Annotated in this window: 208 protein-coding genes, 7 tRNA genes, 2 pseudogenes and 1 riboswitch (2 of these 218 only partly in view); of the genes and pseudogenes, 86 read left to right on the top strand and 131 right to left on the bottom strand. The window is 68.6% G+C overall.

Annotation, left to right across the window (positions count from 1 at the left end):
- The 6 genes from tpx to ICG51_RS01815 form a co-directional block, all read right to left on the bottom strand.
- Positions 1-209: the start of a thiol peroxidase gene (gene tpx, locus ICG51_RS01790; RefSeq protein ID WP_190281289.1), read on the bottom strand. Its footprint begins 292 nt before the window's first position; the window shows 209 of its 501 coding nt (coding positions 1-209); the start codon lies at positions 207-209; the stop codon falls past the left edge of the window.
- Between the two features lie 82 nt (positions 210-291).
- Complete coding sequence (locus tag ICG51_RS01795; RefSeq protein WP_190281291.1) at positions 292-1,062, bottom strand: biotin/lipoate A/B protein ligase family protein; 771 nt, start codon at positions 1,060-1,062, stop codon at positions 292-294.
- Positions 1,059-1,391 (bottom strand): biotin--protein ligase, encoded by a 333-nt coding sequence (locus ICG51_RS01800; protein WP_223809489.1) that lies wholly within the window; start codon positions 1,389-1,391, stop codon positions 1,059-1,061. Before ICG51_RS01800 ends, ICG51_RS01795 begins: the two co-directional genes overlap by 4 nt.
- A gap of 8 nt (positions 1,392-1,399) precedes the next feature.
- The gene (locus tag ICG51_RS01805) at positions 1,400-2,218 is read right to left on the bottom strand and encodes an amidohydrolase (protein ID WP_190281292.1); all 819 of its coding nucleotides are present in this window, start codon (positions 2,216-2,218) and stop codon (positions 1,400-1,402) included.
- Between the two features lie 5 nt (positions 2,219-2,223).
- On the bottom strand, positions 2,224-3,558 hold the full coding sequence (msrA, locus tag ICG51_RS01810) for a peptide-methionine (S)-S-oxide reductase MsrA (RefSeq protein WP_223809490.1): 1,335 nt from the start codon (positions 3,556-3,558) through the stop codon (positions 2,224-2,226).
- 21 nt (positions 3,559-3,579) lie between these two features.
- Positions 3,580-4,728 carry a pyridoxal phosphate-dependent aminotransferase gene (locus tag ICG51_RS01815; protein ID WP_190281294.1) on the bottom strand — a complete coding sequence of 383 codons (1,149 nt, stop codon included), beginning with the start codon at positions 4,726-4,728 and terminating at the stop codon, positions 3,580-3,582.
- A gap of 114 nt (positions 4,729-4,842) precedes the next feature.
- Between ICG51_RS01815 and ccmA the strand changes: the two genes are divergently transcribed.
- The 13 genes from ccmA (at position 4,843) to ICG51_RS01880 (ending at position 14,427) form a co-directional block, all read left to right on the top strand.
- Positions 4,843-5,490, top strand: a complete 648-nt coding sequence (gene ccmA, locus ICG51_RS01820) for a heme ABC exporter ATP-binding protein CcmA (RefSeq protein WP_190281296.1) — start codon at positions 4,843-4,845, stop codon at positions 5,488-5,490.
- A complete protein-coding gene (ccmB, locus tag ICG51_RS01825; protein WP_190281298.1) occupies positions 5,487-6,158 on the top strand; it encodes a heme exporter protein CcmB in 672 nt (223 codons plus the stop codon). Before ccmA ends, ccmB begins: the two co-directional genes overlap by 4 nt.
- 104 nt (positions 6,159-6,262) lie before the next feature.
- Positions 6,263-6,835, top strand: a complete 573-nt coding sequence (azu, locus tag ICG51_RS01830; RefSeq protein WP_190281300.1) for an azurin — start codon at positions 6,263-6,265, stop codon at positions 6,833-6,835.
- 133 nt (positions 6,836-6,968) lie between these two features.
- Positions 6,969-7,721, top strand: coding sequence for a heme ABC transporter permease (locus ICG51_RS01835; RefSeq protein ID WP_190281302.1), 753 nt, complete (start codon positions 6,969-6,971; stop codon positions 7,719-7,721).
- Positions 7,718-7,894, top strand: a complete 177-nt coding sequence (gene ccmD, locus ICG51_RS01840; protein WP_190281304.1) for a heme exporter protein CcmD — start codon at positions 7,718-7,720, stop codon at positions 7,892-7,894. The genes ICG51_RS01835 and ccmD overlap by 4 nt, the downstream gene beginning before the upstream one ends.
- Before the next feature lie 10 nt (positions 7,895-7,904).
- On the top strand, positions 7,905-8,390 hold the full coding sequence (ccmE, locus tag ICG51_RS01845; RefSeq protein ID WP_190281306.1) for a cytochrome c maturation protein CcmE: 486 nt from the start codon (positions 7,905-7,907) through the stop codon (positions 8,388-8,390).
- The gene (locus tag ICG51_RS01850) at positions 8,390-10,315 is read left to right on the top strand and encodes a heme lyase CcmF/NrfE family subunit (RefSeq protein ID WP_190281308.1); all 1,926 of its coding nucleotides are present in this window, start codon (positions 8,390-8,392) and stop codon (positions 10,313-10,315) included. Before ccmE ends, ICG51_RS01850 begins: the two co-directional genes overlap by 1 nt.
- Complete coding sequence (locus ICG51_RS01855; RefSeq protein WP_190281310.1) at positions 10,312-10,860, top strand: DsbE family thiol:disulfide interchange protein; 549 nt, start codon at positions 10,312-10,314, stop codon at positions 10,858-10,860. Before ICG51_RS01850 ends, ICG51_RS01855 begins: the two co-directional genes overlap by 4 nt.
- The gene (locus tag ICG51_RS01860; protein ID WP_190281312.1) at positions 10,857-11,348 is read left to right on the top strand and encodes a cytochrome c-type biogenesis protein; all 492 of its coding nucleotides are present in this window, start codon (positions 10,857-10,859) and stop codon (positions 11,346-11,348) included. Before ICG51_RS01855 ends, ICG51_RS01860 begins: the two co-directional genes overlap by 4 nt.
- Positions 11,348-12,349, top strand: a complete 1,002-nt coding sequence (locus tag ICG51_RS01865; RefSeq protein ID WP_223809491.1) for a tetratricopeptide repeat protein — start codon at positions 11,348-11,350, stop codon at positions 12,347-12,349. Before ICG51_RS01860 ends, ICG51_RS01865 begins: the two co-directional genes overlap by 1 nt.
- An 89-nt stretch (positions 12,350-12,438) precedes the next feature.
- Positions 12,439-13,593, top strand: coding sequence for a homoserine O-acetyltransferase (locus tag ICG51_RS01870; protein ID WP_190281316.1), 1,155 nt, complete (start codon positions 12,439-12,441; stop codon positions 13,591-13,593).
- Between the two features lie 30 nt (positions 13,594-13,623).
- A tRNA-Leu gene (locus ICG51_RS01875) sits at positions 13,624-13,710 on the top strand.
- 180 nt (positions 13,711-13,890) lie between these two features.
- Entirely contained in the window at positions 13,891-14,427 is a 537-nt protein-coding gene (locus ICG51_RS01880; RefSeq protein WP_190281318.1) for a cysteine dioxygenase family protein, read from the top strand.
- A 27-nt stretch (positions 14,428-14,454) separates the two neighbouring features.
- Here the strand turns inward: ICG51_RS01880 and ICG51_RS01885 are convergent, their stop codons facing one another.
- Positions 14,455-15,855 carry an FAD/NAD(P)-binding protein gene (locus tag ICG51_RS01885; protein ID WP_190281319.1) on the bottom strand — a complete coding sequence of 467 codons (1,401 nt, stop codon included), beginning with the start codon at positions 15,853-15,855 and terminating at the stop codon, positions 14,455-14,457.
- Positions 15,856-16,005: 150 nt separating this feature from the next.
- Here ICG51_RS01885 and ICG51_RS01890 point away from each other — a divergent pair, with 150 nt between their 5' ends.
- From ICG51_RS01890 to ICG51_RS01925, 8 genes are all read left to right on the top strand, one after another.
- A complete protein-coding gene (locus ICG51_RS01890; RefSeq protein WP_190281321.1) occupies positions 16,006-17,154 on the top strand; it encodes a glycosyltransferase family 1 protein in 1,149 nt (382 codons plus the stop codon).
- Positions 17,132-17,686 carry a phosphatase PAP2 family protein gene (locus tag ICG51_RS01895; protein ID WP_190281323.1) on the top strand — a complete coding sequence of 185 codons (555 nt, stop codon included), beginning with the start codon at positions 17,132-17,134 and terminating at the stop codon, positions 17,684-17,686. Before ICG51_RS01890 ends, ICG51_RS01895 begins: the two co-directional genes overlap by 23 nt.
- Positions 17,687-17,757: 71 nt before the next feature.
- Complete coding sequence (locus tag ICG51_RS01900; RefSeq protein WP_190281325.1) at positions 17,758-18,543, top strand: SDR family oxidoreductase; 786 nt, start codon at positions 17,758-17,760, stop codon at positions 18,541-18,543.
- A gap of 4 nt (positions 18,544-18,547) precedes the next feature.
- A complete protein-coding gene (gene nei / locus ICG51_RS01905; protein WP_190281327.1) occupies positions 18,548-19,375 on the top strand; it encodes an endonuclease VIII in 828 nt (275 codons plus the stop codon).
- Between the two features lie 9 nt (positions 19,376-19,384).
- Positions 19,385-20,836: an aldehyde dehydrogenase gene (locus tag ICG51_RS01910; protein ID WP_190281329.1), complete on the top strand. Its 1,452-nt coding sequence runs from the start codon at positions 19,385-19,387 to the stop codon at positions 20,834-20,836.
- Positions 20,833-21,498 (top strand): carbonate dehydratase, encoded by a 666-nt coding sequence (gene can / locus ICG51_RS01915; protein WP_190281331.1) that lies wholly within the window; start codon positions 20,833-20,835, stop codon positions 21,496-21,498. Before ICG51_RS01910 ends, can begins: the two co-directional genes overlap by 4 nt.
- A complete protein-coding gene (locus ICG51_RS01920) occupies positions 21,495-21,923 on the top strand; it encodes a RidA family protein (RefSeq protein ID WP_190281333.1) in 429 nt (142 codons plus the stop codon). Before can ends, ICG51_RS01920 begins: the two co-directional genes overlap by 4 nt.
- A gap of 4 nt (positions 21,924-21,927) precedes the next feature.
- Positions 21,928-22,473 carry a 3-hydroxyanthranilate 3,4-dioxygenase gene (locus tag ICG51_RS01925; protein ID WP_190281335.1) on the top strand — a complete coding sequence of 182 codons (546 nt, stop codon included), beginning with the start codon at positions 21,928-21,930 and terminating at the stop codon, positions 22,471-22,473.
- 101 nt (positions 22,474-22,574) lie between these two features.
- On the opposite strand, the gene pnp is transcribed toward ICG51_RS01925, so the two are convergent.
- The 13 genes from pnp to ald form a co-directional block, all read right to left on the bottom strand.
- Positions 22,575-24,680 (bottom strand): polyribonucleotide nucleotidyltransferase, encoded by a 2,106-nt coding sequence (gene pnp, locus ICG51_RS01930; RefSeq protein WP_190281336.1) that lies wholly within the window; start codon positions 24,678-24,680, stop codon positions 22,575-22,577.
- 161 nt (positions 24,681-24,841) lie between these two features.
- The gene (gene rpsO / locus ICG51_RS01935) at positions 24,842-25,102 is read right to left on the bottom strand and encodes a 30S ribosomal protein S15 (RefSeq protein WP_190281338.1); all 261 of its coding nucleotides are present in this window, start codon (positions 25,100-25,102) and stop codon (positions 24,842-24,844) included.
- Positions 25,103-25,236: 134 nt separating this feature from the next.
- The gene (truB, locus tag ICG51_RS01940) at positions 25,237-26,253 is read right to left on the bottom strand and encodes a tRNA pseudouridine(55) synthase TruB (RefSeq protein WP_190281340.1); all 1,017 of its coding nucleotides are present in this window, start codon (positions 26,251-26,253) and stop codon (positions 25,237-25,239) included.
- The gene (rbfA, locus tag ICG51_RS01945; RefSeq protein WP_190281342.1) at positions 26,237-26,608 is read right to left on the bottom strand and encodes a 30S ribosome-binding factor RbfA; all 372 of its coding nucleotides are present in this window, start codon (positions 26,606-26,608) and stop codon (positions 26,237-26,239) included. Before rbfA ends, truB begins: the two co-directional genes overlap by 17 nt.
- Before the next feature lie 15 nt (positions 26,609-26,623).
- Positions 26,624-29,236, bottom strand: coding sequence for a translation initiation factor IF-2 (gene infB / locus ICG51_RS01950; protein WP_190281343.1), 2,613 nt, complete (start codon positions 29,234-29,236; stop codon positions 26,624-26,626).
- Positions 29,237-29,352: 116 nt separating this feature from the next.
- The gene (nusA, locus tag ICG51_RS01955) at positions 29,353-30,840 is read right to left on the bottom strand and encodes a transcription termination factor NusA (RefSeq protein ID WP_190281345.1); all 1,488 of its coding nucleotides are present in this window, start codon (positions 30,838-30,840) and stop codon (positions 29,353-29,355) included.
- Positions 30,841-30,846: 6 nt separating this feature from the next.
- Entirely contained in the window at positions 30,847-31,479 is a 633-nt protein-coding gene (rimP, locus tag ICG51_RS01960; RefSeq protein ID WP_190281347.1) for a ribosome maturation factor RimP, read from the bottom strand.
- 147 nt (positions 31,480-31,626) lie between these two features.
- Positions 31,627-31,703: transfer RNA gene (locus ICG51_RS01965), tRNA-Met, on the bottom strand.
- A 113-nt stretch (positions 31,704-31,816) separates the two neighbouring features.
- Positions 31,817-32,227 carry a fluoride efflux transporter CrcB gene (crcB, locus tag ICG51_RS01970; protein ID WP_190281348.1) on the bottom strand — a complete coding sequence of 137 codons (411 nt, stop codon included), beginning with the start codon at positions 32,225-32,227 and terminating at the stop codon, positions 31,817-31,819.
- Positions 32,228-32,236: 9 nt separating this feature from the next.
- The gene (locus ICG51_RS01975) at positions 32,237-33,595 is read right to left on the bottom strand and encodes a replication-associated recombination protein A (protein WP_190281350.1); all 1,359 of its coding nucleotides are present in this window, start codon (positions 33,593-33,595) and stop codon (positions 32,237-32,239) included.
- 29 nt (positions 33,596-33,624) lie between these two features.
- Positions 33,625-34,242 carry an outer membrane lipoprotein chaperone LolA gene (gene lolA, locus ICG51_RS01980; RefSeq protein WP_190281352.1) on the bottom strand — a complete coding sequence of 206 codons (618 nt, stop codon included), beginning with the start codon at positions 34,240-34,242 and terminating at the stop codon, positions 33,625-33,627.
- 109 nt (positions 34,243-34,351) lie between these two features.
- Positions 34,352-36,721, bottom strand: coding sequence for a DNA translocase FtsK (locus tag ICG51_RS01985; RefSeq protein ID WP_190281354.1), 2,370 nt, complete (start codon positions 36,719-36,721; stop codon positions 34,352-34,354).
- Positions 36,722-36,766: 45 nt separating this feature from the next.
- On the bottom strand, positions 36,767-37,837 hold the full coding sequence (gene ald / locus ICG51_RS01990) for an alanine dehydrogenase (protein ID WP_190281356.1): 1,071 nt from the start codon (positions 37,835-37,837) through the stop codon (positions 36,767-36,769).
- A gap of 143 nt (positions 37,838-37,980) precedes the next feature.
- On the opposite strand from ald, the gene trxB reads away from it, so the two are divergent.
- The 6 genes from trxB (at position 37,981) to ICG51_RS02020 (ending at position 45,477) form a co-directional block, all read left to right on the top strand.
- The gene (gene trxB / locus ICG51_RS01995; RefSeq protein ID WP_190281358.1) at positions 37,981-38,934 is read left to right on the top strand and encodes a thioredoxin-disulfide reductase; all 954 of its coding nucleotides are present in this window, start codon (positions 37,981-37,983) and stop codon (positions 38,932-38,934) included.
- Between the two features lie 45 nt (positions 38,935-38,979).
- Positions 38,980-40,128 (top strand): GNAT family N-acetyltransferase, encoded by a 1,149-nt coding sequence (locus tag ICG51_RS02000; RefSeq protein ID WP_190281360.1) that lies wholly within the window; start codon positions 38,980-38,982, stop codon positions 40,126-40,128.
- A complete protein-coding gene (gene aat, locus ICG51_RS02005) occupies positions 40,125-40,865 on the top strand; it encodes a leucyl/phenylalanyl-tRNA--protein transferase (RefSeq protein WP_190281362.1) in 741 nt (246 codons plus the stop codon). Before ICG51_RS02000 ends, aat begins: the two co-directional genes overlap by 4 nt.
- 110 nt (positions 40,866-40,975) lie before the next feature.
- Positions 40,976-41,194, top strand: coding sequence for a translation initiation factor IF-1 (gene infA, locus ICG51_RS02010; protein WP_028839405.1), 219 nt, complete (start codon positions 40,976-40,978; stop codon positions 41,192-41,194).
- A 142-nt stretch (positions 41,195-41,336) separates the two neighbouring features.
- Positions 41,337-42,269 (top strand): cysteine synthase family protein, encoded by a 933-nt coding sequence (locus ICG51_RS02015; RefSeq protein WP_190281364.1) that lies wholly within the window; start codon positions 41,337-41,339, stop codon positions 42,267-42,269.
- A 229-nt stretch (positions 42,270-42,498) separates the two neighbouring features.
- Complete coding sequence (locus ICG51_RS02020; protein WP_190281366.1) at positions 42,499-45,477, top strand: EAL domain-containing protein; 2,979 nt, start codon at positions 42,499-42,501, stop codon at positions 45,475-45,477.
- Between the two features lie 421 nt (positions 45,478-45,898).
- Here the strand turns inward: ICG51_RS02020 and ICG51_RS02025 are convergent, their stop codons facing one another.
- From ICG51_RS02025 to ICG51_RS02100, 16 genes are all read right to left on the bottom strand, one after another.
- Positions 45,899-46,222 (bottom strand): phage head closure protein, encoded by a 324-nt coding sequence (locus tag ICG51_RS02025; RefSeq protein ID WP_190281368.1) that lies wholly within the window; start codon positions 46,220-46,222, stop codon positions 45,899-45,901.
- A gap of 9 nt (positions 46,223-46,231) precedes the next feature.
- Positions 46,232-47,851 (bottom strand): terminase TerL endonuclease subunit, encoded by a 1,620-nt coding sequence (locus ICG51_RS02030; RefSeq protein ID WP_190281370.1) that lies wholly within the window; start codon positions 47,849-47,851, stop codon positions 46,232-46,234.
- On the bottom strand, positions 47,823-48,227 hold the full coding sequence (locus ICG51_RS02035) for a P27 family phage terminase small subunit (protein ID WP_190281372.1): 405 nt from the start codon (positions 48,225-48,227) through the stop codon (positions 47,823-47,825). Before ICG51_RS02035 ends, ICG51_RS02030 begins: the two co-directional genes overlap by 29 nt.
- Position 48,228: 1 nt before the next feature.
- Positions 48,229-48,675, bottom strand: a complete 447-nt coding sequence (locus ICG51_RS02040) for an HNH endonuclease (protein ID WP_190281373.1) — start codon at positions 48,673-48,675, stop codon at positions 48,229-48,231.
- Complete coding sequence (locus ICG51_RS02045; protein WP_190281375.1) at positions 48,632-49,816, bottom strand: phage portal protein; 1,185 nt, start codon at positions 49,814-49,816, stop codon at positions 48,632-48,634. The genes ICG51_RS02040 and ICG51_RS02045 overlap by 44 nt, the downstream gene beginning before the upstream one ends.
- Positions 49,813-50,343, bottom strand: coding sequence for an HK97 family phage prohead protease (locus ICG51_RS02050; RefSeq protein ID WP_190281377.1), 531 nt, complete (start codon positions 50,341-50,343; stop codon positions 49,813-49,815). The genes ICG51_RS02045 and ICG51_RS02050 overlap by 4 nt, the downstream gene beginning before the upstream one ends.
- Entirely contained in the window at positions 50,330-51,565 is a 1,236-nt protein-coding gene (locus ICG51_RS02055) for a phage major capsid protein (RefSeq protein WP_190281379.1), read from the bottom strand. Before ICG51_RS02055 ends, ICG51_RS02050 begins: the two co-directional genes overlap by 14 nt.
- Before the next feature lie 762 nt (positions 51,566-52,327).
- On the bottom strand, positions 52,328-52,831 hold the full coding sequence (locus tag ICG51_RS02060) for a hypothetical protein (protein ID WP_190281381.1): 504 nt from the start codon (positions 52,829-52,831) through the stop codon (positions 52,328-52,330).
- A 99-nt stretch (positions 52,832-52,930) separates the two neighbouring features.
- Positions 52,931-53,107: a hypothetical protein gene (locus tag ICG51_RS02065; RefSeq protein WP_190281383.1), complete on the bottom strand. Its 177-nt coding sequence runs from the start codon at positions 53,105-53,107 to the stop codon at positions 52,931-52,933.
- Positions 53,104-53,403, bottom strand: coding sequence for a head-tail connector protein (locus ICG51_RS02070; protein WP_190281385.1), 300 nt, complete (start codon positions 53,401-53,403; stop codon positions 53,104-53,106). Before ICG51_RS02070 ends, ICG51_RS02065 begins: the two co-directional genes overlap by 4 nt.
- A complete protein-coding gene (locus ICG51_RS02075) occupies positions 53,400-53,606 on the bottom strand; it encodes a helix-turn-helix domain-containing protein (protein WP_187570950.1) in 207 nt (68 codons plus the stop codon). The genes ICG51_RS02070 and ICG51_RS02075 overlap by 4 nt, the downstream gene beginning before the upstream one ends.
- A 90-nt stretch (positions 53,607-53,696) precedes the next feature.
- Positions 53,697-54,191, bottom strand: coding sequence for a hypothetical protein (locus tag ICG51_RS02080; protein WP_190281387.1), 495 nt, complete (start codon positions 54,189-54,191; stop codon positions 53,697-53,699).
- Between the two features lie 3 nt (positions 54,192-54,194).
- Positions 54,195-54,476 (bottom strand): hypothetical protein, encoded by a 282-nt coding sequence (locus ICG51_RS02085; RefSeq protein WP_190281389.1) that lies wholly within the window; start codon positions 54,474-54,476, stop codon positions 54,195-54,197.
- Positions 54,473-54,703, bottom strand: coding sequence for a hypothetical protein (locus tag ICG51_RS02090; RefSeq protein ID WP_190281390.1), 231 nt, complete (start codon positions 54,701-54,703; stop codon positions 54,473-54,475). The genes ICG51_RS02085 and ICG51_RS02090 overlap by 4 nt, the downstream gene beginning before the upstream one ends.
- Before the next feature lie 68 nt (positions 54,704-54,771).
- The gene (locus ICG51_RS02095; protein WP_190281392.1) at positions 54,772-56,001 is read right to left on the bottom strand and encodes an integrase arm-type DNA-binding domain-containing protein; all 1,230 of its coding nucleotides are present in this window, start codon (positions 55,999-56,001) and stop codon (positions 54,772-54,774) included.
- A gap of 176 nt (positions 56,002-56,177) precedes the next feature.
- Positions 56,178-56,253 (bottom strand) — tRNA-Ala (locus ICG51_RS02100).
- Between the two features lie 207 nt (positions 56,254-56,460).
- Between ICG51_RS02100 and ICG51_RS14430 the strand changes: the two genes are divergently transcribed.
- The gene (locus tag ICG51_RS14430) at positions 56,461-59,124 is read left to right on the top strand and encodes a methyl-accepting chemotaxis protein (RefSeq protein ID WP_190281394.1); all 2,664 of its coding nucleotides are present in this window, start codon (positions 56,461-56,463) and stop codon (positions 59,122-59,124) included.
- A gap of 24 nt (positions 59,125-59,148) precedes the next feature.
- Here ICG51_RS14430 and ICG51_RS14405 read toward each other — a convergent pair whose 3' ends face one another.
- From ICG51_RS14405 to ICG51_RS02125, 5 genes and pseudogenes are all read right to left on the bottom strand, one after another.
- A complete protein-coding gene (locus ICG51_RS14405) occupies positions 59,149-60,159 on the bottom strand; it encodes a serine hydrolase domain-containing protein (RefSeq protein ID WP_255428748.1) in 1,011 nt (336 codons plus the stop codon).
- Positions 60,160-60,162: 3 nt separating this feature from the next.
- Positions 60,163-60,909: pseudogene (locus ICG51_RS14410) on the bottom strand (M15 family metallopeptidase); the annotation flags it as partial.
- Positions 60,848-62,407, bottom strand: coding sequence for a serine hydrolase (locus ICG51_RS02115; protein ID WP_223809492.1), 1,560 nt, complete (start codon positions 62,405-62,407; stop codon positions 60,848-60,850). The gene ICG51_RS02115 and the pseudogene ICG51_RS14410, both read right to left, overlap by 62 nt.
- The gene (gene lysA, locus ICG51_RS02120; RefSeq protein WP_190281400.1) at positions 62,404-63,657 is read right to left on the bottom strand and encodes a diaminopimelate decarboxylase; all 1,254 of its coding nucleotides are present in this window, start codon (positions 63,655-63,657) and stop codon (positions 62,404-62,406) included. The genes ICG51_RS02115 and lysA overlap by 4 nt, the downstream gene beginning before the upstream one ends.
- A gap of 94 nt (positions 63,658-63,751) precedes the next feature.
- Positions 63,752-66,748, bottom strand: a complete 2,997-nt coding sequence (locus tag ICG51_RS02125; RefSeq protein WP_223809493.1) for a TonB-dependent receptor — start codon at positions 66,746-66,748, stop codon at positions 63,752-63,754.
- 325 nt (positions 66,749-67,073) lie between these two features.
- On the opposite strand from ICG51_RS02125, the gene ICG51_RS02130 reads away from it, so the two are divergent.
- The 14 genes from ICG51_RS02130 to ICG51_RS02195 all read left to right on the top strand — a co-directional run bounded on the left by ICG51_RS02130 (position 67,074) and on the right by ICG51_RS02195 (position 82,639).
- Positions 67,074-68,462: an SH3 domain-containing protein gene (locus tag ICG51_RS02130; protein ID WP_223809494.1), complete on the top strand. Its 1,389-nt coding sequence runs from the start codon at positions 67,074-67,076 to the stop codon at positions 68,460-68,462.
- Positions 68,459-69,565: a dipeptide epimerase gene (locus tag ICG51_RS02135; protein ID WP_190281403.1), complete on the top strand. Its 1,107-nt coding sequence runs from the start codon at positions 68,459-68,461 to the stop codon at positions 69,563-69,565. The genes ICG51_RS02130 and ICG51_RS02135 overlap by 4 nt, the downstream gene beginning before the upstream one ends.
- Positions 69,549-70,424 carry a MurR/RpiR family transcriptional regulator gene (locus ICG51_RS02140; protein ID WP_190281405.1) on the top strand — a complete coding sequence of 292 codons (876 nt, stop codon included), beginning with the start codon at positions 69,549-69,551 and terminating at the stop codon, positions 70,422-70,424. The genes ICG51_RS02135 and ICG51_RS02140 overlap by 17 nt, the downstream gene beginning before the upstream one ends.
- Positions 70,425-70,528: 104 nt before the next feature.
- On the top strand, positions 70,529-71,302 hold the full coding sequence (locus ICG51_RS02145; protein ID WP_190281407.1) for a hypothetical protein: 774 nt from the start codon (positions 70,529-70,531) through the stop codon (positions 71,300-71,302).
- On the top strand, positions 71,299-72,555 hold the full coding sequence (locus tag ICG51_RS02150) for a dicarboxylate/amino acid:cation symporter (protein ID WP_190281409.1): 1,257 nt from the start codon (positions 71,299-71,301) through the stop codon (positions 72,553-72,555). The genes ICG51_RS02145 and ICG51_RS02150 overlap by 4 nt, the downstream gene beginning before the upstream one ends.
- A gap of 195 nt (positions 72,556-72,750) precedes the next feature.
- Positions 72,751-75,237: a bifunctional aspartate kinase/homoserine dehydrogenase I gene (thrA, locus tag ICG51_RS02155; protein ID WP_190281411.1), complete on the top strand. Its 2,487-nt coding sequence runs from the start codon at positions 72,751-72,753 to the stop codon at positions 75,235-75,237.
- 5 nt (positions 75,238-75,242) lie between these two features.
- Complete coding sequence (locus tag ICG51_RS02160) at positions 75,243-76,166, top strand: homoserine kinase (protein ID WP_190282312.1); 924 nt, start codon at positions 75,243-75,245, stop codon at positions 76,164-76,166.
- Positions 76,163-77,455, top strand: a complete 1,293-nt coding sequence (gene thrC / locus ICG51_RS02165; protein ID WP_190281413.1) for a threonine synthase — start codon at positions 76,163-76,165, stop codon at positions 77,453-77,455. The genes ICG51_RS02160 and thrC overlap by 4 nt, the downstream gene beginning before the upstream one ends.
- Before the next feature lie 95 nt (positions 77,456-77,550).
- Positions 77,551-77,627, top strand: a tRNA-Arg gene (locus ICG51_RS02170).
- 114 nt (positions 77,628-77,741) lie between these two features.
- Positions 77,742-79,274, top strand: coding sequence for an aldehyde dehydrogenase family protein (locus tag ICG51_RS02175; protein ID WP_190281415.1), 1,533 nt, complete (start codon positions 77,742-77,744; stop codon positions 79,272-79,274).
- A 9-nt stretch (positions 79,275-79,283) separates the two neighbouring features.
- Complete coding sequence (locus ICG51_RS02180) at positions 79,284-79,583, top strand: DUF4190 domain-containing protein (RefSeq protein ID WP_190281417.1); 300 nt, start codon at positions 79,284-79,286, stop codon at positions 79,581-79,583.
- Between the two features lie 10 nt (positions 79,584-79,593).
- Positions 79,594-80,649, top strand: coding sequence for a quinone-dependent dihydroorotate dehydrogenase (locus tag ICG51_RS02185; RefSeq protein WP_190281419.1), 1,056 nt, complete (start codon positions 79,594-79,596; stop codon positions 80,647-80,649).
- On the top strand, positions 80,646-81,701 hold the full coding sequence (murB, locus tag ICG51_RS02190) for a UDP-N-acetylmuramate dehydrogenase (RefSeq protein ID WP_190281421.1): 1,056 nt from the start codon (positions 80,646-80,648) through the stop codon (positions 81,699-81,701). Before ICG51_RS02185 ends, murB begins: the two co-directional genes overlap by 4 nt.
- 38 nt (positions 81,702-81,739) lie before the next feature.
- Positions 81,740-82,639, top strand: a complete 900-nt coding sequence (locus ICG51_RS02195) for a DMT family transporter (RefSeq protein ID WP_190282313.1) — start codon at positions 81,740-81,742, stop codon at positions 82,637-82,639.
- Between the two features lie 156 nt (positions 82,640-82,795).
- Here the strand turns inward: ICG51_RS02195 and ICG51_RS02200 are convergent, their stop codons facing one another.
- Complete coding sequence (locus tag ICG51_RS02200; protein WP_190281423.1) at positions 82,796-85,975, bottom strand: TonB-dependent receptor; 3,180 nt, start codon at positions 85,973-85,975, stop codon at positions 82,796-82,798.
- Between the two features lie 285 nt (positions 85,976-86,260).
- Here ICG51_RS02200 and ICG51_RS02205 point away from each other — a divergent pair, with 285 nt between their 5' ends.
- Positions 86,261-86,824, top strand: coding sequence for a hypothetical protein (locus ICG51_RS02205; RefSeq protein WP_223809495.1), 564 nt, complete (start codon positions 86,261-86,263; stop codon positions 86,822-86,824).
- Between the two features lie 7 nt (positions 86,825-86,831).
- Here ICG51_RS02205 and ICG51_RS02210 read toward each other — a convergent pair whose 3' ends face one another.
- On the bottom strand, positions 86,832-89,552 hold the full coding sequence (locus ICG51_RS02210) for a serine/threonine-protein kinase (protein WP_190281425.1): 2,721 nt from the start codon (positions 89,550-89,552) through the stop codon (positions 86,832-86,834).
- Positions 89,553-89,643: 91 nt separating this feature from the next.
- Here ICG51_RS02210 and ICG51_RS02215 point away from each other — a divergent pair, with 91 nt between their 5' ends.
- Positions 89,644-90,546 carry a GGDEF domain-containing protein gene (locus tag ICG51_RS02215; RefSeq protein WP_190281427.1) on the top strand — a complete coding sequence of 301 codons (903 nt, stop codon included), beginning with the start codon at positions 89,644-89,646 and terminating at the stop codon, positions 90,544-90,546.
- A gap of 16 nt (positions 90,547-90,562) precedes the next feature.
- Here ICG51_RS02215 and ispG read toward each other — a convergent pair whose 3' ends face one another.
- Positions 90,563-91,816, bottom strand: a complete 1,254-nt coding sequence (gene ispG, locus ICG51_RS02220) for a flavodoxin-dependent (E)-4-hydroxy-3-methylbut-2-enyl-diphosphate synthase (protein ID WP_190281429.1) — start codon at positions 91,814-91,816, stop codon at positions 90,563-90,565.
- Between the two features lie 97 nt (positions 91,817-91,913).
- Between ispG and xseA the strand changes: the two genes are divergently transcribed.
- Positions 91,914-93,320, top strand: coding sequence for an exodeoxyribonuclease VII large subunit (gene xseA, locus ICG51_RS02225; protein WP_190281431.1), 1,407 nt, complete (start codon positions 91,914-91,916; stop codon positions 93,318-93,320).
- Positions 93,321-93,362: 42 nt separating this feature from the next.
- On the opposite strand, the gene ICG51_RS02230 is transcribed toward xseA, so the two are convergent.
- Positions 93,363-96,212, bottom strand: a complete 2,850-nt coding sequence (locus ICG51_RS02230; protein WP_190281433.1) for an EAL domain-containing protein — start codon at positions 96,210-96,212, stop codon at positions 93,363-93,365.
- A 148-nt stretch (positions 96,213-96,360) separates the two neighbouring features.
- Here ICG51_RS02230 and ICG51_RS02235 point away from each other — a divergent pair, with 148 nt between their 5' ends.
- The 3 genes from ICG51_RS02235 (at position 96,361) to ICG51_RS02245 (ending at position 99,709) form a co-directional block, all read left to right on the top strand.
- On the top strand, positions 96,361-96,927 hold the full coding sequence (locus ICG51_RS02235) for an RNA polymerase sigma factor (protein WP_223809496.1): 567 nt from the start codon (positions 96,361-96,363) through the stop codon (positions 96,925-96,927).
- Entirely contained in the window at positions 96,924-97,793 is an 870-nt protein-coding gene (locus ICG51_RS02240; RefSeq protein ID WP_190281437.1) for a hypothetical protein, read from the top strand. The genes ICG51_RS02235 and ICG51_RS02240 overlap by 4 nt, the downstream gene beginning before the upstream one ends.
- A gap of 155 nt (positions 97,794-97,948) precedes the next feature.
- On the top strand, positions 97,949-99,709 hold the full coding sequence (locus ICG51_RS02245; RefSeq protein ID WP_190281438.1) for an ABC transporter transmembrane domain-containing protein: 1,761 nt from the start codon (positions 97,949-97,951) through the stop codon (positions 99,707-99,709).
- 55 nt (positions 99,710-99,764) lie between these two features.
- Here ICG51_RS02245 and ICG51_RS02250 read toward each other — a convergent pair whose 3' ends face one another.
- Positions 99,765-100,385, bottom strand: a complete 621-nt coding sequence (locus tag ICG51_RS02250) for a YdbL family protein (protein ID WP_190281441.1) — start codon at positions 100,383-100,385, stop codon at positions 99,765-99,767.
- Between the two features lie 35 nt (positions 100,386-100,420).
- Entirely contained in the window at positions 100,421-102,430 is a 2,010-nt protein-coding gene (locus tag ICG51_RS02255) for a hypothetical protein (protein WP_190281443.1), read from the bottom strand.
- A 45-nt stretch (positions 102,431-102,475) separates the two neighbouring features.
- Between ICG51_RS02255 and ICG51_RS02260 the strand changes: the two genes are divergently transcribed.
- Positions 102,476-103,168 (top strand): response regulator, encoded by a 693-nt coding sequence (locus tag ICG51_RS02260; protein ID WP_190281445.1) that lies wholly within the window; start codon positions 102,476-102,478, stop codon positions 103,166-103,168.
- 48 nt (positions 103,169-103,216) lie between these two features.
- Here ICG51_RS02260 and pgi read toward each other — a convergent pair whose 3' ends face one another.
- The 6 genes and pseudogenes from pgi to pcnB form a co-directional block, all read right to left on the bottom strand.
- Positions 103,217-104,725: a glucose-6-phosphate isomerase gene (gene pgi, locus ICG51_RS02265; RefSeq protein WP_190281447.1), complete on the bottom strand. Its 1,509-nt coding sequence runs from the start codon at positions 104,723-104,725 to the stop codon at positions 103,217-103,219.
- A 5-nt stretch (positions 104,726-104,730) separates the two neighbouring features.
- Positions 104,731-105,111: an aspartate 1-decarboxylase gene (gene panD, locus ICG51_RS02270; RefSeq protein ID WP_038053446.1), complete on the bottom strand. Its 381-nt coding sequence runs from the start codon at positions 105,109-105,111 to the stop codon at positions 104,731-104,733.
- Positions 105,112-105,223: 112 nt separating this feature from the next.
- Positions 105,224-106,084 carry a pantoate--beta-alanine ligase gene (gene panC / locus ICG51_RS02275; protein WP_190281449.1) on the bottom strand — a complete coding sequence of 287 codons (861 nt, stop codon included), beginning with the start codon at positions 106,082-106,084 and terminating at the stop codon, positions 105,224-105,226.
- 57 nt (positions 106,085-106,141) lie between these two features.
- Entirely contained in the window at positions 106,142-106,957 is an 816-nt protein-coding gene (gene panB, locus ICG51_RS02280) for a 3-methyl-2-oxobutanoate hydroxymethyltransferase (protein ID WP_190281451.1), read from the bottom strand.
- Positions 106,958-107,023: 66 nt separating this feature from the next.
- On the bottom strand, positions 107,024-107,527 hold the full coding sequence (gene folK, locus ICG51_RS02285) for a 2-amino-4-hydroxy-6-hydroxymethyldihydropteridine diphosphokinase (protein ID WP_190281453.1): 504 nt from the start codon (positions 107,525-107,527) through the stop codon (positions 107,024-107,026).
- Between the two features lie 20 nt (positions 107,528-107,547).
- Positions 107,548-108,861, bottom strand: a pseudogene (pcnB, locus tag ICG51_RS02290) (polynucleotide adenylyltransferase PcnB); the annotation flags it as partial.
- Positions 108,862-109,019: 158 nt separating this feature from the next.
- Between pcnB and ICG51_RS02295 the strand changes: the two are divergent.
- Positions 109,020-109,095 (top strand) — tRNA-Glu (locus tag ICG51_RS02295).
- A 201-nt stretch (positions 109,096-109,296) separates the two neighbouring features.
- Here the strand turns inward: ICG51_RS02295 and ICG51_RS02300 are convergent.
- From ICG51_RS02300 to ICG51_RS02340, 9 genes are all read right to left on the bottom strand, one after another.
- Positions 109,297-113,763 (bottom strand): DEAD/DEAH box helicase, encoded by a 4,467-nt coding sequence (locus ICG51_RS02300; RefSeq protein WP_190281457.1) that lies wholly within the window; start codon positions 113,761-113,763, stop codon positions 109,297-109,299.
- Positions 113,764-113,877: 114 nt separating this feature from the next.
- Positions 113,878-115,014, bottom strand: a complete 1,137-nt coding sequence (gene cfa, locus ICG51_RS02305; protein ID WP_190281459.1) for a cyclopropane fatty acyl phospholipid synthase — start codon at positions 115,012-115,014, stop codon at positions 113,878-113,880.
- 39 nt (positions 115,015-115,053) lie between these two features.
- Entirely contained in the window at positions 115,054-115,890 is an 837-nt protein-coding gene (locus ICG51_RS02310; protein ID WP_190281461.1) for a DUF3298 and DUF4163 domain-containing protein, read from the bottom strand.
- Between the two features lie 169 nt (positions 115,891-116,059).
- The gene (locus ICG51_RS02315; protein ID WP_139717747.1) at positions 116,060-116,269 is read right to left on the bottom strand and encodes a cold-shock protein; all 210 of its coding nucleotides are present in this window, start codon (positions 116,267-116,269) and stop codon (positions 116,060-116,062) included.
- Between the two features lie 221 nt (positions 116,270-116,490).
- Entirely contained in the window at positions 116,491-117,207 is a 717-nt protein-coding gene (locus tag ICG51_RS02320; protein ID WP_190281463.1) for a pseudouridine synthase, read from the bottom strand.
- Between the two features lie 30 nt (positions 117,208-117,237).
- Positions 117,238-117,510 (bottom strand): GNAT family N-acetyltransferase, encoded by a 273-nt coding sequence (locus ICG51_RS02325; protein ID WP_190281465.1) that lies wholly within the window; start codon positions 117,508-117,510, stop codon positions 117,238-117,240.
- 23 nt (positions 117,511-117,533) lie between these two features.
- A complete protein-coding gene (locus tag ICG51_RS02330; RefSeq protein WP_190281467.1) occupies positions 117,534-118,133 on the bottom strand; it encodes a rhomboid family intramembrane serine protease in 600 nt (199 codons plus the stop codon).
- A 3-nt stretch (positions 118,134-118,136) separates the two neighbouring features.
- A complete protein-coding gene (locus ICG51_RS02335) occupies positions 118,137-119,765 on the bottom strand; it encodes an MFS transporter (RefSeq protein WP_190281468.1) in 1,629 nt (542 codons plus the stop codon).
- Positions 119,766-119,811: 46 nt separating this feature from the next.
- Positions 119,812-120,447 carry a glutathione S-transferase family protein gene (locus tag ICG51_RS02340; RefSeq protein ID WP_190281469.1) on the bottom strand — a complete coding sequence of 212 codons (636 nt, stop codon included), beginning with the start codon at positions 120,445-120,447 and terminating at the stop codon, positions 119,812-119,814.
- Positions 120,448-120,559: 112 nt separating this feature from the next.
- On the opposite strand from ICG51_RS02340, the gene ICG51_RS02345 reads away from it, so the two are divergent.
- A complete protein-coding gene (locus ICG51_RS02345) occupies positions 120,560-122,338 on the top strand; it encodes a M14 family metallopeptidase (protein WP_190281470.1) in 1,779 nt (592 codons plus the stop codon).
- A gap of 69 nt (positions 122,339-122,407) precedes the next feature.
- On the opposite strand, the gene ICG51_RS02350 is transcribed toward ICG51_RS02345, so the two are convergent.
- On the bottom strand, positions 122,408-123,004 hold the full coding sequence (locus tag ICG51_RS02350) for a YdeI/OmpD-associated family protein (protein WP_190281471.1): 597 nt from the start codon (positions 123,002-123,004) through the stop codon (positions 122,408-122,410).
- Between the two features lie 64 nt (positions 123,005-123,068).
- Here ICG51_RS02350 and ICG51_RS02355 point away from each other — a divergent pair, with 64 nt between their 5' ends.
- The 6 genes from ICG51_RS02355 (at position 123,069) to ICG51_RS02380 (ending at position 127,820) form a co-directional block, all read left to right on the top strand.
- Positions 123,069-123,539 (top strand): ribonuclease domain-containing protein, encoded by a 471-nt coding sequence (locus ICG51_RS02355; protein WP_190281472.1) that lies wholly within the window; start codon positions 123,069-123,071, stop codon positions 123,537-123,539.
- The gene (locus tag ICG51_RS02360) at positions 123,536-123,979 is read left to right on the top strand and encodes a barstar family protein (protein WP_190281473.1); all 444 of its coding nucleotides are present in this window, start codon (positions 123,536-123,538) and stop codon (positions 123,977-123,979) included. Before ICG51_RS02355 ends, ICG51_RS02360 begins: the two co-directional genes overlap by 4 nt.
- Positions 123,980-123,988: 9 nt before the next feature.
- Positions 123,989-124,531 carry a GNAT family N-acetyltransferase gene (locus tag ICG51_RS02365; protein ID WP_190281474.1) on the top strand — a complete coding sequence of 181 codons (543 nt, stop codon included), beginning with the start codon at positions 123,989-123,991 and terminating at the stop codon, positions 124,529-124,531.
- Positions 124,528-124,857 (top strand): non-heme iron oxygenase ferredoxin subunit, encoded by a 330-nt coding sequence (locus ICG51_RS02370; protein WP_190281475.1) that lies wholly within the window; start codon positions 124,528-124,530, stop codon positions 124,855-124,857. Before ICG51_RS02365 ends, ICG51_RS02370 begins: the two co-directional genes overlap by 4 nt.
- 327 nt (positions 124,858-125,184) lie before the next feature.
- Complete coding sequence (locus ICG51_RS02375) at positions 125,185-127,185, top strand: TonB-dependent siderophore receptor (RefSeq protein WP_223809497.1); 2,001 nt, start codon at positions 125,185-125,187, stop codon at positions 127,183-127,185.
- A gap of 8 nt (positions 127,186-127,193) precedes the next feature.
- Positions 127,194-127,820 (top strand): PepSY-associated TM helix domain-containing protein, encoded by a 627-nt coding sequence (locus tag ICG51_RS02380; RefSeq protein ID WP_190281476.1) that lies wholly within the window; start codon positions 127,194-127,196, stop codon positions 127,818-127,820.
- Between the two features lie 144 nt (positions 127,821-127,964).
- On the opposite strand, the gene ICG51_RS02385 is transcribed toward ICG51_RS02380, so the two are convergent.
- Together ICG51_RS02385 and ICG51_RS02390 are read right to left on the bottom strand one after the other, a co-directional pair.
- On the bottom strand, positions 127,965-128,573 hold the full coding sequence (locus ICG51_RS02385) for a HutD family protein (protein ID WP_223809670.1): 609 nt from the start codon (positions 128,571-128,573) through the stop codon (positions 127,965-127,967).
- 50 nt (positions 128,574-128,623) lie between these two features.
- On the bottom strand, positions 128,624-128,971 hold the full coding sequence (locus ICG51_RS02390; protein ID WP_190281478.1) for a ComEA family DNA-binding protein: 348 nt from the start codon (positions 128,969-128,971) through the stop codon (positions 128,624-128,626).
- A 241-nt stretch (positions 128,972-129,212) separates the two neighbouring features.
- On the opposite strand from ICG51_RS02390, the gene ICG51_RS02395 reads away from it, so the two are divergent.
- On the top strand, positions 129,213-130,721 hold the full coding sequence (locus ICG51_RS02395) for a M20 family metallopeptidase (RefSeq protein WP_190281479.1): 1,509 nt from the start codon (positions 129,213-129,215) through the stop codon (positions 130,719-130,721).
- 79 nt (positions 130,722-130,800) lie between these two features.
- Here the strand turns inward: ICG51_RS02395 and ICG51_RS02400 are convergent, their stop codons facing one another.
- Genes ICG51_RS02400 through ICG51_RS02425 form a run of 6 tightly spaced genes read right to left on the bottom strand, consistent with a single transcriptional unit; the run spans position 130,801 to position 137,248 of the window.
- The gene (locus ICG51_RS02400; RefSeq protein WP_304940998.1) at positions 130,801-131,232 is read right to left on the bottom strand and encodes a type IV pilin protein; all 432 of its coding nucleotides are present in this window, start codon (positions 131,230-131,232) and stop codon (positions 130,801-130,803) included.
- A gap of 5 nt (positions 131,233-131,237) precedes the next feature.
- Positions 131,238-134,900 carry a PilC/PilY family type IV pilus protein gene (locus ICG51_RS02405; protein ID WP_190281480.1) on the bottom strand — a complete coding sequence of 1,221 codons (3,663 nt, stop codon included), beginning with the start codon at positions 134,898-134,900 and terminating at the stop codon, positions 131,238-131,240.
- An 8-nt stretch (positions 134,901-134,908) separates the two neighbouring features.
- Positions 134,909-135,430, bottom strand: coding sequence for a PilX N-terminal domain-containing pilus assembly protein (locus ICG51_RS02410; RefSeq protein WP_190281481.1), 522 nt, complete (start codon positions 135,428-135,430; stop codon positions 134,909-134,911).
- A complete protein-coding gene (locus ICG51_RS02415; protein ID WP_190281482.1) occupies positions 135,427-136,284 on the bottom strand; it encodes a prepilin-type N-terminal cleavage/methylation domain-containing protein in 858 nt (285 codons plus the stop codon). The genes ICG51_RS02410 and ICG51_RS02415 overlap by 4 nt, the downstream gene beginning before the upstream one ends.
- A complete protein-coding gene (gene pilV / locus ICG51_RS02420) occupies positions 136,281-136,751 on the bottom strand; it encodes a type IV pilus modification protein PilV (RefSeq protein ID WP_223809498.1) in 471 nt (156 codons plus the stop codon). Before pilV ends, ICG51_RS02415 begins: the two co-directional genes overlap by 4 nt.
- The gene (locus ICG51_RS02425) at positions 136,748-137,248 is read right to left on the bottom strand and encodes a GspH/FimT family pseudopilin (protein WP_190281483.1); all 501 of its coding nucleotides are present in this window, start codon (positions 137,246-137,248) and stop codon (positions 136,748-136,750) included. Before ICG51_RS02425 ends, pilV begins: the two co-directional genes overlap by 4 nt.
- 175 nt (positions 137,249-137,423) lie before the next feature.
- Between ICG51_RS02425 and ICG51_RS02430 the strand changes: the two genes are divergently transcribed.
- A complete protein-coding gene (locus tag ICG51_RS02430) occupies positions 137,424-138,428 on the top strand; it encodes a histidine kinase (protein WP_223809499.1) in 1,005 nt (334 codons plus the stop codon).
- A gap of 82 nt (positions 138,429-138,510) precedes the next feature.
- On the opposite strand, the gene ppnN is transcribed toward ICG51_RS02430, so the two are convergent.
- From ppnN to grxD, 5 genes are all read right to left on the bottom strand, one after another.
- The gene (gene ppnN, locus ICG51_RS02435; RefSeq protein ID WP_190281484.1) at positions 138,511-139,920 is read right to left on the bottom strand and encodes a nucleotide 5'-monophosphate nucleosidase PpnN; all 1,410 of its coding nucleotides are present in this window, start codon (positions 139,918-139,920) and stop codon (positions 138,511-138,513) included.
- A 133-nt stretch (positions 139,921-140,053) separates the two neighbouring features.
- Positions 140,054-143,350: a TonB-dependent receptor gene (locus ICG51_RS02440; RefSeq protein WP_223809500.1), complete on the bottom strand. Its 3,297-nt coding sequence runs from the start codon at positions 143,348-143,350 to the stop codon at positions 140,054-140,056.
- A gap of 205 nt (positions 143,351-143,555) precedes the next feature.
- On the bottom strand, positions 143,556-144,149 hold the full coding sequence (locus tag ICG51_RS02445; protein WP_190281485.1) for a YhgN family NAAT transporter: 594 nt from the start codon (positions 144,147-144,149) through the stop codon (positions 143,556-143,558).
- A 123-nt stretch (positions 144,150-144,272) separates the two neighbouring features.
- On the bottom strand, positions 144,273-145,010 hold the full coding sequence (locus tag ICG51_RS02450) for an SDR family NAD(P)-dependent oxidoreductase (protein WP_190281486.1): 738 nt from the start codon (positions 145,008-145,010) through the stop codon (positions 144,273-144,275).
- Between the two features lie 2 nt (positions 145,011-145,012).
- Positions 145,013-145,336, bottom strand: a complete 324-nt coding sequence (gene grxD / locus ICG51_RS02455; RefSeq protein ID WP_038052992.1) for a Grx4 family monothiol glutaredoxin — start codon at positions 145,334-145,336, stop codon at positions 145,013-145,015.
- Positions 145,337-145,469: 133 nt separating this feature from the next.
- On the opposite strand from grxD, the gene ICG51_RS02460 reads away from it, so the two are divergent.
- Positions 145,470-146,048: a Fe-Mn family superoxide dismutase gene (locus tag ICG51_RS02460; protein ID WP_190281487.1), complete on the top strand. Its 579-nt coding sequence runs from the start codon at positions 145,470-145,472 to the stop codon at positions 146,046-146,048.
- A gap of 66 nt (positions 146,049-146,114) precedes the next feature.
- Here the strand turns inward: ICG51_RS02460 and ICG51_RS02465 are convergent, their stop codons facing one another.
- The 3 genes from ICG51_RS02465 to purE all read right to left on the bottom strand — a co-directional run bounded on the left by ICG51_RS02465 (position 146,115) and on the right by purE (position 148,352).
- Positions 146,115-146,618, bottom strand: coding sequence for a hypothetical protein (locus tag ICG51_RS02465; protein ID WP_190281488.1), 504 nt, complete (start codon positions 146,616-146,618; stop codon positions 146,115-146,117).
- A gap of 73 nt (positions 146,619-146,691) precedes the next feature.
- Positions 146,692-147,831 (bottom strand): 5-(carboxyamino)imidazole ribonucleotide synthase, encoded by a 1,140-nt coding sequence (locus ICG51_RS02470; protein ID WP_190282320.1) that lies wholly within the window; start codon positions 147,829-147,831, stop codon positions 146,692-146,694.
- A gap of 14 nt (positions 147,832-147,845) precedes the next feature.
- A complete protein-coding gene (gene purE, locus ICG51_RS02475; RefSeq protein WP_190281489.1) occupies positions 147,846-148,352 on the bottom strand; it encodes a 5-(carboxyamino)imidazole ribonucleotide mutase in 507 nt (168 codons plus the stop codon).
- A 60-nt stretch (positions 148,353-148,412) separates the two neighbouring features.
- Here purE and ICG51_RS02480 point away from each other — a divergent pair, with 60 nt between their 5' ends.
- Positions 148,413-148,682 (top strand): Trm112 family protein, encoded by a 270-nt coding sequence (locus ICG51_RS02480; RefSeq protein ID WP_190281490.1) that lies wholly within the window; start codon positions 148,413-148,415, stop codon positions 148,680-148,682.
- Positions 148,679-149,557: a carboxylating nicotinate-nucleotide diphosphorylase gene (gene nadC / locus ICG51_RS02485; protein WP_190281491.1), complete on the top strand. Its 879-nt coding sequence runs from the start codon at positions 148,679-148,681 to the stop codon at positions 149,555-149,557. The genes ICG51_RS02480 and nadC overlap by 4 nt, the downstream gene beginning before the upstream one ends.
- Position 149,558: 1 nt before the next feature.
- Here the strand turns inward: nadC and ICG51_RS02490 are convergent, their stop codons facing one another.
- Positions 149,559-150,434, bottom strand: coding sequence for an FHA domain-containing protein (locus ICG51_RS02490; protein WP_223809501.1), 876 nt, complete (start codon positions 150,432-150,434; stop codon positions 149,559-149,561).
- On the opposite strand from ICG51_RS02490, the gene ICG51_RS02495 reads away from it, so the two are divergent.
- Positions 150,385-150,720 carry a DUF3301 domain-containing protein gene (locus ICG51_RS02495; RefSeq protein WP_190281493.1) on the top strand — a complete coding sequence of 112 codons (336 nt, stop codon included), beginning with the start codon at positions 150,385-150,387 and terminating at the stop codon, positions 150,718-150,720. The genes ICG51_RS02490 and ICG51_RS02495 overlap by 50 nt on opposite strands.
- 60 nt (positions 150,721-150,780) lie before the next feature.
- On the opposite strand, the gene ICG51_RS02500 is transcribed toward ICG51_RS02495, so the two are convergent.
- From ICG51_RS02500 to ICG51_RS02525, 6 genes are all read right to left on the bottom strand, one after another.
- A complete protein-coding gene (locus ICG51_RS02500) occupies positions 150,781-151,218 on the bottom strand; it encodes a ClpXP protease specificity-enhancing factor (RefSeq protein WP_190282321.1) in 438 nt (145 codons plus the stop codon).
- A 23-nt stretch (positions 151,219-151,241) separates the two neighbouring features.
- Positions 151,242-151,877, bottom strand: coding sequence for a glutathione S-transferase N-terminal domain-containing protein (locus ICG51_RS02505; RefSeq protein WP_190282322.1), 636 nt, complete (start codon positions 151,875-151,877; stop codon positions 151,242-151,244).
- A 119-nt stretch (positions 151,878-151,996) separates the two neighbouring features.
- Positions 151,997-152,740: a cytochrome c1 gene (locus ICG51_RS02510; protein WP_190281494.1), complete on the bottom strand. Its 744-nt coding sequence runs from the start codon at positions 152,738-152,740 to the stop codon at positions 151,997-151,999.
- Positions 152,733-154,016 (bottom strand): cytochrome bc complex cytochrome b subunit, encoded by a 1,284-nt coding sequence (locus ICG51_RS02515; RefSeq protein ID WP_190281495.1) that lies wholly within the window; start codon positions 154,014-154,016, stop codon positions 152,733-152,735. The genes ICG51_RS02510 and ICG51_RS02515 overlap by 8 nt, the downstream gene beginning before the upstream one ends.
- A gap of 3 nt (positions 154,017-154,019) precedes the next feature.
- Entirely contained in the window at positions 154,020-154,619 is a 600-nt protein-coding gene (petA, locus tag ICG51_RS02520) for a ubiquinol-cytochrome c reductase iron-sulfur subunit (RefSeq protein WP_190281496.1), read from the bottom strand.
- 95 nt (positions 154,620-154,714) lie between these two features.
- A complete protein-coding gene (locus ICG51_RS02525; RefSeq protein WP_190281497.1) occupies positions 154,715-155,611 on the bottom strand; it encodes a lytic transglycosylase domain-containing protein in 897 nt (298 codons plus the stop codon).
- 139 nt (positions 155,612-155,750) lie between these two features.
- On the opposite strand from ICG51_RS02525, the gene miaB reads away from it, so the two are divergent.
- Positions 155,751-157,151 carry a tRNA (N6-isopentenyl adenosine(37)-C2)-methylthiotransferase MiaB gene (miaB, locus tag ICG51_RS02530; protein ID WP_190281498.1) on the top strand — a complete coding sequence of 467 codons (1,401 nt, stop codon included), beginning with the start codon at positions 155,751-155,753 and terminating at the stop codon, positions 157,149-157,151.
- A gap of 68 nt (positions 157,152-157,219) precedes the next feature.
- Here miaB and ICG51_RS02535 read toward each other — a convergent pair whose 3' ends face one another.
- Together ICG51_RS02535 and ICG51_RS02540 are read right to left on the bottom strand one after the other, a co-directional pair.
- Complete coding sequence (locus ICG51_RS02535; protein ID WP_190281499.1) at positions 157,220-157,546, bottom strand: hypothetical protein; 327 nt, start codon at positions 157,544-157,546, stop codon at positions 157,220-157,222.
- Positions 157,543-159,204, bottom strand: coding sequence for an amidohydrolase (locus ICG51_RS02540; RefSeq protein WP_190281500.1), 1,662 nt, complete (start codon positions 159,202-159,204; stop codon positions 157,543-157,545). The genes ICG51_RS02535 and ICG51_RS02540 overlap by 4 nt, the downstream gene beginning before the upstream one ends.
- Before the next feature lie 112 nt (positions 159,205-159,316).
- Here ICG51_RS02540 and ICG51_RS02545 point away from each other — a divergent pair, with 112 nt between their 5' ends.
- The 5 genes from ICG51_RS02545 to corA all read left to right on the top strand — a co-directional run bounded on the left by ICG51_RS02545 (position 159,317) and on the right by corA (position 164,025).
- Positions 159,317-160,306, top strand: a complete 990-nt coding sequence (locus ICG51_RS02545) for a PhoH family protein (RefSeq protein ID WP_190281501.1) — start codon at positions 159,317-159,319, stop codon at positions 160,304-160,306.
- 19 nt (positions 160,307-160,325) lie between these two features.
- Positions 160,326-160,808: an rRNA maturation RNase YbeY gene (ybeY, locus tag ICG51_RS02550; RefSeq protein WP_190281502.1), complete on the top strand. Its 483-nt coding sequence runs from the start codon at positions 160,326-160,328 to the stop codon at positions 160,806-160,808.
- Positions 160,809-160,882: 74 nt separating this feature from the next.
- Complete coding sequence (locus tag ICG51_RS02555; RefSeq protein WP_190281503.1) at positions 160,883-161,761, top strand: transporter associated domain-containing protein; 879 nt, start codon at positions 160,883-160,885, stop codon at positions 161,759-161,761.
- Positions 161,762-161,801: 40 nt separating this feature from the next.
- Positions 161,802-162,998: a DUF4105 domain-containing protein gene (locus ICG51_RS02560; protein WP_223809502.1), complete on the top strand. Its 1,197-nt coding sequence runs from the start codon at positions 161,802-161,804 to the stop codon at positions 162,996-162,998.
- Between the two features lie 31 nt (positions 162,999-163,029).
- On the top strand, positions 163,030-164,025 hold the full coding sequence (gene corA / locus ICG51_RS02565) for a magnesium/cobalt transporter CorA (protein WP_190281504.1): 996 nt from the start codon (positions 163,030-163,032) through the stop codon (positions 164,023-164,025).
- Between the two features lie 226 nt (positions 164,026-164,251).
- Here the strand turns inward: corA and ICG51_RS02570 are convergent, their stop codons facing one another.
- The 3 genes from ICG51_RS02570 to ICG51_RS02580 all read right to left on the bottom strand — a co-directional run bounded on the left by ICG51_RS02570 (position 164,252) and on the right by ICG51_RS02580 (position 169,745).
- The gene (locus tag ICG51_RS02570) at positions 164,252-165,505 is read right to left on the bottom strand and encodes a DUF819 family protein (RefSeq protein ID WP_190281505.1); all 1,254 of its coding nucleotides are present in this window, start codon (positions 165,503-165,505) and stop codon (positions 164,252-164,254) included.
- Positions 165,506-165,635: 130 nt separating this feature from the next.
- The gene (locus ICG51_RS02575; RefSeq protein ID WP_190281506.1) at positions 165,636-167,714 is read right to left on the bottom strand and encodes a S9 family peptidase; all 2,079 of its coding nucleotides are present in this window, start codon (positions 167,712-167,714) and stop codon (positions 165,636-165,638) included.
- A gap of 60 nt (positions 167,715-167,774) precedes the next feature.
- On the bottom strand, positions 167,775-169,745 hold the full coding sequence (locus tag ICG51_RS02580; RefSeq protein WP_190281507.1) for an oligopeptide transporter, OPT family: 1,971 nt from the start codon (positions 169,743-169,745) through the stop codon (positions 167,775-167,777).
- A 201-nt stretch (positions 169,746-169,946) separates the two neighbouring features.
- Between ICG51_RS02580 and ICG51_RS02585 the strand changes: the two genes are divergently transcribed.
- Positions 169,947-171,956: a M13 family metallopeptidase gene (locus ICG51_RS02585; RefSeq protein ID WP_190281508.1), complete on the top strand. Its 2,010-nt coding sequence runs from the start codon at positions 169,947-169,949 to the stop codon at positions 171,954-171,956.
- Positions 171,957-172,019: 63 nt separating this feature from the next.
- Here ICG51_RS02585 and ICG51_RS02590 read toward each other — a convergent pair whose 3' ends face one another.
- Positions 172,020-172,691, bottom strand: a complete 672-nt coding sequence (locus tag ICG51_RS02590) for a rhomboid family intramembrane serine protease (protein ID WP_190281509.1) — start codon at positions 172,689-172,691, stop codon at positions 172,020-172,022.
- A 41-nt stretch (positions 172,692-172,732) separates the two neighbouring features.
- A complete protein-coding gene (locus tag ICG51_RS02595) occupies positions 172,733-173,086 on the bottom strand; it encodes an MGMT family protein (protein WP_190281510.1) in 354 nt (117 codons plus the stop codon).
- Between the two features lie 32 nt (positions 173,087-173,118).
- Here ICG51_RS02595 and ICG51_RS02600 point away from each other — a divergent pair, with 32 nt between their 5' ends.
- Positions 173,119-173,529 carry a hypothetical protein gene (locus tag ICG51_RS02600; RefSeq protein WP_190281511.1) on the top strand — a complete coding sequence of 137 codons (411 nt, stop codon included), beginning with the start codon at positions 173,119-173,121 and terminating at the stop codon, positions 173,527-173,529.
- Between the two features lie 86 nt (positions 173,530-173,615).
- On the opposite strand, the gene ICG51_RS02605 is transcribed toward ICG51_RS02600, so the two are convergent.
- Both ICG51_RS02605 and ICG51_RS02610 read right to left on the bottom strand, forming a co-directional pair.
- Positions 173,616-174,737, bottom strand: coding sequence for an inorganic phosphate transporter (locus ICG51_RS02605; RefSeq protein WP_190281512.1), 1,122 nt, complete (start codon positions 174,735-174,737; stop codon positions 173,616-173,618).
- A gap of 13 nt (positions 174,738-174,750) precedes the next feature.
- A complete protein-coding gene (locus ICG51_RS02610) occupies positions 174,751-175,377 on the bottom strand; it encodes a DUF47 family protein (RefSeq protein ID WP_190281513.1) in 627 nt (208 codons plus the stop codon).
- A gap of 302 nt (positions 175,378-175,679) precedes the next feature.
- On the opposite strand from ICG51_RS02610, the gene ICG51_RS02615 reads away from it, so the two are divergent.
- Positions 175,680-176,996: a hemolysin family protein gene (locus tag ICG51_RS02615; RefSeq protein WP_190281514.1), complete on the top strand. Its 1,317-nt coding sequence runs from the start codon at positions 175,680-175,682 to the stop codon at positions 176,994-176,996.
- A gap of 33 nt (positions 176,997-177,029) precedes the next feature.
- On the opposite strand, the gene ICG51_RS02620 is transcribed toward ICG51_RS02615, so the two are convergent.
- The 3 genes from ICG51_RS02620 to ICG51_RS02630 form a co-directional block, all read right to left on the bottom strand.
- Positions 177,030-179,093: an EAL domain-containing protein gene (locus ICG51_RS02620; protein WP_190282324.1), complete on the bottom strand. Its 2,064-nt coding sequence runs from the start codon at positions 179,091-179,093 to the stop codon at positions 177,030-177,032.
- Positions 179,094-179,164: 71 nt separating this feature from the next.
- Positions 179,165-180,091: a phosphate/phosphite/phosphonate ABC transporter substrate-binding protein gene (locus ICG51_RS02625; protein ID WP_190281515.1), complete on the bottom strand. Its 927-nt coding sequence runs from the start codon at positions 180,089-180,091 to the stop codon at positions 179,165-179,167.
- 38 nt (positions 180,092-180,129) lie between these two features.
- Positions 180,130-180,921: an RNA methyltransferase gene (locus ICG51_RS02630; RefSeq protein WP_190281516.1), complete on the bottom strand. Its 792-nt coding sequence runs from the start codon at positions 180,919-180,921 to the stop codon at positions 180,130-180,132.
- Between the two features lie 96 nt (positions 180,922-181,017).
- On the opposite strand from ICG51_RS02630, the gene ICG51_RS02635 reads away from it, so the two are divergent.
- On the top strand, positions 181,018-181,839 hold the full coding sequence (locus ICG51_RS02635) for an inositol monophosphatase family protein (protein ID WP_190281517.1): 822 nt from the start codon (positions 181,018-181,020) through the stop codon (positions 181,837-181,839).
- A 93-nt stretch (positions 181,840-181,932) separates the two neighbouring features.
- Here ICG51_RS02635 and secF read toward each other — a convergent pair whose 3' ends face one another.
- The 6 genes from secF to ICG51_RS02665 form a co-directional block, all read right to left on the bottom strand.
- Positions 181,933-182,895, bottom strand: coding sequence for a protein translocase subunit SecF (secF, locus tag ICG51_RS02640; protein WP_190281518.1), 963 nt, complete (start codon positions 182,893-182,895; stop codon positions 181,933-181,935).
- Between the two features lie 13 nt (positions 182,896-182,908).
- Complete coding sequence (gene secD, locus ICG51_RS02645; RefSeq protein ID WP_190281519.1) at positions 182,909-184,777, bottom strand: protein translocase subunit SecD; 1,869 nt, start codon at positions 184,775-184,777, stop codon at positions 182,909-182,911.
- A 55-nt stretch (positions 184,778-184,832) separates the two neighbouring features.
- Entirely contained in the window at positions 184,833-185,174 is a 342-nt protein-coding gene (gene yajC / locus ICG51_RS02650; RefSeq protein ID WP_190281520.1) for a preprotein translocase subunit YajC, read from the bottom strand.
- A 151-nt stretch (positions 185,175-185,325) separates the two neighbouring features.
- Positions 185,326-186,453 carry a tRNA guanosine(34) transglycosylase Tgt gene (gene tgt, locus ICG51_RS02655; protein WP_190281521.1) on the bottom strand — a complete coding sequence of 376 codons (1,128 nt, stop codon included), beginning with the start codon at positions 186,451-186,453 and terminating at the stop codon, positions 185,326-185,328.
- 10 nt (positions 186,454-186,463) lie between these two features.
- Positions 186,464-187,534: a tRNA preQ1(34) S-adenosylmethionine ribosyltransferase-isomerase QueA gene (queA, locus tag ICG51_RS02660; protein ID WP_190281522.1), complete on the bottom strand. Its 1,071-nt coding sequence runs from the start codon at positions 187,532-187,534 to the stop codon at positions 186,464-186,466.
- A gap of 11 nt (positions 187,535-187,545) precedes the next feature.
- Complete coding sequence (locus ICG51_RS02665; RefSeq protein ID WP_190281523.1) at positions 187,546-187,977, bottom strand: Lrp/AsnC family transcriptional regulator; 432 nt, start codon at positions 187,975-187,977, stop codon at positions 187,546-187,548.
- A 140-nt stretch (positions 187,978-188,117) separates the two neighbouring features.
- Here ICG51_RS02665 and ICG51_RS02670 point away from each other — a divergent pair, with 140 nt between their 5' ends.
- Complete coding sequence (locus tag ICG51_RS02670) at positions 188,118-189,611, top strand: aminotransferase class III-fold pyridoxal phosphate-dependent enzyme (RefSeq protein WP_190281524.1); 1,494 nt, start codon at positions 188,118-188,120, stop codon at positions 189,609-189,611.
- A 104-nt stretch (positions 189,612-189,715) separates the two neighbouring features.
- Here ICG51_RS02670 and ICG51_RS02675 read toward each other — a convergent pair whose 3' ends face one another.
- The 3 genes from ICG51_RS02675 to ICG51_RS02685 are packed head-to-tail and all read right to left on the bottom strand — an operon-like array spanning position 189,716 to position 192,858.
- Positions 189,716-190,273 carry an inorganic diphosphatase gene (locus ICG51_RS02675; protein ID WP_223809675.1) on the bottom strand — a complete coding sequence of 186 codons (558 nt, stop codon included), beginning with the start codon at positions 190,271-190,273 and terminating at the stop codon, positions 189,716-189,718.
- Positions 190,274-190,328: 55 nt separating this feature from the next.
- Positions 190,329-191,723, bottom strand: coding sequence for a metallophosphoesterase family protein (locus ICG51_RS02680; protein WP_190281526.1), 1,395 nt, complete (start codon positions 191,721-191,723; stop codon positions 190,329-190,331).
- A 1-nt stretch (position 191,724) separates the two neighbouring features.
- Positions 191,725-192,858 (bottom strand): phytase, encoded by a 1,134-nt coding sequence (locus tag ICG51_RS02685; protein ID WP_190281527.1) that lies wholly within the window; start codon positions 192,856-192,858, stop codon positions 191,725-191,727.
- A gap of 178 nt (positions 192,859-193,036) precedes the next feature.
- Here ICG51_RS02685 and ICG51_RS02690 point away from each other — a divergent pair, with 178 nt between their 5' ends.
- Both ICG51_RS02690 and upp read left to right on the top strand, forming a co-directional pair.
- The gene (locus ICG51_RS02690; protein ID WP_190281528.1) at positions 193,037-195,400 is read left to right on the top strand and encodes a TonB-dependent receptor; all 2,364 of its coding nucleotides are present in this window, start codon (positions 193,037-193,039) and stop codon (positions 195,398-195,400) included.
- A gap of 103 nt (positions 195,401-195,503) precedes the next feature.
- Positions 195,504-196,136, top strand: a complete 633-nt coding sequence (gene upp, locus ICG51_RS02695) for a uracil phosphoribosyltransferase (RefSeq protein ID WP_190281529.1) — start codon at positions 195,504-195,506, stop codon at positions 196,134-196,136.
- 7 nt (positions 196,137-196,143) lie between these two features.
- Here the strand turns inward: upp and ICG51_RS02700 are convergent, their stop codons facing one another.
- The 7 genes from ICG51_RS02700 to rsmD form a co-directional block, all read right to left on the bottom strand.
- On the bottom strand, positions 196,144-196,530 hold the full coding sequence (locus tag ICG51_RS02700) for an MAPEG family protein (protein ID WP_190281530.1): 387 nt from the start codon (positions 196,528-196,530) through the stop codon (positions 196,144-196,146).
- 8 nt (positions 196,531-196,538) lie between these two features.
- Entirely contained in the window at positions 196,539-197,429 is an 891-nt protein-coding gene (locus tag ICG51_RS02705) for an MBL fold metallo-hydrolase (protein WP_190281531.1), read from the bottom strand.
- A gap of 24 nt (positions 197,430-197,453) precedes the next feature.
- The gene (gene ggt / locus ICG51_RS02710; RefSeq protein ID WP_223809677.1) at positions 197,454-199,157 is read right to left on the bottom strand and encodes a gamma-glutamyltransferase; all 1,704 of its coding nucleotides are present in this window, start codon (positions 199,155-199,157) and stop codon (positions 197,454-197,456) included.
- Positions 199,158-199,171: 14 nt separating this feature from the next.
- Positions 199,172-199,432, bottom strand: a complete 261-nt coding sequence (locus tag ICG51_RS02715) for a YfhL family 4Fe-4S dicluster ferredoxin (protein WP_190281533.1) — start codon at positions 199,430-199,432, stop codon at positions 199,172-199,174.
- Positions 199,433-199,522: 90 nt separating this feature from the next.
- Positions 199,523-200,011: a hypothetical protein gene (locus ICG51_RS02720; RefSeq protein WP_190281534.1), complete on the bottom strand. Its 489-nt coding sequence runs from the start codon at positions 200,009-200,011 to the stop codon at positions 199,523-199,525.
- Positions 200,012-200,070: 59 nt separating this feature from the next.
- Complete coding sequence (gene coaD, locus ICG51_RS02725; RefSeq protein ID WP_190281535.1) at positions 200,071-200,571, bottom strand: pantetheine-phosphate adenylyltransferase; 501 nt, start codon at positions 200,569-200,571, stop codon at positions 200,071-200,073.
- 4 nt (positions 200,572-200,575) lie between these two features.
- The gene (gene rsmD, locus ICG51_RS02730; protein ID WP_190281536.1) at positions 200,576-201,190 is read right to left on the bottom strand and encodes a 16S rRNA (guanine(966)-N(2))-methyltransferase RsmD; all 615 of its coding nucleotides are present in this window, start codon (positions 201,188-201,190) and stop codon (positions 200,576-200,578) included.
- A gap of 60 nt (positions 201,191-201,250) precedes the next feature.
- Between rsmD and ftsY the strand changes: the two genes are divergently transcribed.
- The 4 genes from ftsY (at position 201,251) to ICG51_RS02750 (ending at position 205,119) form a co-directional block, all read left to right on the top strand.
- A complete protein-coding gene (gene ftsY / locus ICG51_RS02735; protein ID WP_190282325.1) occupies positions 201,251-202,357 on the top strand; it encodes a signal recognition particle-docking protein FtsY in 1,107 nt (368 codons plus the stop codon).
- Between the two features lie 67 nt (positions 202,358-202,424).
- Positions 202,425-203,723 carry a hypothetical protein gene (locus tag ICG51_RS02740; protein ID WP_190281537.1) on the top strand — a complete coding sequence of 433 codons (1,299 nt, stop codon included), beginning with the start codon at positions 202,425-202,427 and terminating at the stop codon, positions 203,721-203,723.
- Entirely contained in the window at positions 203,720-204,853 is a 1,134-nt protein-coding gene (gene mutY, locus ICG51_RS02745; RefSeq protein ID WP_190281538.1) for an A/G-specific adenine glycosylase, read from the top strand. The genes ICG51_RS02740 and mutY overlap by 4 nt, the downstream gene beginning before the upstream one ends.
- Positions 204,850-205,119, top strand: a complete 270-nt coding sequence (locus ICG51_RS02750) for an oxidative damage protection protein (RefSeq protein ID WP_190281539.1) — start codon at positions 204,850-204,852, stop codon at positions 205,117-205,119. The genes mutY and ICG51_RS02750 overlap by 4 nt, the downstream gene beginning before the upstream one ends.
- Here ICG51_RS02750 and ICG51_RS02755 read toward each other — a convergent pair.
- Positions 205,101-205,529, bottom strand: coding sequence for a DUF6491 family protein (locus ICG51_RS02755; protein WP_190281540.1), 429 nt, complete (start codon positions 205,527-205,529; stop codon positions 205,101-205,103). The two genes, ICG51_RS02750 and ICG51_RS02755, sit on opposite strands and share 19 nt — an antisense overlap.
- A 142-nt stretch (positions 205,530-205,671) precedes the next feature.
- On the opposite strand from ICG51_RS02755, the gene ICG51_RS02760 reads away from it, so the two are divergent.
- The 4 genes from ICG51_RS02760 (at position 205,672) to pnuC (ending at position 209,918) form a co-directional block, all read left to right on the top strand.
- Positions 205,672-205,747: transfer RNA gene (locus tag ICG51_RS02760), tRNA-Phe, on the top strand.
- An 81-nt stretch (positions 205,748-205,828) separates the two neighbouring features.
- Entirely contained in the window at positions 205,829-206,965 is a 1,137-nt protein-coding gene (locus tag ICG51_RS02765; RefSeq protein WP_190281541.1) for a phosphotransferase, read from the top strand.
- A 40-nt stretch (positions 206,966-207,005) separates the two neighbouring features.
- Positions 207,006-207,101: riboswitch (TPP riboswitch) on the top strand.
- A 58-nt stretch (positions 207,102-207,159) separates the two neighbouring features.
- Complete coding sequence (locus ICG51_RS02770; RefSeq protein WP_190281542.1) at positions 207,160-209,325, top strand: TonB-dependent siderophore receptor; 2,166 nt, start codon at positions 207,160-207,162, stop codon at positions 209,323-209,325.
- On the top strand, positions 209,322-209,918 hold the full coding sequence (gene pnuC / locus ICG51_RS02775) for a nicotinamide riboside transporter PnuC (RefSeq protein WP_345776112.1): 597 nt from the start codon (positions 209,322-209,324) through the stop codon (positions 209,916-209,918). The genes ICG51_RS02770 and pnuC overlap by 4 nt, the downstream gene beginning before the upstream one ends.
- Positions 209,919-209,921: 3 nt before the next feature.
- Here pnuC and ICG51_RS02780 read toward each other — a convergent pair whose 3' ends face one another.
- The 16 genes from ICG51_RS02780 to prmB form a co-directional block, all read right to left on the bottom strand.
- Positions 209,922-210,158, bottom strand: coding sequence for a hypothetical protein (locus tag ICG51_RS02780; protein ID WP_190281543.1), 237 nt, complete (start codon positions 210,156-210,158; stop codon positions 209,922-209,924).
- A gap of 107 nt (positions 210,159-210,265) precedes the next feature.
- Positions 210,266-210,350: transfer RNA gene (locus ICG51_RS02785), tRNA-Leu, on the bottom strand.
- Between the two features lie 56 nt (positions 210,351-210,406).
- Entirely contained in the window at positions 210,407-210,805 is a 399-nt protein-coding gene (secG, locus tag ICG51_RS02790) for a preprotein translocase subunit SecG (RefSeq protein ID WP_190281544.1), read from the bottom strand.
- Between the two features lie 20 nt (positions 210,806-210,825).
- Positions 210,826-211,572: a triose-phosphate isomerase gene (tpiA, locus tag ICG51_RS02795; protein WP_190281545.1), complete on the bottom strand. Its 747-nt coding sequence runs from the start codon at positions 211,570-211,572 to the stop codon at positions 210,826-210,828.
- 10 nt (positions 211,573-211,582) lie between these two features.
- Positions 211,583-212,536, bottom strand: a complete 954-nt coding sequence (locus ICG51_RS02800) for a 2-oxoglutarate and iron-dependent oxygenase domain-containing protein (protein ID WP_190281546.1) — start codon at positions 212,534-212,536, stop codon at positions 211,583-211,585.
- 42 nt (positions 212,537-212,578) lie between these two features.
- The gene (glmM, locus tag ICG51_RS02805; RefSeq protein WP_190281547.1) at positions 212,579-213,937 is read right to left on the bottom strand and encodes a phosphoglucosamine mutase; all 1,359 of its coding nucleotides are present in this window, start codon (positions 213,935-213,937) and stop codon (positions 212,579-212,581) included.
- On the bottom strand, positions 213,934-214,824 hold the full coding sequence (gene accD / locus ICG51_RS02810; RefSeq protein WP_190281548.1) for an acetyl-CoA carboxylase, carboxyltransferase subunit beta: 891 nt from the start codon (positions 214,822-214,824) through the stop codon (positions 213,934-213,936). Before accD ends, glmM begins: the two co-directional genes overlap by 4 nt.
- 85 nt (positions 214,825-214,909) lie before the next feature.
- Positions 214,910-215,725, bottom strand: a complete 816-nt coding sequence (gene trpA, locus ICG51_RS02815; protein WP_190281549.1) for a tryptophan synthase subunit alpha — start codon at positions 215,723-215,725, stop codon at positions 214,910-214,912.
- The gene (locus tag ICG51_RS02820; RefSeq protein ID WP_190281550.1) at positions 215,722-216,132 is read right to left on the bottom strand and encodes a DUF3144 domain-containing protein; all 411 of its coding nucleotides are present in this window, start codon (positions 216,130-216,132) and stop codon (positions 215,722-215,724) included. Before ICG51_RS02820 ends, trpA begins: the two co-directional genes overlap by 4 nt.
- A gap of 144 nt (positions 216,133-216,276) precedes the next feature.
- The gene (gene trpB / locus ICG51_RS02825) at positions 216,277-217,515 is read right to left on the bottom strand and encodes a tryptophan synthase subunit beta (RefSeq protein ID WP_190281551.1); all 1,239 of its coding nucleotides are present in this window, start codon (positions 217,513-217,515) and stop codon (positions 216,277-216,279) included.
- Positions 217,516-217,716: 201 nt separating this feature from the next.
- Positions 217,717-218,382, bottom strand: a complete 666-nt coding sequence (locus ICG51_RS02830; RefSeq protein ID WP_190281552.1) for a phosphoribosylanthranilate isomerase — start codon at positions 218,380-218,382, stop codon at positions 217,717-217,719.
- A gap of 3 nt (positions 218,383-218,385) precedes the next feature.
- The gene (gene truA / locus ICG51_RS02835; RefSeq protein WP_190281553.1) at positions 218,386-219,180 is read right to left on the bottom strand and encodes a tRNA pseudouridine(38-40) synthase TruA; all 795 of its coding nucleotides are present in this window, start codon (positions 219,178-219,180) and stop codon (positions 218,386-218,388) included.
- A 23-nt stretch (positions 219,181-219,203) separates the two neighbouring features.
- Positions 219,204-221,303 (bottom strand): FimV/HubP family polar landmark protein, encoded by a 2,100-nt coding sequence (locus tag ICG51_RS02840; RefSeq protein ID WP_190281554.1) that lies wholly within the window; start codon positions 221,301-221,303, stop codon positions 219,204-219,206.
- 34 nt (positions 221,304-221,337) lie between these two features.
- Positions 221,338-222,378, bottom strand: a complete 1,041-nt coding sequence (locus tag ICG51_RS02845; protein ID WP_190281555.1) for an aspartate-semialdehyde dehydrogenase — start codon at positions 222,376-222,378, stop codon at positions 221,338-221,340.
- 156 nt (positions 222,379-222,534) lie between these two features.
- Positions 222,535-223,644, bottom strand: a complete 1,110-nt coding sequence (gene aroC / locus ICG51_RS02850; RefSeq protein ID WP_190281556.1) for a chorismate synthase — start codon at positions 223,642-223,644, stop codon at positions 222,535-222,537.
- 4 nt (positions 223,645-223,648) lie between these two features.
- Positions 223,649-224,593: a 50S ribosomal protein L3 N(5)-glutamine methyltransferase gene (gene prmB, locus ICG51_RS02855; RefSeq protein WP_223809503.1), complete on the bottom strand. Its 945-nt coding sequence runs from the start codon at positions 224,591-224,593 to the stop codon at positions 223,649-223,651.
- Positions 224,594-224,674: 81 nt separating this feature from the next.
- Here prmB and ICG51_RS02860 point away from each other — a divergent pair, with 81 nt between their 5' ends.
- On the top strand, positions 224,675-225,313 hold the full coding sequence (locus ICG51_RS02860; RefSeq protein WP_190281558.1) for an SCO family protein: 639 nt from the start codon (positions 224,675-224,677) through the stop codon (positions 225,311-225,313).
- On the top strand, positions 225,310-225,328 hold the beginning of the coding sequence (gene asd, locus ICG51_RS02865) for an archaetidylserine decarboxylase (protein WP_190281559.1). The gene runs 824 nt beyond the window's last position; only the first 19 of its 843 coding nucleotides appear in the window; it begins with the start codon at positions 225,310-225,312; its stop codon lies off the right edge, out of view. The genes ICG51_RS02860 and asd overlap by 4 nt, the downstream gene beginning before the upstream one ends.

Raw genomic sequence — 225,328 nt, forward strand, 5'->3', positions numbered from 1 at the left:
TCCTGGTTGAAATGCCGCACCGACGCGGCGCAGACGCCGGTATCGACACTCGGGAAGATGTTAAGGATCTTGCGCTTGCCGGCGAAATCCGCCAGCGCACGGTCGGACAGGTCGACGCCGACAAGGCGGAACGCCGGCGCCTGCTCGCCGATCTGCGGAAGCTGGCCGCCGACGCGGACCGGATTGCCTTTGAGGGTGACGCTGGACATGCGGTAACTCCTGGAGTGGAACGGAAAACGGAAAACGGAACGCCCATGCTAGGACGGCGGACGTCAGCCCGCCGTCATGGCGTCACGGCACCACGCCTGTCCATGCGGGCGTGGCGAACTTCTTCAGCGCCAGCGCTTCCGCCCGCGCCAGTTCGTCCGGGCGGATGACATCGTCGGAGAGTCCGTGCGTAGTGCGGAAAGTGTCGATCATCCGCGCGATGACCTCGGCGCGCGCCAGTCCGGTCTGGCTGCGCAACGGATCCACCCGCTTGTTGGCGCTCTGGGTGGCCTTGTCGGACAGCTTCTCGCGGCCGATCCGCAGCACCTGCAGCATCTTGTCGGCGTCGATGTCGTAGGCCATGGTCACGTGGTGCAGCACTGCCTTGCCCCGGCGCATCTGCGCGGCGCCGGCGATCTTGCCGGCCTTCGAGGCGATGTCGTTGAGCGGCTGGTACCAGGCCTCGATGCCCAGCGTGCGCAGCGCCTCCAGCACCCAAGCGTCCATGAACGCGTAGGACTGCTCGAACGACATGCCCGCCACCAGCGACTCCGGCGCCGACAGCGAATAGGTGATGGTATTGCCCGGCTCGATGAACATCGCGCCGCCGCCGGTGATCCTGCGCACCACCTCGATGCCGTGGCGCGCCGCGCCGTCGGGATCCACCTCGTTGCGCAGCGACTGGAAGCGCCCGATCACCACCGCCGGCGATGCCCATTCCCAGACCCGCAGCGTCGGCGGGCGGCGACCGGCCGCCACCTCGTCGGTCAGCACTTCGTCCAGCGCCATGTGCAGCGCCGGCGATTGCGGCTCGGCGTGGACCAGTTGCCAATCGAATGCACGCCAGGCGCTCATGCCGCCTCCGCCGCATCGATGGCGCGCCGCACCGCGACCGCGACCGCGTCGGCGCTGACCCCGTACATCCGTACCTGCGCCGGCAGCGCTGCCTGCACCACCGCGGCCAGTGCCTCCGTATCGGCGTCGACCCCATGCCCGGCAAGCGCCGCATTGATCGCGTCCAGCGCCTCGTCCGGTTCGAGGAAGAAATCCCCGCTCAGCGCCACCTGCCCCAGCCGGCCGTGGTCGATGGCCACGTCGGCTACCACCAGCTTGCCGCCCGGCATCTTGTATTCGCCATGTCCCTGCATGCCGGCATTGTCCGCCGGCGCCGCGGCCGCCGCCATGACCCCGGTCACGCCTCGAGGTTGAAGGCATCCGCATCGCGCAGCGCCGGAAAGCGCTCGCGGTGCGCCTGCAGTTCCGCGGCCTGCAGGGTGGTGGTGGCCACCACTTCCGCATCCATGCACTCGCTGACCGGCTGGCCGAGGAAATCGATCACCGCGCTGTCGCCGCTGTAGTGCAGGCCGTTGCCGTCGGTGCCGACGCGGTTGACGCCGACGACATAGCTGACGTTCTCGATCGCGCGTGCGCGCAGCAACGTCTTCCACGCATAACTGCGCACCGATGGCCAGTTGGCGACGTACAGCGCCAGGTCGTAGTCCGGCAGGCCCGGGCGCGCGGCGTTGTAGCGGTTGCGCGAGAACACCGGGAAGCGCAGGTCGTAGCAGACCTGCAGCAGGATGTGCCACCCCTTCCATTCCACGATCACCCGGCGGTCACCGGCGGCGTAGCGCTCGTGCTCGTTGGCGAACGAGAACAGGTGGCGCTTGTCGTAATGGGCCAGCCCGCCACCGGGCGCGGCGAACAGCATGCGGTTGTAGACGCCGTCGCCATCGCGCAGCTGCACGCTGCCGGTGACGGCCGCATCCAGCCGGTCGGCCTGCTCCAGCAGCCAGTCCACGGTGGCGCCCTGCATGTCCTCGGCCGCGGCCACCGCGTCGTTGGAAAACCCGCTGGTGAAGGTTTCGGGCAGCACCACCAGGTCGGTGATCCCGTGCAGCGGCGCAATCAGGCCGGCGTAGTAGTCGCGGTTCGCCGCGGGGTCGTGCCAGCGGGTCTCGCCCTGCACGATCGAGACGCGCAGGTCGGACTGGGGAACGGAATCATCCATGGAGGTCATGCCTTGGGTGGATCGGGAAGGAATTTCAGCACGTTGCCGTTGATGCAGTAGCGCTTGCCGGTCGGCGGCGGGCCGTCGTCGAACACATGACCCAGATGGATGCCGGAGCTGGTGCTGCGCACCTCGACGCGGCGCATGCCGTGGCTGTCGTCCTGCAGGAATTCCAGCGCACCGGGCATCGGCTCGAAGAAGCTGGGCCAGCCGCAGGCGCTGTCGAACTTGGCGTCGCTGCGGAACAGCGCGGCACCGCTGATGGGATCGAAGTAGGTGCCGGGGCGGGACTCGTACAGGTGCGCGCCGGTGCCCGGCAGCTCGGTGCCCGATTCGAAGGCGATACGCTGCTGTTCTGGGCTGAGCAGGTGGAAACCCAGCCACTGCCAGAACTTCCTGGCATCGCCGGCGTAGCCCGTGAAGCGCGAGACCTCCTTGCCCTGCTGGAACAGCACGATGGTCGGCGTGCCCAGCAGCGGGCCGGCCAGCGTCCAGCCGGTCGGCGCCTTCTGCGAGCGGGTTTTGGCGAACGGCACATCAGCCTTCCAGCCGGCCAGCACATCGGCCTCGAACTTCTCGCAGTACGGGCAGTCCTCGGCGTCGTACACCACCAGCTGGCGGTCGGCGCGCAGCGTGCTGCCTTCGAGCGGCGGCGTGGTGGCGACCGCGGCGTCAAGGCCGAACTTCACCCCGGTGCCGCCCAGCCCGCAGTAGCCGTCCGGGTTCTTCTCGAGGTAATCCTGATGCGACTCCTCCGCGCGATTGTAATGGCGCAGCGGGAGGATCTCGGTGGCGATCCGGCCATAGCCCGCGCTCGCGAGGTTCTTCTGGTAGATGTCGCGGCTCTGTTCGGCCAGCGTCTTCTGCACCTGAGTGGTGAAATAGATCGCGCTGCGGTAGTTGCTGCCGATGTCGTTGCCCTGGCCGTCGGCCTGGGTGGGGTCGTGGTTCTCCCAGAACGCCGCCAGCAGGGTCATCAGGTCGAGGCGCTTCGGATCGAAGCGCACCCGCACCACCTCGGCATGGTTGCGGGCCTGGCTGCGGCCGGCGCGGATCAGCCGCTCCTCGCGCAGCACGTCCTCGTAGGTCACCTTGGGCGCATCGCCACCGGCATAGCCAACCTCGACATCGGCCACGCCCGGGACCGCGCGCAGGCGTTTTTCCGCGCCCCAGAAGCAGCCCATGCCGAAATAGATGTCCTGCAGCTGTTGCGTGTCCATGGCGGCGACTCCTGTCCGTGGCATGACCGGGCGGGCCTGCAGGGCCCGCCATCCCAAGAACGCCGCTGCGCCCGTCAGCAGCAGTGCGAACAACAGGGCGATGGTCTTGTCGGCCTGCATCACGGCCTCCGGGTTGTGGCGTTACAGCTTGGACAGGCGCTCGATGGCGCGGTTCACCGTGTCCTCGTTCTTGGCGAAACACAACCGCAGCAGGCGCTGCCCGGCCGGCGCCGCCGCATAGAACGGCGACAGCGGGATGCCGGTCACGCCGTGCTCCACGGCCAGCCAGCGCGCGAACTCCAGGTCCGGCAGGTCGCTGACGGCCGAATAGTCCACCAGCTGGAAGTACCCGCCCGGCACCGGCAGCGGTTTGAACCGGGTCTGGGCCAACTGCGCGCGGAAGCGGTCGCGCTTGTCCTGGTAGAAGGCGCCGAGCTGCTCGTAGTGTTCCGGCTCCTGCATGATCATTTCGGCGAAAGCGTGTTGCGACGGCGTGAAACTGCAGAACACATTGTACTGGTGGACCTTGCGGAACTCCGCCGACAGCGCCGGCGGCGCGATCGCGTAGCCCAGCTTCCAGCCAGTGCAGTGATAGGTCTTGCCGAAGCTGGAAATGACGAAACTGCGCTCGCGCAGTTCCGGATACAGCAGCGCGGATTCGTGGCGCGCGCCGTCGAACACGATGTGCTCGTACACCTCGTCGCTGAGCAGCACGATGTCGGTGCCCTGCAGCAGCGCGATCAGCGCCTGCATGTCGGCGGCGGTGAACATCGCGCCGGACGGGTTGTGCGGGCTGTTGACCATCAGCATGCGCGTCTTCGGCGTGATCGCCGCGCGCACCGCCTCCCAGTCGGGGGCGAAGGTGGCCGGATCCAGCGGCACGTGCACCGCGGTGGCGCCGGCCAGCTCGATGGCCGGCTCGTAGCAGTCGTAGCAGGGGTCGAGGACAATGACTTCCTCGCCCGCGCGCACCACCGCGTGGATGGCATTGAAGATCGCTTCGGTGGCACCGCTGGTGACGGTGATCTCGGCATCCATGTCCGGGCGCCAGCCATAGCAGCGCTCGGTCTTGGCGGCGATGGCCTGGCGCAGCGCGGGGATGCCGGTCATCGGCGCGTACTGGTTGTGGCCGGCCTGCATCGCACGGGACAGCGCATCGACAAGTCGCGGCGGCACCGGGAAATCCGAGAACCCCTGGCCGAGGTTGACCGCGCCATGCTCGGCCGCCAGCTGCGACATCACAGTGAAGATGGTGGTGCCGACCTTCGGCAGTTTGGTGTCCAGGCGCATGTCGTTGCCGTTCGCAGCGGGCGTTCCAGTGTACGGAATCCGCGCCCGGCCGGATGCGCGTACGGGCGCAGGCCGGTGGGCGCGCGCCGGGCGGGCCGGTAGAATCGGCGGCCCATGCCAGATCCCCACACGCCTCCCCGCCCCCTGCTCGCCGCACACGGGCTGGCATTCTCGCGCGACGAGACGCCGGTATTCGGGCCACTGGATTTTTCCGTCGACGCGGGCGAGGCGCTGCTGGTGCAGGGCGGCAACGGCGCCGGCAAGACCACGCTGCTGCGCGTACTGGCGGGCCTGCTGCGCGCCGACACCGGCAGCGTGGACGTCGATGGTCAGCCCGCACGGCCCGAATCCCGCGCCCGCCACATCGCCTACCTGGGGCACCTGCCAGGCCTGAAGGCCGACCTGTCGGCGCTGCGCAACTTGGAATACCTGTGCGGGCTGCATGGCCATCGCGCCCGGCAGACGCCGGAGGCGGCGATGGCCATCGTCGGCCTGGGGGGATTCGAGGACGCGCCACTGCGCACCCTCTCCGCTGGGCAGAAGAAGCGCCTCGGGCTGGCAAGGCAGTGGCTGTCGCCGGCACCGCTGTGGCTGCTGGACGAGCCCTACGCCAACCTCGACCTGGACGGCATCCAGCTGGTCAACCGGATGGTGGAGGCGCACCTGCGCGAGGGCGGCGCCGCGCTGATCACCACCCACGGCGCCTACGCCGCGCCGCCGGTGCGCACGCGCCTGCTGGAATTGAAGAGACCGGCGCCATGATGTGGCAGGCCGCACGCGCATTGATGATCCGCGACCTGCAGCTGCTGTGGGCGCGCCGTGGCGACGCCCTGCAGCCGGCGCTGTTCGCGCTGTTGACGGTCGTGCTGTTCGCGCTGGGTCTGGGCGGCGATGCCAGATCGCTGGCGCCGGTGGCCGCGGCGGTGCTGTGGCTGGCGGCCCTGCTGGCCGGGCTGCTGGCACTCGACAACCTGTTCCGTGGCGACGCCGAAGACGGCTCGCTGGAGCAGTGGATGCTGGCGCCGGTGCCACTGTGGTGGCTGGTGCTGGTGCGCACCCTGATGCACTGGGCCACCACCGCCCTGCCGCTGATCATCGCGGTGCCGCTGCTGGGTGAACTGCTGCACCTGCCGCATGCGCAGCTGCCGGTACTGATGCTGTCGCTGCTGCTGGGCACGCCGATCCTCAGTCTGCTGGGGGCGGTGGTCGCCGCGCTGACCGTGGGCATGCGCCGCGCCGGCATCCTGGTCGCACTGCTGGCGCTGCCGCTGTACGTGCCGGTGCTGGTGTTCGGCGCAGGTTCGGTGGCGGCGCACGCGCAAGGCTTCGATGCGGTCGGCGCGCTGCTGCTGCTCGGTGCCGGGCTGGCGCTGGCGTTGGCACTGGCCCCGGTCACCGCCGCCGCCGCGCTGCGCATCGCCCATTCATGAAGCAGCGCGCGCTTGAGATGGATCAATGTTCTTTTAACGGATCAGGGATGACAATGGCGCGCCTGGCCGTTGCGGCCAGCCTCACATTCTCTGGAGCATTCGCAATGAAGTCCCGTCACATCCTGCTCGCCGGTGCGGTTGCGCTGGCCCTCTCCGCCTGCGGCAACTCGTCCGCGCCCGCCGACACCGCCGCCCCGGCCGATGCGGCGCCGGCCGCCGAAGCCCCCGCCGCGGCCCCGGTCGAGGCTGCTCCCGCCGAAGCCGCTCCGGCCGCTGCCAGCACCAAGCCGGCCGTAGTCGAAAACTGCGCCACCACCATCGAATCGAACGACGCGATGCAGTTCAACGCCGACTCGATCACCGTTCCGGCCAGCTGCGCCCAGTTCACCATCAACCTGAAGCACGTCGGCACCATGGCCGCCAACGTCATGGGCCACAACGTGGTGATCGCCAAGGAAGCCGACATGGCCGGCATCGCCGCAGACGGCGCCTCCAACGCCGCCGAGCACGTCAAGGAAGGCGACGCCCGTTCGATCGCCCACACCAAGATCATCGGCGGCGGCGAATCCGCCTCGGTGACCTTCGATGTGGCGAAGATCAAGGACGGCGGCTACAAGTTCTTCTGCAGCTTCCCGGGCCACCTGGCGCTGATGCAGGGCACCATCCAGGTCCAGTAAGCCGCGCCACCCGCGGTCGGGCGGCCCACGCCGCCCGACTGTTGCCGGAATTCCGGGTACCGGCCCGCCCGCGGGCTGGTATCCTTCGCAGGATTGCCCACGGCGCGTCCACGCCGCTCCTGCCAAGGCCAAGATGTCTCCGCTGATCCGCTGGTTCCACCAACTCGGCTCGCCCCCGTACTTCGATCGCTTTGCCGCCCGCTGGACGCCGTGGGCCTGGCTGCTGGGGCTGGTGGCGATGGCCGTGGGCCTGTACGGCGCTTTGTTCCAGGTCCCCGCCGACTACCAGCAGGGCGACAGCTTCCGCATCCTCTACATCCACGTCCCGGCGGCCTGGATGAGCATGGCCATCTTCGGCCTGATGGCGTTCTATTCGGCGATCGCGCTGATCTGGCGGATCAAGCTCTGCGAAATCCTGGCCATGGCCTGCGCGCCCACCGGCGCCGCCTTCACCTTCGTCACCCTGGCCACCGGCTCGATCTGGGGCAAGCCCATGTGGGGCACCTGGTGGGACTGGGATCCGCGCCTGACCACCGAGCTGATCCTGCTGTTCCTGTACCTGGGCGTGATGGGCCTGTACGCGGCCATCGACGACCGCCGCAATGCCGCCCGCGCAGCCGGCCTGCTGGCCATCGTCGGGGTCGCCCTGCTGCCGGTGATCCGCTGGTCCGTGGTGTGGTGGAACTCGCTGCACCAGGGCCAGACCATCCGCGTGTTCGGCGAGTCCAGCATGGACGCCAGCATGATGTGGCCGCTCGTCTGGATGATCGTCGGCACCAAGCTGTGGTTCGTCGGCTCGCTGCTGGCCCGCGCCCGCGCCGACAACCTGCGCCGCGAGGCCGCCAAGGATTGGGTCTCGAAGCTGGCCGCCGGGGAAGCGCGATGAGCTACCGCGAATACGTCATCGCCGCCTACGCGGTATTCGCCGCGATGCTGCTGTGGGACTTCCTGGTGCCGAAGCTGCAGATCCGCGCCGCGCTGCGCGCCGCCAGGCTGCGCGCAGCGCGCCGGCAGGCCGCCCCCCCTCCCGATACCGAACGCCCGCTGTCGCGGGAATGACCAGGACGCCATGCACCCCACCCGCAAACGCCGCCTGCTGTTGATCCTCGCCCTGGTCGCCGTCGCCGGCGTGGCGACCGCGCTGATCGCGATGGCACTGCAGCGCAACGTCGCCTATCTCTACACCCCCCATGAAGTGCTGGGCGGCAGCGCGGGGGACAACGTGCGTAGCGGCGAGGCCCGTTTCCGTCTGGGCGGGATGGTCGCCAAGGGTTCCTTCAAGCGTGCGCCGGGCTCGATGGAGGCGCATTTTGACGTCGACGACGGCGATGCTCGCCTGCCGGTGGTCTATACCGGCATCCTTCCGGACCTGTTCCGCGAGAACCAGTCGGTAGTGGCCACCGGGCGGATGCAGGGCGACGTGTTCGTGGCCGAGGAAGTGCTGGCCAAGCACGACGAGACCTACATGCCCAAGGAAGTGGCCGACAAGATGGGCGCCGCACACAAGAAGCACAACGTGCAGGACAAGACGGCGCTTGCGGAAGGCGCACCGTAATGCTTCCCGAACTCGGCCAGATCGCGCTGCTGCTGGCGCTGCTGGTGGCGGCGCTGCAGGCGCTGCTGCCCCTGCTGGGCGCGCAGCGCGACGTGCCGGTGCTGATGGCGGTAGCGCGGCCTGCGGCCTGGATGCAGCTGCTGCTGGTGGGCCTGGCCTTCGCCATCCTCACCTACGCCTTCGTGGTCAACGACTTCTCGGTGCAATACGTGGCCGAGAACTCCAACTCGCTGTTGCCCACGCTCTACCGCTACACCGCCGTCTGGGGCGCGCACGAGGGCTCGCTGCTGCTGTGGGCGCTGGTGCTGGCGCTGTGGACCGCGGCGGTGGCGCGGTTCTCGAAGGCCCTGCCGCTGCCGGTGGTGGCGCGGGTGCTGGGGGTGATGGGCGTGGTGTCGGTCGGTTTCCTCGCCTTCCTGGTGTTCACCAGCAATCCGTTCACCCGCATCCTGCCGGCGGCCGGCGAGGGCCGCGACCTCAATCCCCTGCTGCAGGACCCGGGGCTGATCGTGCACCCGCCGATGCTGTACGCCGGCTATGTCGGTTTCGCGGTGCCATTCGCCTTCGCCATCGCCGCCCTGCTGGAGCGCCGCATCGACGCCCAGTGGCTGCGCTGGACGCGGCCGTGGACCAACGTGGCCTGGGCCTGCCTGACCCTCGGCATCGCGCTGGGGTCGTGGTGGGCCTACTACGAGCTGGGCTGGGGCGGCTGGTGGTTCTGGGACCCGGTGGAGAACGCCAGCTTCATGCCGTGGCTGGCCGGCGCCGCGCTGCTGCATTCGCAGGCGGTCACCGAAAAGCGCGGCAGCTTCGGCGGCTGGACGCTGCTGCTGGCCATCGCCACCTTCTCGCTGTCGCTGCTGGGCACTTTCCTGGTCCGCTCCGGCGTGCTGACCAGCGTGCATGCGTTCGCCGCCGATCCGGGCCGCGGCCTGTTCGTGCTGATCTTCCTCGGCATCGTGGTCGGCGGTTCGCTGGTGCTGTACGCGCTGCGCGCCCCGGACACCGAGAGCAACGCCAAGCCCTTCGCCGCCGGCTCGCGCGAGACCCTGCTGCTGCTCAACAACCTGCTGCTGACCACCGCCTGCGCGATGGTGCTGCTGGGCACCCTGTATCCGCTGCTGGCCGATACCCTGGACCTGGGCAAGATCTCGGTGGGCCCGCCGTATTTCGCCATCATGTTCACCCTGCTGATGGCGCCGCTGGTGGCGCTGGTGCCGCTGGGCCCGCTGACCCGCTGGCAACGCGAGCAGATGTCCACGCCGCTGCGCCTGCTGCTGCCGTGGGCGGTACTGGCGCTGGTGGCCGGCGTGGTGGCGTTCTTCCTTGCCCCGCAGGGCCAGTGGAAGACCGCCGCCGGCATCCTCGGCGCGGTCTGGGTGGGCGCGGGCACGCTGCGCTTCGTCTGGACCCGCCTGCGTTCCGCCGGTGGCCGCCTGACCCGCGAGATGTGGGGCATGGTGCTGGCCCACCTGGGCATAGCGGTGTTCCTGGTCGGCGCGCTGCTGGTCGAAGGCCTGAACTTGCAGCGCGAGCTGGCGGTGAAGGCCGGCGACACGGTGACGCTGGGCGACTACGCGTTCCGCTTCGACGGCATCGTCGAGACCAATGGCCCGAACTACGTGGCCGACCGCGGCACCGTGCAGGTGCTGCGCGATGGCCATATCGAAGCTACCCTGCATCCCGAGAAGCGCCGCTATCGCGCCGGCGGCCAGGTCATGACCGAATCCGGCATCGCCCGCGGCGTGTTCGGCGATGCCTACGTGGCGATCGGCGAGTCGCTGGGCAACGGCGCGTGGGCGTTGCGCGTCCACGTCAAGCCGTTCGTGCGCTGGATCTGGGCCGGCGCGCTGCTGATGGCGCTGGGCGCGCTGGTCACCGCGTTCGACCGGCGCTTCCGCAGCGTGCGCAAGGATCTCCAATGAAGAAAACCTCCCGCTGGCTGCCGCTGGCCGCCTTCGCCCTGCTTGCCGCGCTGCTGGCGGCAGGCGTGTGGATGAGCCGCAAGCCCAACCGCGATGCCCTGCCCTCGCCGCTGATCGGCAAGCCGGCGCCCGAGTTCGCGCTGCCGGTGCTGCACGACCCCACCTACACGGTGAAGCTGTCCGACCTGCGTGGCCAGCCGTTCCTGATGAACGTCTGGGGCAGCTGGTGCGTGGAATGCCGGGTGGAACACCCGGTGCTGACCAAGTTCGCCGAAACCAAGCGCCTGCGCGTGGTCGGCTACAACTGGAAGGACGAGCCGGCCGATGCGCTGCGCTGGCTGGAGCAGTTCGGCAATCCCTACATGGTGGTGCTGTCCGACGTCGAAGGCCGCACCGCGCTCGACTGGGGCGTGTACGGCGCGCCGGAATCGTTCCTGGTCGACGGCAAGGGCATCGTGCGCTGGAAGCACGTGGGCCCGCTGACCGACGAGCTGATCGCGAAGGAACTGCTGCCGCTGGTCACCAGGATCGAGGCTGAACGATGAGCCGGATCGCGAAAATCCCTGGCCGGGGCAGGATCCGGATTGCCAGCCTGTCCCTCGGCCTCATCCTGGCCTGTGGGCTTGCGCCGCCCGCCTTCGCCCAGGCCAACCAGCAGGCCGACGCCGCCCCGCTGCAGTTCCAGGATGCCGCCGAGGAAGCCCGCTTCCACGCGCTGACCCTGCAGCTGCGCTGCGTGATGTGCCAGAACCAGTCGCTGGCCGACTCCAATGCCCTGATCGCGCTGCAGCTGCGGCGCGAGGTGCTGGAGCTGATGCGCAAGGGCATGAGCGACGCGCAGATCAAGGACTACCTGGTGCAGCGCTACGGCGAATTCGTGCTGTACAAGCCGAAGCTCGAAGGCGGCACCCTGCTGCTGTGGATCGGCCCGGCGGTGGTGCTGCTGGCCGGCGCCGGCGTGGTCGCCGCCATCGTGCGCCGGCGCAAGCCTGCGGCGAACCCGGCCGCCAGCGATGACGGGCAGGAATGGTGATGACCGCTTTCCTCGGTTTTGCCGCGCTGCTGTGCCTGATCGTGCTGGCCACGCTGCTGCGCCCGCTGTGGCGTGATGCGCGCGGCGTGGCGCTGGGCATCGGCCTGATCACCCTGCTTTCCACCGGCCTGCTGTACCGGCTGGTGGGTACCCCGCAGGCACTGGACCCCGCCGCCCGGCAGGCGCCGCGCACCCTGGAGGAAGCGGTGGTCCAGCTCAAGGCCGCGCTGGCCCGCGATCCGCAGCAGGCCGAAGGCTGGGCACTGCTCGGCCAGGCCTACCTGCGCATGGACGATGCCGCCAACGCCCGCGACGCCTTCGCCAAGGCCGTCAGGCTTGCCCCCGACAACGCCGATTTCCTCACCGAAGCCGCGCAGTCGCGCGCCATGGCCAACCCCAGCCGCACCTTCGACGCCGAAGCGCTGGCGCTGCTGGAGGCCGCACTCAAGGCGGACCCCAACCACCAGCGCGCGCGCTGGTTCCTTGGCGTGGCCCAGCGTCAGGCCGGCAAGCATGCGGAGGCCGCCGTCACGTGGGGGCCGCTGCTGACGCAGGTCAGCGCCGACACCGCCACCAGTCTGCGCAAGGAAATCAACGCCGCCCGTGCCGATGCCGGCCTGCCGCCGCTGGCCGAAGCCGCCGCGCAGCCCGCCGCGACCGCCCTGCTGGAGGTGGAAGTGGCGCTGGACAAAGCGTTGGCCGAGCGGGTACGCCTGCGGCCGGATGCCACGGTCTTCGTGATCGCCCGCCAGCCCGGTTCGCCGATGCCGGTGGCCGCGCAGAAGCAGGCGGCCTCGGAACTGCCCTTCAGCACCGCGCTCAGCGATGCCGACAGCCCCATGCCCACCCTCAAGCTGTCGCAGATGCAGGAAGTCGAGCTGGTGGCGCGGCTGTCGGCCAGCGGCGATGCCAGCCGTCAGGAAGGCGACCTGGAGTCCAGACCGGTGCGGGTGAAACTACCGGCCGACAAGCCGGTGCGGCTGGTCATCGGCGCGCAGTAACCGCCGGTTCATGCCGGCATGCCTAAAAGGCATGACCGTCCGCTTCGTCAGGGGGGATGATGGCCTACCGGTCTTCCCCCCGTACCGCCATGGCCGAATTCATCCCCCCCGGCACCCGCTGGTTCGATCTGCCCTCGCCGTTTCCGATGAAGCGCGGCGGCGCCCTGCACGGCGCGCGCCTGGCCTATGAAACCTGGGGCCGGCTGGATGCCGACGGTGGCAACGCCATCCTGGTCCTCACCGGCATGTCGCCGGACGCGCACGCCGCATCCAGCGAAGCCGACCCCGCGCCGGGCTGGTGGGAATGGATGATCGGCCCCGGCAAGCCCATCGACACCCGCCGCTGGTTCGTGGTCTGCGTCAACCCGCTGGGCAGCTGCAAGGGCAGCACCGGGCCGGCTTCGATCAATCCCGGAAGCGGCCAGCCCTATCGCCTGGACTTCCCCGAGCTGTCGATCGAGGACGGCGCCGATGCCTCCGCGGCGCTGGTGCGCGGGTTGGGCATCCAGCGGCTGGCCTGCGTGGTCGGCAATTCGATGGGCGGGATGAGCGCACTGGCGCTGCTGGCACGCCACCCGGGCATCGCCCTCAGCCATGTCAACATCTGCGGCGCGGCGCGCGCGCTGCCGTTCTCCATCGCCATCCGCTCGCTGCAGCGCGAGGCCATCCGCCTCGACCCGCAGTGGAACGACGGCGCCTACGACGATGCCGAGCACTACCCCGAAAACGGCATGCGCATGGCGCGCAAGCTCGGCGTCATCACCTACCGTTCGGCGCTGGAGTGGGACGGCCGCTTCGGCCGGGTGCGGCTGGACTCCGATCGCCGCGAGGGCGAGGACCCGTTCGGACTGGAGTTCGAGGTGGAAAGCTACCTCGAGGCCCACGCGCGCCGCTTCGTGCACAAGTACGACCCCAACTGCTACCTCTACCTCAGCCGCTCGATGGATTGGTTCGACCTCGGCGAGGCGCACGCCGGTGACACCGCGGGCGGTCTGGCCGCCATCGAGGGCGTCTGCCACGCGCTGGTGATCGGGGTCAAGACCGACATCCTGTTCCCGATCCAGCAGCAGGAAGAGATCGCCGCCGGCCTGCGCAACGCCGGCTGCGACACCCGTTTCCTGCCGATGCCGTCGCCGCAGGGCCACGACGCCTTCCTGGTCGACGAGGCGCGCTTCGGCCCCGCTATCGCCGGATTCCTGCGCGCGCTGCCGACCGCAGCCCTGCCCAGCGGCAAGGTGGCCTGAAGCCGCCGCTCGGCTATACTGCGCGCCCGCGCCGGAATGGCGGAATCGGTAGACGCAGCGGACTCAAAATCCGCCGCCCTTAAAAGCGTGTGGGTTCGAGTCCCACTTCCGGCACCAATGCAAGGGTCAGGCTGCGCAGCCTGGCCCTTTTGTTTTGCCGGCGCCCCTTCGAATGCCGCGATACGGGGCGGCGCCGGGCCTCCGGCCCCTGTGCATTAAACTCCGGGGGTGACGCTTTCCAGCCCCAACGCATCCCCCACTCAGATCGCCTTCCCCGGAAGCGCGCGCTTCCACGCCATGCTCGATGCCGCGGTTGCGCTGGGGGAGGTGCATGCCGTCACCGCAGCGCTGCGCGACGCGCTGACTGCGCTGATCGCCGATCCCGGGGTTTGCCTCCCCGACTTCGTGCACGCGCCCGTGGTCGGGCACTACGCGCGGCGCGAGCTTTACCGCAGCCCCGAACACGGCTACAGCGTGGTGGCCATGACCTGGGGCCCCGGGCAAGGCACGCCGCTGCATGACCACGACGGTCGCTGGTGTGTGGAAGGGGTCTGGCAGGGCCAGCTGGACATCGTCCAGTACGAACTGGTGGAACAGGCAGGCGAGCGGTTCCGCTTCCGCGTCGCAGGGCGCAGCAGCGCAGGCCCCGGCAGCGCCGGCAGCCTGATCCCGCCGCACGAGTACCACACCATCCACAATGCAAGCGCTGATGCCATCGCGATCTCGGTGCATGTCTACCAGGCGCCGCTGGAAAGCTGCACGAGCTTCTGCCCACGGGAAGATGGCTGGTTCGTGCGCGAATCCACGCGGCTGGCCATCGACGAAGCTACCTGAGCCGGCAGCCGAATCCACCCACCTCGCTCAGGACTTCGGCGGCACCCGCCCGTCGAGCGTCGCGCGCAGGTGATCGGCCAGCGCCTGCGCCTGTCCGCGCAGCTCCGGAATCGCCAGGCTTTCCCACAGCGTGCCTATCCGCATCGCCCCCAGCACCAGCAGCGTGGGATCGGGTTGACCGCGCGCATCGATCACGCGGCCGGGCTCCTCACTGGCGATGCCGATGCCGTACGGACCCGGCAACACGCGACCGCGCGCGCGCAGGGCGCCCAGCAACGTGTCCGGCTGCAGGTCGATATGGGTTTCGACGCCGGTGGCGTTGACCAGCCAGTCGGCGCGGATCGAACACTCGCCGTCGGCATGCCGCGGCCGGTAGCGGACATCGATGCCGCCGTCTTCCCGCGCCTCGACTGATTGCAGCCGCCCGGCCAGGACTTCCAGCCGAGCGCCCGCCCGCAGCGCCTCCAGCGTGTGCGCGACCTGTGGCGCGATGCGATGCCGATGGATGTCCCAGTAGCGCACCAGATGGCGCAGGAACCGCTCCTGCTCCACATGCGCCAGCGAGCGCCACAGCGCCTGTCCATGCGGCCGCAGGCGATCGAACACCCATTGCCAGGGTTCGCCTGCCGCGGTCGCCGCCTGCGTCCAGGCGCGGATCAGGCGCAGCCGCCCGCGCAGGCCGAGTGCGAGCAGCGCATCGATGGGGGCAGTGTCTGTCCCGCCGGACTCGGCATGCGCCAGCGGCATCAGGCCATGGCGCGACAACACCCGGATGCGGCCGCGATGTCCACCGTGGACCAGGCTGAGCACCGCGTCCACCATGCTCAATCCGGAGCCGATGATGCAGACGTCCGCCTCGGCGGGAATGGCGGCCACGCCCTCGTAATCCCAGGCATCGGCCAGGCGCACGGCGCCGTGCAGCCGCGCGGCGGGAATGCGGCGCGATGCATTGCCCACCGCCAGCACAACCGCACGGGCCGCCAGGGTCGCGCCGGACGCAAGTGTCAGCAGGTTGTCGCCATCGCGGCGTTCGATATCGGTCACCCGTTCGCGCAGCCATTGCAGCGCAGGGTGGCGCGGCTGCGCGCACAGGGTCTCGCGCAGGTAGCGGCCGTATTCGCGGCGCGGCGCAAAGCTGGTCGACAGCGCCTCGGCCGTGCCGGCATCGCCGCCGGACAGGAAGCGCACGAAATGCCCCGGGTCTTCGGCGAACGCACTCATCCGGCCGGCGGTGACGTTCAGCAGGTGCGCGGGCTGCCCGGTGGCGTAGGCGGCGCCGCGGGCCAGTTCGGCGGCGGGCTCGATGATGGCGACGCGCAAGCGGCAGGCGGGATCGGCCAGCAGGCGGGTGGCGACCAGCACGCCGGCGGCGCCGCCACCAACGATGGCGACATCGACGCCGGAAAGCCCGGCGGATTCAGGGGTCATGGGCAAGCGACAGGAGCTCCGGAACCGGCATTGTAGTTGCCGGGACCGCGGCGCCACAGGCCGTCATCCACGGGTCATCCCGGCGACACCGGCCGGTCACCGCCGTCGCCGACGCTGTGCCGCGACCAGCCCGTGCTGGCGGAGTCGCCCATGCGCTACGGCATCGTTACCGAAACCTATCCGCCCGAAGTCAACGGCGTGGCGCTGACCGTGCAGGGGCTGGAACAGGGCCTACGTCAGCGCGGCCACACAGTGGCGATGGTGCGCCCGCGACAGGATGGCGAAGCCGATCCTCCTGCCGACACGCTGCTGGTGCGCGGCGCCGCCCTGCCCCGCTACCCCGGCCTGAAGTTTGGCCTGCCGGCCACCCGCCTGCTGCATGCGCACTGGCGGCAGGCGCGTCCGGATGCGATCTACGTGGCCACCGAGGGCCCGCTGGGCTGGTCGGCGCTGCGCGCCGCGCGCAGGCTCGGCATCCCGGCCGCCACCGGCTTCCATACCCGCTTCGACGACTACGTGCGCAGCTATGGCGCCCCGTGGCTGGAAGGCACGGCGCTGCGCTGGATGCGGCATTTCCATAACGGCGCGCAGGCCACCCTGGTGCCGACGCGCGAATTGCAGCGATTCCTGCAGGCACAGCGGTTCCGCAACGTGGTCCAACTGCCGCGCGCGGTGGACACGGCGGCGTTCCATCCCGATCACCGCGATGAAACGCTGCGCCGCCCCTGGGGCCTGGATCCGCACGCGCTGGCGGTGATCCACGTCGGCCGCATCGCCCCGGAGAAGAACCTGCCGCTGGCGGTGCGCGCGTTCCGCGAACTGCAGCGGGTGCGCCCGGAAGCGCGTTTCGTCTGGGTCGGCGACGGCCCCGCGCGCGAGGCCCTGCAGCGCGAGAACCCGGACTTCATCTTCTGTGGCATCCAGCGCGGCGAAGCACTGGGGCGGCATTTCGCCAGCGGCGACCTGTTCCTGTTCCCAAGCCGCAGCGAAACCTTCGGCAACGTGACCCTGGAAGCGCTGGCCAGCGGCGTGCCGGTGGTGGCCTTCGACTATGGCGCCGCACGCGAATTCCTGCGCGACGGCGTCCACGGCGCGGCGGTGGCCCTGCACGACGATGCCGGATTCCTGGCCGCCGCCCTGCGCCTGGCCGGCGACGATGCGCTGCATGCGCGCATGCGCCCGGCCTGCCGCGACGCGGTGGCGGGGCTGCGCCCGGCGCGGGTGGCCGAGGCCTTCGACCACCTCCTGCGATCGCTGGCCATCCGGAGCACCCACCATGCCGCAACCGCCGTCTCCTGAGCGACCACTGTCGGTGGAACACGGCTGGTGCCTGCGCGCCAATGCGCTGTGCGCGCGCCGCCTGCCGTTCCGCTATTTCGCCACCGTCAGCCGGCTCGGCGATGGCGTGTTCTGGTATGCGCTGATGGGGCTGCTGGTGACGCTGGAAGGGCTGGATGGCCTGCGCGCCTCGCTGCATCTGGCCGCCACCGGCTGCGTCGCCCTGCTGCTGTACCGGCGGCTGAAGCGCTGGACCCGCCGTCCGCGTCCGTTTGCCAGTGACCTGCGCATCCGTGCCTGGGTGGCGCCGCTGGACGAGTTCAGCTTCCCGTCCGGGCATACCCTGCACGCGGTCGCCTTCAGCGTGGTGGCGGTGGCGCACTACCCGGTGCTGGCCTGGCTGCTGGTGCCGTTCACTGCCAGCGTCGCCGTCTCCCGCGTCGTGTTGGGCCTGCACTACCCCAGTGACGTACTGGCCGCCACCGGCATCGGTGGCGCGCTGGCGGCGGCATCGCTGTGGCTGGCGAGGGCGATCGAACTGGCACCGCAGTAGGCTCGCTGCAACGCCGTGCACCGGTGCCGGCGGAGCCGCCGTTACAATCGGGGCCTGCCCAGGGAGCCCGCATGAACCTCGATCTTTCCGGCAAACACGCGCTGGTCTGCGGCGCCTCCGAAGGCATCGGCCGCGCCGCCGCGACGGAACTGGCGCAACTCGGCGCCAGCGTCACCCTGCTCGCGCGCCGCGCTGACGTGCTGGGCGGGATCGCCGCGGTGCTGCCACGCACGCAGGGGCAAGCGCATGGCTGCCTCGTCGCCGATGTCGCCGACACCGATGCGCTGCGCGACGCCGTGGCCGCACTGGCGGCGCGCACGCCGGTGCACATCCTGATCAACAACACCGGTGGCCCGCCCGGCGGCCCGGCGCACAGCGCCTCCATCGATGCTTACCTCGATGCCTTCCGTAAACACCTGGTCGCCAACCAGACGCTTGTGCAGGCGCTGCTGCCGGGCATGCGCGCCGCGCGCTGGGGCCGCATCGTCAACGTGATCTCGACCTCGGTGTACGAACCGATCCCCAACCTTGGCGTCTCCAACACCATCCGCGGCGCGGTCGCCAGCTGGGCCAAGACCCTCTCGCGCGAACTCGGCGGAGATGGCATCACGGTCAACAACGTCCTGCCCGGCTACACCCGCACGCGCCGGCTGGAGCAGATCCTCGCCGACCGCAGCGCGGCGTCGGGAAAGTCCCAGGACGAGGTGGCGCAGGCGATGCTGGCCACCGTGCCCGCCGGCCGCTTTGCCGAAGCGGAGGAACCCGGCGGGGTGATCGCCTTCCTGTGCAGCCCCGCCGCGGGATACGTCAACGGCCAGTCCATCGCGGTGGACGGCGGCCGCATGCAGTCGATCTGAGCCGATGCCCGAAGGCCCGGAAATCCGCCGCGCCGCCGACCGTCTGGCCGCGGCGGTGGCCGGGCAGACCGTGCTGCGGGCGCAGTTCGCGTTCGCGCAGCTGCAGCGTTTCGAACGCGAATTGGTGGGCAGCCGCATCCTCTCCATCACCCCGCGCGGCAAGGCGCTGCTGACCGCCTTCGACAACGGCTGGACGCTGTACACCCATAACCAGCTGTACGGCGTGTGGAAGGTGGCACGGCCGGGCCAGCGCCCGGACACCACGCGCAGCCTGCGGGTGGCACTGGAAACGGCCAGTGCGGCGATCCTGCTGTATTCGGCCTCCGACATCGAACTGTGGCGCAGCGACGAGATCGAGGCGCATCCGTTCCTGCAGGGGCTGGGGCCGGACGTGCTGGATCCGGCGCTCGATGTGGAGGCCGTCGCCACGCGCCTGCAGTCGCCGGCCTTCCGCGGCCGTGCGCTCGGCTCGCTGCTGCTGGACCAGGGCTTCCTTGCCGGGATGGGCAACTACCTGCGCGCGGAGGTGCTGTTCGATGCCGGCCTGCATCCGGCCTCGCGCCCGCGCGAACTGGATGCAGCGCAGACCACCCTGTTGGCGCAGGCGCTGCTGGCGATCCCGCGCCACAGCTACGCCACCCGCGGCATCGAGCCCACGAAGGGCATGCGCGCCGACTACCTGGCGCACGAAGGCGAGCGCTTCCGCTTCCACGCATTCAAGCGCGAGGGCCAGCCCTGCGAGCGCTGCGGTACGCCGATCGTTCGCATCGCCAGCCAGTCGCGGCCGCTGTTCCTGTGTCCGCATTGCCAGCCGGGACATCCATCACAGTAAACTGGCGGGATGCGACGGTTCGGACATGTCATCGGCGCGGCGCGCGGAGAAGCGACCAGCACCCGCTGGCAACCGGTATTCGACCCCGCACATGCGCAACCGTATGCACAGGTCGCCGATGGCGATGCCGCCGATGTAGATGCGGCGGTCGCTGCCGCCGAAGCCGCAGCACCGGTCTGGGCCGCGCTGCGCCCTAGCGAGCGCGCGCGCCATCTGGAACGGTTGGCCGATGCGCTGGAAGCCCAGCTCGATGCGTTCGCCCATGCCGAAGCCATCGATGCCGGCAAGCCGCTGGCGCTGGCGCGCGACATCGAGATCCCGCGGGCGATCGCAAACCTGCGCTTCTTCGCCCACGCCGCCACCCAGTTCGCCAGCGAATCCCACCATGGCGAAGCCGGCCTGAACTACACCCTGCGCCTGCCGCTGGGCGTGGTGGGCTGCATCAGCCCGTGGAACCTGCCGCTGTACCTGTTCACCTGGAAGATCGCGCCGGCGCTGGCTGCCGGCAACGCGGTGGTGGCCAAGCCTTCGGAAATCACCCCCGCCACCGCCACCCTGCTCTGCCAGCTGGCGCTGGATGTCGGCCTGCCGCCGGGCGTGCTCAACCTCGTCCATGGCGCCGGGCCGAACGTCGGCGAGGCGCTGGTGTCGCATCCGCGGATCAAGGCGATCTCGTTCACCGGCAGCACCGCGGTGGGCCGCCGCATTGCCGGCATTGCCGGGCCGCTGTTGAAGAAGGTCTCGCTGGAACTCGGCGGCAAGAACGCCACGCTGGTGTTTGCCGACAGTGACTGGCGCGCCAACCTCGACACGCTGGTGCGAAGCGCGTTCCAGAACAGCGGACAGATCTGTCTGTGCGGTTCGCGACTGCTGGTCGAACGCGGCATCTATGACGAGTTCCGCGATGTCTTCGTCGAACGCGCCAGCGCGCTTCGGCTTGGCCCGCCGCTGGAGCCAGACACCCGGCTCGGTCCGATGGTGTCGCAGGCACATTTCGACAAGGTGCTGGGTTGCATCGAGCGCGCACGCAGCGAAGGCGGCCGGGTACTGTGCGGCGGCGAGGCGCTGGACCACCCCGGCTGGTTCATCGCCCCCACCGTGATCGAAGCCTTGGGCCCGGACTGCGCGACCAACCGCGAGGAGATCTTCGGCCCGGTGGTGACGCTGCAACCCTTCGACGACGATGCCGAGGCGCTGGCGCTGGCCAACGCCTCCGACTATGGCCTGTCCGCCAGCGTGTGGACCCGCGACCTGGTCCGTGCACACGGCATGGCCGCGCAGCTGCGCACCGGCATCGTCTGGATCAACAGTTGGTTGATGCGCGACCTGCGCACGCCGTTCGGCGGCAGCCAGGCGTCCGGCCTCGGCCGCGAAGGCGGGCTGGAAGCACTGCGCTTCTTCACTGAACCACGCAACGTCGGCATCGCCCTGCCCCCATTCCCCCCACAAGACACGCCATGAAAAAGCAACTCGACACCTTGCTGCGCAACAACCAGGAATGGGCGGATCGCGTGACCCGCGAAGACCCCACCTTCTTCGAACGCCTGTCGAAACAGCAGGCCCCGGAGTACCTGTGGATCGGCTGTTCGGATTCGCGGGTGCCAGCCAACCAGATCATGGGGCTGGCACCGGGCGAGGTGTTCGTCCACCGCAACATCGCCAACGTGATGGTCCATACAGATCTCAACTGCATGTCCACCATCCAGTTCGCGGTGGACGTGCTCAAGGTGCGCCACATCCTGGTGGTGGGGCACTACGGCTGCGGCGGCGTCGGCGCGGCCCTGCACGGCACCCGGCTCGGCCTGGCCGACAACTGGATCCGCCACGTCGGCGACATCGCCCAGAAGCATGCGGCGCTGATCGGGCAGATTCCGGACGAGCAGCGCCATGATGCGCTGTGCGAGCTCAACGCGATCGAGCAGGCCGAGAACGTCTGCCTGACCACCGTGGTGCAGGACGCCTGGACACGCGGCCAGCAGCTGGCCGTGCACGGCTGGGTCTACAGCCTCGCCGACGGCAAGGTGCGCGAACTGGGCATGGACGTGGACGCGCGTGACGCGCTGGAACCCGTGTATGCCGGGGCGATCGCCGGCGTCGGCGGGCGCCGCGGGATCGCCAGGTGACGGCCACCAGCATCCAGGCGGCCGGCGCCCCCAAGGCCGTGGGCCACTACCCGCATGCGCGCCGGGCCGGCGGCCTGCTGTTCCTGTCCGGCATCGGCCCGCGCAATCCCATCGACGACTCCATCCCAGGCAACGATTACTTCGCCGACGGGCGGGTGCGGCGCTACGACATCGATGCGCAGGTGCGCGCGGTGCTGGCCAACGTGCGCGCCGTGCTGGAAGCCAGCGGCGCGCGCTGGGAGGATCTGGTCGACGTGACCGTCTATCTCACCGACATGGCCCGGGATTTCAAGGCTTACAACGCGGTCTGGGCCGAGCACTTCCCGGATCCGGCCAGCGCGCCCTGCCGCACCACGATCGGCATCACCGCGCTGCCCACGCCGATCGCCATCGAACTCAAGTGCATCGCCCGCATCGAGGACTGACGCCATGTTGCCCGCCGCCTTCAACCTGCACGCCTGGATCGAGGAGCACCGCCACCTGCTGCAGCCGCCGGTGGGCAACAAGTGCATCGTCCAGGACGACTTCATCGTGATGGTGGTCGGCGGGCCGAACGCGCGCACCGACTACCACTACGAGGAAGGGCCCGAGTGGTTCTTCCAGCTGGAAGGCGAGATGGTGCTGCGCGTGCAGGAGGACTTCGACGGCGAGCGCGGCACCCCGCGCGACATCCCGATCCGGGCCGGCGAGATCTTCTACCTGCCGCCGCGGGTACCGCATTCGCCGCAGCGCATGGCCGACTCGGTGGGGCTGGTGATCGAACGCAAGCGCCTGCCGCACGAGGACGATGCGCTGATGTGGTTCTGCGTGGCCTGCAACCACCGGCTGTACGCGGACTTCTTCCATCTGGTCGACATCGAACAGGACTTCCTGCGGGTGTTCGAGAAGTTCTACCGCGACGACCACCTGCGCACCTGCAGGCAGTGCGGCACCCTCAACCCGCGGCCGGGACGCTACGAACAGCCGGCGGAATAGGCCCGGGAGCGCACTTCCGCGGGGCGCGCACGGGCGTCGGCGACGCAAAGAAAAAGCGGGCGCAAGGCCCGCTTTTTCATGTCCGGCATTTGCAGCGGCGATTACTCGCCGGTGCCCTCGCCTTCGGTCACGGCCTTGATCGACAGGCGGATGCGGCCCTGCTTGTCGACTTCCAGCACCTTGACCTTGACCATGTCGCCTTCCTTCAGCACGTCGGACACCTTTTCCACGCGCTCGCTGGAGATCTGCGAGACGTGGACCAGGCCGTCCTTGCCGGGGGCGATGGTCACGAATGCGCCGAAGTCCATGATCTTGGCGACCTTGCCTTCGTAGATCCGGCCCGGCTCGACGTCCGAGGTGATCTGCTCGATGCGCGACTTGGCGGCCTGGCCGGCGGCGGCGTTCACCGAGGCGATGGTGATGGTGCCGTCGTCCTGGATGTCGATCTGGGTGCCGGTTTCCTTGGTGATCGCCTGGATCACCGAGCCGCCCTTGCCGATCACTTCGCGGATCTTGTCCGGATGGATCTTGATGGTCAGCAGGCGCGGCGCGAACTCGGACAGCTCACCGCGCGGCGCGGTCAGCGCATTGGCCATTTCGCCGAGGATGTGCAGGCGGCCGGCCTTGGCCTGCGCCAGCGCCACCTTCATGATCTCCTCGGTGATGCCTTGGATCTTGATGTCCATCTGCAGGGCCGAGATGCCGTTGCTGGTGCCGGCGACCTTGAAGTCCATGTCGCCGAGGTGGTCCTCGTCGCCCAGGATGTCGGACAGGACGACGAAGTTGTCGCCTTCCTTGACCAGGCCCATGGCGATACCCGCCACCGGCGCCTTCACCGGCACGCCCGCGTCCATCAGCGCCAGCGAGGAACCGCAGACCGAGGCCATCGAGGAGGAGCCGTTCGACTCGGTGATTTCCGAGACCACGCGGATGGTGTACGGGAATGCCTCCATGGTCGGCATCACCGCCAGCACGCCGCGCTTGGCAAGGCGGCCGTGGCCGATCTCGCGGCGCTTCGGACCCATCATGCGGCCGGCTTCGCCCACCGAGTAGGGGGGGAAGTTGTAGTGGAACAGGAAGTGTTCCTTGTACTCGCCGGCGACGGCGTCGATGACCTGGCCGTCACGGGCCGTGCCGAGGGTGACAGCAACGATCGCCTGGGTTTCGCCGCGGGTGAACAGCGAGGAACCGTGGACGCGCGGCAGCACGCCGACCTTGGAAGTGATCGGGCGCACCGTGTCCAGCGCACGGCCGTCGATGCGGACCTTGGTCTCCAGCACCGAGCCACGCATGGTCTGGTATTCCAGCTCGCCGAACTCCTTCGACATCTCGCCGGCGCTCCAGCCCGCTTCCTCGGCGCGACCGGCCAGGGCCTGCATCACGTCCTTCTTGATCGCGGAGATGGCGTCGCGGCGCTGCAGCTTGTCACGCACCTGGAACGCCTCGACCAGCTGGTTGCCCACCGCTTCCTTCAGCGCGTTGACCAGCGCCTCGTTGCGGGCCGGCGCCTTCCAGTCCCACGGCTTGGTGCCGGCGGCGGTGACCAGTTCGTTGATCGTGTTGATGGCCACCTGCATGTGCTTGTGGCCGAACATCACCGCGCCCAGCATCACGTCTTCGGACAGCTCGGCGGCTTCCGACTCGACCATCAGCACGGCGTCGCTGGTGCCGGCGACCACGAGCTCAAGCTGGGATTCCTTCAGCTCGCTGACGGTCGGGTTGAGCAGGTACTGGCCACCCTTGTAGCCGACCTTGGCCGCGCCGATCGGGCCCTGGAACGGGGCGCCGGTCAGGGCCACGGCGGCGGAGCAGCCGATCAGCGCCAGAATGTCGCCGTCCACTTCCGGGTTCAGCGACATCACCGTAGCGATGACCTGCACTTCGTTCCTGAATTCTTCCGGGAACAGCGGACGGATCGGGCGATCGATCAGGCGGCTGGTCAGGGTTTCCTTCTCGGTGGCGCGACCTTCGCGCTTGAAGAAGCCACCCGGGATGCGGCCACCGGCGTAGAACTTCTCCTGGTAGTCAACGGTCAGCGGGAAGAAATCCTGCCCTTCGCGCTGGGTCTTGGCCGCCACGGCGGTGCACAGCACCACGGTGCCGTCGCACGACACCATCACCGCGCCGCCAGCCTGGCGCGCGATCTCGCCGGTTTCGAGGGTGACGGTCTGGTTGCCGTACTGGAAGGTCTTGCTGATCTTCGCCACTTGGGAATCCTTGGTTTGACTGGTTCATCGACGCAGGCAAGCCCCGCTTGCTGCGCTGCATCGCGCCATGCGATGCGGATATGCGGACTGGCCGCGACCGGGTGGAACGGGTACTGCAGAAACGAACCGCGGCGCATTCCTGCGCCGCGGTGGGGGTTCTCTTAGCGACGCAGGCCGAGCTTGCCGATCAGCGCCTTGTAGCGTTCCGCATCCTTCTGGTGCAGGTAGTCGAGCAGGCTGCGACGACGGTTGACCATCATCAGCAGGCCGCGGCGGCTGTGGTGGTCCTGCTTGTGGGCCTTGAAGTGCTCGGTGAGCTGCTCGATGCGGGCGGTCAGCAGGGCGACCTGGACTTCGGTGGAGCCGGTGTCGTTGTCGCCGCGCTTGTGTTCGTTGATGACTTTCTGGGTATCGATGGACATGGTTGCCTCGTAGTCGCGTGGCCGGCAGGAACGGGCGGAAAGAGCATCGCCCGCACCGCACGGCTCGCCGTGATGATGCGGATGGAAAGGAGATTTGCCCGGATGAGCAGCGGAAGTATAGCCCGCGCGGGCAGTCACGGGCAATGCGGCGCGTCGACCTGCCCTGCGGCCTCGGCGGCCCAGCGGAACAGCCGGGCCGGGTGGAGCCCGCCCTCGGCGTCGACGTCGCCAAGGCCCAGCCCTCGCCCCTGCTCGTCCAGGATTGCCACCTGCCGGCCGCGCGGCGGATACGGGCCGCGCAGGCCCTGCCCGCGGCCCAGCCGCTGCGCCTGTGCCGCGTTGACCCGCACTTCCGGCCACGAAGCCATGCCGGCCTCGACCGGCAGCAGGCATGCATCGAGCAGGCGCTCCCCGGCCTGCTCGCGCAGTTCCTCCAGTGCCGCCAGCGTCCACATCCGCGGCTCGCGGAACGGATCCACCCACAGCCGGCGCAGCTGCGCCACGTGGGCACCGCAGCCCAGCAGTTCGCCGAGGTCGCGCACCAGGCTGCGCACATAGGTGCCGGAACCGCATTCCACATGCAGCCGCAGGTTGGGCGAGGCGCCATTCTCCAGCTGGCCATCCAGCAGATCGGCGGCATTGAGCAGGTCAAAGGCGTGGACGTCGACCTCGCGCGGCTCCACCTCGATCACCTCGCCGCGTCTGGCCTTGGCGTAGAGCGGCTCGCCGCCGCGCTTGAGCGCCGAATAGATCGGCGGCCGCTGCTGGATGCGCCCGGTGAAGGTCCGCAGCGCCGCGTCGATGGCGTCGATGGTGAGCGGCGGCACCGGGCGCTCGCGCAGCACCTGGCCATCGGCATCGTCGGTATCGGTGACCACGCCCAGCCGGGCAATGGTTTCGTACGCCTTGCGCGCACCCAGCAATCCGCCCGCGATCTTCGTCGCCTCGCCGAAGCAGACCGGTAACAGCCCTGTGGCCAGCGGGTCCAGGCTGCCGGTGTGGCCGCCCTTCTCGGCGCGGAACAGGTGGCGCACGCGCTGCAGGGCCTGGTTGGACGACAGGCCCTGCGGCTTGTCCAGCAGCAGGATGCCGTCCAGGCGGCGGAACACGGTGCGCGGACGGCGCTCGCGCGGGTTATTCGGCGTCGCCACTGCCGTGCAGATCGGGCAGGTCGCGCAGCAGGTTGTCGATGCGTTCGCCGCGATCCACCGATTCGTCGTAGTGGAAATGCAGCTCCGGCACGTGCCGCATCTTCACCGCACGCGCCAGCTGGTAGCGGATCTCCGGGGCCAGCGCCTTCAGCGCCTTGACCGTCGCCGCCGCCCGGTCAGCCTGCAGCACCGTTACGAACACCTTGGCGTGCGCCATGTCGCGCGTCACTTCGACGTCGGACACGCTGGACGAGGCCAGACCGTGCTCGCGCACGGCGGCGTGCACCAGCGTGCCCAGCTCACGACGGAGCTGGGCTGAGACACGGTCGGTGCGATGGAAGGATTTCTGCGCCATGGGGGAAGACACGCCTTACAGCGTGCGCTGCACCTCGATGCGCTCGAAGCATTCGATCTGGTCGCCCGGCTTGACGTCGTTGTACGCCTTCACGCCGATGCCACACTCGGTGTTGACGCGGACTTCGTCCACGTTCTCCTTGAAGCGGCGCAGCGATTCCAGCTCGCCCTCGAACACCACCACGCTGTCGCGCAGCACGCGGATCGGCTTGGACTTCTTGACCACGCCCTCAACCACCATGCAGCCGGCGACCGCGCCGAACTTGGAGCTGCGGAACACGTCGCGGACCTCGGCGATGCCGATGATCTCCTCGCGGATCTCCTTGCCCAGCACGCCGGAAGCGATCTGCTTCACCTGATCGATGACGTCGTAGATGATCGAGAAGTAGCGCAGGTCGACACCATTGCCTTCGATGACCTTGCGTGCGGACGCATCGGCGCGCACGTTGAAGCCGATCACGGTGGCCTTCGAGGTCATCGCCAGCTGGGCGTCGGACTCGGTGATGCCGCCGACGCCGGAGCCGATCACGTTGATCCGGATCTGCTCGTTGGACAGGGCGGTCAGGGCCTCGCGCAGGGCCTGCATGGTGCCATGCACGTCGGCCTTGACCACCAGATTGAGGGACAGCTGCGCCGCACCCTCGCCCATCTGGGCCATGATGTCTTCCATGCGGTTGCCCGCGGAAGCCACCAGCCGCATCTCGCGACGCTTGGTGTCGCGCTGCTGCGCCACGTCCTTGGCGAGGCGCTCGTCGGCGACGACCACGAAATCATCGCCCGCCTCCGGCACGCCGGACAGGCCGAGGATCTGCACCGGGATCGACGGACCGGCGCTGGGCACCTGACTGCCGGTCTCGTCGAACAGCGCGCGCACGCGGCCGTACTGGATGCCGCAGACGAGGTAATCGCCCTTGGCCAGCTGGCCCTGCTGCACCAGCACCGTGGCGACCGGACCACGGCCCTTGTCCAGCGCGGATTCGATGACCACGCCGGTGGCGCGGCCTTCCGGCACCGCCTGCAGGTCGAGCACTTCGGCCTGCAGGCTGATCGCATCGAGCAGGTCGTCCACGCCCAGGCCGGTCTTGGCCGAGAGCTCCACCATCTGCACGTCGCCGCCAAAGTCCTCGGCCACCACATCGTGCGCCAGCAGGTCGTTCTTGACCCGCGACGGATCGGCGTCGGACTTGTCGATCTTGTTGATGGCGACGATCAGCGGCACCTTCGCCGCCTTCGCATGCTGGATCGCCTCGATGGTCTGCGGCATCACGCCGTCGTCCGCCGCGACCACCAGGATCACGATGTCGGTCAGCCTGGCGCCGCGCTGCCGCATGTGGGTGAACGCCGCATGGCCGGGGGTATCGAGGAAGCTGATCACGCCCTTCGGCGTGGTCACGTGGTAGGCGCCGATGTGCTGGGTGATGCCGCCAGCCTCGCCGGTGGCGACCTTGGTGCGGCGGATGTAGTCCAGCAGCGAGGTCTTGCCGTGGTCGACGTGGCCCATGATGGTGACCACCGGCGGACGCGGGGCCTTGTCGCCCTGCACTTCCTCCGCGTGCGCCAGCAGCTCGGACTCGGCGTCGCCTGCGTCGGCATGCACGGCCTTGTGGCCGAGTTCCTCGGTGACCAGCACCGCGGTGTCGTGGTCGATGGTCTGGGTGATGGTGGCCATCACGCCCATCTTGAACAGCGTCTTCACCACCTCGCCGCCCTTCAGGGCCAGCTTCTGGGCGAGATCGCCGACGGTGATCGCGTCGCCGATGGCGATTTCGCGCACCACCGGCGCGGTCGGCTTGTTGAAGCCGGTACCCGTGCGCGACTGGTCCAGCGAGCGCTTGGCCGGCTTGCCGCGGCCACGCGGCGCATTGCTGCGGCGCGCGCGATCGGACGGGGACAGGTGCAGCTGGCCGGCGAACCGCGCGGTGCTGTCGTCGTCCTCGACGCCGGTCTGCATGACATGCGAGCCACGATGCACGGGCTTGCCCTTGACATGGGCGGCGGCCTTGTCCGCTTCGCGCACCGGCGCGGCGGGCTTGGGTGCATGGCCGTGGCCGTGGCCATGTCCCTTGGCCTTGCCGGTTTCTTCCAGCGCGACTTCCGCCGCGGCGGTGGCTTCAGCGGCGGCGCGTTCGGCCGCCTCCTGCTCGCGGCGGCGGATCTCCGCCAGCTCCTCGGCCCGCTGGCGGTCCTTTTCGGCCAGCGCCTGCTGCTCAGCCAGGTTGCGCGCGCGGGATTCCTCCAGCTTGCGCATCGCGTCGGCGCGCTCGGCGTCCAGCTTTTCGTTCGCGCTCAGCGGCCGGCCTTCGCCCGGCTTCAGGGTGATCTTCTTGCGGGTCACCACCTCGACGGTGCTGGCACTGCGGCCGGCCTTGCCGCCGCCGCCCACGGTGATCTCCTGCTTGCGGCTGCGGCTCAGGGTGATCTTGCCCGGCGCGATGACTTCCTCGGCCGGCTTGTCAGCCTTGCCGTGCGCGCGGCGCAGGAAGCCGTGCAGCTTGAGTTTCTCGGCGCTGGTGATGACCTGGTCGGGACCACTGAACTTCATGCCGGCCTCGGCCAGCTGTTCCAGCAGTTTATCGACCGGCGTGTTCACCAGTTCGGCCAGCTTGCGGATGGTGGTTTGCTGCGACATTCGGTTTCCGGTGTCTTTGGCCGCCACGCGGGCGACCGAATCTGTGGATTGTAGGGCGGGCCCGGGCCCACCGGCCAATCAGGCAGCGCGGGCCGGGGCCAGCGCTGTGCCAGGCATCATTCGAACCAGTGCTTGCGCGCTTCCATGATCAGCACCGCGGCGCGCTCCTCGCCCATGCCTTCGATGTCGGCGATCTCGTCGGTAGCCGCCTCGGCCAGGTCCTCGCGGGTGCGCACGCCGCGCTCGGCCAGCGCGTAGGCGGTGGTTTCGTCCATTCCCTCGAGCGAAAGCAGGTCCTCGGCAGGCTGGTGCTCTTCCAGGCTCTCCTCGGCGGCCAGCGCCTCGTTGAGCAGGGCGTCGCGGGCGCGCGAACGCAGTTCCTCGACGATGTCCTCGTCGAAGCCCTCGACGGCCAGCAGTTCGGCCATCGGCACGTAGGCGACTTCCTCGACGGTGCTGAAGCCCTCGCTGACCAGGATGCCGGCGATCTCCTCGTCCACTTCCAGCTTGTCCATGAACAGCTGGCGGGCGGCCGCCTGCTCGGCCTCGGACTTGGCCTGCACCTGGTCGGCGGTCATCACGTTGAGCTGCCAGCCGGTCAGGCGGCTGGCCAGGCGCACGTTCTGGCCACCGCGGCCAATTGCTTTCGCGAGGTTTTCCTCGGCGACCGCAAGGTCCATCGAGTGCTTGTCCTCGTCGACGATGATCGACTGCACCTCGGCCGGCGCCATCGCGTTGATGACGAACTGGGCGGGGTTGTCGCTCCACAGGATGATGTCCACGCGCTCGCCGTTGAGCTCGTTGGTCACCGCCTGCACGCGCGAACCGCGCATGCCGATGCAGGCGCCGATCGGATCGGTGCGATTGTCGTGCGCGAGCACGGCGATCTTGGCGCGATCACCCGGATCGCGGGCGCAGCCCATGATCGAGACCAGGCCCTGGCCGACTTCCGGCACCTCGAGCTTGAACAGCTCGATCATGAATTCGGGCGCAGCGCGGCTGATGAACAGCTGCGGGCCGCGCGGCTCGCTGCGCACGTCGAACAGGTAACCGCGCACGCGGTCGCCGGTGCGCAGCACGTCGCGCGGGATGCCCTTGTCCTTGGAGATGATCGCCTCGGCGTTGCCGCCCAGGTCGACATAGACGTTGCCGCGCTCGACGCGCTTGACCACGCCGGTGACCAGCTCGCCCACGCGGTCCTTCCACGCATCGACTACCTGCTGGCGCTCGGCCTCGCGCACGCGCTGCACGATCACCTGCTTGGCGGCCTGCGCGGCGATGCGGCCGAATTCCGGGTTCTCGATCTGCTCCTCGATGTAGTCGCCGACTTCGACTTCGTCGCTCTCGTCCAGCGCGTCCATCAGGCGCACCTGGCGGTCCGGGGATTCCATCACCACGTCGTCGGCCACCACTTCCCAGCGGCGGAACGTCTCGTAGCTGCCGTCCTTGGGATCGATCTGCACGCGCACCAGCACGTCCTGCTCGACGTAGCGCTTCTTCGCGGCCGAGGCCAGCGCGGCTTCGATGGCCTCGAGGATCACCGATTCCGGCACGCCCTTCTCAGCCGCGACCGCATCGACGACCAGCAACAGTTCCTTGCTCATGCCCGCTTACTCCGCATCGGGCGACCCGCTGGCCGCCGGCTTGTTGGTTGGATTCTTCTTCGCCGCGGGCTTGCCCGCCGCGCCTTGTTTCTTGCCCGGCTGCTTCTGCTTGCCCGGCCGCATGTCGCGCCCGGACTTGTCCAGCGCCGGCGCCAGGCCCAGCGCGGCCCAGTCGGGGACCAGCCGCGCCTTGTCGATGTTGGCCGCGGCCACCGCGAATTCCGCGCCGTCCACGTCGAACACAACGGTATCGCCGTCCACGCGCAGGATCGCGCCCTGCAGCCGGCGGCGGCCGTCCTGCGGCAGCTTCAGGGTGACCTTGGCGCTCTCGCCGACGAAGCGGGCGAACTGCCCCGCGCCGAACAGCGGCCGGTCGATCCCCGGCGACGACACCTCGAGGGTGTAGTTGCCGCTGATCGGGTCCTCGACGTCGAGCTGCGCGGACACCTCGCGGCTGACCGCCTCGCATTCCTCGATGCCGACGCTGCGTGCCTCGGCGTCCGCCTGCGGCACGTCGATGTACAGGCGCACAGTGGCGCCGCCCGGCGCGGGCAGGTATTCGATGCCAAGCAGCTCCAGCCCCATCGATGCGACGGTGGGCGAAAGCAACGCGGCGATGTCGTCGGCCTTGTCTGTCACGTCTTCCTGCCGGAAACCTGAAATGCGGAACCAAAACCCGGAAACGAAAAAAGGGCCCTCTGGGCCCTTTTCCGATGACGCTGGATTGCGAAAGCTTGGAGAGACTTTCGCGGCCCGAGCCTAGTGTCGAAACGCAACACTGAAACTTGGTAGCGGGGGCAGGATTTGAACCTGCGACCTTCGGGTTATGAGCCCGACGAGCTGCCAGACTGCTCCACCCCGCAGCAGAGTCGCGCATTGTAGGGAAGCCATCGCGTCCGTGCAAGCACTTTCATCAAAGTGTTTGCCTGCAACCGTTCACATTGGCCCAAAGGCAGGCCGAGGGCGGGCTGCGCGGTCAGGCCAGCGGAAACGGCGGCCGGATCGTGGACGCGAGCCGCGTACCCAACCAGACCAGCAGCAGCCCGGCCACCAGCGTCGTGCCAAGGTAGGCAAGGGCCACCCCTGCACGCGGTGCGCGCGCCAGCAGCAGGCATTCCAGCATCAGCGAGGAATAGGTGGTCAGGCCGCCGAGCAGGCCGACGATGAGGAAGGCGCGCCAGTAAAGTGCCTGCGGACCGCGCCCTTCCAGCCAGACTGCCAGGAACCCAATCGCGAACGAACCGACCAGGTTCGCCGCCAACGTACCCCACGGGATGCCTTCGCCCAGCCGTCGCAGCAGCGCACCGCCGAGCCAGAACCGCGCGGCTGAGCCCAGCGCGCCACCGCACATCACCAGGACCAGCTGCTGCCACCAGATCGTCGCCATTGATCCAGTCTAGCGGTCGCGCCCGTCGCGAGCGCGAGCGCGCGCTTCGCGCAAGGCGTCGAGCTTCTCCTTGAGCCTGATTTCCAGGCCGCGCGACACCGGCTGGTAATAGACACGCTCGCCCATGGCGTCCGGGAAGGCGGTCTGGTCGAGGGCGATACCGCCTTCGACATCGTGGTCGTACTGGTAGCCCGTCCCGTGGCCGAGCGACTTCATCAGCCGGGTCGGGGCATTGCGCAGGTGCATCGGCACCGGCTGGGTGCCGAGCGCCGCGATATCCGCACGCGCACCCTTCAGCGCCATGTAGCTGGCATTGGACTTGGCGGTGCTGGCCAGGTAGATGGCGAGGTTGGACAGCGCGATGTCGCCCTCGGGCGGGCCGATGCGGTCGTAGGCATTCCAGACGTTGAGCGCCATCTCCAGCGCGCGCGGATCGGCCAGGCCGATGTCCTCCACCGCCATGATGGTCATCCGGCGCAGCAGGTAGGACGGATCGCAGCCGCCATCCAGCATGCGCGCCAGCCAGTAGATCGCGCCGTCCGGGTTGGAACTGCGTACCGACTTGTGCAGCGCGGAGATCTGGTCGTAGAACTGGTCGCCACCCTTGTCGAAGCGGCGGGTACGGTCAGCCAGCACCTGGTGCAGGGTCGCTTCCGTGATGGTGCCGCCCTCGCCTTCCGCGATATCCGCTGCAATTTCCAGCAGGGTCAGCGCCCGTCGCACGTCACCGTCGGCAGCCGCGGCGATTTCACCCAGCGCCACATCGTCGATGCACAGGCCTCGCCCGCCCAAACCGCGCTCTTCCTCATCCAGCGACTGCCGCAGCGCACGCGCGATGTCCGGCGCCGACACCGCTTCCAGTACGTGCACGCGGCAGCGCGACAACAGCGCGGAGTTCAGTTCAAACGAGGGATTCTCGGTGGTGGCGCCGACGAACAGGATAGTGCCGCGCTCGATATGCGGCAGGAACGCGTCCTGCTGCACCTTATTGAAACGATGCACCTCGTCCACGAACAGCAGGGTGCGGCGGCCGGCGTCGAAGCGCGCCTGTGCCTGCGCCAGCACCTCGCGTACCTGCGGCAGGCCCGACAGCACCGCCGAGATGGCCACGAACTCGGCGTCGGCATGCTGCGCCAGCAGCAGCGCAAGCGTGGTCTTGCCGCAGCCCGGCGGCCCCCACAGGATCATCGAATGCAGGCGCCCGGCCTGGATGGCGCGTCGCAGCGCTGAACCGGGCGCCAGCAGGCGCTGCTGGCCGACCATCTCGTCCAGCGTGCGCGGGCGCATGCGCTCGGCGAGCGGACGCAGCGCCTCGTTCTGGGCTGCCAGCAGGTCGGGGGCGGGATCGGGGGAGCGCGGGCGCGACATCCCCGGATTCTACCCGCGCCGCCGCAGGCTCAATTGCCGATCACATCCACACCCTTGCCCGGGGCATAGGCGAAAGTGCCCTTGGCGAAGGAGGGATTGCGCTTCCAGCCGGAAAACGCGATGACGGTGCGCTGGCCCAGCGCATCCACGTACTCCAGCCGAGACAGCTGGCCGCCGGCAAAACCCAAGCGGGCGGTCTTGAAGCCGGCGTCGGCCGCGCGCGGCGCCACTTCCAGCCACGCGACACCATTGCGGTTGCCGCCGTCCTTGACCGCGAAATCGCGCTCCAGGCGCGCCGGCTCCAGCAGGATCGCCAGCGGACTGTTGGCTTCCTCCGGGCCCTGCGGGCGACGGGTGGCCTGGTTCAGGTCGGGATCGACCACCCAGACGGTCTTGCCGTCGGCCACGACCAGCTGGGCATAGGGCTTGGTGTATTCCCAGCGGAACAGGCGCGGCGCGGACACTGCGACACGACCACTCGACGCTTCCTTCTGCTTGCCGCGCACGTCGAACACCTGCTGGCTGAACTGCCCATCCAGACCCTTCAGGCCCTTGGTGAAAGCGTTCAGGTCGTCGCGCGCGCCAGCGACGGCGAGATTGCTGGCCAGCAGCAGCGCGGCGGACAGCACGGTGGGGGCGATGCGCATCGGAAAGTCCTCTGACGTGGATGCGGTGCAGTGTCCCGCAGGGAAGCTGAATGCGCCGCGATGACCGGCGCCCCATTGGCCTCCCGTGCAGTTCGGGGTTGCCGCGGGTTCAGGGCCGCGGCGGCGGCGGCGCCAGCACGGTGCGATCGCCGTTGTGCTCCGGCGTGCTCACGATGCCTGCCGCCTCCATCGCCTCGATCAGGCGCGCGGCGCGGTTGTAGCCGATCTTCAGCCGGCGCTGCACGCCGGAGATCGACGCACGGCGGGTTTCGGTGACGATCTGCACCGCCTGGTCGTACAGCGGATCGGCCTCGGGGTCGTCGCTGCCGGCCGCTTCGGGCAGGCCGTTCGCGCCAACGCTGCTGCCGTCGTACAGGGTCTGCGCTTCTTCCAGCACGCCTTCGATGTAGTCCGGACCGCCGACCTGCTTCAGGTGTTCGACCACCCGGTGCACTTCCTCGTCGGACACGAACGCGCCGTGCACGCGCTCCGGCATCGCGGTGCCCGGCGGCAGGTAGAGCATGTCGCCGTGGCCCAGCAGGGTTTCCGCGCCGCTCTGGTCGAGGATGGTACGGGAGTCGATCTTGGAACTGACCTGGAACGCGATGCGGGTCGGGATGTTGGCCTTGATCAGGCCGGTGATCACGTCCACCGACGGGCGCTGGGTGGCGAGGATCAGGTGCACGCCGGCGGCGCGCGCCTTCTGCGCCAGTCGCGCGATGAGTTCCTCGACCTTCTTGCCGACGATCATCATCATGTCGGCGAATTCGTCGATGAAGACGACGATGAAGGGCAGCGGCTCCAGCGTCGGCGGGGCCTCGTCCATGCCCGGGGTGGGCTTGAACAGCGGGTCCAGCAGCGGCTGGCCGGCGTCGGCGGCGTCCTTCACCTTCTTGTTGAAGCCGGCTAGGTTGCGCACGCCTACCGCGCTCATCAGCTTGTAGCGGCGCTCCATCTCCGCCACGCACCAGCGCAGGCCATTGGCGGCCTCCTTCATGTCCGTGACCACCGGCGCCAGCAGGTGCGGGATGCCCTGGTAGACCGACAGCTCCAGCATCTTCGGGTCGATCATCAGCATCCGCACGTCCTTGGCGGAGGCCTTGTAGAGCAGCGACAGCACCATGGCGTTGACCGCCACCGACTTGCCGGAGCCCGTGGTGCCGGCCACCAGCAGGTGCGGCATGCGTGCCAGGTCGGCCACGATGGGCTTGCCGGCGATGTCCTTGCCCAGCGCCAGCGTCAGCGGGCTGCCGGCCTTGTCGTATTCCTTCGACCGCAGCAGCTCGCTGAGGTAGATCATCTCGCGGTGGGTGTTCGGCGTTTCCAGGCCGATCACCGACTTGCCCGGGATCACGTCCACCACGCGCACCGACTTCACCGACAGGCCGCGGGCGATGTCCTTGTCCAGCGAGGAAATCTGGCTGACCTTCACCCCCGGCGCCGGCTGCACCTCGAAACGGGTGATGACGGGACCCGGATAGGCGCCGACGACTTCGGCGTCGATGCGGAAGTCCTTGAGCTTGAACTCGATCTGCCGCGACAGCGTTTCCAGCGTCTGCGCGTCGTAGCCCTTGGGCTGCGGCTTGGGGTCGTCCAGCAGCGCCAGCGGCGGGATGCCGGTGCCATCATCGGCATGGAACAGCGGGATCTGCTGCTCGCGCTTGGCGCGCTCGCTCTTCTCCACCGCGGGCGCGGCCGGCGGCTCGATCTTCACCTTTTCGCGGCGCAGGCGGATCTCGCTGTCGGCCTTGCGCGCCGTTTCGCGCTCCTCGCGCAGCGCCCGCGCCTCGTTCCATTCGCTGGCCTGCTTCACGCCCTGCCGTGCGCCGCGGTCCAGCAGTCCCGGCAAAGCCAGAACCCATGCGCCGATGCGGTCCATCACCGCCAGCCACGACAGTCCGGTGGCCAGAGTCACCGAAATCAGCAACAGGCTGATCAGGAACAGGTTGGAGCCCAGCGGGCCGAAACCGCGCTGAAGCGACTTCCCGGTCAGCTCGCCAAGCACGCCGCCACTGCCGGCGGAGAAATCATTGCCACCGCCCACGCGCAGGTACAGCAGCCCGCAGACCGCGACCAGGAAACCGACGATGCCGACCAGCCGCAGCGCCGGCCCCAAGTCGGCTTCGCCATCGCCGTCCGTGTCCATGCCGAACAGCGCGATCCAGGCGATCGCACCCAGCACCAATGGCAGCAGGAAGGCAACGTAGCCACACAGGAACAGCAGAAAGCTGGCGACCCATGCGCCCGCCACACCGCCAACGTTGTGGATGGGCGCGAGCAGGCTGGAGCCCCGGTCCCAGCCGGGATCCGCCGGCGAGAAAGTGAACAGGCAGGCCAGCAGATACAGCAGCAGCGGCGCTATGACGATCAGGGCGAGGTCGCGCCACAGGCGCTGCCGGCGCGGGCTTTCCGCCGCGCGCGCGCCGCCCGTCTTCGCCGCCTTTCGGCTGCCACCGACCTCGGATACCGCTTTCGCCACCTGCGATCAGACCTCAGGAAATTCCCATAGGCCTTTGATAATACGTCAAAGGTCCATGCCACGCAGCGCCGGGTGCACGATCTTTCCGGCCTCCACGTTGATGCCCTTGGCCAGCGCCGGATCACTGCGCCATTCGGCATCGCTGGCGAGGCGGTTGACCCACGGCAGGATCGCTGCGCAGATCGCCTGCGAGGAAGTCTGCGGTACCGCCCCCGGCATGTTGGTCACGCAGAAGTGGGTCACCCCGTCCTCCACATAGGTGGGGTCCTTCCAGGTGGTCGGACGCGAGGTTTCGAAGCAGCCGCCTTGGTCGATGGCGATGTCCACCACCACGCTGCCCGCCTCCATGCCGGCCAGCATCTCCCGGGTCATCACGTGCGGCGCGCGGGCGCCGGTGACCAGCACAGCGCCAATCACCAGGTCGGCGGCGGCAACTTCCCGCGCCACCACGTCATGGTAGGGATACAGCGCGGTGACGTTATGCCCCAGCCGCATCATCTCGTCCATGCGGTCGGGGCGCATTTCGAACACGGTGACGTTGGCGCCCTCCGCTGCGGCCAGCGCCGCCGCCGCGCCTCCCGCCTTGCCGGCGCCGAACACCACCACCCGGCCGCGCTCGGTGGCCGGCAGTCCGCCCAGCAACTTGCCCTTGCCGCCCAGCGGCTGGTGCAGCAGGTGGGTGCCCACCTGCACCGCCAGCTTGCCGGCGATCACCGACATCGGCGCCAGCAGCGGCAGGTCGCCGTTGGGCAATTCCACGGTTTCGAAGGCGACGCCGGTCAGGCCGATTTCCAGCAGCCTGCCCGTCAGGGCGGGCTCGGCGGCCAGATGCAGATAGCAGAACAGCAGGTGGTCGCGGCGCAGATGGGCGAGATCGCCGGCGATCGGCTCCTTGACCTTCACGATCAGCTCGCCCCTCTCATAGAGCGCTGCGGCGTCCGGGGCGATCTTCACCCCCAGGCGGGCGTACTGCGCGTCGGCAAAGCCGCTGCTGATGCCGGCACCGGCCTCCAGCCAGACCTCGTGGCCGCGCTTGACCAGGTCGCCGCCGGCGGCGGGCACGAGCGCGACGCGCCCTTCGAGGGTCTTGGTTTCCGTGGGCACACCGATGCGCATGCTTCGCTCCTGGGCGGAATGGTCGTGGATGGACGACAGCGTTGCGGCGTTCGCGGCTTGTGTACCGGCGCTACCGCCGCCAAGCTAGTGGCGAACGACGCCCTGCGCGAATCCAGCCGATTATAGGGAAACCGCTCCAAGCCATGACCACGACCAAGCACACCCGCCTCCTGATCCTCGGTTCCGGCCCCGCCGGCTGGACCGCCGCCGTCTACGCCGCCCGCGCCAACCTCAAGCCGGTGGTCATCACCGGGCTACAGATGGGCGGCCAGCTGATGACCACCACCGAGGTGGACAACTGGCCGGGCGACGCCCACGGCCTGATGGGGCCGGACCTGATGGCGCGCCTGCAGGCGCACGCCGAACGCTTCGAAACCGAGACCGTGTTCGACCACATCCACACCGCCGACCTGTCCAAGCGGCCGTTCCGGCTGGTGGGTGATTCCGGCGAGTACACATGCGACGCCCTCATCATCGCCACCGGCGCCACCGCCAAGTACCTCGGCATCCCGTCCGAGGAGGCCTACAAGGGCCGCGGCGTGTCCGCCTGCGCCACCTGCGACGGCTTCTTCTACAAGGACCAGGACGTGGCGGTGATCGGCGGTGGCAACACCGCGGTCGAGGAAGCGCTGTACCTGTCCAACATCGCCCGCAAGGTCTACCTGGTGCACCGCCGCGATACCCTGCGTGCGGAGAAAATCATGCAGGACAAGCTGTTCGCCAAGGTCGCCGCCGGCAAGATCGAAACCGTCTGGCACCACACCGTGGACGAAGTGCTGGGCAACGACGCCGGCGTCACCGGCATGCGTCTGAAGTCGGTGCAGGACGGCAGCACCCGCGAGATCGACGTGCAAGGCTTCTTCGTCGCCATCGGCCACAGCCCCAACACCTCGCTGTTCGAGGGCCAGCTGGAGATGAAGAACGGCTACCTGAAGATCCACACTGGGCTCGACGGCAACGCCACCCAGACCAGCGTGCCCGGCGTGTTCGCCGCCGGCGACGTGGCCGACCAGGTGTACCGCCAGGCGATCACCTCAGCCGGCTTCGGCTGCATGGCAGCGCTGGACGCGGAGAAGTTCCTCGACGAAGGCCTTTGAGATCCTGCCAGTCATTCCCGCCAGCGCGGGAATGACCATGGACAGATGAACGGCTTCCGGATTCATCGCCGGCTTTCCGATCTCCCCGCAGCCGTCTGGGATGCGCTGCACGACGGCCACAATCCCTTCGTCGCGCATGGCTTCCTGTGCGGGCTGGAAGCCACGGGCTGCCTGCGCGACGACTGGGGCTGGACGCCGCTCCACCTTGGCCTGTGGGAGGGCGAAACGCTGATCGCCGCCGCGCCGGGCTATCTCAAGACCAACTCGCACGGCGAATTCGTATTCGACCAGGCTTGGGCGCAGGCGTATGCGCAGCACGGCTTGGACTACTACCCGAAATGGCTGTGCGCGGCGCCCTACTCGCCGGTGACCGGTCCCCGCCTGCTGGCGCGGGGCGAAATGGCAAAGCGACGCTTGCTCGAGGCGATCACCGGCTTTGCCGGACGGTCCGGCCTGTCCTCGGCGCACATCAACTTCCATGACGAGGCCGATGAAGCCCTGTTCGGCGATGACTCGCCGGGCGAACGCTGGCTGCTGCGCGAAGACATCCAGTACCACTGGCGCAACGAGGCCGGCTGGGCCACGTTCGAGGATTACCTCGGCGCCATGGATCGCAAGCATCGCAGGAACATCCGTCAGGAACGGCGCAGGGTCCACGAGGCCGGGATTTCCTTCCGCATCGTCCATGGCGATGATGCGTTGGAAAGCGATCTGGCGGCGATGCACCGCTTCTACCTGCAGACCTTCGCCGAGTACGGCAACTGGCCGGCGCTGACATTGGATTTCCTGCGCCACCTCGCCCGAGCGATGCCGCGCCAGCTGGTCATCGTGTTGGCCGAACGCGAGGGCGCGGCGATCGCCGCCGCACTGTGCCTGCGCGGCGGCAACACCCTGTACGGACGCTACTGGGGCGCCGCGGAACCGCACCCCGGCCTGCATTTCGAGACCTGCTACTACCAGGGCATCGACTACTGCCTGCGCGAAGGCCTGACCCGCTTCGAGCCGGGCGCGCAGGGCCGCCACAAGATCGCCCGCGGCTTCCTGCCGACGCTGGTGCGCAGCCGCCACCACGTCGTCGATCCGCGCTTCGCCCGCGCCCTGCGCGACTGGTGCGCGGAAGAACGCCGCGAGGTACGGCAGCACCTGCAGCAGTTGCGGGCACATTCTCCATTCCGCGACGATGCGCCGGCATGACCTTGCACCTCTTCGAACTGGACCCCGCCCCCGACTCGCCGTTCCCCTCGGTCGAGCTGGCGCTGGACGACCCCGACGGACTGCTCGCCTTCGGCGGCGATCTGTCACCCACGCGTTTCCTCAATGCCTACCGCAGCGGCATCTTCCCGTGGTTTTCCGAAGGCGAACCTATCCTGTGGTGGAGTCCCTCGCAGCGGGCGGTGTTCCGCAGCGACGGCGTGCACCTGCCCTCGCGCCTGCGCCGGCGGTTGCGCAACAGCGGCTGGACGGTGCGCGCCGACAGCGCCTTCGCACGGGTCGTCGCCGGCTGCGCCGCACCGCGCGAAGGACAAAGTGGCGGCACCTGGATCACCGCCGGCATGCAGGCGGCGTACCTCACCCTGCACCGACTCGGCCACGCCCACAGCATTGAAGTGTTTGATGCCGAAGACCGGCTGATTGGCGGACTGTTCGGCCTGTCGTTCGGCCACATGTTCTGTGGCGACAGCATGTATTCGACCGAATCCGGCGCGTCCTCGCTGGCGCTGGCGGCGCTGGCATCACGGTTGCACGGCTGGGGCTGGCCGCTGCTGGATGCGCAGGTGCCCAATCCGCATACCCGCCGTTTGGGGGTGGAAACCTGGCCGCGCGGCGATTATCTGGCCGCGCTTGAAAGCCTGCGCGAGCTGCCCGCCACGCCGGGAAACTGGCACGAACGATTCGGCGAATGGCCCGCTTCGGCGCTGGCCGCCACCTGAACGATTAACGGGATTTTTGCAAGACCCGGCCTGACGTGGCAGAATGTCGGACTTTCGGGCCCCATATCCATGGCGCCCTCCCCAGATACAGGACACGCTCCGGCAGACACATGGCGAAAGACGACGTCATCGAATTCGAAGGCACGATCTCCGAAACCCTCCCGAACACCATGTTCCGGGTGAAGCTGGAGAACGGCCACGAGATCATCGCCCACATCTCCGGCCGCATGCGCAAGAACTACATCCGCATTCTGACCGGCGACCGGGTCAAGGTGGAAATGACGCCTTACGACCTGACCAAGGGCCGGATCACCTACCGCCATCGCTGAACCGCACCGGTTCGCCCGACGGATTTCTTCCCGAAACGCCCCGCAAGGGGCGTTTCGCATTGGTGCCTGCCGTTGACCTGCATCAGGGGGCGGCGACGCACGCCGGCGCAGACTGCAGGCCTGTCAGCAGCGGAGCCCACCCGTGTCCACGCGCCATCCCGGCATCGCGTCCAGCATCCTCGACGCCATCGGCGAAACCCCGCTGCTGGAGATCGACGGCGTCCTCGCCAAGTGCGAGTTCCTCAATCCATCCGGCTCGATCAAGGCGCGCATTGCCCGCTACATCGTCGAACGCGCCGAACAGGAAGGGCTGCTCAAGCCCGGCGACACCATCGTCGAAGCCACCAGCGGCAACACAGGAAACGCCTTCTCGATGGTCGCCGCGGTCAAGGGCTATCGGATGCTCGTGGTGATGCCGGAAGGCCTGTCCGGCGAACGCGTGGCGATTTCCCGCGCATTCGGCGCGGAGGTGCTGTTCTGCGGCAACTTCCACGTCAACGCCGCGCTGGAACGCGCGCGCGAACTCGGCCGCCAGCCCGGCTACTTCTTCCCCGGCCAGTTCGAGAACGAATGGAACGTGGACGAGAACCGCAGCTGGCTTGGCCAGGAGCTGCTTGCCCAGCTCGGCGGGCGGGTGCCGGACGCATTCGTGCACGGGGTGGGCACCGGCGGCACACTGATCGGGGTCGGTCAGGCGTTGCGCGCCGTGAATCCTGACGTGCGCCTGTTCGCGATGGAACCTGCTGAATCGCGCACCATCCTGTGCGGCGAGGTGGCGTTGCACAAGATCGAGGGCATCTCCGACGGCTTCATCCCGGCCATCTATGCCCGCCACCGCGAACTGGTCGATGCGACCATCAGCATTTCCAGCGAGGACGCGGTGGCGCAGATGCGTGCGCTGGCACGTGAACACGGCCTGCTGTGCGGCCCCAGCTCGGGCGCCCACCTGCTGGCGGCCCGCCGCATCATGTCGCAGCACCCGGAACTGCGGACCGTACTCACCATCCTCGACGACGAAGGCGAGAAATACCTGCACGATTTCCACATGCAGCCGGTGCCCCCTCCCCGCGCGTGAACCCCGCAAGGCACGGCACAGCCCGCGCACCGGCGGCCGGGAGAGGGCCGCCGCACGCCGTCGCCACGCACGACCGGTTGCCAATCCCCGATACGTCTAGTATGAAGACCCGGCACCGTGGCCCGATCCACTCCGGCTGTCCAGCGCTTCATCCCCGACGAGACCCTACGTGCTGCACAACCGGCCGCGCATATCCCTGATCCAACGGCTGTCCCTGAGCATCTGGGGGTTGTTCCTCGCCCTTCTGCTGCTGCTGTCCGCGCTGGGGTACTTGGCCATGCGGATGGCTGTGGACAGGATCGTGCCGATGGTCGCCAGGCACGCGGTTGAACTGCGTGCAGACGCCAGCGAGGGGTTGTTCCTGCAAGCCGAGCAGAGCGTGCAGCGGCTGCAGCAGGATCTGCTGCGGCGGCTGTCCCAAGCCGACCACGACGCCACCCTGGCACGCTTTGATGCCCTGTTCGCGCGCAGCGCCGACGGCCTGTGGCGGTTGCGCCCCGAGCTGGTGGATGCGCAGCACGCGCCCACGCTGTACCTGCACCAGCCGCCCCAAGGGTTGAGCGATTCCGCTCGCCTGCGTGCCGTCGCCGCCTACGACCTGCTGCGCGAACAGGGGCCGGCGCTGGCGCCACCGTTTTTCTCGGTCTACATGGATTTCGTCGAAGACGGGCTGATGGTCTATGCCCGCGGAATCGACTGGGGCAGCAGCGCCGATGCCGCCGCCACCAACACCGGCTATCCGACCATGCAGGGCTCGGAGCCACGCCGCAATCCGCAACGCAAGGTGTTCTGGACACCGGTGTACTTCGACCGGCAGGCCGCCACCTGGATGGTGTCGGTGATCAAGCCGCTGGACTGGCATGGCCAGTGGGTCGGCACCATCGGGCACGATGTCTCGGTGCAGACGCTGATCGACCGCACTGCGGCCAGCCATGCAGACGAAGGCGTCCAACTGGTGATGAGCGCCGAAGGCGACCTGATCGCCCACCCGCAGCTCGCCCGGCGCATCGCTGCCGCCGATGGCCAGCTGAAGATCGCCACACTCCGGGACCCGATGCTGGACCAGGTGCAGCGCATGGTCGCCAGCGCGGGCACCGATACCGGCGCCGGCCGTACCGCGGACGGCAGCCAGTGGGTGGCGTGGTCGAAGATCCACGGGCCGGGCTGGTTCCAGATCTACCTGCTGCCGCAGTCGCGGATCAACCACCTGCTGATGTGGGGTCTGGGCGCCCTGTTCTGCATCGGCATCGCCGGCCTACTGCCGGCGATGTGGCTGCTGCGCCGCCGCGTGCACCGCCTGTTCGCGGTGCCGCTGAAGCGGCTGGCGGTGGCGGTCGATGAGCTCGGCCAGGGAGGTGAACCTCGCCCCATCGCCATGGGCAGTCGTGACGAACTGGGCCGGCTGGCAGATGCCTTCGACGACATGGTGGAGGAACTCGTCCAGCAGCGTGCCCTGCAGTTCGCCCATGCCCAGGCCTTGCAGACCGAGGTCGACGAGCGCCGCCAGTTCATGACCCGGCTGGAAGAGGAACGCGCCCGCCTGCTGGCGCTGCTAGGAGCAATGAACCTTGGCATCGTGTTCGTCAGCAGCGGCAACCGCGTCACCTACTGCAACGCGGCATTCCTGTCGATCTGGGAGCTGCCCGCGGGCACCACGGTGGTCGGCCGCAGCACCCGCGAAGCGCTGGAGATCGCCAGGCGCCTGATGGTGGACCCGCAGTCGGTGCTGGCCCACCTCGAGGACTCGCTGACCGACCAGCAGCGCCCGCGGCAAATGGAAATACGCCTGTTCGACGACCGCATCCTCATGCACAACTCCTATCCGGTGCATGACGGCCACGGCCATTTCATCGGCCAGCTGTGGGTGCAGGAGGACGTGACCCGCGAACGCCAGACCGAGGCCCAGCTCACCCGCCTGGCCGAGCACGATGCGCTGACGGCCCTCTACAACCGCCACCGTTTCGGCGACGAGCTGGCGCGGTTCTTCCACGACGCCGAACGCATCCCGGCGCAGGCCGCGCTGCTGTTCTTCGACCTCGACGAATTCAAGTACATCAACGACACCTTCGGCCATCGCGCCGGCGACGCGGTGCTCAACCGGGTGGCGATCGAGCTGCGCACCCTTGTCCGTGCGGGCGATATCCTGTTCCGCCTCGGTGGTGACGAGTTCGCCGTGCTGATGCCCCATGCCAGCCAGGACGATGCCGAGCACCTGGCCGAGAGGATCGTGCGACGCATCTCGCAGACGCCGATGGCGATGCAGGACCAGACCGTGCGCCTGACCGCCAGCCTCGGCATCGCGCACTACCCCACCCATGCCGGCAACGCGGAAGAACTTGTCGCCCACGCCGATACCGCGATGTACCAGGCCAAGCACACCGGCAAGAACCGGTGGAAGGTCTACCGCATCGACCGCGACACCTCGCGTGAAATGGCCGGGCGGCTGGCCTGGAACGACCGCATCGCACGGGCACTGGAGAACGGCCACCTGCAACTGCATTTCCAGGGCGTCTACCGCGCCGGCAACGGCCACCTCGCCCACCTGGAAGCGCTGCTCCGGATGAAGGACGAAGCCGCGCCGGGCCAGCTGATCATGCCTGGGCAATTCATCGACCAGGCCGAAAAGAGCGGCAAGATCCTGGAGATCGACCGCTGGGTGATCAACGAGGCCATCCGCCTGCTGGCCGCCCATCCGCACCTGCCGGCCATGGCCATCAACATCTCCGGCCGCTCGTTCGACGACCCCGACCTGCCCGCCTACATCACCGCACAGCTGCAGCGGCAGCACGTCTCACCCAAGCGGCTGCTGGTGGAGCTGACCGAAACCTCGGCGGTGTCCGACATGGGCGATGCCGCGCGCTTCATCGCCGCGCTGCGCCGCACCGGCTGCCCGATCTGCCTGGACGATTTCGGCACCGGGTTCGCATCGTTCGCCTACCTCAAGCACCTGCAGGCCGACATCCTCAAGATCGACGGCATGTTCATCCGCGACCTGCCGCTGGAGCGCGACAACCAGGTGTTTGTGCGGGCCATCATCGAGGTCGCGCACGGCATGGGCAAGCAGGCGGTCGCCGAGTTCGTGGAAGACGGCAAGACCCTGCTGATGCTCCGCGAAATGGGCGTGGACATGGTCCAGGGCTACCACCTCGACCGCCCCAAGGCGGACCATCCGGCGTTCCGCCTGCAGGCGTCAGCGCAGCGCCCCTGATCACTCCGGGCGGCTCCCGTTTTATGGCGCCCGGGGGGGCCGCCATCCGCGTCAGGCAACAAAAAACCCCAGCCGCGGACGGCTGGGGTCTGTATTTGGTGGGCCAGGGACGCCGGAACAACGACCGTAACCTGCTGTTTTGCGCGGAATTGCGGGGCTGTAGAAATGTGGATGCCCCCAAGAGTGCCCCCAGAATGCCTAGATGCTGGCGCACAGCTACGGACAGAAAGCCCCCGCCAGCGCTCGGCATGGCGGGGGCTGATACTTGGTCACGATGCCAGGATCTAGGCCAGGGCCTAGCCGCAACGCGGAACAACATCGCCCAAGCTGCTGCGGTTTTTCATGGGGCGGCACTCGCAGCCAATCCGCCACCGGTCGGGAAGAGAACCCACGCGGGCCCGAGCCGGCAACTCCCCGCGTCCTATTGCAATCGCTTGACGTACAACAGCAGCTCCCGATTCCGGGTGCGGATGTTCTGCGCGCTCACGATCTCGAACGCCTCGCCATCGACCAGCACCCGGTGGCGCGCGCTCACGCCGTCACGCCAGCGCATGGTGACCTTGGCGGCGATCTCGCTCTGCGCCTCAGCCGCGGCGATGAACTCGCGGCCCAGCAGCGGCTCGACCTTGGCGAACGCTTCGGCATAGGTGGTCCAGGCGGTCACGGTCTCGCCGTCCGGGCCCCGCGTCGTGGTCAGGCTCTGCAGCTGGATTTTCGTGTTCAGCTCTTGGGCGGTGAATGCCATGTGCGTTCCTCAGACAAAGGCCAGCCCGCGGCTGGCGTAGGGGTCAACAGGGGCGGCTTCGGCTTGCTGCCAGCGGCCGATGGCCATGCACGCGGCGACCACGCCATCGATGCGCTCGGTGCTCTTCGCCTTGCTCGGCTTGAGGTTGCCGGCGGGGTCCATCTCGACGGTCACGTTGGAGACCATCCAGCGCAGCACCGGGTTGCCGTCATGCAGCAGCTCGCGCCCGACGATGCGGCGCTCCAGCTCGCGCGAAGGCCCTGCCATCGATGCGAAGCCCTGCCCGAAGCCGACCAGGGCGAGGCCATCGCCGGCCAGCTGCGTGGTCAGCTGCGTGGCGTTCCATCGATCGAATGCCACCTCTCGCAGCTGGTAGCGCTCGGCCAGCTCGCCGATGTCGCGACGGATGTAGTCGTAGTCGGTCACCGCGCCCGGCGTGGCGGTGATCAGGCCCTGCGCGACCCATTGGTCGTAGGGCACGCGGTCGCGCCGCACGCGCTCGCGGATGGTGTCTTCGGGAATCCAGAAATGCGGCTTCAGGATGAGCTTGTCGCCGACGTGGAAAGCGAGCACGAACGCGGACAGGTCGGTCGTGCTGGCCAAGTCCAGGCCGGCCCAGCACTCGCGCCCCTGCAGCTCTGGCAGCTCGCCGCGGCAGCCGTCCCAGGCATCCATCGCCAGCCAGCGGGAATCCTGCTCAGTCCACTGATTCAGCAGCAGCCGGCGGAAGCTGTTTTCGTAGGCCGGCGTCGCCTGCGCCTTGGCGCATTCCTGCTCGAAGTAGTCGCGTTGCACGGTGATCCCGTAACCGGGATGCGCCTTCGCCCAGGTGGCCGGATCCTTCCAGTCGTCGTCATCGTCTGCAGCGAACAGCACCGGCAGGAAGCTGGGGTCATCGATGATGCCGTCGCGCACCTTACGCGCGTGCTCCCACAGCTCATAGCAGAGCGAATGCCGGTCATAGCCCGCGGTCGTGGTGACCACGGTCAGCGGTTGCCGGCGTGCGCCGGTGCTGGTGACCAGCGTGTCCCACAGCTCGCGCCCAGGCCAGCAATGCAGCTCATCCGCGCCGATGTAGTGGCAATTCAGGCCGTGCTTCGTGTAGGCGTCGGAAGACAGCACGCGGTAGCTGCTGCCCATCTCCGGCAGCGTGATCGCGTTCTTGAACACGTCGGCCCGGCTCAGCAGCTCGGGCTCGGCCTCCACCATCTGGCGGGCGATGTCGAAGCACAGCCGCGCTTGCTCCCGATCGGCCGCGGCGTTGATGACCTGCGCGCCCGGCTCGCCATCGGCGAATGCGGCATACAGCGCCAGGCCGGCGGCGAGCGTGGTCTTGCCCGCCTTCCGTGGCACCGCGATGAAGGCGGTGCGGTAGCGGCGCGTTCCGTCGGCACGCTTCCAGCCGAACAGCGGCCGGACGATCCGGTCGGCCTGCCAGTCGGCCAGGACGAAAGGCTGCCCGCGCCATTCGCCGGTGGTGTGGGTCAGGCACTCGGCGAAGAATGCGACGGCGCGCTCCGCAGCGGCCTCGTCGTACCAGTAGCCCGATGCGTTCGCATCCTTTTTCGATGCGTTCGCATTGCGACCGCATGCGCGGCGCTTACACGGCGAAGAATCGGGCTTTGCCACGCTCGACCTCCGGGGCCTTGTCGGCGGTGATCCGCGCCCGCGCGCTCGGGGTCATGCCCAGCTCGCCCATGAGCTGGCGCAGCTGCCCCACCATGCTCATCGAAGCGCCGCCGGCCTTCACCGCCTCCAGGTAGGCCGCGAACGTCTCGCAGTAGGTCGCCAGCAGGTCGCGGTCGGATTGCTTCAAGACGCCGGCCGTTGCCAGCATCGGCGCCAGGCGCGCCCAGTGAGGCGTGGCGGCTTGGCTCAGCCATTCCGGCGGTGACGTATCAGCCGGGCCCGTGTCGGGCTCCTGCGTATTTACAGGACGCTTGCCGGCGTTCCCGTTCAACAGCCGCAGCGCGGCGGGCTTGGGTCGCTGTCCACGGGTCGCCATCTCAGCGATCCCTGAGACCGGCAATGCGCGGCCGTGCGTGTGAAGGGGGGCGGGCGTGCCGTGGCGATGAACCCTCCAGCGATTTTTCCTCGCGGTTCCACGGGTGACTGGGGTCGAGCGGCATGCCGTTGGCGTCGCAGCCCTTCATGCGCCGCGCGCGCCCGCTCTGGCGCTCCCTGGTGCGCTTGGAGTGGCACGGCTTGCACAGGCTGGACAGCTCTTCGCCGATGACGTTCCGGCTGGTGTCGTCGGTGTTGTGGTCCACCTCCATCGCCGGCGCGCCGCAGTCCTCGCACAGCGGGAAGCGCTCCAGCTGTGCCTTGCGGATGGCGCGCCACTGCGCCGACCCGGTATGCAGGAACCGGCCACGCTGGCGCTGGTTCCCCTGGTCGCGGGCGGTGGCGTCAGACGGTCGCCGCGGGCGATGCGTCGGCAGCTTGGCGGGCATGGTCAATTCCCTCAACGGTGGGCAGGTTCTCCAGGCGGCGGGCCTCACTGGGCAGCAGCCACCCAGCATCGATACCGCTGGCGTAAAAGTCGGCGCGGCTCTTGGCGTCGCCACGCAACAGGCCCTCGACGCTGTGCTCGGCGAACAGTTGCTTGCGGGCCAGCGGCGGCAGCAGAGCGCGGGAAATGGCTTGCTCCCACATGACCAGCCAACGGCGCAGGGTCATGGTCACGAACACGCGCGACATCTCAACGCTGTTGCTGAAGTTGCCGTGTCGCAGGTCGCCGATCATCGTGGGCGGCACGCGGTAGATGCGGGCCACCTGCTCAACGCTGAACTGCTGGGCCGCGATCCACTGGGCATCCTCCAGGCTCATGCCTACCTGCTGGTAGGTCAGCCCGTTCTCCAGGATGGCGGTCTTGCCGGCGTTGTCGGTGCCCGTGAACTGTGAGCGCCAGGACGTGGCCAGACGCTGCAGGCTCTCCGCCGTCATCTGGTGCGGGGTCTGGAGTACGCCGGACAGGCGCGCGCCATTGGCGAACGTCTTGCCGCCATGCTGCTGCTGAGCATTGGCCAGGCCGATGGTCTCGCGTGCGATCTGGATCCGGCTGCGGCCGGTGATCCCGTTCTCGCTGCGGTCCTTGAGGTGCAGCACCTCATCCTGCAGCAACCGCCGCACGCGGCCATTGTCTTCGTCCACGTCATAGGCGATGCGACCGCTGGGCAGCTTGAGCACCGTGACGCGGCCGGGGTGGATCGGGGTCAGCGCCTCGACGTTGCCGGCGCCGTCCCAATGGATTTCCGCGTAGGCATTGCCGCGCAGCAGGACTGCGGCGGTCATCTGCTCCCGGAACTCCAGCGCAGTCTGCAGCTCGTTCGGCTGGTGGTGGAGCACGCCATACAGCGGGTGATCCGTTGCCTTTTCCCGATCCTCGCCCTTGCGGCGGTACAGGTGCAGCGGCAGCGTGCCGATGGTTTCGGCGATGGCCTGCACACTGGCGAAGCATGCCGAAATGCTCTCTGCGGTCTCCGGCGTGATCGTGTCGCCGGTGGCGGTGGTGGCGATGCCGAACAGCTGGGCGGTCGCCGGGTCGGCGATGCTGCTGCGGGTCTCGGTGCTTCGGCTCCAGGGCCATTTCATCGGACGGTCTCCAGCCAGTAGTGCAGCAGCGCCAGCTGGCTTTCAGGCTGGCGGCTGCGGACGCTCACTTCGGTTTCGCCGTAGGCCGGCCAGCTCTGCACCACGCTGATTTCCCGCAGCTCGACGTTGCGCAGCTCGCGCAGGTCGCCGTTCCAGGTGTCGCCGCCGTCGTGGACACGGAAGCCGAAGCTCATGCCGCCCAGATCGCCACGCTCGGCGAGCGCAGCCAAGTCGCGGCCCTTTTGCGTGTCCGGCAGGGTCAGTTCGAAGGCCAAGCCATCGGCATCCTCCCGCAGCGCGAGCGTGCCGGAACGGGTGCGGCCCAGGACTGCAGCGGGGTCGTGGTCGGCCAGCGCGAGAATGTCGGCCCCAGACGCAAGCGAGGCCGTGAAGGCCCCGCGTGCGATCTTTTCCCGGAAGCTGCCGATGCGGGTCTCGCTGTCGAACTTGGCGACGTACCCGACCAGCTTCCGGCCGCTGGCGCGAAGCTCAGCGGCCTGCCGGCGCTCGATGTCAGAGCGCGACATCGCTCGCCACCACGAACGCCTTGGGGTGGCGCACCGCGGTATCGACCGTGGCCATCGCCCGGACCAGCACGCCGCCGCGGGCATAGGCCACGGAGTCGAACGGGTTGACCAGGATGTCCAGCTCGCTCCAGATGCCCAGCAGCACCTGCGACCAGTCGCCCAGGATCAGCTGGCCGGTGTCCGGCGTACCGGTCACCACGGGAACCTGGTTGGTCACATGGACCGGCAGGTCGGCCATCTTGCCGGCTTCCATGAGGTAGCCCGCGATGCCGGTGGCCTTGAGCGTGCTGGCGAGCTTGGTCTTGACCTGCGGCGAGGTCAGCCAATGAGCTGCCTCCGCGTTGGCGATCTCCAGCTTTTCCAGCATCTCCAGCACGTTCGCCCAGCTCAGGGTGGCCAGGTTGGCGGTCTGGATGCCGACGGTGCTCAGCAAGCCGACCGGCTCATTGGCGCCGCCGCCGTCGATCAGCGCACCATCGATGGCCTGAGCGATCTGGAACGCCATGTCATCGCGCAGCAGCTGCTCGATGTCCGGGCTGCTCTGCTGGATGAGCTGGCGGCTCATCTCGCAGATGCCGCCGACATGCTTCGGGCTCAGGCCGACGCTGTCGAAGGTCATGTCCGAAGCGCTGAGGTTGCTGCCTTCCGCAACCCAGCCGGTGGTGGTGGAACTGCCGTGCTTCGGGATGCTCAGGTCACCGCTCAGGCCGGACAGGACGCGCACGCCCAGCTGGCGGGCCAGCAGGCGATTGCGCAGCGGCTGGATGTAGTCGGCCGGGCGATGGTCGGTCGGCACGATCTGGCCGGCGCTGGTGGTGGTGTTGACGCGGGTCTCCAGGGCGCGCATCGGCACCAGGATGCCCTGCGCCTTGCGGCCACTGCGGCGCTCGGCTTCGGCGTGGTATTCGGCTTCGGCGCCGGTCAGCTGGCGGCCTTCCATCTGCGCGCGAATCACGCTCAGGATGGAGACGCGGCTCTCCAGATCGGCCATCGAGCGCTCGCCGCCGCCGACACGCTCGCCGCCCATGCGGCGCTCGGCATCGGCCAGGAACGTGGCGCGGGCTTCGTCGGCCTCCAGCGCGGTGATCTCGCCCTTGATGGTGTCGAAGCTGGCGGACTCTTCCGCCGTGAGGGAACGCTTTTCGCCCTCGGCCTTGGCGACCAGGGCACGGGCTGCGGCGACCTTGGACGCCTTGGCCTCGCGGATTGCTTGCAGGTTCATCGATGAACTCCGGGTGTGGTGTTGGGATTCCCGGATAGACCAATTACGCGCGCGCGCAAGGGTCTGCAAACACTGGACGGCGGCGGGCTGGCACGGACACGAATCCCGGCCAGTGAGGGGCGGAAATGCGCGAAGGCGGGCACGCGTCGGGGATGGACAAGGGACGGGGACAAGACGCGGACAGGACGCGGACAGGACGCGTGACCGCACGAATCGTTCGACGTAACGTTCGACGTGACGTGCACGTGACGTTCGCGCAAGGCTTGCCGGCAAGCGTGCTACCAGCACCGGTTCCGCGTGCTAGTAGCACCGATTCCGCGTGCTACCAGCACCGGTTCCGATGCTATGAGCATCGCCGGGTGCCGCGGGGCAGATTCGCCGAGCGTTCGGCGAGCGTTCGCCGAATGCGCTCGATGCAGAGACGTGGGCATGCCTGGGCATTCGGCTACAGCGAAACCCAGCGGGTTCGAAACAGAAACCCAGCGGGAACCCAGTGGGTTTTGATGCCGCCGCACTACAGATCCGGCGCGACGATCAAGGGGCTTGCGAGGGGCTTGCGAGGGGCTTGCGTAAGGCTTGCCGGAAGCCTTGCGGGAAGGCTTACCGGAAGGCTTTCGGCAGGCCGGCGGTTCTCTGTCCGAGCATTGGGCCGCCGTGGAGCTGGAGCATGTGAAGCAAGGCAGAGCGAACAGCGAAGAGCCCCGCCTCTGGCTAGATTCTATAAGGGTGCCCGAATTTCGGACTGCAAGAGTTCCGGTCTCCCTACGCAGCCGGACGCAGGCGGACAGTCTCGCAGTCCGGATTTCGGACTTCGAGGGGTCTTGCAGTCCGATTTTCGGGCTTTCGCTGTCCGGAATCCGGGGCACCAATTGCGTTTTTCCATGCGTGCGTCGCCCTGCCTGAAACCGGGTGCTGGTGCTTCCCGTCGCAGGAGTCCACCGGCTCCCAGGTCAAGGCATACAGGTTGCAGCCGATGTGCCGGCCGCCTTGCCTGGTGCGCACGATCCACGCGCCGGCCTCCAGCTCCCTCAACGCTCGATGCAGCGTGTCTTTGCTTGCCCACCCGCGCGCCTTCATGTCGGTATAGGTCGCGCTGAGGTCGCCATTGTTGCGGCCGTTGTACTGCCCGGCCAGCTCCAGCAGCAGCTTGATTGCCGTTCCACTCAGCGCCACCCACTGGGGCGAACGCAGGACGAAATGCGGAAGTCGGACGAATGACGGGCCTTGCTGCCGCCCCTTGTTGCGCCATCGCTTATCTGTTGCCATGCCGTTTCCTTGGCGGGGCGGTGCTACACTCGCCCCGCATCCGATGCCCTCGATGCGCTCTCAGAAAGCCCAGCCGTTCGCCGCGGTTGGGCTTTCGCTTTACCGGCTGTGCAGCAGCTTCCGCAGCGTGAGCAACGCGGCTTGCGCGCTGGCGCTGATACGTTCGGCGGTTGGCGCCGGCGGAAGCGAGGCGGCTTCGCTGAGGATCGTCTCCAGCTCGCGCTCGATGTCTTCCAGCGGCCAGGCCTTGACTGTGATGTCCCGGTTCTCGCTCATGCCGCGATCCCCGTCTCGCGCCGGTACGGCCTCAGCAGCGACTCGGCGCGCGCCCGGCGGATGTTGCTTTCCTCCGGCGGCATCTGGTCGGTCATCGTCTGTGCCAGGAACATGATCGCGGCCTTGATGTCGGCCGGTACCGGGCTCGGATCGAACTCAACCTCGACGTCGAACCCGACGAACTTCGACGCCTCCAGCTCGGCGGCATCCAGATGGCTCTGGAGTACCGCATCCAGTTCGACGCTCTGGGCCTCGCGCAGCATGGCGCGGTAGTCGGCAAGCAACACGATGCTCATGCGGCTGCCTCCAGGTTCTCGCCCAGCTTGTCGGCGATGAAGCGCCGCAGATCGGCCTCGGGAACCAGCGTGCGGGTGCCGACCTTGAACGTCCGAATCTGGCCGTCGGCGATGAGCTGGTAGATGGTGGTGCGGGAAATGCCGAGCCGGCGGCAGGCATCGTTCACGGTGTGCGCCAGCGGCGCGGCGGTGCTGTTCTGCATGATCTGTCCTCTGCGGTTTGGTTGCAGGTGTCCCGGCGTATGCGTGCCGGTAAGGACAGATTCCGTCGAAGCCGCGAACCTGTAGGAGCCTCAGGTTCCGATTTCTCTAAGTACCTGCCGGACATACTTGGCAGTAGCGCCGGTGCGCTTCGCCAGCGTGGCAACGCGCGCAGCCTCTGGGCCTTCATAGTCGCGCAGCGCGACGATGATTGCGTGGCGCTTTGAGCCTTCGCCGCGGCGCGTTTCCCGGCTTGCTGCAGCGCCTTTCTCGCCGCCGCGCTTGCCCGCCAGCCCGGCCATCGCTAGCGGCTTTGCGCTCGCCATGCTCAACGTTCGGGCCATGAGCTCGAGCTTGTCGGCTATGACCTCATCCTCTCGAGCCTCCAACGCCGACAGCAGCCCATCGCGGTGCCGCTGAAGGGTGATCCTTGCCCCGATGTTGGGCGGCAGCTGCGCAACGCCAGCATCCCAGCCGATCAGATCGAATCCCCACCGCAGCGAAAGCCAAATGCCCCAGGTGTCGGCCAGCTCATCGGGTGCTGCCCCCGCCTCAGCGGGGGGCTTCGTGGGCTTCTTGCCGGTCATCTCTCAGCCTTCAATCTCTGCGGCTTCCAGCTTTTCGTGCAGCCCTTCCAGCAGATGGGCAACCATCCACATGGTGCGGCTCAGGTCGGTATTGCCGAGCGCTTCGGCGCCGGCGCGAATCGTGGGCAGCGCGGCGTCGATCTGGATAGCGGCCAGGTTCACAACCGATGCGAGCGCAGCATCCCGCCGACTCGCCGCAGGGCCCTGCCGGCTGGTGGCGGCTACCAGGTCCGATGCAACCCTGTTGACGCGGCGCAGGTATTCGTCGCGGTCGATGATGCTCATGCCGGCCTCCTCATGCTGGCGGTCAGTGCACGCAAGCCAATCAGCGCCGAATCGACGCGACGCTGCATCGCGAACAGGTAGCTCTCTTGCACCTCATCCGACAGCGCGGCGAATCCCTGCATCCCCTCACCGGTCACGCAGATCAGCATTGCGCGCAGGTCGGTCAGGTCATCGAACAGCGTATCCGCCGCGTCCAGGGTGTCGGGCTTTACAATTGCAGTTGCCATGATCGAAGTCTCCTTTCGGTTGTGGAAGGTGCGGCGGCGGTGATAGCGCACCGTCGTCGCACCGCTTGCTACCGGCGGCTGCCGGATTTCTTGAACTCCAGAATCTTGCCGGTATCGGTGCGCCGGCGATCCAGGTAGTCGGCCCATGCCTGCATCATCTTGCGACGCGCGGCGAGGTGGGCGGTTCGGTTGTAGGCGCGGCCGTTCGGATCGCGCACGGCATGCGCGAGCTGGTGCTCGATGTAGTCGGGGCGGAAGCCCAGTTCCTCATCCAGCAGCGTGCGCGCAATCGCGCGGAAGCCGTGGGCGGTCATCGTGGTCTTGTCGTAGCCCATGCGCCGCAGCGCGGCGTTGAGCGCGGCCTCGCTCATCGGCTTGCGCGGATCGTGGCCACCGGGGAAGACGTGGGCGCGGTTGCCCGTGAGCGGCTGCAGGTCGGTCAGGATCTCGATGGCCTGCCGGGACAGCGGCACCATGTGCGGCTCGCGCATCTTCATCTTGTGCGCCGGGATGTTCCACTCCGCGGCCTCCAGATCGATCTCTGCCCACTCGGCTTGCCGCAGCTCGCCGGGGCGGACGAATACCAGCGGCGCCAGGCGCAACATGGCCTTCACCACGTTGCCGCCGGTGTAGCCGTCGATCGCGCGCAGCAGCTCGCCCACGGCCTTCGGGTCGGTCGGCGCGGGATAGTGCTGCGGCTTCCACGGGGCGAGCGCGCCGCGCAGGTCAGTTGACGGGTCGCGGTCGGCCCGGCCGGTGGCGATGGCGTAGCGGAACACCTGCCCGGCGTTCTGCAGCACGCGGTGCGCGGTCTCCAGTGCGCCACGGCTTTCGATCCTGCGCAGGCAGCGCAGCAGCTCGGGCGCCTTGATCTCGGCAACGGGGCGGCTGCCGATCCACGGGAACAGGTCGTTCTCCAGCCGGCCCATGATCTTGCCGGCGTGCGATGCCGCCCAGTTGGGTGCGAACTTGCCGAACCACTCCCGCGCGACCGCCTCGAAGCTGTTGGCGGCGCGATCCTCGCCGGCCTGCTTCTCGGCCTTCCTGTGCTCGCCCGGGTCGGTGCCGGCAGCCAGCAGCTTGCGGGCGTTGTCGCGGCGGTCCCGCGCCTCGGCCAGGCTCACCTCCGGATAGGTGCCGTGCGCGAGGCGCTTCTCCTTCCCGCCGAACCGGTACTTCTGGCGCCAGAGCTTGCCGCCTGCCGGGGTGATCTCCAGGTACAGGCCGCCGCCGTCGAACAGGCGCTGCGTCTTGTCCGCCGGTTTGGCCTTGCGGATGGCGGTGTCGGATAGGGGCATCTGGGGGCATCCGGAATGGCCAGAATCGGCCGATGCCCCCAAACGTGCCCCCAAATGCCCCCGGATTGCAACGGTCAGCTGCGGACGCGGGCAAACAAAAAGGGCCTGATTCTTGGGGATTTCCCTTAAGAATCAAGCCCTTGACGTACACCAGCGAACAGTGACGGATTGTTAAATGGTGGAGCCAGGGAGGATCGAACTCCCGACCTCGTCATTGCGAACGACGCGCTCTCCCAGCTGAGCTATGGCCCCATGAGGGAGTGGCGATTATACGGGGGCGATTGCGTGCTGCCAACTCCCCGTCGGGATGCTCCCCGGCGCCGTGGCGGACGCTGGGGCTGGCCGCTCAAGATCCTGCCGGCGATGGCGATATCGTGAACGAGGCCATGCCACGTCTGGGGCGCTCTGCCCCGGCTCTTCTTCCCTGCAGGGGGCATCATCATGACGGTCGGTGCGGGAATGCGGTCGATCACGGCGCGTACGGCGCTGGTCCTGGGCGCTGTGGCGGCACTCTGCTTCGCCGGGGCGGCATGGATGATCCAGCAGAAGGCGGCGCAGGTGCAGGAAGCCACCGCCATGGACGAGCTGGAACAGCTGGCCAGGGCGGAGGCGGCGAAGGTCCGGGGCTCCACCACCGAAACCCTGTCCCGCGTCCGTGGACTGGCCGATGCCACGCTGGCGATCATGGCGCGCGGTGACGGCACCCGCGGCGAGGCCTCCGCCCTGGTACGCCGCTTCTCCGAAAACGACCCGGCGATACTGGGCTACTGGCTGGAGATAGAGCCCGACGGCTTCGACGGGCGTGATGCCGAATTCGTCCGCAGTTGGGCCGCGGGCGAACCGACCGGGGAAGCACGCGACGCCTTCGTGGCCGCGCTGGATCCCGCCCAGCAGGTCAGCACCGATGCCGGGCGGATGTCGGTGTACTGGACGCGCGAGCCCTCGGGCAAGGTTTCCCTGCAGGATGCCGTGGGCGCCGAGAACAACCTCGTGGTAACCGGCGACAAGGCCGAAAAATACTACGCAGCGGTCAGGGATCGCGGCGACGAGCTGATGTTCGAACCCTATTCCGACGAGATTTCCGGCAAGCAAGTGCTGATGACCAGCCTGATGGTGCCGCTCAAGGTCGACGGTCAGTTCCGCGGCGTGGCAGGTACCGACATCAGCCTGGATGCCATCCAGGCCAATCTCGCCAAGGTGCGGCCCTACCAGCGCGGCGTGGTGCGCCTGCTATCGCCCACCGGAATGGTGCTGGCGGCACCGGAGAAGGAGCTGCTCGGCAAACCGTGGAAGCAGGACCTGCGCGACGTGCTGGCGGCACTGGCCAGGGGCGAAACGGTCCGCCGGCGCGAGACCGGCTCGTTTGTGCAGGGCGAGGTGTTCCGCGTCTACGTCCCCGTCACCGTCGGTCGCTCGCCGGACGCCTTCGCGCTGATGGTGACCGCACCGGCCGATGCGGTGATGGCCGGCGTGGCCGAGGTCCGCAACCGGGTGATTCTGGTCGGCATCGCCAGCGTGTTGCTGCTCGTGGTGGTCGTGGTGCTGCTGCTGCGCGCACTCGTCGGCGCGCCGCTGCGCGGCATTGTTCAGGGCGTGGACGCGGTGGCTGCGGGCCAGCTGGACTATCCCATCGCAGCAGGCGGCGAGGATGAGGTGGGCCGGGTCTCACGCGCGCTGCGCAAGATGCAGGCCGATCTGAAGGCGCGCCTCGACGCCGAGCGGCAGGTCGCCGCCGAGAACCAGCGGGTGCGGATCGCACTCGACAACGCCGGAACCGCCATGCTGATCGCCGGCGCCGATGGCAGCGTGGCCTATGCCAACCCGGCGATGCGCAACCTGCTGGGGCAGTACCGCCCTACCCTTGCCCGTTACCTCCCGCGCGCCGACCTGGACCAGCTTGAAGGCCAACCGCTGGCGCAGCTGCAGCCGGAACGCAGCTTCGATCCGGCGCGGCTCGACGCGATCGACCAGCGCGAACTGGCATTCGGCAGCGCGGTGTTCGTGCAGACCGCGGCGCCGGTTGTGTCACCCGAAGGCGAGCGGCTGGGCGTGGTGGTGGAATGGCGCGACCGCAGCCAGGAAGTCGCGGTGGAGGCGGAAGTCGGCGAAGTCATCGAGGCAGCTGCCGCCGGAGATCTGTCCAAGCGCATCGAAGTCGCAGGCAAGAGCGGCTTCTTCCGCCGCCTGGCCGAGGGCGTGGACGGCATGCTGGACGCGAACGCCGGCACGATGTCCGACGTCCAGCGCGTGCTCGCGGCGCTGGCCCGCGGCGACCTGACCCAGCGCATCACCGCCGACTACCGCGGCGTGTTCGGGCGGATGCGTGACGACACCAATGCCACGGTCGAGCGCCTGACCGAAACGATGCAGCGGGTGCAGGCCGCAGTGGACGCGATCCGCACCGCCGCACGGGAGATCGCCGCCGGCAACAGCGACCTGTCCGCGCGCTCCGAACAGCAGGCAGCCAGCCTGGAGGAAACCGCGGCGTCGATGGAGGAGTTGACCTCCACGGTGAAGAACAATGCCGAATCTTCCCAACAGGCGCGCCAGCTGGCCACCGGCGCCGCCGACGTGGCTTCCCGCGGGGGCGCGGTAGTCGAACAGGTGGTGGAGCAGATGGATGGCATCACCGCGGCGTCCAGGCGGATCGAGAACATCATCGGCGTGATCGACGGCATCGCCTTCCAGACCAACATCCTGGCGCTGAATGCCGCGGTGGAAGCCGCGCGCGCCGGCGAGCAGGGCCGCGGCTTCGCGGTAGTGGCAAGCGAAGTGCGGGCGCTGGCGCAGCGCTCCGCGGAAGCCGCCAAGGAGATCAAGGGCCTGATCGGCAGTTCGGTCGAACGCGTGGACCAGGGCGCCACACTGGTGGCGCAGGCCGGCGGCACCATGCAGGAGATCGTCGAAGCGGTGCGCCGGGTCAGCGACCTGATGGCGGAGATTTCCGCCGCCTCGCAGGAACAGAGCACCGGCATCGAGCAGGTCAACCAGACCATCACCCACATGGACGGCGTGACCCAGCAGAACGCGGCAATGGTGGAACAGGCCACCGCCGCGGCGCATTCGCTGCAGGAGCAGGCCGACGACCTGGCGGAGGTGGTGGCGGTGTTCCGCCTGCGCTGAGGCGCAGGCGGACGCCACGATCGTTCAGTCGCCCAGGAACAGCGCGCCGATCTCCAGCGCAGTCCTGTACGGCTCCGGGTCGTTGCGGTTGCTGAGCAGCACCACGGTCAGCCGCTGCGCCGGCCAGCGCACGATGACGTTGCGGAAGCCGATGGTTTCACCGGAATGCCACAGGGTGTCGCCGGTGATGCGCCAGCCGAAACCGTAGTGCGCGTCGAAGCCCTCGCCCACCACCTTCACGTGCGGGGCGAACGCCAGCGCGCGCGAGGCGTCCGACAACAGGCGGTCGTCGTACAGCGCCGCGTCCCAGCGCGCCAGGTCGTCGATGCTCGAATAGATGCCGCCATCGCCCAGTACCGCGCTGGTCGAACTCTGGTCGGTGCGCTGCCAGCGGCCGTCGATCTCGCTGTGGCCGAAGGCCCGGTGCGACACCTCCGGCCCCCCGGCCACGTAGGCCAGGCTGCCGTCCATGCCCAGCGGCTGGAAGATGCGGCTGCGCAGGAAGTCCGGATAGGCCATGCCCGAGGCACGCTCCACGACCAGCGCCAGCAGCGCATAGCCGCTGTTGCTGTAGCGGTAGGCGCTGCCCGGCGCGAAGTACAGGCGGTTTTCCTTTTCCAGCAACGCCAGCACCCCGGCGTCACGGATCTGCCCGTCGTACGGCTCCTGCATCAGGTCTTCGTAGTCCACCAGCCCCGAGGTGTGGGTCAGCAGTTGGCGCAAGGTGATCGCGGCGGCGGCGTCCGGAAGCGGCGGCAACCATTTGCGCGCCCGGTCATCGATGGACAGCCTGCCGTCCTGTGCCAGCAGCAGGATCGCGGCGGCGGTGAACTGCTTGCTGACCGACGCCAGCCGGTAAGCAGTGGCCGGGCCGGCTTCGATGTCGCGCGCCAGCTCAGCGCGGCCATAACCGCGCGCCACCACCGCCGCGCCGTCCTTCAGCACCAGCAGGGAGGCGCCGGGCGCTTCGCCCTCATAGCGTTGCATCAGCGCATCGATGGCGGCGTCGCGGGTCGGGGGCGCGGTCACGGGCACGTCGTAATACCGGTCGGGGGAAGGTTCCGGATCGAGGCGGAAATGCCACCACTCCTCGGGCAGGTTGGCGAAACCCTCGGCCGCCATCGCATCGCGCAGCCGGTGGCGGTTGGCGCGCTGGACGGCGCTGACCTCGGCACTGTCGGTATTCGCGCGGGTGCCGAAGAAGTCGAAGGCGGTGCCCATGTCCAGCGGCGTACACGCGGCGCCCCGGGCGTCGCACTGCAGCAGGGTCAGGTCGACGGTGCCGCCGCGGCTGTGCCCGGAGACAGGTGCGATGTAGACGCCACGCAGCTGCGGCTTGTCGAGGTCGGGATAGAACTCGGCCTTGGTGCGGGTATCGGCCGCATCGTCCATCCAGCGCACGAACTGCGCTACCGCGCGCGCCGGGCGGTAGCAGTCGTACACGCGCAGGCGCTGGTGCTGCTTGCGCAGCGAAGCTTCCACCCGCGCCAGCGCTTGCGCGGCTTCGCGCTTGAGCCAGCAGCGGGGCGCCAGGTAGCCGTCGATGGGCACGCCGACGAAGTTGTGGCTGCCGGCGTAGCGGATCTCCTGCGACAGGTCCGGCACCAGCGTGCGGATGTCCACCAGCCCCGCCTCGTCCATGCTGCGCGCGGGCGACAGCACCGGCGGTTCGCCGGCACGCAGCGGCGCAACACAGGCCAGCAGCGCCGCCAGCAGCAATGCCCTACTCACAGCCGCGCTCCCGCACGAAGGCCAAGTCCTCGTAGTCGGAACTGAAATCACCATCGGGATTGAGCTTGGCCATGTGCAACCGGGCCTTGCCGCCCTCGCGGGAGAATGCCAGCCACGCGTTTTCGTCCACCGCCTCGTCGTCCCAGACCAGCAGGTGCCGGTCGTCGAGGCGGCTGATCCGGCCATGCATCTTCGGCGACTTGGCGGCGCGCCATTCCACCGCCTCGCCGACCGCGCAGATCCGCACCTCGCCGAACCACGGGTCGCGCCAGACGCCCAACCATTCACGCAGCTCGCTCGCGGAAACCGGCTGACGCCGGGCGATGTCAGGCAAGGCAGGCTTCGACGCCGCGGCCGGCGGCGGCGTGGCCAGCGCGTCAGCATAGCCAGCCACGCCCAGAGACTTTTCCGGGGCAGTGAACAGCTTGAGCAGCGCGGTGCCCAACACCGTGCGCGCGCTGCCGCCGTCGCCGTTGATCATGAACACGAAGCCGGACTTGCGATCCGGCAACAGCATCATCATCGAATACATGCCGCCCAGCGTCCCGGTGTGCGAGACCGTCCACTCGCCGTCCACGTCGGCCAGGCGGAAGCCATAGGCATAGGCGTAGTAATGGGTGTTATCCCACTGCCGCTTGAGCCGCGAGATCGGCATCGGCGTGCGCGCCTTCCACATCTCCGCGCGCTGCGCCTCGCCCAGCCACGCCTTCTGCGCATCGGTCGGCGCCAGCCAGCTGTTGGCCCAGACCAGCATGTCGTCCAGCGTGCAGCGGATGCCGCCGGCTGGCGCGGAAGCAATCGCGGGAATGATGTCGGCATCACCGCGGGTGCGCACGATCGCATCGCCATCGCGCCCGTGCGGCTGCGCCACGCTGCCGGCGTCCTTCAGGGCGAACTCACCCACCCGGCAGCCGGACAATCCCAGCGGGGCGAATAGCTCGTGCCGCACCAGTTCCTCGTAGGACGCGCCGCCTGCCGCGGCAGCCACCTGCCCCGCCACCACGTACAGCAGGTTGTCGTAGGCATAGCCGGCGCGGAAGCCGTAGGCCGGCTTGATGTGGCGCAGCCCGCGCACGATGTCGTCGCGGGTGAAATGATTGGGTTCCGGCCACAGCATCAGGTCGCCGCCGCCTTCGGGCAGGCCGCTGTTGTGCACCAGCAGGTCGCTGACCGTCATGTGCGCGGTGACCCACGGGTCATGCATCGCGAACGCCGTCAGGTGCTTCACCACGGGATCATCCCACTGCAACTTGCCCTGCTGCACCAGCCGCGCCAGCACCGCCGCGGTCATCGCCTTGCTGTTGGAGGCGATCTTGAACAGGGTCTTGTCCGTCACCGGATCGCCGCTGCCATGCACGGTTTCGCCGTAGCCGCGGGCGAAGACCACCTTGCCGTCTTCGATCACGCCCACCGCGATGCCCGGCAGCCTGTAGCGGGCGATGACCTGGCGCACGGTGGCGTCGATGGCCTGCGGGTCCGGCCCTGCCGGCGCTGCGGCGGATGCGGCGGCCGGCAGCAGCAGGGCCAGCAACAGGACAAGGGCGGGCTTCATGCGCTTTTCCATTCGTTCGCGGGGCGTTCGTCGGCGATCATCGCATCGAAATCCTGGCGCTTGCGGATCACCGCGTAGCGGCCATCCTCCACCAGCACTTCCGCCGCCAGCGGGCGCGAGTTGTAGGTCGATGCCATTGACGCGCCATAGGCGCCGGCGCCGAGGATGGCGACCAGGTCGCCGGCCTCGCAGCGCGGCATGTCGCGCTGCCGGGCGAAGGTGTCGCCGGTTTCGCAGACCGGCCCGACAACGTCGTAGGCCACCTGCTCGCGGCCGGCATCGCCGCCGACCCGCACGATGTCATGCCAGGCGTCGTACAGGCTGGGCCGCAGCAGGTCGTTCATGCCCGCGTCCAGCATCAGGAAGCGGCGCGCGCGGCCCTGCTTTTCCAGCACCACGCGGGTCAGCAGCAGCCCGGCTTCGGCCATCAGCCAGCGACCCGGCTCCACCAGGATGCGTCCGCCGAAACCGGCCAGCGCTTCGCGGATCGCGGCCGCGTATTCAGCCGCCTCCGGCGCCACTTCGCCATCGCGGTAGCGCACGCCAAGGCCGCCACCGACATCGATGCTGGCGATGGCATGGCCGGCGGCTTCCAGCTCCCGCCAGAACGCGGCCATCCGCTGCAGCGCCTCGCGCACCGGCTGCAGGCTCAGCAATTGCGAGCCGATGTGCATATGCAGTCCGTCCAGGCGCAGGTTCGGCCACTGCGCGGCGCCGTCGAACCACGCCCGCGCCTCCTCCGTCGGCACGCCGAACTTGTTCTCCGCCTTGCCGGTGGAGATCTTGGCGTGGGTGAGCGCGTCCACGTCGGGATTGATCCGCACCGACGCCACCGCGACGCATCCGCGGGCGGCCGCGATGCGCTGGATGGCATCAAGCTCCGCACGCGACTCCACGTTGAAACGGCCGATCCCCGCGGCCAGCGCCGCGTCGATCTCCGCGTCGGTCTTGCCGACCCCGGAAAACACGATGTCGTCCGCGGCGATGCCCGCGCGCAACGCGCGTTCCATCTCGCCACCGGAAACGATGTCCGCACCCGCGCCTTCGGCTGCCAGCAGCCGTAGGATCGCGCCGTTGCCGTTGGCCTTGACCGCGTAGCGGATGCCGGCATCCAGCCCCGCCAGCGCATCGCGCAGTGCGCGAACGCGCCCGCGGATCGCCGGCGCCGAATACACGTAAAGCGGCGTACCTTCGCGCGCCGCCAGCGTCGCCAGCGCCACGCCCTCGACCGTACCCGTTGTCGCGTCCATCCAGCGCACTTCCGTTCTGTTCAAAAAAAATGGCGGCCCGGCTAGGGCCGCCTCCAGGGGGAACCGCAAATCAAACAGGGATGCAGCGCAGGGATCAGAAGTTCCAGGTCATGACCAGCTGCGAGTAGCGCGGCGACTGCCAGCGGGTACCGGTACCGAACAGCGCGCGCTTCACGCCCGGACCCTTCTCGTAGCGGGCGCGCACGTTGATCACTTCCTGCTCGTTCAACAGGTTGAAGACCGACAGGCGCACCTTCAGGTCCACGCCGGGCACCGGCAGGGTCCAGGTCACGTTGGCGCCGAGGTTGTAGATCCACGGCATGCGGCCGAACTCGCCGCGCGGCGTCTGCCTGAACACGCGCTCGTTCCACGCCTTGTCGCAGTTCTGCACGCACAGCCAGCCGGAACCGCCACCAGACCCTTCGGTCACGAAACTGCCCGCACCAAGGCTGTCATCCGGCCAGGCCACGCCAAACGCGGTAATCGGACCGCCCGAGAGCGCCGAGAAGGTGGCACCGAACGACCACATCTCGTTGAGCTTGTAGGCGCCGCGCAGCTTGATCTGGTGGCGATGGTCGTTGAACAGGTCGCCGTAGCGCTCGTTGTTGGCCGGGTGGTCCCAGTGCTGGACCATGCCGGTGTCGCCATAGTTGGTATCGGAGTTGACCGGGCCCTCATGGTTGCCCTCCGACTTCGACCACAGGTACGAGGCATTGAACGCCCACTTGTCGTCCCAGGCGCGGTCGATCTGGAACTCCAGCGCCTTGTAGGTGCGCTTGGGCTGGGAGTAGCCGATGACCTCACCGCTGCCGCCCTTCCTGTAGCCGTCCTTGGAGGTATCGATGGTGATCCAGCCGTCGGTGGCACAGCCCATCGCCTTGGTGCCCCAGATCGTCAGCTTGTCGCCGGGGTTGCCGATCGGCCACAGGGTGCCGGTGGGACCACACGGGGTATGGTTGATGCGGATGTCATCCATCGCATTCGGCATGCGCCGATAGGTCGCATTGACGCCCCACGACCAGGCCTGGTTGATCATCTGCTGGAAGCCGAGGATCGCCTCGTCCTGGTAGACCGCCTCGAGATCGCGGTCCACGCTCTGGCGCAGGTCCGCCACCGACAGGTTGTAGGAGTCATCGACCGCACCGATCTGGTTGCCCAGAATCGGTTCCATGTAGGCCGAACCGGTCACCGGATTGGTGGCGGCACGCCAACCGCCCAACGCGTAGAACGTGCGCTCGTCGATCAGGCCACCGGCGAAGTTGTAGTTGATGATGTTGGTGACCGGCAGGTAGTAGCGACCGAGGTTGCCGAACAACTTGCTGGTGCCATCGCCCCGCATGTCCCAGGAGAAGCCGAGGCGCGGCGAAACCAGATTGTCGATCTTGATGAAGCTGGTGCCCGCCGCGGTCTTGTTGTCGAAGCTGTCCACGCGCACGCCGAGGTTCAGCACGAAGCTGGGCGTGATGTTCCAGACATCCTCGAGGTAGTAGGCGTTGGCGGTGGTCTCGAACACGCCGCCATCGACGCGACGACGGCCCATCACGATCGCATTGACGCCGGTGGGGACGGTGGAGCCGTTGTCCAGCACTGCGCCTGGGGTGGCGCCGAACACCGTGTAGCGCATCCCGGTGGTGCCGGGGTAGCGGGTGGTCCGATCGGTGACCATCTCCTCGCGGTCCATGCCGAAGCGCAGCAGGTGGTCACCCAGCGCCCATTCGAAATCCAGGCGGGCCACCTTGCGCTCGTCGAAGTGGCGGACCACGGAAGCGGAGCTGCTGGGATGGCAGCTGACCGCGGGCTTGCCCATCGCGTTGTAGGCGGTGTTGTAGCTGCTGTCGATCAACACCTGCGCGCACTGGGTGTCGGCCGGCGAATACACCAGGCTGCTGCTGCGGTTGATGCCGTACATCGCCTTGGCGGTGAAGTTCTGCCCGAAGTGCCCGGTATAGGTCATCGAGCCGTTCTTGCCGCCGCCTTCGGAGGTGGAAGTGCCGGTGAAGGCACCAACCGTGGCGGTCCCGTAGTCGTAGCCGTAGGCGTCGGTGCCGGTATCGCCCTCGTCGGAGAACGCGAGCAGTTCCAGGTGGTGGTCGTCGTTGATGTTCCAGTCCAGCTTGGTGCCCCAGAAGCCGTTGTCGGACTTGCTGTCGCTCCAAGTGGTGCCGGCCGAATTGGTGTATCGCGAGGAGTTCTGGCGCTGTTCGTACATCGCGAAGATGAACAGCTTGTCCTTGATGATCGGACCCGAAGCCCAGACGTTGGCCTTCATGAAGCTGCTGCGATCGTGGTTGGCCCGGTAGGTCGCGGAGGACGGCTTGCCGTCACCGTCGATACCGTCGAACTGGTGGTCGTCGGCTGCGGCGCGCCATGCGGAGGGCTCGAAGGTCGTCTCGATACCGGCCTTGAACTCGTTGCTGCCCGAGCGGGTGACCGCATTGATCACGCCGCCGGTGCTGCGGCCGAACTCGACCGAGTAGCCACCCGTCTTAACCTGGAATTCCTGGAAGAACGCGAACGGCGCTGCCGAGAAGCTTTGGCGACGGTAGAAGTCGGTGACGTTGAGGCCGTTGATGAAGACCGAGTTCTCGGCCACGGAGGAGCCGCCGAACGACATGCCGCCGAACGAGGAATTGCCGGTGATGACGCCGGGCGCGAGCAGCGCCACCGACGTCAGGTTCTGATCCACCGGCATGCGCGCGATTTCCTCGCGATTGACGTTGGTGGAGGTCTCGGTGGATTGAACGTCCACGCGGTTGACCACCCGCGAGCCGACAACCTGCACCGCATCGAGATTGGTCAGGTTGCCTTCGCTGCCGAGGTTGACCGTGGTGGTGCCGCCCAGCGACACGCTCACCGCCAGCGTCTGGCCCACGCCCTGCCCACCGCGCTTGACCTGCAGGCTGTAGTCGCCTACCGGCAGCTGGCTGACGCGGTAGCTGCCGTCGCTGCCGACGGTCACCGTGCGGCTGGCGCCGGTGGCGTTGTTGACCAGCACCACCTGGTCGCCGGCGCTGGCACGCCCCGCCACGGCACCGGTGGCGCTCTGCGCGAGGACCGGCGAGGCCGCCAGCGACGTGAGGCACAAGCCCATGGCGATACTGAGTACGGACTTGCGCAAATTGCGGGTGCTGCTCATAACCTCTCCCCGGTCGATGATTGGATTGTTCTGGATGCCGCGGCGTGCGGGATTCCCGCCCCTCTTCCGCCATCGGCAGCGACTGTCTTGGCTGTGTAACACGCAGCGAATGTATGGTCAATAATTTATTCTTGGCGTATAACAATCTCGAATCACATATTCCGCAGTGCACAATCCGCAGCATCGCCCGTACCGGTCATCACCCGGCGGCAGACAACCTCTTGAAGGAGTGGGAATGACATCCACGCGATCCACCCGCGCCGGAATGCCGGCCTTACGCATGCTAACCCTGGCGTTGGCGCTGGTGGCGATGCCAGGCATGGCGCGCACGCCGCAGACCACCCCGCTGCAGGTGCCTGCGCACGGCGTCATCGGCGTTGCGGACGCCCAGCTCAGCCCGGATTTCTGGATCGCCCGCAGCAAGGCGCCGGATGCACCGCTAATGACGCGCGCCGCCATCGACGCCCGCAACGCACGGCTGCTGCGCGAGGACACGTCGATGCACGACCTGACCGCGTTGCCGGCAACGCTGGCGCGCACGCAGGTGGCCGGCTGGATCACCGGACTGGCCTCGCCGCCGACGCGCGCGCTCTGGGATGAGGCCGGCAATCCAGTGGCGAGGACCGCCCTTGATGCCATCGTCGCCAACCGCGCGCTCGACGCCATCCCCGCCAGCCAGCCGACCCGCTTCGGCCTGGCCGTCCAGCGTGCCTCGCTGCGCGCCTTCCCGACGACTCTGCGCGTGTTCAACAGCAACGACGACGCCGACATCGACCGCTTCCAGGAAAGCGCGCTGTTCCCGGGCGACCCGGTGGTGATCGCGCATGCCAGCAGCGACGGCCAATGGCTGTTCGTGGTCAGCCCGCGCTACGCCGCGTGGGTGGAGGCCACGGCGATCGCCGAAGGCTCCCGCGACGCCGTGCTGGGCTACGGCCAGCGCGCGCCCTATCGGATCATCACCGGCGCCAAGCCGCGCACCGTGTTCACCCGCGAGGAGCCGCGCCTGTCGGAACTGCAGCTGGACATGGGCACGCGCGTGCCGCTGGCGCAGGCAGCGCCGGACCAGCCGGTCAACGGCCAGCACCCCTACAGCGCATGGACCCTGTCGCTGCCGGTGCGCAACGCCGACGGCCGGCTGGCGTTCGCGCCCGCACTGCTGCAGAAAATCGCCGACAGCCGCGCCGACTACCTGCCGCTGACCCGCGCCAACATCCTCCGCCAGGCCTTCAAGTTCCTCGGCGAACGCTACGGCTGGGGCCATTCGTACAACGGCCGCGACTGCAGCGGCTTCGTCTCCGACGTGTACCGCAGCATGGGCGTGCAGCTGCCGCGCAACACCGGCGACCAGGCGAAGAGCCCGGTGTTCGCGCGCACCAGCTTCGCGCCGGAGGACGGCCGGGACAAGCGCATGGCGGCGGTGAGGGCGATGCAGGTTGGCGATCTGATCTACATCCCCGGGCACGTGATGATGTACATCGGCGACATCGACGGCATGCCCTACGTGATCCACGACACCAACGGCGGCAGCTACCTCGGCGCCGACGGCAAGCCGCGTTCGCTCGGCCTCAACGGCGTTTCGGTCACCCCGCTGCTGCCGCTGCGCTTCGGCAAGGACCACGACTACGTCGACCGCATCACCAACATCGTCAAGGTGGCAGCCGCCCAATGAAGATCACTGACATCCGCTTCGGCATGCTGCGCGTGCCGCTGAAAACCCCGTTCAAGACCGCGCTGCGCACCGTCGAGCAGGTGGAGGACGTGGTGGTGATGGTGCACACCGACGATGGCCACGTGGGCTACGGCAGCGCACCCGCCACCGCGGTCATCACCGGCGACACCCACGGCTCCATCGTCGACGCCATCCGCCATTACATCGCGCCCCGCCTGATCGGCCACGAGATCGCCAACCTCAACCACCTCACCCACCTGGTGCAGGGCGCGATGGAGAAGAACACCAGCGCCAAGGCAGCGGTGGAGATCGCCCTGTACGACCTGTGGGGCCAGCTGTACCGCGCGCCGATCTACCAGCTGCTGGGCGGCGGCGACCCGGCCATCACCACCGACATCACCATCAGCGTGGACTACATCGACAAGATGGTGGCGGACTCGCTGGCGGCGGTGGAGCGCGGTTTCGAATCGCTGAAGATCAAGGTGGGCAAGGACATCGGTCTGGACATCGAGCGCACCAAGGCGATCCACGCCGCGGTGGAAGGCCGCGCCCTGCTGCGCCTCGACGCCAACCAGGGCTGGACCGCCAAGCAGGCGGTGTATGCGCTGCAGACGCTGGAGGACGCCGGGGTCAAGCTCGAGCTGGTCGAACAGCCGGTCAAGGCGCACGACCTGGCCGGCCTCCGCTACGTCACCGAGCGCGTGCACACCCCGGTGATGGCCGACGAAAGCGTGTTCGGCCCGCGCGAGGTGGTGGAGCTGATCCGCATGCGCGCCGCCGACATCGTCAACATCAAGCTGATGAAGACCGGTGGCATTTCCAACGCGGTCAAGATCGCCGATATTTGCAGCCTGTACGGGATCGACTGCATGATCGGCTGCATGCTTGAATCCAGTATCGGCGTGGCCGCAGCCGTGCACCTGGCGGTGGCGAAGTCTGACGTGATCAGCAAGGTGGACCTCGACGGGCCGTCGCTGTGCCGCTTCGACCCGGTGCAGAGCGGCGTGGTGTTCAACGAATCGGAGATCAGCGTGACCGACGCACCTGGCCTTGGCATCCGCCACATCGAAGGCCTCGCCCCCGCGCATGACCTGGCCGCCTGAGGCGATCCAGGTGGGCACGGCGCTGGTCAAGATCCGCTCCGAACGCGACCGCATGTCGGCGATCGAACGGCGCATCGCCGACTTCATCGTCGAGAACGCCCAGCTGATGCGCGATTACTCCTCGCAGCAGTTGGCCAACGCGCTGGGCATCAGCCAGTCCAGCGTGGTGAAGTTCTGCCAGAAACTGGGCTTCAAGGGCTATCCCGACCTCAAGCTGGCGATCAACGAGGCGGTGATCCGCGCCGACAGCAATGGCGGCGCGCAGCCCCTGCCGCAGGATGCCTCGCATGCGGCCGCGCAGGGCTACGGCCTGTGGCTGCGCAAGTCGGAGGCCGAGGAAGCCACCCGCCTGATCAACCCGCCCGGCACCCTGACCGCCGTCGCCGACACGATCGGACGCGCCCGCACCGTGTTCATCATCGGCCTGGGCGAAGACGACCTGCACGCGCGCACCCTGGCGCTGCGGCTGGCCCAGCTGGGCATCCTCACGGTGCACAACTTCGACGCCGCGCACATGACCGCCAGCCTGTCCGCGGCCAAGCCGGACGACGTGCTGCTGGCGTTCTCCGAGCACGGCCAGCAGCCCGCGCTGGGCCAACTGGCGCGGCATATGCGCAGCCAGCGCGGCAAGGTGGTGACCATCACCCGCCACAGCGCCAACGCCCTGCGCGCGCAGGCCGACCTGGCGATGCTGGTGTCTGCGCACGACGAACGCACGCACATCGAACCCTTGCTCTACCACTCCGCCTTGCAGCACCTGCTGGACCGGCTGTTCATCCGCCTGTACGAGGCCGACGGCGCCCGCCGCGCGCGCCTGCAGGAAACGCTGGAGCGCATCCAGCCGTTGCTGGAGCCGTGATGGCCCGGACCGGATGGCTGCGAGGCGATGGCGTCATTCCCCCGCAGCCGGAAACCACCGGCAAAAGCCCGCTACGATCCTTCAATTTCCCGGACTCCACGACGATGCCGATCCGACGCACCGCCACCGCCCTGCTTGCCCTTCTCGTTGCAGGCTGCGCCCATAACGCCCCCCTCCCCGCGGCCGACGCCAGCCACTGGGCGGACGCAGGCCAGCTGGTGCTGGTCACCTCCGCCGACTGGGATGCCACCGGCGGTGAACTGCGCCGGTTCGAGCGCGACGGCGACGGCTGGACGCAGGTCGGCGACGCGTTGCCGGTGACGCTGGGCCGCAACGGCAGCGGCTGGGGCCTCGGCCTCAACGCCGCGCGCAGCGATGGCCCGGTGAAGCGCGAGGGCGACGGCAAGGCGCCAGCCGGCGTGTTCGCCGTCGGCACCGCGTTCGGCTACGCCGACCGCGCCGACACCGGCCTGCACTACCAGGCGATGACCGCCAACGACTGGTGCATCGACGTGCCGGCCTCGAACTACTACAACCGGATCATCGACCGCAGCGTGGTCAAGGCGCCCCACCTCGACCAGTCCAGCGAGCCGATGCGCCGCGACCTCCACGCCGATGGCGACCAGCGCTACCGCGAGGGCTTCGTGATCGAGCACAACGAAGGCGGTGCGGCGCGCCAGGGCGGCAGCTGCATCTTCGCCCACCTGTGGAAGGCGCCCGGCGAGACCACCGCCGGCTGCACCGCGATGGCCCCGGCCAGCATGGACGCGCTGCTGGGGTGGCTGGACGCGCGCCGCAAGCCGGTGTTCGTGCTGCTGCCGAAAGCGCAGTACGCCGCGCTGAAACACGAGTGGAAGCTGCCGGAGGTGTCCCCGTGAGCCAGACCGCACGCGTCCTCACCGGCCTCGTCGCCGGTATCGTTTTCGGCATCCTGCTGGCATGGCTGGCCCCGGACGCCGGATTGCGGATCGCCGCCGTCGTCGAACCGTTCGGGAAGCTCTGGCTCAATGCGCTGCAGATGACCGTGGTGCCGCTGGTGTTCGCGCTGGTGGTGGTCGGCATCAACCAGGCCAGCGATGCCGCGCACTCCGGGCGGGTCGCGCGGCAGGCCATCGTGTCCTTCGTGGTCCTGCTGACCGCCGCCGCGGCGATGACCGCCGTGCTGGCGCCGCTGGCGCTGTCGATGCTGCAGCCCGACCCCGCCGTGGCCGCCGCGCTGCGCGGCCACGCGCAGGACATCGCCACGCCGTCCGGCGGCTGGGCCGATGCGCTGGTCGCCCTCGTCCCCAGCAATGCCGTGGCGGCCGCCGCGGCGTCGGCGATGCTGCCGCTGGTGACGTTCGCACTGTTCTTCGGCTTCGCCCTGACCCGCCTCGCCCCGGAGCCGCGCGCCCAGGTGGTCGGCCTGCTCAAGGCGGTCAGCGATGCCATGATCGTGATCGTGCACTGGGTGCTGTGGGCCGCGCCGGCCGGCATCTTCGCGCTGGTGCTGGCGCTGACCGCGCGCGCCGGCCTGGGCATGCTGCAGGCGCTGGGCATCTACATCCTGCTGGAATGCGCGCTGTACGTACTGGCGGTGGTGCTGCTGATCGCCGTGGCGGTGACCGTGGGCAAGCGGAGGTTCCGCCACTTCATGGGCGGCCTGGTGCCGGTGCAGGCGGTGGCGGCCAGCACCCAGTCCTCGCTGGCCACGCTGCCGGCGATGCTGGACAGCGCGCAGAACCGGCTGGGCATCCCCGCCCGCGTGTCCGGGCTGGTGCTGCCGATGGCGGTGTCGCTGTTCCGCATCACCTCGCCGATCCAGTACCTCGCCACCGCCTGCTTCATCGCCTGGGCGCTGGGCGTCACGCTCACCCCGGCCCAGCTCGCCACCGGCGTCGCGCTGTCGGTGCTGGTCAGCATGGGCTCGGTGGGCCTGCCCGGCCAGGCGATCTTCCTCGCCACCAACCTGCCGGTCACTTCCGCGATGGGCCTGCCGATCGCCCCGCTGCCGGTGCTGATGGCGGTGGATGCGATCCCCGACGTGCTGGCCACGGTCGGCAACGTCACCGGCGACATGACCGCGACGGCGGTGGTGGCGGCGCGCAGCGGAGAGCCGGAGTCGACCGTTCCATCCGCAACCACCGCTTGACAGCCCTCGCTGCAGTGCAGCAGAGTCGACCCATGTCCTTCCGCATGACCACCACCACGACCATTACCACCGGTACCACGCCGGTGCGGTCGGTCATGCCTGGATAAGACACCATCCCAGACAACGGCCCCCGCAGCGATGAGGCGGGGCGCGAATCCCGACTCGATGCGACGCGGGGCTTCCACCGGAGGCTCCATGGAATCGTCGCAGTCCGCTCCCCCCAAACCCGTCTGTCGCGCGCACAAGTTCGGCGGCAGCTCGCTGGCCGATGCCAGCCGCATCCGGCACGTCGCCGGCCTGCTGCTGGCCGACGACGCGCCGCGCCAGGTCGCGGTGTCCTCGGCCATGCACGGCACCACCAATGCACTGGTCGCGCTGGGTGCAGCGGCCACCGCCGGCGACGAATGGAAGCCTGCACTGGAAGCGCTGCGCCAGCGCCATCGCGAGGCGGCGTGCGCGCTGCTGGCGCAGCCCGACGCCCTGCTGGCCCGGATCGACGCACTGTGCGGCGAGCTGGCCGACCTCCTGCAGGCCGCCTCGCTGCTGCGCCAGCCGGGGCGCACCGCGATCGAGCGCATCCACGGCATGGGCGAACTGCTCTCGACCGCGCTGCTGCATGCGCACCTGCGCGAGCGCGGCGGCGACTACGCCCTGCTCGACGCGCGCGAGGTACTGGTGGTGCGCCATACCGACCTCGGCGCGGTGGTCGACTGGGATGCCAGCGCGGCGCTGCTGGCCGACTGGCGCGCGCGCCACCCACAGTCGCGTGTCAACGTGACCGGCTATGTCGCCCGCGACGAACACGGCCTGCCCACCACGCTGGGCCGCAACGGCAGCGACTATTCCGCGGCGATCTTCGCCAGCCTGTTCAACGCCGACGAGCTGCACATCTGGAGCGATGTCGATGGCGTGCTTTCGGCCGATCCGCGGATCGTGCCGGAAGCGGTGCCGCTGACCGCGATGAGCTATCGCGAGGCCTGCGAGCTGGCCTACTTCGGCGCCAAAGTCATCCACCCGCAGACGATGACGCCGGCCATCGCGCGCGGCCTGCCGATCCTGATGCGCAACACCTTCCGTCCCGATTTCCCCGGCACCCGCATCGACGCCGATGGCGACCGCAGCGCCGCCGGCCCGGTGAAGGGACTCACCCTGGGCGGCGACCTGGCGCTGGTGTGCCTGGAAGGCGCGGGCCTGATCGGCGTGCCCGGTACCGCCGAGCGCGTGTTCGCGGCGCTGCATGCCGCGCACATCTCGGTGGTGATGATCTCGCAGGGCAGCTCGGAGCATTCGATCTGCTGCGTCGTCCACCAGCGCGAAGCGGCGGCCGCGCGCGATGCGCTGCGCGAGGCGTTCGCCCGCGAACTGGCCGGGGCACAGGTGCAGGGCGTGACGATGCTGGCCGGTGTCAGCGTACTCGCCGCGGTGGGCGACGGCATGGCCGGCACGCCGGGCGTGGCGGCGCGCATGTTCGATGCGCTGGCACGCGCCCGGGTCAACATCCGCGCGATCGCCCAGGGCGCGTCCGAGCGTAACATCTCGGTGGCGATCGATTCCGCCGACGCCGCGCGCGCGCTGCGCGCCGTGCACGCCGCGTTCTGGCTGTCACCGCAGACCATGGCCCTGGCGGTGATCGGCCCCGGCAAGGTCGGCAGCGCCCTGCTCGACCAGCTGCAGGCGGCGCTGCCGCGGCTGCGCGAGCGGCACAACATCGACCTGCGCCTGCGCGCGCTGGCCAGCCGCAACTCGCTGTGGCTGTGCGATCACGGCGACGAAGCCGACTGGCGCGCGCGGATGCAGGCCGCGCCGTCCGCGGATGGCCTCGACCTGCTGGCCACGCAGCTGCTGGACGCGCACCTGCCCCACGCCGTGGTCATCGACTGCAGTGCCAGCGACGCCGTCGCGCAGCGCTACCCCGGCTGGCTGGCCGCCGGCATCCACGTCATCACCCCGAACAAGCAGGCCGGCGCCGGGCCGCTGGAGCGCTACGAAGCGATCCGGGAGGCACAGGCGAAAAGCGGCGCGCGCTTCCGCTACGAGGCCACTGTGGGCGCCGGGCTGCCGGTGATCTCCACCCTGCGCGACCTGCTGGACACCGGCGACGAACTCATCGCCATCGACGGCATCTTCTCCGGCACGCTGGCCTGGCTGTTCAACATGTTTGACGGCAGCAAGCCCTTCTCCACGCTGGTGCGTGAGGCGCATGCGCTGGGGTATACCGAACCAGATCCCCGCGACGACCTGTCGGGTACCGACGTGGCCCGCAAGCTGGTGATCCTGGCGCGCGAATCCGGCATGCCGCTGTCGCTGGCCGACGTGCAGGTGGAAAGCCTGGTGCCGGAAGCCCTGCGCGGCGCCGACCGCGACGCCTTCATGGCCGGGCTGGAAACGCTGGACGCGCCGATGCGGGCCCGGCTGGACGCCGCCCACGCCAAGGGCTGCGTGCTTCGATATGTCGCCCGATTGGAGCGTAATGGCCAGGCATCCGTTGCGCTGCGCGAACTTCCCGCCGACCATGCCTTCGCCCACCTGCGCCTGACGGACAACTGCGTGTCGTTCACCACCCGCCGCTACTGCGACAACCCGCTGGTCGTGCAAGGCCCCGGCGCCGGGCCGGAAGTCACCGCCGCCGGCGTGTTCTCCGACCTGCTGCGGCTGGCCGCAGCGCTGGGAGCCAGGCTGTGAGCGCCGTGCGATACGAGGCGCGGGCGTTCGCACCGGGCTCGGTCGGCAACGTCGGCGTCGGCTTCGACGTACTCGGCCACAGCATCGCCGGCATCGGCGATGTCGCCACCGTGCGCCGCATCGAGGCGCCGACGGTGCGGATCAGTGCCATCCGCGGCGCCGTCACCGACCTGCCGCTGGAGGCCGCGCGCAATACCGCCGGGATGGCGCTGATCGCCCTGCGCGAGTCGCTGGCGCTGCCGTTCGGCTTCGAGATCGAGATCGACAAGGGCATCCCGCTGGGCTCCGGGCTGGGCGGCTCGGCTGCATCCTGCGTGGCCGCGCTGGTGGCGGCGAACGCGCTGCTGGAGGCGCCGCTGTCGTCGCACGCCCTGTATCCGCATGCGCTGGCCGGCGAAGCCGTCGCCAGCGGTGGCCGGCACGGCGACAACGTCGGGCCTATGCTGCTGGGCGGGCTGGTGCTGGCCACCGCCGACCGGCTGACCAAGATCGACCTGCCCCCCCGCTGGCACGCGGCAGTGGTGCATCCGCACGCCGTGCTGGAAACCCGCCGCGCGCGCGAAGCGCTGGCCGGTGCCTATGCGCTGAAGGAATTCGTGGCGCAAAGCGCGAACCTGGCGCAGGTGCTGCTGGGCTGCGAGCGTGGCGACGCGTCGCTGGTGCGCGCGGGCCTTGCGGACGTGCTGGTGGAACCGCGCCGCGCGCCGCTGATCGCGGGTTTCGCGGCAGTGAAGCAGGCCGCACTGGATGCCGATGCCATGGGCGCCAGCATTTCCGGTGCGGGGCCCAGCGTGTTCGCCTGGTGCGAAGATGAAAACACCGCACGGCGCGCGGGCGTCGCGATGACGGCTGCATTCGCCGCTGCCGGCATCGACAGCGACCTGCACCTCACCGCCATCGCCGGACCGGCCGCACGGGTGCTGGCATGAACGCATACAGCACACGCGGCCGCGCGCCGGCGGTTTCGATCGCGGATGCCATCGCAGCCGGCCTCGCGCCGGATGGCGGCCTGTACATGCCCGCAACATGGCCGTCGTTCACTGCCGCTCAGTTCGAAGGTGCGGACACGCTGGCCGACGTCGCCACCCGATTCCTCGCCCCGTTCTTCACCGGCGGCGCGCTGGAATCCGCCCTGCCCCGCATCTGCGGCGACGCGTTCGCCATCGAGCCGCCGCTGGCGGATTTCGGCGGACCCGGCGACTTCCTGCTGGAGCTGTTCCACGGGCCCACCGCCGCGTTCAAGGACTACGGGGCGGCCTTCCTCGCCGGCTGCCTGGCGGCGCTGCCGCGCGGTAACAAGCCGCTCACCATTGTCGTGGCCACCTCCGGCGACACCGGCGCAGCGGTGGCCGCCGCCTTCGACGGTCGGCCCGGGTTCCGCGTCGCCATCCTCTATCCCGATGGCCGCGTCTCGCCTCGGCAGGCGCACCAGCTGGGCTGCTTCGGCGACAACATCCGCGCGTTCCGCGTGGACGGCAGCTTCGACGACTGCCAGCGCCTCGCCAAGACCCTGCTTGCCGATGCCGCCTACCGCGCCGAAGTGCCGCTGGGTTCGGCCAACAGCATCAGCCTCGGCCGGCTGCTGCCGCAGGCGGCCTATTACGCGCATACCGCCCTGCGGCACTGGCGCACCACCGGTCGCACGCTGAACTTCGTGGTGCCCACCGGCAACCTCGGCAATGCGCTGGCCTGCCTGCTGGCGAAGCGCATGGGCCTGCCCATCGGCGAAGTGGTACTGGCCAGCAATGCCAATACCGTGCTGCCGGACTTCTTCGCCGGCGGCGACTACGCACCACGGCCCAGCATCGCCACGCTGGCCAACGCGATGGATGTGGGTGCGCCCAGCAACTTCGAGCGCCTGCAATCCCTGTATCCCGACAACGCGGAACTGCGCGCCACCCTGCGCGCCGAAGCGGTCAGCGATGCGGAGATCCGTGCCGCTATCGTGCGCACCCGCAAAGAACGCGGCCACGTGGTCTGCCCGCACACCGCCTGCGCCGCCGACGTGCTGGACCGTCTGCGCGCAAGCGGCGTGGCCGGCGACTGGGCCGCGGTCGCCACCGCCCATCCGGCCAAATTCCCGGAAGTGGTGGAACCACTGCTGGGCGAAACCATCGCGCCGCCGCCGGCGCTGGCGGCGATGCTGGCGCGGACAAGCCACGCGCAGGCGCTGGCCAACGATGCGGACCTGCTGAAGAAACGCCTGCAAAACGCCTGAACAAAATCGGCATTTAGAACAACTCATTCGGACGAATCAACATATTTGCCGGCGGACTGGCGAATTCCGCTGTGATTGCGATAATGGCCGGTCAAGGCCCCGTAGCTCAGCTGGATAGAGCGTCCCCCTCCTAAGGGGAAGGTCGCCCGTTCGAATCGGGCCGGGGTCACCAGGGAACGGGAACATGGAGCAGCGCGGCGCGAGTGGGGATTTCCCACGGGCGTTCGTCCTCCCATGGATTCCCGAAATCCCACCCATTCGTCAAACCCGCATCCCGGAGCCTGCCATGTCCCATCCCGTCCTCACCGCGCTCGGCCTTGCCGCCGTCGAATCCGGCACCTACCTCGGCAACGGCGAATGGTCGAAGACCACCGATGCCGGCGTGATCGAACCGGTCAATCCGAGCAATGGCGAGGTGCTGGGCCGTGTCCACGCGTCCTCGCAGGCCGACTACGACCTGATCGTCGAGCGCGCGCAGGCCGCCTACAAGGTGTGGCGCACCACCCCGGCGCCGCGCCGCGGCGAAGCCATCCGCCTGTGCGCCGACGCGCTGCGCACCCACAAGGACGCGCTGGGTTCGCTGGTGGCGCTGGAAATGGGCAAGTCGAAGCCGGAAGGCGACGGCGAAGTGCAGGAAATGATCGACATCGGCGAGTTCGCCGTGGGCCTGTCGCGCCAGCTGTACGGCCTGACCATGCACAGCGAACGTCCCGGCCATCGCATGTACGAGCAGTGGCACCCGATCGGCCTGGTAGGGATCATCAGCGCGTTCAACTTCCCGGTCGCGGTGTGGGCATGGAACAGCTTCGTCGCGGCGGTGTGCGGCGATATCTGCATCTGGAAGCCCTCGCCCAAGACCCCGCTGTCGGCCATCGCCAGCATGAAGATCTGCAACGAGGCCCTCCGCAAGGGCGGCTTCCCCGACATCTTCTTCCTGTTCAACGACGCCGGCAGCGACCTGGCCCAGGGCTTCGTGGACGACAAGCGCATCCCGCTGATCAGCTTCACCGGCAGCACCAAGGTCGGCCGCATGGTCGGCGAGCGCTGCGCGCGCCGCATGGGCCGCAGCCTGCTGGAACTGGGCGGCAACAACGCGATCATCCTCGATGAAACCGCCGACCTGAAGCTGGCGATCCCCGGCATCGTGTTCGGTGCGGTCGGCACCGCCGGCCAGCGCTGCACCACCACCCGCCGCCTGATCGTCCACGAAGCCGTGTACGACGACGTGCTGGCCAAGCTGGTCACCGCCTACAAGCAGGTGGAAGGCAAGATCGGCGATCCCACCGACCCGGCCAACCTGATGGGCCCGCTCAACAGCAAGGACGCGGTGGACGCCTACCTCGACGCCATCGCCAAGGCGAAGGCCGCCGGCGGCAAGGTGGAAACAGGCGGTGCGGCGATCGACCGCCCCGGCAACTTCGTCCTGCCCACGATCATCACCGGCCTGACCAACGACGCCGAGATCGTCCAGCACGAGACCTTCGCGCCGATCCTGTACGTGATGAAGTACAAGGACCTCGACGAAGCCATCGAAATGCAGAACGCCGTGCCGCAGGGGCTGAGCTCGTCGATCTTCACCACCAACCTCAAGCGCGCCGAGGCGTTCCTGTCGGCGGCCGGCAGCGACTGCGGCATCGCCAACGTCAACATCGGCACCAGCGGCGCCGAGATCGGTGGCGCATTCGGTGGCGAGAAGGAGACCGGCGGCGGCCGCGAGTCCGGCAGCGACGCGTGGAAGGCCTACATGCGCCGGCAAACGAATACCATCAACTATTCCGACGCGCTGCCGCTGGCCCAGGGCATCAAGTTCGACCTCTGAGGAACGCCGATGAATGCACCCATGCGCCAGACCAGTACGCTCGCCGTGGTGAGCCTCGTCTTCGGCATCCTTGGCTGGACCCTGCTGCCGTTCCTCGGCAGCCTGGTTGCGGTGGTGTGCGGCCACATGGCGCGTGGAGAGATCCGCCGCGCCCAGGGCGCGCTGGAGGGTGACGGCATGGCGGTCGCCGGCCTGGTGCTCGGCTACCTGGTGATCGGGCTGAGCGTGCTGGCGGTGATGGCGGCCATCCTGTTCTTCGGCGGGCTGGCCGCGCTGATCGGCCTGGCCGGCATGAACGGATCGCTCTGACCGGCCGCGCGTGTACGGACTCGCCCGCCCGTTCCTGTTCGCCTTCGATGCCGAGCGCGCGCATGGCCTCGGGCTGGCGTCGTTGGAGGCGGCCTACCGCTGCGGCCTGTCGCCGCTGCTGGCGACGCCGCCGCGACCGCTGCCGACCAAGGCGCTGGGGTTGACCTTCCCCAACCCGGTCGGCCTTGCCGCCGGGCTGGACAAGAACGGCGCCCACGTCGACGCGCTGCTGTCGCTGGGCTTCGGTTTCGTCGAGGTCGGCACGGTCACCCCGTTGCCGCAGCCGGGCAACCCGCGTCCCCGCATGTTCCGCCTGCCCCAGCAGCAAGCGGTCATCAACCGCCTGGGCTTCAACAACCTCGGCGTGGACGTGCTGGTGCGCAACGTGGAACGCGCCAAGCGCAGGACCGGGCTGCTGGGCATCAACATCGGCAAGAACAAGGACACCCCGAACGAGGACGCGGTGGCGGACTACCTGGTCTGCCTGCGCCGGGTGTATCCGCTGGCCGACTACGTGACGGTCAACATCTCCTCGCCCAATACCGCCGGCCTGCGTGAGCTGCAGGAAGAGCAGGCCCTGCGCAAGCTGGTCGGCACCCTGCGCGACGAACAGGAAAAGCTGGCCGCGCGCCATGGCAAGCGCGTACCACTGCTGGTGAAGATCGCCCCCGACCTGTCGGAGAACGACATCGACGCCGCCGCCCGCGTGCTCGGCGACCTGGCCGTGGACGGCGTGATCGCCACCAACACCACGATCTCGCGCGAGGGGGTCGAAGGGTCGCGCCACGCGCAGCAGGCCGGTGGCCTGTCCGGCGCGCCACTGATGGGCCAGGCGACCACCGTGCTGCGCATGCTGCGCACGCGCCTGCCCGACACCATCCCACTGGTCGGCGTGGGCGGCATCCTGCACGGCGCCGACGCGGCCACCAAGCAGGCGGCCGGCGCGTTGCTGGTGCAGACCTATACCGGCCTGGTCTACCGCGGCCCGGCGCTGATCGCGGAATGCGTGGACGCGCTGCGCCGGCGCAAGGAAGCCCCCAGCCGCGGCACCCTGCCGCCAGAATGAACGTCGCCCACGGCTCCGGCTATCGCATCGCCGAAAATGCCCGGCTGGACGCGCGCAATACCTTCGGCGTGCGCGCCACCGCGCCGATGCTGGTGGAAGCCACCGAAACCGCCGCACTCCCGGAACTGTTCGGCTACGCGATGCTGCGCAACGCGGCCACGTTGGTGCTGGGCGGCGGCAGCAACCTGCTGTTCGCCGGTGATCCGCCCGGCGCGGTGCTGGCGCTGGAGACGCGCCGCATCGACCTGGTCGAGGACCACGGCGACGCCGCCATCGTCCGCGCCGAAGCCGGCGTGGGCTGGCACGACTTCGTGCTGTGGACGCTGGGCCACGGCCTGACGGGGCTGGAAAACCTGGCCCTGATTCCCGGCACCGTCGGCGCCGCGCCGATCCAGAACATCGGCGCCTACGGCGTGGAGGTGCGCGAGCACGTGCACGCGGTGGAGGCCTTCGATCGCGACAGCGGCCGCTTCGTGCGGCTGGCTGCGGTCGACTGCGCCTTCGCCTACCGTGACTCGCTGTTCAAGCACCTGCCCGACCGCTACGTGGTGAGCGCGGTGGAGTTCGCGCTGTCACGCATGTTCCAGCCACGGCTGGGCTATGCCGGGATCGAGGACGAATTGCGCGCGATGGGCATCGACGGCAGCCCGCGCGCCGCGCAGGTGGCCGAAGCGGTGATCCGCATCCGCCGCCGCAAGCTGCCCGACCCGGCCGTGGTCGGCAATGCCGGCAGCTTCTTCAAGAACCCGATCGTGCCCGCCGCGCAGGCCGAGGCGCTGCTCGCCGCAAATCCGACCATGCCGGTGTTCCGCAGTGCCGACGCGGGCTCGCGCAAGCTTTCCGCTGCCTGGCTGATCGACCAGTGCGGCTGGAAGGGCCACCGCGACGGTGACGCCGGAGTGTCCCCCGACCACGCGCTGGTGCTGGTCAACCACGGCACCGCCACCGGCCTGGAGCTGCTCGCGCTGGCGCGCAGGATCGCCGAATCCGTGCAGGCCCGCTTCGGCGTGGCGATCGAGCCCGAGCCGCGGATCGTGGGCGCGCGCTGGTGAACCCACCGCGCAACGTCCACGCGCGCGCCGCCCTGCTGATGCTGGGCAGCACGCTGGGCTTCGGCCTGATGGCGATCTTCATCCGGCTGGCCTCGAAGACCATCCCGACCTGGGAAGTGGCGTTCTTCCGCAACAGCTTCGGCTTCCTCACCCTGCTGCCGATGCTGGTGCTGCCTGCGCTGCGCCAGCCGCGGCCAGCCGCAGCGTTCGCGGCCAGCGTGCGCACCGACCAGCTGCCGCGCTATGTGGTGCGCACTGCGATCGGCATCGCCAGCATGTTCTGCGGGTTCTGGGCGATCGCCCACCTGCCGCTGGCACAGGCGGTCTCGCTGGCGTATTCCTCGCCGATCTTCGTCACCATCGCCGCCATCCTGATGCTGGGCGAGCGCGTGCGCGCGCGCCGCTGGACGGCGGTGGCGCTGGGTTTCCTCGGCGTGCTGGTGATCGTACGGCCGTGGTCGCATGCCTTCAGCCTGGGCTCGCTGGTGGCGGTGGCTGCAGCGGTGCTGAGCGCGCTGGTGGCGATCCAGATCAAGCAGCTCTCGCAGGTGGACAAGGCCGACACCATCGTGTTCTGGACCTATGCGCTGTGGGTGCCAATGTCGCTGCTGCCGGCGCTGTTCGTGTGGGTCTGGCCCAGCGGCATCACCTGGCTGTGGCTGGTTGCCACCGGGCTGATGGGCACGGTGGGCCAGCTGCTGTGGACCCGGGCGCTGAAGCTGGGCGACGTGTCCGCGCTGACCCCGATCAGCTTCATGCAGCTGCCGGTGGTCACCTTCGCCGGCTGGGTGCTGTTCGACGAATCGGTCGATGCCGCCACCCTGTTCGGCGCCGGCATCATCCTCGGCTCCACCTTCTACATCGCACACCGCGAAGCCAAGCTCGCCCGCCAGCAACGCAGCCAGGCGCCGAGCGAGGCGGTCGAGCCTGGCAACTAGCGCGGTCGACTGGCCGCCAGCTGGCCCTGCCCGGGAACCTTGTCCCGGTCCTGGTACCAGGCCGCAACCGGGGCGCAAACATCCGACGACGACGCCCCTCCAAAAAAGAACCGCCAGCTTGCGCCGGCGGTTCGAGGGCATTGCTGCGGGAATCGATCAGAAGTCGTAGCGCGCCATGAAGCGGATGTAGCGCGGTGCGGAGATCTGGATCTCCTGGTTGTAGAACTGGTTCGGCTGGTTGCGCGTCGCGGTTTCGTAGCGCGGGTTGAAGCCACCCGCCACCTGCCGGTTCAGCACGTTGATGATGTCCGCCCCCAGGGTCAGCTTGCCGTCCGCCCAATGCGGCACGTAGGCCACGTTGAGGTTGAGCTGGACGGTCCACGGCGCCGTGCCATGCGAACCGCGCGGCGAGATGCCGTAGTCCGCGGCGGCAGGCGCATAGCCGGGACGCGGACTGCCGTTGGGCAGGGTCGGCGTGGTGCCGGAACCAGCCAGCCCGCAGAACCAGTAGGCCGCACCCGAATAAAGCCCCGCATCCGCGGTCGGATAGTGGCTGGTGCAGTTGCGCGGCCGGCCGGATGCGGCGATCAGCGTCGCGCCGGTGCGCCACTCTTCCGTCCACTGGTAGTAGCCGAATGCCTTGAACTGGTGCTTGCGGTGGTTGGGCAGCAGGCCGTTGGACCCCACCATCAGCTGCGGCAGATCCCAGTCCTGGGTGCGGCCGACGTCGGTCTGGCCGCCGTTACCGGTGTCCAGGTCGGAGGCGAGCTGGCCTTCCGTGTTGCCCCAGTTGCGCGAGAAGGTGTACTCGGCCTTGCCGTACCACTTCTTGTCGAACGGATGTTCCGCGAACAGGTCAAGCGCGTAGTACTTCCGCTTCAGGCCCGGGAACCCCAGCTCTTCGGCGGTGAAGGTCTGCTCGGTGTAGGTGCCGTCGGCGTTCTTGAAGATGAAGGTATTGGTCTCGCCCGGGTTGGCGTTCAGGCACTTGCCGCGCAGCTTCACGCCGCAGATGTCGTCGATGGCGCTCTTGAGGTCGCGGAAGGTCGCCTTGGCGCCCCACGCGAAGCTCTCGGAGAAGGCGTGCTCGAAGCCGAGGATGTACTCGTACTGGTAATGCGACTTCAGGTTCTTCGCGGTCGTGGTCAACGGGTCCGGCGCGGTGTTGCACTCGAGGTTCGAGGACACCATGTTGGAGCCCGGGCACTGCACGGGGTTGTTGGGCGCGAGCGGAATGAGGGTCAGGCCGGTCGGCGCACCGGTGACCGGGTCGACCCCGGTATAGGTGTAGTACTCGGAGGCGTTCAGCGAAGCGGCGGCGCCGCGGATGGCCGCCTGGTTCGGGGTCGCCAGGTGGTAGCTGCCGGCGTTGCCGAACATCTTGAAGCTGGAATCCCCGCGGACATCCCAGGAGAAGCCGATGCGCGGATCCAGCTGGTTGCGCTGCGAGATGTACGGGCGGCCGATGCCGTCGTAATTGGTGAACTGCTCGTTGCGCAGGCCCAGCGAAAGCAGCAGGTTGTCGTTGACCTGCCAGCGGTCCTCGATGTACTGCGAAGACTGCTCCACCTTGGGATCTGCGTTGGCGGCGCGGAACTGCTTCTGCACGAAGTAGCCCTGCGCCCCCAGTGCACCGCCGTTCGCGGACGCCGGCGAGCCAACCCCCAGCGATGCGTCGACCGAGGTGGTCGGCGTGGCGGTCTTGCCGTAGGTGTAGCGCACCCCGCCAGCCATGCCGTTGTGGATGGACGCCTCGGCGTTCTGGCGCTCGTAACCCACGCGGATCTCGTGATCGCCCAGTTGCCACGCAAGGTCGATGCGCCAGCCGTCCGTGTTCTCTTCCGGCTGGGTCACCGGATAAGCGGTGCTGGTCGAAATCTGGCAGCCCGCCGGGTAGGTGACGCCCGGCGCCCGGTTCTGCGTCGCGGCGACCACCTGCGGGCAGTTTGGGTCGATGCCGTCGGTGATGTCGTTGTGGGTGATCTTCTGGCGCCCGTACAGCGCCGACAGCGTGAGCGTGTCGGTCAGGTAGCCGGTGTACTTGCCGACGTAAAACCGCGAATTGTTGTCCGCGGTCGAATGCGCGGTCGTCGTCGTTCCATGCGAGAAGTCCGCATAGTTGAACGCGTAGCGGCTCGAGTCCGTCTTGTTGCGATCCTGGATCGCGGTGAACTCCAAGACGTGGTCGTCGTTGATGTTCCAGTCGATCTTGGTCATCCAGTTCGGATAATCGAGCCTGTACTCGCGCCAGCCCTGGTTGGCGGTGGCACCGGTCGAAACCCGGGTCGACAGCACTTCGGTGCCCTGGCGGCGCTCCTGCTCCGCGTTCGCGTAGAAGAACAGGCGGTCCTTGATCAGCGGACCGCTGATGTATCCGCCCACCAGGGTGGACCAGCTGAGGTTCTCGTCGCGGTACTGGCTCAACGTGCCGTCGGTCCGCTGGTCGGCGGAGCGCGTGCTGGCATCGACGGTGGTGCCGTTCGGCAGCTTGGCCGGGCCATTGACCGGATACCAGCCGGTATCGGCGTAGTAGATGTCACGCGGCGCCGCGCGGGTGCCCTTGGGGATGATGAAGGTGTAGACCCCGCCCTTCCATTCGTTGGTGCCGCGCTTGGTGACGAGATTGATGACGCCGCCCGTGGACCGGCCGAATTCCGCACCGTAACCGCCGGTCAGGATCTGCTGCTCGGCTATCGCGTCGAACGGCAGGCTGGTGAAGCCGACCGAGGTGAGCGGATTGGTGACGTTGTAGCCGTTGATGAAATAGGCGTTTTCGGACGAGGCCGAGCCACCGAAGCTGGGCACGCCGCTGTAGCTGTCGTTGCGGACCACGCTGGGAGCAAGCAGCGCCACTTCGGTGACCGAGCGGCCGATAGAGAGCTTGCTCAGCTGCTCGGCGGTCAGCACGGTGCGGGTATCGGTCTGCGACACGTCGATGGTGGGGATCACGCTGCCCATGACCGTCACGGCATCGAGGGTCTTGGCGCCGTCGCCGGCCGGTGCACTGGCGAACGACACGTCCGTACCGCTGGCGATGTTGACGGTGACGTTGTCGCGCACGGCGAGGGTCTGGCCATCTTTCTGCAGGGTGACCTTGTACCGGCCGTTCGGCAGGGAGGTGACGCGGTAGCGGCCATCGGCGTCGACCGGGATAGTGCGCGTCTGCCCGGTGCCGAGATTCTCGATGACGACCGATGCACCCGAGGCACCCGGCGCCTGGCCGAAGATGCTGCCGGTGATATTGGACTGGGCGTTGACCGTGCCGGCGATGCACAGACCCAGCGAGAGCGCGAGCGCGGAACGCCTCAGCGCTCCTTGAAGACGATTGCTACGCATTGAATTGTCCCGGAATAGGTTGAAAGGATCCCCCTGCCCGGCATGCCCGGGCAGGCCAGACTCTACTCCTGTCAAAACCATTCCGTAACCAACATTTAACCCTAATGAAACATTTTTTGCGGGCTTGCGGCACCGCCCCCCGGAAGCCGCCGGTTGCGGAGTCTGCCCCCTCCCCGCGAGCGTTCGGTGCAGCAACCTGTCCATGGCAACCCATGCATTCCGGCACGGGTGACGGCCTGCGCACGGTGCTATTCCTGCATGCTCTCCCTGCCGGATGAACCCCCGATGCGCCTTGTGCTGCCGTTCCTGCTCGCCTCGCTGGCCGTGCCGGCCTTCGCCCAGACTCCTGCGGCCACCACCGCGCCGCCGCAACCGGTGAATTTCACCGTGCCTGCCGCCGCGGCGCAGGACGTGGCCAGCATCGATGCGATCATCAAGGCGCTCTACGAGGTGATCTCGGGACCGGTGGGCCAGGCCCGCGACTGGAACCGGCTGCGCTCCCTGTTCGTGCCCGATGCCAAGATGATGCCGGTCGGCTTGCGCGCGGATGGCGGTGCCGGCATGCGCCTGCTGCGGGTCAATGACTACGTGGCCCTGTCCGGCCCGATGCTGGTCGAACGGGGCTTCCGCGAGACCGAGCTTGCGCGCCGCACCGAACAGTTCGGCCACATCGCCCACGTCTTCAGCACCTACGAGGGCAAGGTCGAGGGCGGCGCGTCGCCGATGCGCGGCATCAACAGCATCCAGCTGATGCATGACGGCCAGCGCTGGTGGATCGTTTCGCTGATGTGGGAAGCGGAGAACCCGAAGCTGGCGCTGCCCGCGCAATACCTGCCCGCCGGCAGGTAAGCGCCGCTCAACGCACCGCCTGCCGGGCCTCCTTGCGCTCGGTGTCGATGATGTCCTGGCGCTTGGCGCGCCGCGCCTCGTCCAGCGTCTTCGGATCCGCCCGCAGCAAGGGTTCGATATAGCGCGCACGCAGTTCGTCCGCCGCGCCGGCCTGCCCGCGCTTGCGCAGCAGGCCTTCCAGTTGCCACGCGGCATCGATGGTGCGGGCATCCTCCGGCCCCAACGCCACGTCGGCCAGGGCCAGGAACTCTCGATAGCTGGCGATGGCGAGTTCGGACTGCCCCACTTCGTCCGCGGCCTGGGCGCGGATGATGTAGCCCATCAACAACTCGCGATGCCGCTCCCCCAGCACCTGCCGGGCGGTCGGGAGGTAGCGTTCGAGCTGCGCCAGCGCGTCCTGCGCGCGCCCGGCCTGGTACAGGGTGGCGGCGCGGTTCAGCTGGATGACCATGGTGTCCGGGTGCGACGGGCCCAGCAGGCGCATCCGTGCGTCGGCCACCTGCTCCTGCAGCGGGATCGCCCGCGCGAAGTCGCCCGAGCGGGCGTAGACGGTGGACAGGTTGAGCAGGCCGCGCAGCGTCTGCGGATGGTCGGCGCCCATTACCCGGGTGCGCGCGTCGACCACCGCCTGCGCGATGGGCAGCGCCTGCGCGTTGTCGCCACTGTCGCTGAGCATGTTGGCGAGATTGCCCAGCTCGCCCAGCGTGGACGGATGCGCAGCGCCGAGGCGCCGGGTCTGGATCGCCGCCAGTTCGCGCTGCATCGCCACCGCGCCGGCCTTGTCGCCGGTCATGATGCGCATGATCGCGAGGTTGTGCTGGGCACCGAGGGTGTCGGCATGGTCCTTGCCCAGGGTGGCGGCGCGGATCGCCACCACCGTTTCCAGCAGCTTGCGCCCTGCATCCGGCTCGCCCATCCGCCCGAGCAGCGTTGCCAGGCTGTTGGTGACTTCGGTCGTGGCTGCATCCCGCTCGCCCCGCAGGCGGATCGCGTCGGCGCGCAACGCCTCCAGCAGCGCGCGCGCGCGCGGACGATCACCCAGCGCGGCGATGGCATCGGCCTGATCAAGCCGCAGCTTGATCCGCAGCGGATCCCCGGCCGGCAGCGACGCGGCATCGCGCAATGCCGCGTCCGCCAGCGCCAACCCCTCCTTCGTGCGGGCAGCCTCCAGTAGCGCGCGGACCTGGGCCTGGCGTGCCTTGAGGGTGTGCGGCGCGGATGCGCCCAGCGCCGTGGTGCGGTAGTCGGCCACCTGCGCGAATCCCGCCGCGGCTTCGACCGGCAGTCCCAGTGCCAGGCGCACCCGCGCCACCGATTCGCGCAGGTCGGCGGCCAGCGCCGGATCATTGGCGAAGTCGTGCTCGATGGCGCGCTCGGCATTGGCCAGAATGCTGCGGTCGATCACCGAGCGCGCAAGATCCTGCGTGCTCGCGCGCGCCAGGCCGCGTTCGAACGCCGCCGTGTCGCTCCCCGCCTGCCGCGCCACCTGGGTCCGCAGGTCGCGACCGATGTCGATGCCCATCGCTTCGATGTCGATGCCTTCCAGCATCGACTGCTGGAACGCCGCTACCCTTTCCAGCTGCACATTGCGCTGCTCGGCAAGGGCACGCTGGGCACGGGCCTGGAGCAGGCCGTAGACCGACAGGGCCAGCCCGCCGACCAGCGCCAGCACGACCGCCGTGACGGCGACGAGGCCGGTGCGATGGCGCTGCGCGAACTTGCGCCATACGTAGCCGCGGCCGTGCGGCGCAGCCAGCAGCGGTTGGCCGTCGAGGAAACGCTGCAGGTCCTCGGCCAGTGCGGCGGCGGACTGGTAGCGCTCGTTGCGTTCGAAGCGCATCGCCTTCGCCACCACCCAGTCCAGCTCGTTGCGCAGCACCCGCCGCATCCGCGGCAACGGTTCCCGCCGCGCCTGTGCGATCCGTCCGGCATCGACTGGCGACAGAGTCGACAGCTGCTCCGACGGTAGCCGCAGCGTATGCGCGCCGCTGGCCGCGGTTTCGCCATTGGCATTCGGCCGCTGGCCCGTCAGCAACTCGCACAGCACGACCCCCAGCGCATACACGTCGCTGCGGGTATCCACCAGCGCCTGGTCGCCCCCGGCCTGCTCCGGGCTCATGTAGTCGGGTGTACCGGCGACTTCGCCCCCCGGGCCGGATGCAGTGGCGGTGGCAATCCCGAAATCGATGATCTTCGGCAGCGGCCGGCCGTCGACCTCGTCCACCAGCAGGTTGCCGGGCTTGAGGTCGCGGTGGATGACGCCCTTCTGGTGCGCGTGCTGCACGCCCTCGCAGACGCGCACGAACAGGGCGATGCGCTCGCGCAGCGACAGCGCGTGCTGGTCGCAATAGGTGGTGATGGGGCTGCCGGCGATGAATTCCATCGCGAAGTACGGATGGCCATCGTCGGTGGCGCCGGCGTCGTAGATCTGGGCAATGGCCGGGTGGCGCATGCGCGCCAGCAGCTGGCGCTCGACCTCGAAATACGCCACCCGGCGCGCATCCATCCGCTGCGCACGCAGCAGCTTGAGCGCCACCGTGCGCCGCACCGGCTGCAGCTGCTCGGCGCGGTAGACATCGCCCATGCCGCCGCGCCCCAGCAGCGATTCGATGCGGTAGTGGCCCAGCTGCACGCCGGCGGCAAGCGTCTCGCCCTCGGGCATCGGTGCCCGCGGCGCAGCCTCGAGCAACTGGGTGCGTTCCGGATCGTCCGGCGTGTCCTGCGTCATCGGTAGTCTCCCCTGCCCCGCAATTCTAGCTGGGGGCGGCCAGTGTCTTGTGCTGGCGTTAAACTCGAGGGGTTGCCACCATCCCGATGCCATGAGCACCCCCGATCCTGCCCCGCACGACACCACCCAGCGCACGCTGTTCAGCGAGGGCCCGCTGCGTCCCGCGCCGCGGCCGGCCTGCGTGGTGGTGATCCATGGCGAGGGACTGGGCCGGCGCGCGGATATCCACGCCGAACCGGTGCTGATCGGCCGATCGCCGGAGGCCGACCTGTCGATCCCGCACAAGAGCGTCTCGCGCCAGCACTGCCGGATCTGGCGCGACGGCGACACCTGCCGCATCCAGGACCTGGGCGCCACCAACACCACATGCGTGAACGACGCGGGCCTGCAGGGGGAAGCGGTGCTGGCCGACGGCGACCGCATCACCGTGGGCGAAAGCATCCTCAAGTTCATCGCCCAGGACAGCGTGGAGGCGCGCTACCACGAAGAGATCTACCAGCTGGCGGTGAACGACCCGCTGACCGACCTCTACAACCGCCGCCATTTCTGCGAGATGGTGGACAAGGAAATCGGCCGCGCCCTGCGCCACGGCCGCCCGCTGGCCCTGTGCATCATCGATGTCGACCTGTTCAAGCCCGTCAACGACCGCTACGGCCATATCAGCGGCGACGAGGTCCTGCGGCGGATCGGCGCGCTGGTGCACGCGCACGCCCGTGGCGAGGACGTGGCCGCGCGCATCGGTGGCGAGGAATTCGCCCTGCTGTTGCCGGAGTGCGACCTTGCCGATGCCGGCGCGCTGGCGGAACGGCTGCGCGCCGCGGTGGCCGCGGAGGTCTTCGCGCCCGGCGGCGAACCGCAGCGGATCACCATCAGCATCGGCATCGCCGGGCTGGCCGCGGGGCGTGAAAGCCGCAGCACCCTGATGGGCGCTGCCGACGTGGCCCTGTATCGGGCCAAGAGCGAAGGCCGCAACTGCGTCCGCATCGAAGCCTGACGCGGGCGCAGGGGGATCAGCCGGGCCGGGGGGCCCGGTAGCGGGTGTCCACGTAGCCATCGATCAAGGCGATGAACTCCTGCGCGATGTGTTCGCCGCGCAGGGTGACGGTCTTCTCGCCGTCCACGAACACCGGCGCCGACGGTGCCTCGCCCGTTCCCGGCAAGGAGATGCCGATGTTGGCGTGGCGCGACTCGCCCGGCCCGTTGACCACGCAACCCATCACCGCCAGCGTCATGTTCTCCGCGCCGGGATGGCTGATCTTCCACTCCGGCATCTTGGCGCGCACGTGCTCCTGCACCACCTTCGCCAGTTCCTGGAAGAACTCCGAGGTGGTGCGGCCGCAGCCGGGGCAAGCCGTCACCATCGGCGTGAACGCACGCAGGCCCATGGTCTGCAGCAGTTCCTGCGCGACCACCACTTCCTGCGTGCGCGAGGCTCCCGGCTCCGGGGTCAGCGAGATGCGGATGGTGTCGCCGATGCCTTCCTGCAGCAGCACGCCCAGCGCCGCGCTCGAGGCCACGATGCCCTTGCTGCCGATGCCGGCCTCGGTCAGCCCGAGGTGCAGGGCGAAGTCACTGCGCCTGGCCAGGTCGCGGTACACCGCGATCAGTTCCTGCACGCCGGACACCTTGGCGCTGAGGATGATCTTCTGCGCCGGCAGGCCCAGCTCCACCGCGCGCTGCGCCGATTCCAGCGCCGAAAGGATGAGCGCCTCGCGCATCACCCGGCCGGCGTCCCAGGGTTCGGCGCGCTGCGCGTTCTCGTCCATCAGCCGCGCCGCCAGCGCCTGGTCCAGCGACCCCCAGTTGGCGCCGATCCGCACCGGCTTGCCGTAACGGATGGCGAACTCGATCAGCTGGGCGAACTGGGTGTCCTTCTTCTTGCCGAAACCGACGTTGCCGGGGTTGATGCGGTACTTCGCCAGCGCTTCGGCACAGGCCGGTTCGTTCGCCAGCAGGGTGTGGCCGTTGTAGTGGAAGTCGCCGATGATCGGCACGTGCACGCCCATCATCGCCAACCGCTCGACGATCCGCGGGATCGCGGCGGCGGCCTCGGCGGTGTTCACCGTCACCCGCACCAGCTCCGAACCCGCGCGCCACAGCTCGCCGATCTGCCTGGCTGTGGAGGCCACGTCGGCGGTGTCGGTATTGGTCATCGACTGCACCACGACCGGCGCGCCGCCGCCGACCTGCACGCCGCCGATTTCGACAGGGCGGGTGATGCGGCGGGCAAGCGGGCCGAAGCGGTCTGGATCGAATGTGGTCATGCGGGCATTTTAGCCGGTGCGGCGCCTGCCCTCGCGCGGCCAGCCCCACGATCCGGCCCGGCAACGTGGAACAGGGCATTTCGCTACGATGCACGGCATGCAGCCCGCCAACGTCCTCACCCCCAGCCAGCTGAACACGCTGGCACGCGACCTGCTGGAAGGCAGCTTTCCCAGCGTCGTGGTGGAGGGCGAGATCGGCAACCTCGCGCGGCCGTCGTCGGGCCACCTGTATTTCACCCTCAAGGACGCGCGTGCGCAGGTGCGCTGCGCACTGTTCAAGCCCAAGAGCCAGTGGCTGAACTTCATCCCGCGCGAAGGCCTCAAGGTGCTGGCGCGCGGCCGGCTGACCCTGTACGAGGCACGCGGCGACTACCAGCTGGTGCTCGACGGCATGGAGGACGCAGGCGAAGGCGCACTGCGGCGGGCCTATGAGGAACTGAAGGCGCGGCTGCAGGCGGAAGGGCTGTTCGACGCCGCCCGCAAGCGCGCCCTGCCCGCCTTCCCGCGCCGGATCGCGGTGCTGACTTCGCCCTCCGGCGCGGTGATCCGCGACATCGCCAGCGTGCTGCGCCGCCGTTTTCCGCTGCTGGACGTCGAGCTGTTGCCGGTACCGGTGCAGGGCGAAGGCGCAGCCGCGCGCATCCGCACCATGCTGCTGCGCGCCGACGCCAGCGGCCGTTTCGATGCCATCGTGCTGGCACGCGGCGGTGGCTCGCTGGAAGACCTGTGGGCCTTCAACGACGAGGCGCTGGCGCGCGCGATCGCCGAGTGCATGACGCCTGTGGTCTCGGCGATCGGCCACGAGACCGACTTTTCCCTGAGCGACTTCGCCGCCGACCTGCGCGCGCCGACGCCTTCGGCCGCCGCGGAACTGCTGGCGCCCGACGCCGCGGGCCTGTCGGCGCGGCTGGCCGCCCTGCAGCGACAGCTGCAGGCGCAGCAGGCCAATGCCCTGCGCCAGCGCATGCAGCGCTTGGATCGATCGATGCTGCGGCTGCAGGCGCAGCGTCCGCAGGCGCGGCTGGAAGCGTTTGCGCGCCGCGCCACGCAGGCACGGCAGCGCCTGCACAACGCCATGCAGCGGCGGCTGGAACGCCAGCATGCCGTGCTGCGCCACGCCGACACGACCCTGCGCGCGCAACATCCGCAGCGACGGCTGGAGCGGCTGCGGCAACGGCTGGCGGAACTGCGGCCACGCCCGCATGCACTGCTCTCCCGCCAGCTGCAGGCCCTGCAACTTCGGCTGCAATCGCTTGAGCACCGTCCGCGCGCGCTGCTGGCCCAGCGCCTCCAGCACGACGCCGTGCACCTGCGCGGGCTGGCGCGCTCGCTGCATGCGATCAGTCCGCTGGCCACGGTGGCGCGCGGCTACAGCATCCTGCAGCGCAATGACGGCCACGTGGTGCGCAGCATCGACGAGGTCGCTGTCGGCGACCAGCTTCGCGCGCGCGTGCACGACGGCGAACTGGCGGTGCGGGTGGAAGGGGCAACCCCGGCGCGCTGAGGCGAGGCTGCCGGCGCACCGGCGCTATGCGGACAGGAGCCGTCAGGCGGCGGGCAGCGGTACCGGCGGGCTGAACAGGAACCCCTGCGCGTAGATGCAGCCGAGTTCCAGCAGGCGATCGCGCTGGTGGCGGGTTTCCACCCCCTCGGCGATCAGCTCGATGCCCAGGCTGGTGGCCAGCGCGACGATCGCGCGGATCACCGCCACGCTTTCGGCATAGCCGTCGCTTTCCAGCCCGGCCACGAAACTGCGGTCGATCTTCAGGCTGGCAATCGGGAACCGGTGCAGGTAGGACAGCGCGGAAAAGCCGGTGCCGAAATCGTCCAGCTGCGCCAGCACGCCGAGGCTGCGCAGCAGCGCCAGGCTTTCCAGCGTGCGTGGGGCGTCATCGAGCAGCGCGACCTCGGTGATCTCGATCCGCAGCCGCGCCGGCGCCACGCCCGCGTCCTGCAAGAGCGACAGCAGGCGATGGGCGAAATCGGGGGCGCGGAAATGCCGCGGCGATACGTTGATCGCAACGTAGCCCGGCAATGGATGGCGGGCCAGGTCCTCGATCACCCGCGCGTACAGCAGCCAGTCGATCTGCTCGATCAGCCCGCTGTCCTCGCCCACGTCCAGGAACTCGCCCGGCACAAGCAGGCCCTGCTGCTCGTGCCGCCAGCGCAGGAGCGCCTCCTGACCCACCGGCTCGCCGGAATCCATCCGCACGATGGGCTGGTAGTAAGGCACGAAGCGTTCGGCCTGGATCGCGCGCCGCATGTCGGTTTCCATGTCCAGGCTGCGGGTCGCCTCGCGGTGCATCTGTTCGTCGAACATCGCGCAGCGGTCGCGGCCGTCGCTCTTGGCCCGGTACATCGCGGCGTCGGCGTCACGCAGCATTTCCTCGCCGCTGCGGTAGCGCGAATCCCACAGCGCAATGCCGATGCTGGCGCTGGGAAACAGTTCCCGACCGGCCACCCACAGCGGCGCATTGAGCGCCGACAGAACGCGCCTGCCGAGCTCTTCCGCCATGGCCGGACCATCCAGCCCTTCGGCGAGGATGGCGAATTCATCGCCGCCCAGGCGGGCGACCACGTCGTCGCCCCGCACGGCGCCGACGATGCGCCGGCCGGCTTCGACCAGCAGTTCGTCCCCCACCGCATGGCCCACGCTGTCGTTGACCAGCTTGAACCGGTCCAGGTCCATGAACAGCACGGCGAAACAGGCCTGCGGATTGTCCGCAGCCGAAGCGATCGCGCGCCCAAGCCGTTCCAGCAGCTGCAGCCGGTTGGGCAGCCCGGTCAGTGCGTCGTGCCGGGTCTGGTGGATGAGCTTGCGCTCGGCGCGCATGCGCTCGCCGATCTGCTCGACCAGCTCCGCGTTGGCCTCCGCCAGTTCGCGGGTGCGCTCGCTGACGCGCTGCTCCAGATTGGCATGGGCCTGCACCAGCCGGTCCTGCGCCTGCTTGCGCGCCAGGCTGCTGCCGATATGGAACGCCACGAAAGTCAGCAGGTCCTGGTCGCGGACGCTGAAACGGATGTCCGCGGAGTAGCTCTGCACCGCGATCACACCGACCACCTTGTCGTCGCGCATCAGCGGCACGCCGAGCCAGCAGTGGGCCAGGCTGCCGTGACTGCGCACCCTGCCCTCCACCTGCAACGCCTCGATGCGGGCGCGGTCGGCCAGCAGCGGCTTGCCGTTCCCCAGGACGTATTCGGTCAGCCCGGCAGCCAGCTTGCGCGGCACGCGATCGACGTCACGCTCGTCCACCGAATAGGGGAACTCGAGCATGCTGCCGTCGTCGGACAGCATCGCGATGTAGAAATTCTGTGCGTACAGCAGCTCGCTGACGATGTCGTGGACCGCGGCATAGAAGCTGTCGAGGCTGTCGCTGGTCATCGACAGCTCGGCGATCCGGAACAGCGCGCGCTGGATTTCCTGCATGCGCTTGCGTTCGAACACCTCCGCCTGCAGCTCCTCGTTGGCGCGGCGCAATTCGGTGGTGCGCTCGGCGACACGCGCTTCCAGGCGCTTGCGCGCCTCGCGTCGCTCCAGCGCGGTGAGCACATGCTGGGCCACGTAGGCCAGCAGCACGCGGTCGTCGTCGGTGTAGACATCGGCCTGGCGGTAGTTCTGCACCACCAGCGCACCGGCCACGCGGTCGTCGCGGCTCATCGGCACGCCCAGCCAGTCGGCGCTGTCCGGGCCGCTGTCGTCGCGACGCGGAATGCCGAACTGGGCGCGCAGCTCCGTCGACGGACCACGCAGGGTTTCGCCGCTGCGCAGCAAGCACATGGTGAGCGTGTTCTCCTCGTCGGTGACCGGGATTTCCTCGTCCGGATCGTTGATCCACGGATCAAGCTGGTCGACGAAATAGAGGAACCGCATCGCCTTGCGACTGTCGTCGTAGAGCACGATGTAGAAGTTCTCGGCGTACATGAGTTCGCCGACGATGGCATGCACCCGCCGCAGCATCACCTGCAGGTCCAGGTTGCTGCCGGCGAGATCGGCGATCTCGTAGAGCGCCTGCCGCAGCTGCTCGGAACGCTGCAGCGAGGCGATCCGCTGCTCCGCCAGCGCCTGCCGCACGGCCTGGTCCAGCAACTGGCGGGCCCCCGACAGCCAGTACCCGCCGAGCCCTTCCGGCCACGCCAGCGGATGGCTGGCGGCAACCGTCAGGTCGGCGCCGTCCGGGCCACGCCATTCCTGCCGCAGCACGCCGTCGCCCTGCACGTCGCCGCCGGCCGCATCGCTCCCCGTGCCCAGCGCCGACTGCCGCCACTCCACCCGCACGCACGCACCGCCGGGCAGCGTCTGCGCCAGCGCGCCCGCGATGCCGACCAGCGCGCCGTCACGCCGCCGCTGGGCGGCCCTGATGGGGGTGGGAGGAATCGAGGCCAAGGAACCGTTCATCTGCGGGACATATTGCCTGCAACGTGAAACCCGCGCCATGCCGGCAAACCCCGCCCCTCACGCATGGACGTTGGCAGCGTCCATGGACTGCCGCCCATTGCCCGCCCACCCCTTCCCGCCGAACACGCCTGCCCGTAGGCTGGACCCCGTGAACGCGCCGGAGAGCAGCGACGAACTCCTGATGCTGGCCTGGGTGGCCGGGGACGCCGGCGCGTTCGAGCAGCTGTATGCGCGCCACCGCCTCAAGCTGTACCGCTATCTGCTGCGCCAGCTGCGGGACAACGCGCTGGCAGACGAGCTGTTCCAGGACGTCTGGCAGCGGGTGATCGCCGGCCGCGCCAGCTGGTCCCTGCCAGAGCCTTCCGCGGGCGCGGGCTTCGCCACCTGGCTGTACACCATCGCCCACCACCGGCTTGGCGATCACTGGCGCAGCCTGAAGCATCGGCCCGCCGCGCCGGCGGACGCGGACGAGCGGCTGGCACGCCTTGCCGATGGCGACACGCCCGAGCGGGTACTGTCGGAATTCGAGCGCCGCCGCCAGCTTCAGCTCGCACTGGATGGACTGCCGGAGGAGCAGCGCGAAGTGCTGCTGCTGCGGCTGGAGCAGGAACTGACCCTGGAGGAAATCGGCGCGGTGACCGGCGTTGGCCGGGAGACGGTGAAATCCCGCCTTCGTTACGCCATGGACAAACTGCGAGCGAGACTGCCGTCATGACCCGCTTCCCCCGCGAACCACTGGGTGCCGAGGAGCGTGCGCTCGCCGCGTGCCTGCCCCGTCCGCGCGGCCGCGACGAGCCCGGCGCCGGCATCGATGCCCGCATCCTGGCCGCGGCGCATGCGGCCGCGGCATCACCGCTGCCGGCCGCAGCCCGCAGGCGGCACTGGGGGGTGCCGGTCGGGTTGGCCGCCGCACTCTGCCTCGCAGTGGGACTGGCCTGGCGCGTCCAGCTCACCCCGGACGCCAGACCCGTAGCCGCCAGCGCAGAGGCCCAGCAGGCCGCGGACGCGCCCGCGACCGTCACGGCCCTGCCGCGGGACACCGTCGACGTGCCGCAGCAGCCGCGACCCACGCCGGAGGCGGCACCCGCTGCCGTGCCGCCACCTGCGCACCGCCGCGCTGTTGTGCAGACGGCGCCATTGCGCGAGGAAATGCCGCCGCCCCCCGACACCGCGGCGCCCGCAAGCGGAATCGCGCCAGCGCCGGCGTCCGCATTCCCTGCGCCGCCGGCACCGCCCCCGCCCGCCGACAGTGCCGCGCCGCGCGCCCTGGCAATCGAGTCCGCCGCCCGTGCCGCCGCGCCGCCGCCCGCAACCATGGCCGCCAAGGCAGGTACCGCGCAGCCGGCCGTGCTGGCCCAGGACACCGACGACGCCCCGGAGGCAGACGTGCCTCCGGCCACCGCGGATGCACCGGAAGTGCGCGAGGCCTGGCTGCGCCGGATCGGCGAACTGCAGCGCGAAGGCAGAACCGCCGAGGCGCGCGCCAGCCTGGCCGAATTCCGTCGCCGCTACCCGGACGCCGTGTTGCCGATGGAACTGCGCGCGCTGGAAGCGGCCGCGACGGAACCGGCGACGCACTGAACACGGCAATCCCGTGCAGCTGTGCCCACATGGACCACGGCCCCGCTTCCCGCCCCCACAGGCCGTCCGTCTGATCCCACCGCGGTACGTGCGATTCCGCGCGCTGCCTGACCTGGATCGCGGCAACAGCGGGACGCCGCCGGTAAACTGCACGCATGAACTCCCCCGCCCCGGCGCCGGCGAAGGCGCCCATCGGTTCACTGCGTACGCTGTGGCCCTTCATCCGCCGCCATTCCGGCCTGTTCTCCGCGTGGCTCGTGGCGCTGGCCTGTTCCTCCACCGCCACCCTGAGCCTGCCGGTGGCGTTCCGGCAGATGATCGACCACGGGTTCAGCAGCGGCGCCAACATCGACCGCACCTTCGCCTTCGTGCTGGCAGTGATCGTGGCGCTGGCGCTGGCCACCGCGGCGCGCTACTTCTTCGTCACCCTGCTGGGCGAGCGCGTGGTCGCGGACCTGCGCAGCCGCCTGTACGCGCACCTGCTCGACCTCGACGCCGGCTTCTACGACCGCAGCCGCAGCGGCGAACTGGTCTCGCGCCTGACCGCGGATGCGGAGCTGCTGCGCAGCGTGATCGCCTCCAGCATGTCGGTGGCCCTGCGCAGCAGCGTCACCGTGATCGGCTCGATGGTGATGCTGTTCGTGACCAGTCCGAAGCTGGCGGCGTGGGCGCTGCTGGGCATCCCGCTGGCGGTGGCGCCGATCGTGATCGGCGCGCGCCGCATCCAGAAGGTCTCGCGCGCCAGCCAGGACCGCATCGCCGACGCCAACGCGCTGGCCACTGAAGCGCTGGGCGCGGTGCGCACGGTGCAGGCGCATTCGCGCGAAGCCTATGAGCGCGGCCGCTACGCACAGGCGATGGCGACCGCCGTGGCCACCGCGCGCAAGCGCATCGGCGCGCAGGCGCTGGTGACGGGAGTCGCCATCACCCTGATCTTCGGCGCGGTGATCGTGGTGCTGTGGTCGGGCGCGCACGACGTCATCGGCGGCCGACTCAGCGCCGGCGCACTGGGTCAGTTCGTCATGTACGCACTGATCGGCGGCGGCTCGGTGGGCGCGCTGGCCGAAGTCTGGAACGAGTTGCAGAAGGCCGCCGGCGGCATGGGCCGCATCCATGAGCTCCTACAGGAAGCACCGGCCATCGCCGCACCGGCCCAGCCCAAGACCCTGCCGGTGCCGGTGCGCGGCGAGATCGCATTCGAGGACGTGACCTTCCATTACCCGCAGCGCCCCGACACCGCCGCGCTGGCGGGGTTCAACCTGCGCGTGCGCCCGGGCGAGACGGTGGCGCTGGTGGGGCCATCCGGTGCCGGCAAGAGCACCGTGTTCGGCATGCTGCTGCGCTTCCACGATCCACGGTCAGGTCGCATTACGCTGGATGGCATCGACATCCGCGACGTCGATCCCAACGTCCTGCGCCAGGCGCTGGCGCTGGTGCCGCAGGCGCCGGTGATCTTCGCCGCCAGCGCCGCCGACAACATCCGCTACGGCCGGCTGGAGGCCAGTGATGCCGAGGTGCGCAAGGCCGCGGAATCGGCCGAGGCCGACGACTTCCTCGACGCCTTGCCCGAAGGGTTCGCCAGCGAGCTGGGTGAACGCGGCGCGCGCCTGTCCGGTGGCCAGCAGCAGCGCATCGCCATCGCCCGCGCGCTGCTCAAGGACGCGCCGGTGCTGCTACTGGACGAGGCCACCTCGGCGCTGGACGCGCACAGCGAGCGCGCCGTGCAGACCGCGCTGGAACACTTGATGGAAGGCCGCACCACGCTGGTGGTGGCGCACCGGCTGGCCACCGTGCTCAAGGCCGACCGCATCGTGGTGATGGACCACGGCCGCATCGTCGCCGAAGGCACCCACGCCGAACTGCTGGCGCAGGGCGGCCTTTACGCGGAGCTGGCGAAGCTGCAGTTCCTCGACTGAGGGCGCAAAGCAGAACGCCCGGCATTGCCGGGCGTTCTGCGTCATCCAGCCGCGCCTACTTCTGCTTCCAGCCGCCACCGGATTCGTACCACCAGCCGGCCTTGGCGCTGGCGATCCACTGCTTGGCGAACACGCCGCGGATCTGTTCTTCCCACTCAGGATGGCCGTTCGCCACCGCTACTTCGCGATAGACAGCCTTGCGGTCGCGGTTGTCGTCGGCCACCGCCGAATTCAGCGCCACGCGTTCCTTCAGCTCCACCTTCGAGGCATCGCGGACGGTGATCAGGCCGTCGCCGGTGAAACCCAGCGCACCGCTGTCGAAGCCCGCGCGCAGGGTCGAGTTGAAGCGGGTTTCCATGCGCGACTGGATGGCCTGGATCGCCGGGGTCTTGATGGTGATGTCAGGCGCGGACTGCGCGCGTGCGCTGCCGATGCCGACCAGCGCCCAGGCGTCGAAGCCGGACAGGTCCAACTCGATGCGGCGCCCAAGCATCGCCATGCCGCCACCGCCGGCCGGGGTCTCCTTGATCTCCACCTTGTCGGCCTCGTTGATGACCTTCTCGACGAACTCCTTGGCCGCTTCCTTGGCCTCCGCCGCGGGGAAATACACGTTGATCGTGACGCATGCGTTGAGCAGCAGCGCGGCCGCGACCGGCATGCCCATCCAGTGTTTCATCGTCTTGCTCCTTGGTTCGTCCAGCCCGATTGCATTCAGTCCACCACCGGCGCCACGTCGCCCTTGCCGGCCGCGATCAGGCGCTCCACCAGCGTCGGCCAGTCCACCGCGCGGTTGAAGCCCACCACGTCCAGGCGCGGCAGGCCGCTGCCTTCGACGATAGTAAAGGCGTTGCCCGCTGAACGCAGGCCCGACATCGCGCACACCTGGTTCTCCAGCCGGCAGCCGATGCCGATGCGGCGATAGCCGAAATCGGAGAACAACCCGATCAGCTGGCCCTGCAGGCTGCTGATGAAGGAAGCGTCGCCGACGCTGCCGATGTCCTGCACCGCGCGCTGGCTGATCCGCTGGCGCACGCCGGGCGCCTCATCGGTGATGAAGCGCGCGTCGAACGCCACCGGCGTCCAGTCCACCAGCCGCAGCCCGTTGATGCGGCCATCCAGCCGCCCGGTGATGCTGCCGAAGCCCAGCACTTCGGTCAGCCGCAGCAGGTCCAGGTCGTCCATCGCGACATCCGCGCTGAGGCTGGGCGCGGTGCCGAACGGGCGCTCCAGCGCCAGCGAGGAAAACGCCACCCGGCCGTCGAACAGGCCCAGCGACAGCCCGCCGTCGAAATCGATCCGGTCGTTGGCGTAGTGCACGTGCGGCAGGTCGCCGTCCAGCCTGCCCTGGAACGCGGGCAGGCCCAGTGCCTGCGAGACCTTGCCGAAGTCGATCCCCGCCAGCCGCATGCCGAAGCGGATGTCGGCGCCGGCGCCATCCTGCGGCGGGCGGATGATGACGTCGCGCAGGCCCAGCCGGCCGCCCAGCATCGGCATATCGACCGCTTCCTCCACGCGCAGCGCGCCATCGGCGCTGGCGAACGGCAGCCGGGCGGCGCCGAAGGCCAGGCCATACAGCTGGCCGCCATCCCACTGCAGCGCGCTGGCGACCGGCGCGCCGGCGGAATAGCGCAGGTCGCCGCGCAGGCCATCGAACACGAAACGCCCGGCCGGATCGCGCAGGTCGACGCCATGCAATTGGGCGGTGACGCCTGCCAGCTCCCCCCCGCGCAGGCGTGCGTCCACGTCGATGGCGCCGTGCAGGTCCACCTCGCCAAGCCCCACCAGGCCCATCCAACCGGACAGATAGCGCGGCCGCAGCGGGGCCATGTCGGCACTGCGCGCCTGCACGTCCAGCGCCTCCAGCGTCCCGTCCGGCGCCAGCGCGGCGCTGGCGTTGGCCACCAGCGCATCGCCGTCGCGCCATTCAACCCGCGGCAGCTGCCAGCCCGCATCGCCGCGCCGCCCTGCCTCCACCCGCAGCCCCACCGGCGTGGCCGGCAGCGCCACGTAGGTATTGCCGGCAAGGAATTCGCCGCCGCGCAGGTCGCCGGACACCATCACCTGCGCCAGTCCGTCGCCGCTGCGGTAATCGAGCTGCAGCGCGCCGCCCAGGCCCTCACCAACGATGCTGGAATCGGCATTCTCGAATCCCGCGCCACCCAGCTTCAGCAGCCCATCCACCCGCAGCGGCGCGCGCGCGGGCGTTGCCAGCCGCAGCTGCCCGTCCAGCGTGCCCGCCTTCAGCCGCCCCTGCGGCCAGGCCTGCATTAGCAGCGCCTGCGCCCAGGCCAGCGGCACCGCGCGCAGGTCGAAGCGGGTGAGATCGGGCGCGGCGACGGTGCGGTCCAGCGCCAACCGGGCCCCGCCCCGCGCCAGCGAGGCGTGGGTGGTCCCGGCGTCGAAGGCCAGCGCCAGCCGCAGCGGCGCGGCATGGCCCTCGCGCAGTTCGCCTGCGCACTGCCAGCCGCCACGCGGGGTGCGCTGCAGCGGGCAGCGCCAGTGCAGGTCTCGGAAGCGGTAGCCGAGGTCCGGCGCATCCACCCGACCGGCCCACAGCTGCAGTTCGCCGGCCGGCGCGCCATCCGGCCAGTCCAGCCGCAGTCGCACCTGTTCCAGCGTCGCCACCCCGGTGGTGACCTTGGCCACCCGCGCCTGCGCCACCCGCGCCGACGCCGCCGGGGCGGCAAGCACCGCCAACAGGCACAGGCAAAGCGTTAGCATCGGGCGCGACATCCACGCAGCATACAAAGCCTCGATGGTGCCGCGATGAATCATTCCCCCGCCCCTGCACTGCCGCGGCTGCTGCTGGTCGAGGACGATCCGGTCAACGCCGCCTTCCTCGCCGCCGCCTGTATCACGCTGCCCGCGTGGGTGGTGCAAGCGGGAAGCCTGACCGAGGCGCGGACGGCTTGCGAGGACGGGCGCTTCGACCTGTTCCTGTTCGACGCACACCTGCCGGACGGGCGCGGCGAAGACCTGCTGCGCAGCCTGCGCGATGCCGGCATCGACACCCTTGCGCTGGCGCATACCGCGGAGGCGGAGGCCGAGCTGCACGCAAGACTGCTGGCGGCCGGATTCGTCGAGGTCCTGCGCAAACCGCTGGCGGTGGCGGACCTGCACGCCGCGCTGCACCGCTGGCTGCCTGCGGCAACGAACCCCCGCCCGTGTTGGGACGATGCCGCGGCACTCGCCGCGCTGGGTGGCCAAGCGGCGCACGTGCAGGCGCTGCGCGCGATGTTCCTGACCGAGTTGCCAGGGCAGCGCGCCTGCATCGCCTCGGCGGTCGCCGACGGCGACGACGCGACGGTCCGGGCCGAGCTGCACCGGCTGGTGGCCAGCTGCGGTTTCGTGGGTGCGGCGCGACTCGGCGATGCGGTGCAGGCCCTGCGTGCAGCGCCGCTGGATGCGGCGGCACTGCGGGCGCTGGACGCCGCCATCGACGAACTGTTGCGCGGGTAGGCCTACGGCGCGGCACCGGGCGGATTGCGAGCCTGTGCCGCGGCTTCCCTAGGAAGCGTCGCTCCGCAGTTCCGCCAGCAGCGCGCGGGTCACCGGATCATCGGCATCGCGCTCGCCGTTCAGCGCCGGCAGCAGCGCGTTGGCGACCTGCTTGCCCAGCTCCACGCCGAACTGGTCGAAGGCATTGATGCCCCACAAGACCGACTGCAGATAGACACTGTGCTCGTACAGCGCGATCAGCATGCCCAGCGATTGCGGGGTCAGCGCGTCCAGCAGCAGCAGCGTGCTGGGACGGTTGCCGGGATAGCGCCGGTGCGGGTCTTCGCTGTCGCGGCCATTGGCCAGCGCCTCGGTCTGCGCCAGCAGGTTGGCCAGCAGCGCGGCGTGGTTGGCAGCAAACGGATGGTCGGCGCGGATCACGCCAATGAAGTCCGCCGGCACCACCTGCGTGCCCTGGTGCAGGGCCTGGAAGAAGCTGTGCTGGGTGTCGGTGCCGGCCCCGCCCCACCACACCGGGACGGTGTGCCACTCGGTTTCGCGGCCATCCAGCCGCACCGACTTGCCCAGGCTTTCCATCACCAGCTGCTGCAGGTAGCTGGGCAACAGGCGCAGGCGATCGTCGTAGGGCAGCACGGCCTGGGTGGCCGCGTGCAGGCCGTTGCGGTTCCAGATCGCAGTCAACGCATGCCAGACCGGCAGGTTGTCGCGCAACGGCGCGTGCAGGGCGTGGGCATCCAGTGCAGCCGCGCCTTCCAGCAGCGCCTCGAAGCGGTCCATCCCCAGCGCCAGCGCGATCGGGAAGCCCACCGCCGACCACAGCGAGTAGCGACCTCCCACCCAGTCCCACATCGGCAGGGTGCGCTCGGGCGGGATACCGAAGTCGGCGACCCGCTGGGTATTGGTGCTGACGGCATAGAGGCGCGCGTCGTCCCCCAGCCAGGCGCGGACGATGCCGCCGTTCAGCAGCGTCTCCTGCGTCCCGAAGGTCTTGGAGATCATGATCGCGGCGCTGCGCCGCGGATCCAGCCCGGCCAGCACGCGCTGCGCCGCGTTGCCGTCCACGTTGGACAGGAAATGCACCCGGAAGCGCGCATCCGGCGGCGCCAACGCATCGACTATCAGGCGCGGCCCGAGGTCCGAACCACCGATGCCGATGCTGACGATGTCGGTGACGTCGCTGGCGGCCAGCGCATCGACCAGCTCGCGCATGCGCAGCTGCGTGGACAGTGCCTGCGCCCGTGCCGCCAGCGCAAAGGCGGAACCGGCGGCGGGACCACGCAGCGCGCCATGCAGCGCCGCCCGCCCCTCGGTCACGTTGACCTCTTCGCCCGCCAGCAGTTGCCGCAGCGCCGCGGCCAGGTCGGCGCGTTCTGCGATCGCGAACAGCGCATCCAGCGCTTCGCGGTCATACCGCTGGCGCGCGAAGTTGGCGTAGAGCGGTCCGCAGCGCAGGGCGAAATCACCGGCGCGGGCGGGATCCGAGGCAAGCAGGGCCGGCAGCGTGGTGCCGGAAAGCCGGTCGGCGTGCGCCTCCAGACCCTCCAGCAGACCAGCCATCCCGGTCAGGCCGCCTGCTTGGGCATGGAGTGGTTGGTGTGGGTCAGCCGGTTGTCGCGGTCCACGTACACGCAGGTCGGCTTGTGTGCCGCGGCCTCCTCGGCATCGCACTGCACGTAGGCGCAGATAATGACCAAGTCGCCGACCCGCGACTTGTGCGCAGCCGCACCGTTCACCGAGATCACCCCGCTGCCTTCCTCGCCGCGGATCGCGTAGGTGGAATAGCGCTCACCGCTGGTGACGTCGTAGATGTCGATGCGCTCGTACTCGCGGATGCCGGCGATGTCGAGCAGGCGACCGTCGATCGCACAGGAGCCTTCGTAATGCAGCTCGGCGTGGGTGACGGTGGCGCGGTGGATCTTGCCCTTGAGCAGGGTCAGTTGCATGGTTTTCGACTCCGGTGGAACCGGCCGGATGTCCGGCCTGCGGGAAAAGTATAGGGCGGGCTTTCCGCGCTGCAACAAACAGGACCTTCACGGCCCCGGCGCTGCGCCCGGGTCAGGCGTGTGCGGCGAGCTCGAATTCGAGATTGTCGATCAGGCGCGTACGCCCCAGCCGGGCGGCGATGAGCGCCACCAGCGGGCCGGGCTGGCCGTCCACCGGCTCGCTGAAATCCGGGCGCCGCAGCACCGCGTAATCGGGCACGAAGCCGGCGGCGCGCAGGGCGGCGTCGGCCTCGGCCTCGACCTGCGCCCGCGGCGCGCCGGCCTGCGCGGCATCGCGCATCGCCAGCAGGGTGCGGTGGATCGCCGGCGCGGTCGCCCGCTCCTGTGCCGACAGGTACTGGTTGCGCGAGCTCATCGCCAGCCCGTCGTGCTCGCGCACGATCTCGCCGGCCAGGACCTGCACCGGCATCTGCAGGTCGGCGACCATCTGCCGGATCACCCCCAGCTGCTGGAAATCCTTGCGCCCGAACGCGGCCACGTCCGGCTGCACCTGGTTGAACAGGCGCGTCACCACGGTGCACACGCCGTCGAAATGCCCGGGGCGGCAGGCGCCTTCCAGCACCGAGCTCATGCCCGGCACCTGAACTTTGGCGGCCAGCTCGACGCCGAAGGGATACATCGCCTCCACTTCCGGCAGCCACAGCGCATCGCAACCGGCGGCCTGCAGCCCGCTGGTGTCGGCGTCGGGCGTGCGCGGATAGCGGGTGAAATCCTCGTTCGGGCCGAACTGCGTGGGGTTCACGAACACGCTGGAGACCACCCGGTCGGCGTGCCGGCGTGCCAACGTCACCAGCGAATAGTGGCCGGCATGCAGGTTGCCCATGGTGGGCACGAAGCCGATGCGCAGGCCCTCACGCCGCCAGCCGGCGATGGTGGCGCGGAGTTCTTCGAGTCGGGTGATGGTCTGGATCACATGGGTCGCCTGGTTGGCCGCTGGCGTTTCCGCCCGGGAAAGCGCGGGGCTGGGCTGCTAGCTGTAGGAATGCGCCTTGTCCGGGAAGGCGCCGCTGCGCACCGCCTCGGCATAGGCACGCACGGCACCAAGGATGGAGCCGCCTTCGGCGAGGAAGTCCTTGACGAACTTGGGCTTGCGGTGGCCGGTATCGATGCCCAGCAGGTCATGCAGCACCAGCACCTGGCCGTCGCAGCCGGAGCCGGCACCAATCCCGATGGTCGGGATCGGGCTTGCCGCGGTGATCTCGGCGGCAAGCTCGGCGGGCACGCCCTCCAGCACCAGCAGGGCTGCGCCCGCTTCGGCCACGGCCAGCGCTTCCGCGCGCAGGCGGTCGGCGGCGGACTGTTCGCGCCCCTGCACCTTGAACCCGCCCATCTTCAGCACCGACTGCGGGGTCAGGCCGAGGTGGGCGCAGACCGGGATCTCGCGATCGACCAGAAAGCGGATCGTCTCCAGCTTGTGGCCCGCACCCTCCAGCTTGACCATCGCCGCGCCGGCCTGGATGAAGCGCACCGCCGCCGCATGTGCCTGTTCCGGCGTGGCATCGCTGCCGAACGGGAAGTCGGCGATCTTCAGCGCGTGGCTGGCACCGCGGGCCACCGCAGCGGTGTGGTAGACGATGTCCTCCACCCGCACCGGCAGCGTGGAGTCGTGCCCCTGCACCACCATGCCCAGCGAATCGCCGATCAGGATCAGGTCGATGCCGGCATCGTCCAGCACCCGCGCGAAACTGGCGTCGTAGCAGGTCAGCATGGTCAGCCGACGGCCCGCCTCTCGTGCCTGGGCGAGCTGCGGCACGCTCCAGGACTTCTGTTCGGCATGTACGCTCATCGCGGTTCCCGGCAGGTCAGGGGCGGCATTATCGCGCAGAACGCTTGTCGGGCCGCTTGCCCGTGGTCAAACACCCTGGATCGCTTCCACGCCGGCGACATCGACATGCCGCAGCGCCTCCTCCACGCTGCCGTGGCCGGGGAACGGCTGGTCGGCGGCGATTTCGGCAAGCGGCACCAACGCGAACGCGCGTTCGTGCAGGTGCGGATGCGGCACGCGCAGGCCGGGCTGGTCGATGGTGATATCGGCGTACAACAGCAGGTCCAGGTCGAGCACGCGCGGCCCCCAGCGCGCTGCAGCCGCCTCGCCGTCGCGCAGCCGGCCGGCCGCGCGTTCGATCGCCAGCAGCTGCGCCAACAACACCTGCGGCGCCAGCCGGGTCGCCAGCAGCGCCGCGGCGTTGACGTAGTCCGGCTGATCGGTGCGGCCCCAGGCGGGCGTGCGGTACAACCGGGAGGTCGCCAGCAGGCGACTGTCCGGCAGCGCCGCCAGCGCGTGGAAGGCAGCGCGCAGCGCCCGTGCGGGATCGCCGAGGTTGCCGCCCAAGCCAATGCAGGCCCGAACCGGCATCCGGGCAGATTGTTGTTCGCTCACGACCTGCGACGGCGGCGTCGACGGCGAGGCGCAGCGGCAGCGTCAGGCCCCACCTCGGCTTCGGTGTCGTCATCGTCCGGATCGCGCGCCTCGTCGGCCTCGCTGGCGGCAACCGCCACGGACGGCTGCAGCTGCACCTCGCGCCAGAACGCCACGTCGTCGGCGTGCGACTCGGAGGCGGCCAGGCGCAGCTCGAGGAAGTCGATGGCGGCGCGGAAACGCGGATGCGCCAGCAGCCGGAATACACGCTTGCGCTGGCGCTGCGAGAAACGCGGCTGCATCAGCCAGATTTCCTGCATCGGCAGCGAGAAGCGCCGCGGCAGCGCGGTGCGCGCGACCTGATGCATGGTCACCCGATCAGCGGCGCGGCGCTGCGCCTCGACGGCGTGCACGCCCTGCGCCTGCAGCAGCGCCAGCGCGCGACAGTAGGCCGGCCACAGCAGCACCGCGTACAGGAAGGCCGGCGAGACCGGCTCGTCGTTGGCCACCCGCGCGTCGGTATTGCGCAGGCCCTGCACCAGCATCCGCCGCAGCGCACCGGATTTGTTGGAATCCAGCGCCTTGGCGGTTTCCGGCAGCAGCGCCGGCAGCAGGCCGTGCGCCTCCAGGTGTTCGAAGCTGGCGACCGCGTGGCCCGACAGGAACAGCTTGAGGGTTTCCTCGAACAGCCGCGCCGGCGACGCGTCGGCCAGCAGCGGCGCCAGCCGCGGCAGCGGTTCGGCGGTGGCGGCCTCGATGGTGAAGCCCAGCTTCGCCGCCAGCCGCGCCGCGCGCAGCATCCGCACGGGGTCTTCGCGGTAGCGCGCTTCCGGCTCGCCGATCAGGCGCAGCAGCCGCGCCTGCACGTCGGCATAACCGCCCACATAGTCGCGCACCGAGAAGTCCTCGATCGCGTAGTACAGCGCGTTGGCGGTGAAGTCGCGGCGCACCGCGTCGTCTTCGATGCTGCCGTAGATGTTGTCGCGCAGCAGGCGGCCGCCGTCATCGGTCTGGCGATCACCGTCGTCGTCACCGCCGTTGGCGCGGAAAGTGGCGACTTCGATGATCTCGCGGCCATAGACCACGTGCGCCAGCCGGAACCGGCGGCCGATCAGCCGGCAGTTGCGGAACAGCGCCTTGATCTGCTCGGGCGTGGCATCGGTGGCGACGTCGAAGTCCTTGGGTTCGCCGCCGATCAGCAGATCGCGGACCGCGCCGCCGACCAGGTAGGCACCGAACCCGGCTTCGCGCAGGCGGTACAACACCCGCAGCGCGTTGGGACTCATCTGTTTGCGGGACACGCCGTGCACGTCGCGCGGAATCACGCGCAGTTCCGGTACGACGGGGAAGATGGAGCGTTCGAGTTGGGTCATGCGCTGCGGTTGGCCGGAACGGGGCGTTGCCAGAGGCGAACGCAGCCTTTTATACTAGCAAGCTCGGCAGGCCATCCGGCACTTCCGGGCCGGTCGTCCAACCGGCTGCAACCAATGCTCCCTTCGTCTAGAGGCCCAGGACGTGGCCCTCTCAAGGCTAAAACACGGGTTCGAATCCCGTAGGGAGCGCCATACAACAAGAAAACCCCGTGTCCATGACACGGGGTTTTTTGTTGTTCCCCCTTTGCAGATTCGAACCCGCAGGGCTCGACGGATTCGCCGGGAGCGAATGCGGACAGTCGAAGGCTGGCCGCAAGGCCGCGGCACCGGGATGGACCACACCTATCGCGTGGCGACACAATCGCCTCGAATTGGGCGGGACTGAAACCCGTCCTATATGAGCCGCGATGCCTTCGCGGGTGCGCCGGCATGCAGCCCCAACGGATCCGCCATCGGCCGCGATCCCGGCGCTTGCGATGCCCTGCCCTGCGCGCCCGGCTCCCGAAGCAGCGCCACCTTTGCCGCGTGCGCATCGGCGGGCGCCAACCCGGGTAGGGCGCGGAACTCCCCGCCCATCAGCGACGCCACCGGCACGCCGTCGCGCAGCAACAGGCGCGCGCCCGGCTGGCGCGGCACCTTGTCCCCGGCCAGCAGGGTGCCGGCGAGGTTCAGCGGGTCGCTGGCCGACACCGCGATCATCGCCCCGTCATGCGGGCGCTTGCGGATCGCACGCAGCGCGGCCACCGCCTCCGACAGGGCGAACTGCTGGCCGACCACGCCGGACAGGAAGCGCCCGCCGCGGATTTCGCCGCGCGCTTCCAGGCGCTGGTATTCGCGCAGCAGCTCGCGCCACGGCGGCAGCCACGCCGCCTCGCGCTCCAACAGCCGCCAGCAGACCACGCCGTAGCGGCGCAGCAGCACGCGGGCGACATGCTCGATGGCGGCGGGATCCTGCGCAGCCTCCGCCTCCGGCCGCCACACCAAGCTCCACCGCCCGGCATCCGCGATCCCGGTCAACGAAGCGCGGCGACCGTTGCGCGCGTAGCTGGACGGCTTCTTCGCCGCCGGCAGCAGCAGCGCGCGCAGGCCGGAGAAGCTGTCGCAGCTGGCGCGGCCACGCGCGACCAGTTCGGCCAGCGCGTCCTCCAGTTCGGTTTCCAGCAGGCGCGCGGCGTCCAGCAGTTCGTCGAAGAACAACGCGCCGCGCTGGCGCAGGCAGTCCTCCACCTTCTGCGCGCGCGACGACAGCGGCGCGTCCTCGCCGGGCTGCTGACCGGCCGCCAACCCGGTCCACCGGCCCAGCTCCCGGCGCGGCAGCAGCACGATGGGCGCGGCGCGCACCAGCGTCGCCCCGCCCTCGCCACCCGTGCGCAGGCGCGTCCATGCAATGCGCCCGGCGCCGCACAGGTCGTCCAGCCAGGCGATGGAATAGTCCTTGATCCTGGAAGGCAGCAACTCGCTCTCCCACGCACCGGCGGCAGCCTCGAAGCCCTCCAGCTGTGCCAGCACGCCGGCCAGTGCGTCCGGCCCCTGCACGCGCGTGGCCGGCGACAGCCGCTGCCAGTCGCAAAGGAAGCGCACGTAGTCGCGTACGTCCACCGGCTCGATCTCGCGCCGCAGCCGCGCCACCGTGTTGCGGTGGATGCGCGCCAGCAGTAGGCGCTCACACCATTCGTCGCAGGCGGCATCGGGACGGAAGCGGCCGCGCATAGCGTAGCCCTCCTGCTCCAGCGCCATCAGCGCGAAATCAACCTCATCCGCGGGTGCCGCCAGGACGGTGGCGAGTGCCTGCGCGGTGGTGACCCCGGATACGGACAGGCGGCTGCGCACCAGTTCGCGTAGGGCATCCTCGCGCGACCAGTCCGCGGCATAGCTGGCGGGGACCGCAACATCCGGTGCGACTGCCGCGCCAGGATGCAACGCGCGCAGCTGCGGCAGGCGCTCGGTGGCGGTCCACAGCCCTGCCCCGCCGGCACCCAGCAAGGTGGCGCGCGCTTCTCCCGACAGCCGCTCCAGCAACGGCAGCCAGCCCGATGCCTCGGCCTCGCCTGCCGCCACCGCACCCAGCGCCATCAGGGCGTCATGCATCTCATCGGCGCTGCCGGCCAGCGGCCAGGCATCCTCGGCCACCGCGTCAATCGCCCCCGGGTCGAGCCGGCCGAGGTCGCCAGCCTGCTGGCTGGCCCCGCCACGGCCGCGCGCGACCACCGCCTGGGTGCGGCGCTCCTCCAGCGGTGCGTCATCGAGGAAGGCATACGGCCGCGCGCTCAGCACCTCGGCGGTGAACGGCGAGGGGCCGGTCAGGTCGCGCGCGGTCACCTGCACGTCGCCCGATTCCAGCCCGCGCAGCAGCGCCAGCCAGCCGTCCACATCCATCGCCTCGAACAGACAGTCCTGCAGGGTCTGCGCCACCAGCGGATGGTCGGGCACCTCGCGCTCGCCGACGATGTTTTCCAGGCACGCCACCTGGTCGGGGAACACCGTCGCCATCAGGTCTTCGGACTTCATCCGCTGCAGCTGCGGCGGCACCTTCTTGCCGCCGGTGAAGCGCGGCAGCGCCAGCGCGGTGGTGGCATTCCAGCGGAAACGTGCCGGGAACAGCGGCGCGTCCAGCAGCGCCTGCACCAGCACGTCCTTGGCGCTGGCCGAATGCAGGTAGCCGATCACTTCGATCAGCGGGAAGCTGTGGCTGGTGGACAGCGACAGGATGATCGCGTCCTCGGTAGCCGCCGCCTGCAGCTCGAAGTTGAACTTGCGGCAGAACCGCTTGCGCAGCGCCAGCCCCCAGGCCTTGTTGATCCGGCTGCCGTAGGGCGAATGGATCACCAGCTGGGTGCCGCCGGACTCGTCGAAGAAGCGCTCCAGCGCGATGTGTTTCTGCGTCGGCAGCATGCCGAAGCCGGCCAGCTGCGCGGCCGCGTAGGCCACGATCTGCGCGGCGGCGGATTCACCCAGCGCCAGTTCGTCGCGCAACCAGCGCAGCGCCGCGGCTTCGCCCTCGCGCTCCAGTTTTTCCTGCAGCAGCTCGCGGAAGCGCGACACGCTCGCCGACAGTTCGATGCTGCGCCCCGGCGCCTCGCCCAGCCAGAACGGGATGCTGGGCGGCTGGCCCTGCGCATCCTCCACCCGCACCCGTCCGCTTTCCACGCGCAGGATCCGATAGCTGGCATTGCCCAACTGGAACACGTCGCCGGCGATGCTCTCGATGGCGAAGTCTTCGTTGACGGTGCCGATCTGGGTCGCCTGCGGTTCCAGTACCACCGCATAGTCGCCGACGTCGGGAATGGTGCCGCCGGACTGCGTCGCGGTCAGGCGCGCGCCCTTGCGCCCGCGCAGCTTGCCGTGCACGGCGTCGCGATGCAGGTAGCTGGCGCGCTGGCCGTAGCGGGTGGAAAAACCGTCCGCCAGCATCTTCAGCAGGCCATCGAACTCCTCCCGCGGCAGCGACGCATACGGCCATGCCCGCCGCACCAGCGCGAACAGGTCGTCCTCGTCCCATTCACGCGCGGCCACCTCGGCCACGATCTGCTGCGCCAGCACGTCGCGCGGCGCCGGCGGCATGATCAGCGCGTCCAGCTCACCGCGGCGCACGGCGTCCAGCAGCGCCGCGCATTCCATCAGCTCGTCGCGTGTCGAGGCGAACAGGCGCCCCTTGGGCACGCCGCCGACCTGGTGGCCGGCACGCCCAACCCGCTGCAGGAAGGCGGCGATGCTGCGCGGCGAGCCGATCTGGCAGACCAGGTCGACATCGCCGATGTCAATGCCCAGCTCCAGCGAGGCGGTCGCCACCAGCACCTTCAATTCCCCACGCTTGAGCCGCTGCTCGGCATCCAGCCGCAGCTCCTTGGCCAGCGACCCGTGGTGTGCGGCCACGTGCTCCTTACCCAGCAGCTCGCCGAGGTGGCGGGCAGCGCGCTCCGCCATCCGGCGGGTATTGACGAACACCAGCGTGGTCGCGTGCTGCTCCACCAGCTCGGCGATGCGCGCGTACACCAGCTCCCACTGCGCGTTCGACATCACCGCTTCCAGCGGTACCGGCGGCAGTTCCAGCGCAAGATCGCGCTGGCGCGCGTGGCCGATATCGACGATGGCGCAAGAAAGGGGGTCAGGTTCACTTTCCACCGAAGTTGAGCTGCCGATCACGACGGCATCTTCGGAAAGTGAACCTGACCCCCTTTCTCCTGCCCCGGTCAGGAACTTCGCCACCTCCTCGATCGGTTTCTGCGTCGCCGACAGCCCGACACGCGTGGCCCGCCGCCCGGTCAGCGCGTCCAGCCGCTCCAGCGACAGCGCCAGATGGCTGCCGCGCTTGTTCTGCACCAGCGCGTGGATTTCATCGACGATCACCGTGCGCACGCCGGCCAGCATCGCCCGCCCGGACTCCGAGCCCAGCAGCACGTACAGCGATTCCGGAGTGGTGGCGAGGATGTGCGGCGGCCGCTTGCGATGCAGGGCGCGCTCGGACTGCGGGGTATCGCCGGTGCGCACTGCCGTGCGGATGGCGATGTCGGGCAGGCCCAGCGCCGCAAGTTCGGCGCGGATGCCCTCCAGCGGTGCGTCTAGGTTGATGTGGATGTCGTTGGACAGCGCCTTCAGCGGCGAGACGTACAGCACCAGGGTGGCATCCGGCAGCCCCTGCGACAGGCCTTCCCGCACCAGCGCGTCGATCGCGGTGAGGAAGGCGGTCAGGGTCTTGCCCGAACCGGTGGGCGCGGCCACCAGAGTGTCGCGGCCCCCAGCGATGGCGGGCCAGGCCGCGATCTGCGCCTGGGTGGGCGCGGGAAACGCGCGCGCGAACCAGCCGGCGACAGCGGGATGGAAGTCGCCCAGGGCTGCGTGCAGGGGCACTTGCTCAGGCATGCCGGCATTATCCGCCGCCCCGGGAGGCGCCGGATGAATGGAATGACGGAAGGCGAAGCGGATCTGCGCGTTCACCCCGGCAGGCTGCGGTGCGCGCGTCTCACCGGCTGCGACTCAGCGGATCTCCTGCAGCCCGCCCGGCACCCCGCGCGGTGACAGCAGCAGCTGCCAGAGCTGGTTGCGGCGCGCCCGGAAGCTGGCCATCGATGCCGCCAGGTAGAACCGCCACATGCGCCGGAAGCGCGTGTCATAGCGCGCCGGCAGGCGCTCCCAGGCGGCCTCGACATTGGTCCGCCAGGCCTGCAGGGTGCGGTCGTAGTCGGGACCGAAGCCGTGCCAGTCCTCGATCACGAAACGCCCTTCCAGCGCTGCGGCGATCTGCGCGGCGGAGGGGATCATCGAGTTCGGGAAGATGTAGCGCGCGATCCACGGGTCGGTGTGGCGGGTCGAGATATTGCTGCCGATGCTGTGCAGCAGGGCCAGCCCGCCGTCCTCTGCGGCCGGATCCAGACAGCGCTTGGCCACGTCGAAGAACACGGCGTAGTTGCGCGCGCCGACGTGTTCGAACATGCCGATGGACAGCACCCGGTCGAAGGCGCCCGGCTCGATGTGGCGGTAGTCCTGCAGCCGGATCTCGACCGGCAGGCCCGCGCAGAGGCGGCGCGCATAGGCCGCCTGCTCGGCCGAGATGGTCACGCCCACGCCCCGCACGCCATGGCGCTCGGCCGCGTATTTCAGCGCCTCGCCCCAGCCGCAGCCGATGTCCAGCAGCCGCAGGCCCGGGCGCAGCCGCAGCTTGCGGCAGACCAGGTCGAGCTTGGCTTCCTGCGCAGCGTCGAGATCGGCGGCATCCCGCCAGTAGCCGCAGCTGTAGACCAGCCGCTTGCCGAGCATGGCGGCATAGAGGTCATTGCCCAGGTCGTAATGGCGCCGGCCAACCTCGCCGCTGCGGCGCTCGACCTGCAGGTTGAGCAGCCACGCGCGCATGCCGTCCACCACGCTGGCCAAGCCGTGCACGCGCTTGTCGAGACCCGCCTGCAGCAGCTGCGCCAGCATCCCGTCCAGCGACGGCACGTCCCACCAGCCCTCCATCCACGATTCGCCGAGGCCGAGCGAGCCCTGCGCCAGCACCCGGGCATGGAAGCGCTGGTCGTGGATCACCGGGTCGCACTCACCGCCGCCATCCAACTGGATGCCGGCAGTGGCCAGCAGCCGGGCCACGCGGTAGCGGAGCGGGTGGATCGCAGGCATGTTCGCCTCCGACCGCCAGCTTAGCGCAGCCCGGCGGGGTCAGCCTTGGCGGAACAGCGGCCGGTAGTCGGCAGCCACCAGCGGCAGCAGCACCCGCGCCGGCACGGCGACGGTGACGGTGCCTTCCACGTAGGGGGCGACCTGGTAGGGCGGGAACACGAAACGCAGCGCGCGGATGCTGCCGTCGGCGTTCATCACCGGCTCGAAACGGGCGAAATTCGCCGCCGCCGGCGCAGTGCCTTCATCGATCATCCGGCTGCGCAGCGACATCTGGCCGGCGCGGACATCACCCTCCAGCGCCTCCTCATCCATCGATGCCGACAGCTCGGTCATCAGCTGCTCGCGTACGTAGGCGGATACGGGTGTCCAGCCATCGACGGAGGGAATCAGCTGCTCTGCCGCCAGCATCTGCTGCAGCTGCGGCAACCATACGAAGCGCTCGACCAGCGGGGCGCCATGCGCGCCTCCGGTATAGGTGCTGCCGTCGGCCGCCACCGCCACCACCCGCGGCGTCTCCACCACCATGCTGAACTGCAGGCTCAGATCATAGGGCGCGCGCGGTTTCGCCCCCTTGAGTCCGGCCACGGCCTGCATCAGCTCGGCACGCGCCGCCTCGGCATAGGCGTGCAGCGCCTGCGCCAGGGGCGGATAGGCAGCCGCCCGCGCCGGGTAGCTGATGCCGACGATGTAACCCGGGGTGGTTTCGATCACGTCCTTCAATACCACCGGGGCCGCAGGCCCCGCGGGCACAGCGACCTCTCCCGGCAGGGGGGTGACAGCAGCCGGAGGGGCATCGTCGCGTTTGCAGCCCACCAGCAGGACCAGCAGCAGCACCGGGACGGCGGCACATTGTTTCAGACGGGGAAAATCGCTCATGGCGGAACAAGGGTCGGGGGAATGGGGCCGGTGGCCGCGCGCATAGTTTGGCATGCATGCCGCGAACGCCCCTCACCAGCGTCGCGCCCACGCATGCGGATTCGCCATGCCCCGGAAACGACAAAGCCCGGCCGGAGCCGGGCTTTGCGTGCGCCAAGGCGCAGGCGGATTACATCGCCTGCACTTCGTCGGCCTGCAGGCCCTTCTGGCCCTGCACAACCTTGAAGGAGACCTTCTGGCCTTCCTGCAGGGACTTGAAGCCGGTGCCCTGGATCGAGCGGAAGTGGACGAAAACGTCCGGGCCGCTTTCCGGGGTGATGAAGCCGAAGCCCTTGGCGTCGTTGAACCACTTGACGGTGCCGGTCTGACGATCAGACATGTTGTTACTCCATTGAACAGTTGGTCATGTAAACACGGCTGGCGATACCGGCCGCGACTGTCGAGCAAGGGGTAACGCACACGATGAGCGGATCACGACGGATCTACCACATCGGGTCACGATGTACCGTGATCCCGCTTGAAACAGTGGGCGAACCTTAACCTGTTTTTGACGGCAATGGCGCATTCCGGCAAAGATTTTTTTTGGCCGGTCGTTTTTGCCTACCAGTCGGCGTGATCGGGCAGCAAACCGCGCAGTTCCGCGTCGGTCAGGTTGCGCCACTGGCCGGGCTTGAGGTGGCCCAGCTTGACGTTGCCAATCCGCGCCCGGTGCAGCTGCTTCACCCGGTAGCCGAAGTGGGCCGCCATCAGCCGGATCTGCCGGTTCAGGCCCTGGGTCAGGACGATGCGGAAGCCGAACCGGCCCAGCCGGCCGGTCTTGCACGGCAACGTGGCCTCCCCGTGCACCGGCACCCCGCCGCGGGCCATGGCGCGCAGGAACTCGTCGGTGACCGCGTTGTTCACCGCTACCAGGTATTCCTTTTCCAGCTTGTTCTCGGCGCGCAGGATGCGGTTGACGATGTCGCCGTTGCTGGTCAGCAGGATCAACCCCTCGGAATCCTTGTCCAGCCGGCCGATCGGGAAGATCCGCTGCTCGTGGCCGACGAATTCGACGATGTTGCCCTTGACCGCCTCGTCGGTGGTGCAGGTGATGCCCACCGGCTTGTTCAGGGCGATGTAGACGTGCCGGCGCTTGCCCTTGGCGGCAACGCGGGCCGCCAGCGGATTGCCGTCGATGCGGACTTCGTCGCCCTCCCCGACCTCGGCACCGATGCGGGCGCGGATGCCGTTCACGGTGACGCGCCCCTCGGCGATCAGACGGTCGGCCTCGCGGCGGGAGCAGTGGCCGGTGTCGGCGATGTGTCGGTTAAGGCGCATGGGGCGGGCATTCTACCCGCCCCGGCCGGCTCAGGCGCGCAAGACGTCGAATTCCGGGTGGCGGCGCATCCACGCATCGGCGTAGGAGCACTGCGGATCGACCTTGAGCCCGGCATCTCGGGCATAGGCCAGCGCCGCCCGCACCAGCTCGCCGGCGATCCCGCGGCCGCCGATCTCGGGCGGCACGATGGTATGGGTGATGGTCAGGCGCCCCTCGTCCTCGATGTAGTCGAGGCGCGCGGCGTGGCCTTCGGCCTGGGTGACAAACCGCTGTTCGGGGACTTCGTGCAGGATCTCGGTCATGGCTGTTCTCCGTCGTTGCGGCCCTATCCCAGCAGGCTGCGCGTGAAGTGGCCGGCAACGCCAGGCCGCAGCAGCAGGGTGAACAGCACGCCGTAGGCCGCGCCCCACAGATGCGCACTGTGGTTGACGTTGCCACCGCCGCGCCGGTCCATCCAGATGCTGTAGCCGACGTAGAGGATCGCGAACAGGAAGGCCGGGATCGGCAGCGGGATCGGGAAGATGATCAGCTTCGACCACGGGTCGAACAGGATCGCCGCGAACAGCACCGCCGCCACCCCGCCGGACGCGCCCAGACTTCGGTAGTTCGGGTCGCGCTGATGCTTCATGTAGGTCGGCAGGATCGAGACAACGATCGCCGACAGGTAGAACAGCAGGTAGCCGACCGGCGAGATCCATTCGGAGAACACCCGCTCCACCTGCATGCCGAACGACCACAGGGTGATCATGTTGAACAGCAGATGGGTCCAGTCGGCGTGGATGAAGCCGTAGCCCAGCAGGCGGTCGTACTGGCGGTTGCGGGTGACCGCGGGCGGCCACAGGATCAGCCGGCCCAGCAGGCGCTGGTCGTTGAAGGCGCGCCAGCTGACCAGCACGGTGACGGCGATGATGGCGAGGGTGAACATGGATCAGGCGGCCCGGTAGTTGTCCTGCATCGGGTAGGTCCGCGCGTAGGCGGCGAAGGCCAGCGCCGCCACGAACGCGAACGCGGCGAAGAAGAACATCAACACCGCGTTCTCGCTGAAGCCGGTGGCCGCGATCTTCGCCGTGACCACGTCGTTGCGCACGGCCGCATTGGTCAGCAGCACCCACAGGCTGCCGAAGGTGCTGGTGAGGTACCAGAACGCCATGATCACGCCCTTCATCGCCACCGTGGCCTGGCTGTAGGCGAACTCCAGCGCGGTGGCCGAGACCAGCACCTCGCCGAAGGTCAGCAGCAGGTAGGGCCAGGTCTGCAGCGCCAGCGAGGTCTGTGCGCCGCTGTCGATCTTCAGCTGGATCAGGCCGGCAAGGATCCAGGCGATGCCGGAGAACGCGATGCCCCATCCCATCCGCCGCAGCGGGGTTGGCTCGAAGCCGATACGGCGCAGGGCGGGGTACAGCAGCATGTTGTTGAACGGGATCAGCAGCATGATCAGCAGCGGGTTCAGCGCCTGCATCTGCCCCGCTTCCTTGACCAGCCAGCTCGGCCACCACCACGCCTCGTGCGGCACGCTCATCGCCTTGCCCTGGATCACCCAGGTGCTGGCCTTCTGGTCGAACAGCGACCAGAACGGCGTGGTCAGAGCGAACACGATCAGGATCCGCAGCACCGCGCGTACGCCGTCCACCGCCGCATCCGGGTGCAGCCCACGGGCACGCTCCAGCTGCATCGACACGCCGATCCCGCCGAACGCGATCAGGGCGCCCAGCGCCAGGCAGGCGGTGATCACGAAGTGGAAATCGGCCGGCCAGAACGGCAGGGCGACGCCGAACACCGCCTGCAGCAGCCAGCACCCCAGCATGGCCGCGGCCAGCAGTGCGCCGGCCCCCGCCACCAGCAGCCCGGGCCTGCCCTGCCCCGGCGCCTGCGCCAGCAGCGCGCTGCGCGCGACGTTGAGGAAGGAATGCGGGTCTTCGCCGCGGGTGGGCGGCACCCGCACGTACTGCCTGCGGCCCAGCCAGAAGATGAAGGTGGCGATGAACATCAGCACGCCGGGGATGCCGAATGCCACCGCCGGGCCGAAGTTGCGCAGGAACAGCGGCATCAGCAGCGAGGCGAAGAAGCTGCCGAAGTTGATCGTCCAGTAGAAGCCGTCGAAGACCAGTTTCGCCAGGTGCTTGTTGGCCTGGGTGAACTGGTCGCCACAGAAGCTGACCACCAGCGGCTTGATCCCGCCGCTGCCCAGCGCGATCAGGAACAGGCCGGTGTAGAAGCCGTTGCGGCTGTCCTCGAACAGCGCCAGGCAGGCATGGCCGGCGCAGTAGATCAGCGAGAACCACAGCACGGTGTTGTATTTGCCGAAGTAGCGGTCGGACAGCCAGCCGCCCAGCAGCGGGAAGAAATACACCCCGATGACGAAGCTGTGGAACACGTCCTTGGCGACGCCCTGCCGCTCCGCCTCCGGCACGTAGGCCAGGATCACGCTGCTGACGAGGAACTGCACCAGGATGTTGCGCATCCCGTAGAAGCTGAAGCGCTCGCACGCCTCGTTGCCGATGATGTAGGGGATCTGCCGGGGCAGGCGGGCGGTCGTAGCGGCCGTCGTCTGGCTCATGCGTTGCTCGTTGCTGGGGTTTCGGGAAGCCTAACCGATGCGGGCCTCAGGCCCACTCGCTCAGCCCTTCGCGTTCGTACAGGGTCTTGAACGCGGGGCGCGCCTTCATCCGCTGCGCCAGCGCGGCCAGCTGCGGCGCATCGGTGGCCGGCGACGGCGAATTGCGCGACCAGCGCATCAACATCACCAGGTAGAAGTCCGCCACGCATGGCGCATCGCCCAGCAGATAGGGACCATGGGCCTGCAGGTGCGCGTCGATCCGCTGCCAGTGCGCGCCCAGCCGCCGCGCGCAGTGTGCATGCACTGCCTCGGCATTCGCCTCGCCCGCCACCTCGCCCGGATACCACCATTGCCGCAGCAACGGCTGCACTTCGTTGGCCAGGTTGAACATCCATTGCAGGAAGTCCAGCCGCCGCGCATCACCGGGCGACGGCACCAGCCCCGCCTGCGGGTGCGTTTCCGCCAGCCACACGGCCAGCGCCGCCGCCTCGTGCTGCGGCTTGCCGTCGATCACCAAGGTCGGCACCACGCCGTTCGGGTTCAGCGCCAGGTAGTCGGGCGACTTCTGCTCGCGACTGGCGAAATCGACCAACCGCAACTCGTGCGGAATATCCAGTTCCAGCAACAGCCAATGGACGAGGAAGCTGGCGGAGCCGGGAGCGTAGTAGAGAGTCGCGGACATGGCGGGAATCCCCTGGGCAAGACGTCGCATCTTCGCACGCCGCCCGCCACGACTTCCGGCAGGCACCCGGCGATTTGCGCTGGGCTACCATCGCCCGATCACCCGGAGGTCCATGATGCGCCGCCACCTGCTCACGCTTGCCCTGCTGTCCGTCGCCACGTCCGCCCCGTCTGCCGTGCACGCGGCCAAGCCCGACCTGACCACCGTGGCCGAGCGCAGTGGCTATAAGCAGACCGGGCGCTACGACGAGGTGATCGCACTGTGCGAGGCCTACCAGCAAGCCTGGCCGCAGGCGGTGCGCTGTTTCGATTTCGGCACCAGCCCGCAGGGCCGGCCGATGAAGGCGATGGCGGTATCCACCCGCGGCGCGCTGACACCGGAGGACGCGCGGGCGCAGAACCTGCCGGTGGTGCTGGCGCAGGGCGGGATCCACGCCGGCGAGATCGACGGCAAGGACGCCGGTTTCGGGCTGCTGCGCGACCTGCTGCGCGGCAAGGCCGGCAAGGGCGTGCTGGACAAGACCGTCCTGCTGTTCGTGCCGGTGTTCAACATCGATGGTCACGAAAACTTCAAGGCCTGGAACCGCCCCAACCAGCGCGGCCCGGAGGAAATGGGCTTCCGCACCACCGCCCAGCGCTACAACCTCAACCGCGACTACGTGAAGGCCGACGCGCCGGAGATGCGCGCGATGCTGGCGCTGGTCAATGCCTGGGATCCGCTGGTGGCGCTGGACCTGCACGTCACCGACGGCGCCAAGTTCCGCCACGACATCTCCATCACCGGCGAGCCGGTCAATTCCGGCGACGAAGCGCTGCGCGCGGCCGGACGCGGCTTCCGCGACGGCATCATCGAAAAGCTGAAACAGCGCGGCTCGCTGCCGGTGGCGTTCTACCCCAGCTTCGAGGAGGAGGACGACCCGGCCTCGGGCTTTGCCGACGGCGTCAGCACGCCGCGCTTCTCGCACGGCTATTTCCCGCTGCGCAACCGCGTCGGCATCCTGGTCGAGACGCATTCCTGGCAGCCCTACCCCAACCGCGTGCGCGCCACCTACAACACCGTGCTGGCCGCGCTGGAGCTGGCCGCCGAACACGGCCCGCAGTGGCGCCAGCTGGAACTGGAGGCCGACGCCCGCGCCGCCGCGCTGGGCGGCCAGCCGGTGCCGCTGGACTACGCCACCACCGACGCGAAGCGCTTCATCGAATTTTTGGGCTACGCCTACACCCGCACACCGTCGGAGATCTCCGGCGCCAGCATGACCCGCTACGACGAGCGCACCCCGCAGCTGTGGATGCTGCCGCTGCGCGATACCGTGGTGCCCGGCCGCACGGTGGAAGCGCCGAAGGCCGGTTACCTGGTGCCGCCGGAACACGCTGCGCAGGTCGGCGCCCAGCTGCGCATCCACGGCATCGACTATCGCGTGCTGGAAACCGCCACCGCGCAGGCGGCGGTGCAGGCCTTCGACGCCGACAGCGTGAAGTTCTCGCCAACGCCGATGGAAGGCCACCAGCGCGCAACCCTCGCCGGCACCTGGGAGCCCGCCACCGCCGACCTTGCCGCCGGCGCCCTGTTCGTCCCCATCGCCCAGCCGAAGGCCCGCCTGGTGATGGCGATCCTGGAGCCGCAGGCGCCGGACTCGATGGCCGCCTGGGGCGCGTTCAACAACGCCTTCGAGCAGAAGGAGTACATGGAAGCCTACGTCGCCGAGGAACAGGCCCGGCTGATGCTGGCGCGCGACCCGGCGCTGAAGGCCGAGTTCGAGAAGAAGCTGAAGGACGATGCCGCGTTCGCGAAGAACCCGCGCGCACGCCTGGACTTCTTCTACCGTCGCCACCCGGCCTGGGACGCCGGCTACAACCGCTATCCGGTGCTGCGCACTGCGCTGGCCTACTGACGCAGCGCGCGCCCGTCTTACGGACGACGGGCGCAACTGCCGAAATCCACCGCAGGGCGGCGTTCGGCCTCAACAGTTCTCGTACTTCCAGTTGCGGCGCTTGCCTTCGGCCATCCATTCGATGGCCTGCGCCAGGCGCTTGGCTCGGGTTTCCTCGCGCTTGGCCTCGACGATCCATTCGATGTATTCGCGCCGGCAACCCGGCGGGAAGGCATCGAACGTGGCTCTGGCTGCCTTGTTGTTCTGCAGCGCGGCGGCCAGGTCCGCGGGCGTTTCCGGCGGCGGTTTCGACCCGGCCCTGCGCGCAGGCGATTTCACCCCGGATTCGTTGAGCTGCATCGCCTTGCGCAGGTGTGCCAGCAGGGTTTTGTCGGGCGGCAGGTCCTGCAGCGAGGTCATCTTGCCGTAGCTGCCCATGCCGTCGCGCGGCTCACCTTCGCCCACCACCAGGGCGTGCTTCCAGAACCCGAACGAGGCGTGCTGCTTGAACGCCGCCATTCCGCACAGGATGCCGCCGGCATGGCTGAAGCTGGGCATGCCCCACTTGATCGACTCCTCGACCCCGGGACAGGCCGCGTGCACCACCTCGCGCACATGCCGCAGGATCGGCTGCGCGAACGGTGCGGCGCGTTCGATGTAGGCGTCGATGCGGGGATCGCGTGCCATGCGCTTGCCTGCCTGGGAAGTCCGCGCCATTCTGCACCTACCTCCCCATCGGCGACACGCGCCCATGCGGCTACGCAATCCGATCCTCTGGCTGCTGCTGGCCATCGCCTTTGCAGCCGGCTGGCAGCAGTGGCGCTCGCAGCAGCACCTCCCGGCGGCATCGCAAGACTCCTCCGCAAGCCAAGCGCCCACGCAGCCAGCCGCAACCGACGCGACGGTCATTTCCGATCCGCCCGCCGGCACCAGCCCGACGCTGCCCGCGTTCCTGCCGCGGGAAGCACGCACCACCATCACCCTGATCCACCGCGGTGGTCCCTACCCGTATCGCCAGGACGGCCAAGTGTTCGGTAATCGCGAAGGCCTGCTGCCACGGCAGCCGCGCGGCTGGTACCGCGAATACACCGTCGATACCCCCGGCCTGCGCCACCGCGGCGCGCGCCGCATCGTCACCGGCGGCAACCCGCCGCGCGAGTGGTACTACAGCGACGACCACTACCGCAGCTTCCGCAGCTTCCACGTCGGTTTGCAGCCATGACCAGCCTCGCCCAGATGCTGGAAGACCCCCGGCAGGCCGGGGTGTACTTCGTCCTCGACGAGGACATCGCCCTGCTCGACATCGCCTGCGGCGGCGCCGGCCTGCACACGCTGCGCATCGACCTGCAGGGGTGCGAGGACAAAGCGCGCCTGCTGCAGCGGCTGGCCGACGGCCTGGCCACGCCGGCCGGCCAGGGCCGCAACTGGGATGCGCTCAGCGACCAGCTGCGCGACCTGTCCTGGTGGCCGGCCTCCGGCTACGCCCTGCTGCTGCCGCACGCGGCGGCATTGCGCGATGCCGACGAAACCAGCTTCGAAACCCTGCTGGACATCCTCGACGAAGCCAGCGTGGACTGGCAGGCCCGCGACATCCCGTTCTGGGCGTTCCTGGCCCTGCCCGACCGCGACCCCGCGGATGAACCGGAGCCGCCCGCACGCTAGCATGTGCGGATGCAGACACCCGCCTTCCGCAACGCCACGCCCGCCGACATCGACGCCCTTGTCGCCCTGGTGACTTCCGCCTACCGCGGCGATTCAAGCCGCGCGGGCTGGACCACCGAAGCCGACCTGCTGGACGGCAACCGCATCGACCCGGAGGTGCTGCGCGCCGACTTGGAACGGCCGCGCAGCCGCGTGCTGCTGGCGGAGGCCGACGGCGGGCTGCAGGCCTGCGCGCACGTGGCCGACGAGGACGGCGCCGGCTACTTCGGCATGTTCGCGGTGCACCCCGGGCTGCAGGGCGGCGGCCTGGGGAAGCAACTGCTGGCCGAGTGCGAACGCATCGCCCGCGACGAATGGCAGCTGCCGGTGATGCGCATGACCGTGATCGACGTCCGCGCCGAGCTGATCGCCTTCTACGAGCGCCGCGGCTATCGCCGCACGGGCGAGTTCAAGCCGTTCCCCTACGGCGACACCCGCTTCGGCCAGCCCAAGCGCGACGACCTGCGTTTCGAGGTGCTGGAAAAACCCCTGCGTGTGGAGGCGGCGGCGTGAGCGAGACCTGGACCTACGTCTGCACCACCGCCGAGCTGCTGCCGGGGGAAATGAAAGTCGCTTTCGACGAAGTCACCGGAACCCCGATCGCGGTGTTCAACCTCGACGGCATGTTCTATGCGCTGGAAGACCAGTGCACGCATGAGGATTTCGAGCTGTCGGCGGGCCACTTCGACGCTACTTCCGGGCAGGTGGAATGCGTGCTGCATGGCGCGAAGTTCGACGTCCGCGACGGCACCGCGCTATGCGCGCCGGCCTACGAACCGGTGGCAAAGTTTCCGGTGAAGGTGGAAAACGGCGCGGTGTTCACGCGCGACGATCGCTGAACGGCACGCAGTTCGTCCTTCGCCTGTCAGGCAGGGCGCTCCGTCCCGGCACGCCCGTGTCCAAAGCCAATCGGTGCCAGCTGCGGGCGGCAGAGGTACTTTTTTCAAATTTTATTGCCAATACGAATCGTTCGCATTAGCATGCGCAGGCCGCAGCGCCCAGCTGCCCTAACTTGCCCCGAGGATTCGATGTTCCAGCCGCAGCGCCCGCACCTCCGCCGCCCATCCCCTGCTCCCCTGACCCTGGCCATCGGCTTGGCGCTGTGTGCGCCCGCTTTCGCGTCGGGGGTTGAGGACGACGCCAGCAAGCGGGACCCCGCCAAAGACGTGGACGCGGTCATCGTGGTCGGCCAGCGCTACCTGCCGGACTACCAGGTGCGCAACACCCGTGGTGCCACCAAGACCAACACCCCCCTGCTGGACGTGCCGCAGGCAGTCACCGTGGTAACCGACAAGCTGGTGGCCGACCAGGCCGTCACCAGCCTCAACGAGACCTTCCGCTACATGCCTGGCGTCGGCACCGCGCAGGGCGAAGGCAACCGCGACACTCCGGTCATGCGCGGCATCAGTTCCACCGGCGACTTCTATGTCGATGGCATCCGCGACGACGTGCAGTACTTCCGCGACGTCTACAACCTGGAGCGCGTCGAGGCCCTGAAGGGCCCCAGCGCGATGATTTTCGGCCGCGGGGGCACCGGCGGCGTCATCAACCGCGTCACCCGCATGGCCGACGGCATGAACCATCGCAGCGGCACCGTGCAGCTCGGCTCCAACCAGCGGCGACGCGGCACCTTGGACTTCGGGCAAGGCTTCGGCGAAACCGCAGGCTTTCGGGTCAATGCCGTGGTCGAGGATTCGCAGACTTTCCGCGACGATGGCTATCTGAAGCGGTACGGGGTGAATCCGTCGTTCAACTTCGATCCGGGCGATGCCACCCGCGTGGTGCTGGCCTACGAGCGTTTCCACGACGACCGCACCACCGACCGCGGCGTGCCCTCGTTCGACGGCCGTCCGCTGGATACCGATCCGGCGACCTTCTTCGGCAATCCGAAGCTGAGCAGGACCGAAGCCGACGTGGACGCCTTCGACGTCATCATCGACCACGCCTTCAGCGAAGGCCTGAACCTGCGCAACCACCTGCGCTGGGCCGACTACGACAAGTACTACCAGAACGTGTTCCCGAGCGCCGTGGATGCGACCGGCGCCAGCGTGACGCTGGCCGCCTACCGCGCAGACACCACCCGCCGCAACCTGTTCAACCAGACCGACCTGGTCTGGGAAACCCGCAGCGGCGCGCTGCGCCATACCGTGCTGGCCGGGATCGAGCTGGGCCGGCAGGTGACCGACAACTTCCGCCAGACCGGTTACTTCGCGCCCGGCACCAACGTCGTGCCGATCGCCAGCCCCAACGTGGACGTGGCAATCGACTTCCACCAGAGCGCCACCGATGCCGACAACCATGGCGTCGCGCGCACCTCGGCGGTGTACCTGCAGGACCAGATCGAGTTCTCACCCCAGTGGCAGGCGATCGTGGGCGTGCGCTTCGACAACTTCCGCGTGGATCTGCGCAACAACCGCAACGGGCAGTCGTTCCGCAGCGACGACAACCTGCTCTCGCCGCGCGCCGGGCTGGTGTACAAGCCGCTTGAGAACGTGTCCCTGTACGCCAGCCTCAGCAAGGCATTCCAGCCGCGCGCCGGGGACCAGTTGGCGTCGCTCAGCGCCAGCAATGCTTCGCTCGAGCCGGAAAGCTTCCGCAACCGCGAAATCGGCGCCAAGTGGGACATCCACAAGGACCTGCAGGCGAGCATCGCCGTCTACCGCCTCGACCGCAGCAACGTGGCAGTGACCGACCCCGCCGATTCGACCAGGATGCTGCTGGTCGACGGCCAGTACACCGAGGGCGTGGAGCTGGGCCTGGCCGGGCGCATCACCGATCGCTGGCAGGTCATGGGTGGCTACGCCTGGCAGTCCGGCGAGATCACCACCACGCAGTCGGCCACCGCGGTGGAAGGCAACCGGTTGGCGCAGCTGCCACGCCATTCGGCCTCGCTGTGGAACCGCTACGACTTCAGCGACAGGTTCGGTGCGGGCCTGGGAATCGTGTACCGCGGCGAGATCTACGCCAACGTGGACAACAAGGTGGCGCTGCCGGCCTTCACCCGCGTCGATGCAGCGGTCTACTGGACGCTCTCGCCGTCCCTGCAGCTCCAGCTCAACGTGGAGAACCTGGGCAACACCCGCTATTTCGCCAGCGCCCACAGCAACAACAACATCAGCCCGGGTGCGCCGCGCAGCGCATGGGTCAGCCTGAACTTCCGCTACTGAGTCGACCCATGAGCCAGGACATTTCGGCACGTCGCCGCAATACCCGCTACCGCTGGATCCGCCAGCTGCACCTGTGGATCGGCGCCTGGGGCGCGCTGGCGGCGATCCTGTACGGCATCACCGGCCTGGTGATGAACCACCGCTTCGGCGACGGCGCCTGGCCGCAGGGCGAAAGCAGTGAGGCTGCACGGGCCGAGCTGGCGATTCCAGCGGCAGCACGAGCATCGCCCGAACAGCTGTCGCTGTGGCTGCGCAGCCACCAGCAGCTCGACGCCCAGGTCATTCGCAAGGGCGGACCGGGCGGCGGTGAAGGCAAGCCGGCGCCCAAGTGGACGCTGAGCGGCGGCAGCGCGGGCAGCTCGTGGGCGCTCGAATATGTCCCCGGCAACGAAAGCGCGACTCTCAAGCACAGCCGGCATTCGCCGCTGGCGGCGTTCAACCGCCTGCACAAGGCGGTTGGCGGCGGCCCGTTCTGGGTGCTGTTGGCCGACAGCTTCGCCGTCGGCATGTTGCTGCTTGGCGTTTCCGGAATCTGGATGTGGGCCCGCGGGCGCGGCTGGCGCGAGATGGCGTTCAGCGTGATGGGACTGTCCACCGTGGTGTTCGTCGCCGTCCTGGGACTGGCATTGGGCTAGCGTTCGACGGACGCGTACGGCTTCGCCGCATCAAAAAGAGGTGCGGCACATCCCTGTGCCGCAGCGACGTCAATTCCTTTGACGCCGCCTTTGACCTTGAAAGTCCCCAGGGGATGAGGGTTGATCAAAGCCGCCTGGCTTTGATCAGACCTCGCCCTGCTCTACAACCCGCGCCAGCAGGAGTTCGCCGGCCCCGTCCAGCGCAAACCGTGTGCGTACACGATGGCCGCGAAGGATCGCGGTGTCGCCCGGCGCCATGACGCCGGGCCCGGCTAGACCGGGAAAATGCGCCTGCCCGGCCAGCAGATGCGCCACCCAGGTTTCCCCCGGGTCGGCAAACAGCACCATCGCTCCGGCCAGCGGCCGCCGCCAGAGCTGGACGTCGGCATGACCGCGCTTCCACATCAGGTTGAAGTCACGGCTGGGGCCGTCGACCAGTTGTCCCACCAGCGGGCGCTCGCCGGCGAACCGCTGCATCCCGCAAGGCGGCAACAGATCGCGCACGTCGCCATCGTCGAAACGCAGGCGCATGCCCTCGCCTTCCAGCAGCACCAGCGCGCGCTCCACGCCCGGAAATGTCGAAAAGGGGGCGTCGGTTTCCACTTCCGCGAGAGACACCCGCCAATTCCAGTCGTCGGCATCCGGGCACCGGAAGACTTCCGAGGTCCACCCCGCACCGTTCTTCCAGCGCATGCGCCGGTAGTCCTGCGCGCGCAGGACCGTGGTTGCCGGCGCCGTCGCCATTCCCGTCATCGCCGCAGTATCGCCGGCCAGCGAAGGGCCGGCGACGACGCGCTCTGCATTCATCGGCGCACGACCCGCTGCGGCGCCACCTTCCGGATCGGGGCATTCGCAGTCTTCGGAGCAACCCGCGGCGCGCCCACCACGATCCGGTCGCGATTCCTCTCCACGGTCTTCAACCCGATGCCCTTGACCAGCGCCAGCTGCTCGGCGCTGCGGAACGCGCCATTGGACTTGCGGTAGTCGACGATCGCCTGGGCCTTGGCAGGACCGACGTTCACCAACACGCGGTCGATGGTGCCGGCATCGGCGGTATTGATGTTGACCGTCTCGCCGGCGGCGGCGGTGCCCGCCAGGGCGAAGCACAGGACCAGCGGGGCGAGCAGATTGGTCAGTGACTTGATGTTCATGGGATGGCTCCTTGGGTTGGGATCTGTAGCCGGATCGCACGTCTTGCGCCGGTGTGTGCAGATTGCCAACCGCGACAGGGACAGCCTATCGGCCGCCGTCCCGGCGCGCGTCGGGATTACCACCCGGTTCTGGGTAGGAAAAGTCTGATCCGATGCGCCTGCAACGTCGACACGCGGGGGATGCTTCTCCGCGCGGCGCTACAATGGCCCCTTCAGATCAATGCCCGGAGACAGGCACGCCATGCACACCGCCCCCTTCGACGCCAACCGGATCCGCGACTTCGTCGGCGCCAAGTGGGATGCCGAAATCGTCCCGCAGCTGGTCGACTACATCCGCATCCCCAACAAGTCGCCGATGTTCGACGCCGACTGGGTGCAGAACGGCCACATGGATCGCGCGGTGGCGCTGATGGAAACCTGGGCCAAGGCGCAGGGCATCCCGGGCATGCAGCTGGAAGTGGTGCGGCTGGAAGGCCGCACGCCGCTGATCTTCATCGACATCCCCGCCGCCAACGGCGGCCGCAACGACGACTGCGTGCTGCTCTACGGCCACCTCGACAAGCAGCCGGAAATGACCGGCTGGGACGAGGGCAAGGGCCCGTGGGAGCCGGTGCTGGAAGGCGACCGCCTGTACGGCCGCGGCGGCGCCGACGACGGTTACGCGATCTTCGGCTCGCTGACCGCGGTGATGGCGCTGCAGGCGCAGGGCGCGGCGCACGCGCGCTGCGTGGTGCTGATCGAGGCCTGCGAGGAGTCCGGCAGCTACGACCTGCCCTTCTACGTGGACCACCTGGCCGAGCGCATCGGCAAGCCCTCGCTGGTGGTGTGCCTGGACTCCGGCTGCGGCAATTACGAACAGCTGTGGTGCACCACCTCGCTGCGCGGCTTGGCCGGCGGCAACCTCACGGTCAAGGTGCTCAGCGAAGGCGTGCACTCGGGCGATGCGTCCGGCATCGTGCCTTCGAGCTTCCGCATCATCCGCGACCTGCTCTCGCGCATCGAGGACGAGGACACCGGCCGCGTGCTGATCGAGGGCATGCACGTGGACATCCCGGCCGAGCGCCGTGCACAGGCCGCCAAGGTGGCCGAAGTGCTGGGTGACGAGGTGTTCGACAAGTTCCCGTTCCTGCCCGGCATGTCGCCGATGGCCAGCGACCGCACCGAACTGGTACTCAACCGCACCTGGCGGCCGGCGCTGTCGATCACCGGCGTGGACGGCATCCCGCCGCTGGCCTCGGCCGGCAACGTGCTGCGCCCGCATACCGCACTGAAGCTCAGCCTGCGCCTGCCCCCGACCCTGGACGGCAAACGCGGCGGCGAGCTGCTGCAGGAAGCCCTGCTGAAGGACCCGCCCTACGGCGCGGAGGTCAGCCTGAAGCTGGAGAAGGCGAGCACGGGCTGGAACGCGCCGGCGCTGGCCCCGTGGCTGGAAGCGGCCATCGACCAGTCCAGCCAGGAATTCTTCGGCAAGCCCGCCATGTACATGGGCGAAGGCGGCACCATCCCCTTCATGGGCATGCTGGGCGAGAAGTTCCCCGGCGCGCAGTTCATGATCACCGGCGTGCTGGGTCCGCATTCCAACGCCCACGGCCCCAACGAGTTCCTGCACATCCCGATGGGCAAGGCGGTCACCGCCTGCGTGGCCCGCGTGATGGCGGAGCACAATGCGGCCAGCCTGCGTGGCGAGACCACCGGGGTGGCGGCGGCAGCGGTCAATTCGTTTGCGGATACGCTGGGCGGTTGCTGCTGATTCCGCTTCGCTAGGCATGCTGGAACCAACAACAAACCCGCCTTTCGGCGGGTTTGTTGTTTGTCGCGGTTGCCGGGATTTACCAACAGCCCGAGGTAGTCGGGGACTTGGTGCCGGCCTGATTCACTGACAGGGTGCCGCAGGAATCTCCGCTCTGCGCACCTTGGGGGGAGGCAGCTATCGTATAGGTCTTCGCCGCCAGGTTGTTCACCGCAAAAGCGTAGTATTCACGCGCCTTTGGCTCGCAGATGGACGTAAGCGTTGCCGCTGATGGCGTTCCGGCTGCGTTGTAGGCCATGGAGGTGGTGTAGAAACGCTCCATCTGCTGAGCAGCCGCCAATGCACAGGCCGCTCCTGCAGCACGCCGCGTTTTGCGCATGTGCTCGTTGTAGGAGGGCAAGGCGATACTGGCAAGGATGCCAATGATGGCCACCACGACCATGAGCTCGATCAGGGTGAAACCGCCGGCCTTCGGGCTGCGCATGAAGAACTCCTTTGTCTTGGTCGTCATGGCGCTCAATCCCTCCTGATCTCGCGCCAGGAAACCGGCGACCACTCCTTGCCGACGATCCCGCCGGAACCGGGCTTTTCACCCGCATTGGTGCCACCCACGACCAACTTGCCATCCAGAATGATCGGCAAGGTGGGCATGCCCACACCGAAGTTCACTGAACCCACGGGCACACCACCGATGCTCTGATCCGTGGTGTCTCCGTCCTTGTCGAGATCGAAGAAGGACTTGCCCGCGCTGGTCCCCGTGAACGCATCGAGGGCGTTGATATAGCCTGACCCGGAAGCTTCACACGCATCACCCTCTGGAATCATGCTGGCCGTGACCAGGATGTTGGAGACCAGCTGCGCATCCTGCACGATCCGCTCGCCCTTGCCCGGCAGATCCATGTACCAGCCATTGTAGGTGGCAGCCAGATCCGTCTTGGCTTCGAAGGTGCGCACGGGATAACCATCCTGGGTGGCCCCAGTGTTGATGATCGAGCGCTTCTTCAGCTGTCCATGCGTCACAGTGGAACCCGTATCGATGATGCCGTACATGCCTTGGGTACCCGGAACCTTGTCGTCAGCCTCGGTCGTAGTCATGTAACTGCCAGTCCCGAAGAACACCCACCGCTTGTAGGTCCGGGGATCTGTCGCCACCGTCACGCCTCCGGTGATCGGCTGCACGGCACCAGTGCCGTTGGCGGTACGCGCGGTGAACATCTTGGTTACCGTCCAGCTGGCCGGCGAGGCGCTGCTCATGTCGAACTTCCAGACATTGCCCAAACGGTCACCCGCATACGCATAAGCCAGCGTCCTGCCGTCGCGCCCCAGGATGCCAGTGGGCGCCGAAAGACCATTCGGGTTCGCGGCATCTCCTGCTCCAGTGTCGATCTCCCTGATGATGGCGCCGGTTGCTGGATTGATCACGAACAAAACGGCCCGGTTGTTGGTGCTGTTCACCCCGTTCCCCACGATCGCCGCCACCGAGCCTCCGCCCACGCGGGCCAGGATCGGCCGCCCGGTCACCAAGCCCATGTTGGCATTACCGCCGCCAATCTCCCACTTCACGTCCCCCGTGCCGAAGGCAGCGGGATTGGTGACGTCGAGACCAAACAAACCCTTGCCACCGCGACCCATTGCACCAACCAGATAGTTCTTGTTGGGCGTCAGCTTGCGGTTGGTCACAACCACCGGCCCGTCAACAAACCACTTGTGGGTGTAGTCGCCCCGGCTCAGCTGGCTCAGGTCGCCCAGGTTCACCAATCCAGGAATATAAGCGAACTGCTCGACGCCAGTGTCGGCATCGAAAGCGTGCAACATGCCGTCGTTGGCGCCCACGTACAGGGTTTTGGTGTCGTCGACATACGCAGGCGACGAATTGACGATGTCGCCCAGCACCGTGCTTGCACGATTCCGCAGCAGCCCGCCATTGCGTTCTTCCAGTGCCCCGTCGCCCTTGATATAGGCGGCATTTTCGGAGCCGGTGACCGGATAATCGACAGGCCCACCCGGCCTGGCCAGCGCGGAGAGTTGCGTGGAAGTCGGGAAGGTGTCGCCAGACCCCGCATTGAAGGTGAACACCTTGCGGCTTGCCGCGGCCGGAACTGTTGCCGACCACGCCTGTACAGAGGGCTCGCTGTTTGCATCGAGCGTCCACGCCTTCACGGCGCCAGTCCAGAGACCGGACACATAGCTGGCGTTGAATACCTTGCCGCCCGTCTTGATGGAGGCCGCATTGGTGGCGACGTTCGAGAAGGAGCTGGTTCGTTGGGCGATCGCAGCCAACGCCTTGGCCAGACCGCTTGTGAATTCCTTGGGGTTGCTGGCGGAAACGAAAGATCCCCGACCGTTGACCGCTGCATGCAACAGGTCGTCAATATTGGCAGCACGGTCGTCACCCGGCTGCGGCCACGCGGGGTTGGCCGGTACGTCGCCAACACTGGACCAGCCCATCGACGTTTTCAGACCGATGGAAATCCCAAAGGTCACCATATGCTGCCAGAACGCGGGATCAGCCTGTGTGGTGGGAACGTTATTGGCGAGGTCGCGAAGATCGGTCTTCCAGTAGTACATGGCCACGTCGGCCAATGTATTGGAGTCCGCACCGGCATACGGCGCCCCCGGACTATATTGATAACTTTCGCCCTTGGGGCCGGTAATCAAGCTTCCCGCGGTGTTGTCGGCGTTCCCAACCGACGAACCTGCACCGTTCCAGTAGCCGTCAGTGGTCAGAATCGAGAAGTTCTGGCGGCATGAGTACTGGTTGGACCCTGCCTCGGGCCCATAGGGACCGGAGGTGGTCGTATCCTGAAAATACTTGCCCGCATTTTCAAGAATGTTACGCAACGGCGTTCCGTTGTTAGCGCTTGCCGCGAACAACCGGCGATACCAGGTGGTACGGCTCGTAGTGGCAGGCGTCACATTGTCGACAAATCGCCCGTCGTTCCCGTCCCCGACGGGAATGTCGAAATTGGTACTTCCGTTCTGGTGCAGGCTGCGGTAGCCAACGCGCACCTTGTTACCCAACGGGCGGAAGGCTTCGGCGGCGCCGGCCTTTGCTGCCTTGATGCGGGTGCGATGGAAGGAATACCACGTAGCAAAATTGGTTTTTTCGTCCGCCACCGAGCGACCGGTAGGCGCATTCGGCGTAGGAGGGGTGGCAGGCGTGCAGTTGATCCAGCCCCAAGTGCCAGCGCTTCCGCCGTCACAGCTGTTGGTTCGACTCCAAGTGCCCCACAGACTATAATCCGCATCGCTGTTGGTATTGTTCCAGCGCTTTGCAACTATGCTGTAATTACCGGACAGGGCTGAATTAACCGAACAGGTATCGGTATCTCCCGCATTCACCTGCCCTGAACAAACCAAGGAACTGTCAGGCGCATAGACCCAGTACAAAACGCTTCTGGAACTGTTGGGAGATTTAATATTGAGAACAAGTTTATCGCCAGCAGAATGTCCCGATACCGGGTGGGTGTTGCTTCCCGATCCCCGAACAGTCCCGCTGGAGGGCGAGATGGCGGAATTGCCCGAGGTAGCGACGATTTTGCCGTACTCCCCTCGCAAGACATCAACGCCGCCTGAAATAATCTGATACCGATGATAGTTTTCGACATTGGAAAGATAGGACAAACTCGTTTCGGCGGTATCCTTTGGAACGTAGAACGTCTGCGTGTTATTGGAAAGATTCCTGCTGCCGCCGGAACTGCCGTTACCATCGTTGCTGGCGTAGTTGTCGCTGCTATACGCAGAGGTATAGCTAGTGCCACCACTCAGGCGATTACCATTCGCCCCCATCCAGGGCTGATAGGTAACTGAGGGGTTGTAATAGAGCGAGTTGGTAATGTAGTTCTGCTCGTACATCGCAGAGTTTCCAGTACTCTCACTATCCTTGCTGGTGCCCGTTGTGATGCCATTGGCGTCCGGACCATCACTGAAATTCCCGGAACCGGTAATTTGAGCGATGTCCTGATTATTCATGTTACGCCACGCCATCGAACCTGAATCATCCAGGATAAACAGGATGTTCGGCGCCACCTTGTTGCCGGTGGTCAACGGTTCGTCCGGAATGGTGATGCCCGCACTGACCGGCAATGCCAGCAAGGTAGCGAGGCAGGCTGCGGGTGCCACCCACCAAGGTTGCGTCGCTGCGAAATACTTACGGGCTTGAACGACTCGGGTCTTCATGGCGGCGCTCACAGCTTGGGACTACGGTAGATGACATCGGATTGCAGGACCACCATCGCACGCCCGTCGGTATTGGTGCGTGCGGTGATGCGGAACAGCGGTCCGCGATTGGTGGTCTCCGACCCCGGGATGACGCCGGTGGTCTCCATGGCAGTGGTGTTTTCGCCCAGATACTCGATCCAATACTGGGTTGCCACGCCACGGAGGGTGGGGCCCGCGCGCCACCCCGCGGCGGATTCCGCGGTGTAGGAAGGGCAGATACCATCGCTCGCGCAGTCGGCGGCGGTAGGCACCGTGGTGCGCCATTTGGGCGCTGCTGCCAAGTTGGCCCGAGCAGTTGCAAGCGCGTTCTCCACCGCCTGCGTAGCCAAGCTGCGGTCGCGTAGATTGGCGCTCATGCGCTCCTGCATCGCGGAGCTGCGCAGCACCGCCACGCCAAGCACCGACATCACCACCAGCAACAACAGGACTACGAGCAGCGAGATGCCCCGTTGCCGCCGGTTGCCCCGAAAAGACTGGACGTTCTTCATAGACTGCGATTCCTGATACTGGCGGTAGAAGCCACGTTTCGGTTCACGATGTCGTTCTCACCAGGGGCTTTGGAGGGCATCACCGCCCGCATGGGCATGAACATGCGCACGGCATCCACCGACTGGAAATCCGTGGGCGCAGCGACATACACCGCGGGGTTGCCGTTGGCCGCCTGGTGGTAGGTCACGTCCAGCCGCTGCACCCCCTCAGCCACTTCCTGGTCACCGCCGCCATTGCGGTTGACGTACAGCGAATTGCCGGTGGCGCCGCCGTTGGCCTTCACATGCCAGCGGTTATTACGGAAGCGCGCGATGGAGATGCTGGCCGGATCGCCATATTCGGTAAGCGCCGGGTCGAACTCCAATGCTGCCGTAAACGTAACGGTTTGCCCGGCAATCGAGGCGATCTGGGCAAACCCGGTCATGGCCGCATTGCACACCATGACGCGGTCACCCACCTTGAAAATGTCACTCGCCTGGGGCGCGCTTTCCACCAACGTGACCGCGGACGCGGACGCCGTTTTCACCCGGTACGACAGGTCATCCGCCGACACCGTGGTGAGCTCGGTTGCGCTGCCGGAAAGGGGGGTCTTGAATGACGTGCTCATCGCGTCCAACCCCAGCACCGAAGCTTCTGCGGAGCAGGCGGAACTTCCGGTGGACCGCACATCCTTGGAGAGCAATTCGTAGGCCACGCGCGCGTTTTCCTGCACACGGTTCTGTCCATCGCTGGCATTGAACGTGCGCAGATTGGACTGGAACACGGCGACAGCCGCACCCAGCACAAGAAGACCCAGCACCATGGCAACCATCAATTCGATCAGACCGAAGCCTGCTTGCTTTCCCCTGCTCATATGCGCGCCTCCGTCACCACCGTCCGGGTTTGAGCCCCCCCTGCGCGGCGGTCATCCCACTGGACGGTGACGGTATACACGCCACCTGCCTGGGTGATGCTGCCGCAGGTGGTGGTGTCGCCAGCGCCCGTGCCGATGGTGGCCTTGAGCTGCGTCACCCAGTTATTGAGATCGTTTGATGCGAGCGAGCCGCCAGCAGCAGGCACCGTTGCGCAAGCGGCGGTGCCATTGAAGACATAGGCCGCCGCATTCAGCCGGTTGGCGCGCATCGCCTCGATAATGGAGTTTGCGGCCATCACCGCTTGGCTGCTTTCCAATGAGCCTTGCCCACCGCGCAGGGCCAATGCCTGCATGGAGGCCACACCCAGCATGCCCACCGCCAGCACCACCACGGCAACGAGGACTTCGATCAAGCTCATGCCGCGGATGTGCCGGGGGAGAGATTTCAATTGGGTGGGGGTTTTCATGAACAGGTCACCTTTTTCACCGAGATCACACCACTGATCTGCACACATACATAGCGCGAGTGCCCGGCCACCGAGACTTGGAGTTGCTGCGCGCTGTCCGCGACGCCAGAGGCCCGGAACTGTATCCCGGCCGCCGCCCCAGAAACTTGCACGCTGCCCGGCATGGAAATCTCACGCACCAGTTCCGTGGTGGCGGCATTGGCCGGATCCTGCCAATACACCACCATCCGGCTTGCGGAAGCGGCGCAGCTGGTTCCGGACGCGGAAGCACAGGCGATGATGCGCTGGTTGCGCTTCAAGGCCTCCGACCGGGCTAGTTGCAGCGCCCCGGTCACCTCTTCCGACGCCCCGCGAACCCGACTGTTGTTGATCATGTCGGTCATGGCAGGCACGGCGACGACCGCGATGATGCCCAGGACCGCGACGGTCACCATCAGCTCCACCAAGGTGAAGCCGCGCGAGCCGCGGTGCAGCGGGTGTGGGTACAGGTGTGACAACGTGGCGCCCCTCCCAGTTTGGCGAGTCAACCTTATCCATCGTGCCACGGGGTTGCCAGTCAGGACCGACGGGCGGGCACTCGCCGGGGGCAGGCGGTGGGTGGCCGCACCCCTTAGCCAGGTCAGCCCCCCCATTGTCGCCTCTGCTACCCTGAGGAAAAGCCGCCGACCCGCCTTGAACGCCTCCCCGGATCCCCTTGCCGCGCTCTGGCGCCCGCCCGCCCTTCTCGGCGTGATGCTGGGTGGCGAGGCATTGGCGGCAATCCTTGCCCTGGCCCCCGCCGAGAGCAGCGAGCGCCTGGTGCAGTTCGGGCTGGCCTCACTGGGCATCCAGTGGGTGGCCTTGGGCACGCTCTGCGCACTGTATCTCCTGCGCAACCGCCTCGGCCGACTGCCACCGATGACGTTGGCCTGGGTCTGCCTAGGCTTGTTCCTGGCAATGAGCCTGCTGGTGTCGATGGCGGCCTGGAGCGTGCTGGCCGTGGGCGGACTCGGTGACGGCAGCCGCCAGGCCTTCGTCCTGCGCACGCTGGCGATCGCGCTGGTGGTGGGCCTGATCGGTCTGGTCAGCTATCAGAACTACTGGCGTTCACGACGGCTGGCAGTGCGCGCCAAGCAGCTGGAGCTGGAAGCACTGCAGGCGCGGATCCGCCCGCACTTCCTGTTCAACACGCTCAATACCGGCGCGGCGCTGGTGCATGCGCGACCGGACGAGGCGGAGCGCGTGCTGCTGGATCTGGCCGACCTGTTCCGAAGCGCACTGCGCGGCCCGCAGCTGATCCCGCTGGCGGAAGAACTGGCGTTGACCCGCCGCTACCTGGAAATCGAAGCCCTGCGCTTCGGGCCGCGCTTGCAGCTGACCTGGGATTTGCCGGAAACGTTGCCGGAAGTGCCGGTGCCCTCGCTGTCGATCCAGCCGCTGGCGGAGAACGCGATCCGCCACGGCATAGAGCGCCTGCCCTCGGGCGGCCGGCTGGAGGTCGCAGTCCGTCCGGGCGAGGACGCGATCGAAATCGTCATCACCAACGACCTGCCCGCAGTCGAAAGCAGCCACAAGGGCCACGCGATCGGACTCGCCTCGGCGCGCGAGCGGGTGCAGGCGATGACCGGGGGACGCGGGCGGATCGATGCCTCGGTGGAGGACGGGCGGTACGTGGCGCGGATGCACCTGCCCGCTTGAACCACCCTCACGCTTGGCAAGGACGGCGGCCGCACCGGGGGACCGCCGTCGGAAATCGGCACCACGTGCCGCAACGCAGTCGTCAGGCAACCACGCGGTAACAGGGTTTGTACTCGCCCGAGATCTTCATCCGGCGCTGCTCCACGAACGCGCGCAGCAGCGCGTCCAGCGCGAGCATGATGTCCGGATCACCGTGGATCTCGAACGGCCCATGCGCTTCGATCCGGCGCATGCCATCTTCCTTGACGTTACCGGCGACGATGCCAGAGAACGCGCGGCGCAGGTCGGCCGCCAGTTCATGCGGCTTGCGCCCGTGGTGGAGGTCCAGCCCCGCCATCAGCTCGTGGGTGGGCACGAACGGCTGCTGGAACTCCAGCGGCACATCGATGCCCCAGTTGAAGAAGAAGGAATCCTTCTGCGCGATGCGCTGTTCCTTGACCTTGCGGATGCCCATGTCCATGCGCTTGGCCACGCGCGCGGGATCGGCCACGATGATTTCGTAGAGCCGGGCCGCATCGTCGCCCAGCGTCAGGCGGATGAACCTGTCGATCTGCTCGAAGTACGGCGCGGCGCCGGTGGGCCCGGTCAGGATCAGCGGGAAGCGCAGGTGCGCGTTTTCCTCGCGCAGCAGGATCCCGAGCAGGTACAGGATTTCCTCGGCCGTGCCGACACCGCCGGGGAACACCACGATGCCGTGGCCCATGCGGACGAAGGCCTCGAGGCGCTTCTCGATGTCCGGCATGATCACCAGGTGGTTGACGATGGGGTTGGGCGACTCGGCGGCGATGATGCCCGGCTCGGTGACGCCGATGTAGCGTGTGCGGCGGCGACGCTGCTTGGCATGGGCGATGGTGGCGCCCTTCATCGGCCCCTTCATCGCGCCCGGGCCGCAGCCGGTGCAGATGTCCATCCCGCGCAGGCCCAGCTCGTAGCCCACCTGCTTGGTGTACTTGTATTCCTCCTGCCCGATCGAGTGGCCGCCCCAGCACACCACCAGGTTGGGATCTGCAGGATGCAGCACGCGCGCATTGCGCAGCAGCCGGAACACCGCATCGGTGATGCCTGAGGAGGTGTTCAGCTCCTCGTCGCCGTTGAGGTCGATGGCGGTGAACGCGAGATCGCGCACCACAGCGAACAGCAGTTCGGCCACGCCCGCGATGATCTGGTCGTCGACGAAGGCCATCGCCGGGGCATTGGTGAGCTCGATGCGCACCCCGCGGTCCTGCTGGCGCACCTGGATGTCGAAGTCGGGATACAGCTCCTGCGCAGCGCGCGGATCGTCCGAGGCGCTGCCGGAAGTCAGCACCGCCAGCGCGCAGCGGCGCAACAGGTCGTGCAGGCCACCGGCGGACGCATCGCGCAGGCGCGCGACTTCCTCGCGCGACAGCACGTCCAGCGCGCCACGCGGATAGATGTGCGTGGAGACGGTAGGGAGAGTGGGGGTAAAGGGGATGGCCGCGCCCTGCGGCAAGGTGGTGGTCGTATCGTTCATGCAGCCAGTCTAGCGCGCGGCTGCGGATCCGGTCAGGGGGCAGCGACGATGCGGCGCCCAGCCTGCGCACGCCCCCGCCAAAAGCAAACGGCCGGGTTGCCCCGGCCGTTTGATCTGCAACAGCCGATTGCTATCAGAACTGGTAGCGAACGGTCAGCAACGCCTGCCAGCGCGAAATCACGCGGGACGGATTGGCGTAGGAGTCGTAGACGCCGAACTCCTGCCACGCCGGCGAAGCGGCGGTGCCGAGGTCGTAGACATACTTGCCGTTGGTGACGCCACTGACGTAGGCGAGGCGACGGGTCCCGAAGAAGCCCAGGCCATCCTGCTGCCCCCAGTCCTTGTTGACCATGTTCAGGAAGTTGTAGATGTCCAGGCGGACGACGACCTTGTTGCCCTTGAAGAAGCCGGGCAGCTCCTGCTGGAAGCCGACGTCGAGCTGGTTGATCCACGGCTGGTGCGAGGAATTGCGCTCGGCGATCTGGCCGCGACGCGAGCTCAGGTACGGATCGCTGTCGATGAAGGCCTGGAAGGCCTGGATCTGCGCGGCGGTCGTGCCGGCCTTGTACGACACGATCGGGTCGTTGGCCAGCGGGATGTAGGCCAGGTCGACGTTGTTGATGCTGTCGCCGTTCACGTCGGTACCGAACGTCCAGCTGTACGGCAGGCCATTGCGGCCGTTGTAGTACATAGAGACGGTGGTCTTGTAATCACCGAAGAACGCATGCTCCCAGCTCATCGACGCCTTCACCGACAGGGGCACGTCGAATCGCGCCGTCGACTCGATGGAGTCGTTCGGATTCACGCGGGCCACGTAGTTGTAGTTCGAGATGGCGCGCGAAGCGGTACCCGGCGTGACGTCGGTGCTGTGCGTCTGGGTGATGCTGAAGTTGCCGCGGAACCCGTTGGACAGGGCCTTCGTCAGCGAGAAGGTGATCGAATCCGACTTGCCCTTGTTGGTGTTGGTCAGCAGCGTGGACTGGTAATCGAGTTCGCGGAACGAACCATTGTTCTTGCTGCTGCCATAACCCGCCGTCCAGTACGAATCACGCCCGTCCGGCAGCGTGCCGTTCGGCGTGCCGATGTTCGGCAGCTTGTAGTCGATGGCGTTCTTGGACTTGATGTGCTGGTACTCGATGCTTCCGGTCAGGCCCCACCAAGGCAGTTCGGCATCGAAGCCCAGCGCGAACTTCCAGGCGCCCGGCATCTTGAAGTCCGGATCAAGCACGTCGATCGTGCAGCGCGCATTGGTGGCGCACACGCCGGCCTGGACGTTGGTCGGACCCGGCTGGTTGGCCGGATCGGGGTTGAACGGGTCGGCGACCGGATTGGTGCCGTTGTAGCCCTTCGGCGAGACCACGCCGTTGTTCGCATACGGGTTGGTCAGCCACACGTAGGGCGCGACCGTCTGGAACAGGCCGACGCCGCCACGCAGCTGCATCTGGCGCTCGCTGTCGAAGGTGTAATTGAAGGCGAAGCGCGGTTCGAACACCTTGTTCTTCGAGCCCAGCGTACTGGCGCTGGTGTAACCGAAGCGGCTCTCCCACACCGGCGCGCCCGGCGTGGCGCCCGGGGCCGTGTTGGTGGCGCTCTGCAGCGCAACCGGCGGCGCGTGGTCTGCCTTCGGCAGGTTGACGCGCACGCCGAACACCAGCGACAGGTTATCGGTGGCCTGCCAGGTATCCTGCAGGAACGGGCTGACCTGGGTGTACTTCCAGGTACCGGCGCTGTCGGCGAGGCTCACGCCCGCCGGCAGGTAGTTCTTGGTGAAGAAGCCGTAGTTCTTGGCAAGGATCTCGTCGACGGGCGTGCCGTTGCCGTTCTTGTCGTAGAACCCGTAGGAACCGTTCAGCAGCGAGCCGAACACGTTGCCCACTTCGTTGCTCAGGAAGTCGACGCCACCCTTGATGACGTGGTCGCCGGCGTAATAGGTGCCGGACAACGTGCCGCTGATGCGCTTGCTGGCAATCGAGTTCTCGTGGCGGAAACGGTCTTCGCCGCCAATCACCCACGGCGCCCTGCTGTTCTGGGGCGTGGCGTTGCAGTCGGCGGCCACCGCGGTGAAGCAGGCGAAGACCTCGGGCTGGTTGACGGCCGCGCCGTTGTTCACGTTGTACTTCTGGTAACCGATCTTCAGCTCCGTGCTGAAGTTCTCGGTCCAGTCGCTGAACAGCTGGACGGAATAGTTGTCCGTCTTGTTGGCGCTGGTGTACCAGTTGCTGGGCAGGATGGCGCTGATGTCACGCACGTACGAGCTGTACGGGGTCGGCCGGGTTTCTTCGGTGCGCTGGAAGGTGAAGCTGGCGCGCTGGCTGTCGTTGATGTTCCAGTCCAGCTTGGCCAGGGTGCGCTTGTTCTTCAGCGACACCGCGCCAGCGTCGCCGTAGGTGCCCGCGTCGATGCCGATGGCATCAAACGCACTCGCGACGTCGTTGACCTGCTGGGAAGTCAGCTTGCCGCTGCTGACCGCGTCGGTGCCGACGCCGGCAAGGCCGCTGATTTCCTGTTCCTCGTAGGAGCCGAAGAAGAACAGCCGGTCCTTGATGATCGGGCCGCCGAAGGTGGCACCCTTGGTTTCGTTCTTGTCGAAGCCCTTGTAGGCCGGACCACCGAGGCGGCCCACCATGCTACTGGCATCGGTCAGGGTGTAGTACACCGACCCGCGGAAATCGTTGGTGCCCGACTTGGTGACCGCATTGATGTTCGCGCCGACGGAATCGGAGGTCACGTCGAACTCGGTGACCTTGATGTCATAGGCGGCGATGGTGTCGGGGGAAATCGGCGAGCCGGTGAAGCCCAGGCCGTTGGCGTTCAGGCCGAACGGGTCGTTCACCGACAGGCCATCGACGCTGATCGTGTTGTAGCGGTTGTTCTGGCCGGCCACGGAGATCGAACCGTCGTTCTGGTCGGTTACGGTGACGCGCGGATCCAGACGGGCGATGTCGTCCAGCGAACGGTTGCCGCTCACCGCGGTCTCCAGCTGGCGGCCGCTGATGGATGTGCCCATGCCCTTGTTGTTCGCGTCGAACAGGTAGTCGCCGGCATTGCCGATCACCTGCACGGTCTCGATGTTGGTGATCGCCGCGCCCAGGGTCGCGTTGACGGTGCTCACCTGGTTGAGCGTCAGGTAGACGTTTTCCTCGGTCTTGCTGCCCTCGCCCGCCTTGTTGACGACGATGGTGTACGGGCCGCCCACGCGCAGGCCACGGGCGTTGTAGCGGCCGCTGGCATCGGTGGTGGCACGGCTGACCGTGCCCGACTCGACGTGGGTGATGATGATTTCGGCGCCCGCAACGGGCTGGCCGCCGGCCGAGACGACTTGGCCACCGACGCCGGCGGAGGTGCTCTGGGCGAAAACGGGAGCCGCAGCGAGCGCGACCATCAGGCCCAGCGACAGCTTGGAGAGCCGGGCGCGGTTCGGATGCTTCATGGTATGACCTCTGAGGATGGAGAAATGACGACGGGCTATGAACGGCAACTGCCGGCACGCCCGTCATGCGACGGTTGTCGGCATTTTCGTGGGGCTCCCGCCGCCGTACCATGGCGCACGGGATTACCAAAGTTTAACACGGTAGCCAGACCGCATGACCGCGCCATGACAGCGGCGTGACCGGCTGCCACCGGTGGACGGAAGCTCAGGCGGCTGCGTGCAGGTAGGAGGCGAGGCCGTCCAGCAGCATCTGTACGGAGATCGCCACGATCACCATGCCCATCAGGCGCTCGACTGCGGTCAGCACGCGCGTTCCCAGCAGCTTCTTGAGCCATGTGGCGGAAAACAGGATGGCAGCGGTTGCGCCCCAGGCCAGCACCAGCGCCAGCATCCAGTCGCCCATCCGGTCGGGCTCCTGGCTGCCCAGCAGCATCACCGCGGCCATGCCGGAGGGGCCGGCGATCATCGGGATCGCCAGCGGCACGATGAAGGGCTCCCCGCCCGGCACGTCCCCCATCACCCCGTCGGCGGTCGGGAAGATCATCCGCAGGCCGATCAGGAACAGCACGATGCCGCCGGCGATGGAAACCGACTCCTGCCGCAGGTGCATCAGTTCCAGCGCGTACTGGCCGCCCCACAGGAACAGCATCAGCACCACCAGCGCGATCAGCAGCTCGCGCGCCAGCACCTTGCGCTGGCGGGCCGGCGGCAAGTCCTTGAGCACGCTCAGGAACACCGGGATGTTGCCCAGCGGATCGAGGATGAAGAACAGCAGCAGGGCGGCGGCGGCGACGGTCATCGGCGGATTCTCGCACGCAGGCGATGGCAGGGATATTGCGTGGAGGACGGCGATGCGCCCCGGTGGAACCATTCGACCACGGAGCCGGCGGGCGCCGGCTCCATGTGGGTACCGACGGCGCGACTATCGCGACGAGACGTCGCGGATCGTGCCCCGCCAGGCCGCACCTGCAGGCGACAGCAACTCCACGCAGGCGCCAGCGTAGTCCGCGGCCGGACGCGCCTTCAGGTCGGCGTTCGCCTGGTAGGCCTTGGCACGCAGGTTGGTGCGCATCGGGCCGGGTTGCAGACCGCTGATGCGTGGGCCGTGCTCACCCAGTTCGGCCTGCAGCATGCGGACCAATGCCGCCTGTCCGGCCTGGGCGATGCCGTAGCCGCCCCAGAATGCGCCGCCGCTGCGGGCCGGGTCATCCAGCACGAACACCGCCGCGCCGGCTTCCGATTTCGCCAGCAGCGGCAGGCAGGCCTGGGTGAGCCACCAGCGCGCGGTCAGGTCGACGTGGATCGCGCGGGCGAAGTCGGCCGGGTCGGTGTGGGACAACGGCGTCAGCCCCCTGAACTCGGCGGCGCAATGCAGCAGCCCGTCGAGGCGACCGAACTCCCCGTCGATGGCCTGGCCCAGCTGGTCGAAGTCGTCGGGCGACGCGCCTTCCAGGTCCAGCGGATACAGGATCGGCTCCGGGCCGACCGCTTTCACCGCGTCATACAGGCGGTTGAGCGGCGCCAGCTTGCGGCCGAGCAGCACCAGCGTGGCGCCGGCTTTCGCGCAGGCGACTGCCGCAGCCGACCCCAGTCCGCCGGCCGCGCCCGCGACCAGGACGATGCGGCCATCCAGGGCCTGGTCCTGCGATACGTCCACCATGCTCAGGCCTTCCGCGCGTCGGCGACCAGGCGCGCCAGTTCGCCGGACTCGGCCAGCTCCACGGTGATGTCGCAGCCGCCGATCAGTTCGCCGTTGATGAAAAGCTGCGGGAACGTCGGCCAGTCGGAAAACCGCGGCAGGTTGGCGCGGATCTCGGGTTCTTCCAGCACGTTGACGGTGTGCAGGTCGGTGGCGCCCGCGGCCTTCAACGCCTGCACCGCGCGGCTGGAAAAACCGCACATCGGGAACAGCGCGGTGCCCTTCATGAACAACACGATGGGATGGGCTTCAAGCTCGGCGCGGATGCGCTCTTCCACGGACGACATTGGCAAAACTCCTGCAACGGTGTGGCCCGCGCGCTTCATCGCGCGGCAACGGACGAGGGGGATACAATCGCTAATTGTAATTGTTCGCGCGGCCCCGGCCGCATCCCCATCCGTCATGCACCAGGAGCTTTCCGTGGCCATCGAACTGCCCGCCCTGCCCTACGACCGCACCGCCCTCGAGCCGCACATCTCCGCCGAGACGATCGACTTCCACTATGGCAAGCACCACCAGGCCTACGTGACCAACCTCAACAACATGATCGCGGGCACCGAGTTCGCCGACATGGCGCTGGAGGAGATCATCAGCAAGTCGCAGGGCGGCATGTTCAACAACGCCGCGCAGGTGTGGAACCACACGTTCTACTGGAACTGCCTGAAGCCGGCCGGCGGCGGCGCGCCGGAAGGCAAGCTGGCCGACGCCATCAATGCCGCGTTCGGCAGCTTCGAGGCTTTCAAGGAAGCCTTCACCAAGACCGCCATCGGCACCTTCGGCTCCGGCTGGGCGTGGCTGGTGCAGCGCCCGGACGGCGCGCTGGCGCTGGTGAGTACGCCGAACGCAGCCACGCCGCTGACCGGCGAAGACACCCCGCTGCTGACCTGCGACGTGTGGGAGCACGCCTACTACATCGACTACCGCAACGCCCGCCCGAAGTACGTGGAGGCGTTCTGGAACCTAGTGAACTGGGACTTCGCCGCGGCGCAGATGAAGTAAGCCGCGCCACGCGCGACACGCGAACGGCCGGGGCGACCCGGCCGTTTTCATTTGCCAGCCCGGGCCTCAGGCCAGCGGGGGACGTTCGCCCAGTTCGCGCATGCGCAGGACCAAGCCGATGCTGTAGTACAGGGTGTATGCCACCAGTGCGGCGGCGATCGCCATGGTCAGCACGCTGGGCTGCTGCTGCGCGCCCTGCATGCCGCCGCCTTGGGTGAAGCGCCAGATCATGCGCACGGCCAGCGCCAGCGTCAGCAGGCCGCCCACCCATGGACTCGGTATGTAGGTGCGCACGCCATTGCGCCACTCGGCATGGGTGTGGCGCAAGCCCACCCAGCCCAGCAGGACGCCCACTGCCGCGCCGCCCGCCATCGGCAGCAGCGCATGCGGGACGAAGGCGGCGGCCACCGCCAGCAGCAGCGCTACCAGCGTGATTAGCACCAAGCGTAACCAGGTGCGCTTCGGCTTCCACGCCTGCGGCCCGAAATTGCGCCGCACGCGCCTGTACAGCACCCAGCCGACGAGCACCGGCATCGCGTAGGGCAGCATCTGGCTGGGTTGCAGGATCATCGGCATTCGCGGGCGCGGGTTTGCCCGCATCCTGACACGGATTGCCGCGATCCCGCAGCGCCCGGCGCAGCGCTCAGCCGAGGCGTTCGATGACCGGCACGACCTGCGACCGACGATCCAGCGCATCGCCGACGCGCCGCAGCGCCTCGGCCAGCTCCTGCCGCGAGTCGGCGCGCAGCGTCGCGTGCCCGACCTTGCGCCCTTCGCGCGACGCCTTGCCGTAGTCGTGCCAGTGCCCACCGGCTTCGCGCAACACCGGTTCCGGATCCGGCATCTCGCCCAGCCAGTTGAGCATGCAGGCGTAGCCGACCATGCGGGTATCGCCGAGTGGCATTCCCAGCACCGCGCGCAGATGGTTCTGGAACTGGCTGGTCTCGCTGCCTTCGATGGTCCAATGCCCGGAGTTGTGCACGCGCGGCGCCATCTCGTTGGCCAGTAACTCGCCGTCACGGCAGAACAGCTCCAGCGCGAATACACCCACGTAGTCCAGCGCTTCCGCCAGCTTGCGCGCGTGCGACAGCGCGGTGGCGCGCAATGCGTCATCGACCTGCGCCGGGGCGAGACTGGCGGACAGCACGCCGTCGACGTGCCAGTTCTCGGTCAGCGGCCAGGCACGGAATTCACCGTCGCGACCACGCACCGCGACCACCGACAGCTCGTGCTGGAAGGCGACGAAACCCTCGAGGATCAATCCCACCCGTGCCGCCTGCGCGCCGAGTGCGTCCCACGCGGCATCGACGTCGCCCGGCGACTTGATGCGGAACTGGCCCTTGCCGTCGTAGCCCAGCCGGCGGGTCTTGAGAATGCAGGGGGTGCCGATTTCCGCCACCGCCGCCTGCAACTGCTCGCGGGTGTCGATGGCTGCAAACGGCGGCACGGGGATGCCCTGCTCGCGGAACAGGGTCTTCTCGGCCAGCCGATCCTGCGCCGTCGCCAGCGCGCGTGGGTTCGGGAATACCGGCACCCGCGCGGTCAGCCACTGCGCCGATTCCGCCGGTACGTTCTCGAAATCGAAGGTCGCCACGTCCACCCGGGCCGCGAATTCCGTCAGCGCGGACTGGTCGTTGTAGTCGCCCACCACCATCGGCGCGAACTGGCCGGCGCAGGCGTCGCCCACAGTGTCCAGCACCAGGAAGCGCAGCCCCAGCGGCGCGCCGGACAGCGCCATCATGCGCGCCAGCTGGCCGCCACCAAGGATGCCGACGGTGGTCAAATCACGCGGCTCGCTCATCGGCGCGGATCGTCGTGGGCCACGACGTCCTCGGTCTGTTTTGCACGGAACGCGGCCAGCGCCTCGGCGATCGACGGATGTTCGCCGGCCAGCATCGCCGCCGCGAACAGCGCCGCGTTGGCCGCGCCGGCATTGCCGATAGCGAAGGTGGCTACCGGGATGCCGGCCGGCATCTGCACGATCGACAACAGCGAATCCATGCCGTTCAACGCCTTGCTCTGCACCGGTACGCCCAGCACGGGCACGGCGGTCTTGGAGGCCAGCATGCCCGGCAGGTGGGCGGCCCCGCCGGCGCCGGCGATGATCGCGCGCAGGCCACGGGTGGCCGCGGTCTCGGCATAGGAGAACAGCACGTCGGGGGTGCGGTGGGCGGACACCACCCGCACCTCGTGCGGCACGCCCAACGCTTCCAGCCGCGAAGCAGCGTGCTGCATCGTCTCCCAGTCGGAGCGCGATCCCATGACGAGGCCGACCAGCGGTGCGGCGTTGTTGGCTGCGGACATGACAATCCCCGGTCGCTAAAGACGTATTCTAACGGCCCCCGTTTCCCGTTGCCTCTGCCGATGGATCGCAAGCTTCTCGACATCCTGGTCTGCCCCGCCACCCGCCAGCCGCTCTCGCTGCTGGACGCAGCCGGGCTGGATGCCCTCAACCGCGCCATCGCCGGCGGCGGCGTGAAGCGCGGCGACGGCAGCCCGCAGGCACAGCCGCTGCGCGCTGCCCTGCTGACCCGCGACCGCAAGACGGCCTACCGCATCGACGACGGCATTCCGGTGCTGTTGGCCGAAGAGGCGCTGGCCACGGCGCAGGTGCCGGACTTCCCCGCCGCATGAGCACACCGCGCTGCGCTCCGCCGCCAGCGGGTGTGGTCGCCGTCAACGTGGCGGCAGCGCTCGCCGAGGACATCGGCCCCGGCGATGCCACTGCCGCGCTGCTGGACGACAGCCCCGATAGCGCCTATCTGCTGTGCAAGGAAGACTGCGTGGTGGCCGGACGGCCGTGGTTCGACGCCTGCCACCGCGCGCTGGATCCCGACGTGCGCATCGACTGGCGCTGCGAGGAAGGCGACCGCATCGCCAAGGGCACCGTCATCGCCACCCTGGCCGGCCGCAACCGCGCGCTAGTCAGCGCCGAGCGCGCCTCGCTGAACTTCCTGCAGACCCTCAGCGGCACCGCCACCATCACCGCCCGGTACGTGGAGGCGGTGCGCGGCACCGGCGCCGCGATCCTGGACACCCGCAAGACCCTGCCCGGCTTGCGCGTGGCGCAGAAATACGCAGTCCGCGCCGGCGGCGGCATGAACCACCGTCTGGCCCTGTTCGACGCAGTGATGCTGAAGGAGAACCACGTGCGCGCGTTCGGCTCGGTGGCCGCGGCCATTGCGCGCGCGCGCGCCCTGCACCCCGCGCTGCCGCTGATCGTCGAAGTGGAAACGCTCGACGAGCTGCGCGAGGCCCTGGCGACCGGCTGCACCCGGGTGCTGATCGATGATTTCGACGCGGAGGCGCGGCGCGAAGCTGTACGTATCGCCAAGGGGGCGCCGTACCACGGGCGCATCCCGCTGGAAGTCTCCGGGGGTGTCGACCTGGACAGCCTACGCGGCATCGCCGAGGACGGCGTCGACTGCATTTCGATCGGCGCACTGACCAAGCACGTGCACGCGATCGACTTCTCGCTGAAGCTTGGCCCGCCGCCGCGCGCGGATTGATTCAGCGCGACAGCCAGTAGGCCGCGCCAGCCAGCACCAGCACCAACGCCGCCAGCCATGGCCAACGGCTCGGCGCGGGCGCACCTTCGTCCCTGGCGCGCACCGGCTGGCCGGGCATCAGCAGCTGGAAGCGCTGGGTGTCGAAGCGGATCTCGTCGCCATGTACGGCCTGCGCCCGGGTGACCCGCTTGCCGTTGAGCCAAGTCCCGTTCGCCGAGCCAAGATCCTCGAGCAGCACTTCGTCACCCGCCGGGGTCAGCCGCGCATGCAGGCGCGAAACGCTGTCGAGCGGGATCCGCAGGCCGGCGTCCTCCGCACGGCCGATGGTGAGGCTGGCCTGCAGCGGAAAACTGCGGCCGAAGTGATCGCCCGACAGCCCGCGCAGGGCGAATTTCGGGACGACGGGCCGCACCATCGTGGCATTGCGGTCGCCCGCGTCGGCATCGCGCGCGCCGGCATTCGGACCCGCGCCCTCGGCGGCATCCACCAGGCGGACGCGGCTGGCGGCCATGCCGAGCGTATCCCCCGGCCGCAACGCGATCAGGCCTTCGACCGGACGCTCGTTGACCAGCACCCGGGTGCCGGCGGGCACGCGCATCTGCACGCCCAGCGCACCCACCTGCAGTTCGCAGTGCAGCGGCTCGATCCCCTCGGCACCGATGACCACGTCGGCATCGGGCGCCGAGCCGAGCCGGTAGGCGCGTTGCTCAAGCAGCATCTGCGGGCGGTCGCCGTCGGGGAATACCAGTTTCATCATCGTCCAGGACCTTGTGTCTTCCATGTCGAGCGGCTTGCGCTTGCGATCGGGTGCCACCACATTAGCGGCCATGCCGACTTTACTGATTCTAATGATCGTGGGCGTCACGGCGTTCTTCATGTTCACCGCCGCCCGCGCTGCCGCCGAACGCGCCGCCGAGATCGGTCGCGATGCCTGCGCCGCCGCCGGCGTGCAATGGCTGGACCAGTCGGTGCACGCCAGTGGCCTGCGCCTGCGCCGCAGGGACGACGGCTGGCTGGGGTTCGAACGCAGCTTCCATTTCGAATATTCCGAGGATGGCCAGGACCGCCACGTCGGCCGGGTGGTGCTGCTTGGCGGCAAGCTGGTCGGTTTCAGCGGCCCGACACGTGCGGCCCAGTCCGTGGTGCGCGGCTTCCATCACTAGCAATGGCCGCTCGCTCCCGGACCCGGAAATGTGGCTGTAGCAGCGACGGGCAGGCCGCCGCTACTTGACGATGCGCAGGTGTGCACCCCGCTTGGGCGGGTCCGCCTGCGGCGGGGTGTCGTCACCGTTTTCGGAAACGGCGGGGACCGCCCCGGCATCCGCATCGACCTCGCCGGGCTCCCCCGCCTGCAGGTCCGCCGGCAAGGCCATCCCCTGCCCCGTTTCACGCGCGTAGACGGCGATCACAGCGGCCATCGGCACCACCACGGACTGGCTGACGCCACCGAAACGAGCGGAGAAGCGCAGCGCATCGTTGTCCATCTCCAGCCGCGCAACGGCCCGCTCGGCGATGTTGAGCACGACTTGCCCATCCTTGACCGCGTGCGCAGGTACCCGGACGCCGGGCATGCGCGCGTCCACCAGCACGTGCGGGGTCATGCCGTTGTCGGCGATCCACTCGTACAGCGCACGCAGCAGGTACGGGCGCTGGCTGGACATCGGCGGCAGGACCGGCTCGCCCATCAGAGCGACAACTCGCGCAGGTTCTTTTCCTGGTCGGTAAGGCTGCGCACGAAACCCGGGTTGCGGAAGATGCGGTTGCCGTACTCCTCGATCACCTTGCCATCCTTCGGCAACGGCACGCCCAAGGCTTCCAGTCGCCAGATGATCGGCGCCATCGCGCAGTCGGCGAGGCTCATTTCGCCGTTGAGGAAGAACTTGTAGGCCTTGAACAGCGGCACCGACTGCGCAAGCAGCTCCTTCAGGCGCTTGCGGCCGGCTTCGGCCTGCTGCTTGTTGCCCAGCTGGATGGCCTGCACCTGCGGTACCCAGTCGTGTTCGATGCGCAGCATCGCCAGGCGCAGGCGCGCGCGCGCCAGCGGCTCCACCGGCATCAGCGGCGGATGCGGATAGCGCTCGTCGAGGTACTCGCTGACCACGCTTGCCGCGTACAGGACCAGGTCGCGTTCGACCAGCGTTGGCACCGAGTGGTACGGATTCAGATCGATCAGGTCCTCTGGCGGACTCTGCGGATCGACGGGAATGAGGTCGTAGGTGACGCCCTTGGCCGCCAGCACCAGCCGGACGCGGTGACAGAGAACATCGTCGACAGCGGAAAACAGGGTCAAGGCATTACGCATGCGCGGACTCACAGCCATCATCAGGACCACTCCCGCGCCCGGCCGTTGCCGGACGCACCTGCGCCGCCCGCACGATGCGGGCGGCAGTCAAGCTTCGTTCCCCATGGCGGGCGTCCCTGCCATCAGCAGCTGCCCCGTCAGTGAACGTCCCGCCAGTATTCGTGCTTCAGCAGCCAGGCGATGAAGGCGAAGAACACCAGGAACAGAATCGCCCACACGCCGACGTTCTGGCGCTTCAGCGCGACCGGCTCTCCCACGTACTCGAGGAACGCGGTGATGTCGCGCACGGTGCGGTCGAACTGTTCCGCGTTCTCGCTGCCCGGCTGGCTGATGGTGAAGCCTTCGACCGGCATTTCGCCCGTCGCGTCCTTCTTGCCGTACACCGGCTGCTGCACGCCCTGCAGCTCCCACAGGGGGTTCGGCATGGAAGCATTGACGAACAGGGTGTTGTTCCAGCCCACCGGACGTGTCTCGTCCAGGTAGAACGACTTGAGGTAGGTATAGACCCAGTCGCTGGTGCGCACGCGGGCGACCAGACTCAGGTCCGGCGGTGCCTTGCCGAACGCCGCCACGCCCATTTCCGGGGTCATCGCGGAGATGACGTGGTCGCCGATCTTGCCGCCGCTGAAGTTGAGGTTGGCCATCACGTCCTCTTCGGACAGGCCCAGATCCTCGGCGATGCGCGCGTAGCGGATGTACTTCAGCGAATGGCAGCCGCCGCAGTAGTTCATGTACAGGGCGGCACCACGCTGCAGCGAGGCCTTGTCGTTCAGGTCGACGCCGGACTGCTGCAGGTTGCCGCCGACATTGGCGAGCGCGACGGAGCTGAGCAGGAGGCCGGCGGCGAACACCGCCGCGCGGGTCAGGAAGTTCTTAGTCATGCATCGTCACCCGGTCAGGCACCGGCTTGGTCTTGTCCAGCTTGGACCAGACCGGCATGGTGATGAAGAAAGCGAAGTAGAGGAAGGTCAACACGCGGCCGATGATGGCCTCAACCGGGTCGGTACCCGGACCGGCGCCGATCTTGGCCAGCCACAGGAAGCTGACCGCGAACATCAGCAGCATGCTCCAGCTGATCCAGCCGCGGTAGCGGTAGGACTTGACCGGCGAACGGTCCAGCCATGGCAGCAGGAACAGCATCACGATCGCGCCGAACATCACCAGCACGCCCCACAGCTTGATGCCGAAGAACGAGGGCACCACGCGCAGCATCGCGTAGTACGGAGTGAAGTACCACACCGGCTTGATGTGCGACGGCGTGACCAGCGGGTTGGCCTCGGTGAAGTTGTCGTGCTCGAGGAACCAGCCGCCGAAGGTCGGGGCGAAGAAGATCACGAACGCGGCAATGATCAGGAAGCAGCCGATGTAGAACAGGTCCTTCACCGTGTAGTACGGATGGAAGGGAATGCCGTCGGTGGGCGCCTTCTCGGACCAGCGGTTGCCCTTCGGGCCCTTCTTGATCTCGACGCCGTCGGGGTTGTTGGAGCCGACTTCGTGCAGGGCGAAGATGTGCAGCACCACCAGCAGCAGCAGCACCAGCGGCATCGCGATCACGTGCAGGGCGAAGAAGCGGTTCAGCGTCGCGTCGCCCGGGTTGTAGTCGCCCATGATCCATTCGGTCAGGCCGCCACCGATCACCGGAATGGCGCCGAACAGCGAGATGATCACCTTGGCGCCCCAGTAGGACATCTGGCCCCAGGGCAGCACATAGCCCATGAAGGCCTCGGCCATCAGCACCAGGTAGATCACCATGCCCAGCAGCCAGACCAGCTCGCGCGGCTTGCGATAGCTGCCGTACATCAGCCCGCGGAACATGTGCAGGTAGATGACGATGAAGAACAGCGATGCGCCGGTGCTGTGCATGTAGCGGATCAGCCAGCCCCACTCCACGTCGCGCATGATGTATTCAACCGAGCTGAAGGCTTCCGCCGCGCTCGGCTTGAAATGCATCGTCAGGAAGATGCCGGTCAGGATCTGGTTGACCAGCACCACCATCGACAGCACGCCGAAGATGTACCAGATGTTGAAGTTCTTCGGAGCGTAGTACTCCGACATGTGCTTGCGGTAGGCCGGCATCATGCCGGGCGCCCGCTCATTGACCCAGTCCATCACGCCGTTGGCGGCGTCGGTGGCGGTCTGCATGATCTTGTTCGTCATGGCTTACGCGGCTCCCTTCGGATCAACACCGATGACCAGGGTGCTGTCGTTCTCGAAGTGATAGGGCGGCACCGGCAGGTTGGCCGGCGCCGGCTGCGCCTTGTATACGCGCCCGGCGAGGTCGTAGCGCGACTTGTGGCAGGGGCAGAAGTAGCCCCCCTTCCAGTCTGGGTCGAACGGCTGCGGCTTGACCTCGGCGTGCAGCTCCGGCGCGCAGCCCAGGTGGGTGCAGACGCCCACAAGCACCAGGATCTCCGGCTTGATCGAACGCCAGGTGTTCTTGGCGTACTCCGGCTGCTGGTCGGCGTTGTCCGACTTCGGGTCGGCCACCAGCGCATCCATCTGCGGGAGGATGTCCAGCATCGCCTTGGAGCGGCGCGCGATGAAAATCGGCTGACCGCGCCAGTTGATCACCAGCTGCTGACCCTCCTCAAGCGCGCCGATGTCCTGGGACACGGGCGCACCCGCGAAGCGCGCGCGCGCGCTGGGACTCCACGACTTGATGAACGGCACCGCCGCAAAGCCGGCGCCCACCGCTCCCACCACCGCGGTCGTCGCGGTGAGGAACCGGCGTCGACCGGTGTTGACCTCTTCGTTGGCCATCCCGCACTCCGAAAGAAAATTGCACGAAAACACGCTGCGACTGGTCGGCGCGAACGCTGGCCGGACGCAAAAGACAGGGAAGTGTAACGGAACGCTTAACGAGCCGACAATCCGCCCCGCAGTGGCGAGGCCACCGGATTGAGAACGCCGCGATAGCGCTCGGCCAGCAGGGCCACCCGCTGCACGTAGCGCTGGGTCTCGTTGTAGGGCGGCACGCCGCCATATTTGTCCACCGCGCCCTCACCGGCGTTGTAACCGGCGGCAGCCAGGGTCAGGTTTCCATCGAAACGCTTCAGCAGCCAGGCCAGGTAGCGCACGCCGCCGCGAATGTTCTGCGCGGCATCGAACGCGTTGGACACCCCGAAACGGCTGGCCGTGGCCGGCATCAGCTGCATCAGCCCCTGCGCCCCCACCCGCGACAGCGCGCGCGGATTGAAGGCGGATTCGGCATGGATGATGGCGCGCACGATCGACTCGTCCACCCCATGCTCGAGGGCGGCGGCGCGGATCTCGTCCTGGAAGGCAACGGTGTTCAGCCGCAGCGTGCGGAAATTCAACCCCGGCAGGGCGCCGCAGGCGTAGCACTTCTCGATGTAGCTGTAATTGATGGTGCGCACCGAGGCGGCGGGCAGGCCTGCGGGCCGCACGCTGGTGTAGTTGCGCACGCCGTCCGCATCCACGAACGCGTAGACCTGCCCGCGCACCACGCGCGGCGCGGCGGCGGCGGTGACCGGGGCAGTGGCGGGCGCCTTCGCTGCCACAGCAACCGGCAACGCGGCTGCGGTGGCAACGGGCTTCGACGCCTTGCGCGGCTTCGACGCGCGCCCTGCACGATAACTGCCCACCAGCTTGCACTGGGCGCCGGGAAGACGCTTGCTGACATAGCTGTCCACGCCGTCGCTGCCGGCGCACTTGTAGATCCCGCCGGCAAGCGCCGGCAGAGGCAGCGCGAGCAGCGCGCCCAGCAGCAGAGAAACGAGCCTTCCCCTCATGGGCGGCAAGTCTCCACGCATCGGGGGGCGTTGGCAAGTCCATGATTTTAAATGGCTCTCGTTCAGACAGCGTGAGCTGCCAGTAGAATTGCCCTCCCATCACCGGCCCGGACTGACCGCCGCGCCCCGGACACCCGCCATGACCGACCTGCACCCGCTGCCTACGCCCCCCGGACTCCGCCCTGCCCGTCCCGGCGCCAAGAAGCTCTACATCCAGACGCACGGCTGCCAGATGAACGAGTACGACTCGGCCCGCATGGCCGACGTGCTGCATGCCGAAGAAGGCATGGAATTGACCACGAACGCCGAAGAAGCCGACGTGATCCTGATCAATACCTGCTCGATCCGCGAAAAAGCGCAGGAAAAGGTGTTCAGCCAGCTGGGCCGCTGGAAGAGCCTGAAGAAGGGCGAGCGCCCGGTCATCATCGGTGTCGGCGGTTGCGTGGCGTCGCAGGAAGGCGCTGCCATCCTTGATCGTGCGCCCTACGTCGACCTGGTGTTCGGCCCGCAGACCCTGCACCGGCTGCCGGACCTGCTCCGCGAGCGCCGCGACTCCGGCCTGCCGCAGGTGGACATCAGCTTCCCCGAGATCGAGAAGTTCGACCGCCTGCCCGAGCCGCGCGCGGAAGGCCCCACCGCCTTCGTCTCGATCATGGAAGGCTGCTCGAAGTACTGCTCGTACTGCGTGGTGCCCTACACCCGCGGCGAGGAAATCAGCCGCCCGTTCGAGTCGGTGCTGACCGAAGTGGCCGAGCTGGCCGCGCAGGGCGTGCGCGAGGTCAACCTGCTGGGCCAGAACGTCAATGCCTACCGTGGCCCGCTCGGCGATGGCGAAGAGACGGCGGACCTCGGCCTGCTGATCCGCGCCATTGCCGAAATAGACGGCATCGGCCGCATCCGCTTCACCACCTCGCACCCGCTGGAGTTCTCCGACTCGCTGATCGAGGCCTACCGCGACGTGCCCAAGCTCGCCAACTACCTGCACCTGCCCGTGCAGGCCGGCAGCGACCGCATCCTGTCGGCGATGAAGCGCGGCTACACCGCGCTGGAGTTCAAGCAGAAGATTCGCAAGCTGCGCGCGGTGCGGCCGGATATCTCGGTGTCGTCCGACTTCATCGTCGGCTTCCCCGGCGAAACCGAAGCGGACTTCGAGAAGACCATGAAACTGATCGAAGACGTGGGCTTCGACCAGAGCTTCTCCTTCATCTACTCGCGCCGCCCCGGTACCCCGGCGGCGGACCTGGAAGACAACACCAGCAGCGAGGAGAAGCACGCCCGGCTGGACCGCCTGCAGAAGCACATCAGCGCGCACGCAGCGAGCATTTCGCAGGCGATGGTGGGGACGGTGCAGACCGTGCTGGTGGAGGGCCCGTCGCGCAAGGACCCGAACGAACTGACCGGCAAGACCGAGAACATGCGCTCGGTGAACTTCGCCGCGCCGAAGCGCCTGGTCGGCCAGTTCGTGGACGTACTCATCACAGAAGCGCTGACCAATTCGTTGCGCGGCCGGGTGGTGACTTCAGGCGAAGCGGCCGCCTGACCCGCGCTGACCAAACGCCGCCATTCGGCCGGGGAGAAAAGCGCCCCGGCCCGGCGACCTGCGCGGCATCAAAGCCAGCGCATCGCCACCGCCGCAAGCAACAGCAATACGCCGAGCGCCGCCAACCAGTCATGTGACCCACTCGTCCGTGGCCGCGGCGCGAACGCCTGCCGCAATGGCGTGCGCAGGCTGACCGGATTGCGGAACGCCTCCGGCGCCAGCAACAGGAACCCCAGCCCGGTCATGAGCCGGAACGGTTCGTCGAGTCCGCCATACAGCCAATCGGCAACGTGGAACAGGCCGAACACCACGAAGGTGATGCCCCACGCCTTCGACCGCGGTGTGGCTGCTTCGCCCACGGCGATGCCATCGACACGGCCACCGCTGTCGATCACTTCCGCCCTGCCTCGAACACCGGCTCGCCGTCCACATAGGTCGCCTTGACCGTCAGCGTGCGCAGGGCCGCGCCCGGCACTGCCAGCGGGTCTTCGGCCAGCACCACGAAATCGGCGCGCTTGCCGGCGGCAAGGCTGCCGACTTCCGCCTCGGCGAAACCGGCATAGGCGGCCTCGAGGGTGAAGCCGCGCAGCGCCTCGAACGCGGTCAGCTTCTCGTCCGGATACCAGCCACCCGCCGGCAGGCCGTTCCCGTCAGCGCGCGTCACTGCCGCGTACAGGCCCAGCCGCGGGTCCACCGATTCCACCGGGAAGTCCGAGCCCAGCGCCAGATGGGTGCCGGCATCGCGCAGCTGCCGCCACGCGTAGGCGCCGACGATGCGCTGCGGCCCCACCCGGTCTTCCGCCCACGGCATGTCGCTGGTGGCGTGGGTGGGCTGCATCGAGGCGATCACGTGCAGCTGCGCCAGCCGCGGCAGGTCCTCGTGCGAGAGGATCTGCGCGTGCTCGATGCGCCAGCGATGGCCGCCGGCCGCGTCCTTGCCCAGCTCGCGGGCATAGGTGTCCAGCACGATCCGGTTGCCGCGGTCGCCGATGGCATGGGAAGCCACCTGCACGCCGCAGTGGTGCGCCTTGGCGGTGGCGGCGGCCAGCTCCTCCGGCGACATCACCAGCAGGCCGCGATTGCCGTGGTCGTCGCTGTAGTCCGAGAGCATCGCCGCGCCGCGGCTGCCCAACGCGCCGTCGGCGTAGAGCTTGACCGCGCGCATCTGCAGGCGGCCGGACGGATGCCGGTACAGGCCGTTGGCGCACAGCGATTCCAGCGCCGCGCTGTTGCCGTCGGCCATCGCGTAGATGCGCAGCGGCACCTGCCCGCGATCCGCCAGGCGCTGGTAGCGCCGCAATTCCGCCAGCGGAACGCCGGCGTCGTGCACGCCGGTCAGGCCGTGTTGCACCGCCGCCCGCATGCCCAGCGCCAGCGCCTTCTCCGCGGTGGCTTCGCTGGCGGCCGGTTGCGCCGCATCGACCAGTGCCATCGCGTTGTCGATGAACACGCCGGTCGGCCGGCCCATGCTGTCGCGATGGATGGTGCCGCCGTCCGGTTGCCAGCTGCCGGAGAGGTCGCGCTTGACCGCGCGCATGGCGGCGCTGTTGGCCCAGCCGGCATGGCCGTCGATGCGCGACAGCCAGACCGGGCGGTCCGGGAACGCCGCATCCAGGTCGGCAGCGGTCGGGAATGCTTTCTCCGGCCAGTCGTTCTGGTCCCAGCCGCGGCCGATCAGCCATTCGCCGGGCTTCAGTTCCTTTTCCTTGGCCCGCAGCCGCTCCACGATCTCGGCCTTGCTGGCGGTGTCCACCAGGTCGGCGGTCAGCATCGCCCAGCCCAGCCCGGACATGTGGCCATGTGCGTCGATCAGGCCGGGCACCACGGTGGCGCTGCCCACGTCGAGCCGCCTTGCGCCCGGGTGGCGGACCAGCAGCGCCTTCGCCTCGCCAACCTCCAGCACCTTGCCCGACCCATCGAAGGCCATCGCCTGCACCTGCGGCTGCGCGGCGTCCATGGTGTGGATGCGGTAGGCGGTCAGCACGGTGACGTCGGCGGCCGACAGTGGCGCCGCGGCAAGCGCCAGCAGCAGGGCACAGGTGAGTTTGCGCATGTTGATCCCCGGGAAAACGATCCGGGCACAATGCGGCAACCCGCCTGCGTGAGGCAAGCGCCGGGGGCGCAACGTGGCGGGCGGACCGCCACCGCGGTACTCTGCCGGGTCTATGCCACATCGCGAATTCAGCCTCGAGCCTGACGACATCGAACGTCTGGCCAACCTGAGCGGGCCGTTCGATGCCCACCTGCGCCTGATCGAGCTGCGCCTGGGCGTTGCGATCGCCAACCGCGGCGGCGTGTTCCGCATCGAGGCGGAGGATGCCGATGCGGCCGCACGCGCGGAATCCTTCCTGCGCCAGCTCTACGAGGACGCCGCGGACGAAACGCTGGACGAACACGCCGTGCATCTGCGGCTGGGCGCGTTCGCGGGTGACGAACCCGCACCCGCGGCGCCCGCAAGCCAGACACCGGAAGACATCGCGGTGCGGGTCAAGCGCGGCACCCTGCGCGGGCGCGGGGCCAACCAGCGCAGATACCTGCAAGAAATCGCCAGCCACGACATCAACTTCGGCATCGGCCCGGCCGGCACCGGCAAGACCTTCCTTGCCGTGGCGATGGCGGTGGATGCGCTGAACCAGTCGCGCGTGCAGCGCCTGATCCTGGTGCGGCCGGCGGTGGAAGCCGGCGAGAAGCTGGGCTTCCTGCCAGGCGACCTGACCCAGAAGGTGGACCCGTACCTGCGCCCGCTGTACGACGCCCTCTACGAAATGCTGGGGGTGGAAAAGGTGGCGCGGCTGCTGGAGCGCAACGTCATCGAGATCGCGCCGCTGGCCTACATGCGCGGGCGCACCCTGAACGACGCTTTCGTGATCCTGGACGAGGCGCAGAACACCAGCATCGAACAGATGAAGATGTTCCTGACCCGGTTGGGTTTCGGCAGCACCGCGGTCATCACCGGCGACCTGACCCAGATCGATCTGCCCAAGCACCAGAAATCCGGCTTGAAGGACGCGGTGGAAGTGCTGCGCGGCGTCGAAGGCGTGAGCTTCACCTTCTTCGAGGCCCGGGACGTGGTGCGGCACCCGCTGGTGGCGCGCATCGTCAACGCCTACGAGGCGCGCGAGGCGCGCACGGTGCCACCGGAAAACCCTTCCTGAGCGCCCGGAGCCAACGACCATGACCAGAGGTCCGATCCGTCTCGATGTCGCAGTCGGCTACGCCGCGCCGCGCGCTGGCGTGCCTGCTGCGGTGAGCTTCCGCAAATGGGTCGCGGCCGCGCTGGATGGGCGCATCCGCGAAGCCGACCTGGCCATCCGCATCGTCGACGAAAAGGAAGGGCGTGCGCTCAACCATCACTATCGCGGCAAGGATTACGCCACCAATGTGCTCAGCTTCCCGGCCGAACTGCCGGAGGGCCTGCCGAAAGGCGTGAAGCTGCCGCTGCTGGGCGACCTGGTGCTGTGCGCGCCGGTGGTGGCCCGCGAGGCGCAGGAACAGCGCAAGCCGCTGGGCGCGCATTACGCCCACCTGACCGTGCACGGCTGCCTGCACCTGCTGGGGTGGGACCACGAGGACGCGCAGGAGGCCGAGGCGATGGAACAGCTGGAGCGCGAGATCCTGGCCGGGCTGGGCCTGCCCGACCCCTACCTCGACGCCTGACCCCGCCGTTCCTGCCGTCTCCACGCGGATTCGCTAGACTCCCCACCGTTGCAACCACGAGGCCCCCACGCCCCATGTCCGAGGACGACAGTCGGCTCCCGGCCGACTCTGAAGAAAGACCCGCCGAGAAACCCCACCGATCCTGGCTGGAGCGCATCAGTGCCGCCCTTTCCGGCGAACCGACCAGCCGCGAGGACCTGGTCGAGCTGCTGCGGGACGTACAGGCCGACGGCCTGATCGGTCCCGACACCCTGCGGATGATGGAAGGCGCGGTGAACATCGCCGACATGACCGTGGGCGACGTGATGGTGTCGCGCTCGCAGATGGTCGCGCTGCCCGCGGACGGCAAGTTCCTCGACCTGATGAAGCAGGTGGTGGAATCCGGCCACTCGCGCTTCCCAGTGCACGGCGAGGACAAGGACGAGATCCTGGGCATTCTGCTGGCCAAGGACCTGCTGCGCGGGGTGGTCGCCGACAACGGCCCGGCGACCATCCACGAGCTGCTGCGCCCCGCGGTGCTGATCCCGGAATCGAAGAACCTCAACGTGCTGCTGCGCGAATTCCGCCAGTCGCGCAACCACATGGCCATCGTGATCGACGAATACGGCGGCGTGGCCGGGCTGGTGACCATCGAAGACGTGCTGGAAGAGATCGTCGGCGACATCGACGACGAGCACGACGATGCCGCCGACGAGGGCGTGCTGATCGCGGCGCAGGCCGACGGCCAGTTCGTGGTTGATGCACTGACCCCGATCTCCGACTTCAACGAGCGTTTCAGCGCGGATTTCGCCGACGACGAGTACGACACCATCGGCGGCCTGCTCACCGCGGCCATCGGCCACCTGCCGGAGGCAGGCGAGGAGCTGACCCTGGGCCGCTTCACCTTCCGCGTCGCCCGCGCCGATGCGCGCCGCCTGATCGCGCTGCATGTGGGCGTGCATGCGGAAGCCTGAGGCCGGCGCTTCCAACCCGGCGGGAATGGCGGAGCGGAGCATGCGCCTGGCCGCGTTGTGCATGCTCTTCCTGCTGCTGCATGCAGCCGGGATTGCACGGGCACAACCCGCCCAGATGGCGCAGTCCCCTGCCCCGCGCATCGGCGTGGTGACGATGGGCCCGGGCGACATCTTCTGGGAGCGCTTCGGCCACGACGCCATCGTGGTCGACGACCCTGCGCGGCCCGGGCCGGTCAGCTACAACTTCGGCTTCTTCGACCTGGAAGAGGACGGCTTCGCCCAGCGCTTCGCCAAGGGCGAGATGCGCTACCTGCTGGTGGCGCTGCCGCTGGAAGAAGACCTGGCCTACTACCGCGAGGTCGGACGCGGCGCGACCTTGCAATGGCTGGACCTGGACCCCGCGCAGGCGCGCCGGCTGGCCGCCGACCTGGCCGAGAACGCCAAGCCCGAGAACGCGCGCTACCGCTACGACTACTACACCGACAACTGTGCCACGCGGGTGCGTGACGCACTCGACCGCGCACTGGACGGGCGCCTGCGCAGGCAGCTGGAAGGCCGATCCAGCGGCGACACCTATCGCAGCGAATCACTCCGCCTGGCCGCGCCCGCGCCATGGATGTGGCTGGGTTTCGACATCGGGATCGGGCCGTTCGGCGACCGCGCGCTGACCCGCTGGGAGCAGGGCTTTCTGCCGCGCCGGCTGGCCGACGACCTGCGCAAGGTGACCCGCGCCGACGGCCGCCCGCTGGTGGCGGCGGAGGTCGAGCTGCTGCCGCAGCGGCAGGCCGCCGAACCGGTGGAGCAGGCGCAACCCCTGTGGCCCTGGTTGCTGGCGGGCACCACCCTTGCACTGCTCGCGCTGGCGCTGGGCAGGCGCTACCCGCGCACACTGGCCGGACTGGCCGGCGGCTTCTGGTTGCTGTGCGGGTTGCTTGGCACGGTGCTGGCGATGGGCTGGGCGCTCACCGAACACCGCGCCCTGTGGGCCAACCGCAACCTGCTGCTGATGGACCCGCTGTGCCTGCTGCTGCTGCCCGGCGCCTGGGCGCTGCTGCGCGGGCGCACGCCTTCGCCGCGCTTCCGCGCGCTGCTGCTGGCGGTGGCGGTGCTGGCGGCACTGGCCTGCCTGCCGCTGTGGCTGCAGGCGGTGCCACAGCGCAACGGCCACTGGATCGCCCTGCTGCTGCCGCTGCACCTGGCGTTCGCGCGGCTGTGGTCGCGTCCCGTCCGCGCTTGATGGCCCGGATCCGCGCAGGCAGGATGCGGCGATGAGCAGCCTGCCCGCACAACCCGCCTGCGTGGTCAACTGCGCTGCCTACGACCGCAGCGGGCAGCGCCGGGACATCACCCTCGAGCAGATCAGCGACGTGCTCGCCGTCGACGATGGCAGCTTCGTCTGGGTGGGCCTGTATGAGCCGGAAGAGTCCCTGCTGGACAGGCTGCAGGAGGAATTCGGGCTGCACGACCTGGCGGTGGAGGACGCCCACCATGCGCACCAGCGGCCCAAGCTGGAGCCCTATGGCAGCACCCTGTTCATCGCCGCGCATACCGCGCAGCGGATCGATGGCCATGTGCGCTTCGGCGAGACCCACGTCTTCATCGGCCCGCGCTTCCTGATGACGGTGCGGCACGGCGCCTCCCTCAGCTTTGCGCCGGTGCGGCAGCGGCTCGAGCGCGAGCCGGAGGTGTTGGCGCACGGCCCCAGCATCGCCCTGCACGCGGTGCTCGACTTCATCGTCGACAACTACCAGCCGATCGTCTCCGATTTCGAGGCCGAGCTGGACGCGCTGGAACAGGATGTGTTCGCCGAAAGCTACAAGCGCGGCACCATCAAGCGCCTGTATGCGCTGCGCAAGGAACTGACCCAGATGCGGCTGTCGGTGGCGCCGATGCAGGACATCCTGTCCCAGCTGATCCGCACGCCGGTGTTCGCCATCCCCGACGACGTGAAACCCTATTTCCGCGACGTGCTGGACCACGCCGCGCGCGTCGGCGACAGCATCGACACCCTGCGCGAGATGGTGGCGGCGGCAATGAACGTGAACCTCTCGCTGGTCACCGTGGCGCAGGGCGAGATCGTCAAGAAGCTGGCCGGCTGGGCCGGCCTGCTGGCCGCGCCGACGCTCATCGCCAGCTGGTACGGAATGAATTTCCAGCACATGCCGGAGCTGCAGGGCCGCTACGCCTATCCCGTGCTGATCGGCGTGGTGGCACTGTTCTGCGTGCTGCTGTACCGCTACCTGCGGCGAATCGGCTGGCTCTAGCGCGAGTGGGCCGCGTCCCAGCTCTGGCGACGGCGGTCGTTGCCGCTGCGCCGCTCCCCCCGGTCCAGTTCGAACCGGATCATCTCCCGACGCTCACTGTTGACGCGGCGCTCGCCGCGTCGGCGCTCCGGGCCGGTGTAGCCAACGCGATACTGCGGTTCCCTGGAATGAAACATCGGCCTCTCTCCCGGGCGGCACGTCCGCCCCATAGTGGCCAACGGGGATTTCAGCCAGCACCGGCCAGCGCGCGCAGCATCAGTCCGGTGAAATAGGCCAGCACGGTGCCGGTGGCGTATCCCAGGGTGCCCAGCAGCGCGCCCACCGGCGCCAGCGAGCGATGGAAGGCCGAGGCCACCACCGGCGCGCTGGCCGGGCCGCCGATATGGCTCTGCGAGCCGATCGCGAAGTAGAAGAACGGCACGTTCAGCAGGCGTCCGACCAGCCACAGCAGGACCACGTGGATGGCCAGCCAGACCACGCCGAGCAGGAACAACAGCGGCTTGTCGAACAAGGCGCCGATTTCCATCTGCATACCGATGGCCGCGATCAGGAAATACAGCAACAGGGTTCCGATGGTGGAAGCGCCAGCGCCTTCCAGCGCGCGTGCGCGGGTGAAACTGAGACCCAGGCCGGCCATGGTGCACAGTCCGATCACCCATACGAACGGCTGGTCCAGACTGACCGTGTGCGCCCAGCCGACGTTGGCGCCGAACCACGTGGACAGCGGTTCGGCCAGCGCGTGCGCCAGCCCGACCGCGCCAAAGGCGATGCCCACGATCACCATCATGTCGCCCAGCGTCGGAATGCGTTCGTGCTGGGCGCGATAGGCTTCAACCCGCTGTTTCAGGTCGTCAAGCGCAGTGGTGTCGGCGCCACTGCGGGCGTCGATGCGCGCGGCGCGCTGCGCCATGAACAGCAGCAGGGCCATCCATGCGTAGCCCACGCCCACGTCCACCACCGCGAACTGGCCGAAGGTGGTTGCATCGACGTCGAAGATCTCCTTCATCGCCATCATGTTGGCGCCGCCGCCGATCCAGCTGCCGGCCAGCGCCGCCATCCCGGCCCAGGTGTCGCCGGCCATGGTTTCCGGCGCGATCGCGCGCATCGCAAGGAACGACAGCACCGCACCCAGCATGATGCTGGCCGAGGTCGCCGCGTACATCGCCAGCAGCTTCGGCCCAAGCCGCAGGATCGCCTTAAGGTCCACCGACAGGGTCAGCAGCACCAGCGCAGCCGGCAGCAGCACGCGACTGGCCACCGGGTTGTAGAGCTTGCTGTGGGCGCCATCGATCAGGCCGATCGAGTTGTAAATGCCCGGCAACAGGTAGCACAGCAGCAGCGGCGGCACGATGTTGTAGAAGCGTTGCCACCCACCCGGCCTGGACGCGGTCCAGAACACCAGTCCCAGCGTGCCGGCGATCAGGCCGAAGATGACGATGTCGTTGTCGATCAGTGGGGCGGGGAGTGCCGCTGCCGTCATGCCTTGGATTTCCTCTGGGGGTTGCCTGCCGCCCCTGCGTTCTGCCGGTGCCGCCATGCCTGCCGTGGCGCGGATGTGGATGGCCCGGGCACGCCGCTGCGGCGAACCCGGGCCCTGTCCTGCTGCTGGTCTACTGGCCGATGTGCTTCTTCAGCCAGGCGTTGACGGTGTCGTGCCACTGCACGCTGTTCTGCGGCTTCAGCACCCAGTGGTTCTCGTCCGGGAAGTACAGGAACTGCGACTCCACGCCCTTGCGCTGGTTGGCGGTGAACAGGGCGATGCCCTGCTCCACCGGGATGCGGAAGTCCTGCTGTCCGTGGATCACCAGCATCGGCACCTTGAAGTTGGCGACATGGTTGGCGGGGTTGAACTTCTGGTAGCCAGCCGGGTTGTCATACGGCGTGCCGCCGTTCTCCCACTCGCTGAACCAGAGTTCCTCTGTGGCATAGCCCATGGCGTTGTTCTCGAACACGCCGTCGTGGCTGACCAGGCACTTCCACGGCGAGTGACCGGCTTCATCAAACCAATTCCCCGCGATCCAGTTGACCATGAAACCGCCGTAGCTGGCGCCGAGCGCACAGGCCTTGCCGCCGTCTAGGAAGGCGTACTTCTGCTGCGCCGCGGCCCAGCCCTTCTGCAGGTCCTCCAGCGGGCGGTCGCCCCAGTGGCCGCTGATCGCGTCGGTGAACTTCTGGCCATAACCGGTGCTGCCATGGAAGTCGATCATCACCACCGCATAGCCTTGGCCCGCGTAGGTCTGCGGGTTCCAGCGGTAACTCCAGCCGTTGCCGAAGCTGCCCTGCGGGCCGCCGTGGATCAGGAAGGCGACCGGGTACTTCTTCCCGGGTTCAAAGTTCCACGGCTTGACCACGTAGCCATGCACGGTCTCGCCGTTCCAGCCGATGAAGTTGAACTGCTCAAAGTCGCCCCAGGCCACGTCCGGCAGCATCTGCCCGGCGGTGGGGGTGATTGCACGGATCGGCGCCTTGCCGTCGGCACTGGTGGTGGCGATGACGTCACCGCTCTTCAGGCTGTTGCGCGAGAACGCCAACGTGGGTCCGGTCAGGTCGAAGGCCGAAACGCTGCCGTCCTTCACCACGCCCTCTACCTCTCCATTGGCCAGCGAGACGCGGAACAGCGGATGCTGGCCCAGCTCCTGCGCGGTGGTGTAGATCCATTTGCCGTCGGCGGACAGGGTGATGCCGTCTGCGGAGGCATCCCAGCGCGGCGCGATCTCCTTCGCCTTACCGGTGGCGATGTCCATCGCCATCAGCGCGAAGCGGTCGGCCTCGAAGCCCGGGCGCGCCATCGCGCGGTAGTACAGGGTCTTGCCGTCGGCAGAAAACACCGGGCCGGCGTCCCAGGCCTTGTTGGCAGCGGTCAGGTTGCGTGCGCCGCTGCCGTCGGCATTGACCAGCCAGAGGTCGAAATTGGTGCTCCACGGCTCCTCGCGGTTCGACTGACGCACGCTCATCGCCACCGACTTGCCGTCGGGCGACCACGCGAAATCGGACAGGTCGCCGAACGGCTTGGACGGGATGTCGCCGTGGACGTCGCCGCTCAGCAGCGTCGCCGAGGTCAGCATGCCCTCGCCCAGCGTCGCCGCGAACACGCGGTTCAGGCGGCCGTCGTTCCACGCGTCCCAGTGGCGGATGAACATGCGGTCGAACAGCAGGCCGGTGCTCTTGCGCGCCGCCTCGTCGTCGAGCTTCTTCTTCGTGCACGCCAGGTCGGCCTTGCAGTCCGGGAACACCGCGAACGCCAGCGCCACCCGGGTTCCGTCGGGCGACAGCTTGTAGCCATCGACGTCAATGGCGAAATCGGTCAGCCGTTTGGCCTCGCCGCCGTTGGCCGGCATTGCATAGAGCTGCATCGAACCCGACTTCGCGCTCATGAAATACAGCGTCTTGCCGTCCGCCGAGAACGCCGGCGAGTTCACGCTCCAGCCTTCCGGCGACACCTGCTTGGGCGGCGCGTTGTCGCGCGTCACCAGGTTGCGCATCCACAGCGTGGTCGCCGACTTGTTGGTCTCCTTGTCGACCACGCGCTTGGCGAACACCAGCACGCGGCCGTCCGGCGACAGCGTGGGCGAGGAATGGCGGTCCATGTAGGCCATGTCGCGCACTTCGAAGCCGCGCTGAGCGGCGTTCGCAGCGGTGGGCAGCGACAGGGCAAGGGCGAGCGGAAGGAGGGCGTGGCGGAGCTTCATGGCGATGGTCCCGTGGAGCGGAAAATGAGGACGCCCGCGCAGGCGCGGGCGTCGGATGGATCAGGCGTTCGGGTTGGCCTTGGCACCGGTGCGGTACAGCAACCAGGCAACCAGCGCGAGCACGGCAAGACCGACGTACTTGCCGAATTGCAGGCTCTCCGGCGCGGCAATCACGTCGGCGCGGCCGGACAGCACGATCGGGATGGCGATGAAGATGCCCATCAGCGCCTCGCCGGTGATCAGGCCGGCGGCGAACAGGGTGCCGGGGCGATGCAGGCGGTCGCGCGCGGCTTCATCGTGGCTTCCGACCATGCCGTGGCGCTTCTCCACCAAGTAGGCCAGCAGGCCGCCGAGGAAGATCGGCACCATCAGTTCCAGCGGCAGGTAGATGCCGATGGCCGCCGCCAGCACCGGTACGCGGAAGGTTTTGCCGGTGGCCTTCAGCCACTCGTCGAGGGCGATGATCACCGCGCCGACCACCGCACCGATGCCGATGATCGTCCACGGCAGTTCGCCACCGAACATGCCCTTGGCCACCGAGGCCATCAGCGTGGCCTGCGGTGCCGACAGCGAGTTGGGATGCTCGGGCGTGGGCGCGCCGATGCCGTAAGCCTGCGCCAGCAGGTTCAGCACCGGCGCCATGATCAGCGCGCAGGAAAACGCGCCGATGCCCAGCATGAGCTGCTGCTTCCATGGGGTGGCACCGACGATATAGCCGGCCTTGAGGTCCTGCAGGTTGTCACCGCCGACCGCCGCCGCGCAGCACACCACCGCACCGATCATGATCGCGGCGACTGCGCCCAGCGGCGCGCCGGACGCGCCCACCGCCATCTTGCCGCCCTCGCCGAGCAGCACCAGCAGCACCGCGGAGGCGAACAGGATGGTGGCAATCGTGATGCCGGACACCGGGTTGTTGGAGGAGCCGACGAGGCCTGCGAGGTAAGCCGAAACCGACACGAACAGGAAGCCGGCGACGATCATGATGATCGCCATCGGGATGCTCACGCTCCACATGCCGACGATGCCCTGGTACAGCAGCAACAGCGGCACCACGAAGGCGATCAGTGCCACCAGCATCCACTTCATCGGCAGGTCGCGCTCGGTCTCGGCCACCTGTTCGCCGCTGCCCTTGCGCGCCGCCGCAATGCCGCTGCGCACGCCCGACAGCAGCGACTTGCGCAGCGAGAACAGCGTCCACACGCCACCGATCAGCATCGCGCCGACCCCGAGGTAGCGGATCTTGGCCGACCAGATCGCGCCGGCGATGTCTTCCGCGCCCGCGCCGGCGATGCTGGTGGCCAGCGCCGGGTCGGTATCGAGGAAGAACATGTGGTACAGCGGGATGGCGATGTGCCAGGACAGGATCGAGCCGGAGACGACGACGATCCCGATGTTGAGCCCGACGATGTAACCCACGCCAAGCAGCGCCGGCGACAGGTTGGTGCCCATGTAGCCGAGGTACTTGCCGAAGAAGCCGGCGCCCGCGGCGGTATCCGGGATCAGGCGCATGCCGCTGGCGGCAGCGGCCTTGATCAGCCCGCCCAGCGTCGCCGACAGGGCGAGGATCTTCAGCCCGGGGCCGGGATTCTCACCCGCCTTCAGCACTTCCGCGGCCGCCTTGCCTTCCGGGAACGGCAGCGGCTCCTCAACGATCATCGAGCGCCGCAGCGGCACCGAGAACAGCACGCCGAGCAGGCCGCCCAGACCGGCAATCGCGAGCACCCAGGAATATTTGAAGTCATCCCAGTAGCCCAGGATGATCAACGCCGGGATCGTGAAGATCACGCCCGCCGCGATCGACGAACCCGCGGACGCACCGGTCTGCACGATGTTGTTTTCGAGGATCGTGCCGCCGCCGAGCAGCCGCAGCACGCCCATCGAGACGACCGCGGCGGGAATCGCGGTGGCGATGGTCAGCCCGGCGAACAGGCCGAGATAGGCGTTGGCGGCGGACAGGATCACCGCCAGCACGATCGCCAGGATCACCGCACGCAGGGTCAGCTGCGGCACGGCTTTGGCAGGGTTCGACATGGGACATCCTCGTCGGGAAGGCAAGCGACGAAACCTAGCCGCTGGCGGCCGGCAAGTCCAGTGCGGCAGGTTGCAGCCAGCGGCGCCGTCGGGGGGAGCTGGCGCCCCGGATGCGGTGAAGTCGCGCTGAACCGGTGCCACCGGCAGCAGCGGGACGCGCTGCTAAACTCGGCCGCTATCCCCGCGAACGAGATCCGCCGCATGCCGACACCGCGCCCGCTTGCCATCGCCCTGGTCATCGCCCTTGCCGCCGGACTGGCCTCGCCCGCCGGGATGGCCGCGAAGAAAAAACCGGCGCAGAAGAAGGCAGCGACGCCCCCGGCCTGCACCGATTTCTATGCCGAAGCCAACAAGGGCTGGCTGGCCGCCAACCCGATGCCGACCAGCGGCGCGATTTCCGCGCTGGGCCAGCTCACCGCGCGCGCGCAACAGCAGCAACGCGACCTGCTGGATGGCGCCATGAATGCGCCGCAGAACAACGTGCAGAAGCTGCTGGGCGATTTCTGGGCCAGCGGCCTGGACGAGGCGGCGGTGGAGCGCGACGGCGCCGCGCCGGTGGCGCCGCTGCTCAAGCGCATCGATTCGATCCGCAAGCCGAAGGACATCGCGCCGGCCATCGCCGCACTGCACCATGTCGGCATTCCCGTCGCCTTCCATTTCGGCGCCGACATCGACCTGCGCGACCTCGACCGCCACCTTGGCTACTTCAGCCAGGGCGGCCTGGGCCTGCCGGACCCCGCCTACTACACCCGGCAGGACGCCGATACCAAGGCGCTGGTCGCGCGCTACGCCGACTACATCCGGAAAATCCTCGCGCTGACCGGCGTGGCGCAGCAGGACATCGAAACCCAGACCGCGCTGGTGCTGGACCTGGAAAAACGCATCGCCAGCCTGGCGCGCCCGCTCGTGGACCTGCGCGATCCGCGCAACACTTTCGCGCCGGTCGCCACCGCCGGGCTGGGCAAGCAGTACCGCAACCTGCAGCTGGATGCGTTCCTGCAGGTGCAGGGCGTGCACGACGACACCGTGTCGCTGGCCAACCCGGCAATGTTCGCCCAGCTCGACGCGCTGGTGGGCTCGCTCAAGCCCGCCCAATGGCAGGCCTACCTGCGCTGGCGGGTGGGCGATGCGATGGCGCCCTATCTGTCGAAGTCCTGGCGACAGGCCGCGTTCGATTTCCGCGGCAAGGTCCTGCTGGGCCAGGCCGAACCCGCGCCGCGCTGGCAGCAGACGCTGGACGCGATCAACCTGGCTGCTGGCCCGATGCTGGGCCGCGAGTACGCCGCCACACACCTGTCGGACGCCACCCGCAGGCAGGCCGAAGCCGTTGCCGATCAGGTCCGCGATACGCTGGTGAAGCAGGTGGGCAGCAGCACCCTGCTGGGCGAACCCGCGAAGGACGAGGCGCGCAGGAAGCTCGAGCGCTTGCGCATCGAGATCGGCACGCCGCGCTACGACCTTGACTACACGGTGCAGCCGATGGGCCGCGGCAGCTTCGGCAGCAACATGCTGATCGCCTCCACCTGGCGCCATCGCCAGGAGATGAAGCGGATCGGCAAGGGCAACGCCAACCGCCGCTGGGACGTGCTACCGCAGCAGCCGGCGCTGGCCTACGACCTCGCCCACAACCGCCTGATCGTCACCGCCGCCATGCTCCAGGCACCGGTGCTGGAGGCGACGATGCCGGTGGATGCCCAGTACGGCGCATTCGGCGCGCTGGTCGGACACGAGCTGAGCCACGCCATCGATGGCCGCGGTCGCCATATCGATGCCAAGGGCGAGATCCGCGACTGGTGGGGCCCCGCCGAAACCAGCGCCTGGGAGACACTGGCGCAGAAGGTGACGGCGCTGTACGCCGGCCTGCCCTATCCCGGCCTGACCGGCACCCGGGTGGACGGCGCGCTCACCCGCGATGAAAACATCGCCGACCTGGCCGGCTTGGAACTGGCCCATGCCGCGGTGGTTGCGGCGCGGCCGGACGGCGGCGCACAGGCGGACAAGGCCTTCTACACCGGCTGGGCGCAGTTGTGGGCGCAACAGGTCACCCGCGATGAAGCCGAGATCCGCGCCCGCCAGGACGTGCGTGCGCCGGGTCCGTGGCGCGCCAACGCCGCGGTGATGCAGCAACCCGCCTTCGGCGTCGCCTACGCCTGCAAGGCCGGCATGCCGATGCAGCCGAAGCCGGAAGGCCGCGTGGTGATTTTCAACTGAGTAAACCCGGGACGGGAAGCGACCCGGGGCGGGGCTCCGGGTTTCCCGCCAGACGTCGGCGGCTCAGCGCACGATGCGCATTTTCGGCCCGCCCCGGCCACCGCGTCCGCCGAACGGCGGCTGGCCGCGCCACTGACGGATCAGCAACCAGCCGAACAGCATGCCGCCAAGGTGGGCGAAATGGGCCACCCCCGGCTGCAGCCCGGTGATGCCCACGCCCAGTTCGAACAGGCCGTAGACGATCACCAGCGTGCGCGCCTTCATCGGGATCGGCGGGAACAGCAGCATCACCCGCTGGTGCGGGAACAGCATGCCGTACGCCAGCAGCAGGCCGAATACGCCGCCGGAAGCGCCGATGGTGGGATACGGATCGGCACCCTGCGCCAGCGCATAGGAACCGACCAGCAGCTGGCAGATACCGGCGCCAACCACGCTCACCAGGTAATAGGTCAGGAAGCGGCGTTCGCCCCAGGTGTATTCCAGCGGCGCACCGAACATCGCCAGCGCCAGCATGTTGAAGGCCAGATGCAGGAAGCCGCCATGCAGGAAGCTGTAGCTCACCAGCTGCCACGGCATGAACGCGGGCGCCATGCCGGCCGGGTCGAAATCGACATCGCCCCACGGCCACAGCATCAGGGTCACCAGCCGCTGATTGCCCAGCAGCCACTGCAGCAGGAAGCCGACGCCGTTGGCGATCAGCAGCGCCTTGGTGACTCGGGGGAGGTTGAACGGCATCCGTGCGATATTCCGGTTACATTGCAGCGCATCATAGCCGCTCAGCGCGGCGCCCACAGGGCCGCATCCAGCGTCCCTTCATCCTCTGGCAAGCGAACCCGGCCATTGCGGGGCTCCACGCCATCGGCGCGCAAGCGCCGGCATTGTTCGGTGAACTCCGGCGATTCAGGCGGGAATGCGATGCGCCCATCGGAGCGCAGGATGCGATGCCAGGGCAATGCCGGATCGTCGTTCTGGCCGAGGATGCGCGCCACCAACCGCGCCCGACCCGGCAGGCCGGCGCGTCGCGCAATGGCGCCATAGCTGGCCACCTGCCCACGCGGCACCGCCCGGATCGCGGCCAGGATGCGTTGCTCGGGCGAGGACGGCGGCGACTTCATGTTCCGGGTTAGCATAGCCCGACATCCCCCGCCGATCGCCGACCGCCATGCACAACTTCGAGCAGATCCGCAGCCATCTGGTTTCCGCCGGCTACCGGTTGACCCTGCTGGATCCGTTCGTGGCCTGCGTGGAGCTGTCGCTGGCGCAGGGCAAGCGCCACCAGGCGATCTTCCTCGCCGAGCTGCAGGACGACGACGGCCGCAATTACCTGCGGGTCAGTACCGCGATCGCGCCTACCACCGGGATGGACGCCCGCCGCGCGCTGGCCTTCAACTGGCAGAGCCGGGTGGGCTACCTGGCGATCGGCGAGCTCGACGGCGTGCCCTACCTGCAGCTGTGCGAGAACCGCCCCTACGACTGCCTCAATGCGGCGGAAATCGACCGCCTGGTGCTGGAAATCGGCGGCACCGGCGACGAGATGGAGCGCCGCATGTCCGCAGGCGGCGACCTGCTGTAGGCAGCATCGCCGGGTTCGCACGCCACATGCAGAAACGCCGGCTTGCGCCGGCGTTTCTGCAATTCACGGAAGCGGACCGAGCAGACTCAGGCCCAGCCCAGCGCCTCCAGCAGGCTCAGCAGCGCATAGGCGATCCCGCCCGCAGCCGGGATGGTCAGGATCCACGCCCACACGATCCTCTCGATCACGCCGAACTTCAGCGCACGCGGGTTCTTGGCGAAGCCCACGCCCATGATCGCTGTGGAGATGCTGTGGGTAGTGGACACCGGCATGCCGAAGTGCGCCGCCACGGTGAGGATGGTGGCCGAACTGGTTTCCGCCGCGAAGCCGTTGATCGGGTGCAGCTTGACCATCTTGTGGCCCAGCGTCTTGATGATGCGCCAGCCGCCGGAGGCGGTGCCGGCGGCCATGACCAGCGCGCAGGTCAGCACGATCCAGGTGGCGATGTCCTGCTCGCCGGCGTTGCCGGGATGCAGGAACCCCAGCCAGCCCGGCAGGTCGTCCAGCGCACCGCTGGCCTCGGCCCCGAACAGGGTCAGGGCGATGATCCCCATGGTCTTCTGCGCATCGTTATGGCCATGCGCATAGCCCATGTAGGCAGCAGACAGGATCTGCGCCTTGCCGAAGAACTTGTTGACGAAGTTCGGCCGCGCCAGACGCCCGAGCCAGCCGCCGGCCCGCGACAGGCCGGCGATCAGCGCCCACAGCGCCACCATCACCAGTACGCCGAGCAGGAACCCGGCAAGCGGCGAGCTGATCATCGGCACCACGACCTTCCACAGGATGCCCTTGTTCTGGGTCCAGTCGCCGACGGTCTTCGACCAGATCAGCGCATCGAAGTCGTTGTGCGCCGCCGCCAGTGCCGCACCGATCAGGCCGCCGATCAGCGCGTGCGAGGACGATGACGGCAGGCCCTTCCACCAGGTGATCAGGTTCCAGACGATGCCGCCCAGCAGCGCGCACAGGATCACCTGCGAGGTGACCTGCACCACTTCGGTGTCGATCAGGCCGGAGGCGATGGTCTTGGCCACCGCGGTGCCCATCAGCGCGCCGATCAGGTTCATCCCTGCTGCCAGCATCACCGCCTGGCCCGGCGACAGCACCTTGGTCGCGACCACCGTGGCGATGGAATTGGCGGTGTCGTGGAAGCCGTTGATGAACTCGAAGACCAGCGCGGCGAAAATCACCACAAGAACAAGCGTCAACATGACGTCGGTCCCGTCAGCTGTTCTTGAGGACGATCTGGTACGTCACCACGCCGGCCTCGCGGCAGCGGTCGATGGCCTTTTCCAGGATCTCGAAGAACTCCTTGAGCAGGAACATCTGCAGGCTGTCGAGCTTGCCGGAATAGATCTCGCGGTACAGCTCCAGCATCAGCCGGTCGGCCTCGTTCTCGATCGAACGCAGCTTCTCGTTGAGCTTGGTCATGCGGTCTAGGTTCATCCGCTCGAGTTCGTCCACCATCTGCACCACCACTTCGGCGGCCTGCTCCAGCATCGCCGCGCGCGGCGCGAAGTCGATGTGGGCCAGGTGCTGGGTCGCCAGCGCATAGCGGTCGGCGAACTTCTCGATCTGCTTGGGGATCTTGTGCAGGGCCGAGCCCAGCGCCTCGATGTCCTCGCGCTCGATCGGGGTGATGTAGCTGTCCACCAGCGCCTGGCTGATCTTCTCGGCGGCGGTGCGCTCGCGCAGGCGCGCCAGCTTGAAGGCGTCCAGCGCGGGCTGGCGGTCGCCCTCCCTCATCATCGCGTGCAGCGCCTTGGCGCTGTCATAGGCGGCCGTGGCCGCATCGTCCAGCAGCGAATAGAACTGCGCGCCGGAGCCGAAAATGGTTTGCAGGGAGAACATGGGTGTGGCCCCGGATCTGGAGTGGAGGTGAAGATGTAAAAACGGTTGCAACGATAAGGCGCAATTATGACGCCCGCGTGACAGCTTGGCACTGACCTCCCCGCACCCGGGTTCCCCGCGGGCAGAGGACGGAGCCACCACCATGGCCTGTTATGATGCCCCCGCGCTCCGGCGCAGCCCATGGACGATCATCCTCCGCCGCCGTCATGTCTCTCCCCAGCCGCGCATCCTGCCGCGGCCGACGCGTCGTGCCCCGTCCGGCTTCCCCGCTTCACTCCCCCGCCCGCGCCCGGTAAAGCCCCGTGCTGGAACTGCTGATCGTCCTCGCCCTGATTCTGGTCAACGCCTTCTTCGCGCTGTCGGAGATGTCCGTGGTGACCTCGCGCAAAGGCCGACTCAAACAACTGGCCGGCAGCAGCCGGCGCGCCAGCAAGGCGCTCGAGCTGGCCGAACACCCGGAACACTTCCTGTCCACCGTGCAGGTGGGGATCACGCTGACCGGCATCCTCACCGGCATGTTCGGCGGCGATGCGATCGGCCGGATCATCGGTGAATGGCTGGCGGTCCGGGTGCCCTCCCTGGGCGAGCATGCCAGCACCCTCGGTACGGTCCTGGCAGTTGGCCTGATCACCTACTTCAGCATCGTGCTGGGCGAGCTGCTGCCAAAACGGCTGGCGCTGCTGGCACCGGAACGGCTCGCGACCCTGGTGGCGCTGCCGATGCACTGGCTGTCGCGGATGGCCAGCCCGGCGGTATGGCTGCTGAGCGCCACCGTGCGCAGCCTGCTGCGACTGCTCCGGGTCGACAGCAGCGATGGTTCGCAGGTCACCGAAGAGGAAATCCAGCTACTGGTCAGCGAGGGCCATGAGCAGGGCGTGTTCGATCTGGACGAGCGCAACATGCTCAACCGGGTGATGCGCCTGGGCGACCGCACAGCCGACAGCCTGATGACCCCGCGCACGCGCATCGCCTGGCTGGACGCCTCCGCGTCGTTGACGGAAAACCTGGCGGCGATGCAGGAACACGAGTTCTCGCGCTATCCGGTCTACCGCGGCGACGACAGCGACGTGGCCGGCGTGCTGGAAGTGAAGACCCTGCTGGACGAGCTGGGCCGGCCGCAGCCGGACCTGTTCCGCGACCTGCGCCCGGCGCTGTTCGTGTCCGAATCCACCCACGCGATGAAGCTGCTGGAGATCCTGCGCGAGGAACAGCAGTCGCTGGCCCTGGTGGTGGACGAATACGGTGACATCCAGGGCATGGTGACGGTCAGCGACATCGTCGACGCGGTGATCGGCAGGCTGAAGACAGCCAGCACGGGCGACGACGACGAGGAAGCCCTGGTGGTCACGCGCGACGACGGCTCGCTGCTGGTGGACGGTGGCCTGCACGTGGACGAGCTGCGCGAGCTGACCGGCGAGCGCCTGGCCGACGCGGATGAACTGGAATACCGCACCGCCGCGGGCCTGGTGATCGCACGCTTCGGCCGCATCCCGCACGTGGGCGAGCACATCCGGATCGGCCCGTGGCGGGTGGAGGTGGTGGACCTGGACGGCCCCCGCATCGACAAGCTGCTGCTGCAGCGCGAAGCCCAGCCCTCCCGCATCGAAGGCGACGGCTGAGGCGGAGCTCCCCGCCGGCAGCAGGCCGGCGACTCAGCCCAACTGCGCGACGAACTCCGGTCCACCCATCGGGTGGCCCAGCCAGTAGCCCTGCACCAGATCGCAGTCACGCTCGCGCAGCAGCTCGAACTGCCCTGCCCGCTCCACGCCTTCCGCCACCACGGTGACGCCCATCGAGTGCGCCATCGCCACGATCGCGCTGGTCAGGGCCAGGTCATCCGGGTCGCGCAGCAGGTCGGTGATGAAGCTGCGGTCGATCTTCAGGCCGTCGACCTGGACACGCCGCAGGTGGCTGAGACTGGAATAGCCGGTGCCGAAATCGTCGAGCCAGACCTTCACGCCAAGCTGGCGCAGCCGCCCCAGCAGCGCGGCGGCATTGGCCTCGTCGCTGATCACCGCGGTTTCGGTCAGCTCCAGGTGCAGCCGCTCCGGCGGCAGCCCGCTCTGCTGCAGCGCGCTGGCCACCTGCCTGAGCAGGTCGCCGCTGCGCAGCTGCCGGGCCGAGACGTTGACCGACACGAACGGCGCCTCGCCCGCCCCGTTCGGTACCGGCCAGCTGGCTGCCTCGTGGCAGGCATTGCGCAGCGCCAGCAGGCCGATCGCCTCGATCAGCCCGCTCTGTTCGGCCACGTCGATGAACACCGACGGGGCGATCGCCCCGTCCTCCGGATGGTTCCAGCGCAGCAGCGATTCCGCGCCGACCAGTACGCGGTCGCGGGTGCGGTAGATCGGCTGGTAGACCAGGGTCAGCTCGCCGCGCTCCCAGGCGCCGCGCAGGTCATGCTCCATCCGCACGCGCCGCTCGATCGCCTGGTCCATGGTGCGGCTGTAGAAGCGGTAGCAGTTCTTGCCCGCCATCTTGGCCTGGTACATCGCGATGTCGCCGTTTTTCATCAGCAGCGACGCGCTGCCGGCATCGTCCGGGAAGATCGCCACGCCCACCGAGGTCCCGAGTAGCACCTGCCGGCCATGCAGCAGCATCGGCTCGCTCAGCGACAGCACCAGCGCCTCGGCCAACCGGATCGCCTTGCCGCGCACGTCGCCATCGGGCTCCGGGCCGCCCGGCTGCAGCAGGATCACGAACTCGTCGCCGCCGAAGCGCGCCACCAGCGCGTCCGCATCCTGCACCGCCTGCACCGCACGCTCGATCCGCGCGGCCACCTGCAACAGCACCTCGTCGCCAGCCTCGTGGCCGAGGGTGTCGTTGACGCGCTTGAAATCATCGAGGTCGGCGAACAGCAGCGCCAGCTGGCAGCCGGTGCCCTGCTGTTCGCGCAGACGCTGCTCCAGCGATTCGCGGAACGCCAGCCGGTTCGACAGCCCGGTCAGCGCATCACTGTAGGCGACCCGGCGGATGTCGCGGTCGTGCCTGACCACGCTCTCGCGCATGCGCCCGAAGGTCCGTATCAGATCGCCCAGCTCGTCCTTGCGGCGGCTTTCCGGCACCGGCGAATCGAAGTCGCCGGCCTCGAACTGGCGGGCCGCATCGCCCAGCATCCGGATCGGCTTGACCAGCATCCGCTGCAGCACCCACGCACCGATCAGCGCCAGCGTGCCGAATCCGCAGCACAGCAGCAGCAGCCAGTTCAGGCTGCGCTGGTTGACGTCGTCGAAGCCGGCGCGCAGGCCGTCCAGGGCGCGCTCCTCGGCGCGCGCGGCGGTCGCCATCGAATAGCCGATGCGCACGCCGCCGAGACGCTCGTCGCCGATCGTGATCGGATAGGACACGTCCAGCAGTTCGTCGGTCTGGCGCGTGTGCGGTCCCTTGGCGGCGACGATTTCCGCGGCAAGGCCGTCATTCATCGGTTGGCCGAAAGCGGCGATGTCGCCGGAGCCGTCGTGCAGGATGCGGCCCTTCGGGTCGTAGACCAGCACGTAATCCACGTCGGGCGCCCGCAGCGCACTGCGGGTGAGGATGCCGATCGCATCGAGGTCGAAGTAGTACAGCGGGTTGGCAAGGGCATCGGCCAGCTGCCGTACCTGCGCCTCGCCCCCTGCCCGCATCTGCTCGGAAAGCAGCGAGTGGGTGCTCTGGCGCGCGATCCCGACGACTTCGCGCTGGCTGCTCTGCTGGCGGTTCCACAGCATCACCATCATCAGCACGACGATGCCCAGCACCACCAGGATCCCGACCTGGAAACGCAGCTGCAGGTTCAAGCCGGTGCGCTTCACTCGACCTCCGCGCGCACGCGTTGCACGCCGGTCGCCAGCCGCTCGAGCGCGCGCCGGTCGTCATCGCCGATCGGCACGAAACGGGCCGTGTCCATGAACCGCCGCAGCGCCTCGCTGGCGTCCGGGTCGTTGGCCGCTTCCATCAGGACCTCGCGCAGGCGCACCTCCACCCGCGGGTCCAGCCCGCGGCGCACCAGCATCAGCGCACGCGGCACGTCCTGAGTGCGCGCGATCAGCCGGAAATCCTGGGAAAACGCCGGCGGCATGCGCGCGGGATTGATCCAGTCCAGGTTGCTCAGCACGCCTGCGTCCACCATCCGCTTGTGGACCCAGGTGGCGATGTTCAGTTCGGTGCGGGCGAACACGTAACCCACCCGGTCCGCAGCCGGCTTGTCCATCGGCGACAGCAGCAGCTCCAGCGACTGGCCACCCTCCAGCAGCTGTGCCGCCGGCAGGAAATAGGCACTGGTGGACAGCGGGCTCTGGAAGGCCACGCTGCGGCCGGCGAGGTCCTGCAGCGACTGCACCGGGCTGTCGCGCCGCACGAAGAACAGGCTGTGGTAGCGGGTGGCGCCCTCGCGCTCGCTGATGAGGAACGAGCGGGCGACGCCGCGGTGTTCCAGCAGCGCGGCATTGCCTGCGGTTTCATTGATCCAGTCCACCCGGCCGCGCCGCAGGTAGCTGGTCATCTGCTGCAGGTCCTTGGCCATCAGGATGCGGCCGCTGCGGATGCCCACCGACGCCATCCGGGGGATGACATAGTCGAGCAGCGGCTTGAGCTGGTCGTAATGCGCCTTGGGGTCATCGCTGACCCGTCCCAGGACCAGCACGCTGGCGTCGTCCGCGGTGGACGGACCCTGCGCCCGCGCAAACGGCGCACATGCCAGCAACAGGCACAGCAGCGCTGGCATCAGGCGGCGCATGGATGCAGGCAATTCCCCATTTCTTCCCGGCAACGAGGCTAACCGATTTTGCCGTCGTTTGAACCCTGCCCGGCCAAACGTGCCATTCGTTGGGCATCGGCCAGCACGCCGCGCAGCAGCCGGATTTCGGCGCTGTCGAGGTTGGCGCGCAGGTACAGCCTGCGCAGCTTGCGCATCGCAGACTCCGGGGCGCGTCCCTTGTGGAAATCGATCTGGTCCAGCGTTTCGGCCAGCTGTCCGAACAGTCCTTCCAGTTCCGCATGCGAAGCGGCACCCTCGCCCGGCGGCGGCGTTCGGCCTTCAACGACCGCGCCGGCATCCCCCAGCAGCGCGCAGCGGAGCTCGTAACTCAGCACCTGCACCGCGGCGGCGAGGTTGAGCGAGCTGAACGCCGGGTCGGACGGGATGTGCACCGCCGCGTGGCAGAGCTGCAGTTCCTCGTTGTCGAGGCCGGTGCGTTCTCGCCCGAACACCAGCGCCACCGGCCCGCTGCCCGCGGCCAGCACCGCACGCCCGGCGGCATCGCGCGGATGCAGCGGCTCCAGCTGGATGCGCCGGCTGCGCGCGGTGGCGCCCAGCACCCAGCGGCAATCGGCCACCGCCTCGGCCAGGCTGGCGAAGACCGGCGCGGCTTCCACCAGATCGTCCGCGCCGGCAGCCATGGCCTGGGTATCGCGGTCCGGCGCCTTCTCGGGCGCCACCAGCACCAGCTTCGACAGGCCCATGGTTTTCATCGCCCGGGCGGCGGAACCGATGTTGCCGGGGTGCTGGGTGCCGACGAGGACGATGCGCAGATTGTCGGCAAGCGCCGGGGTCGATGGTGCATTCATGTGCGAATGGTAAACTTTGCAACCCGGCCGCAGCGCCGGGATTTGCTCTTTTCCGCCGTCGCCCCCTCCACCTCACTCGATCGAGGCGCTTTCGCCATGCAAAAACCCGTCGTCAACGTCATGGTCAAGGCGGCCCGAGCGGCCGGGGGCGTGCTGCTGCGCAACATGAACCGGCTCGACGCGATCAACGTGATCGAGAAGGACCGCATGGATTACGCCAGCGAAGTGGACGAGCAGGCCGAGCAGGCGGTGGTCAAGGAACTGCGTCGCGCCTTCCCGGATGCCGGTTTCCTGGGCGAGGAAGGCGGTGCCCAAGGCCGCAAGGGCGGCGCGCTGTTCGTGATCGACCCGCTGGACGGCACCAGCAACTACCTGCACGGCTTCCCGCACTGGTGCGTGTCGATCGCCATGGTCGAACAGGGCGAAGTGCAGCACGCAGTGATTTTCGACCCGCTCCGCAACGAGCTGTTCACCGCCAGCCGCGGCAGCGGCGCGGTGCTCAACGACCGCCGGATCCGCGTCTCCGAGCGCAAGGACCTCAGCGGCGCGATGCTGGCCACCGGCTTCGCGCCACGCGAGCGTGCCACCGCGCCGGCGCAGCTGGAGTGCGTGCGCGAACTGCTGCGCAGCGCCGAGGACATCCGCCGCACCGGTTCCGCCGCGCTGGACCTGGCGTACGTGGCCTGCGGCCGCAGCGACGGCTATTTCGAGGCCGGCGTGAAGCCGTGGGACATCGCCGCCGGCGTGCTGCTGGTGCGCGAGGCCGGTGGCCGCGTCAGCGATTTCAAAGGTGCACAGACCGGGCCGATGGACGCACGCGGCATCCATGGCCGCCAGCTGCTGGCCGGAAACCAGAAGCTCAGCCTCGAACTGCAGAAGGTGATCGTGCAGTCGGGCTACGCGGCCGCGTTCAGCTGATCCGGACCACCGCCGCCAACGGAAAAGGCCGCGCATCACTGCGCGGCCTTTTCTTTTTGCCTCCTCCCCGCCTCGGCGGGGAGGGGGAAGCGGTTACGGACGGCGCGCCAGTTCGGCGTGGTCCTTGGCCTTCGGCATCAGGTCCTGCTTGCTCACCCGCAGCGGCCCCATGGTCAGCAGCGCACCCGAGATGAAGATCGAGGACAGGGTGCCGATCACGATGCCGATCATCTGCGACTCGGCCATGCCACGCAGCGAATCGCCGCCGTACAGGTACAGCGCCAGCGCGGTCAGGAAGGCGACGAACGACACGATCACTGTCCGCGACAGGGTCTGGTTGACCGACTTGTTGAGGATCTCGACCGGGTCGGCGCGCAGGCTGCGGAAGTTCTCGCGCACGCGGTCGAATACCACGATGGTGTCGTTGATCGAAAAGCCCATCACCGACAGGATGCCGGCCAGCACGTTGAGATCGAACTCGTGCCCGCTGATCGCGAACCAGCCGGCGCAGATGATCACGTCATGCATGGTGCCGATGGTGGCGGCGATCGCGAACTTCTTCTCGAACCGCATCGAGATGTAGCCGAGGAAGCCGATGATCACGAACAGCACGGCGTACATGCCGTTCAGGGCCAGGTCCTTGCCGACCTGGGCGCTGATCACCGAGCTGCTGCGCTTGCTGGCGGGGTTGCCGTCCAGCGACGCCGCCTTGGCCACCGCGTCGCCGATGCTGCTGGCGCGGTCGGCGCCGCCTTCCTGGGTGCCCTCGGCCTGCAGGCGCACCAGCAGGTCGTTGCCGCTGCCGAAGTTCTGCACCTGCGCGCCACCGAAGCCGGCGGCGTCCAGCTGCTCGCGCACCCGGTCCACGTCCGGCGCCTTGTCGTAGCGCAGCTCGACGCCGATGCCGCCGGTGAAGTCGAGGGCGAAATTGAAGCCCTTGGTGACCATCGCACCGATCGAAACCAGCATCAGCAGCGCGGCGATCGACACCGACACCCAGCGCATCCGCATGAAGTCGATGTTGCTGTCGTAGGGGAACACATTGAACGGTTTCATCTGGCGTGCTCCTTTAGATCGCGACCGACTTCAGCTTGCGCTTGCCGCCGTAGATCAGCGTGGCGATGCCGCGCGAGACCGACACCGCGGTATAGGCGGAAGTGATGATGCCGAGCATGGTGGTCATGCCGAAGCCCTTCAGCGGACCGGTGCCGAAGGCGAACATGGCAAGGCCGGCGAGGAAGGCGGTGACGTTGGCGTCGAGGATGGTGCCGGACGCGCGGTCGTAGCCTTCGGCGATCGCCTTCTGTGGCGGCAATCCCAGCCGCAACTCCTCGCGTATGCGCTCGTTGATCAGCACGTTGGCGTCCACCGACATGCCCACCGTCAACGCGATGCCGGCGAGCCCGGGCAGGCTCATGGTGGCGCCGATCACGGACATCAGCGCGAACACCATCAGCAGGTTGATGAGCAGCGCGAGGCAGGTGACCAGGCCGAACATCCGGTAGTAGATCAGGAAGAAGCCCAGCGCGAAGATGAAGGAGAAGCCCACCGCCTTCAGGCCGCGGTCGATGTTCTCCTTGCCGAGGCTCGGGCCGATGGTGCGCTCGTCGACGAAGTCCATCGGCGCCGCCAGCGCGCCCGCGCGCAGCAGCAGGGCCAGGTCCGAGGCTTCCTTCATGCTCTCCAGGCCCGTGGTCTGGAATTCCTTGCCCAGCGTGCCCTGGATGGTGGCGACCGAGATGACCTGCTCGCTGGTGCGGGTGGTATGCACCTCCTTGCCGTCGATGATCTTCACCTCGGGGATGCGCTCGATGTAGACCACCGCCATCGGCTTGCCGACGTGGGCGCTGGAGTAGTCGAACATGCGCTGGCCGCCGACCGCGTTCAGGCGCACCCGCACCGCCGGCGTGCCGCTCTGCGAATCGAAGAACGAGGATGCGCTCTGCAGCTGCTCGCCCGAGGCGATCACGCGCTTGTTGAGCAGCACCGGCAGCGGCTTGCCGTCGGGGCCGATTTCCTTGCGGGCGTAAACGCGCGCTTCCGGCGGCACGTTGCCGGTATCGCGGGCTTCGACCGCGTTGCCCTCGACCACGCCGCGGTATTCCAGGGTCGCGGTGGCGCCGAGGATGCGCTTGGCCTGCGCGGTGTCCTGCACGCCGGGCAGCTGCACCGCCACGCGGTCGGCACCCTGGCGCTGGATGATCGGCTCGGCCACGCCCAGCTCGTTGATGCGGTTGCTCAGCGTGCCGATGTTCTGCTGCACCGCGTCGGTGAGGATCTTGTCCAGTTCGGCTTCGGGGATGCGCACGCTGAGCGTCTCGCCCTCGCCATCGATCTGGTAAGTCGGCATGTCGCGGCCGATCAGGCGGCGCGCCTGCGCCGCGTCCTGCCCGGCGCCGAGCTTGGCGACCACGGTGCCGCCGGCGGTGGGCTCCACCGAGATGTAGCGGATGCGGTTGTCGCGCAGCAGGCTGCGGATGTCCTCCGCGGTCGCCTCGAAGCGCTTGGTCAACGCCGCCTGGCGGTCCACCTGCATCAGGAAGTAGACGCCACCACGCAGGTCCAGGCCCAGGAACATCGGCTTGGCGCCGATCTTCTGCATCCAGGCCGGCACGGTGGATGCCTGGTTCAGGGCGACCACATAGCCGCTGCCCAGTTCTTCCCGGACGATATCGGCCACCCGGGTCTGGACGTCGTCGCTGGCGGTGCGCACCAGCAGGTTGCCGTCCTTGTCGATCTCGCTGCCGATGACCGTGACCGAGGCCTGCTTCAGCAGGACGTCGACCCGCTGCTTCAGCGCTTCGTCCACCTTCGCACCGCGGTTGGCGGTGATCTGCACGGCGGGATCCTGCGGGAACGCGTTCGGCACCGCGTACAGCACGCTGAGCGCCAGCGTCAGCAGGATCAACAGGTATTTCAGGCGGGAATATTCGAGCATCGCGGCACCCCGCGCACGCCCGCGGGGGCGCACGCCTTTTGCGGCTGGGAATGGATCAGGCGGACTTCAGCGTGCCCTTGGGCAGGACGCTGGCGATGGCGCCCTTCTGCACGCGCAGCTGCACGCTACTGGCGACTTCCACGGTGATGAACGCATCGCTCAGGCCGACCACGGTGCCGGCGATGCCGCCGCTGGTGATCACCTCGTCGCCCTTGGCCAGCTTGTCCAGCATCGCCTTGTGTTCCTTCTGCCGCTTCATCTGCGGGCGGATCATCAGGAAGTACATGATCGCGATCAGGATGACCGGGAACAGGAGGGTGGACATCATGCTCGGGGCGGCAGGCGCACCGGCGGCCTGGGCATGGGCAACGGGAATCAGGAAATCGAGCGGGTTCATCGGGAATCCGTGGTCAGCGAAAACGAAAGGGCTGGCCGAGGCCAGCCGGGGATTATGCCATGTCCGGGCCTACCCCTCCCCTGCCGGAAGGACCGGCCGGGAGGCGCATTGTCGGGTCGATGGCCGCCCCGCGCGAAGCGGAAGCGTGGTGTCAGCCACGACGGGCCGCGTAGAAGGACTCGCGGAAGTCGGCGAAAGTTCCCGCCGCGATCGCCTCGCGCATCTGCGCCATCAGCCGCTGGTAGTAGCGCAGGTTGTGCAGCGTACCCAGCACCGGCCCCAGCATCTCGTTGCAGCGGTCGAGGTGGCGCAGGTAGCTGCGGCTGAAGCCGCCGGCGCAGGCCACGCAGTCGCAGCCTTCCTCGATCGGCCGCAGGTCGTGCTCGTACTGGCTGTTGCGCACGCGCACCACGCCGGTCGAGGTGAAGAAATGGCCGTTGCGGGCGTTGCGGGTCGGCATCACGCAGTCGAACATGTCGATGCCGCGCGCCACCGCCTCCACCAGGTCTTCCGGCCGGCCCACGCCCATCAGGTAGCGCGGGCGGTCCTGCGGCAGCTGCGGGCAGGTGTGGTCGAGCATAGCGTTGCGCTCGTCCTCGCTCTCGCCCACCGCCAGCCCGCCCACGGCGTAGCCGTCGAAGCCGATCTGCTGCAGGCCCTCCGCCGACAGCGTGCGCAGGTCATGGTGCACGCCGCCCTGGACGATGCCGAACAGCGCCGCGTCGTTGCCTTCGTGCGCCTTCTTGGAGCGTTCGGCCCAGCGCAGCGACAGCTCCATCGACTTCTCGACCACCCGGCGGTGCACCGGCTGGCCGTGCTTGTCGTTCACCGGCGGGCACTCGTCGAAGATCATCACGATGTCGCTGCCCAGCACCTTCTGGATATGCATGGACTCCTCGGGGCCGAGGAAGACCTTGCGGCCGTCGGTGGGGGCGGCGAAGGTGACGCCGGCCTCGGTGATCTTGCGGCGGTGCGCCAGCGAGAACACCTGGAAACCGCCGGAGTCGGTGAGGATCGGCCCGTCCCAGCGGGCGAAGCCATGCAGGCCGCCGTGCGCCTCGATCACCTCCAGCCCCGGCCGCAGGAACAGGTGGAAGGTGTTGCCGAGGATGATCTGCGCGCCGAGGTCGCGCACCTGCTGCGGCAGCACGCCCTTGACCGAACCGTAGGTACCCACGGGCATGAATGCCGGCGTCTCGATGACGCCGCGCGGGAAGGTGATGCGGCCGCGGCGGGCGGCGCCATCGGTGCCGAGCAGCTGGAAGGACATGCGGCTCATGCGCGGCTCCTCATGTGACTGACTCCTGCGGCCACAGCAACATCGCATCACCGTAGCTGAAGAAGCGGTAGCGCTGGCGCACCGCGTGTTCGTAGGCGGCGAACATCCGCTGCTTGCCGGCGAACGCCGACACCAGCATCAGCAGGGTCGATTCGGGCAGGTGGAAATTGGTCATGAGCGCGTCGATGCTGCGGATCTTGTAGCCGGGGAAGATGAAGATGCTGGTATCGCCGGCGAACGGCAAAATTTCGCCATCGACCATCGCGCTCTCCAGCGCGCGCACCACCGTGGTGCCCACGGCAACCACCCGTCCGCCGGCGGCGCGCGTCCGCCGCACCTTGGCGACAAGTTCCGCGCCGACGTTGATCCATTCGCTGTGCATGCGGTGGTTGTGCACGTCGTCCACCCGCACCGGCTGGAAAGTGCCGGCACCGACGTGCAGGGTCACGTGGCCGAACTCGATCCCGCGCGCGCGCAGCGCGTCCAGCAACGCCTCGTCGAAATGCAGGCCGGCGGTGGGCGCAGCCACGGCGCCGGTTTCGCGCGCGAACACGGTCTGGTAGCGCTCGGCGTCGGCCGCATCCGGGCGGCGTTCGATGTAGGGCGGCAGCGGCAGCTGGCCGGCGTGTTGCAGCCATGCCTCCAGCGAGCCATCGACATGGAAGCGCAGCCGCCAGAAACCGTCATCGAGGCGCGCCAGCACCTCCGCCTCGCCGCCCGCATCCAGCGCGACCCGGCTGCCGACCTGCGGCGGCTTGCTCACGCCCAGCTGCACTCGCGCCTCATTGTTCGGCAGCAAGCGCTCGATCAGGATCTCCACCCGCCCGCCGGTGGCTTTGGCGCCGAACAGCCGCGCCGGGATCACTCGGGTGTCGTTGAACACCAACAGGTCGCCCGGCTGCAGCAGCGACGGCAGGTCGCGCACGTGCAGGTCGGCGAAGGAGGCATCGCCCGGGGGCACGTGAAGCAGGCGGCTGGCCGAACGCTCGGGCAACGGCGCTTGGGCGATCAGCTCCTGCGGCAGGTCGTAGTGGAAATCGGAGGTCTTCAAAGGCGCGGGCGCGACAGGGAAACCGCGCATTGTATGCCGCGTCAGCGTTCGAACTTGGTCGACAGGATGATCGAGGTATTGGTGCGCTCCACCCCGTCGATGACGCCGATGCGGTCGGTCAACACGTCCATCTCGCCTACCGTGGACGTCACCGCCAGCGCGATCAGGTCGTTGTCGCCGCTGATCGAATACAGCACCCGCACCTCGTGCATGGCCTGCAACGCCTTCACCACCGCGGTCATCTGCTTCGGCCGCAGGGTGATCAGGATGTGCGCACGGATGCGGCTGCGCTCCAGCTCGTCGTCCACCCGCACGGTATAGCCGCGGATCACGCCCTGCTGTTCCAGCCTTGCGATGCGGTTCTGCACCGTGGTGCGCGACAGCCCCAGCCGGCGGGCGATGTCGGCGGTGGCGGCGCGGGCGTCCTCGCGGAGCAGGGACAGCAGCTGTTCGTCGGCAGGAGAAATTCGCATATCGCCGGATAATAACGTCGTTCCGCCCATTTTGCTCGGCGGACAAGGCGAATCCACCCTACCGAATGACGCCAATCCCGCGATAATGTGGGTTTCGCCAGCCGCGGCCCCGCGGACCGGCCTTGGACGGGAGACCCCTCATGAGCCTGATCGACACCCTCGCCCCGCTGCGCGCCCACGGCAAGGCCCGCACCACCGGCCTGGACGACGCCGTCATCCTGGATTTCGCCGCCCGCGATCCGCAGCTGGGCGAAGCCGTCGCCGCCGCGGTCGAAGAGTACGCGCGGATCCGCGACGAGTTCCCCGAGTTGCTGGCGCTGGACGAGAACGCCCAGGCCGCGCAGGTGCAGGCCGACTTCGTCAACTTCTACGCTGCCGACGCCGCCAACCCCTACGTGGCGCTTACCGCGCGCGGCCCGTGGATCGTCACCCTGAAGGGCGCGGTGCTGTACGACACCGGCGGCTACGGCATGCTGGGCCTGGGCCACGCGCCGCAGGCGGTGCTGGACGCGATGGCCAAGCCGCAGGCGATGGCCAACATCATGACCCCCAGCGTCTCCCAGCTGCGCTTTACCCGCGCCATGCGCCGGGAGATCGGCCAGACCCGCGGCGGCTGCCCCTATACCGCCTTCATGTGCCTGAACTCCGGCTCCGAATCGGTATCGCTGGCCTCGCGCATCGTCGACACCAACGCCAAGACCCAGACCGACGCCGGCGCACGCCACGCCGGCAAGGCGATCAAGCGACTGGTGGTGAAGGGCGCCTTCCACGGCCGCACCGAGCGCCCGGCGCTGTATTCCGACTCCAGCCGCAAGACCTACCTGCAGCACCTGGCCAGCTTCCGCGGCGAGGATTCGGTGCTGACCGTGGCGCCGTACGACAAGGACGCGCTGCGCAAGATCTTCGCCGAGGCCGATGCCAACGGCTGGTTCATCGAGGCGATGTTCCTCGAGCCGGTCATGGGCGAAGGCGATCCCGGCCGCAGCGTGCCGGTGGACTTCTACAACCTGGCCCGCGAACTGACCCGCGCCCACGGCGGCCTGCTGCTGGTCGACTCGATCCAGGCCGGCCTGCGTGCCACCGGCTACCTGTCGATCGTGGACTACCCCGGCTTCGAGCAGGTCGAGGCGCCGGACATGGAAACCTATTCCAAGGCGCTCAACGCCGGCCAGTACCCGCTGTCGGTGCTGGCGGTCAGCGCGGCCGCGGCGGACATCTACAAGCGCGGCCTGTACGGCAACACCATGACTGCCAACCCGCGCGCGCTGGACGTGGCCTGCACCGTGCTGGCCTCGCTCACGCCGGAGCTGCGCAGCAACATCCAGCAGCGCGGCCGCGACGCCGTGGCCATGCTGGAAGCGCTGCAGGCCGAACTGGGCGGCCCGATCACCAAGGTGCAGGGCACCGGCCTGCTGTTCTCCTGCGAGCTGACCAAGCAATTCAAGGGCTACGGCGCCGGCTCCACTGAGGAATGGATGCGCGAACACGGCATCGGCGTGATCCATGGCGGCGAAAACTCGCTGCGCTTCACTCCGCAGTTCGCGGTCACCAGGGAAGAGCTGGAACTGGTGGTCAACGTGGTCAAGCGCGCGCTGCTGGAAGGCCCGCGGGTGTCCCAGGCCGCGGCGGCCTGAACCGGCGTCGGCGACGTCGCAATGCAACGGGGCGGCCATTGGCCGCCCCGTTCGTTTGTGCGTCCCGGACAGCCCGCGTTGGCGCCGCATGGCGCCAGCAGGCGTCACTTGCCGAGGTAGCGCTGCAGCGCTTCCGCCGCGATCCGCCGCGCCTCGGCGGCATCGCCCCAGCCATGCAGCTCGACCGTCTTGCTGCCCGCCGGCAACTGCTTGTAGACGCGGAAGAATGCCTCGATGCGATCGATTTCGGCCTTCGGCAGGTCGGCCAGGTCGCGGATGCCGGCGTAGCTGGCGTCCACCTTGTCCACCGGCACACCGATGATCTTCTCGTCAGCCTCACCGCCGTCCACCATCCGCAGCACCCCGACCGGGCGGAAGCGGATCACCGCGCCCGGATGCAGCGGCGCCCGGGTGAGCACCAGCGCGTCCAGCGGATCGCCGTCGCCGGCCAGGGTGCGCGGCATCGAGCCATAGTTCGCGGGATAGGCCATCGGCATGGCAAGGAAACGGTCGACGTGGAGCAGTCCGTCCTCGCCGATCTCGTACTTGGTGAAGCTGCCGGCCGGGATCTCCACCGCCAGCAGCAGCTCGTCCGGCGCCTTCGCCGCCTGGACGGCATGGAACGGATGCACCCATCCGGGCTGCGCCGCGCCTGCCGCCAGCGGCAGAGCCAGCAGGAGGGTCAATTTCAAGACATGGATCGCGCGCATCGGCGGCTTACTCCCAGCATCGGTCGGTGCGGCCACCCAGGGTGGCGTCGCGGTGGCTGCAGTCGCGCAGGCCGATGCGGCCTTGGTGGATCTCGCGCAGGGTCTTGCGGCCATCCGCGGCGCGGGTGATTTCGAAGTCGTCATACAGGCGGCCGGTGGCGGTGCGGGCCTGGTAGCGCAGGTGCGTGCCGTCGATGCGCAACACCTGGAACAGCTGGGTGTCCTCGGCGGTCGGATCCATCGTACGTCTGGCCTCGTCCGACAGCCGGTACTGCTTCGGTCCCGACACGCTGACGATGTACTGCGGCAGCGACTGTCCGGCACGATCGCCGGAACGCCGGCCATAGGTGTGGTCATGCCCCTGCAGGACCAGGTCCACGCCGTGGCGTTCGATGACCGGTTGCAGCGCCGACCTGATCACACCGCTGGCTTCGCGTCCGCGCGGGGAATAGACCGGCTGGTGGATCAACACGATGCTCCACGGATTCGGGTTGCCCGCCAGCACGCTCTCCAGCCAGCGCGCCTGCGCGTCGGCGCTGCCCAGGTCCAGCGCCGAGGTGCCGTCCAGTACCGCCACCCGAACGCCCTGCACATCGAACCAGTAGGTGGTGTCGCGGGTATGCGCACCGCCGGCGCCATTGCGCGGCAGCGCGAAGCCGGCCCGCCAATGGTCGGACAACACGCGCCGCTCCTGCGGGGTGTCTTCGAACTCTTCCCAGTACTCGTGGTTGCCGGCCGCGGGCGCCACCAGCATGACCGAAGGCAGGTCGCCCAGCGCCTCGAACATCTCGCCCCATTCGTTGTCGACGGTGGCATTGCTCTGGTGGTCGCCGGCGTGCAGCGCCATCAGCGCATCGGGCGCGTGGCGCATCGCCTCGCGCACCACCCGGCCGACGTGGCTGAGGTTCTTGTTCTGGCTGTCGCCGAAGTACAGCAGGGTCAGCGGCTTGCCCGCGTCGGCGGCGGTGCGCAGCTGCCGCCAGCCGCTCCACGCGCCCTGCCCCTGCACGCGGAACATGTACAGCGTGTCCGGCTGGAGTCCGCCCACGTCGGCGCGATGCACGTGCGCAGCGCGCCCGTCCAGCGTGTAGGCAGTCGTCGTGGCGCGGACTTCGCGCGGTGTGCCGACGTCGGGCGAATCGCCGGCCCGCACGATCTGCAGCAGCGCCACGTCCACCCGCGCATTTGTGCGCCAGTTCACCGCGAAGCCGGTGGCTGGATCCTGCGCCGGGGTGGCGATGATCCGGTCCGGCATCGCGTCCGGCAGGTAGCGGGCGCTGCCGGCCGGCACCTGCAGGTTGGGTTCGTTCTCGCCTGCTGCCTGTGCGAATGCAGGCGCCGTCAGCGCGACAAGCGCGATGGCGAGGAATGCGCGCAGGCGGCGGAGGGGCTTGCCGGCCATCTCAGTGCTCCACGCAGGCCGGCAGCTTCAGTGCGGCCGCGATGTCGCGCCAGTCGAACGCGCCCACACCCATGTCGTCATGCACCGCGTAGAACACACCCTGCGGGAACCGCGGCGTCGGCTCTTGGTGCAACCAGACCCCGTCGGTATTGCCCACCACACGGCCGGCGAAGGCACCGACGTGGGCAAGGCTGCGCCGCTCCCAGACGTGGAACAGGCTGCGGTCCTTGAACTGGTCGGTGGTGATCCAGTAACCGCTGCCGTCTTCGCACTGCCACAGGGCAATGCCCTCGGCCTGCGCCATGAACACGCCCCGGCCGATGTCGCGCCCGAGATAGTTGCCGGCCATGTCGTAGACGCGCACCGCGGTGCCGATGGCGGCATCCTCCTCGGCCACCAGCAGGCGGTCGTGGGCGGGATCTCCCCACACCGACTCCGGAATCCGGATCGCCCCGGCGGCGCCGGTATCCCCGACGTTGCCGGCAAGCTGCGCCTGCACGCCTTCGCCGATGTCCACCGCGTAGCGTCGCAGGCGGCGGTCCAGCTGCGGCAGCGGCGGCACGATGTCATTGCCGTCGGCATCCTCGCCGGCCATGTAGGCATCGGACACCAGCACGTCGTAGCGGTGCGGCGACGTGCGGCGCACCCAGATGCCATACGGCTGCCGCAGCTCGGCCTGTCCGAAGCTGCCCAGCGCCACCATTGCCGGCGCGCGCAGCACCTGCACCCGCTGGTTGTCGCGCTCGACCACGAACACCAGGTCGTCGATGGCGAAGATGCCGTTGGGACGTGCGAACTCTCCAGCCGCCTTGCCCTCGCGCCCCACCACACCCGCGGGCGCCCCGGTATCGCCGTCGTACTTCATGAGCCGGCCGCTGGCCTTGGCGGTGGCGAGCAGCAGCGGCCGGCCGTCGGCGCCGACCGACAGCGCCGGCGAGTCCACGTTGTCGGCCGGTGTCATCGGCGTGAGGAAGGCTTCAGCCACCACCACGTGCGGCACGCCCGCACCGGCCAGCAACACGTCGGCGTCGGTCGCCTGGTCGGGCTCCCTGTCAACGGCAACCGGCCCGGAAGCGCAGGCGACAAGCAACGACATGGAAAGCGACAGGAAACCACGGGCGGCAAGCCTGGACATGGGAATGCAATTCGCCTGCAAAGAAGGGTGCGGGCTTTCTATCACCGCGATGTTGCACCGGTGTTGCGTACCCGGCGCCCGTGAACGCCGCTGTCTCCGAAGCGTCACCTGCCCGCCACGTTCGCGCCATTCGCCGCCCGGATGCTTCCGAAGTCCTCAACCTCGGCCTGATCACTGCATGAAGAAGCACCCGCTCGCGCTTGCCCTCTCCGGCGCCACCCTCCTCGCCCTGTCCACGGCCGCGCCCGCACTGGCGCAGGACGCCGTTGGCCCGTCCGACGCGGATGCCGCGAAAAACCTCAGCGCGGTGGTGGTCCAAGGCGAAATCGTCTATCGCGACCGGGCCGCGGACATCGACCCGACACTGGTCTACGACCTGGAGTATTTCCAGCGCTTCGAACCCGCCACCGTCGGCGACATGCTCAAGCGCCTGCCGGGCGTCGGCTTTGTCGGTTCGGACATCATGGAGTACGACGGCGCGCAGCTGCGCGGCCTCGGAGGTGGCTACACCCAGGTGCTGATCAACGGCAGGAAGGTACCCGGCGCAGGTGACGACCGTTCGTTCTACGTCGATCGCATCCCGGCGGAGATGGTCGACCACATCGAGATCAAGCGCAGCTCCAGCGCCAACCGCAGCGGCGATGCGATGGCCGGCGCGATCAACATCGTGCTGCGCGACGCCTACAAGTTCGACGGCAGCTACCTGCGCCTGGGCGTCAACCGCTGGTACGACGGCGAGACCAACCCGACGTTCGGCGCGGTGACCTCGTTCGATGCCCTGGGCGGCCGCGTGCTGGCCGGCGTCAACGTGCAGGATCGCTACCGCCGCAAGGAAAAGCGATCGGACCGCTTCGCCGACGACAGCCTGCAGCAGAAAGTGAGCTGGGAAGACCAGACCGAGATCAAGGACGGCCGCGACTACTCCGGCAACCTGTCCTACACCGTGGATGTCGGTGACAACGCGCGCTTCAGCATCGACGGCTTCTACGTCAAGACCGAACGCGACGTGACCGAGGTGTCGTACGAGGAGAAACTCAAGAAGGGCAAGACGGAGAACATCCGCGTGCCGGGCCTGGATCCGTACGACCAGAAAAACTACGGCATCGCCGCCGAATTCAAGTTCGACATGGCCGGTGGCCGCACCAAGCTGGCCGTCGACCATGCCCGTTTCCGGAATTCGCAGGCCACCACCGAGGGCGAGGAGCTGTTCGAAAGCGCCGGCAGCAACTTCGACGATCGCTGGAGCATCGACGGCGCGAAGTGGAAGGAAACCGCCTACGAGGCCGAAGCGGTGTCAGCCCGCGACGCCGAAACCGGCTTCAAGCTGGCGCACGTGCGCCCGGCCGGCGCCACGGAAATGGAATTCGGGGTGGACTACCGCAACAAGAAGCGCGAGGGCATGGTGGTCGGCTACGCGTGGGAAGCCGGCGCGCAGGGCCAGCTGCCGTCGTTCCCGGCGGACTACGCGCTGGATCGCAGCGTCGCCTCGGTGATCGACGAAGAGCGCCTCGATCCCTACCTGATGTTCAGCGGCAAGGGCGGCGCGCTCGCCTGGGAAGCCGGCCTGCGCTACGAGACCACGCGCTCGCGGGTCGAGTACATCGAGGACGCACAGAGCGAAGGCCGCGTCGACAGGAAGTACCGCGAGCTGCTGCCGTCGGCCAGCCTGCGCTGGGACCTGAGCGACGCCGACCGCATCAACCTGTCGCTGGCCCGCACCGTCAAGCGCCCCAACTTCAACGAACTGGTGCCGGCGCTGCTGGATGGCGAGTTCGGCGACAACGACTACATCGGCAACCCGAACCTGGTGCCGGAGACCGCGAACGGCCTGGACCTGGGCTTCGAGCACCGGATCGGCCGCCGCGGCATCGTCGGCGTCAACCTCTTCTACCGCGATGTCCGGGACCTGATCGAGGTCGTCAACACCGGCGAGCCCAGCAAGGAAATGCAGGGCATCTGGGAAGGACTCGTCGAGGACGGCGACGCCGTCGACCTTGCCGACGCCATGCAGCAGGAACCGGCGGAAAGCTGGCTGTACACCTCCGAAAACATGGGCGACGGCAAGGCCTGGGGCTTCGAGTTCGACCTGTCCACGCCACTGACCATGTTCGGCCTGGACAACACCGGCGTATTCGCCAACTACTCGTGGGTGGATTCGGAAGTCAGCGACTTCATGGGCAAGCGCCGTTTCAACCGGCAGGCCAAGTCAGTCTACAACGTCGGCTTCATCCAGGACCTGCCGGCCGTCGCCGCCAGCTTCGGCATGACCTACCGCAAACAGGGCGATGCCTACGAACGCCTGCTGGGAGAGGAAGTGATCGTGCGTTACGGTGCCGAACTGGACGCCTTCATCGAAAAGCGCTTCGGCAAGCGCCTGTCGATCCGCCTCAGCGCCAACAACCTGCTGGATGCGTCGAAGGACGAGTTCTTCGACAAGTTCAACACCCTCGCCGGCCAGCTGGGCCGCGACTACAAGGAGTACGAACTGGAGAGCGAAAGCGCCGGCCGCAGCCTCCAGCTGGTGGCGCGCTGGGCTTTCTGACCGCTCCCGCCCCCCTTGCATGGACGCCGGCCCCGCGCCGGCGTCCGCGTTTACGGCAGCCGCGCGCATGGGGCACACTGCCGGCCACATGATGGAGATGCGCATGAAAGTCGTGGAAATCCACCATCCGCTGGTCCGCCACAAGCTCGGCAAGCTGCGCGACATCGCCACCGACCCGGTGCATTTCCGCCAGCTGGCCGGCGAGATCGCCGCGCTGCTGGCCTTCGAAGCCACCCGCGACCTGCCCACCGAGCCGGTGACGGTGCAGACCTGGGCGGGCCCACTGCAGGTGGAGCACGTCCGCAGCGAGAAACTGACCCTGGTGCCGATCCTGCGCGCCGGCCTCGGCTTCCTGCCCGGCGTGCAGGCGCTGCTGCCGGCGGCGCCGGTCAGCGTCATCGGATTGCGCCGCAACGAAACCACCCATCAACCGGAAGGCTATTACCAGCGCCTGGCTGATCGAATGGACGCGCGCACCGCGCTGCTGATCGATCCGATGCTGGCCACCGGCGGCAGCGCCGCGGCGGCGATCACCCTGCTCAAGCAGGCGGGCTGCCCGCGTATCAAGTGCATCTTCCTGGTGGCCGCGCCAGAAGGGCTGGCGGCGCTGGAGGCCGCGCATCCCGACATCGAGGTGTACGTCGCCGCCATCGACGAACGGCTGGACGAGAACGCCTATATCCGTCCCGGCCTGGGCGATGCCGGCGACCGTCTGTTCGGGACGCCGGTGGACTGAGCGCGGCTCAGCGCAGCGCCAGCCAGAGCCCGGCCAGCGCCATCAGCAGGAACACCAGCCAGGTCAGGGCGGTGCCCCAGAAGCGGCCGAACGAATAACCACCGCCGCGCGACAACCCCAGCGCGTGCAGCACCCGCCCCAGCAGCAGCGCGCCGCCGAAGCCCCAAGTCGCTGCGGGCGGCAGCCCGCACAGCTCCAGCAGGGCCAGCACCAGCAGCGCGAACGGCGCGTGCTCGACGAAATTGCCGTGCACCCGGATCCGGCGCGCCAGCAGCTTGTCGCCGCCATCGCCCAGACCGATCTTGTGGGCGTGGCGGTGCCGCGAGATCGGCACCAGCAGGGCGAGCATCAGCAGCACGTGCAGGGCGGCAAACAGCAGGGTGATCTTCGGCATCGCGGTGCTCAGGCTGAGAAGGCGCGGGCGTGCAGCTCGGGGTGTTCGTGGGTGGTACCGAAGCGCCCCTTGTCGTCGCGCACCACCTGCGCCAGCGCACAGCCGGGGTCGTGGGTGAAGAACAGGCGCACGCCGCGGGCCAGCTTGTCCTCGAGGAACAGGCGCTTCTCGTCGATCAGCAGTTCGGCGTTGCGGTCGTAGCCCATGGTGATCGGCACGTGCACCCACGGCCGGCCGGGAATCAGGTCGGCGCAGAACACCACGCCGCCATGCGGCTGGCCATCCACCGTTTCCGGGCCGACGATCTCGGCCAGCATCAGCCCCGGCGTGTGGCCGTCGCTGTGTTGGAAGCGCACGGCAGCGCCCAGCGCTTGCGAATAGTCGCCGTCCACCAGTTCCAAGCGGCCGCTCGCCTCCAGCAGCGCCGGCAGCTCGGGAATGAAGCTGGCGCGATCGCGCGGGTGCGGGTGCAGCGCGCGCTGCCAGTGCTGCGCGCCGACCACGAAGGTGGCGTTGGGGAACAGCAGCGTCGGCGCGCGGCCTTCCGCCCACGGCGCAAGCAGGCCGCCGGCATGGTCGAAATGCAGGTGCGAGAGCACCACCACGTCGACGTCCTCGTGGCTGAAGCCCGCCTGGCCCAGCGAATCCAGCAGCACGTGGCGGTCTTCGACCACGCCGTAGCGCTCGCGCAGCGCCGGCGCGAAGAATGCGCCGATGCCGGTTTCGAACAGCACGGTCTTGCCGGCGAGCGGGCTGGCCAGCAGCGCGCGGCAGGCAAGGTCGATGCGGTTGTGCGCATCCACCGCCATCCAACGCTCCCACAGCGCGCGCGGCGCGTTGCCGAACATTGCGCCACCGTCTAGCTTCTGCGAATTGCCCAGGATCGACCAGAGTTTCATGGCGGCAAGCCTACCCGCGCAGCGTTACGGCTGCGGCAGCACGGCTGCCCTGCCTTCCGGATAGCGCGGGTCGCTGCCGCCGCGCAGGAGGTTGCCGGCGCGCACCCACTCCACCGTCTGCAGGTTGCCCCAGACGTGGCTGGAACCGCGCCCGCCTTCGGCTTCCGACGGCGGCAGCTCGACGGTGTGGCCCATCGCCCGCAATGCAGCCGCCGCTTCCGCGGAAATCGCCCCCGGCTCGGCGCCGATCACGTCCGGCAGCCACTGGTGGTGGTAACGCGGCAGCGCGGCGACCTGCTGCGCATCCAGCCCGGCGTCGTAGCCGAGGATGCCCAGCAACACCATGGTGATGATGCGGCTGCCACCCGGCGTACCAAGCACCACCACCCGATCCTTCGATTCCATGAAGGTCGGCGTCATCGAGCTGAGCATGCGCTTGCCGGGCTTCGGCGCGTTGGCTTCATAGCCCATGACCCCGAAGGCGTTGGGCGTCCCCGGCTTGAGGGCGAAGTCGTCCATCTCGTTGTTGAGCAGGACACCGGTTCCGGGCGGGACCAGCCCGGAACCGAACAGCAGGTTCACGGTCTGGGTGGCGGCCACGCGGTTGCCGTCGGCGTCGATGATCGAGAAATGGGTGGTTTCCTCGTCTTCCAGCGGCGTGGGCTGGCCGGACAGCAGGTTGCTGGGGGTGGCCTTGGCCGGGTTGATGGTGGCGCGCAGCCCGGCGGCGTAGTCGGCGCTGGTCAGCAGGCGCTGCGGCACCTGCACGAAATCGGGATCGCCGAGGTAGAAAGTGCGGTCGCGGAATGCGCGGCGCATCGATTCCACCACCAGGTGCACGCGCTCGGCCTCCGGCATCGCCTTGAGGTCGTAGGGTTCGAGAATCTGCAGCATCTGCGCCAGCGCAATGCCACCCGAGGACACCGGCGGCGCGGTGGTGATGTCCCAGTCGTGGTAGCGGAAGCGGATCGGTTCGCGCTCCTTCACCTGGTAGCCGGCCAGCTCGTCCAGCCGCCACTGCCCGCCCTGCGCGTTGACGCCGGCCACCAGCTTCTTCGCGGTGGTGCCGCGGTAGAAGCCATCGAAGCCCTGCGCGGCCAGCCGCTGCAGGGTGGCGGCCAGGTCGGGCTGGCGCAGCAGGTCGCCTTCGGCAATCGGCTTGCCGTTCGGCGAGAACACCGCGCGGGTGCCGGGATAGCGGTCCATCACCTTGCGCTTGGCCGCATAGCCGCGCGCCATCCGCCCGTACACGGGGAAACCGTCGCGGGCGATCCGGATGGCCGGTGCCAGCGACTGCGACAGCGGCAGGCGGCCGTATTTTTCCGCCACGTGCACCAGCATCGCTGGCAAGCCGGGGATGCCGGCCGCCCACGGCCCGTTCTGGGCACGGTCGGGGTCGAGCTTGCCGTCCTTGTCGAGGAAGCGGTCGGGCGTGGCCGAGGCGGGCGAGGTTTCGCGCGCATCCACGAACACGTCGCGCCCGCTCCGGGCGTCATGCAGTAGCCACAAGCCGCCGCCGCCCAGCCCCGAACTGATCGGCTCGACCACCGACAATGCGGCCGATACCGCCACCGCCGCGTCGAAGGCGTTGCCGCCCTTGCCGATCACCTCGATGCCGGCGTCGGTGGCCAGCGTGTGTGCGGAAGCGATCACGGCGCCGGGCGGATGGGTGGCCGGGTCGGCGGGAGCCGCAGTTGCCACCAATGGCAGCAGCAGGACGAACAGCATCGACGCGAAACGCTTCATTCGGTGACTCCTTGGGCACGCAACTGGAACAGCTTGGCCAGCAGTTGTTCCTGTGATTCCGGATGCTCCGGGTCGGGGTCGATGCATTCCACCGGACAGACCGCCACGCACTGCGGCTCGTCGAAATGGCCCACGCACTCGGTGCAGAGACCGGGGTCGATCACGTAGATCTCCGGCCCCATCGAGATCGCCTTGTTCGGACAGACTGGTTCGCAGACGTCGCAATTGACGCAAAGCTCGTTGATTTTCAGCGACATCGCCTGGGGACCGCCGTTTCTTGCGGAGGGCCCGCCGCCGCGCAAGGCGGCGGGCACGGGCGCACGGCCGTGAAGCCGGCGCCGGGACCGTTACTTCGCTTCTTCGAAGATGTAGTTCACGCCAGCCGGCTCGACCGCCGCCTTGACCCGCTCACCCAGGATCGGCGTGCCGATGAAGACGACCTTGACGCCCTTCATGGTGCCCGGCGCGACCTGCTTGAACGCGGTCTCGATCATCTCGACTTCCTTCTCCGGCGCCGGCGAGGCGAACACCAGCATGTTGCCCTCGGTGATGCCGCGCCCCAGGTCCTGCTCCAGCTTCTCCAGCTGGCGCTCGTACTTGCCGCCGAAATCCTCGGTGTCGTTCTTGGGCAGGAAATACACGAACGGGCTGTTGGTGATGCCACCCATGTGCGGGGTCAGCTTGTACTGCAGGTAGGGCACCCAGTCCTTCTGGTCACCGCTGGCCGGCAGCGGAACGGCGGCAACGGCTTCGGTCTTGGGGGCTTCTTCCTTCTTGCACGCGGTGAACGGCAGCGCAAGGCAGGCGACGACGAGCAGACGGGACAACATGTTCATGGGCTTTTCCCCGGGCATGGCAGTGGCGATGGATACAACGTCGGTGTGCGGCGCGCGGATCATTTCGACCCGCCCCGCCATTGCGCCTCGAGCGCCGCCACGACCGCGGCGGGCACGAAGCCGGATACGTCGCCGCCAAGGCGCGAGATCTCGCGCACCAGCGACGACGAAATGAAACCGTATTGCTCGGCCGGGGTCAGGAACAGCGTCTCGACCTCGGGGATCAGGTGGCGGTTCATGCTCGCCATCTGGAATTCGTATTCGAAATCGGACACCGCGCGCAGGCCGCGCAGCAGCACGCCGGCGCCACATCCGCTGACGAAATGGGCCAGCAGCGAGTCGAAACCGCGCACCTCAACATTGGGGTGGTGGCCCAGCGCCTCGCGCGCCAGCTCCACGCGCAACGGCAGCGGCAGCGCCGGCCCCTTGGTGGGGCTTGCAGCCACGCCGACGACGAGCCTCTCGAACAACGGCGCCGCCCGGTTCACCAGGTCCAGGTGGCCGTTGGTGATCGGATCGAAGGTGCCGGGATAGACCGCGATGCGGGCCGCCGCGCTCATGTCGTCAAGGATTCGCCGCGTTCAGGATGCCCGGAAGTGTAACCCGCCGGTAAAGCGCGTAGCGCACATCGCGGGTGCCGCTTTCGCGATGCAGTGCCCAGTCCGCAGGCAGATCCGGCGCGTGCCCGGCCGGGCTTTCCACGTACAGCCACGCGTCCGCCGCCAGCCGGGCCGGCAGCAGTTCCAGCACCGCCGGCCACAGCCCTGCCGCGAACGGCGGGTCGACGAAAGCGATGTCCCAGGGCTCGCTGGTGTCGTCACGGAGGAAGGCCAGCGCATCACCGTGCCGCACCGCCACCCTGCCCTGCGCATCCAGACGCGCCACGGCATCGCCCAGCGCCTGCGCCAGCGCACCGTCGGCTTCCACCAGCTGCACCTGGGCCGCGCCGCGCGATGCAGCTTCCAGTCCCAGCGCGCCGCTGCCGGCGAACAGGTCCAGGACGCGCGCGTCCGGCAGCACCGGCTGCAGCCAGTTGAACAGGGTTTCGCGTACCCGGTCGGACGTCGGCCGCAGGCCGGGCCGGTCGGGCACCGGCAGGCGCGTGCCGCGCCACTGGCCGGCGATGATGCGGACGCTGCCAACGCCACCCGCGGGCGGCTTGCCACGGCGTGCGTTCATCGGGGCTGACGGGGGGCGGGTGCTAACATGGCCGCCATTCTCCGACATTCCCACGGCCTCATGGTCAGCTGGTTCCGCCGCAAGAAACCCGACGCGCAAACCCCCACGCCGGAAGCGGCCCAGCCCCCCGTTCCCCCTGTCGCCGCGACCGAGGCCCCGCTGGATGCAGGGTTGCCGCCGCTGCCGGAACCCGAGGTTGTCGACCTTGCGGTTGCCGAAGCTGCGCATGCTGAACCCGCGGCTGCCGGCAAGCCCGGCTGGCGCGAACGACTGCGCGGCAGCACCTTCGCCCGTAGCTTCAGTGGCCTGTTCTCGCGCAACCCCAAGCTCGACGACGAGCTGCTGGACGAAATCGAAACCGCCCTGCTCACCGCCGACGTCGGCGTGACCGCCAGCACCGCGCTGGTGGAGTCGCTGCGCAAGCGCATGAAGGCGCGCGAGTTCGCCGATGCCAACGCGCTGCTGCAGGCGCTGCGCGCCGACCTGGTCGCGCTGCTGGTGCCGGTGGCGCAGCCGCTGCGCATCGACGCGACGAAGAAACCCTTCGTGCTGCTGACCATCGGCGTCAATGGCGTCGGCAAGACCACCACCATCGGCAAGCTGGCGCGCCGCTACAAGGATGAGGGCCGCAGCCTGATGCTGGCGGCCGGCGATACCTTCCGCGCCGCCGCGGTCGCACAGCTGCAGGCCTGGGGCGAGCGCAACGGCGTGGCGGTGGTCGCGCAGGGCCAGAATGCGGACGCCGCCTCGGTGGCGTTCGATGCGCTGCAGGCGGCTAAATCGCGCGGTGTGGACGTACTGATCGCCGACACCGCCGGCCGCCTGCACACCCAGGGCGGACTGATGGATGAACTCGCCAAAGTCGCGCGCGTGCTGCGCAAGCTGGACCCTGAGGCGCCGCATGAAGTGCTGATGGTGATCGACGGCACCACCGGCCAGAACGCGATCAACCAGGTGCGCAAGTTCAACGAGAAGATCACGGTGACTGGCCTGGTGGTCACCAAGCTCGATGGCACCGCCAAGGGCGGCGTGGTGTTCGCGCTGGCCCGCGAGTTCGGCATCCCGATCCGCTACGCCGGCATCGGCGAGCGCCCGGAGGACCTGCGGGTGTTCGATGCCGAGGCGTTCGTCGATGCGCTGCTGCCCGCCGAACTGGGGCGGGCCTGACCCGGCCGCGTGCGCCGGTGCGCACGCCCGCGCGGCGTGAACGGCCGATGCCACATGATGGGGCGCGATGGACGACACCGCTGACCCGATGAAGCGCACTCCGGACGCGGCCCCGCGCAGGACCCTGCCGCGACGGCTGCTGCGCGGCGCCGTGATCGTCATCGCCGTACTGCTTGGCCTGCTTTTGCTGGCGGGCTGGCTGCTGCAACCCAAGCGCGCGGGCGCGACGCTGCTGTCGCTGGCCGGCGATGCGCTGGGCCTGCAACTGCGCGCGCAGGACATCGACTACCGCCTGCGCGGCACGCCACAGCTGGTGCTGCGCGAGGTGGAAGTCAGGCGGCCCGGCGACACCGCCGCGCTGCTGCACGCACGGCGCGTGTTCGTCTCGCTGCCATGGCGCACCCTGCGCACCCGAGGCGCCGAGCTGACCGTGCAGCGGATCGAGCTGGATGCGCCGGTGCTGGACCTCCCTGCCCTGCAGCGCTGGCTGGCCGCGCGCCCGCCCAGCGGAAAAACCCGCATTCCGGCGCTAACCGACGGCCTGCGCGTGCGCGACGGCCGCATCGACAACGACGACTGGCGCATCGACGGCCTCGCCATCGACCTGCCCTCGCTGCATCCGCAGCGTCCGATGCGCGCGCAGCTGCGCGGGCGCTACCTCGATGCACCGCTTTCCATCCCCGCCGACCTCGCTATCGCCGTCGCCCATCCGCAGCGCCTGCTGGACGGCGCGCCCACCGGCGTGGCTGGCGTCGGCACGCTGACGCTGGCCGGCGCCGACTGGCGGGTCCCTGCGCAGGTGTTCCTGGCGGGGCCGCTGCGGCTGGGCAAGGATTCCGCGCTGATGAAGCCGGCCAGGGTCGGCATCGCTGCGCGCTATCTGTCCGGTTCCACCATCGCGCCGTTCCGGCTTGGCCTGCACGGGCCGATGGCGTTCAACAACGCGATCTGGCGCTTCGTGCCGGTGACGGTGGTGCTGGAAGGCGACGGCCCGGTGCCGGATGCACGCGCACACGGCAGCGTGTCGGTGGGGCGGCGCCTGCGCCTGCATCTGGACGGCGCGCTGGTCGCCTGGCCACAAAGCTGGCCCGCACTGCCGCCGCCGCTGTCCGGATCCACCTCGCCGCTGCCGTTCGCGCTGGACTACAACGGCGCGATGGCGTTTTCTGACGCGGCTTCGCTGGCCCTGCACCGCGACGCCACCTCGCTGGACGCGCGCTTCCGCCTGCCAGAGGTGCTGGCATGGCTGGACGCGGGCAGCGACGGCTCCCCGCTGCCGCCGCTGGCTGGGACGCTGTCCACACCCAGGGTCGAAATCGCGGGTGCGACGCTGGAAGGCGTGGAAGTCGAGCTGGGCGAAGAATGAGCGCGCGCACTTCAATCGCCCCGGGTCGATCCGGCCGCCACCCGGCAGCCGACCCTTCGCCCGCACAGCCAGCGCACAGCCTCGACCACGGCGAAGTCGCCGCACGCCTGCTGGCATGGTTCGACCGCCATGGCCGGGTCGACCTGCCCTGGCAGCATCCGCGCACGCCCTATCGGGTCTGGCTGAGCGAGATCATGCTGCAGCAGACGCAGGTGTCGGTGGTGACGGGCTACTTCAACCGCTTCGTCAGCGCCCTGCCCGACCTGCCGACGCTGGCGCGTGCATCGCAGGACGAGGTGCTGGCGCTGTGGTCCGGGCTTGGTTACTACGCCCGCGCGCGCAACCTGCACGCCACCGCGAAGCTGTGCATGGAGCGACACGGCGGCGACCTGCCGCGCGACCTCGATGCGCTCATCGCACTGCCCGGCATCGGCCGCAGCACCGCCGGCGCCATCCTGACGCAGGCATGGAACGACCGCGCCCCGATCCTCGACGGCAACGTGAAACGCGTGCTGTGCCGGCTGTTCGGCATCGACGGCTGGCCGGGCACGCCCGCGGTAGAAAAGAAACTGTGGTCGATCGCCGCCGCCCTGCTGCCGCAGGCGCGCCTTGCCGACTGGACCCAGGCGCAGATGGATTTCGGTGCCACCCTGTGCACCCGCGCCAGTCCCGCCTGCGCGATCTGCCCGCTGCAGGACGTCTGCGTGGCCCGCCGCGAAGGCCGCATCGCCGAGCTGCCGACGGCCAAGCCGGGCAAGCAACTGCCGCAGCGGGAAACCCAGATGCTCATCGCGCAGGACCCCGAAGGCCGCGTGCTGCTGTGGCGACGGCCGCCGACCGGCATCTGGGCATCGCTGTGGTCGCTGCCGCAGCATGAGGACGCCGACGAGGCGCAGGCATGGTTCGACCGCCACCTTGACGGCGACTTCGCCAGCGCGCGCGCCCTGCCTGCGCTGGAACACGGCTTCACCCACTTCCGCCTGCGCATCCACCCGTGGCTGATCGCCGTCAACGGCCCGCACGCGGCCATCGGCGATAATGCCGGCCTGCGCTGGACAAGCCGCGCGGAACTCGCCGCGATCGGCCTGCCCGCGCCGGTGCGCAAACTGCTTCAGGAGCGAACGGAATGACCCGCAAGGTGCACTGCGTGGTGGACGACATCGACACCGACGGACTGGATTTCCCGCCGTGGCCGGGCGAAGCCGGCAAGCGGGTCTTCAACGAGGTCGGCAAGCCGGCCTGGCAGCGCTGGCTGGCGCACCAGACCATGCTCATCAACGAGAACCGGATCTCGCCGATGAACCCCGAACACCGCGCCTTCCTCGAGGCGCAGATGGTGAAGTACCTGTTCGAAGGCGGCGCCGACAAGCCGCCGGGTTACATGCCCGAGGCCTGAGTCCCGGGCTTCTCGCGCAGCGACTTCTCGGCCGCCCGCAACGCCTTCACGTCGACCGGGCGGATTTCCTGGATCAGGCAGCTGAGCTGGCTGCTGCCGGGGGCGACCACCTTGTCGAACCTGGACAGGGTCATGCCGCTGAAGGACGACAGGCCGATGAATGGCGAGCCGCTGGTCCACTGCAGGCAGGGCCCGGACAGGCGCAGCAGCCAGCTTTCATTGGGACGCATCTGCAGGACCACATGCTGGTCGTCGATGCGATCCCAGCCCATCGGATCGAGGTAGCGGATCTGGTTCACCGGCGCGCCTGCGTGCTGCTGGTACAGGGCCAGTCGTTCGGTATCGCTGAGCCGGCCGGTCGCGCAGGCCGTCAGCCCGAGGGCGATTGCAGCGGCAATAATCGCTTTCATGGCGTTCTCCTGACCAGTGGATACCCGCCATCATCATCCCCTGAAGCGGAACGCCTGCCTAACGGTCCGGCCGCCCCCGCGACGGAAATGGCTTGCCCAACTGCCCGGCGATCCGTATCATGCGCGGCTCGCAACACAGCATGGCTCGGTAGCTCAGTTGGTAGAGCAGGGGATTGAAAATCCCCGTGTCGGCGGTTCGATTCCGTCCCGAGCCACCATTGCAACGCCCAGTCCCCACCAGACTGGGCGTTTTGCATTGTGGACACACCGGCACGATCCGCGCCGGAGCGAGGGCCGCCATGACCGCCAGCAACCACCCCCTGCACGGCTGGGACAGCGACCAGATCGCCCGCTACCGTCCGCGGCTCGAGGACGCCGACGTGGCCACGCTGCTGGCGCGCTTTCCGGACCTGCTCGGGCCCACCCGGATCCTCTGGCGCAGCCCGCGCCCGTTCTCGGCGGTAGCCCGGGTACAAACACCGGTGGGCGAGGTCTTCGTCAAGCGCCAGCACCGGTGCGTACGCACCCCCGTCGCGTTGGGCGAGGAGCATGCACTGCTCGCACATCTGCGCCGCCGCGACATCGCGGTTCCGCGGGTGCTGGCCGACGTCGACGGCATGACCGCCATCCCGATGGGCGAATGGGTGTACGAAGTCCAGGCACCGGCCGCCGGCATCGACCTCTACCGCGACACCCCCTCATGGACACCGCTGCGCCAGCTCGGGCACGCCCGCCACGCCGGCCGCATGCTGGCGCGCCTGCACCAGGCCGCGGCGGACTTCGGTGCAATGCAGCGCAGTGCCACCCGGCTGGTCGCCCGCGATGACGCCCTGCGCGCACCGGATCTGCATGCCGCGGTGGAATCGCAGTGGGCTTGGCGTCCGGGACTGGCGGCCTACCTCGCCGGCCGCGACGGCTGGCGCGGGGAGCTCGCCCCGCTCGCGGCGCGCCACCGCAGCCTGCAGCCGCGCCTCGCGGCGCTGCCGCGGCTGTGGACGCACGGCGACTGGCACGCCTCCAACCTCTGCTGGACCGACGCGGGTGACGACGCCGACGTGGCCACCGTGCTCGATTTCGGCCTGTGCGCGCCGACCTTCGCCCTGTACGACCTGGCCACCGCCATCGAGCGCAACGCCATCGCCTGGCTGCAGCTGGAGCGCGGCATGGAGGCGATCCATCCGGTAACGGCGCGGGAAGTGATCACCGGCTATGCCGAGGTGCTGCCGCTGTCGCAGGCGCAGCGCGACCTGCTCGCCGACCTGCTGCCGCTGGTGCACATCGATTTCGCACTGTCGGAAATCGATTGTTACCAAGGCGCGTTCGGCGCACGCACGCAGGCTGACCAGGCCTGGGGCAGCTTCCTGCTGGGCCACGCGGCCTGGTTCGAAACCGCGCCGGGACTGGCTTTGCTGGCGTCGATCCGCGACCCCGACTGAGCCGATGCTGGCCCGACTGCGGCCGTTCATGGTTCAATGTCGGGAGAAGCGGGGGTGCCCGGCGTTGCCGGGCTGAGAGAGTCCCTTGGAACCTGATCCGGTTTGCACCGGCGTAGGGAGCTTGATTCGAACAGCCACGTCCCGTGCGTGCGGCTGTTCGCCGTCGCTTCGCTCTCCCTCCTGAGACGACGACGATGAAATCCCTGCGCACCGCCCCCCTGTTGCTCGCCCTGCTGCCGCTGCTGGCCACCGCTGCGCCGGCCGACGAGGCCGATGGCCAGTCGAAGATCACCCGCCTCGCGCCGGTCCGCGCCACCACCGATGCCGACGACAAGACCCGCGATGCCGGCATCGACGGCTGGGGCAATGCCACGCCGCGCGACACCCCCGCCGCCATCCACGTGGTGGGTCGCCAGCAGCTGGACGACCGCCAGGTCCGCACCCTCAGCGAACTGGCGCGCGAGGACGCTTCGCTGGGCGACAACTACGCGCCGGTGGGCTACTACCAGAACATCGCCATCCGCGGCTTCGCGCTGGATGCCGGCACCGGCTATCGCGCCAACAACCTGGCCATGACCGGCGAGCAGGCCATCGCGCTGGAAGACAAGCAGCAGGTCGAGGTCCTGAAGGGTCTGGCCGGCCTGACCGCGGGTGTGATGGAGCCCGGTGGCGTGGTGAACTTCGTCAGCAAGCGCCCGGACGAGGTGCGCGATCTGACGCTGGGCACCGACTCGCGCGGCTCGCGCTACGTGGCCGTGGACGTCGGCGGTTGGCTGAGCCCGACCTTCGGCCTGCGCGCGAACGTGGCGTGGGAGGACATGCATTCGCACGTCCGCCACGCCGACGGCCGACGCAATTTCTACGCGCTGGCCGCGGACTGGAAGATCGCCCCCGGCACCACGCTGGAGCTGGACAGCAACTACCAGACCAGCGCGCAGCGCTCGGTCTCCGGCTACCAGCTGCTCGGCGGCACCGCGCTGCCCCAAGACCCGGATCCCACGCTGATGCTGGGCTACCAGCCCTGGCAGCAGCCGGTGTCGATCCGCGCCAGCAACACCAGCGCGCGCCTGCGTCATGCGCTGGGCGAAGACTGGACGCTGCGCGTGGCCGCCGGCCGCAGCCGCAGCGTGATCGACGACAACGTCGCCTTCGCCTACGGCTGCTGGTACGTCGACGCCTGCTGGAGCGGCAGCCCCCCCTGGTACTTCGGCCCGGACGGCAGCTACGACATCTACGACTACCGCAACCCGGACGACACCCGCACCGGCGACAACGCCCGCCTCAGCCTGGAGGGCCGCTTCCAGACCGGCGGCGTGGGGCACGCGCTGAGCATCGGCGCCAGCGCCTTCCACCGCAGCATCGATCGCCACCGCAACGTCAACGAGTACGTGGGCAGCTGGAACATCGCCGACGGCGATCCGCCCGCCTTCGCGCCCTCGCCCGAACAGATCGGCCCCAAGGTGCGCCGCCTCGACAGCTGGCAGCGCAGCGGCTTCGCGATGGACCGGCTGGCGCTGGGCGACCGCTGGCAACTGCTGCTGGGTGCGCAGTTCGTGCGCCTGCACGAGCGCGCGCGCAACAAGGCCGGCGCGATCGAGCGCGAAACCCGGCTGTCGCAGACCCTGCCGCAGGTCGCGCTGCTGTGGCAGCCGGACCCGGCGACCCGCGTGTACGCAAGTTTCAGCAAGGGACTGTCGCTGGGCAAGGAAGCCCCCTACTGGACCAGCAACGACGGTGCGATGCTGGCACCGCGGATCACCCGCCAGCTGGAAGCCGGCGTGAAGTACCGCTTGGGCGAGCGGCTCGACCTCGATGCCAGCCTGTTCCGCATCCGCCAGCCCTACCAGTACGCGCAGCCGGATGCGTCCGCCGCCGGCTTCACCTTCGTCCAGCGCGGCGATGAAGTGCACGACGGCCTGGAGCTGTCCGCCAACGGCCGCCTGACCGGGGCGCTGGGCGTCAACGCCAGCGTCGCGGTGATCCGCGCGCAGGCGGAAGGCACCGGCACTGCGGCGTTCGACGGCCAACAGGTGGTCAACGTGCCGCGCATGCGCGCCAGCCTGCACCTCGACTACACGCTGCCGGCGATGCCGCGGCTGGCGCTGCTGGCGGGCTGGCGCCATGCCGCCGCCAATCCGGCCACGCCGGACGGCGCGGTGGAGGTGCCCGCCTACGACGTGTTCGACACCGGCCTGCGCTACACCGGCCAGCTGCGCGAACGCGCGTTCGTGGTGCAGCTGGGGATCGACAACCTGTTCAACCGCAGCTACTGGCGCGACACCGGCAGCTCGCTGGGCGACAACTACCTGTTCCCGGGCGCGCCGCGGCTGGCGCGCCTGACGGTGCGCATGGGCCTGTGATCACCTTCCACGAAACCGCCGCGGCCGTCCTCAGCGCCAGCGCCGTGTGGCTGACCACGCGGCGCAGCCCCTGGTGCTTCCCGGTCGGGCTGCTGTCGGTATCGGTCTACATCTGGGTGTATGCCGGCGCGCGGCTGTATTCGGAAGTGCTGCTGCAGTGCTTCTGGGTGGTGATGCTGGTGTCAGGCTGGCTGCGATGGCTGCGCAACCTGGATGCCACCGGCCATGTGCGGGTGGCATCGCTGGACGCGCGTTCGGCCGGCATCCACCTGCTGGCCGGGCTGGCCGGCGGGCTGGCGCTGGGCTACACCATGCATACCTACACGAACGCCGCCCTGCCCTGGCTGGACGCCATGCTCACCGCGTTCAGCCTGGTCGGGCAGTTCTGGCAGAACCGCCGCCATATCGCCGCGTGGTGGATGTGGATCGCGGTCGATGTGGTGTACATCGGCATGTTCGCGAACAAGCAGCTGTTCGTCACCGCCGTGCTCTATGTCGGCTTCGTGGGGCTTGCCGCGAAGGGCCTGCGCGACTGGCGGCGGGCGGCACGGCAGCAGACGCGCACGGACACCGCGCAAGTGGCGTCGGGCTGAGCTTCAGAACCCTTCCACCCCCGGCTCCCAAGGGTCGGCCTCCAGCAGCATCGCCCGCAGGCCGTCCTCATCCAGCCCCGCCAACAAGGCCATGGCTTCGGCCATGGTCGATACCTGCAGCGCGCGGCGACGGATCATGCCCGACTGCATCGGGCTGAAGACCAGCATGATGTTGCCGTAGGAGCCATCCAGCAACGCCGCCTGCCAGTGCTGCCCGTGGGAATCCTCGAAACTGCGCATGGCCGCTGCCACATCCGGATGACCGGCGACAGTCTAGCCCCACCCCCCGGTTCCGGGCCGGATCGCGCCCAAGAAAAAACCCCGCCGTAGCGGGGTTTTTTTTGGATTGGTGCCCAAGAGGGGACTCGAACCCCTACGACCTAAATCGCTACCACCTCAAGGTAGTGCGTCTACCAATTCCGCCACCTGGGCAAATTTTCCGGCCTTTCGACCGCGGACCGCAATTCTAGAACGTGTTGCGCCGGCCGTCATTGGCCCGGTGCGGGTGCCGGCTGGGCCGGTGGGACCTCCGCTGCGGGCGGCTGCGCGGCGGCAGTCGGCACCTGCGCGGTCGGCACCTGGGCAGCCGGCTGCGCCGGAGCCTGCTGGGCCATCACGCCGAGATCGGCCTTAGCCGGACCCTGGCGGTTGGCCTGCCGGCTGGCGTACATGGCCATGCCCATGCTGATGACGAAGAACGTGATCGCCAGCCACTTGGTGCTCTTGCTCAGGAAGTTGGACGCGCCCCGCGCACCGAACACGGTGGCCGAGGCGCCGCCGCCGAAACCGGAACCGGCCGAGGCGCCAGCCCCCTGCTGCAGCAGCACGAAGGCGATGATGGCGATTGCCACCAGCACGTACACGATCTGGATGAATTGCAGCAACATCTGCGCGTTCTCTTGGGTGTTCAGGCCGCCGCGCGGGCGATGGCCAGGAAATCCGCGGCAGCCAGCGAGGCGCCGCCGATCAGCCCGCCGTCCACGTCGGCCTGGGCGAACAGGCTGGCCGCGTTGTCGGGCTTGACGCTGCCGCCGTACAGCAGGGGCAGCGAATCGGCAATTCTAGCATCCAGCGCGGCGATTTGGCTACGAATGAAGGCGTGCACGGCCTGCGCCTGCTCCGGGCTGGCAGTACGGCCGGTGCCGATCGCCCACACCGGTTCATAGGCCACCACCGCGTTGGCGAACGCGGCCACCCCGGCCAGCGCCAGCACCGGCGACAGCTGCGCGGCGATCACGTCCTCGGTGCGGCCGGCCTCGCGCTCTTCCAGGCTCTCGCCCACGCACAGGATCGGCACCAGCCCCGCGGCCTGCGCGGCCGCGAACTTGCGCGCCACCAGCTCGCTGCTCTCGGCGTGGTACTGGCGGCGCTCGGAGTGCCCCACCAGGGTATAGCGCGCACCAACATCGGCCAGCATCGCCGCCGCCACTTCGCCGGTGTAGGCGCCCTTGTCGTGCGCGCTCACGTCCTGCGCGCCGAAAGCCACGCCGTTGCCGTCGAATTTCGCCACCAGCTCGCCCAGATAGGGGTACGGCGGCAGCACCACCAGCTCCACCCCGGCGACGCCGGCTTCGACGATATCGGCGACCAGCGCATGGGCGAATTCGCGGCTGCCCTGCAGCTTCCAGTTGCCGGCGACGAGTTTGCGACGCATGTGACGCTCCTTACTTCAGCTTGATTTCGCGCAGGCGTTCCTGCAGGTAGCCTTCCGCGGTGATCGGCTCCGGATAGCGGCTGGGATTGTCCGGGGTGATGCAGGACGGCAGCACGTCGATCAGGAAATCCGGGTTCGGGTGCAGGAAGAACGGCGTGGAATAGCGCGGCTGGCGCGCCTTCTCCCCCGGCGGATTGACCACCCGGTGGGTGGTGGACGGATACACGTGGTTGGTCAGCCGCTGCAGCATGTCGCCGATGTTGACCACGATGGTGTCGGCATCGGCGGTGAAAGGCACCCACTCGCCCTTGCGCGACAGCACTTCGAGGCCTTCCGCGCTGGCGCCCACCAGCAGGGTGATCAGGTTGATGTCCTCGTGCGCGCCGGCGCGCACGTTGGGGATGTCATCGGTGGTGATCGGCGGATAGTGGATCGGACGCAGGATCGAGTTGCCTGAATCGGTCTTGTCGGCGAAATAGTTCTCCGCCAGCCCGATGTGCAGCGCCAGCGCCGACAGCACTTGCGAGCCCAGCGCATCCAGCGACTGGTAGAGGCCGTAGCCGACCCGCTTGAATTCCGGAATCTCCGCCGGCCACTGGTTTTCCGGCATGTCGGCGGCGTACTTCGAGTCGCGCGGGATCTCCCGGCCGATGTGCCAGAACTCCTTGAGGTCGAAGTGCTTCGAGCCCTTCGCGGTTTCCACGCCGAACGGCGTGTAGCCGCGCGCACCGCCGCCGCCCGCCACGTGGTACTGCTTCTTCACCTCCTCCGGTAGCGCGAAGAACGCCTTGAAGGTGGCATAGGCCTCGTCGATCTGCGCCTGCGGGATGCCGTGGTTGCGGATGCCGGCGAAGCCCCATTCGCGGTAGGCCGCGCCGAGTTCATCGACGAAAGTCTGGCGGTCCGCCGGGCTGGCGGGATGGGTGAAGCGGCGGATGTCGAGGGTGGGGATCTGCTGGGTCATGGTGTTCTTCCTTCCCGCGGACGCGGGAATCGCGGCGTTGGATCAGGCGGCGGCGCGCACGGCGTCGGCCAAGGTAGACAGGGTGGATTCGACCAGCGCGGCGTCGTCGGCTTCGACCGTCACCCGCACCACGGGTTCCGTGCCCGACGGACGCAGGAAGGCGCGGCCGCGGCCCTCGACCGCACGCTGCGCCTGCGCCAGCGCGGCCTGCACGCTGGCCGCTTCGGCCGGCTTGCTGCCGGCGGCAAAGCGCACGTTGACGGTCTTCTGCGGCACCTTGCGCAGATCCTTCAGCGCATCGGCCAGGCCGATGCCGCGGCGCTGCAGCACTTCCAGCACCTGCAGCGCGCTGACGATGCCGTCGCCGGTACTGGCGCGGTCCAGGCACAGGATATGGCCGCTGGCCTCGCCACCCAGCACGCCGTCATGGGCGAGCAGCTGCTGGTGCACGTAGCGGTCGCCGACCTTGGCGCGCACGAACGCGATCCCGCGCGCGGCCAGCGCCTGTTCGAAGCCGAAGTTGGTCATCAGCGTGCCGACCACCGGGCCGCGCAAGCGGCCGGTTTGCTGCCAGTCGCAGGCCAGCACGTAGAGCAGGTCGTCGCCGTCGCAGACGCGCCCCTGCGCATCGACGAACAGCACGCGGTCGCCGTCGCCATCGAAAGCGATGCCCAGCTCGGCGCCGCGCTCGCGCACCCGCGCGGCCAGCGTCTCCGGGTGGGTGGAACCGACGCCCTCGTTGATGTTGACGCCATTGGGCTCGATGCCGATGGCTTCCACCTGCGCCCCCAGTTCCCGCAGCACCAGCGGCGCCAACTGGTAGGTGGCCCCGTTGGCACAGTCCACCACGATGCGCATGCCGTCGAGGTGGAAGCCCTTGGGCACGGAATTCTTGCAGGCCTCCACGTAGCGGCCGATGGTGTCGCGGGTGCGCACCGCACGGCCCAGCTTCTCCGAAGGCACGGTGGAGAACGGCGCGTCCAGCGCAGCCTCGATGGCCAGCTCGGTGGCGTCGTCGAGCTTTTCGCCCTGCGCGGAGAAGAACTTGATGCCGTTGTCGTGGTGCGGGTTGTGCGAGGCGGAGATCACGATGCCGCCGTCGGCGCGCATCGAATGGGTCAGGTGCGCCACCGCCGGGGTCGGCATCGGCCCCATCAGCTGCACGTCCACGCCCGCCGCCACCAGGCCGGCCTCCAGCGCGGCCTCGAACATGTAGTTCGAAAGCCGGGTGTCCTTGCCGATCACCACCATCGGCTTGCGCCAATCCTTGCGCTCGCTGGCGGCAGCCACCAGCGCATGTCCATAGGCGTTGCCCAGGCGCAGCACGAAGTCGGCCGAAATCGGGCCTTCGCCGACCCGGCCACGGATGCCGTCGGTGCCGAAGTAGCGGCGCGTGCTCACGCCGCCTCCGCGCCGTCGGCCGGGGCCGGACGCTTCATCAGCATGGCCAGCAGGTGCGCCAGCCGCTCGCGCATCTCCCGGCGATCGACGATCTGGTCGACGGTGCCGTGCTGGAGCAGGAACTCGCTGCGCTGGAAGCCCTCCGGCAGCTTCTCGCGCACGGTCTGCTCGATCACGCGCTGCCCGGCGAAGCCGATCAATGCACCCGGCTCGGCGATGTTCAGATCGCCCAGCATCGCGAAACTGGCCGACACGCCGCCGGTGGTGGGATGGGTCAACACGGAGACGTAGGGCAGCCCCGCCGCGCGCAACCGGCCCAGCGCCGCGGAGGTCTTGGCCATCTGCATCAGCGAAAACAGGCTCTCCTGCATGCGCGCGCCGCCGCTGGCGGAGAAGCACACGAACGGGCAGCGCAGCTCCAGCGCGCGCTCGGCGGCAAGGGTGAAGCGCTCGCCCACCACCGAGCCCATCGAGCCGCCCATGAAGGCGAAATCGAACGAGGCGGCGACCAGGTCTTGGCCGGCCAGCTTGCCTTCCAGCGCGACCAGCGCATCGCGCTCGCCGGTGGACTTCTGCGCGGCCTTGATGCGGTCGGAATACTTCTTCTGGTCCTTGAACTTGAGGACGTCGGTCGGCCCCAGTTCGGCACCGATTTCGCGCCCCGCGCCGTCGTCCAGCAGTGCCGCCAGCCGTGCGCGGGCGCGGATCGGCATGTGGAAGGCGCACTTCGGGCAGACCTCGAGGTTCTCTTCGAGTTCGGGCCGGTACAGCACCGAACCGCAGCGCTCGCACTTTTCCCACAGGCCCTCGGGCACGCTGCGCTTACGCTCGCTGCCCGCCTCGGTGCGGATGCCGGTGCCCGGCATCAGTTTCTTAAGCCAGCTCATTCGTTTCGATCACCGCAGGTTGCGTCGCGCGCACGATTGCCCGCTTCCATCCCGGCCGTGGCCCGGATGGCGCCCAGTCTACTACTCAGGCCGGAACGGCCAGCCCGTCCAGCGCCTCGCGCAGCGGGCGCAGGAACGCATCCGCGTGCGCAGCGGCATCCGCCTCGCCGGTGCTGCCTTCCATCGCGGACACCAGTGCACTGCCGACCACCACGCCGTCGGCATGCGCGGCCATCGACGCGGCGCTGGCGGCATCACGGATGCCGAAGCCGGCGAACACCGGCGCCTTCGCCATCGCCCGCACTTCCGCCAGGTGGCGGCCGGCATCGCCCACGTCCAGATGCGCCGCGCCGGTGACGCCGGCGTAGCTGACGTAGTACAGGTAGCCATCGGCCTGTTCGCACAGGCGCTGCAGGCGGGCCTGCGGCGTGGTCGGCGAGGCCAGCGAGATCAGCGCCAGTCCGTTGTGCGCGAAGGCGGCGCGATATTCCTCGGCCTCTTCGGGCGGCAGGTCGACCAGCAACATGCCGTCCACGCCGGCCGCCGCCGCATCGGCGGCGAACGCCGCCGCACCGCGGATCTCGACCGGATTCAGGTAACCCATCAGCACCACCGGCGTGGCCGCGTCCCGTTCACGGAACGCGCGCACGCAGTCCAGTACCCACGCAAGCCCTGCCCCGCGCGCCAGCGCACGTTCGGAACTGCGCTGGATCACCGGGCCATCGGCCATCGGGTCGGAGAACGGCACACCGAGTTCGATCACGTCCGCGCCTGCCTGCGCCAGCGCGTGCATGACCGGCACCGTCGCCGCCAGCGACGGATCGCCGGCGGTGATGAACGGCACCAGCCCCTTGCGCCCGGCCGAACGCAGCGCGTCCAGCCGTTGCTGCAGACGGGTCATTCGTTGGCCGCAGCCGGCGCGTCCTTGAGACGACCGACCTTCACGCCGGCCGCCTTGTACTCCTCGGCCAGCTCGGAATCACCGACGTCGATGCCACGCTCTTCGCCCATGCCGTCCAGATGCTCGTTGAGCATGCGGCGGTACATGGTGCTCATGTAGTCGAGGAACGCGGTGCGCTCGTCGGCGGCGGCGATCGGCTTGACGTTGGCCAGGAACACGTGGGCGTTGAAGCGCGCGCTGGCGAACAGCGCGGCCAGGCTGATGTTCTTCTCGCCGTACTTCTGCGACTGCTTGTTGGCCAGCTCGAGGTACTCGTTGACGCAGTCGAAGAACTGCGGCGGGAACTGGGTGCCTTGGGCGCCGTTCTGCTGTTCGGCCGCGGGCGGGGCCTGGTTCTCTTCGGCCATGGCCGGACTCCTGAAGGTTGAGGTGAAGTTGAACCGGGCATTCTCGCCGAAACCGGGCCGCAGGCCAAATCCCGGCATGTGGCGCGGGACGGGCCATCGCGGCACGCGTGCCCGTGCTGCTGCGTATGGACCGGGTCCGGCGGGCTAGAGCGCCAGGCCCTCGCGCGCGGCGATGGTGTGCACATCCTTGTCGCCGCGACCGGACAGGTTGCACAGCACCAGCGCGTCCTTCGGCAGCTCGCGCGCCAGCTTGATCGCCTGCGCCACCGCGTGGCTGGACTCCAGTGCCGGCAGGATGCCTTCGGTGCGGGTCAGGCGGTGGAAGGCGGCAAGCGCCTCCTCGTCGGTCACGCCAACGTACTCGGCGCGGCCGCTGTCCTTCAGGAAGGCGTGCTCGGGGCCGACGCCGGGGTAGTCCAGGCCTGCGGAGATCGAATGGGTTTCGGTGATCTGGCCATCGTCGTCGCAGATCACGTAGGTGCGGTTGCCGTGCAGCACGCCGATCCGGCCCGCCGCCAGCGAGGCGGCATGGTGGCCGGTCTCGATGCCCTCGCCCGCCGCTTCCGCACCGACGATGCGCACGCCCGGGTCGTTGAGGAAGGCGTGGAACAGCCCGATGGCGTTGCTGCCGCCGCCCACGCAGGCGGTGATGGCATCCGGCAGGCGGCCGTATTCGGCCAGCATCTGCGCGCGCGCCTCGCGGCCGACCACGGCGTTGAAGTCGCGGACCATGCGCGGGTACGGGTCGGGGCCGGCCACGGTGCCGATGATGTAGAACGTGTCGCGCACGTTGGTCACCCAGTCGCGCATCGCCTCATTGAGCGCGTCCTTGAGCGTGGCCGAGCCACTGGTCACCGGCACCACCGTCGCGCCCAGCAGCTTCATCCGGTAGACGTTGATCTTCTGCCGCTCGATGTCGGTGGCGCCCATGTAGACCACGCATTCCAGCCCCAGCCGCGTGGCCACGGTGGCGGAGGCCACGCCGTGCTGGCCGGCGCCGGTCTCGGCGATGATCCGGGTCTTGCCCATGCGGCTGGCCAGCAGCGCCTGGCCGATGGTGTTGTTGATCTTGTGCGCGCCGGTGTGGTTCAGGTCCTCGCGCTTGAGCAGGATCTGCGCGCCGCCGACTTCGCGGCTCAGGCGCTCGGCGTGGTAGATCGGGCTGGGCCGGCCGACGTAGTGGGCCAGGTCCTTGTAGAAGGCGGCGATGAAGGACGGATCGACGCGCGCGGCGTCGTAGGCGTCGGCCAGCTCCTGCAGCGGCCCCATCAGGGTCTCGGCGACGAAGCGGCCGCCGTGGCGGCCGAAGTGGCCGTTGGCGTCGGGGTAAGCGTGGAAATCGATGGGCGCGGCGGGCGCGGCCTGCGGGCTGGAAGTGGTCACGCTGAAGTCTCCGGTGTCGGAACGCGCGCGGCGGTGGCGCCGCTGGCGGAGGTCGAAACGAATGGCGTGCGCCCGGCTGACGGGCGCGAAGGCAAGCGCGGCCTTATCTCACCGCGGCCGCAGGCACGCGCCGCCATCGCCGCAGCGAGCGGCCGAAGGGTGCGCGGGGGCGGTTGGAAGTCTCCATGGCGTGGCCATAGCCTACCTGATCGTCGCAGCCGTGGCGTCTGCGTCGCACGCACGCACGGCCTCCACGAAGCGGCGCATCCGCAGCCCGTCCTTGACGCCCGGGGCCAGCTCGATGCCGCCGGCCACGTCCACGCCCCACGGGCGCACGGCGCGCACGGCGTCGCCGACGTTGTCCGGGTCCAGACCGCCGGCCAGCAGCCAAGGCCGGTCCAGATCGGCCGGGATGTTCCCCGCCTCCAGCCGCTGTCCGCTGCCGCCGGCCGCGCCGGGCGCGTGGCCGTCCAGCACGAAACCGGCCGCGTGTGGCCAGCGCGCACGCAACGTGCCCACGTCCACGCGGGCGCCGCCCAGACCAAGGCCCTTGATGTACGGTAGGCCGAAACGGCGGCAGAAGGCATCGTCCTCGCTGCCGTGGAACTGCAGCAGGGTCGGCCGCGCCTCGTCGATCGCCGCGCGCACCTCGCGCTCGTCGTTGTCCATGAACAGCGCCACCAGCGTGACCAGCGGCGACAGCGCCGCGCGCACCGCCGCGGCACGCGCGGGCGCGACCCGCCGCTGGCTTTTTGCGGCGAAGATCACCCCCACCGCGTCCACGCCCAGCTCGCAGGCCAGGCGCGCATCGCCGGGCCGGGTCAGGCCGCAGAACTTGATGCGGGTACGGAAGTGGGATCCGGCCATGGCCTACGCGAACTCCCCGCAGGCTTCGGCCGGCAGGTTCCAGTGCGGCGGATATTTTGGCCCGAGGAACAGCAGCCCGGCCGACGGCGCGGTGGGGCCGGCGACGGTGCGGTCGCGCCCCTCCAGCAACTCGGCGATCCACGCCACCGGCCGCTCGCCACGCCCCACCACCAGCAGCGAGCCGACGATGTTGCGCACCATGTGGTGGAGGAAGGCGTTGGCCTGCACCTCGACCACCACTTCGTCGCCGGCGCGGGTGACGGAAATGTCCTGCAGGTTCCGGCGCGCATGGGTGGCCTGGCACTGGGCGCTGCGGAAGGCGGAGAAATCACGCTCGCCGGGCAGCGCCTGCGCGGCTTCGTGCATGGCGTCGGCGTCGAGCGGCATGCGCTCCCAGCCCAGGTACTGGCGCTCCAGCCCCGGCCGCGCGCTGCGGTTGAGGATGCGGTAGCGGTAGCGGCGCGCGCGCGCCGAGAAGCGCGCGTTGAAATCGTCGGCCACCGGCACGCACCAGCGCACCGCCATGGTCGGCGGCAGGTTGGCGGTGGTGCCGAGGATCCAGCCGCGCGCGTCGCGCGTGGCTTCGGTATCGAAATGCACCACCTGGCAGCGCGCATGCACGCCGGCATCGGTGCGGCCGGAACAGACGGTGTCGATGGGCGCAGCGGCGACTTTCGACAACGCCATCTCCAGCGCGGTCTGCAGGCTGCCGTCGGCCTCCAGCGCGCCGGCCTGGCTCAACCGCTGCCAGCCCGAAAAGCCGCTGCCGTCGTATTCGACCCCGAGTGCCAACCGCATCGCTTCGCTCTCGCCGGCGCGCCTCAGCCCACCAGCTTGCTGAGCATGCGCGCGGCCTCGTCGCTGACCGCCTCGTCCTCGTGGTCGAGCAGTTCCAGCAGCAGCTGCTGCGCGGAGAACTCGTCGCCCACGTCGAGGAAGGCACGCGCCAGCTTGAAGCGCTGTTCGGGGCTGGCCTGCGCGGGCACGGCCGCCAGGTGGTCGGGAAGGTCGTCGACCACCGCTGGCTGCGCGTCCACGACCGCCACGTCTGCGTCGGCACCAGCCGCTTGCGCCACGGCAGCACGCTCGGGCGCCGGTTGGGTGGCTGGCGCAACCTGCACCCAGCCCGAATGCCAGGCCGGGGTATCGGTGGCCGCAGCGGGCGCGACCGGCGACGCGTCAGCGCCGGATGCGGTCCCGGCATCGGCCGCTCCGGTTTCGACGGCGGCCGGGGCGGTTTCCGCCGCCGTGGCGTCGTGTTCCTCCCGGGCGTGCTCCTGTTCGTCGGCGGCGCGCGCCTCCGGCGCCTCGACGTCCTGCAGCGCCGGTGCAGCCATGCCGGCCGCCAACGCTTCGCTGTCGAACACGCTGCGCCGCGGCGGCGGGGCCTGCTTGCGGCGGCCGGCCATCAGCCACGCCAGCAGCGCCAGTGCGACGACGCCCAATCCCCCCCACAGCCACGGCATCATCGCGGGCTTGTCCGCGGCCTCGGCGGGGGCAGCCTGCTGGGTGCTGGCCTTGGTGGCGGGCACCGCGGCCTGGGTCTGCTTGGCCCGGTTGCTCTCGGCCAGGCGCGCCTGCGCCGCAGCCAGCTCGCTGTCCTTCAGCGACAACAGCTTCTGCTGTTCGTTCTTGAGCTTTTCCAGCTCCGCCAGGCGCTCCTTCAATTCGCCAATCTCGGCCGATTTGGCCGCGATGTCCTCGTCGCGCTGACGCAATTCCTGTTGCAGCATGCTGCCCTCGCCACCGGCGCTGGTGCCGGATCTGTTGCCCGTGGCCTTGCCCGGTGCCGTTGGCGGCACGATCTGCAGGCGAGCCCCTTCCCGCCGTGCCGCCGCCGGGGCCGGCTTGGCCACTGCAGCCACCGCTGCGGGCTTGGCCGCGGGCGCCTTCACATTGGACGCAGGCGCCGGCTTCGGTCCTGCCGGTTTGGCCGCGGCCGGGGAGCTGGCAGTGCTGGCGGCATCCGCGGCGTCCGGCTGGCGCACCGCGCGCCGCGCCTGCCGCCACTGGCGGGCCTGCTGGCGCACCACCTGGGCGGCCTCTTCGGCGCTGATCTTCGCCACGTCCTCGCTCGACGGCACCCGCAGCACCGTACCGCTGCGCAGGCGATTGACGTCATCGCCCAGGAAGGCCTCGGGGTTGGCCTGCAGCAGCGCCAGCATGGTCTGCTCCAGGCTGAAACTGCGGCGCAGGTCAAGCCCGCTGGCGATCTTCGACAGCGACTCGCCCGGCTTGATCGGGCCGTACTGCATGGGATCCGCAGCCGGTCCGGCTTCGGCTATCGGCGCCATCGCGACCGGCGCAGGACGCGCCGGCTGTGGGGCCGGCACGGCGATGGAAACGGCCGGTGCTTCGGCCGGCGCCCGCACCGGTACCGGCGCGGCCGGTGACGGCGGGTTGGCGGCGGTCACGGGCGCACGGGCCTGCGGCACCACGGGCGCCGCCGGTTCGGGACGCTGCACCAATGCCGGCGCCGGGGTCTGCGGGATGCTCACGTCCGGCGGCAACGCCGCACCGGCGGTGTTGGGGGCGTCCATCAGCGCCGAGTACTCGCGCACCAGCCGGCCGGCGCCCCAGTCCACCTCGATCAGGAAGCTCAGCACCGGCTGTTCGACCGGGCGGATCGTGGTGACGCGGATGACCGGCCTGCCCCTGGCATCGCTGCCGAGGCTGAACTGCAGGTCGGCGGCGACGCCGCTGGGCGGCGCCAGGCCGACCCGGCGGAAGGTTTCCGGCGAGGCCAGCCGCGCCTGCAGCGCCGCCAACTCGCCGGGGGTGGTGGAGACGATGGGGATTTCAGCCAGCAGTGGCTGGTTGCGCTTGCTCTTGACCTGGATCTGACCCAGACCAAGCGCCCACGCATTGCCCGCCGCCAGCAACAGCGCGGCCACCACCGCTGTGCGCAATGTTCCGATCACGTGTACTCCATCCCCCGCCCTTGGCGCCGTGACTCTAGCTGCGCGCGGCCTTCGGCGGCAAGCCTTCGGCCACCAGCAGTTCGGCGATCTGCACCGCGTTGAGGGCCGCGCCCTTGCGGATGTTGTCGGCCACCACCCACAGGTTGAGCCCGCGCGGATGCGACAGGTCCTCGCGGATGCGGCCGACGAACACCGGGTCCTTGCCCGAGGCGTGGGTCACCGGCGTCGGGTAACAGCCAGCCTTGTGCTCATCCACCACTTCCACGCCGGGCGCCTCGCGCAGCAACGCGCGCGCCTCGTCGGGAGTGATCTTCTTCTTCGTCTCGATGTTCACCGCTTCCGAGTGGCCGAAGAACACCGGCACGCGCACCGCGGTGGGGTTCACCTGGATCGACGCATCGCCGAGGATCTTCTGCGTCTCCCACACCAGCTTCATCTCTTCTTTGGTGTAGCCGTTGGGCTGGAACTCGTCGATGTGCGGGATCAGGTTGAACGCGATTTGCACCGGGAACTTCGACGGCGCCGGGTCCTGGAAGCTGAGCAGCGCTGCGGTCTGCCGGCCCAGTTCCTCCATCGCGCTGCGGCCACCGCCGGAAACCGACTGGTAGGTGGCCACGTTGACGCGCTCGATGCCGTACCGCTTGTGGATCGGCGCCAGCACCGGCATCAGCTGCATGGTGGAGCAGTTGGGATTGGCGATGATGCCGCGCGGGCGGTTGCGCACCTGCTCCGGATTCACCTCGCTGACCACCAGCGGCACGTCGTCGTCGTAGCGGAAGGTGGAGGAGTTGTCGATCACCACCGCGCCGGCGGCGGCGAACTTCGGCGCGTACTCGTTCGACACCGAGCCACCGGCGGAGAACAGCGCGATGTCGACGCCCGAGGGGTCGAACGTCGCCAGGTCCTGCACCACCAGATCTTCGTCGCCGAACTCGACCTTGCCGCCGGCCGAGCGCTCGCTGGCCAGCGCCACCAGTTCGCCGACCGGGAAGTTGCGCTCGGCCAGGATCGACAGCATCGTCTCGCCGACCGCGCCGGTCGCGCCGACCACGGCCACCTTGTATTGCTTGCTCATCTGGAAGCTCCTGGAACTTGTAGGAGCGCACCGCAGGGGCGCGATGGCACCGGGCCCGGTCGCGCCCCTGCGGTGCGCTCCTACAGCATGGATTGGGGTTGGACTTGCCTGCTGCGGCGCGCTGCTGCCCGTGGGGGCCAAGCCGGCGGCGCGCCGCTATCGTTTGGTGTCGGTAACGGAGGTGGTACCCGCGATGCGCGGCGCGACCTCGCCGACGTCGCCGCACTGCGCGCGGTGGCGCAGCGCCTGGTCCATCAACACCAGCGCCAGCATCGCCTCGCAGATGGGGGTGGCGCGGATGCCGACGCAGGGGTCGTGGCGGCCGGTGGTGACCACGTCCACCACGTTGCCGTCCACGTCCAGTCCCTGCACCGGCAGGCGCAGGCTGGAGGTCGGTTTGAACGCCACCGACACCGAAATCTGCTGGCCGGTGGAGATGCCGCCGAGGATGCCGCCCGCATGGTTGGACAGGAAACCCGCCGGCGTCATCACGTCGCGGTGCTCGCTGCCTCTCGAAGCGACGGAGGCAAAGCCGTCGCCGATCTCCACGCCCTTGACCGCGTTGATCGACATCATCGCCGCCGCCAGCTCGCCATCGAGTTTTCCGTAGATCGGCTCGCCCCAGCCCGGCGGCACGCCGTCGGCCACCACCAGCACGCGCGCGCCGACCGAATCGCCGGACTTGCGCAGCGCGTCCATGTAGCTTTCAAGTTCTGGCATCTGCTCCGCGCAGGGCCAGAAGAACGGGTTGCCTTCGACCGCGCTCCAGTCATGCGAGCGCGGCACGACATCGCCGATCTGGGTCATGCAGCCGCGCACGCTCACGCCGCGCTGCGCCAGCCACTTCTTGGCGATGACCGCCGCGGCCACCCGCATCGTCGTCTCGCGCGCACTGGAACGCCCGCCGCCACGCGGGTCGCGGATGCCGTACTTCTGCCAGTAGCTGTAGTCGGCGTGGCCGGGACGGAACTGCGCGGCAATGGCGCTGTAGTCCTTGCTGCGCTGGTCGGTATTGCGGATCAGCAGGGCAATCGGGGTGCCGGTGGTGACACCCTCATACACGCCGGAGAGGATCTCCACCTCGTCCGCCTCGTGTCGCGCCGAGGTATGCCGGGTCTTGCCGGTAGCACGCCGCGCGAGGTCGTGGGCGAAGTCTTCCGGTGCGATGGCAATGCCCGGCGGGCAGCCGTCGAGGACGCAGCCGATGGCCGGCCCGTGCGATTCGCCGAAGGTGGTGACGCGCAGCAGTTGGCCGAAGGTGTTCATCGAATCAGAACAGCCCCGCCGGCGGGGTGCCCGCTTCACGCGCGGCGGCCAGCTGGGTGATGCGGGCGTTGTGCTCGATCAGGTCGGCGCACTCGGCCACGAAGATGCCCATCTGCCCGACCTTGAACTCCACCCACGCCAGCGGCAGTTCCGGCAGCAGCTTGACAAGCGCCTGCTCGGCCTCGCCCACTTCGCAGATCAGCAGGCCGTCTTCCGACAGGTGCAGCGGCGCATCGCGCAGGATGCGCAGGCACAGGTCCAGGCCGTCGTCGCCGGCACGCAGGCCCAGCTCCGGCTCGTGCGCGTATTCGCGCGGCAGCGCGTCGGTTTCGTCGTTGGTGACGTAGGGCGGGTTGGTGACGATCAGGTCGTAGCGCTCGCCCACCAGGCCGGCGAACAGGTCGGACTTCAGGAAGCGCACGTTCTGCACGTGCAGGCGTTTTTCATTCTCGCGCGACAGCGCCAGCGCGTCGTCGCTGATGTCCACGCCGTCCACGTGCCAGTCCGGGTTGTAGTGCGCCATCGCGATCGCAATGCAGCCGGAGCCGGTGCACAGATCCAGCGCGCGGCGCACATCGCGGTCGCCCAGCCACGGCTGGAAGCCGGACTCGATCAGCTCTGCGATCGGCGAGCGCGGCACCAGCGCGCGCTTGTCGGACTTGAAGCTCAGGCCGGCGAACCAGGCCTCGCCGGTCAGGTAGCAGGCCGGGATGCGCTCTTCGATGCGGCGCAGGAACAGGCCCAGCACCTCTTCCTTTTCCGCCTCGGTGACGCGGGCGTTGCCGTACACCGGCGACAGGTCGTGCGGCAGGTGCAGGGCGTGCAGGGTCAGCTGGGTCGCCTCGTCCAGCGCGTTGTCGAAGCTGTGGCCGAAGGTCAGCCCCGCCGCGTTGAACCGGCTGGCGCCGTAGCGGATCAGGTCGATGATGGTCTGCAGTTCCTGGGACATGGCGGCAACAGCTGGGCAAGGCGCTGAAGTATAGCGGTGGCACCCCGGTATCATGGCGGGCCGCTTCCATGCCAGACGTTCATGTCCCGACGCCTTGTCCCCGTGTTGATCGTCGCCGTCCTCGCCGCCGGGCTGGGGCTGTGGGCCTCGCAGCGCCTGCACACGCCGGCCGCGCCCGCGCTGCCCGCCACCCACGCGGTGACCCTGCTGCCTACCCCGCGCGAGCTGCCGGCCTTTGCGCTGCAGCAGGAAAGCGGCCAGCCGCTGACGCAGGACAGCCTGAAGGGCCACTGGACCGTGGTGTTCCTGGGCTTCACCCACTGCCCGGACGTCTGCCCTACCACCCTGGCCGAACTGGCCGGGGCGCAGAAGCAATGGGCGGCGCTGTCCGCGGACATCCGCCCGCGCGTGCTGTTCGTCTCGGCCGATCCGGAGCGCGACACCCCGCAGCTGGTGGCCCAGTATGCCCGGGCCTTTCACCCCGACTCACTGGCCGCCACCGCGCCGCTGCCGCAGCTGGAGGCGTTCGCCCGCTCGCTGTCGCTGGTGTTCATGAAGGTACCCGGCGCCAGCGGCGATCCGGCCGACTACAGCATCGACCACAGCGCCGCGCTGGTGCTGCTGGATCCGCAGGCGCGCATGGCCGGGGTGACCCAGCCGCCGTTCGACGTGAAGGGCATTGCCGCCGACCTTGAAATGCTGACCAAGGCCGCCCGATGAGCCCGCTCACCGCCC

The sequence above is a fragment of the Thermomonas sp. XSG genome (assembly GCF_014678725.1).
Classification (GTDB): domain Bacteria; phylum Pseudomonadota; class Gammaproteobacteria; order Xanthomonadales; family Xanthomonadaceae; genus Thermomonas.

Coding starts and splice junctions, on each gene's coding strand:
- ICG51_RS01795 (WP_190281291.1), bottom strand. CDS start 1,062: ATGAGCGCCTGGCGTGCATTCGATTGGCAACTGGTCCACGCCGAGCCG.
- ICG51_RS01800 (WP_223809489.1), bottom strand. CDS start 1,391: ATGGCGGCGGCCGCGGCGCCGGCGGACAATGCCGGCATGCAGGGACAT.
- ICG51_RS01805 (WP_190281292.1), bottom strand. CDS start 2,218: ATGGATGATTCCGTTCCCCAGTCCGACCTGCGCGTCTCGATCGTGCAG.
- msrA (WP_223809490.1), bottom strand. CDS start 3,558: ATGCAGGCCGACAAGACCATCGCCCTGTTGTTCGCACTGCTGCTGACG.
- ICG51_RS01815 (WP_190281294.1), bottom strand. CDS start 4,728: ATGCGCCTGGACACCAAACTGCCGAAGGTCGGCACCACCATCTTCACT.
- ccmA (WP_190281296.1), top strand. CDS start 4,843: ATGCCAGATCCCCACACGCCTCCCCGCCCCCTGCTCGCCGCACACGGG.
- ccmB (WP_190281298.1), top strand. CDS start 5,487: ATGATGTGGCAGGCCGCACGCGCATTGATGATCCGCGACCTGCAGCTG.
- azu (WP_190281300.1), top strand. CDS start 6,263: ATGAAGTCCCGTCACATCCTGCTCGCCGGTGCGGTTGCGCTGGCCCTC.
- ICG51_RS01835 (WP_190281302.1), top strand. CDS start 6,969: ATGTCTCCGCTGATCCGCTGGTTCCACCAACTCGGCTCGCCCCCGTAC.
- ccmD (WP_190281304.1), top strand. CDS start 7,718: ATGAGCTACCGCGAATACGTCATCGCCGCCTACGCGGTATTCGCCGCG.
- ccmE (WP_190281306.1), top strand. CDS start 7,905: ATGCACCCCACCCGCAAACGCCGCCTGCTGTTGATCCTCGCCCTGGTC.
- ICG51_RS01850 (WP_190281308.1), top strand. CDS start 8,390: ATGCTTCCCGAACTCGGCCAGATCGCGCTGCTGCTGGCGCTGCTGGTG.
- ICG51_RS01855 (WP_190281310.1), top strand. CDS start 10,312: ATGAAGAAAACCTCCCGCTGGCTGCCGCTGGCCGCCTTCGCCCTGCTT.
- ICG51_RS01860 (WP_190281312.1), top strand. CDS start 10,857: ATGAGCCGGATCGCGAAAATCCCTGGCCGGGGCAGGATCCGGATTGCC.
- ICG51_RS01865 (WP_223809491.1), top strand. CDS start 11,348: ATGACCGCTTTCCTCGGTTTTGCCGCGCTGCTGTGCCTGATCGTGCTG.
- ICG51_RS01870 (WP_190281316.1), top strand. CDS start 12,439: ATGGCCGAATTCATCCCCCCCGGCACCCGCTGGTTCGATCTGCCCTCG.
- ICG51_RS01880 (WP_190281318.1), top strand. CDS start 13,891: ATGCTCGATGCCGCGGTTGCGCTGGGGGAGGTGCATGCCGTCACCGCA.
- ICG51_RS01885 (WP_190281319.1), bottom strand. CDS start 15,855: ATGACCCCTGAATCCGCCGGGCTTTCCGGCGTCGATGTCGCCATCGTT.
- ICG51_RS01890 (WP_190281321.1), top strand. CDS start 16,006: ATGCGCTACGGCATCGTTACCGAAACCTATCCGCCCGAAGTCAACGGC.
- ICG51_RS01895 (WP_190281323.1), top strand. CDS start 17,132: ATGCCGCAACCGCCGTCTCCTGAGCGACCACTGTCGGTGGAACACGGC.
- ICG51_RS01900 (WP_190281325.1), top strand. CDS start 17,758: ATGAACCTCGATCTTTCCGGCAAACACGCGCTGGTCTGCGGCGCCTCC.
- nei (WP_190281327.1), top strand. CDS start 18,548: ATGCCCGAAGGCCCGGAAATCCGCCGCGCCGCCGACCGTCTGGCCGCG.
- ICG51_RS01910 (WP_190281329.1), top strand. CDS start 19,385: ATGCGACGGTTCGGACATGTCATCGGCGCGGCGCGCGGAGAAGCGACC.
- can (WP_190281331.1), top strand. CDS start 20,833: ATGAAAAAGCAACTCGACACCTTGCTGCGCAACAACCAGGAATGGGCG.
- ICG51_RS01925 (WP_190281335.1), top strand. CDS start 21,928: ATGTTGCCCGCCGCCTTCAACCTGCACGCCTGGATCGAGGAGCACCGC.
- rpsO (WP_190281338.1), bottom strand. CDS start 25,102: ATGTCCATCGATACCCAGAAAGTCATCAACGAACACAAGCGCGGCGAC.
- rbfA (WP_190281342.1), bottom strand. CDS start 26,608: ATGGCGCAGAAATCCTTCCATCGCACCGACCGTGTCTCAGCCCAGCTC.
- infB (WP_190281343.1), bottom strand. CDS start 29,236: ATGTCGCAGCAAACCACCATCCGCAAGCTGGCCGAACTGGTGAACACG.
- nusA (WP_190281345.1), bottom strand. CDS start 30,840: ATGAGCAAGGAACTGTTGCTGGTCGTCGATGCGGTCGCGGCTGAGAAG.
- crcB (WP_190281348.1), bottom strand. CDS start 32,227: ATGGCGACGATCTGGTGGCAGCAGCTGGTCCTGGTGATGTGCGGTGGC.
- ICG51_RS01975 (WP_190281350.1), bottom strand. CDS start 33,595: ATGTCGCGCCCGCGCTCCCCCGATCCCGCCCCCGACCTGCTGGCAGCC.
- lolA (WP_190281352.1), bottom strand. CDS start 34,242: ATGCGCATCGCCCCCACCGTGCTGTCCGCCGCGCTGCTGCTGGCCAGC.
- ald (WP_190281356.1), bottom strand. CDS start 37,837: ATGCGCATCGGTGTGCCCACGGAAACCAAGACCCTCGAAGGGCGCGTC.
- trxB (WP_190281358.1), top strand. CDS start 37,981: ATGACCACGACCAAGCACACCCGCCTCCTGATCCTCGGTTCCGGCCCC.
- ICG51_RS02000 (WP_190281360.1), top strand. CDS start 38,980: ATGAACGGCTTCCGGATTCATCGCCGGCTTTCCGATCTCCCCGCAGCC.
- aat (WP_190281362.1), top strand. CDS start 40,125: ATGACCTTGCACCTCTTCGAACTGGACCCCGCCCCCGACTCGCCGTTC.
- infA (WP_028839405.1), top strand. CDS start 40,976: ATGGCGAAAGACGACGTCATCGAATTCGAAGGCACGATCTCCGAAACC.
- ICG51_RS02025 (WP_190281368.1), bottom strand. CDS start 46,222: ATGGCATTCACCGCCCAAGAGCTGAACACGAAAATCCAGCTGCAGAGC.
- ICG51_RS02035 (WP_190281372.1), bottom strand. CDS start 48,227: ATGGCGACCCGTGGACAGCGACCCAAGCCCGCCGCGCTGCGGCTGTTG.
- ICG51_RS02040 (WP_190281373.1), bottom strand. CDS start 48,675: ATGCCCGCCAAGCTGCCGACGCATCGCCCGCGGCGACCGTCTGACGCC.
- ICG51_RS02045 (WP_190281375.1), bottom strand. CDS start 49,816: ATGAAATGGCCCTGGAGCCGAAGCACCGAGACCCGCAGCAGCATCGCC.
- ICG51_RS02050 (WP_190281377.1), bottom strand. CDS start 50,343: ATGTCGCGCTCTGACATCGAGCGCCGGCAGGCCGCTGAGCTTCGCGCC.
- ICG51_RS02055 (WP_190281379.1), bottom strand. CDS start 51,565: ATGAACCTGCAAGCAATCCGCGAGGCCAAGGCGTCCAAGGTCGCCGCA.
- ICG51_RS02060 (WP_190281381.1), bottom strand. CDS start 52,831: ATGGCAACAGATAAGCGATGGCGCAACAAGGGGCGGCAGCAAGGCCCG.
- ICG51_RS02065 (WP_190281383.1), bottom strand. CDS start 53,107: ATGAGCGAGAACCGGGACATCACAGTCAAGGCCTGGCCGCTGGAAGAC.
- ICG51_RS02070 (WP_190281385.1), bottom strand. CDS start 53,403: ATGAGCATCGTGTTGCTTGCCGACTACCGCGCCATGCTGCGCGAGGCC.
- ICG51_RS02075 (WP_187570950.1), bottom strand. CDS start 53,606: ATGCAGAACAGCACCGCCGCGCCGCTGGCGCACACCGTGAACGATGCC.
- ICG51_RS02080 (WP_190281387.1), bottom strand. CDS start 54,191: ATGACCGGCAAGAAGCCCACGAAGCCCCCCGCTGAGGCGGGGGCAGCA.
- ICG51_RS02085 (WP_190281389.1), bottom strand. CDS start 54,476: ATGAGCATCATCGACCGCGACGAATACCTGCGCCGCGTCAACAGGGTT.
- ICG51_RS02090 (WP_190281390.1), bottom strand. CDS start 54,703: ATGGCAACTGCAATTGTAAAGCCCGACACCCTGGACGCGGCGGATACG.
- ICG51_RS02095 (WP_190281392.1), bottom strand. CDS start 56,001: ATGCCCCTATCCGACACCGCCATCCGCAAGGCCAAACCGGCGGACAAG.
- ICG51_RS14430 (WP_190281394.1), top strand. CDS start 56,461: ATGCGGTCGATCACGGCGCGTACGGCGCTGGTCCTGGGCGCTGTGGCG.
- ICG51_RS02115 (WP_223809492.1), bottom strand. CDS start 62,407: ATGAAGCCCGCCCTTGTCCTGTTGCTGGCCCTGCTGCTGCCGGCCGCC.
- lysA (WP_190281400.1), bottom strand. CDS start 63,657: ATGGACGCGACAACGGGTACGGTCGAGGGCGTGGCGCTGGCGACGCTG.
- ICG51_RS02125 (WP_223809493.1), bottom strand. CDS start 66,748: ATGGGCTTGTGCCTCACGTCGCTGGCGGCCTCGCCGGTCCTCGCGCAG.
- ICG51_RS02130 (WP_223809494.1), top strand. CDS start 67,074: ATGCTAACCCTGGCGTTGGCGCTGGTGGCGATGCCAGGCATGGCGCGC.
- ICG51_RS02135 (WP_190281403.1), top strand. CDS start 68,459: ATGAAGATCACTGACATCCGCTTCGGCATGCTGCGCGTGCCGCTGAAA.
- ICG51_RS02140 (WP_190281405.1), top strand. CDS start 69,549: ATGACCTGGCCGCCTGAGGCGATCCAGGTGGGCACGGCGCTGGTCAAG.
- ICG51_RS02145 (WP_190281407.1), top strand. CDS start 70,529: ATGCCGATCCGACGCACCGCCACCGCCCTGCTTGCCCTTCTCGTTGCA.
- thrA (WP_190281411.1), top strand. CDS start 72,751: ATGGAATCGTCGCAGTCCGCTCCCCCCAAACCCGTCTGTCGCGCGCAC.
- thrC (WP_190281413.1), top strand. CDS start 76,163: ATGAACGCATACAGCACACGCGGCCGCGCGCCGGCGGTTTCGATCGCG.
- ICG51_RS02175 (WP_190281415.1), top strand. CDS start 77,742: ATGTCCCATCCCGTCCTCACCGCGCTCGGCCTTGCCGCCGTCGAATCC.
- ICG51_RS02180 (WP_190281417.1), top strand. CDS start 79,284: ATGAATGCACCCATGCGCCAGACCAGTACGCTCGCCGTGGTGAGCCTC.
- murB (WP_190281421.1), top strand. CDS start 80,646: ATGAACGTCGCCCACGGCTCCGGCTATCGCATCGCCGAAAATGCCCGG.
- ICG51_RS02195 (WP_190282313.1), top strand. CDS start 81,740: ATGCTGGGCAGCACGCTGGGCTTCGGCCTGATGGCGATCTTCATCCGG.
- ICG51_RS02200 (WP_190281423.1), bottom strand. CDS start 85,975: ATGCGTAGCAATCGTCTTCAAGGAGCGCTGAGGCGTTCCGCGCTCGCG.
- ICG51_RS02205 (WP_223809495.1), top strand. CDS start 86,261: ATGCGCCTTGTGCTGCCGTTCCTGCTCGCCTCGCTGGCCGTGCCGGCC.
- ICG51_RS02210 (WP_190281425.1), bottom strand. CDS start 89,552: ATGACGCAGGACACGCCGGACGATCCGGAACGCACCCAGTTGCTCGAG.
- ICG51_RS02215 (WP_190281427.1), top strand. CDS start 89,644: ATGAGCACCCCCGATCCTGCCCCGCACGACACCACCCAGCGCACGCTG.
- ispG (WP_190281429.1), bottom strand. CDS start 91,816: ATGACCACATTCGATCCAGACCGCTTCGGCCCGCTTGCCCGCCGCATC.
- xseA (WP_190281431.1), top strand. CDS start 91,914: ATGCAGCCCGCCAACGTCCTCACCCCCAGCCAGCTGAACACGCTGGCA.
- ICG51_RS02230 (WP_190281433.1), bottom strand. CDS start 96,212: ATGAACGGTTCCTTGGCCTCGATTCCTCCCACCCCCATCAGGGCCGCC.
- ICG51_RS02240 (WP_190281437.1), top strand. CDS start 96,924: ATGACCCGCTTCCCCCGCGAACCACTGGGTGCCGAGGAGCGTGCGCTC.
- ICG51_RS02245 (WP_190281438.1), top strand. CDS start 97,949: ATGAACTCCCCCGCCCCGGCGCCGGCGAAGGCGCCCATCGGTTCACTG.
- ICG51_RS02250 (WP_190281441.1), bottom strand. CDS start 100,385: ATGAAACACTGGATGGGCATGCCGGTCGCGGCCGCGCTGCTGCTCAAC.
- ICG51_RS02255 (WP_190281443.1), bottom strand. CDS start 102,430: ATGCTAACGCTTTGCCTGTGCCTGTTGGCGGTGCTTGCCGCCCCGGCG.
- ICG51_RS02260 (WP_190281445.1), top strand. CDS start 102,476: ATGAATCATTCCCCCGCCCCTGCACTGCCGCGGCTGCTGCTGGTCGAG.
- pgi (WP_190281447.1), bottom strand. CDS start 104,725: ATGGCTGGTCTGCTGGAGGGTCTGGAGGCGCACGCCGACCGGCTTTCC.
- panD (WP_038053446.1), bottom strand. CDS start 105,111: ATGCAACTGACCCTGCTCAAGGGCAAGATCCACCGCGCCACCGTCACC.
- panB (WP_190281451.1), bottom strand. CDS start 106,957: ATGAGCGTACATGCCGAACAGAAGTCCTGGAGCGTGCCGCAGCTCGCC.
- folK (WP_190281453.1), bottom strand. CDS start 107,527: ATGCCGGTTCGGGCCTGCATTGGCTTGGGCGGCAACCTCGGCGATCCC.
- ICG51_RS02300 (WP_190281457.1), bottom strand. CDS start 113,763: ATGCCTGAGCAAGTGCCCCTGCACGCAGCCCTGGGCGACTTCCATCCC.
- cfa (WP_190281459.1), bottom strand. CDS start 115,014: ATGCCTGCGATCCACCCGCTCCGCTACCGCGTGGCCCGGCTGCTGGCC.
- ICG51_RS02310 (WP_190281461.1), bottom strand. CDS start 115,890: ATGAGCGATTTTCCCCGTCTGAAACAATGTGCCGCCGTCCCGGTGCTG.
- ICG51_RS02315 (WP_139717747.1), bottom strand. CDS start 116,269: ATGTCTGATCGTCAGACCGGCACCGTCAAGTGGTTCAACGACGCCAAG.
- ICG51_RS02320 (WP_190281463.1), bottom strand. CDS start 117,207: ATGCGCCTTAACCGACACATCGCCGACACCGGCCACTGCTCCCGCCGC.
- ICG51_RS02325 (WP_190281465.1), bottom strand. CDS start 117,510: ATGACCGAGATCCTGCACGAAGTCCCCGAACAGCGGTTTGTCACCCAG.
- ICG51_RS02330 (WP_190281467.1), bottom strand. CDS start 118,133: ATGTTCACCCTCGCCATCATCGCCGTCACCGTGCTGGTCAGCTGGCGC.
- ICG51_RS02335 (WP_190281468.1), bottom strand. CDS start 119,765: ATGAGCCAGACGACGGCCGCTACGACCGCCCGCCTGCCCCGGCAGATC.
- ICG51_RS02340 (WP_190281469.1), bottom strand. CDS start 120,447: ATGTCCGCGACTCTCTACTACGCTCCCGGCTCCGCCAGCTTCCTCGTC.
- ICG51_RS02345 (WP_190281470.1), top strand. CDS start 120,560: ATGATGCGCCGCCACCTGCTCACGCTTGCCCTGCTGTCCGTCGCCACG.
- ICG51_RS02350 (WP_190281471.1), bottom strand. CDS start 123,004: ATGGCACGCGATCCCCGCATCGACGCCTACATCGAACGCGCCGCACCG.
- ICG51_RS02355 (WP_190281472.1), top strand. CDS start 123,069: ATGCGGCTACGCAATCCGATCCTCTGGCTGCTGCTGGCCATCGCCTTT.
- ICG51_RS02360 (WP_190281473.1), top strand. CDS start 123,536: ATGACCAGCCTCGCCCAGATGCTGGAAGACCCCCGGCAGGCCGGGGTG.
- ICG51_RS02365 (WP_190281474.1), top strand. CDS start 123,989: ATGCAGACACCCGCCTTCCGCAACGCCACGCCCGCCGACATCGACGCC.
- ICG51_RS02380 (WP_190281476.1), top strand. CDS start 127,194: ATGAGCCAGGACATTTCGGCACGTCGCCGCAATACCCGCTACCGCTGG.
- ICG51_RS02385 (WP_223809670.1), bottom strand. CDS start 128,573: ATGACGGGAATGGCGACGGCGCCGGCAACCACGGTCCTGCGCGCGCAG.
- ICG51_RS02390 (WP_190281478.1), bottom strand. CDS start 128,971: ATGAACATCAAGTCACTGACCAATCTGCTCGCCCCGCTGGTCCTGTGC.
- ICG51_RS02395 (WP_190281479.1), top strand. CDS start 129,213: ATGCACACCGCCCCCTTCGACGCCAACCGGATCCGCGACTTCGTCGGC.
- ICG51_RS02400 (WP_304940998.1), bottom strand. CDS start 131,232: ATGACGACCAAGACAAAGGAGTTCTTCATGCGCAGCCCGAAGGCCGGC.
- ICG51_RS02405 (WP_190281480.1), bottom strand. CDS start 134,900: ATGAAGACCCGAGTCGTTCAAGCCCGTAAGTATTTCGCAGCGACGCAA.
- ICG51_RS02410 (WP_190281481.1), bottom strand. CDS start 135,430: ATGAAGAACGTCCAGTCTTTTCGGGGCAACCGGCGGCAACGGGGCATC.
- ICG51_RS02415 (WP_190281482.1), bottom strand. CDS start 136,284: ATGAGCAGGGGAAAGCAAGCAGGCTTCGGTCTGATCGAATTGATGGTT.
- pilV (WP_223809498.1), bottom strand. CDS start 136,751: ATGAAAACCCCCACCCAATTGAAATCTCTCCCCCGGCACATCCGCGGC.
- ppnN (WP_190281484.1), bottom strand. CDS start 139,920: ATGAACGATACGACCACCACCTTGCCGCAGGGCGCGGCCATCCCCTTT.
- ICG51_RS02440 (WP_223809500.1), bottom strand. CDS start 143,350: ATGAAGCATCCGAACCGCGCCCGGCTCTCCAAGCTGTCGCTGGGCCTG.
- ICG51_RS02445 (WP_190281485.1), bottom strand. CDS start 144,149: ATGACCGTCGCCGCCGCCGCCCTGCTGCTGTTCTTCATCCTCGATCCG.
- ICG51_RS02450 (WP_190281486.1), bottom strand. CDS start 145,010: ATGGTGGACGTATCGCAGGACCAGGCCCTGGATGGCCGCATCGTCCTG.
- grxD (WP_038052992.1), bottom strand. CDS start 145,336: ATGTCGTCCGTGGAAGAGCGCATCCGCGCCGAGCTTGAAGCCCATCCC.
- ICG51_RS02465 (WP_190281488.1), bottom strand. CDS start 146,618: ATGATCCTGCAACCCAGCCAGATGCTGCCCTACGCGATGCCGGTGCTC.
- purE (WP_190281489.1), bottom strand. CDS start 148,352: ATGTCCGCAGCCAACAACGCCGCACCGCTGGTCGGCCTCGTCATGGGA.
- ICG51_RS02480 (WP_190281490.1), top strand. CDS start 148,413: ATGGATCGCAAGCTTCTCGACATCCTGGTCTGCCCCGCCACCCGCCAG.
- nadC (WP_190281491.1), top strand. CDS start 148,679: ATGAGCACACCGCGCTGCGCTCCGCCGCCAGCGGGTGTGGTCGCCGTC.
- ICG51_RS02495 (WP_190281493.1), top strand. CDS start 150,385: ATGCCGACTTTACTGATTCTAATGATCGTGGGCGTCACGGCGTTCTTC.
- ICG51_RS02490 (WP_223809501.1), bottom strand. CDS start 150,434: ATGAAGAACGCCGTGACGCCCACGATCATTAGAATCAGTAAAGTCGGC.
- ICG51_RS02500 (WP_190282321.1), bottom strand. CDS start 151,218: ATGTCCAGCCAGCGCCCGTACCTGCTGCGTGCGCTGTACGAGTGGATC.
- ICG51_RS02505 (WP_190282322.1), bottom strand. CDS start 151,877: ATGGCTGTGAGTCCGCGCATGCGTAATGCCTTGACCCTGTTTTCCGCT.
- ICG51_RS02510 (WP_190281494.1), bottom strand. CDS start 152,740: ATGACTAAGAACTTCCTGACCCGCGCGGCGGTGTTCGCCGCCGGCCTC.
- ICG51_RS02515 (WP_190281495.1), bottom strand. CDS start 154,016: ATGACGAACAAGATCATGCAGACCGCCACCGACGCCGCCAACGGCGTG.
- petA (WP_190281496.1), bottom strand. CDS start 154,619: ATGGCCAACGAAGAGGTCAACACCGGTCGACGCCGGTTCCTCACCGCG.
- ICG51_RS02525 (WP_190281497.1), bottom strand. CDS start 155,611: ATGAGGGGAAGGCTCGTTTCTCTGCTGCTGGGCGCGCTGCTCGCGCTG.
- miaB (WP_190281498.1), top strand. CDS start 155,751: ATGACCGACCTGCACCCGCTGCCTACGCCCCCCGGACTCCGCCCTGCC.
- ICG51_RS02540 (WP_190281500.1), bottom strand. CDS start 159,204: ATGCGCAAACTCACCTGTGCCCTGCTGCTGGCGCTTGCCGCGGCGCCA.
- ICG51_RS02545 (WP_190281501.1), top strand. CDS start 159,317: ATGCCACATCGCGAATTCAGCCTCGAGCCTGACGACATCGAACGTCTG.
- ybeY (WP_190281502.1), top strand. CDS start 160,326: ATGACCAGAGGTCCGATCCGTCTCGATGTCGCAGTCGGCTACGCCGCG.
- ICG51_RS02555 (WP_190281503.1), top strand. CDS start 160,883: ATGTCCGAGGACGACAGTCGGCTCCCGGCCGACTCTGAAGAAAGACCC.
- ICG51_RS02560 (WP_223809502.1), top strand. CDS start 161,802: ATGCGCCTGGCCGCGTTGTGCATGCTCTTCCTGCTGCTGCATGCAGCC.
- corA (WP_190281504.1), top strand. CDS start 163,030: ATGAGCAGCCTGCCCGCACAACCCGCCTGCGTGGTCAACTGCGCTGCC.
- ICG51_RS02570 (WP_190281505.1), bottom strand. CDS start 165,505: ATGACGGCAGCGGCACTCCCCGCCCCACTGATCGACAACGACATCGTC.
- ICG51_RS02575 (WP_190281506.1), bottom strand. CDS start 167,714: ATGAAGCTCCGCCACGCCCTCCTTCCGCTCGCCCTTGCCCTGTCGCTG.
- ICG51_RS02580 (WP_190281507.1), bottom strand. CDS start 169,745: ATGTCGAACCCTGCCAAAGCCGTGCCGCAGCTGACCCTGCGTGCGGTG.
- ICG51_RS02585 (WP_190281508.1), top strand. CDS start 169,947: ATGCCGACACCGCGCCCGCTTGCCATCGCCCTGGTCATCGCCCTTGCC.
- ICG51_RS02590 (WP_190281509.1), bottom strand. CDS start 172,691: ATGCCGTTCAACCTCCCCCGAGTCACCAAGGCGCTGCTGATCGCCAAC.
- ICG51_RS02595 (WP_190281510.1), bottom strand. CDS start 173,086: ATGCTAACCCGGAACATGAAGTCGCCGCCGTCCTCGCCCGAGCAACGC.
- ICG51_RS02600 (WP_190281511.1), top strand. CDS start 173,119: ATGCACAACTTCGAGCAGATCCGCAGCCATCTGGTTTCCGCCGGCTAC.
- ICG51_RS02605 (WP_190281512.1), bottom strand. CDS start 174,737: ATGTTGACGCTTGTTCTTGTGGTGATTTTCGCCGCGCTGGTCTTCGAG.
- ICG51_RS02610 (WP_190281513.1), bottom strand. CDS start 175,377: ATGTTCTCCCTGCAAACCATTTTCGGCTCCGGCGCGCAGTTCTATTCG.
- ICG51_RS02620 (WP_190282324.1), bottom strand. CDS start 179,093: ATGATGGTGATGCTGTGGAACCGCCAGCAGAGCAGCCAGCGCGAAGTC.
- ICG51_RS02625 (WP_190281515.1), bottom strand. CDS start 180,091: ATGCGCCGCCTGATGCCAGCGCTGCTGTGCCTGTTGCTGGCATGTGCG.
- ICG51_RS02630 (WP_190281516.1), bottom strand. CDS start 180,921: ATGAATGCACCATCGACCCCGGCGCTTGCCGACAATCTGCGCATCGTC.
- ICG51_RS02635 (WP_190281517.1), top strand. CDS start 181,018: ATGCAAAAACCCGTCGTCAACGTCATGGTCAAGGCGGCCCGAGCGGCC.
- secF (WP_190281518.1), bottom strand. CDS start 182,895: ATGAAACCGTTCAATGTGTTCCCCTACGACAGCAACATCGACTTCATG.
- secD (WP_190281519.1), bottom strand. CDS start 184,777: ATGCTCGAATATTCCCGCCTGAAATACCTGTTGATCCTGCTGACGCTG.
- yajC (WP_190281520.1), bottom strand. CDS start 185,174: ATGAACCCGCTCGATTTCCTGATTCCCGTTGCCCATGCCCAGGCCGCC.
- tgt (WP_190281521.1), bottom strand. CDS start 186,453: ATGAGCCGCATGTCCTTCCAGCTGCTCGGCACCGATGGCGCCGCCCGC.
- queA (WP_190281522.1), bottom strand. CDS start 187,534: ATGCGCGGTTTCCCTGTCGCGCCCGCGCCTTTGAAGACCTCCGATTTC.
- ICG51_RS02665 (WP_190281523.1), bottom strand. CDS start 187,977: ATGCGAATTTCTCCTGCCGACGAACAGCTGCTGTCCCTGCTCCGCGAG.
- ICG51_RS02670 (WP_190281524.1), top strand. CDS start 188,118: ATGAGCCTGATCGACACCCTCGCCCCGCTGCGCGCCCACGGCAAGGCC.
- ICG51_RS02680 (WP_190281526.1), bottom strand. CDS start 191,723: ATGGCCGGCAAGCCCCTCCGCCGCCTGCGCGCATTCCTCGCCATCGCG.
- ICG51_RS02685 (WP_190281527.1), bottom strand. CDS start 192,858: ATGTCCAGGCTTGCCGCCCGTGGTTTCCTGTCGCTTTCCATGTCGTTG.
- ICG51_RS02690 (WP_190281528.1), top strand. CDS start 193,037: ATGAAGAAGCACCCGCTCGCGCTTGCCCTCTCCGGCGCCACCCTCCTC.
- upp (WP_190281529.1), top strand. CDS start 195,504: ATGAAAGTCGTGGAAATCCACCATCCGCTGGTCCGCCACAAGCTCGGC.
- ICG51_RS02700 (WP_190281530.1), bottom strand. CDS start 196,530: ATGCCGAAGATCACCCTGCTGTTTGCCGCCCTGCACGTGCTGCTGATG.
- ICG51_RS02705 (WP_190281531.1), bottom strand. CDS start 197,429: ATGAAACTCTGGTCGATCCTGGGCAATTCGCAGAAGCTAGACGGTGGC.
- ggt (WP_223809677.1), bottom strand. CDS start 199,157: ATGCTGTTCGTCCTGCTGCTGCCATTGGTGGCAACTGCGGCTCCCGCC.
- ICG51_RS02715 (WP_190281533.1), bottom strand. CDS start 199,432: ATGTCGCTGAAAATCAACGAGCTTTGCGTCAATTGCGACGTCTGCGAA.
- ICG51_RS02720 (WP_190281534.1), bottom strand. CDS start 200,011: ATGAACATGTTGTCCCGTCTGCTCGTCGTCGCCTGCCTTGCGCTGCCG.
- coaD (WP_190281535.1), bottom strand. CDS start 200,571: ATGAGCGCGGCGGCCCGCATCGCGGTCTATCCCGGCACCTTCGATCCG.
- rsmD (WP_190281536.1), bottom strand. CDS start 201,190: ATGAACGCACGCCGTGGCAAGCCGCCCGCGGGTGGCGTTGGCAGCGTC.
- ftsY (WP_190282325.1), top strand. CDS start 201,251: ATGGTCAGCTGGTTCCGCCGCAAGAAACCCGACGCGCAAACCCCCACG.
- ICG51_RS02740 (WP_190281537.1), top strand. CDS start 202,425: ATGGACGACACCGCTGACCCGATGAAGCGCACTCCGGACGCGGCCCCG.
- mutY (WP_190281538.1), top strand. CDS start 203,720: ATGAGCGCGCGCACTTCAATCGCCCCGGGTCGATCCGGCCGCCACCCG.
- ICG51_RS02750 (WP_190281539.1), top strand. CDS start 204,850: ATGACCCGCAAGGTGCACTGCGTGGTGGACGACATCGACACCGACGGA.
- ICG51_RS02755 (WP_190281540.1), bottom strand. CDS start 205,529: ATGAAAGCGATTATTGCCGCTGCAATCGCCCTCGGGCTGACGGCCTGC.
- ICG51_RS02765 (WP_190281541.1), top strand. CDS start 205,829: ATGACCGCCAGCAACCACCCCCTGCACGGCTGGGACAGCGACCAGATC.
- ICG51_RS02770 (WP_190281542.1), top strand. CDS start 207,160: ATGAAATCCCTGCGCACCGCCCCCCTGTTGCTCGCCCTGCTGCCGCTG.
- ICG51_RS02780 (WP_190281543.1), bottom strand. CDS start 210,158: ATGCGCAGTTTCGAGGATTCCCACGGGCAGCACTGGCAGGCGGCGTTG.
- secG (WP_190281544.1), bottom strand. CDS start 210,805: ATGTTGCTGCAATTCATCCAGATCGTGTACGTGCTGGTGGCAATCGCC.
- tpiA (WP_190281545.1), bottom strand. CDS start 211,572: ATGCGTCGCAAACTCGTCGCCGGCAACTGGAAGCTGCAGGGCAGCCGC.
- ICG51_RS02800 (WP_190281546.1), bottom strand. CDS start 212,536: ATGACCCAGCAGATCCCCACCCTCGACATCCGCCGCTTCACCCATCCC.
- accD (WP_190281548.1), bottom strand. CDS start 214,824: ATGAGCTGGCTTAAGAAACTGATGCCGGGCACCGGCATCCGCACCGAG.
- trpA (WP_190281549.1), bottom strand. CDS start 215,725: ATGACCCGTCTGCAGCAACGGCTGGACGCGCTGCGTTCGGCCGGGCGC.
- ICG51_RS02820 (WP_190281550.1), bottom strand. CDS start 216,132: ATGGCCGAAGAGAACCAGGCCCCGCCCGCGGCCGAACAGCAGAACGGC.
- ICG51_RS02830 (WP_190281552.1), bottom strand. CDS start 218,382: ATGGCCGGATCCCACTTCCGTACCCGCATCAAGTTCTGCGGCCTGACC.
- truA (WP_190281553.1), bottom strand. CDS start 219,180: ATGCGGTTGGCACTCGGGGTCGAATACGACGGCAGCGGCTTTTCGGGC.
- ICG51_RS02845 (WP_190281555.1), bottom strand. CDS start 222,378: ATGAGCAAGCAATACAAGGTGGCCGTGGTCGGCGCGACCGGCGCGGTC.
- aroC (WP_190281556.1), bottom strand. CDS start 223,644: ATGAACACCTTCGGCCAACTGCTGCGCGTCACCACCTTCGGCGAATCG.
- prmB (WP_223809503.1), bottom strand. CDS start 224,593: ATGTCCCAGGAACTGCAGACCATCATCGACCTGATCCGCTACGGCGCC.
- ICG51_RS02860 (WP_190281558.1), top strand. CDS start 224,675: ATGTCCCGACGCCTTGTCCCCGTGTTGATCGTCGCCGTCCTCGCCGCC.